Origin of the sequence: Bifidobacterium asteroides, assembly GCF_003202695.1 — a bacterium.
Lineage (GTDB): Bacteria > Actinomycetota > Actinomycetes > Actinomycetales > Bifidobacteriaceae > Bombiscardovia > Bombiscardovia asteroides_G.
In genome coordinates, this window is record NZ_QGLL01000009.1 from 56622 (window position 1) to 287307 (window position 230686).

General features: G+C 60.0%; 189 protein-coding genes, 5 tRNA genes, 1 other RNA gene, 6 pseudogenes and 1 CRISPR repeat array. Of the genes and pseudogenes, 42 read left to right on the forward strand and 159 right to left on the reverse strand.

The window, feature by feature from the left end:
• Positions 1-196: 196 nt before the first annotated feature.
• The 5 genes from rplL to DKK75_RS06475 form a co-directional block, all read right to left on the reverse strand.
• A complete protein-coding gene (rplL, locus tag DKK75_RS06450) occupies positions 197-577 on the reverse strand; it encodes a 50S ribosomal protein L7/L12 (protein ID WP_110452615.1) in 381 nt (126 codons plus the stop codon).
• 101 nt (positions 578-678) lie between these two features.
• Positions 679-1200 carry a 50S ribosomal protein L10 gene (gene rplJ / locus DKK75_RS06455; protein WP_110452616.1) on the reverse strand — a complete coding sequence of 174 codons (522 nt, stop codon included), beginning with the start codon at positions 1198-1200 and terminating at the stop codon, positions 679-681.
• A gap of 675 nt (positions 1201-1875) precedes the next feature.
• Positions 1876-2112 carry a hypothetical protein gene (locus DKK75_RS06465; protein ID WP_146208623.1) on the reverse strand — a complete coding sequence of 79 codons (237 nt, stop codon included), beginning with the start codon at positions 2110-2112 and terminating at the stop codon, positions 1876-1878.
• Entirely contained in the window at positions 2078-2332 is a 255-nt protein-coding gene (locus DKK75_RS06470; RefSeq protein WP_110452619.1) for a hypothetical protein, read from the reverse strand. Before DKK75_RS06470 ends, DKK75_RS06465 begins: the two co-directional genes overlap by 35 nt.
• Positions 2333-2447: 115 nt before the next feature.
• Positions 2448-2687, reverse strand: a complete 240-nt coding sequence (locus DKK75_RS06475; protein WP_146208624.1) for a hypothetical protein — start codon at positions 2685-2687, stop codon at positions 2448-2450.
• A gap of 7 nt (positions 2688-2694) precedes the next feature.
• On the opposite strand from DKK75_RS06475, the gene DKK75_RS08145 reads away from it, so the two are divergent.
• Both DKK75_RS08145 and DKK75_RS06480 read left to right on the forward strand, forming a co-directional pair.
• Positions 2695-2862: a hypothetical protein gene (locus DKK75_RS08145; RefSeq protein WP_181414491.1), complete on the forward strand. Its 168-nt coding sequence runs from the start codon at positions 2695-2697 to the stop codon at positions 2860-2862.
• A gap of 200 nt (positions 2863-3062) precedes the next feature.
• Complete coding sequence (locus DKK75_RS06480) at positions 3063-3299, forward strand: hypothetical protein (RefSeq protein ID WP_110452621.1); 237 nt, start codon at positions 3063-3065, stop codon at positions 3297-3299.
• Between the two features lie 351 nt (positions 3300-3650).
• On the opposite strand, the gene mtnN is transcribed toward DKK75_RS06480, so the two are convergent.
• From mtnN to rpsO, 14 genes are all read right to left on the reverse strand, one after another.
• Positions 3651-4385 (reverse strand): 5'-methylthioadenosine/S-adenosylhomocysteine nucleosidase, encoded by a 735-nt coding sequence (gene mtnN / locus DKK75_RS06485; RefSeq protein WP_110452622.1) that lies wholly within the window; start codon positions 4383-4385, stop codon positions 3651-3653.
• A 65-nt stretch (positions 4386-4450) separates the two neighbouring features.
• Positions 4451-5671, reverse strand: a complete 1221-nt coding sequence (locus tag DKK75_RS06490) for a 3-deoxy-7-phosphoheptulonate synthase (RefSeq protein ID WP_110452623.1) — start codon at positions 5669-5671, stop codon at positions 4451-4453.
• A gap of 20 nt (positions 5672-5691) precedes the next feature.
• Complete coding sequence (locus DKK75_RS06495; RefSeq protein WP_110452819.1) at positions 5692-6834, reverse strand: 3-deoxy-7-phosphoheptulonate synthase; 1143 nt, start codon at positions 6832-6834, stop codon at positions 5692-5694.
• Positions 6835-6978: 144 nt separating this feature from the next.
• Positions 6979-8343, reverse strand: a complete 1365-nt coding sequence (locus DKK75_RS06500; protein ID WP_110452624.1) for a C1 family peptidase — start codon at positions 8341-8343, stop codon at positions 6979-6981.
• A 114-nt stretch (positions 8344-8457) separates the two neighbouring features.
• Positions 8458-9354, reverse strand: coding sequence for a CPBP family intramembrane glutamic endopeptidase (locus tag DKK75_RS06505; protein WP_181414492.1), 897 nt, complete (start codon positions 9352-9354; stop codon positions 8458-8460).
• Between the two features lie 310 nt (positions 9355-9664).
• Entirely contained in the window at positions 9665-11395 is a 1731-nt protein-coding gene (locus DKK75_RS06510) for a cell division protein (RefSeq protein WP_110452626.1), read from the reverse strand.
• A gap of 144 nt (positions 11396-11539) precedes the next feature.
• Positions 11540-12268, reverse strand: coding sequence for a pyroglutamyl-peptidase I (locus DKK75_RS06515; protein ID WP_110452627.1), 729 nt, complete (start codon positions 12266-12268; stop codon positions 11540-11542).
• 22 nt (positions 12269-12290) lie between these two features.
• Positions 12291-13082, reverse strand: coding sequence for an IspD/TarI family cytidylyltransferase (locus tag DKK75_RS06520; RefSeq protein ID WP_110452628.1), 792 nt, complete (start codon positions 13080-13082; stop codon positions 12291-12293).
• Between the two features lie 120 nt (positions 13083-13202).
• Entirely contained in the window at positions 13203-14186 is a 984-nt protein-coding gene (locus DKK75_RS06525; RefSeq protein ID WP_110452629.1) for a polyphenol oxidase family protein, read from the reverse strand.
• Positions 14183-15064, reverse strand: coding sequence for an aldo/keto reductase (locus tag DKK75_RS06530; protein ID WP_110452630.1), 882 nt, complete (start codon positions 15062-15064; stop codon positions 14183-14185). The genes DKK75_RS06525 and DKK75_RS06530 overlap by 4 nt, the downstream gene beginning before the upstream one ends.
• Before the next feature lie 78 nt (positions 15065-15142).
• Positions 15143-17395, reverse strand: coding sequence for a DUF2207 domain-containing protein (locus DKK75_RS06535; protein WP_110452631.1), 2253 nt, complete (start codon positions 17393-17395; stop codon positions 15143-15145).
• Positions 17392-17976 carry a LemA family protein gene (locus DKK75_RS06540; RefSeq protein ID WP_110452632.1) on the reverse strand — a complete coding sequence of 195 codons (585 nt, stop codon included), beginning with the start codon at positions 17974-17976 and terminating at the stop codon, positions 17392-17394. The genes DKK75_RS06535 and DKK75_RS06540 overlap by 4 nt, the downstream gene beginning before the upstream one ends.
• A gap of 80 nt (positions 17977-18056) precedes the next feature.
• Positions 18057-20828, reverse strand: coding sequence for a polyribonucleotide nucleotidyltransferase (locus DKK75_RS06545; RefSeq protein ID WP_110452633.1), 2772 nt, complete (start codon positions 20826-20828; stop codon positions 18057-18059).
• Positions 20829-21084: 256 nt separating this feature from the next.
• Positions 21085-21354, reverse strand: a complete 270-nt coding sequence (rpsO, locus tag DKK75_RS06550) for a 30S ribosomal protein S15 (RefSeq protein WP_024626835.1) — start codon at positions 21352-21354, stop codon at positions 21085-21087.
• A gap of 477 nt (positions 21355-21831) precedes the next feature.
• Here rpsO and DKK75_RS06555 point away from each other — a divergent pair, with 477 nt between their 5' ends.
• The 6 genes from DKK75_RS06555 to DKK75_RS06575 all read left to right on the forward strand — a co-directional run bounded on the left by DKK75_RS06555 (position 21832) and on the right by DKK75_RS06575 (position 27099).
• Entirely contained in the window at positions 21832-22161 is a 330-nt protein-coding gene (locus DKK75_RS06555; protein WP_110452634.1) for a DUF4176 domain-containing protein, read from the forward strand.
• A gap of 56 nt (positions 22162-22217) precedes the next feature.
• Positions 22218-22517 carry a hypothetical protein gene (locus DKK75_RS06560; protein WP_110452635.1) on the forward strand — a complete coding sequence of 100 codons (300 nt, stop codon included), beginning with the start codon at positions 22218-22220 and terminating at the stop codon, positions 22515-22517.
• 60 nt (positions 22518-22577) lie between these two features.
• Entirely contained in the window at positions 22578-23840 is a 1263-nt protein-coding gene (locus DKK75_RS06565; protein WP_110452636.1) for a FliJ family protein, read from the forward strand.
• Positions 23841-24015: 175 nt separating this feature from the next.
• Positions 24016-25242 (forward strand): hypothetical protein, encoded by a 1227-nt coding sequence (locus tag DKK75_RS06570; RefSeq protein WP_110452637.1) that lies wholly within the window; start codon positions 24016-24018, stop codon positions 25240-25242.
• A 26-nt stretch (positions 25243-25268) separates the two neighbouring features.
• Entirely contained in the window at positions 25269-25697 is a 429-nt protein-coding gene (locus DKK75_RS08060; RefSeq protein ID WP_146208626.1) for a hypothetical protein, read from the forward strand.
• Positions 25698-25872: 175 nt separating this feature from the next.
• A complete protein-coding gene (locus DKK75_RS06575; RefSeq protein ID WP_146208627.1) occupies positions 25873-27099 on the forward strand; it encodes a hypothetical protein in 1227 nt (408 codons plus the stop codon).
• A 194-nt stretch (positions 27100-27293) separates the two neighbouring features.
• On the opposite strand, the gene DKK75_RS06580 is transcribed toward DKK75_RS06575, so the two are convergent.
• The 12 genes from DKK75_RS06580 to DKK75_RS06635 all read right to left on the reverse strand — a co-directional run bounded on the left by DKK75_RS06580 (position 27294) and on the right by DKK75_RS06635 (position 46832).
• Positions 27294-28010 (reverse strand): hypothetical protein, encoded by a 717-nt coding sequence (locus tag DKK75_RS06580; RefSeq protein ID WP_110452639.1) that lies wholly within the window; start codon positions 28008-28010, stop codon positions 27294-27296.
• Between the two features lie 511 nt (positions 28011-28521).
• A complete protein-coding gene (locus DKK75_RS06585) occupies positions 28522-28806 on the reverse strand; it encodes a hypothetical protein (RefSeq protein WP_181414493.1) in 285 nt (94 codons plus the stop codon).
• Positions 28807-29200: 394 nt separating this feature from the next.
• Positions 29201-35454: direct repeats of the CRISPR family, unit length 32 nt; unit sequence ATTTCAATCCACGCTCCCGTGAAGGGAGCGAC.
• A 443-nt stretch (positions 35455-35897) separates the two neighbouring features.
• The gene (gene cas2 / locus DKK75_RS06590; protein WP_180335456.1) at positions 35898-36188 is read right to left on the reverse strand and encodes a CRISPR-associated endonuclease Cas2; all 291 of its coding nucleotides are present in this window, start codon (positions 36186-36188) and stop codon (positions 35898-35900) included.
• A gap of 12 nt (positions 36189-36200) precedes the next feature.
• Positions 36201-37223: a type I-C CRISPR-associated endonuclease Cas1c gene (gene cas1c, locus DKK75_RS06595; protein WP_258333187.1), complete on the reverse strand. Its 1023-nt coding sequence runs from the start codon at positions 37221-37223 to the stop codon at positions 36201-36203.
• A 68-nt stretch (positions 37224-37291) separates the two neighbouring features.
• Positions 37292-37993, reverse strand: a complete 702-nt coding sequence (gene cas4, locus DKK75_RS06600; RefSeq protein ID WP_258333188.1) for a CRISPR-associated protein Cas4 — start codon at positions 37991-37993, stop codon at positions 37292-37294.
• 10 nt (positions 37994-38003) lie between these two features.
• Positions 38004-38936, reverse strand: coding sequence for a type I-C CRISPR-associated protein Cas7/Csd2 (cas7c, locus tag DKK75_RS06605; protein ID WP_110452642.1), 933 nt, complete (start codon positions 38934-38936; stop codon positions 38004-38006).
• On the reverse strand, positions 38929-40722 hold the full coding sequence (cas8c, locus tag DKK75_RS06610; protein ID WP_110452643.1) for a type I-C CRISPR-associated protein Cas8c/Csd1: 1794 nt from the start codon (positions 40720-40722) through the stop codon (positions 38929-38931). Before cas8c ends, cas7c begins: the two co-directional genes overlap by 8 nt.
• A complete protein-coding gene (gene cas5c / locus DKK75_RS06615) occupies positions 40719-41375 on the reverse strand; it encodes a type I-C CRISPR-associated protein Cas5c (RefSeq protein ID WP_110452644.1) in 657 nt (218 codons plus the stop codon). Before cas5c ends, cas8c begins: the two co-directional genes overlap by 4 nt.
• A gap of 45 nt (positions 41376-41420) precedes the next feature.
• A complete protein-coding gene (gene cas3 / locus DKK75_RS06620) occupies positions 41421-43565 on the reverse strand; it encodes a CRISPR-associated helicase Cas3' (protein ID WP_110452645.1) in 2145 nt (714 codons plus the stop codon).
• Positions 43552-43800 carry a hypothetical protein gene (locus DKK75_RS06625; RefSeq protein ID WP_110452646.1) on the reverse strand — a complete coding sequence of 83 codons (249 nt, stop codon included), beginning with the start codon at positions 43798-43800 and terminating at the stop codon, positions 43552-43554. Before DKK75_RS06625 ends, cas3 begins: the two co-directional genes overlap by 14 nt.
• 1324 nt (positions 43801-45124) lie before the next feature.
• Positions 45125-45430: a hypothetical protein gene (locus DKK75_RS08220; protein WP_110452647.1), complete on the reverse strand. Its 306-nt coding sequence runs from the start codon at positions 45428-45430 to the stop codon at positions 45125-45127.
• A gap of 925 nt (positions 45431-46355) precedes the next feature.
• Entirely contained in the window at positions 46356-46832 is a 477-nt protein-coding gene (locus tag DKK75_RS06635) for a holo-ACP synthase (protein WP_181414494.1), read from the reverse strand.
• A gap of 158 nt (positions 46833-46990) precedes the next feature.
• On the opposite strand from DKK75_RS06635, the gene DKK75_RS08150 reads away from it, so the two are divergent.
• Complete coding sequence (locus tag DKK75_RS08150; protein WP_181414495.1) at positions 46991-47149, forward strand: hypothetical protein; 159 nt, start codon at positions 46991-46993, stop codon at positions 47147-47149.
• A gap of 52 nt (positions 47150-47201) precedes the next feature.
• Here DKK75_RS08150 and DKK75_RS06640 read toward each other — a convergent pair whose 3' ends face one another.
• Complete coding sequence (locus DKK75_RS06640; RefSeq protein WP_110452648.1) at positions 47202-47501, reverse strand: hypothetical protein; 300 nt, start codon at positions 47499-47501, stop codon at positions 47202-47204.
• Positions 47502-48334: 833 nt separating this feature from the next.
• Between DKK75_RS06640 and DKK75_RS06650 the strand changes: the two genes are divergently transcribed.
• Positions 48335-48766, forward strand: a complete 432-nt coding sequence (locus tag DKK75_RS06650; protein ID WP_110452650.1) for a hypothetical protein — start codon at positions 48335-48337, stop codon at positions 48764-48766.
• 1 nt (position 48767) lies between these two features.
• Positions 48768-49157 (forward strand): hypothetical protein, encoded by a 390-nt coding sequence (locus tag DKK75_RS06655; protein WP_110452651.1) that lies wholly within the window; start codon positions 48768-48770, stop codon positions 49155-49157.
• 311 nt (positions 49158-49468) lie between these two features.
• Here DKK75_RS06655 and DKK75_RS06660 read toward each other — a convergent pair whose 3' ends face one another.
• The 9 genes and pseudogenes from DKK75_RS06660 to DKK75_RS06685 form a co-directional block, all read right to left on the reverse strand.
• Positions 49469-49993 (reverse strand): hypothetical protein, encoded by a 525-nt coding sequence (locus DKK75_RS06660; protein ID WP_110452652.1) that lies wholly within the window; start codon positions 49991-49993, stop codon positions 49469-49471.
• 226 nt (positions 49994-50219) lie between these two features.
• Positions 50220-50293, reverse strand: a tRNA-Gly gene (locus tag DKK75_RS06665).
• A 226-nt stretch (positions 50294-50519) separates the two neighbouring features.
• Entirely contained in the window at positions 50520-50750 is a 231-nt protein-coding gene (locus DKK75_RS08065) for a hypothetical protein (protein ID WP_146208628.1), read from the reverse strand.
• 541 nt (positions 50751-51291) lie between these two features.
• Positions 51292-53313 (reverse strand): annotated as a pseudogene (locus DKK75_RS08430) (beta-ketoacyl synthase N-terminal-like domain-containing protein); the annotation flags it as partial.
• A 74-nt stretch (positions 53314-53387) separates the two neighbouring features.
• Positions 53388-54237: pseudogene (locus DKK75_RS08435) on the reverse strand (hypothetical protein); the annotation flags it as partial.
• A 173-nt stretch (positions 54238-54410) separates the two neighbouring features.
• Positions 54411-60648 (reverse strand): annotated as a pseudogene (locus DKK75_RS06670) (fatty acid synthase subunit beta domain-containing protein); the annotation flags it as partial.
• Between the two features lie 51 nt (positions 60649-60699).
• Positions 60700-62271: an acyl-CoA carboxylase subunit beta gene (locus DKK75_RS06675; protein WP_110452654.1), complete on the reverse strand. Its 1572-nt coding sequence runs from the start codon at positions 62269-62271 to the stop codon at positions 60700-60702.
• Positions 62268-64103: an acetyl/propionyl/methylcrotonyl-CoA carboxylase subunit alpha gene (locus DKK75_RS06680; protein WP_110452655.1), complete on the reverse strand. Its 1836-nt coding sequence runs from the start codon at positions 64101-64103 to the stop codon at positions 62268-62270. The genes DKK75_RS06675 and DKK75_RS06680 overlap by 4 nt, the downstream gene beginning before the upstream one ends.
• Before the next feature lie 65 nt (positions 64104-64168).
• Positions 64169-65275, reverse strand: a complete 1107-nt coding sequence (locus DKK75_RS06685) for a biotin--[acetyl-CoA-carboxylase] ligase (RefSeq protein ID WP_146208629.1) — start codon at positions 65273-65275, stop codon at positions 64169-64171.
• A gap of 177 nt (positions 65276-65452) precedes the next feature.
• Between DKK75_RS06685 and DKK75_RS06690 the strand changes: the two genes are divergently transcribed.
• Positions 65453-67345 (forward strand): DUF6020 family protein, encoded by a 1893-nt coding sequence (locus DKK75_RS06690; protein WP_146208630.1) that lies wholly within the window; start codon positions 65453-65455, stop codon positions 67343-67345.
• Positions 67342-68574 (forward strand): PucR family transcriptional regulator, encoded by a 1233-nt coding sequence (locus tag DKK75_RS06695; protein WP_110452658.1) that lies wholly within the window; start codon positions 67342-67344, stop codon positions 68572-68574. The genes DKK75_RS06690 and DKK75_RS06695 overlap by 4 nt, the downstream gene beginning before the upstream one ends.
• An 87-nt stretch (positions 68575-68661) precedes the next feature.
• On the opposite strand, the gene rplA is transcribed toward DKK75_RS06695, so the two are convergent.
• The 12 genes from rplA to dapE form a co-directional block, all read right to left on the reverse strand.
• Positions 68662-69351, reverse strand: a complete 690-nt coding sequence (gene rplA / locus DKK75_RS06700; protein ID WP_110452659.1) for a 50S ribosomal protein L1 — start codon at positions 69349-69351, stop codon at positions 68662-68664.
• A 64-nt stretch (positions 69352-69415) separates the two neighbouring features.
• Positions 69416-69847, reverse strand: a complete 432-nt coding sequence (gene rplK / locus DKK75_RS06705) for a 50S ribosomal protein L11 (RefSeq protein WP_015022451.1) — start codon at positions 69845-69847, stop codon at positions 69416-69418.
• Positions 69848-69984: 137 nt separating this feature from the next.
• The gene (gene nusG, locus DKK75_RS06710; RefSeq protein ID WP_110452660.1) at positions 69985-70818 is read right to left on the reverse strand and encodes a transcription termination/antitermination protein NusG; all 834 of its coding nucleotides are present in this window, start codon (positions 70816-70818) and stop codon (positions 69985-69987) included.
• A 30-nt stretch (positions 70819-70848) separates the two neighbouring features.
• Positions 70849-71073, reverse strand: coding sequence for a preprotein translocase subunit SecE (gene secE, locus DKK75_RS06715; protein WP_110452822.1), 225 nt, complete (start codon positions 71071-71073; stop codon positions 70849-70851).
• A gap of 44 nt (positions 71074-71117) precedes the next feature.
• Positions 71118-71193, reverse strand: a tRNA-Trp gene (locus DKK75_RS06720).
• A gap of 120 nt (positions 71194-71313) precedes the next feature.
• Positions 71314-72522 carry a pyridoxal phosphate-dependent aminotransferase gene (locus DKK75_RS06725; RefSeq protein WP_181414513.1) on the reverse strand — a complete coding sequence of 403 codons (1209 nt, stop codon included), beginning with the start codon at positions 72520-72522 and terminating at the stop codon, positions 71314-71316.
• Positions 72523-72565: 43 nt separating this feature from the next.
• Positions 72566-73708, reverse strand: a complete 1143-nt coding sequence (proB, locus tag DKK75_RS06730) for a glutamate 5-kinase (protein ID WP_110452662.1) — start codon at positions 73706-73708, stop codon at positions 72566-72568.
• Positions 73705-75384, reverse strand: coding sequence for a GTPase ObgE (gene obgE, locus DKK75_RS06735; protein ID WP_110452663.1), 1680 nt, complete (start codon positions 75382-75384; stop codon positions 73705-73707). Before obgE ends, proB begins: the two co-directional genes overlap by 4 nt.
• A gap of 130 nt (positions 75385-75514) precedes the next feature.
• Positions 75515-75766 (reverse strand): 50S ribosomal protein L27, encoded by a 252-nt coding sequence (rpmA, locus tag DKK75_RS06740; RefSeq protein ID WP_110452664.1) that lies wholly within the window; start codon positions 75764-75766, stop codon positions 75515-75517.
• A gap of 32 nt (positions 75767-75798) precedes the next feature.
• Positions 75799-76107 carry a 50S ribosomal protein L21 gene (gene rplU, locus DKK75_RS06745; protein WP_015022458.1) on the reverse strand — a complete coding sequence of 103 codons (309 nt, stop codon included), beginning with the start codon at positions 76105-76107 and terminating at the stop codon, positions 75799-75801.
• A gap of 155 nt (positions 76108-76262) precedes the next feature.
• On the reverse strand, positions 76263-78911 hold the full coding sequence (locus DKK75_RS06750) for an Rne/Rng family ribonuclease (RefSeq protein WP_110452665.1): 2649 nt from the start codon (positions 78909-78911) through the stop codon (positions 76263-76265).
• Positions 78912-79147: 236 nt separating this feature from the next.
• Entirely contained in the window at positions 79148-80377 is a 1230-nt protein-coding gene (gene dapE / locus DKK75_RS06755) for a succinyl-diaminopimelate desuccinylase (RefSeq protein WP_110452666.1), read from the reverse strand.
• A gap of 144 nt (positions 80378-80521) precedes the next feature.
• Here dapE and DKK75_RS06760 point away from each other — a divergent pair, with 144 nt between their 5' ends.
• Positions 80522-81466, forward strand: a complete 945-nt coding sequence (locus DKK75_RS06760; RefSeq protein ID WP_110452823.1) for an AEC family transporter — start codon at positions 80522-80524, stop codon at positions 81464-81466.
• Positions 81467-81505: 39 nt separating this feature from the next.
• Here the strand turns inward: DKK75_RS06760 and DKK75_RS06765 are convergent, their stop codons facing one another.
• The 8 genes from DKK75_RS06765 to DKK75_RS06800 all read right to left on the reverse strand — a co-directional run bounded on the left by DKK75_RS06765 (position 81506) and on the right by DKK75_RS06800 (position 91354).
• Entirely contained in the window at positions 81506-82870 is a 1365-nt protein-coding gene (locus tag DKK75_RS06765; RefSeq protein ID WP_110452667.1) for a Maf family nucleotide pyrophosphatase, read from the reverse strand.
• Complete coding sequence (thrB, locus tag DKK75_RS06770) at positions 82860-83912, reverse strand: homoserine kinase (RefSeq protein WP_110452668.1); 1053 nt, start codon at positions 83910-83912, stop codon at positions 82860-82862. The genes DKK75_RS06765 and thrB overlap by 11 nt, the downstream gene beginning before the upstream one ends.
• Entirely contained in the window at positions 83912-85252 is a 1341-nt protein-coding gene (locus tag DKK75_RS06775) for a homoserine dehydrogenase (protein ID WP_110452669.1), read from the reverse strand. Before DKK75_RS06775 ends, thrB begins: the two co-directional genes overlap by 1 nt.
• Before the next feature lie 110 nt (positions 85253-85362).
• Entirely contained in the window at positions 85363-86934 is a 1572-nt protein-coding gene (locus DKK75_RS06780) for a diaminopimelate decarboxylase family protein (RefSeq protein WP_110452670.1), read from the reverse strand.
• 26 nt (positions 86935-86960) lie between these two features.
• Entirely contained in the window at positions 86961-88718 is a 1758-nt protein-coding gene (argS, locus tag DKK75_RS06785) for an arginine--tRNA ligase (protein ID WP_110452671.1), read from the reverse strand.
• Between the two features lie 43 nt (positions 88719-88761).
• The gene (locus tag DKK75_RS06790) at positions 88762-89151 is read right to left on the reverse strand and encodes a Rid family detoxifying hydrolase (protein ID WP_110452672.1); all 390 of its coding nucleotides are present in this window, start codon (positions 89149-89151) and stop codon (positions 88762-88764) included.
• A 103-nt stretch (positions 89152-89254) separates the two neighbouring features.
• Positions 89255-91009: a pyruvate oxidase gene (spxB, locus tag DKK75_RS06795; RefSeq protein WP_110452673.1), complete on the reverse strand. Its 1755-nt coding sequence runs from the start codon at positions 91007-91009 to the stop codon at positions 89255-89257.
• Between the two features lie 269 nt (positions 91010-91278).
• Positions 91279-91354, reverse strand: a tRNA-Arg gene (locus tag DKK75_RS06800).
• Positions 91355-91718: 364 nt separating this feature from the next.
• On the opposite strand from DKK75_RS06800, the gene DKK75_RS06805 reads away from it, so the two are divergent.
• The gene (locus DKK75_RS06805; RefSeq protein WP_181414514.1) at positions 91719-92348 is read left to right on the forward strand and encodes a hypothetical protein; all 630 of its coding nucleotides are present in this window, start codon (positions 91719-91721) and stop codon (positions 92346-92348) included.
• A gap of 29 nt (positions 92349-92377) precedes the next feature.
• On the opposite strand, the gene DKK75_RS06810 is transcribed toward DKK75_RS06805, so the two are convergent.
• From DKK75_RS06810 to DKK75_RS06820, 3 genes are all read right to left on the reverse strand, one after another.
• Entirely contained in the window at positions 92378-93343 is a 966-nt protein-coding gene (locus tag DKK75_RS06810) for a tetratricopeptide repeat protein (RefSeq protein ID WP_110452675.1), read from the reverse strand.
• Between the two features lie 117 nt (positions 93344-93460).
• On the reverse strand, positions 93461-94492 hold the full coding sequence (locus DKK75_RS06815) for a hypothetical protein (RefSeq protein WP_110452676.1): 1032 nt from the start codon (positions 94490-94492) through the stop codon (positions 93461-93463).
• A complete protein-coding gene (locus DKK75_RS06820; RefSeq protein WP_146208631.1) occupies positions 94489-95556 on the reverse strand; it encodes a hypothetical protein in 1068 nt (355 codons plus the stop codon). Before DKK75_RS06820 ends, DKK75_RS06815 begins: the two co-directional genes overlap by 4 nt.
• A gap of 82 nt (positions 95557-95638) precedes the next feature.
• On the opposite strand from DKK75_RS06820, the gene DKK75_RS06825 reads away from it, so the two are divergent.
• On the forward strand, positions 95639-96574 hold the full coding sequence (locus DKK75_RS06825; RefSeq protein WP_181414497.1) for an FKBP-type peptidyl-prolyl cis-trans isomerase: 936 nt from the start codon (positions 95639-95641) through the stop codon (positions 96572-96574).
• Positions 96575-96666: 92 nt separating this feature from the next.
• On the opposite strand, the gene DKK75_RS06830 is transcribed toward DKK75_RS06825, so the two are convergent.
• The 15 genes from DKK75_RS06830 to DKK75_RS06900 form a co-directional block, all read right to left on the reverse strand.
• On the reverse strand, positions 96667-97578 hold the full coding sequence (locus DKK75_RS06830; RefSeq protein ID WP_110452678.1) for a cysteine ABC transporter substrate-binding protein: 912 nt from the start codon (positions 97576-97578) through the stop codon (positions 96667-96669).
• A gap of 82 nt (positions 97579-97660) precedes the next feature.
• Positions 97661-98536 carry an amino acid ABC transporter ATP-binding protein gene (locus DKK75_RS06835; protein WP_110452679.1) on the reverse strand — a complete coding sequence of 292 codons (876 nt, stop codon included), beginning with the start codon at positions 98534-98536 and terminating at the stop codon, positions 97661-97663.
• On the reverse strand, positions 98529-99203 hold the full coding sequence (locus tag DKK75_RS06840) for an amino acid ABC transporter permease (RefSeq protein ID WP_110452680.1): 675 nt from the start codon (positions 99201-99203) through the stop codon (positions 98529-98531). The genes DKK75_RS06835 and DKK75_RS06840 overlap by 8 nt, the downstream gene beginning before the upstream one ends.
• Positions 99190-99843 carry an amino acid ABC transporter permease gene (locus DKK75_RS06845; RefSeq protein WP_110452681.1) on the reverse strand — a complete coding sequence of 218 codons (654 nt, stop codon included), beginning with the start codon at positions 99841-99843 and terminating at the stop codon, positions 99190-99192. The genes DKK75_RS06840 and DKK75_RS06845 overlap by 14 nt, the downstream gene beginning before the upstream one ends.
• 431 nt (positions 99844-100274) lie before the next feature.
• On the reverse strand, positions 100275-100517 hold the full coding sequence (gene nrdH, locus DKK75_RS06850) for a glutaredoxin-like protein NrdH (RefSeq protein WP_110452682.1): 243 nt from the start codon (positions 100515-100517) through the stop codon (positions 100275-100277).
• A gap of 228 nt (positions 100518-100745) precedes the next feature.
• Positions 100746-101555, reverse strand: coding sequence for an endonuclease NucS (gene nucS / locus DKK75_RS06855; protein WP_110452683.1), 810 nt, complete (start codon positions 101553-101555; stop codon positions 100746-100748).
• 87 nt (positions 101556-101642) lie between these two features.
• Complete coding sequence (locus DKK75_RS06860; protein WP_110452684.1) at positions 101643-101939, reverse strand: F0F1 ATP synthase subunit epsilon; 297 nt, start codon at positions 101937-101939, stop codon at positions 101643-101645.
• Positions 101940-101941: 2 nt separating this feature from the next.
• A complete protein-coding gene (atpD, locus tag DKK75_RS06865; protein ID WP_110452685.1) occupies positions 101942-103426 on the reverse strand; it encodes a F0F1 ATP synthase subunit beta in 1485 nt (494 codons plus the stop codon).
• Positions 103427-103434: 8 nt separating this feature from the next.
• The gene (locus DKK75_RS06870; protein WP_110452686.1) at positions 103435-104385 is read right to left on the reverse strand and encodes a F0F1 ATP synthase subunit gamma; all 951 of its coding nucleotides are present in this window, start codon (positions 104383-104385) and stop codon (positions 103435-103437) included.
• A gap of 3 nt (positions 104386-104388) precedes the next feature.
• Positions 104389-106047, reverse strand: coding sequence for a F0F1 ATP synthase subunit alpha (gene atpA, locus DKK75_RS06875; protein WP_110452687.1), 1659 nt, complete (start codon positions 106045-106047; stop codon positions 104389-104391).
• A gap of 46 nt (positions 106048-106093) precedes the next feature.
• Positions 106094-106921, reverse strand: a complete 828-nt coding sequence (locus DKK75_RS06880) for a F0F1 ATP synthase subunit delta (RefSeq protein WP_110452688.1) — start codon at positions 106919-106921, stop codon at positions 106094-106096.
• Between the two features lie 51 nt (positions 106922-106972).
• The gene (locus DKK75_RS06885) at positions 106973-107515 is read right to left on the reverse strand and encodes a F0F1 ATP synthase subunit B (protein WP_110452689.1); all 543 of its coding nucleotides are present in this window, start codon (positions 107513-107515) and stop codon (positions 106973-106975) included.
• A 50-nt stretch (positions 107516-107565) separates the two neighbouring features.
• Positions 107566-107793 (reverse strand): ATP synthase F0 subunit C, encoded by a 228-nt coding sequence (gene atpE / locus DKK75_RS06890; protein WP_015022486.1) that lies wholly within the window; start codon positions 107791-107793, stop codon positions 107566-107568.
• A gap of 131 nt (positions 107794-107924) precedes the next feature.
• Complete coding sequence (gene atpB / locus DKK75_RS06895; RefSeq protein ID WP_110452690.1) at positions 107925-108740, reverse strand: F0F1 ATP synthase subunit A; 816 nt, start codon at positions 108738-108740, stop codon at positions 107925-107927.
• Between the two features lie 191 nt (positions 108741-108931).
• On the reverse strand, positions 108932-109978 hold the full coding sequence (locus tag DKK75_RS06900; protein WP_110452691.1) for a homoserine O-succinyltransferase: 1047 nt from the start codon (positions 109976-109978) through the stop codon (positions 108932-108934).
• Between the two features lie 95 nt (positions 109979-110073).
• Between DKK75_RS06900 and DKK75_RS06905 the strand changes: the two genes are divergently transcribed.
• A tRNA-Met gene (locus DKK75_RS06905) sits at positions 110074-110150 on the forward strand.
• Between the two features lie 173 nt (positions 110151-110323).
• Here DKK75_RS06905 and DKK75_RS06910 read toward each other — a convergent pair.
• Together DKK75_RS06910 and DKK75_RS06915 are read right to left on the reverse strand one after the other, a co-directional pair.
• Positions 110324-111850 carry a DUF2130 domain-containing protein gene (locus DKK75_RS06910; RefSeq protein WP_110452692.1) on the reverse strand — a complete coding sequence of 509 codons (1527 nt, stop codon included), beginning with the start codon at positions 111848-111850 and terminating at the stop codon, positions 110324-110326.
• 117 nt (positions 111851-111967) lie between these two features.
• Entirely contained in the window at positions 111968-112381 is a 414-nt protein-coding gene (locus tag DKK75_RS06915) for a hypothetical protein (protein ID WP_110452693.1), read from the reverse strand.
• Between the two features lie 834 nt (positions 112382-113215).
• Between DKK75_RS06915 and DKK75_RS06920 the strand changes: the two genes are divergently transcribed.
• The gene (locus tag DKK75_RS06920) at positions 113216-114223 is read left to right on the forward strand and encodes an aldo/keto reductase (protein WP_110452694.1); all 1008 of its coding nucleotides are present in this window, start codon (positions 113216-113218) and stop codon (positions 114221-114223) included.
• 119 nt (positions 114224-114342) lie between these two features.
• Here DKK75_RS06920 and DKK75_RS06925 read toward each other — a convergent pair whose 3' ends face one another.
• The 3 genes from DKK75_RS06925 to DKK75_RS06930 all read right to left on the reverse strand — a co-directional run bounded on the left by DKK75_RS06925 (position 114343) and on the right by DKK75_RS06930 (position 115957).
• The gene (locus DKK75_RS06925; protein ID WP_110452695.1) at positions 114343-115308 is read right to left on the reverse strand and encodes a bacteriochlorophyll 4-vinyl reductase; all 966 of its coding nucleotides are present in this window, start codon (positions 115306-115308) and stop codon (positions 114343-114345) included.
• A 170-nt stretch (positions 115309-115478) separates the two neighbouring features.
• Positions 115479-115637, reverse strand: a complete 159-nt coding sequence (locus tag DKK75_RS08155; protein WP_181414498.1) for a hypothetical protein — start codon at positions 115635-115637, stop codon at positions 115479-115481.
• Between the two features lie 17 nt (positions 115638-115654).
• A complete protein-coding gene (locus DKK75_RS06930; protein WP_110452696.1) occupies positions 115655-115957 on the reverse strand; it encodes a hypothetical protein in 303 nt (100 codons plus the stop codon).
• Between the two features lie 35 nt (positions 115958-115992).
• Between DKK75_RS06930 and DKK75_RS06935 the strand changes: the two genes are divergently transcribed.
• The 4 genes from DKK75_RS06935 (at position 115993) to DKK75_RS06950 (ending at position 118559) form a co-directional block, all read left to right on the forward strand.
• A complete protein-coding gene (locus tag DKK75_RS06935; protein WP_110452697.1) occupies positions 115993-116484 on the forward strand; it encodes an inorganic diphosphatase in 492 nt (163 codons plus the stop codon).
• A gap of 149 nt (positions 116485-116633) precedes the next feature.
• Entirely contained in the window at positions 116634-117080 is a 447-nt protein-coding gene (locus tag DKK75_RS06940; RefSeq protein WP_110452698.1) for a DUF3290 family protein, read from the forward strand.
• Between the two features lie 3 nt (positions 117081-117083).
• Positions 117084-117728: a DUF421 domain-containing protein gene (locus tag DKK75_RS06945; protein WP_219997322.1), complete on the forward strand. Its 645-nt coding sequence runs from the start codon at positions 117084-117086 to the stop codon at positions 117726-117728.
• 267 nt (positions 117729-117995) lie between these two features.
• On the forward strand, positions 117996-118559 hold the full coding sequence (locus tag DKK75_RS06950; RefSeq protein WP_110452699.1) for a manganese efflux pump MntP: 564 nt from the start codon (positions 117996-117998) through the stop codon (positions 118557-118559).
• Between the two features lies 1 nt (position 118560).
• Here the strand turns inward: DKK75_RS06950 and DKK75_RS06955 are convergent, their stop codons facing one another.
• Positions 118561-119223: a hypothetical protein gene (locus DKK75_RS06955; protein ID WP_110452700.1), complete on the reverse strand. Its 663-nt coding sequence runs from the start codon at positions 119221-119223 to the stop codon at positions 118561-118563.
• A 163-nt stretch (positions 119224-119386) separates the two neighbouring features.
• On the opposite strand from DKK75_RS06955, the gene DKK75_RS06960 reads away from it, so the two are divergent.
• The 4 genes from DKK75_RS06960 (at position 119387) to valS (ending at position 125255) form a co-directional block, all read left to right on the forward strand.
• Entirely contained in the window at positions 119387-120217 is an 831-nt protein-coding gene (locus DKK75_RS06960) for a winged helix-turn-helix transcriptional regulator (protein ID WP_110452701.1), read from the forward strand.
• Positions 120218-120278: 61 nt separating this feature from the next.
• The gene (gene nth / locus DKK75_RS06965) at positions 120279-120926 is read left to right on the forward strand and encodes an endonuclease III (RefSeq protein WP_110452826.1); all 648 of its coding nucleotides are present in this window, start codon (positions 120279-120281) and stop codon (positions 120924-120926) included.
• A 10-nt stretch (positions 120927-120936) separates the two neighbouring features.
• Positions 120937-122469 carry an ABC transporter substrate-binding protein gene (locus DKK75_RS06970; protein WP_110452702.1) on the forward strand — a complete coding sequence of 511 codons (1533 nt, stop codon included), beginning with the start codon at positions 120937-120939 and terminating at the stop codon, positions 122467-122469.
• 44 nt (positions 122470-122513) lie between these two features.
• Positions 122514-125255: a valine--tRNA ligase gene (gene valS, locus DKK75_RS06975; protein WP_110452703.1), complete on the forward strand. Its 2742-nt coding sequence runs from the start codon at positions 122514-122516 to the stop codon at positions 125253-125255.
• 340 nt (positions 125256-125595) lie between these two features.
• On the opposite strand, the gene DKK75_RS06980 is transcribed toward valS, so the two are convergent.
• The gene (locus DKK75_RS06980; RefSeq protein ID WP_110452827.1) at positions 125596-125955 is read right to left on the reverse strand and encodes a chorismate mutase; all 360 of its coding nucleotides are present in this window, start codon (positions 125953-125955) and stop codon (positions 125596-125598) included.
• Between the two features lie 367 nt (positions 125956-126322).
• Positions 126323-128230: a transcription termination factor Rho gene (gene rho, locus DKK75_RS06985; protein ID WP_110452704.1), complete on the reverse strand. Its 1908-nt coding sequence runs from the start codon at positions 128228-128230 to the stop codon at positions 126323-126325.
• 194 nt (positions 128231-128424) lie between these two features.
• On the opposite strand from rho, the gene DKK75_RS06990 reads away from it, so the two are divergent.
• Positions 128425-129087 (forward strand): TetR/AcrR family transcriptional regulator, encoded by a 663-nt coding sequence (locus DKK75_RS06990; protein ID WP_110452705.1) that lies wholly within the window; start codon positions 128425-128427, stop codon positions 129085-129087.
• Positions 129088-129148: 61 nt separating this feature from the next.
• Here the strand turns inward: DKK75_RS06990 and DKK75_RS06995 are convergent, their stop codons facing one another.
• From DKK75_RS06995 to rmuC, 11 genes are all read right to left on the reverse strand, one after another.
• The gene (locus DKK75_RS06995) at positions 129149-130738 is read right to left on the reverse strand and encodes an NAD(P)/FAD-dependent oxidoreductase (protein WP_110452706.1); all 1590 of its coding nucleotides are present in this window, start codon (positions 130736-130738) and stop codon (positions 129149-129151) included.
• 138 nt (positions 130739-130876) lie between these two features.
• Positions 130877-131191 carry a DUF2469 domain-containing protein gene (locus tag DKK75_RS07000; RefSeq protein ID WP_015022511.1) on the reverse strand — a complete coding sequence of 105 codons (315 nt, stop codon included), beginning with the start codon at positions 131189-131191 and terminating at the stop codon, positions 130877-130879.
• Positions 131191-132294, reverse strand: a complete 1104-nt coding sequence (locus DKK75_RS07005) for a GNAT family N-acetyltransferase (RefSeq protein WP_258333204.1) — start codon at positions 132292-132294, stop codon at positions 131191-131193. The genes DKK75_RS07000 and DKK75_RS07005 overlap by 1 nt, the downstream gene beginning before the upstream one ends.
• 191 nt (positions 132295-132485) lie before the next feature.
• Positions 132486-133988: an Asp-tRNA(Asn)/Glu-tRNA(Gln) amidotransferase subunit GatB gene (gatB, locus tag DKK75_RS07010; protein ID WP_110452708.1), complete on the reverse strand. Its 1503-nt coding sequence runs from the start codon at positions 133986-133988 to the stop codon at positions 132486-132488.
• A 24-nt stretch (positions 133989-134012) separates the two neighbouring features.
• Complete coding sequence (gene gatA / locus DKK75_RS07015) at positions 134013-135566, reverse strand: Asp-tRNA(Asn)/Glu-tRNA(Gln) amidotransferase subunit GatA (RefSeq protein ID WP_110452709.1); 1554 nt, start codon at positions 135564-135566, stop codon at positions 134013-134015.
• Between the two features lie 4 nt (positions 135567-135570).
• On the reverse strand, positions 135571-135867 hold the full coding sequence (gatC, locus tag DKK75_RS07020; RefSeq protein WP_015022515.1) for an Asp-tRNA(Asn)/Glu-tRNA(Gln) amidotransferase subunit GatC: 297 nt from the start codon (positions 135865-135867) through the stop codon (positions 135571-135573).
• 43 nt (positions 135868-135910) lie between these two features.
• A complete protein-coding gene (locus tag DKK75_RS07025) occupies positions 135911-136900 on the reverse strand; it encodes an ABC transporter permease subunit (protein ID WP_110452710.1) in 990 nt (329 codons plus the stop codon).
• Positions 136897-137844 (reverse strand): ATP-binding cassette domain-containing protein, encoded by a 948-nt coding sequence (locus tag DKK75_RS07030; RefSeq protein ID WP_110452711.1) that lies wholly within the window; start codon positions 137842-137844, stop codon positions 136897-136899. Before DKK75_RS07030 ends, DKK75_RS07025 begins: the two co-directional genes overlap by 4 nt.
• Positions 137841-138566, reverse strand: coding sequence for a TrmH family RNA methyltransferase (locus DKK75_RS07035; protein ID WP_110452712.1), 726 nt, complete (start codon positions 138564-138566; stop codon positions 137841-137843). Before DKK75_RS07035 ends, DKK75_RS07030 begins: the two co-directional genes overlap by 4 nt.
• Positions 138563-139240 (reverse strand): orotate phosphoribosyltransferase, encoded by a 678-nt coding sequence (locus DKK75_RS07040; protein ID WP_258333189.1) that lies wholly within the window; start codon positions 139238-139240, stop codon positions 138563-138565. Before DKK75_RS07040 ends, DKK75_RS07035 begins: the two co-directional genes overlap by 4 nt.
• A 37-nt stretch (positions 139241-139277) precedes the next feature.
• Positions 139278-140630, reverse strand: a complete 1353-nt coding sequence (rmuC, locus tag DKK75_RS07045; protein WP_110452713.1) for a DNA recombination protein RmuC — start codon at positions 140628-140630, stop codon at positions 139278-139280.
• A 176-nt stretch (positions 140631-140806) separates the two neighbouring features.
• On the opposite strand from rmuC, the gene DKK75_RS07050 reads away from it, so the two are divergent.
• The gene (locus DKK75_RS07050; RefSeq protein ID WP_110452714.1) at positions 140807-142870 is read left to right on the forward strand and encodes a P-type ATPase; all 2064 of its coding nucleotides are present in this window, start codon (positions 140807-140809) and stop codon (positions 142868-142870) included.
• Positions 142871-142973: 103 nt separating this feature from the next.
• Here DKK75_RS07050 and clpB read toward each other — a convergent pair whose 3' ends face one another.
• From clpB to DKK75_RS08320, 10 genes are all read right to left on the reverse strand, one after another.
• Positions 142974-145781, reverse strand: a complete 2808-nt coding sequence (clpB, locus tag DKK75_RS07055; RefSeq protein WP_110452715.1) for an ATP-dependent chaperone ClpB — start codon at positions 145779-145781, stop codon at positions 142974-142976.
• A 159-nt stretch (positions 145782-145940) separates the two neighbouring features.
• Complete coding sequence (locus DKK75_RS07060) at positions 145941-146756, reverse strand: fumarylacetoacetate hydrolase family protein (RefSeq protein ID WP_110452716.1); 816 nt, start codon at positions 146754-146756, stop codon at positions 145941-145943.
• Positions 146757-146822: 66 nt separating this feature from the next.
• Positions 146823-147635: a YggS family pyridoxal phosphate-dependent enzyme gene (locus DKK75_RS07065; protein ID WP_110452717.1), complete on the reverse strand. Its 813-nt coding sequence runs from the start codon at positions 147633-147635 to the stop codon at positions 146823-146825.
• A gap of 244 nt (positions 147636-147879) precedes the next feature.
• Positions 147880-148923, reverse strand: a complete 1044-nt coding sequence (gluQRS, locus tag DKK75_RS07075) for a tRNA glutamyl-Q(34) synthetase GluQRS (protein ID WP_258333190.1) — start codon at positions 148921-148923, stop codon at positions 147880-147882.
• An 88-nt stretch (positions 148924-149011) separates the two neighbouring features.
• Positions 149012-150358 (reverse strand): metal-dependent hydrolase family protein, encoded by a 1347-nt coding sequence (locus DKK75_RS07080; RefSeq protein WP_110452718.1) that lies wholly within the window; start codon positions 150356-150358, stop codon positions 149012-149014.
• Between the two features lie 385 nt (positions 150359-150743).
• Positions 150744-151205 (reverse strand): UTRA domain-containing protein, encoded by a 462-nt coding sequence (locus tag DKK75_RS08410; RefSeq protein ID WP_110452720.1) that lies wholly within the window; start codon positions 151203-151205, stop codon positions 150744-150746.
• Positions 151206-151525: 320 nt separating this feature from the next.
• The gene (locus DKK75_RS08305) at positions 151526-151648 is read right to left on the reverse strand and encodes a hypothetical protein (protein WP_258333193.1); all 123 of its coding nucleotides are present in this window, start codon (positions 151646-151648) and stop codon (positions 151526-151528) included.
• Entirely contained in the window at positions 151627-152070 is a 444-nt protein-coding gene (locus DKK75_RS08310; RefSeq protein ID WP_258333194.1) for a PTS transporter subunit IIC, read from the reverse strand. Before DKK75_RS08310 ends, DKK75_RS08305 begins: the two co-directional genes overlap by 22 nt.
• 109 nt (positions 152071-152179) lie before the next feature.
• Positions 152180-152377: a PTS transporter subunit IIC gene (locus DKK75_RS08315; protein ID WP_258333195.1), complete on the reverse strand. Its 198-nt coding sequence runs from the start codon at positions 152375-152377 to the stop codon at positions 152180-152182.
• Positions 152323-152658 carry a PTS transporter subunit IIC gene (locus DKK75_RS08320; protein ID WP_258333196.1) on the reverse strand — a complete coding sequence of 112 codons (336 nt, stop codon included), beginning with the start codon at positions 152656-152658 and terminating at the stop codon, positions 152323-152325. Before DKK75_RS08320 ends, DKK75_RS08315 begins: the two co-directional genes overlap by 55 nt.
• Before the next feature lie 821 nt (positions 152659-153479).
• On the opposite strand from DKK75_RS08320, the gene DKK75_RS07105 reads away from it, so the two are divergent.
• Both DKK75_RS07105 and DKK75_RS07115 read left to right on the forward strand, forming a co-directional pair.
• Positions 153480-153857, forward strand: coding sequence for a hypothetical protein (locus DKK75_RS07105; RefSeq protein ID WP_110452721.1), 378 nt, complete (start codon positions 153480-153482; stop codon positions 153855-153857).
• Between the two features lie 555 nt (positions 153858-154412).
• On the forward strand, positions 154413-155273 hold the full coding sequence (locus DKK75_RS07115; RefSeq protein WP_219997323.1) for an Ltp family lipoprotein: 861 nt from the start codon (positions 154413-154415) through the stop codon (positions 155271-155273).
• A 150-nt stretch (positions 155274-155423) separates the two neighbouring features.
• On the opposite strand, the gene DKK75_RS07120 is transcribed toward DKK75_RS07115, so the two are convergent.
• From DKK75_RS07120 to ptsP, 8 genes are all read right to left on the reverse strand, one after another.
• A tRNA-Lys gene (locus DKK75_RS07120) sits at positions 155424-155497 on the reverse strand.
• A 95-nt stretch (positions 155498-155592) separates the two neighbouring features.
• The gene (locus tag DKK75_RS07125; RefSeq protein WP_110452723.1) at positions 155593-157113 is read right to left on the reverse strand and encodes a formate--tetrahydrofolate ligase; all 1521 of its coding nucleotides are present in this window, start codon (positions 157111-157113) and stop codon (positions 155593-155595) included.
• A gap of 40 nt (positions 157114-157153) precedes the next feature.
• On the reverse strand, positions 157154-158680 hold the full coding sequence (locus DKK75_RS07130; RefSeq protein WP_110452724.1) for a C69 family dipeptidase: 1527 nt from the start codon (positions 158678-158680) through the stop codon (positions 157154-157156).
• 193 nt (positions 158681-158873) lie between these two features.
• Positions 158874-159446: a YbhB/YbcL family Raf kinase inhibitor-like protein gene (locus DKK75_RS07135; protein ID WP_110452725.1), complete on the reverse strand. Its 573-nt coding sequence runs from the start codon at positions 159444-159446 to the stop codon at positions 158874-158876.
• A 207-nt stretch (positions 159447-159653) separates the two neighbouring features.
• Positions 159654-161198, reverse strand: coding sequence for a PTS ascorbate transporter subunit IIC (locus DKK75_RS07140; RefSeq protein WP_110452726.1), 1545 nt, complete (start codon positions 161196-161198; stop codon positions 159654-159656).
• 89 nt (positions 161199-161287) lie between these two features.
• The gene (locus tag DKK75_RS07145; RefSeq protein WP_024626949.1) at positions 161288-161560 is read right to left on the reverse strand and encodes a PTS sugar transporter subunit IIB; all 273 of its coding nucleotides are present in this window, start codon (positions 161558-161560) and stop codon (positions 161288-161290) included.
• A gap of 78 nt (positions 161561-161638) precedes the next feature.
• Positions 161639-162085, reverse strand: coding sequence for a PTS sugar transporter subunit IIA (locus DKK75_RS07150; RefSeq protein WP_110452727.1), 447 nt, complete (start codon positions 162083-162085; stop codon positions 161639-161641).
• Between the two features lie 77 nt (positions 162086-162162).
• The gene (ptsP, locus tag DKK75_RS07155; protein ID WP_110452728.1) at positions 162163-163812 is read right to left on the reverse strand and encodes a phosphoenolpyruvate--protein phosphotransferase; all 1650 of its coding nucleotides are present in this window, start codon (positions 163810-163812) and stop codon (positions 162163-162165) included.
• Between the two features lie 232 nt (positions 163813-164044).
• On the opposite strand from ptsP, the gene DKK75_RS07160 reads away from it, so the two are divergent.
• Both DKK75_RS07160 and DKK75_RS07165 read left to right on the forward strand, forming a co-directional pair.
• Positions 164045-164311 (forward strand): HPr family phosphocarrier protein, encoded by a 267-nt coding sequence (locus DKK75_RS07160; protein ID WP_110452833.1) that lies wholly within the window; start codon positions 164045-164047, stop codon positions 164309-164311.
• A gap of 52 nt (positions 164312-164363) precedes the next feature.
• Complete coding sequence (locus tag DKK75_RS07165) at positions 164364-165422, forward strand: LacI family DNA-binding transcriptional regulator (protein WP_110452729.1); 1059 nt, start codon at positions 164364-164366, stop codon at positions 165420-165422.
• 18 nt (positions 165423-165440) lie between these two features.
• Here DKK75_RS07165 and DKK75_RS07170 read toward each other — a convergent pair whose 3' ends face one another.
• From DKK75_RS07170 to ffs, 5 genes and pseudogenes are all read right to left on the reverse strand, one after another.
• Positions 165441-166601: a DNA polymerase III subunit delta' gene (locus DKK75_RS07170; protein ID WP_110452730.1), complete on the reverse strand. Its 1161-nt coding sequence runs from the start codon at positions 166599-166601 to the stop codon at positions 165441-165443.
• A gap of 350 nt (positions 166602-166951) precedes the next feature.
• A pseudogene (tmk, locus tag DKK75_RS07175) lies at positions 166952-167605 on the reverse strand (dTMP kinase); the annotation flags it as partial.
• Entirely contained in the window at positions 167602-170478 is a 2877-nt protein-coding gene (gene topA, locus DKK75_RS07180; protein WP_110452732.1) for a type I DNA topoisomerase, read from the reverse strand. The pseudogene tmk and the gene topA, both read right to left, overlap by 4 nt.
• Before the next feature lie 148 nt (positions 170479-170626).
• Positions 170627-171646, reverse strand: a complete 1020-nt coding sequence (locus tag DKK75_RS07185; protein WP_110452733.1) for a phosphatase PAP2 family protein — start codon at positions 171644-171646, stop codon at positions 170627-170629.
• Positions 171647-171742: 96 nt separating this feature from the next.
• Positions 171743-171833, reverse strand: an RNA gene (gene ffs / locus DKK75_RS07190) — signal recognition particle sRNA small type.
• A 230-nt stretch (positions 171834-172063) separates the two neighbouring features.
• Between ffs and glf the strand changes: the two genes are divergently transcribed.
• Positions 172064-173242, forward strand: coding sequence for a UDP-galactopyranose mutase (gene glf, locus DKK75_RS07195; RefSeq protein ID WP_110452734.1), 1179 nt, complete (start codon positions 172064-172066; stop codon positions 173240-173242).
• A 238-nt stretch (positions 173243-173480) separates the two neighbouring features.
• Here glf and DKK75_RS07200 read toward each other — a convergent pair whose 3' ends face one another.
• A complete protein-coding gene (locus DKK75_RS07200; protein ID WP_110452735.1) occupies positions 173481-174623 on the reverse strand; it encodes an inositol-3-phosphate synthase in 1143 nt (380 codons plus the stop codon).
• Between the two features lie 194 nt (positions 174624-174817).
• On the opposite strand from DKK75_RS07200, the gene DKK75_RS07205 reads away from it, so the two are divergent.
• A complete protein-coding gene (locus DKK75_RS07205; RefSeq protein ID WP_110452736.1) occupies positions 174818-177064 on the forward strand; it encodes a transglycosylase domain-containing protein in 2247 nt (748 codons plus the stop codon).
• An 84-nt stretch (positions 177065-177148) separates the two neighbouring features.
• Here the strand turns inward: DKK75_RS07205 and leuA are convergent, their stop codons facing one another.
• The 8 genes from leuA to DKK75_RS07245 all read right to left on the reverse strand — a co-directional run bounded on the left by leuA (position 177149) and on the right by DKK75_RS07245 (position 185998).
• Positions 177149-179059 carry a 2-isopropylmalate synthase gene (gene leuA / locus DKK75_RS07210; RefSeq protein WP_110452737.1) on the reverse strand — a complete coding sequence of 637 codons (1911 nt, stop codon included), beginning with the start codon at positions 179057-179059 and terminating at the stop codon, positions 177149-177151.
• A gap of 224 nt (positions 179060-179283) precedes the next feature.
• Positions 179284-179904, reverse strand: a complete 621-nt coding sequence (locus DKK75_RS07215; RefSeq protein ID WP_110452738.1) for a DUF5701 family protein — start codon at positions 179902-179904, stop codon at positions 179284-179286.
• An 84-nt stretch (positions 179905-179988) separates the two neighbouring features.
• Positions 179989-180681 carry an L-ribulose-5-phosphate 4-epimerase gene (locus tag DKK75_RS07220; protein ID WP_110452834.1) on the reverse strand — a complete coding sequence of 231 codons (693 nt, stop codon included), beginning with the start codon at positions 180679-180681 and terminating at the stop codon, positions 179989-179991.
• A gap of 94 nt (positions 180682-180775) precedes the next feature.
• Positions 180776-182167, reverse strand: a complete 1392-nt coding sequence (locus DKK75_RS07225; protein ID WP_110452739.1) for an MFS transporter — start codon at positions 182165-182167, stop codon at positions 180776-180778.
• A gap of 102 nt (positions 182168-182269) precedes the next feature.
• Entirely contained in the window at positions 182270-183226 is a 957-nt protein-coding gene (locus DKK75_RS07230; RefSeq protein ID WP_110452740.1) for a sugar kinase, read from the reverse strand.
• A gap of 236 nt (positions 183227-183462) precedes the next feature.
• A complete protein-coding gene (locus tag DKK75_RS07235) occupies positions 183463-184332 on the reverse strand; it encodes an L-ribulose-5-phosphate 3-epimerase (protein WP_110452741.1) in 870 nt (289 codons plus the stop codon).
• Positions 184329-185003, reverse strand: coding sequence for a 3-dehydro-L-gulonate-6-phosphate decarboxylase (locus tag DKK75_RS07240; protein WP_110452742.1), 675 nt, complete (start codon positions 185001-185003; stop codon positions 184329-184331). Before DKK75_RS07240 ends, DKK75_RS07235 begins: the two co-directional genes overlap by 4 nt.
• A gap of 5 nt (positions 185004-185008) precedes the next feature.
• Positions 185009-185998 carry a phosphotriesterase family protein gene (locus tag DKK75_RS07245; protein WP_110452743.1) on the reverse strand — a complete coding sequence of 330 codons (990 nt, stop codon included), beginning with the start codon at positions 185996-185998 and terminating at the stop codon, positions 185009-185011.
• A 243-nt stretch (positions 185999-186241) separates the two neighbouring features.
• Here DKK75_RS07245 and DKK75_RS07250 point away from each other — a divergent pair, with 243 nt between their 5' ends.
• On the forward strand, positions 186242-187273 hold the full coding sequence (locus DKK75_RS07250; protein ID WP_258333197.1) for a sugar-binding transcriptional regulator: 1032 nt from the start codon (positions 186242-186244) through the stop codon (positions 187271-187273).
• A gap of 109 nt (positions 187274-187382) precedes the next feature.
• Here the strand turns inward: DKK75_RS07250 and DKK75_RS07255 are convergent, their stop codons facing one another.
• From DKK75_RS07255 to DKK75_RS07310, 12 genes are all read right to left on the reverse strand, one after another.
• Positions 187383-188471: an aspartate-semialdehyde dehydrogenase gene (locus tag DKK75_RS07255; RefSeq protein WP_110452744.1), complete on the reverse strand. Its 1089-nt coding sequence runs from the start codon at positions 188469-188471 to the stop codon at positions 187383-187385.
• 19 nt (positions 188472-188490) lie between these two features.
• On the reverse strand, positions 188491-189054 hold the full coding sequence (locus DKK75_RS07260; protein WP_015022547.1) for an ACT domain-containing protein: 564 nt from the start codon (positions 189052-189054) through the stop codon (positions 188491-188493).
• Complete coding sequence (locus DKK75_RS07265) at positions 189051-189884, reverse strand: aspartate kinase (RefSeq protein ID WP_110452745.1); 834 nt, start codon at positions 189882-189884, stop codon at positions 189051-189053. The genes DKK75_RS07260 and DKK75_RS07265 overlap by 4 nt, the downstream gene beginning before the upstream one ends.
• 331 nt (positions 189885-190215) lie before the next feature.
• Positions 190216-190821 (reverse strand): recombination mediator RecR, encoded by a 606-nt coding sequence (gene recR / locus DKK75_RS07270; RefSeq protein WP_110452836.1) that lies wholly within the window; start codon positions 190819-190821, stop codon positions 190216-190218.
• Positions 190821-193739, reverse strand: coding sequence for a DNA polymerase III subunit gamma and tau (locus tag DKK75_RS07275; RefSeq protein WP_110452746.1), 2919 nt, complete (start codon positions 193737-193739; stop codon positions 190821-190823). The genes recR and DKK75_RS07275 overlap by 1 nt, the downstream gene beginning before the upstream one ends.
• A gap of 71 nt (positions 193740-193810) precedes the next feature.
• Positions 193811-194206 (reverse strand): Rv3654c family TadE-like protein, encoded by a 396-nt coding sequence (locus DKK75_RS07280; protein WP_110452747.1) that lies wholly within the window; start codon positions 194204-194206, stop codon positions 193811-193813.
• Between the two features lie 3 nt (positions 194207-194209).
• Positions 194210-194587: a TadE family type IV pilus minor pilin gene (locus DKK75_RS07285; RefSeq protein WP_110452748.1), complete on the reverse strand. Its 378-nt coding sequence runs from the start codon at positions 194585-194587 to the stop codon at positions 194210-194212.
• Complete coding sequence (locus DKK75_RS07290) at positions 194574-194954, reverse strand: DUF4244 domain-containing protein (protein ID WP_258333198.1); 381 nt, start codon at positions 194952-194954, stop codon at positions 194574-194576. Before DKK75_RS07290 ends, DKK75_RS07285 begins: the two co-directional genes overlap by 14 nt.
• Before the next feature lie 185 nt (positions 194955-195139).
• Entirely contained in the window at positions 195140-195682 is a 543-nt protein-coding gene (locus DKK75_RS07295) for a pilus assembly protein (RefSeq protein WP_110452749.1), read from the reverse strand.
• A complete protein-coding gene (locus DKK75_RS07300; protein WP_110452750.1) occupies positions 195673-196335 on the reverse strand; it encodes a pilus assembly protein in 663 nt (220 codons plus the stop codon). The genes DKK75_RS07295 and DKK75_RS07300 overlap by 10 nt, the downstream gene beginning before the upstream one ends.
• Positions 196328-197437 (reverse strand): CpaF family protein, encoded by a 1110-nt coding sequence (locus tag DKK75_RS07305; protein WP_110452751.1) that lies wholly within the window; start codon positions 197435-197437, stop codon positions 196328-196330. Before DKK75_RS07305 ends, DKK75_RS07300 begins: the two co-directional genes overlap by 8 nt.
• On the reverse strand, positions 197434-198369 hold the full coding sequence (locus DKK75_RS07310) for an ATPase (protein WP_146208632.1): 936 nt from the start codon (positions 198367-198369) through the stop codon (positions 197434-197436). Before DKK75_RS07310 ends, DKK75_RS07305 begins: the two co-directional genes overlap by 4 nt.
• Before the next feature lie 726 nt (positions 198370-199095).
• Between DKK75_RS07310 and DKK75_RS07315 the strand changes: the two genes are divergently transcribed.
• From DKK75_RS07315 to DKK75_RS07335, 5 genes are all read left to right on the forward strand, one after another.
• Positions 199096-201342 carry an RNA degradosome polyphosphate kinase gene (locus DKK75_RS07315; protein ID WP_110452753.1) on the forward strand — a complete coding sequence of 749 codons (2247 nt, stop codon included), beginning with the start codon at positions 199096-199098 and terminating at the stop codon, positions 201340-201342.
• A 61-nt stretch (positions 201343-201403) separates the two neighbouring features.
• The gene (locus DKK75_RS07320) at positions 201404-202483 is read left to right on the forward strand and encodes an NUDIX hydrolase (RefSeq protein WP_110452754.1); all 1080 of its coding nucleotides are present in this window, start codon (positions 201404-201406) and stop codon (positions 202481-202483) included.
• A 13-nt stretch (positions 202484-202496) separates the two neighbouring features.
• Positions 202497-203192: a thymidine phosphorylase gene (locus tag DKK75_RS07325; RefSeq protein WP_181414517.1), complete on the forward strand. Its 696-nt coding sequence runs from the start codon at positions 202497-202499 to the stop codon at positions 203190-203192.
• A gap of 247 nt (positions 203193-203439) precedes the next feature.
• The gene (gene upp / locus DKK75_RS07330) at positions 203440-204078 is read left to right on the forward strand and encodes a uracil phosphoribosyltransferase (RefSeq protein ID WP_110452756.1); all 639 of its coding nucleotides are present in this window, start codon (positions 203440-203442) and stop codon (positions 204076-204078) included.
• Positions 204079-204679: 601 nt separating this feature from the next.
• The gene (locus DKK75_RS07335; protein WP_110452757.1) at positions 204680-206755 is read left to right on the forward strand and encodes an ABC transporter permease; all 2076 of its coding nucleotides are present in this window, start codon (positions 204680-204682) and stop codon (positions 206753-206755) included.
• Here DKK75_RS07335 and DKK75_RS07340 read toward each other — a convergent pair.
• Complete coding sequence (locus tag DKK75_RS07340) at positions 206724-207809, reverse strand: glycerophosphodiester phosphodiesterase family protein (RefSeq protein WP_110452758.1); 1086 nt, start codon at positions 207807-207809, stop codon at positions 206724-206726. The two genes, DKK75_RS07335 and DKK75_RS07340, sit on opposite strands and share 32 nt — an antisense overlap.
• 181 nt (positions 207810-207990) lie before the next feature.
• Here DKK75_RS07340 and DKK75_RS07345 point away from each other — a divergent pair, with 181 nt between their 5' ends.
• Positions 207991-208851, forward strand: coding sequence for an aldo/keto reductase (locus DKK75_RS07345; RefSeq protein WP_110452759.1), 861 nt, complete (start codon positions 207991-207993; stop codon positions 208849-208851).
• Between the two features lie 92 nt (positions 208852-208943).
• Here the strand turns inward: DKK75_RS07345 and DKK75_RS08070 are convergent, their stop codons facing one another.
• The 5 genes and pseudogenes from DKK75_RS08070 to dnaB form a co-directional block, all read right to left on the reverse strand.
• Positions 208944-209135 (reverse strand): hypothetical protein, encoded by a 192-nt coding sequence (locus DKK75_RS08070; RefSeq protein ID WP_146208634.1) that lies wholly within the window; start codon positions 209133-209135, stop codon positions 208944-208946.
• A gap of 320 nt (positions 209136-209455) precedes the next feature.
• Positions 209456-209707 (reverse strand): annotated as a pseudogene (locus DKK75_RS08165) (phasin family protein); the annotation flags it as partial.
• 253 nt (positions 209708-209960) lie between these two features.
• Positions 209961-210761 carry a type 1 glutamine amidotransferase gene (locus DKK75_RS07355; protein WP_110452761.1) on the reverse strand — a complete coding sequence of 267 codons (801 nt, stop codon included), beginning with the start codon at positions 210759-210761 and terminating at the stop codon, positions 209961-209963.
• Between the two features lie 26 nt (positions 210762-210787).
• Positions 210788-212182, reverse strand: coding sequence for a Mur ligase family protein (locus tag DKK75_RS07360; RefSeq protein ID WP_375315007.1), 1395 nt, complete (start codon positions 212180-212182; stop codon positions 210788-210790).
• Positions 212182-213522, reverse strand: coding sequence for a replicative DNA helicase (dnaB, locus tag DKK75_RS07365; RefSeq protein WP_033510868.1), 1341 nt, complete (start codon positions 213520-213522; stop codon positions 212182-212184). The genes DKK75_RS07360 and dnaB overlap by 1 nt, the downstream gene beginning before the upstream one ends.
• Before the next feature lie 417 nt (positions 213523-213939).
• Here dnaB and DKK75_RS07370 point away from each other — a divergent pair, with 417 nt between their 5' ends.
• Positions 213940-215331, forward strand: a complete 1392-nt coding sequence (locus DKK75_RS07370) for an MATE family efflux transporter (protein ID WP_258333199.1) — start codon at positions 213940-213942, stop codon at positions 215329-215331.
• Between the two features lie 141 nt (positions 215332-215472).
• On the opposite strand, the gene DKK75_RS07375 is transcribed toward DKK75_RS07370, so the two are convergent.
• The 11 genes and pseudogenes from DKK75_RS07375 to DKK75_RS07420 form a co-directional block, all read right to left on the reverse strand.
• A complete protein-coding gene (locus tag DKK75_RS07375; RefSeq protein WP_110452764.1) occupies positions 215473-215811 on the reverse strand; it encodes a P-II family nitrogen regulator in 339 nt (112 codons plus the stop codon).
• A gap of 17 nt (positions 215812-215828) precedes the next feature.
• Positions 215829-217094, reverse strand: coding sequence for an ammonium transporter (locus tag DKK75_RS07380; RefSeq protein WP_110452765.1), 1266 nt, complete (start codon positions 217092-217094; stop codon positions 215829-215831).
• Between the two features lie 188 nt (positions 217095-217282).
• Positions 217283-218218: pseudogene (gene ftsY / locus DKK75_RS07385) on the reverse strand (signal recognition particle-docking protein FtsY); the annotation flags it as partial.
• Between the two features lie 436 nt (positions 218219-218654).
• A complete protein-coding gene (locus tag DKK75_RS07390) occupies positions 218655-219218 on the reverse strand; it encodes a hypothetical protein (protein ID WP_110452767.1) in 564 nt (187 codons plus the stop codon).
• A gap of 166 nt (positions 219219-219384) precedes the next feature.
• A complete protein-coding gene (locus DKK75_RS07395) occupies positions 219385-220080 on the reverse strand; it encodes an FtsX-like permease family protein (RefSeq protein ID WP_110452768.1) in 696 nt (231 codons plus the stop codon).
• A 128-nt stretch (positions 220081-220208) separates the two neighbouring features.
• On the reverse strand, positions 220209-222485 hold the full coding sequence (locus tag DKK75_RS07400) for a hypothetical protein (RefSeq protein ID WP_146208635.1): 2277 nt from the start codon (positions 222483-222485) through the stop codon (positions 220209-220211).
• 132 nt (positions 222486-222617) lie between these two features.
• On the reverse strand, positions 222618-223307 hold the full coding sequence (locus tag DKK75_RS07405; RefSeq protein ID WP_110452770.1) for a hypothetical protein: 690 nt from the start codon (positions 223305-223307) through the stop codon (positions 222618-222620).
• Positions 223308-223749: 442 nt separating this feature from the next.
• Complete coding sequence (locus DKK75_RS07410; protein WP_110452771.1) at positions 223750-225600, reverse strand: SpaH/EbpB family LPXTG-anchored major pilin; 1851 nt, start codon at positions 225598-225600, stop codon at positions 223750-223752.
• Positions 225601-225648: 48 nt separating this feature from the next.
• Positions 225649-227802 carry a DUF7927 domain-containing protein gene (locus DKK75_RS07415; protein WP_146208636.1) on the reverse strand — a complete coding sequence of 718 codons (2154 nt, stop codon included), beginning with the start codon at positions 227800-227802 and terminating at the stop codon, positions 225649-225651.
• 1078 nt (positions 227803-228880) lie between these two features.
• Positions 228881-229036 carry a hypothetical protein gene (locus tag DKK75_RS08170; RefSeq protein ID WP_181414502.1) on the reverse strand — a complete coding sequence of 52 codons (156 nt, stop codon included), beginning with the start codon at positions 229034-229036 and terminating at the stop codon, positions 228881-228883.
• Positions 229037-229345: 309 nt separating this feature from the next.
• Positions 229346-230380: a class C sortase gene (locus DKK75_RS07420; RefSeq protein ID WP_110452773.1), complete on the reverse strand. Its 1035-nt coding sequence runs from the start codon at positions 230378-230380 to the stop codon at positions 229346-229348.
• Positions 230381-230686 lie beyond the last annotated feature (306 nt).

Consider the following 230686-nt stretch of genomic DNA (forward strand, 5'->3'; position numbering starts at 1 on the left):
TCTATGCTCCTGAGCGGCCGAAACCACGATCGCTGCAACTGGGGCAGACCCGCCCATGCACACCTGTGTGGATCAGCTCTGCGCTGGGCAGCACAACCATTCCTGCGCGCACGTCCACACAGGATTATGGAAAGCCCCGCACCGTCAGTGACAGTGCAGGGCTTTCCCGGATGCAAAGGCTCAGAAGAGCCGATGACTACTTGAGCTCGACAGTGGCGCCGGCCTCTTCCAGCTGGGCCTTGGCCTTGTCGGCGTCTTCCTTCTTGGCGCCTTCCAGGACGGCCTTGGGGGCACCGTCAACCAGAGCCTTGGCATCGGCCAGACCGAGGTTGGTGATGGCCTTGACGGCCTTGATGACCTGGATCTTCTTGTCGCCGACGGCGGAGAGGACGACATCGAACTCGGTCTTCTCCTCCTCAGCCGGAGCAGCAGCACCGGGGGCGGCAGCGGCCACGGCCACGGGGGCGGAGGCCTCGACGTCGAACTCGTCCTCGAACTTCTTGACGAAGTCGGACAGCTCGACCAGAGTCATTTCCTTGAACGCGTCGATGAGCTCGTCAGCGGAGAGCTTGGCCATAATGGCTTCCTTTCATTTGTGGCAACCGGCATTGACTGGTAGGCCGGTCACCGAACATCTTCTTGTATTTGCCGTATGAATCCAGGGGCGAAACCTTGGAATCAGGCGGCCTTTTCCTGCTTCTCGCGCAGGGCGTCGAACGTGCGCACAGCCTTGGTAGGCACAGCGACGAACAGGTTGGCGGCCTTGGACATGGTGCCCTTGAGCGCGCCGGCCATCCGGGAGAGCAGAACATCGCGGGATTCCAGATCCGCGATCTTCTCCATGGCATCTGCGTCGGCAACGGCTCCATCGATGAAGCCGCCTTTGACGATCAGTGCCGGATTGTCCTTGGCGAAATCACGCAGCGTCTTGGCGGCATTGACGTAATCACCCTTGACGAAGGTGATGGCGCAGGGGCCGGCAAGCATCTCATCGAGACCCTCGACTCCGGCCTCTTTGGCCGCAATCCGGGCAAGCGTGTTCTTCGCCACGTTGTAGGAAGTATCGCGGCCTAGCTTGTTTCGCAGATCGGCGACCTGCGGAACACTGAGCCCGCGGTACTCGGTGAGGATGATGGCGTCGGCGTCACGGAACTTGTCCGTCAGCCTGGCGACAGCCTCTTCCTTTTCGGGCCTTTTCATGGCGTTCCTTCCTAGACAGACCTATGGAGGGAGCCGGACGACCGAGCATGGCAGGCAAAAAGAAAGCCCTGCCGACAACAGGCAGAGCAAAAATAGGTCATAAGGACCGGCTTAAAACTCAACCTGTGCTGGCTCGATCAACCGAACTTAGGAGACCCAAGGGTCCCGACCAACGGTCTTTGGTATGCAAACGCTTATAGTACACAGATCCATAAGGACCGTCAAGTCTACAAATCTATAAGTCTGTGAGTACGGCACCATCAGATGGTGATGGACGCAGAGCAGCGCATCCATAACCGGGGATCCTGCTCTGCAACGAATGCCGGCTACCCCACTCTCGGCGTCCAAGGCCTTCAGCATGATTGGCGACCCGTCCAGCAAGACTTCGACCCGGCCCCTAGTCTGACGCCGAGCACAGGAGGGATGACCAGATGACCCCGTCAGCCCTGGAGCACCCAGCAATTCCAGATCGATGCCCGGCAGAAGAGCGTACCCGGGCCTGGCATCCGCGCTTGCCTTGAAACTGTAGGACAGGTGGATGTCTCCAGTGGACACGGGCATGGTCGACTCGACCTGGGCCAGACCTCCAGGCTGAGAGGCCGCAACGACGATATCCGGGCTTCAATGGCCGCAGCCCCATCAGCCCGCTGGGAATCAGCCAGACAGGCGAGGCTGCTAGGGGTGCGAATAAGCGGTGTTGGATTTGGTCGATGGGTCCCAGGCCTTCATGGTGTCTCCAGCGCCCTGGTCCAGCATGTGCTTCAAGGTGCCCCAGCCCTCCCCTGCCGAGAACAGAGCCGGAACACCAGTCCCTCGGCCTGATCGATAAAGCCCACCCAGAAGCACAGCGGCCGTATAGGCGCTGCAGGCCATCCCGTTAGGCGCCGACCACTGGATCGTAGAGCCGCTCATCCAAGGCAAGCTGCATTTTCCGGGACGCCTCTGCCAGATGGGCGGATCGGCTGTGACGGCCAAACGCCCATAGGAGACGAGCCATGGCTTTATAGGCAGCACTGACCAGTGCGCTGACGACCGTGCCGACACGACCGAAGACATATCCATCGCGTTCAACGGGCGGCCAGTCGACCAGGTCGCCGCCCATCTGGCTGGAAGTCTTGAACTCAGGGGTCATATCCAAAGACCATCCTGCAAAGGTGATGATCGTTGTGGTCTTGCTGTCGAATCCATCGCTGCCTGAAGAGGCCGGACAAGGCGACCCTTCTCGCCTTCCGGATTCATCACAGTCCCTAGGTAAACCCTTGCTGGCTTACCTGCCCATGATGGTTCCAAGCGACCAAACCGGTCGACACGGTGAACAAGCAAGAACCAGCTGCAGCGGAAGCGCCAAGGGCAAAACCAGCGCCGGCTTGCCAAGCCTTGCCATGGATCAATCCTCCAGCCAGGATAAAGCAGGTGTCGTTCGTAGAAGCCGGATCGGGATCCCTGCCTGAACCCAGCTTCATCTGACCCTCAGCGACCGATGCCATCAGACGTATGACGGCCGAAAAATTCGGCATGAAGATCATTGCTCAGGAAACCTCCTATGAAACCCTTCCCGAGGCAGATATCCTGGATGATCTGGCTGACGATCCACAGATGCTTGGACTGATCATGGCCCCCACATCGAACCGAATGTCGCGCCGGAAACCTGGCAATGGCTGACCGAGAACCAACTGCCAGGTACCATTCTGGAGCGTCATCAGCCCCAATGTCTGACCGGATTCTTCGACTCGGTTCATGTCGACCACCCAAATCGGGGTTCGTCGAGGACTGCAACGCTTCCCGTCAGCACGGCCACCATCGGGTGGGAATGGCTCTGGGCAGCGCCCCCCACCGCAGGCGATATCAAGCTAGGCTGGCATATGATGATGAACGAGGGATGCAGACCTGAACGGACCTTCCTGCTCAAGGGCAAGCAGCCATATGCCGCCGAGGATGCAGAACAGATCGTCCAGACGGTTCTGAAGACGCACACCACGCCTGTCCTGGTCCATCCTGACTACCTATCCATCGCTCTGGTCCAGACTCTGGAAAGACAGGGCTGCCGCATCCCCAACGATCTATTCATGACCACGATTGCGGCTGCACCGGACGCCTGACTGCACTGCAATCCTCGGCCCGGGCTCTGGCGATCGCCGCCCTGCGCCTGCAGGTGCGGCGGATACAAGACCCGGACCAGCGCATCGAGCACGTCTGCATAGAGCCCGCGCCCATTGACAGGGGATCAGCTGCCGATATGACTGACGAGTAGGCAGCGTCTGCTCAGAGTCTGCATGGCGCAACTGACATCTGGCTGATCCAAGAGCCGGCCAAGGCCAAAGTGGCCGCAATAAGCAGGCCGCCAATGAATCATTAGCCAATGAGTGCGCAAGCGAAGGCCGCCAACCCACGGTCAACGGCCTTCGACAGGCATAAAGGCGCTCAAACAAGAAATCCTTGCCGGTCAGCGCTTAAAGTTCGCGTACGATACCCAGCACCAGTCTGGCGGCGGTATCGGCATATTCGGAGATGTCGAACTCTCGGAAGACCTCGTAGTCGGTATCGGCGTTGTCGCTCAGAGCGCGGATCACCAAGGCCGGGACCTTGTTGCGCGCCGCCACGTGGCAGACTGCCGCCCCCTCCATCTCGACCGCATCTGCTCCGGTCTGCTTCTTGACCTGGGCGGTCTTTTCCTGGCTGTCCACAAAGTAGTTGCCTGTCGCAATAGTGCCGACGATATGTTTGATCCCCATGGAGTCCAAGGTTCGGCCGGCAAGATCCAGAAGGCGGGGGTCCGAGTGGAATTCCTCAGTGCCGGGAGCCGACTGGGCCACCAATCGCATGTCGGTGTCCAGATAGCGCAGGGTGCCTCCAAGAACCACATCGTTGATGTGCAGGTCCTTATTCAGATTCCCTGCAATGCCGGAGAAGATGACAGCCCTGGGGTGGAAGGCATCAATCAGATACTGCGTGGTGGCTGCAATGTTGACGGTGCCCATGCCGCCTACAGTGGCAGCTAGCCGCACAGGACCGTGTGCTCCATCAAGGGTGCCGCATATGACCTTCAGCCCGGCATCGCCGGCATGGGGATCCTGATCCGCCTGATCCAGACCTCGACCGATCAGGGCCACCTCTTCTTCCATAGCTCCGATGACAGCAATGGGGCGTCGATTTTCGGCATCAAGAGGATCATCCGTTTCGCTCATGCATGACTCCTTATCCATGATTTCATCCGCAACTGCGGCCCGACCAGCCTACTGCAGACCTCGCATCAACGAGCCGAGCTTCGGCGACGGTCCACTGCGCTTGCCAGCTCCTCCAGCAGCTCCTGAGTGTCCGGCCAGGAGATACAGCGGTCGGTGATCGAACACCCATAGACCAGTTGATCCAGCGGAGCCGGTTTTTGATTGCCTCCACGTATGAAGCTCTCCATCATCAGGCCGGTGACGCCCTCCTCGCCGTCGCCTATTCGCTGGGCAAGTTCGCGAACGACTTGGATCTGGCGCCTCTCGTCCTTGCCTGAATTGCCATGCGAGGCATCGATGATCAGTCCGTGGGCAGCCGCGCTATCCATGGGCATACGCTGGCGCAGCACGGCCAGAGCCGCCCGCACTGAATCCTGATCATAGTTGGGTCCGGACTTGGAGCCGCGAAGAACCAGATGGCAGTCGGGATTGCCCATGGTCGCCACGGCTGCGGCCTGGCCCTCATGGTCTATCCCGAAGAAGGTGTGGCGCTGAGATGCCGCGTAGCAGGAATCAATGGAAACATCCACACTGCCATCCGTAGCGTTCTTGAAGCCGATGGGCATGGACATGCCGCTGGCCAGCTGCCGATGCACTTGGCTTTCCGTGTTTCTGGCCCCGATGGCCCCCCAACTGACCGCGTCGGAGATGTACTGGGGCGATGTAGGCTCCAGAAATTCCGTGGCCGCCGGAAGTCCGGTTTCCAATACGCCCAGCAGGATGCGCCGTGCCAGGACCAGGCCCTTCTGGATATTATGGCTGCCGTCCAGGTCGGGATCATTGATCAGGCCCTTCCAGCCGACCGTGGTCCTGGGCTTCTCAAAGTAGACCCGCATGACGATCAGCAGCCGATCCTTCAACCGCTCATTGACAGCCGCTAGACGACGGGCATAGTCCAGTGCAGCCTCCGGGTCATGAATGGAGCAGGGGCCCACAATGACCAGCAACCGGTCATCCCGGCCATGCAGACAGCCCACAATCTCCTGCCGGGAGCGAATGACCAGATCCTTAGCCGATCCATTCAGAGGGTATCGGGTCAGCATCTGCGCAGGCGAAGGCAAGCGGTCAAGCTCAAAGACCCGTCTATTGACGATCCGACCTATGCCTACCTCGTCCTCCCACCTGGGCAGGTTCCCAGTCTGCAAGGGATTGACTCCGGCCGCCAGCGCCTTGTGCACCAGTTCAACCTCGTAGGCCTTGCTGGGTCGGGGCAGAGGCTCCTGTGGCTCATCCTTCATCCGACTCATGCCTTCTCCTTGTCCACCCATCAGGACCGGACCTCTCGACGAGCTTGGACGGCATCGGCCAGGATCTGCAGCAGTTCCTCGGTCCTGTCCCAGGAGATGCAGGCATCTGTGACGGATCTGCCGAAGACCAGCTGATCCAGTGGGGCCGGTTTCTGGTGGCCGCTCTCAAGAAAGCTCTCCATCATGATGCCCGACAGGCCCTGCTCGCCGTTGGCGAGACGGTCTGCCAACTCCTCGACCACCTGGGCTTCACGTACGGGGTCCTTGCCGCAGTTGCCGTGGGCGGCATCAACGATCAGACCCCGACAGGCGCCAGGGCCCAGCGGCGCCTGGTGGATGGCCTCCAGGGCGGACCGGACGGATTCGGGATCGTAGTTGGGACCGTGACTGGAACCACGCAGAATCAGGTGGCAGTCCGGGTTGCCCCTAGTCTCAGCAGCGATGACATGACCGTCCAGGTTGATGGACAGGAAGTGATGCTCAGAGGACGCAGCCAAGCAGGAATCGACCGCAGCCTCTACGCTGCCCTCGGTCGAGTTTTTGAAGCCCATGGGCATGGACATGCCGCTGGCCAGCTCCCTGTGAACCTGACTCTCCGTGTTCCGAGCGCCGATGGCCCCCCAGCTGACCGCATCAGAAAGATACTGTGGAGTGATGGGATCCAGCCATTCCGTGGCCGCCGGAATCCCCTGGCCCAGGACCTGCCAGAGCACTTGACGGGCCAGGCGAATCCCCTTGCGAATGTTGAATGATCCGTCCAGGTCGGGGTCATTGATCAGGCCCTTCCAGCCGACCGTGGTCCTGGGCTTCTCAAAGTAGACCCGCATGACGATCAGCAGCCGATCCTTCAACCGCTCATTGACAGCCGCTAGACGACGAGCGTACTCCAGTGCAGCCTCCGGGTCATGGATGGAGCAGGGCCCGGTGATGACCAGAAGCCGGTCATCGCGTCCATGCAGAACTTCCCGGATGGCCTGGCGGGAATCACGGACAAGCCCCATTCGCTCTTGGTCCAATGGGCGCGAACGCAAAAAGACCCTGGGCGCTGGGATGGGATCCAACTGACGGATGTTGACATCCACCGTTTCGGGAAAGACGGCCGTATCGGCAAAATACTGCCGCTCCTCTTCCGGGATGATATCCGGTTCCTTGACGAATGCCACGGTCGCTCTCCTCTCTGTCATACTTCAACGATCATGCCCGAATTCCTTATGACCGCCCACATCCGGGCCACTGCAGACGGTCCGTTCCCGCGACCCTTAGAGACTCACGGGAACGAACAGTTATATGGAAATAGGTACAGTTGCTCAGGCCAAGGCACCCATGGGATCCCAGGCAGGCAGCATGATGGCCTCTTGGTCGAAGGCCTGACGATACTGGTCAGACAGCATGGACTTGGGCACGGCCACCTCGTAGACATACTGGCTGAACCAGTCGTCGCTCATGGTGAAGTAGCCCTTGTTGGCGATGTCGCTCCCCCAGGAGTTCTCAACGCGCCAACGGTTGGTGGTACGGCCGTCGTCGGCCACATCCACTCCCACGAATGCCATGGCATGGTTTTGGGCCGAATCGCCGAAGCGCACCCGCTGCTCCTTGTCCATGTCAAAGTCCACACCGTAAACCCGGCCATACTCGAACAGGTCGGTGGCCCACTGACCGGCCTTGCGGTCCATCATGGGATGGCAATCGGCGCCGAACCAGACCGGCAGGCCCTGCTCGCTCATCAGACGACGGGCACAGTCCTTCATGACCTCCACAGGAACGTTCAGATATTCGGTGGGATCGCCGCCAGCCACGTTGCCCAGGTGCTCGATGCCGATCTTGCGACCCTTGGGATGCTCAGGACGCGGATCATCAACCAGGCAGACATAGTCCTCAAGTCCGGCATCCACGTAGCGCTTCCAGAACTCCTGCGGAGTGATCCGCCCATCCCGGTGGAAGACGCCGTCCTTGTCGGTCCACTCCCAGTCGAAGCTGGTGGGCGGGGTGCCCAGATGAATAGTCAGCATACGGTGACCAGCCTCCAGGGTCCGATCAATGATCTCGTCGATGCTGTCCGGGTTGGCCACCATGTGAGCCGTGGCCTGATGCAGGAGACGACGCAGCTGATCGTTCATCTGGCTGGTGTTCTGGGAGGATGCGGTCTCGGGATAGAACTGCTTGGGCACCGCACCGTACTTCTTGTAGATGTTCATGGCCATGATCCACTGGCCGCCATCGCCCATGACATCGCTCATCAGGAAGCGCATGAGCTGGGAGTCGACTGGCTCGCCGGCACGCACCAGGGCAGCCACGTCGCGCAGGAAGTAGTTGACGCGCTCAAGCTTGTCATAGTACATGGCGTAGTTCTGGGACAGCTCGAAGTCGCCCATAGGATTGGCAGTGCTTTCGCCATCAATGTTCAGAGCCTTGCGAGCCACGAACCGGGCCACGTTCAGCGAGCTGAAGAGCCAGCAGCGACCGGAATGAGCCTGCGAGGTGACCGTGCCGTTATCGATGCTGACCGAAAATCGGTGCTGGAGCAGGCGGGAGCGATTATAGTTGTGGGCCACTTCGTCGATGCCTACCTGAGTGACGGCGTTCATGGCGACGTGGTTGGCCTCTCGACCATCGAAAGCGGAGCGCAGGCCCTCCAAACGGGTCTGATCCAGTGGTGTCAGTACTGATGTCATACGGTCTGTCCTTGTTTCCTTTCATGCGGATGTATCTGCATCCCTGCATCCAGCATAGCGGGAATCGGTCATCGGGGATTCGCCTGGTGGAGGATGTGGACAGCTGTACCTATGTCAAGCCAAGGAAAAGCGCTGGGCCGCATTGATCGCGGCCAGAACGACCAGGACGGCCAACCCAAGGGAGATCCAACCCCGATAGGTGCCGGAGCGTGAACGATTGGCGCGCAGATGGTCTGCCAGGCGTCCCCGAATCAGCCAGAGGACCGCCAGTCCTCCAACCAGGCCCAGAAGGGTCATTCCCTGGTTGATCATCATGGCGGTGCGGGCAGGCACCGTCTGGGTCAGCCACATCATGGCATCAGCCAGAACCAGGTTGTTGAAGATATGCAGAGCCATGGACCAGAGGATGGAGTATTCCATGGCGACGACGCCCAGAACCAGACCCAACAGGAAGGTGAACAGACTCTGGGTGATGTCTCCGTGCAGACAGGCGAAGATAAAGGAGGAGGTGACGATGGCGAAGGTCCGTCCGTAGGGCCGCAGTCGGCCCATGACCACGCCGCGCAGCAGGAGCTCTTCGACGATGGGCACCAGAACAGCCGTATCAAGGGGCGACAGGAACCCATGCTGGCCCGCCGCTATCTGGGAAGTGGTGGAATGGTAGACCAGCCCCAGAGCCTGGGATCCCTGGTTGACCACCCAGGTAAAGCCGATCTCGATGCTGCTGGCCAGCATGATCAGCAGGATGGCCCCGATCAGCACGGCCGGTCCTGGATTGGTCTGAGCCTTGTACTGGACAGGGTGGGAGCCGCGGCCAAGCAGATCCTGGCCACGGGTGCCGAAAAGAAAGACCAACATGACCAGATCGCCCAGCAGATCGCCCAGCCCCGGCTGGCGGGCGATGCCCAGGGCTGCAGCCACTGAGGGCAGATTCAGAACCCCGGCAATCAGGTTGGCGACCACCAAATACACTATGGCGTAGAGGGATTGCAGGTCCACCCCGCGACGCACCTGGGCGCCCCATGAGGATGGGGACCACGGGGCTGTGCTCGGTCCTCCTTGCCTGTCCGCGCCCGTCTCGATCGACTCCGTGGCAGGTGAATCTGATGATGACTGATTCGGCTGCTGCATGATGTCCCCCAACCCTGTGACCTTTGGCCTGCACCCCTTTGTCACCGACTCTAGGCCACAGCAAGGGCTTGGATCGAGATTGACACCCGTGCCTGTTTCGGCCTGCGGCCAGGCAGCTCCCAGGCAAGATAAAGGCCGGGTCGCAGATCATGCCTGCGACCCGGTCTTGAAGAATAATGCCGTCTGCTGATCAGTCCCCATCTGTCGGGGTAGCGTTACCCTTGATGCGCGGAATGATCGTAGTCTCCTGGTCCGCGACCGCCTTCTCCACCCGTCCGTCTTTAGCCCGAGCCGGCGCATCATCAGTCTTGGCGGGTGCTTTGGGCAATATGCTCGGCGCCGGAGAGGGCAGGACCTGAGTCGGCATATTGGCCGAAGGTCGGGCGGTCGCAGCCGTGCTGGCCTCATTCGCTGAATCGCCGTCGGAATCACTCGCTACGTCATCAGCAGGCTGGTTCGCCGCCACGGAATCGACCGATGACTGAGGGTCTTCTTTCTGCGCGTCTGCAACTGACTGGTCGGCGGTCTGATCCTCACTTTCAGCCTTCGAAGAAGCCACCGAAGCCGAAGAAGCAGGAGCCGGAAGCGCAACTGCAGCAGGCACGGCATTGACCACGGGCATGCTAGGCGCTTGCCCCTCGTCCTGGTCCTTGACCACAGCCTCTTCGTGGAAGCCGTCGAAGTTGCCAAAGGACTTGGAGAAGATGTTCCTCAGCTCGTCGACCCGAGCGGTGATGGTGGCTTCGCGGTGCTGCAGCATGGCGATATTGTCTTTAAGCCCGTCCAGCTCAGCCTGGGCAGCCTTGCGATGGGCGTCGACTTCGGCCTGGGCGCGCTGCTTGGCCTCCTCCAGCAGCTGGCTGGCCTTGCGCTCGGATTCCTCCCGTTTGAAGGATGCGAACGAATCAGCATCCTTGCGGGTGACCTTGGCCTGTTCGATCAGCTCCTGCGTCTCCTTCTCGGTCTTGACTCGCCGTTCCTCCAGGCTCTTGAGGAGTTCGCTCACCTTCTTGGTGGCATCCTCCTGCTGGGCGGCGATGTCGGAGCGGATCTGCTCAGCCTCGGCGTTGACCTTGGCCATGGTCTGAGCACTGGTGACCTTGGACTCGTCCACAATCTGCTGAGCCTCCGACTGAGCCTTGTCGGTGATCTCCGAGGCCTGACGACGGGCATCATTCAGGCTCTTGGAGACCTGCTCACGCACATCGGCAAGCTTCTTGTTGGCCTCCGCCAGGGCCTTCTGGATCTGATCGTTGGCATCCTTCTTGAGCTTGGCGATCTCCTCGTCGTTCTTGCGGCGCTTGTCAGCGATCTCCTTGGCGACCTTGGCCTTCTGTTCGGATAGCTCCTTGTCCTGGGTGGCCTTGCTGGTAGCCAGCCGCTTCTCATGCTCCTCGCGGGAGTTCTGCAGCTCCAGATCCAAAGCCTGGCGGCGTTCGGCCACGACCTTATCGGCTGCGGTCTTGCTCTGTTCGCTCTGCTGCTTGGCGGTTGTGGTGACGGTCTTGGCTTCGTCATTGGCGGCTTCAACGATCGACTTGGCCTTGGCGCTGGCCTCGTCCACGATGCGCTTGGCTTCAAGGCGAGCCTCGTTGACCAGGGTAGTTGCCTTCTCCTGGGCGGAGGTCTTAGCGGATGCTGCATCCTGCTTGGCGCGGTTGAGCAGCTCAGTGCTGGTCTGCTCGGCCGAAGCCAGCAGCTGCTGGGCATTGGCCCCCAGGGAAGCGAAGGAGTTGCGAGGCTGTTCAACCTTGCGGGATTTGACCTCCTGCAGCTCTGCCTCCAGCTTCAGGATGCGATCATCATCGGTCTTGATCTGCTGACGCAGCCGGGCCAGATTGCTCCGCGAGGCCGCCAGGGCCTGGTCGACCCGCTCCTTGTCATAGCCTCGCAGGACAACGGGAAATTGATCTTCGGCCATGAAAATGCTCCTCTTCGTCACCAGGACATGCCGGCCCGCGACAAGGGTGTCTTCGGCCGGGTGTTTTACCTTGAACTCTACCCTATGATCCGTCGAAACTCGCTGTCGGACGTATCGCCGACACATTGACCTTACATACCGGTCTTAGGCAATAAGAATGGGGCTGGAGGAGGGTCTCCGGTAGTAGCGGATGGTCTCATTGACCACCTCGCGCACAGCCTGTATCTGCTGGTTCAGAGGCAGACCCCACTCCTGGCCGCCGCCTTCGTTGACCAGGGGCAGGCTGACGAACCCCGCCAGGACATCAGTATGACCAGCAGCCCATGCCAGCAAATTGTAGAAGAGCGCGTTACAGACATAAGTGCCCGCGTCCGAGCTCAGCGTGGCGGGGATGCCGCAGGTGCCGAAGTCATGCAGGATGGCTCTCAAGGGCAGGCGAGTCCAGTAGGCGGCTGGACCCTGGGGATCGATAGGCTGGCGGCCGGTCTCGCAGACGATACCCCGAGGCTCCTGCTTCCCGGAATTTTGACGGTCATCCGCATCGTCAGCGTCATCCTCCTTGAGGTTGACTGCGCAACGCTCCATGGCGATTCCACGAGCCCGACGCTTGAGCCCTGTGGCGATGATGATGTCGGGCTGCACCCGCTCTATGGCCTCATGCAGTATGGGCCAGGCCTTGGCGAAGCTGACGGGCATGGTGACGGAGGAAATCGCCAAGTCCACGCCCTCCAGAGGATCCTCCTCGGTGGGGCCGACTGGCCGCATGCCCTCCATGCCATGATCGGCCAGAGCCTGTGAGACCTGATATGAGGGGTTGACATCAACACCCTCGTAATGGTCGTATCCGGCGACGATGACCTTGATCTGCTCCATGTGCCCCATGGTACACAGGGCTTCACCCGGCCAGGGAGCCTGCAATCAATTCAGCCATGGGTACGTCCGAAGGCAGGGTGATCTTCATGTTGTTCACGCTGCCGGCCACAATGGCCACCGGCTCGTCGGGCAGGCGGTCCACCACCACCCGGGTGTCATCGGTGGGATGGAAGTTGGGATCTGCAGCGGCCAGGTCATAGGCCTTGCGGAGGGTGCCAAAACGGAAGGCCTGCGGGGTCTGAGCCCGGAACATATTGTCACGGTCAGGCACCTGACGCACCACCTTGCGCTCACCCAGGTCGCCGGCCATCAGCATGGTATCGGTCGAGGCCACGGCCACGGTCGCGGCATTGAACGTATCCAAGGCATCGATGCAGCCATCGATGGACTCTTGGGCGACGAAGGGCCGTACCGCATCGTGGATGAGCAACTTGGCATCCTGCGGAATCTCCGCCTCGGCCAGGACCTGCAGGGCCGCCTCGGTGCTATCCATGCGCTCGACGCCGCCCTTGATGACCATGCGAACCTTGTCGTAGGTGTCATCGCCCACAATGGTTTCGACAGCCTCTCGCACTCGATCATTGACCACGACCAGGATGTCGGTGACGCGGGCATTAGCCTGGAAGGCCTCGATGGACCAGGCGATGATGGGCTTGCCGCCTACCTGCACCAGCTGTTTGGGATTGTTCTGGTCGAAACGAACGCCCAGCCCGGCCGCCAGAATCACCGCCACAACAGGCTTGCGCTGCTCCTCCGGCTCCTCGTTGTCCTGATCCGCCTCGGACGGGGCTGCTGACGCTCTGCTCTCACTCATAGGTTCAACGGTACTCACGCCGCAGAGAAAAGTGGCGCAGACCCGGCGCTATCTGCACCGAAAATCTGCACCAGACACCTGCCCAAATTGCCAGCGGCAGGATCAATCAACCCTGCATCTTCAGGCATCGGCCAAAATAAGGGCCAACATGCGGCCCTCCCCCGCCTTGCCGGCCAGCGAGGCCCTGCGGTGGGAGTACCAGAGCGGGTTCTCCAAGGTACACAGCGGTCGACGCAGATCCTCAAGACGCTTCGACAGGGAGGGACCTTCGCGATCCTGGTCGCACAATTCTCCCATGTCCGGATCCTGACGCAGATAGCTGGTGGCAGCCCCAACCCGGGGGGCGGAGTCAACGATCCGCGTCACTCCCGCCGCTTTCAGCTCCATCCTGGCTGCGGAAGCGATGTCAATGGCGATTCCGCCGAATCGACAGGGGCCGGATGCGCCGGGGAAACGCTGCTCGAAGTCATCAGCCAGGTCCGTGCCCACCTGATAGCAGGCAGCGCAGATCCGAGGCCCCAGGGTCGCCACGATCCGGGAAGGGTCAGCGCCCTTGCCGGCCATGGCCCGGACTGTGGTCGGAATGACTCCGGCAACCAAACCACGACGGCCACAGTGGGCCGCCCCCATCACGCCGGCCTTGGAGTCGGCCAAAAGCACAGGGAGGCAATCAGCAGCGAAGATGCCCAAGGCCAGGTCACGACGGGTGGTCACCTGTGCATCAGCCTCGCAGCGCCCAAGGGGCTGAGCCTGATCGGCATCCCAGACTCGGGCCGAATGGACCTGGTCCACCAGAACTATGGTGCGGCCCAACTGACGACCCAGGGCCTGACGGTTAGCAGCCACTGCCTGTGGGTCATCGCCGCCCTTGCCGCCCAGATTCAGCTGAGCATAATCGCCCGAGGAGACCCCGCCCAGCCTGGTGGTGTAGACCACCTTGACTCCTGGCGCCAAGGCTATGGGAATGGTGACGGGTATCGGACGGCCTTGACCGTCCAGCGCCGCCAGGGGACTGCTGTCCAGCAAGGTCCGTTCCCGATCCCAGGATTCACCGCTCTGAACGCTCTGAGCATCCTGCTCGACTGGCTGGGACTCGAGACTCATGCAGTCGCCGCCCGGTTCAGACGGTCCATCTCCTCGTTGCTCAGCTCCATGTCGACCGCCTGCAGGGAGTCCAGAATGGTGGCCGCCCTGTGAGCCCCGGGAACCACAAAGACGTTGCGGTTCTGCGACAGCTCCCAGGCCAGGACCACGCGCTGGTGGGAGACCCCGCGCTCCTGGGCCACCTGCCGGAAGGCATCATAACGGGTTTCGTCCTTGGGCGCTCGGAAGCCTCCCAGGGGGCTCCAGCAGACGAAGGCCAGCCCCAGTTCGGCAGCATGGTCCAACTCCTGGCGGGAGCTGGTGAAGGTAGGCGAGAACTGGTTCTGCACGGCTACGAGGTCATCGCCCAGAATCTGATGGGCCAGGTCCATCCGCTCGATGTCTACGTTGGAGACGCCCAGGGTCCGAGTCACGCCCTGTTTAGCCAGCTCGGCCATGGCCTCCAGTGATTCCTGGTAGGGCACCTGCGGATCGGGCCGGTGCAGGTAGAGCAGGTCGATGGTGTCCACGCCCAGGGCCTGGGCAGATTCCTTGGCGTGCTGGATCAGGCTCTCCGGCCGACCATCCACAGCCCAGGTGGGCCGACCATCGGTGAAGTTGCGGTAATGTCCCACCTTGGTGGCCACCAGCACATCCTGACGAGGTCCCTGCCAGGAGTCCAAAGCCTGGCGAACCAGTCGTTCATTGGTCTGCTCAGGGCCGCCTGATTCGTAGTAGGACCAGGCGGTATCCAGATGCCGGCAACCGGCATCCAGGGCCTGGTGGATGACATCGATGGCCGTTGCCCGGTCCGGCTTGCCCTCGATGGACAATCCCATGCAGCCCAGTCCGACCGCTGTCGTAGTAAAGGGCCCCAAGGCCCGCATCGACGATGTCATGCATGTACTCCCGTCTTGTAGATTGAGGCCGACTCCGATGCCGCCGGCCTCCCATCGAGCTTAGCTGGCGGCCCGGTCTCAGCGGCCGCCGAAGGAACCACCACCGGAACCACCGCCAGAACCACCGAAGGAACCACCGCCGCTGCCAAACCCACCAACACCGCTGCCAGGGCCATTGCCGCTGGCCTGACCGATCAGGCCGCCGATCTGTTCGAGTCCCTGGGCCAATTGAGTGCCCAGATCAATAACGCCGCCTTGACCGAGCAGCGAATTGGCAGCCAATACTTCAGAGCCACCCAGAGAGGAAGCCGCCGGAACATTCTGACTATACGGCAGGAAGGTCCAGTAGAGCAGGCTGCCGCGAGCATTGTCATTCAGCCAGGCATAGTCGGTCAGTTCAGGGCTGGACTGAGCCAGCTGAGTAACGACTCGGTCGCTGATGCCGAAGGCCGCAGCGTAAACCAGGTAACGGTCCCAGAGCACCAGATCCTCCACGCCCCGATGACTGAAATCACTGAAGTCCAGCAGATAACGCCGAAGCCCTGACACCTGGCCGGCCATGAGCTGCCCATTCCTGCTGAGCACCTGCGAACAGCCATAGCGCACGGAGAATGCTGCCACGGCCACCAGAAGCACGGCCAAGGGCGCACGCACCAGCACAGTGCCCGGCAGGAATCCGGCCAGCAGAATGAAGGCAGCCAAGAGCACGGCCAGGAAGGCCAGGACCCCTATACCATGGCGGTAGGCGCGCAGGTCGGCATTGTTGGTCTCATACTTGACAGCCTTATCGAAAGTCTTCAGGTAGAGCCTGCCAGGACCGGCTTCGGTACTGGAAAAGAGCGCGATCATCTCATATAGGTCGAAGCGCTTATCCTCGGAGCCCATCATGGCGCAGGCACCCTCCAGCATGGTCAGGCAGGCTTCCTCGCTGAAGGACAGAGCCAGGGAGGCTCGATCCTGACTGCAGACCGGATTGATAACCACCTCCATGGACTGCTTCTTGCCTTTATGGAGCAGCGAGCGCATCGCCTTGGTCACGGATCCTCCGCCGGAATTCGCTCGGCCCTCATGCTTAACCGGGATCAGAGCAATGGCACGTTTGGAAGCGAGCGAGAGAATGGTGGCTGACAGTTGTCTGCCGATAGGGGATTCTCGGGTCAGCATCAGATCATTGACAACGGCGGCCACAGCCGGTGACAGACCAGGAGGCTGACGGTAGTAGATAATATCGCCTCGGTACTGGGAGTCCCCATAGGTGCGGAAGGCCTGCCAGAGCATCACTGCAATCAGCGCGATAGCAGCCAGCACGGCCAGGACGCCAGCCAAAAGTCCGATCCGCGCCCGTCTGGTCTGCTCAGCGTGCCAGCGCTCGTACTGCTGGCGCTCCTGCTCGACAATGCGGTCACGTGCCGGCTGAGAGTCGGTCCTGACCACCGAGGAAGTCCTCCCCGCATCGAAGAGCACCACCAAATCCAAATGCTGGCCCGGCTCGATGCGGTCTGCGGAGAATTGGATGCGGCTGTCATCCCCCACCTGGTAGGAGCCCCTGCCAGCGAAGTGTAGCCAGGCCTTGGCGTCCTTGCCCTTCTCCGTTCCTGTCTGCTTGGGAAGCTTGACATTGGCGCTCATATGCTCAACGGGAATCTGGTTGGTGCCGCCTACAGGCTCCCATTGGAATTCAGCCACATCGGGATGGGCAGTGGTGACCCCGTGGAAGGTCATGTCAATGCGGAAGCGCCGCCCTGAATCCTTGGCAGTCTGTGGAATGTTCCAGCCCAGCTCCACCTGGCACTGGTTTCCTTGATCGCCGCAGGCGGAGCCTTGGCCCGCATCGCCCGGATTGTAGGATTCCAGCCCCGAATCCGAGACCGTGCCCATATACCAGGTGCCAGCCATGGTCTTGTCCCAGTCGGGAACTTGATCGAGGTTATCAGGATCCTTCGGCGGGTCGGCCTGCCTATATGCGGAGCCGTTGGTCAGATCACTCACGCTTATGTCGCTTATACCGGTCAGCCGGTCAGGCTTGATCTGATAGCGCTGGTAGAGCTCCCGCCAAGGACGTTCATCGCCATTGCCATCCTCACGGGAATTCATAGTGACGGTAAGGTTCTGGCTGATACGCAAATCGCCATTGCCCAGGACCTGGACATCGTAATCGACTGAATCGTATACCAGGTCGGGCTGATTCCTATTAAAGACCAGCAGGGCAGTGGCTAGACACGTCACCAAGGCTGCCACCAGAGCCAGCGCCAAGGCTCGGAAAAAGCGGGAGGTGCTCCAGAAGGGGTGGCCTGCAACCGGCTTGCTGGAGGACGCTGCTGGTGCGTTCACTGTCCGAAGTCCACAACGGGCGCCTGGCGGCTGCCCTCGTCAGTCTGGAAGTACTGAGCCTGACGGAAGTGGAAAAGCGAGGCGATGATGTTGGAGGGAACCGTCTCAATGCGGGTGTTGAACTTCTGGACAACGTCATTGTAGAACTGCCTGGCGTAGGCGATCTTGTCCTCCAGATCCTTGAGTTGGCGTTGCAGATCCATGAAGTTCTGGTTGGCCTTGAGCTCCGGGTAGGCCTCCGTCCGAGCCATCAGAGTGACCAGAGATTGGCCCAGCCGCTGCTCGGCATCGGCACGTGCCTGCATCTGGTCCCCACCAGCTGTCTGGGCCTGGGCCACATCGGCGCGGGCCTTGGTCACCTCCTCCAGAACAGTGGACTCGTGCGAGGCGTAGCCCTTGACCGTCTGGACCAGATTGGGCACCAGATCGGCACGCTGCTTGAGCTGAACGTCGATCTGCGCCCAGCCATTGGCCACGCGATTACGCAGGTTAACCAGGCCGTTGTAAATGCTGATGCCCCAGATGACCAGCAGCACGATCAGCAGGACGATAACGATAAGCACAATCAGCGATACGGACATGTTCCCTATTCTCTCATGGAAGGGTCTGCATACAAAACGGGACCCCGTCCAATGGAACGGGGCCCCGGCATCAGTGGGAATCAGTCCTCACTGTCGAAGGGATCGAAGTCCCTGCGCACGCGGCGACGGGGACGCTCTGATCGCTCCTCCCGGTCGGCCCGGTACTCGTCGTAGTGCTCGTCGGCGGCATAGCGCGGATTCTCCCTGCGGCCACGGTAGCCGCCACGTCCGGTAGAGCGACGCTCATGACGGCCACGGCGCTCGCCTCGATCATCCCGCTCGGTGCGGATGCTGCGGCCTCGGTGCTCGCCACGACCACGGCCGTTACGATCCTCGTCATCATCGCGGGAGACCCGGCGACGATCGCGGCGGGAGCTACGGTCCTCGTCCTCGAACCAGTCTCCGCCGTCCTCATAGTCGCGGTCGCGGCTCTGACGACGGTGCCGGGGACGATCCTCCTGGTCCTCGTCGTCGTAGTAGCGATCATCACGCTCGGAGCGGGAACGGCGTGGCGCCTCATAACGGTCCTCGCGCTCGGAGGAACGGCTGCGGCGATCACGACGATCACGGTCGCCACGGCCACCGCGATCACGACGGTCACTGCCACGGTCACGACGGTCGCCACGGCCACGGCCTCCTGCGGACTCCTGGTCCTCGAAGCCGGGGATGGCCAAGGAGATCTTGCCGCGGTCGTCCACACCCTGGACGATGACCTCGACGGTGTCGCCCTCCTTGAGGACGTCCTCCACAGAGTCGATGCGTTCGCCGTTGGCCAGGTTACGGATCTGCGAGATGTGCAGAAGTCCGTCGGTGCCGGGGGTCAGGTTGACGAAGGCGCCGAAGCTGGTGATCTTGACCACCTTGCCGTTGAAGGTCTCCCCCGCCTCAGGCACGTGCGGGTTGGCGATCTGGTCGATGACCTCCTTGGCCTTGGCTGCAGCCTCGCCGCCCTCGGAGGCGATGTAGACCGTGCCGTCGTCCTCGATGGAGACATCAGCGCCGGTGTCCTCCTGGATCTGGTTGATCATCTTGCCCTTGGGGCCGATGACCTCGCCGATCTTGTCGACAGGAACCTGGGTGGTGATGATGCGCGGCGCATAGGGGCTCATCTCGGCAGGCCCGTCGATGCACTCGTTGATCACGTCCAGGATGGTGGCCCGGGCTTCCTTGGCCTGCTGCAGGGCGGCTGCCAGGATGTCGGCAGGAATGCCGTCCAGCTTGGTGTCCAGCTGCAGGGAGGTGATGAACTCGGAGGTGCCGGCCACCTTGAAGTCCATGTCGCCGAAGGCATCCTCGGCGCCCAGAATGTCGGTCAGGGTCTTGTAGGTGGGCCGACCGTCGACCTCGCCTGTGACCAGGCCCATGGCGATGCCCGCCACCGGGGCCTTCAGGGGCACGCCGGCAGCCAGCAGAGACAGGGTGGATGCGCAGACGGAGCCCATGGAGGTGGACCCGTTAGAGCCGATGGCCTCGGAGACCTGACGGATGGCGTAGGGGAACTCCTCGCGGCTGGGCAGAACCGGGATCAGTGCACGTTCGGCCAGGTTGCCATGGCCCACCTCGCGGCGCTTGGGCGAACCCACGCGGCCGGTCTCGCCGGTCGAATAAGGTGGCATCTCGTAGTTGTGCATGTAGCGCTTGGTGGTGGGGCCAGACAGAGCATCGATAGTCTGCTCCATCTTCAGCATGTTCAGGGTGGTGACGCCCAGCACCTGGGTCTCGCCGCGCTGGAAGAGGGCAGAGCCGTGCACACGGGGCACCACGTCCACCTCGGCGGACAGGGTGCGGATGTCGCGCAGGCCACGGCCGTCGATGCGGTAGTCCTGGGTCAGGATGCGGCGACGGACGATCTGGCGTTGAAGCTCCTTGAAGGCGTTGCCCAGCTCCTTGTCCTTCTCGGCCTCGTCCATGTCGGTGAACTCGTCAGCCAGAGTCTCGCGGACCTTCTCCTTGATCTCGTGGATTCGATCCTGACGAGGCAGCTTCTCCGCGATGGACAGAGCCAGGTCCAGGTCAGCGTGAGCCACCTGGTCGATGCTCTCATAGAGCTCGTCAGTGTACTCGGGGAAGAGCTGGAAGTCCTTGGTGGGCTTGGCGGCCTTGGCCTTGAGCTCGCTCTGCGCCTCGCACAGAACCTTGATGAAGGGCTTGGCGGCCTCAAGACCCTGGGCGACCACCTCTTCGTCGGGCTTGATCTGGCCCTCGTCATAAATAAGGCTCCAGGCGTTCTTGCCGGCGCCTGCCTCGATCATGGCGATGGCGACATCCCCGCTCTCGACCACACGGCCGGCTACGACCAGCTCGAAGACGGCGCGCTCACGTTCGCTCCAACGGGGGAAAGCCACCCACTGGCCATCGATCAGGGCCAGGCGCAGACCCGAGACCGGGCCCTCGAAGGGCAGACCGGAGATCAGGGTGGAGGCGGAGGCCGCGTTCAGGGCCAGCACATCGTAGGCATCCTCCGGGTTGACAGCCAGGATAGTCTCCACAACCTGAACCTCGTTGCGCAGCGTATGCGGGAAGAGAGGGCGCAGGGGGCGGTCAATCAGCCGGCAGGCCAGGATGGCCTCGTTGGAAGGCCGACCCTCGCGACGGAAGAAGGAGCCGGGGATCTTGCCCGCGGCGTACATCTTCTCTTCCACATCGACAGTCAGCGGGAAGAAATCGTAGTTCTCCTTGGGGCTGGACCCGGCGGTGGTGGTGGACAGCACCATGGAATCGTCATCAAGATAGGCGGCTACTGCCCCATCCGCCTGCTGGGCGAGACGACCCGTCTCGAAGCGCACCGTGCGCCTGCCATATGATCCGTTGTCGATCGTGGCTTCTACAGCCGTGATTTCGGGACCCTCCATAGGGTTCCTCCTTTTGTTTACTGCTTGTTTACTACCTGATGTCAGGATGCTCGGCATCAATTGACTGTCGGAGATCCTTGTACTTCGGTCTGGTCCAGCCGAACCCCATGTCCGGCCATCTTCATGCCTTGCAGACCAGCCTTGCATTTCAGTTCGGCACCATCTTCTGCTTCTGCAACCCCATCCCGGGGTTAACGGTGCCTGGTTCAGTCATGCAAAAGCGCCCGAGCGCTGGGCTCGGGCGAAAGCATGCATATTAGTGGCGCAGTCCAAGACGCTCCACCAGGGAACGGTAGCGGTTGATGTCCACCTTCTTGAGGTAATCCAGCAACCGGCGACGATGGCCGACCATGAGCAACAGACCGCGACGCGAATGATGGTCGTGCTGGTGCTGCTTGAGGTGCTCGGTCAGGTCGGAGATGCGCTTGCTCAGCAGAGCCACCTGGACTTCGGGGGAACCGGTATCGCCCTCATGGGTCGCGTATTCCTTGACGATTGCCTGCTTCTGCTCACTCGTAAGAGCCACGGCTCCTCCTCTTGCATTCTTCCGTTACGCGGTGCACCAGCCCTATGCTGAAGCGCTCTCGATCCGCGGGCGAAACACGCCAAAAATCAATTATACACATTTTGCGGACCAAACAAACAGTGACGGGATCAGCAAAATGAAGGAGAGCACGGCGAGGAAAAGGCGAAAGCTGTACTACGTGAATACACATGTGCCCCCTTATCTCAACTCCACCAATTTCCCTGCTCGACCGTGACGAACCAACACAATCGATTCCTTTCCCTAGCTATGGCACTGCTGCTGTGAACGTGGTTATCGCTTGCACCGTAGCGAAAATTGGATTGGCGCCAATGAGAAATGAGCCATTTCACTCCGATGCAGCGAAGATGTCGTACTGTGCTGCATGAGTCGACCGCGATTTACCGTGTAGTATCATTATAGGTTATTAGAGAAGTTGAAGGAATGTAACTTCATTCATCCATCAAAGAGGAGCGCGTAATGAAGCAACCCGAGCAGGACTCCGTCAAACCAGAAGATACCATTCTTCCTTTGGGATCCGTGGTGAAAACCGGAAGAGACCCAGGTACCCTGCTGGTTATCATCGCCCGCGCTCCGTTGACAGTCATGAATGGAACAACGGGCTACTTTGACTATGGTGCCGTACAATTCCCGTACGGCATGACTGATCCGGCCAAGACCATCTTCTTCAACCGTCCAGACGTCACGGAAATAGTGTTCATGGGATATATCAACGCCGAGGAACAATCCTATGAACGAACATTTGATGAAGTCACCAAATCAACCGACTACCCCCACCTTCATCTCTGATTCAGTTACCGGCCACATAGGACATACTCGATAAAAGGAATAGACGGGAGAAGACCATGGTGGACTTTTCCGTGGATTACGGCCAGCTTGGCGACATGAGCAGAACCCTGAACCAGGCCGACAAAAACTGGGAATCCGAAGTACATAACATTGACGTCGATAGCGCTCAAGGTGAAAACGGATTAGGGGACGACTCAGTAGCCGACAGCACGAATCGGGTCAATGACAACCTAAAACAGCGCTTGTCGAACCTTCAGCAATCTGTTCACGTTCTTAATCGGTTCATTGAGTCGGTAACCATGCAGACAAGCAATGTCGATGACAAGCTGAGCGTTGAAATCGAAAAACGCCAATAAAAAATCACAACTTTTCGTATTTGCATTGACGGGGATGGCACCACTTAAGGATACGACATCATGGGCACTTCAGACTTGGATTGGTCGGCTCTCGACCTATCAAAGAACCCTGTACCAGGAGGGAAGAGCGCAATCGACAGACTGGCCTCACAGTTTTCCGCGAACGGTGACCGCTGCCACGACGTGAGTCACTCCATTACCAGCGCTTGCGGAAAGGCACCTGATTTCAAAGGCGATTCAGCAAAACAGCTCCAGCAGTCCCTTTCTCAGGTGGCACAGTTTGCCGGACGCCTTTCGGATGTCTGCGAGGACATCGAGCAAGCATTAAGAAGCTGGGGGTCTGCAGTTGATACGAGCCAGCAAACCGCATACAAAGATTGCCAAAGGGCAATGGACCTTCGCGACTCAATCGCGCAGAATCAGAAGAAACTCGACCAAGCGAAACAGACGTTGAAAACAAACAGCGACAACCTGAAAAAGGTCATGCAAACCAACGGGGATAGCATGTCGCGGGAGACCAATCGTCTGCTTGGTGTCATTAATTCGACAACCGAGAGCATAACTCATTACCAAGGGCTCGTTGCTGACGACAAGGGCGAAATCAAGCGGTTGAAGGGCGAAGTCAGCTGGGTCAGGGAACAATATAAGGACGCTGCCAAGAAAACCAAACAGAACCTTGACGAATGCGTTGATAAAGCAACAGCCAAGGCTACGCAACTCAACATATTGAACAACGCTTTCACGGTCGGCGATTTTCTTTCTGGCGGTTTTGAATCATTGAGCGGCATCGCTGAACTCATGAAAGCCGATCCTGCCCTTATCGAGGGGTTAAAGACAGCAGGGCTCATTGGGGATGAGTTGGCGGGCGACTGGCTGGGACCGATAGTTGGTGGACTTATTGAGGGGGGAAACCTAGTTGCACCGGCAACCAAAACCACAGGGAATTTAGTTCAAGCTGCCTCCAAGGCTGCCGACACGGCTGCAAAAGTTGGCGCCTTCGGCTGCATAGTTGGCGGCATTGCTGATTACTTCGGCACATACTATGCACGCAAGGAAGCCTATGGACAACAGGCAGCTACCCAAGATGCTGTAGCTCATGGCCTGATCACTGCCACTACTGGTTTTGCAGGTGCTTCATCAGGAGCCGCCGCTGGAGCATTTGTGGGATCGATCGTCCCTGGACTAGGTACGATTGTAGGAGCTGGAATTGGTTTAGCCGTAGGATATCTCGGTGCAGTGGCCGGAAACGCTCTTTACGACAATTCCGTCAATCGCGGGAACGGAGATGACATGTGGGACCACATGAGAGACAATCTATGGTAGCTTTCCCGCTGTCTCCTGCATTGCCATGTGCGTGGTTCGGATTGACAGCAGGAACGATATTAGGGGGTGGGTACTGATGCTGTACCTATTGGTAGATGTCCTATTAGGCGCTCCGGCGATGCTGATCTGGTTGTTTGCGGTGACGTCGTTCAATGCGTGGAGATCAAGGCGGCTGATGGACCGTGTCCTGGCGCCCTACCTCCTAGCACGGGGCCTGTGCCTGCAGACCTTCCAGGGACATGTGTGGCGGCGGCGCGGCAGGATCGGCAGGCCCCGGCCCGGGCAGGTCCTGCCCCTGGGCTCGCTGGTCGTCCTGGCCGACGGGCCCGCCACGGTATCCGGGGCCTACAGAGGCACCGGATGGTTCGACGGGCTGGGAGAGGACGGGCTGGTGGTCCGCCTGGTCGGCCAGTACGTGCAGCCACCCGCACAGGCCACCGGATCATCCGGCCCATGGTACGCGGGCAGGATCTGCTCAGTGGGCGGCGTTGCCTGCGGATCCGGCGTGATCCCCGGCGGCGACGCCCCCCTGCCCGAGACCGGCGTCGGCCACACCCCCGACCCCGACTTGGTCACCTTCACCCAGGACCAGGTCAGCCTCCTTGCCTGGAAGGGACCCGACAACCCCGTCACCAGGCTCCTGCGCGCCCACAAGGTCCGCGCCCTCGCCCGCAACCACCGGCGAGAGGACCCGGTCCGCCGCCGGACACGGCCGATGCCGCACTGGCACGCCAGCCGCCCCGCATGGTGGCGCTACGAAGCCATCGGCTTCCTGCCCGACCGGTTCACCCGCGTCTACTGGGACCGCATCCGCAACCGGCCCGTCAAGGCCCCCATGCGCTACCGGACCCCGGAAGCCAGGGAATACAACAGACGACACTACTCCGTCCCCATATACACCACTGCGCTGATCGTCAGCATCCTCCTGGCCGCCTTCAACATAGCGCGCGCATGGCACCGCTCCAGGCCGCACCGCCCCCTCCAGGGCGGCGAGGTACTCCTGGACATGCCCCCGCTGACCTCGGCGATCGTCAGCTGCGTCCTGGGCCTCGCCATCGGCATCGGCGCATGGGCCTGGGCCACCCACCGGCAATTCCCCCAACATCACATGACTCCGGCCAGCAGCCGCGAACTCCAAACCGCCCTCGACAACTACTTGATCGGCATGCGATACATCATCGGGACCACCATCCCCTACACCATCCACGTCCTCGGCTACACCGCACTCGTCCTGTTGCCGCTCAGGTTCATCATTGATTTCTTCACCCTTCCTGAATGGGCTAATATTTGCCTGGGCTGGCCCTTCTTCGTTCTGTTTATGACCAGCTATGTCCTATCCCTCATCGATATCTTCTACGGTGGTTCGATAGCCAATCGCCTGGATCGGGAATTAGCGGAGTAAAGCCCATATGCATTAGCCCCATCCCCGTGCTCAAGGGGGGTAGCCTGGTTGCACCGGCAACCAAAACCACAGGGAATTTAGTTCAAGCTGCCGGCAAGGCTGCCGGCACGGCTGCAAAAGTTGGTGCCTTCGGCTGCATAGTTGGCGGCATTGCTGATTACTTCGGCACATACTATGCACGCAAGGAAGCCTATGGACAACAGGCAGCTACCCAAGATGCTGTAGCTCATGGCCTGATCACTGCCTCTACTGGTCTTATCGGTGCTGAATCAGGAGCCGCCGCTGGAGCATTTGTGGGATCGATCGTCCCTGGACTAGGTACGATTGTAGGAGCTGGAATTGGTTTAGCCGTAGGATATCTCGGTGCAGTAGCCGGAAACGCTTTTTACGACAATTACGTCAATCGCGGGAACGGAGATGACATGTGGGACCACATGAGAGACAATCGATGGTAGCTTTCCCGCTGTCTCCTGCATTGCCATGTGCGTGGTTCGGATTGACAGCAGGAACGATATTAGGGGGTGGGTACTGATGCTGTACCTATTGGTAGATGTCCTATTCGGCGTTCCGGTGGTGCTGGTCTGGTTGTTTGCGGTGGTGTCGTTCAATGCGTGGAGGTCGAGGCGGCTGATGGACCGTGTCCTGGCGCCCTACCTCCTGGCACGGGGCCTGTGCCTGCAGACCTTCCAGGGACATGTGTGGCGGCGGCGCGGCAGGATCGGCAGGCCCCGGCCCGGGCAGGTCCTGCCCCTGGGCTCGCTGGTCGTCCTGGCCGACGGGCCCGCCACGGTATTCGGGGCCTACAGAGGCACCGGATGGTTCGACGGGCTGGGAGAGGACGGGCTGGTGGTCCGCCTGGTCGGCCAGTACGTGCAGCCACCCGCACAGGCCACCGGATCATCCGGCCCATGGTACGCGGGCAGGATCTGCTCAGTGGGCGGCGTTGCCTGCGGATCCGGCGTGATCCCCGGCGGCGACGCCCCCCTGCCCGAGACCGGCGTCGGCCACACCCCCGACCCCGACTTGGTCACCTTCACCCAGGACCAGGTCAGCCTCCTTGCCTGGAAGGGACCCGACAACCCCGTCACCAGGCTCCTGCGCGCCCACAAGGTCCGCGCCCTCGCCCGCAACCACCGGCGAGAGGACCCGGTCCGCCGCCGGACACGGCCGATGCCGCACTGGCACGCCAGCCGCCCCGCATGGTGGCGCTACGAAGCCATCGGCTTCCTGCCCGACCGGTTCACCCGCGTCTACTGGGACCGCATCCGCAACCGGCCCGTCAAGGCCCCCATGCGCTACCGGACCCCGGAAGCCAGGGAATACAACAGACGACACTACTCCGTCCCCATATACACCACTGCGCTGATCGTCAGCATCCTCCTGGCCGCCTTCAACATAGCGCGCGCATGGCACCGCTCCAGGCCGCACCGCCCCCTCCAGGGCGGCGAGGTACTCCTGGACATGCCCCCGCTGACCTCGGCGATCGTCAGCTGCGTCCTGGGCCTCGCCATCGGCATCGGCGCATGGGCCTGGGCCACCCACCGGCAATTCCCCCAACATCACATGACTCCGGCCAGCAGCCGCGAACTCCAAACCGCCCTCGACAACTACTTGATCGGCATGCGATACATCATCGGGACCACCATCCCCTACACCATCCACGTCCTCGCCTGCACCGCACTCTTCCAGGTGCCGCTTATCTTCATCACTGAGTTCTTCACTTTTCCCGAATGGGTCAGTACCTACCTGCGCGGGCCCTCCTTCGCCCTGTTTATGACCAACCTGATCCTACCCCTCATCGATATCTTCTACGGTAGTTCGATAGCCAATCGCCTGGATCGGGAATTAGCGGAGTAAAGCCCATATGCATTAGCCCCATCCCCGTGCTCAATAGCACTACAGCTATCTATGGAAGGCAGCATCCTGGTCTTACGCTCGCACCACTTGACAGCATGCGGACAGGAATCAACTCAAAACCACAACTGGCCAGCTACCGGCACCCATCGCCCAGCATATTCTGGTAAATCCAGCGATCCTATGAATCCTATGATTCATGCCGCGGTGATCAGGCCTCCGAAGAGGACGATGGCGATAGCAATCAGTTCAATGATGAAGAACATGGACAGGGCCGACCAGCTGTGAGTCAGCGTGTTCCAAGGGGAATCCTTGCGCACGCAGACCAGGATGGCCACAAAGAGGATGGCGAAGACCGCCACGCCCAGCCCGGCCGCGATGATGCCCAGGTTAGCCGCGTTGGCCAGGATGGCCTGATGCTGGTAGACCACGAAAGTGCTGTACCAGAAGTCCATCTTGAGCAGACAGAGGCCGGCGATCAGCTGTTCGGCGGCCAAGCCCAGCACGAAGACCACCCGCCAGAACCAGGAGGACGACTCGATGATGGACATGCCGATGCCCACAAAGGTCAGCACGGTCACCGTCCAGGCAATCAGAGCTATGCCGCGCGGGTCCAGGATCGAGGCATAGCGGAGCACGCCCTGAGTGTGGTTGATGGCCAAAGAGCGCCCGTATCCATAAGGAATGACGATTGCCAAAAGAACCGCCAGCGCGAAGACCACCCAGCGGACCGGGCGGGCGCGGCGCTGCTCGATCTCAGCCAGCGAGTATTCCGAATCCGGAATAGTCGCCTCAGGATGAGCTGAAACCTTGTTCACCGAAGTCACTTCATCAGGGTGCGATGGCACAGCCACAGAACCCGCCGCATCGCTTCTGCCGGATTCCGCGCCATCCCCATCGTCGAATTGCTTCATCGGCGACCACACCTCCAAGTCCGCTACTCGTGGACACATCGCCTACAAGCTTATACCGAGAGGCACGCCCGCGCTTAAGAGCGAAAAGTACAATTCGTAAACACTTGGCATCCAGACAATAGCAGATAAATGGAACCATCCTGCAAGCGGTATAGTTCATCTCCGCAGACGCGAGGAACACCTGATCTCTGCGACCGAAAACGCTGCAGACCCAGAATCACTCCCCACGTATCCGAGGAGCACCCGGGCAGTGTCTTCTGACCAGCCGATCATACGCATCTGAAAACCATGACAATCCGTGTTCAAATACCCTGTTAGTCATCCGCAAAGCGGTAAATGGATGCCTTGAAAGGCAGACAAAACTTTCAATCAGGCGCACCAATGCGATTATTACAGCTACAGGAGAATCAAACACTCATGCACGAACTATGAAGCAGTTATCAATTCTCACCGGGGCCCCAGTAGCGATTCTTTTGCTGATTGCAACAGAATATGGGAGCCCGGGAATGAATCAGTCGAACTGCCTGATGCCGAGGACATCGTAGAAACTTACCTTGGTGTCACCGCCGAAGCCAGCACCATAGTTTGTCCCATAGTACGTACGATCCGACTGGATCATTCGCCTGTCCTCATCATCCAGCGAATCCCAGACTCTGCGCTCTGCATCATCCATGTCATCAGTAATGGAATACTTTGACGTATAGTCATCAATCCTCTTCTGGAGAATACGGTCATAAGTGGTACAGGCCTTATCCTTAGTTGCCATTTTTCTCATGAAATCCTCGTCCAAAGCCATTCATCTCCTCTCATCTTTGCGAACATGAGTGCATCCATCCGATGCCCTGCAGGATTGTCCCTGCATCTGCAGGGAGGGACAGTAGTATTTCTATACTACGAAAAGTCCCGGTCACTACTTGGGATCGTTCTCGCGAATGCAGGGAGCACAGCACTCTTGCAGCTAGGAACAAGAGAATGGCATAAAAAGATTGACACTGTACCTGAGCAGCAACTCATACTCATGTTTAGAAGGAATACAATTCTTAACGGAGTTCTGGGGAAAGAACAGTTTTAATGCATGTTCCCGCTAAAAAACAGTGTTGTCTGGGTGATTCAGAGTAGCATGATCGGTTTTCCAATTCAGGCTTCTACGGGGGGCGTATACCGCAGGCAGAGAACCATACGTAGTGGCATTCCCAATCCACGCCCCCGCGAAGGGAGCGACCAAGTGTTGGAGACCAGCGCCGTCTGCCTTTGCAATTTCAATCCACGCTCCCGTGAAGGAAGCGACATGGTCTTGCTGCTGCTGGGAGCTATGGCGGTCATATTTCAATCCACGCTCCCGTGAAGGGAGCGACCTCTCTTGGTACAAATTATTTTCTACATCATAAGATTTCAATCCACGCTCCCGTGAAGGGAGCGACGCCTGCCGGTGACCATGCTGGTGCCGTTCACCGTATTTCAATCCACGTTCCCGTGAAGGGAGCGACCGCTGTATAAGGAGGGTCGCCGATTGTAGTCGTATTTCAATCCACGCTCCCGTGAAGGGAGCGACAGGTGCGCACCACGTCCAATGGGGGCACGGTGGTATTTCAATCCACGCTCCCGTGAAGGGAGCGACTGGCGTGGTAAACGGGGTGTCGATATACTTTCTTATTCCAATCCACGCTCCCGTGAAGGGAGCGACCGGCTACTATGTTCAAAGATTTTTGATCCCCCCGATTTCAATCCACGCTCCCGTGAAGGGAGCGACCCTATACCGGCCTCATCATCGATAGTCTCGCACATATTTCAATCCACGCTCCCGTGAAGGGAGCGACCAGTTATCAAGACAATTTGCTCAGCTTGTCAAAATTTCAATCCACGCTCCCGTGAAGGGAGCGACCGGAAAAAACCCTCATAGTCTCCGTGGTCAGCATTATTTCAATCCACGCTCCCGTGAAGGGAGCGACAACTGACATGGAACCCGTTCCAACAGTCAAACACATTTCAATCCACGCTCCCGTGAAGGGAGCGACATATTTGTAAGAGTAATCAAACCGTTGTCCGCAATATTTCAATCCACGCTCCCGTGAAGGGAGCGACGCGGGAGCCATGAAAACATGCTTGTGATCTTCTTATTTCAATCCACGCTCCCGTGAAGGGAGCGACCGGCATGGGCGGAGACGCTTTTCTTTTTGCCCTGATTTCAATCCACGCTCCCGTGAAGGGAGCGACAATAGGTTCTTGGACGACGTAAATGGATTGGTGATTTCAATCCACGCTCCCGTGAAGGGAGCGACTCCGCGTCTGCCGGCTTTGCCGCTCCCCCGCTGAAATTTCAATCCACGCTCCCGTGAAGGGAGCGACAGGAGCAGACGGTACAATCCACCAGTATGTCAGCATTTCAATCCACGCTCCCGTGAAGGGAGCGACGCGGGGCGGCCGGTGCTGTCGTAGGGACAGGTTTATTTCAATCCACGCTCCCGTGAAGGGAGCGACCGCAACAGCCCATTCACGCTGAGCCAGTTCATCAATTTCAATCCACGCTCCCGTGAAGGGAGCGACACGGTATCTAGCGTAAGGGACGCGCACGTTTCCATTTCAATCCACGCTCCCGTGAAGGGAGCGACTAGAACAGTTCGTTTTCTACCTTGGTCGTACAATATTTCAATCCACGCTCCCGTGAAGGGAGCGACAAGTGACGATAGAGAGGACATATCATGAGCTACAATTTCAATCCACGCTCCCGTGAAGGGAGCGACGCACTATCTACTACATCACCCTGGCGACAGCCCAATTTCAATCCACGCTCCCGTGAAGGGAGCGACATTCGTCCAGGTCGTCCAGACGAGTAGGCTTTCTATTTCAATCCACGCTCCCGTGAAGGGAGCGACTTGAGTATGGGAAGTTTAAAAAGGTCGATACCAGATTTCAATCCACGCTCCCGTGAAGGGAGCGACGGTCTTGTTGAGGACTGCCGCACGCTCAACAGTCTATTTCAATCCACGCTCCCGTGAAGGGAGCGACCACCAGTGGACATTTGCTCACCAGAGTTGGCGAGATTTCAATCCACGCTCCCGTGAAGGGAGCGACGATGAAATTTACGGGACGTACGCGCCGCATGTGATTTCAATCCACGCTCCCGTGAAGGGAGCGACTACAAACCGAAAAGCTGCCGGGCTCGTTGAATCAATTTCAATCCACGCTCCCGTGAAGGGAGCGACGTCCGCCCTTCTGGTTGCCTGCTGCCATTCGGCATTTCAATCCACGCTCCCGTGAAGGGAGCGACCTGCCCCACCGTCGTGCCTGTCTCCATGCTGATGCTATTTCAATCCACGCTCCCGTGAAGGGAGCGACGACTGGCGACAAATTTTTGAGGATAAAGGAGATAATTTCAATCCACGCTCCCGTGAAGGGAGCGACAACTTTTTGCCAGGATGTCTGCACCCAGGATGTATTTCAATCCACGCTCCCGTGAAGGGAGCGACGACCTACGCTCACGGGCGTGCCCGTGGTGCTACCGATTTCAATCCACGCTCCCGTGAAGGGAGCGACGTGCAGTAGATGCACTGGCAGTTTGGGCTTGTCGGATTTCAATCCACGCTCCCGTGAAGGGAGCGACATTTACGTCATCATCACAGAGATAAATTCAATTCTGATTTCAATCCACGCTCCCGTGAAGGGAGCGACGATTTTTGATTCCTCCTGAGTCGCTAATGTGCATGATTTCAATCCACGCTCCCGTGAAGGGAGCGACCAGCAACACGGGAATTCTGCGTGTTGGTCTTGATATTTCAATCCACGCTCCCGTGAAGGGAGCGACATCTCCCTTGGTACAAATTATTTCCTACATCACAAGATTTCAATCCACGCTCCCGTGAAGGGAGCGACCCTTTGATCTCAACATCCGTGCGCCTGAGATAGATATTTCAATCCACGCTCCCGTGAAGGGAGCGACGCCCACAGCCGGTCTGGCTTTGCCGGTCATCGAAATTTCAATCCACGCTCCCGTGAAGGGAGCGACCAAGGATGCACAGTACAAGGAGCTCGGTCGAGAAAATTTCAATCCACGCTCCCGTGAAGGGAGCGACAGCACCATCTACTACATCACCCTGGCGACGGCTGAATTTCAATCCACGCTCCCGTGAAGGGAGCGACCGGTATGGCGATAGTGCTACTCGTGAAGATAGTGTATTTCAATCCACGCTCCCGTGAAGGGAGCGACCTTGGGTGCCGCCGGCTTGGGGTCGGCTGCGGCGATATTTCAATCCACGCTCCCGTGAAGGGAGCGACGCCATGTGCGCGGCCTGAACATCCGTAAGGTCATGATTTCAATCCACGCTCCCGTGAAGGGAGCGACGCGTGCGACCCGCATAGTCCTCGAAACCAGGGTAATTTCAATCCACGCTCCCGTGAAGGGAGCGACGCCTGCGGGACACCAGCAGAGGCGTACGATCCAATTTCAATCCACGCTCCCGTGAAGGGAGCGACACGGGGTACGGGCCCTAGCCTGCTCCTTGTCCAATTTCAATCCACGCTCCCGTGAAGGGAGCGACGCCGTTCCAGAGCGGTTTTCCTGGTGTAGTAGACATTTCAATCCACGCTCCCGTGAAGGGAGCGACTGGCCGGGCGCGGCGGGCTGCGCACCGCCCGGAAGATTTCAATCCACGCTCCCGTGAAGGGAGCGACCATCGGTCATGTTCTCCGGAGGCTTCGCGCTCAGATTTCAATCCACGCTCCCGTGAAGGGAGCGACCCTGACCCGTACCCCAGGTGGAACCTACCACGACGATTTCAATCCACGCTCCCGTGAAGGGAGCGACAAAAACAGCCTTGACGGCGTTACTCGCCTGCGTGATTTCAATCCACGCTCCCGTGAAGGGAGCGACCTGCTGTCACCAGGGGCATAGATCCTCCATTGATATTTCAATCCACGCTCCCGTGAAGGGAGCGACTGGATCTCGTTTATCACAGTCTGTGCCATGTTGATTTCAATCCACGCTCCCGTGAAGGGAGCGACAGATGGTCTGCGCCTGGGTGAGTTCCTTTTCCGCATTTCAATCCACGCTCCCGTGAAGGGAGCGACCGCTCCTGATCCAGCTCAGGCAGCAGCTCTCCGCATTTCAATCCACGCTCCCGTGAAGGGAGCGACCTGGTTGGCTTGTGCAGCGTTCGCACGGCTGATTTGATTTCAATCCACGCTCCCGTGAAGGGAGCGACCAGCGTGGACGGCAAGGTCGTCTATCCTGGCCAATTTCAATCCACGCTCCCGTGAAGGGAGCGACTTGGAGCCATGAACGAAAACTGATGATCCTCTTATTTCAATCCACGCTCCCGTGAAGGGAGCGACACTGCCGGATTACCGTACTTTTGCAAGCGAATTTATTTCAATCCACGCTCCCGTGAAGGGAGCGACAGCCGAGGGGCAGGCGCGGATCACACTCCCTGACATTTCAATCCACGCTCCCGTGAAGGGAGCGACCCGCCTTCGCATCATCCAGGGCCTTCGCATCCCGAATTTCAATCCACGCTCCCGTGAAGGGAGCGACGATGAGCGTAGGCGGGCAGGGCTTTGCAAAAGAGATTTCAATCCACGCTCCCGTGAAGGGAGCGACAAGGTGAGCATACTCCGGGAACAAATTCACCATGTATTTCAATCCACGCTCCCGTGAAGGGAGCGACTGCCCGTCGCCGTAAATTACACGTACAAGGAGATATTTCAATCCACGCTCCCGTGAAGGGAGCGACTGCGATGCCTCTCCGTTGCCTCCGCGTTGCACATATTTCAATCCACGCTCCCGTGAAGGGAGCGACATTTTTCCCGCCAGTATGTTTCGGCCGGAAAATATATTTCAATCCACGCTCCCGTGAAGGGAGCGACACGCGGATTGTCAGCCCACCTGGGGTCGGCATAATTTCAATCCACGCTCCCGTGAAGGGAGCGACCACCATGAGCCAGGCTGACCAGCGCCGGGAGACATTTCAATCCACGCTCCCGTGAAGGGAGCGACTTGCGTACTTGGCCCAGGTGGCCGCGTCGCCGTAATTTCAATCCACGCTCCCGTGAAGGGAGCGACATCATCAAAAATGTGGATAAGTTAAAACTGTTTAGATATTTCAATCCACGCTCCCGTGAAGGGAGCGACCTTGCTGACCGCGACCGTATCCCCCGTGCCGCGGATTTCAATCCACGCTCCCGTGAAGGGAGCGACCCGGGCCATCATCATCCATCCGGACGGCGAAATAATTTCAATCCACGCTCCCGTGAAGGGAGCGACTAGTACCGGTAGTCAGGATGGTCAGGGTCCTTAAGATTTCAATCCACGCTCCCGTGAAGGGAGCGACGTCAGCTTGTATGGCTTAAACGTAACGCTAATCAGATTTCAATCCACGCTCCCGTGAAGGGAGCGACTGAGTCGCTGTGGTTTGAATTCTGCGGTCACGGTATTTCAATCCACGCTCCCGTGAAGGGAGCGACTCAGCTTGTATGGCTTAAACGTAACGCTAATCAGATTTCAATCCACGCTCCCGTGAAGGGAGCGACCGTCATGAGCCAGCCACCTCAGCAGATACAGCAAATTTCAATCCACGCTCCCGTGAAGGGAGCGACCCTAATCAGTCGGCCAATGGCAAGGCTGGCGAGGATTTCAATCCACGCTCCCGTGAAGGGAGCGACGCGGCTGTTCAGGTGGCATGGCGGGGATGAAGTTATTTCAATCCACGCTCCCGTGAAGGGAGCGACCTACCGGTGGAATTCAGACCGGCTGGGCCAACATATTTCAATCCACGCTCCCGTGAAGGGAGCGACCCGTCAGTAAGTGATGAGTAAGCGTTCGGCAATTATTTCAATCCACGCTCCCGTGAAGGGAGCGACACGGCTACGCTGTTTCCGACTATGGCACCGCCAAATTTCAATCCACGCTCCCGTGAAGGGAGCGACGCGACCCAAAGACCGATCCACCATTTTTCTCCTTATTTCAATCCACGCTCCCGTGAAGGGAGCGACACAGCCGGCAGACGCGGAAATGGCCGTAGAAGGCATTTCAATCCACGCTCCCGTGAAGGGAGCGACACTATCGCCATGACCGGCGATAGTGCTACTTGTATTTCAATCCACGCTCCCGTGAAGGGAGCGACGCCCCGCGAAGAGGAGCGCCGACCCGTCAACGTGATTTCAATCCACGCTCCCGTGAAGGGAGCGACTCGACTGATCTTACATCTGATCCTCAAACGAAAATTTCAATCCACGCTCCCGTGAAGGGAGCGACGACCTTCCGCAAGAGCAGGCACGATGCCCTCCTTATTTCAATCCACGCTCCCGTGAAGGGAGCGACTCACGTCGATGGCCGCATGGACTTCAGGGGTCATATTTCAATCCACGCTCCCGTGAAGGGAGCGACTGCTGGATGTGTGGCAAAGCTTCCAATTCGACGTATTTCAATCCACGCTCCCGTGAAGGGAGCGACTGCTCAATGATACATCCCTTGACCAATATATGGTCATCTTTTAATAGTAAGCGAGTTCCTACAGCCGAACCTACGTACACGGATTCTGTCTCTAGCCGAGCAATTGAGATAATGCCTCAAATCGACAACATCACTATTTAATTATCAAACAACCGTCCATCTGTTTCACTAAAATTCTAGCTTTCTTCGCATCTACAGACCTCTGCCTGAGAATTTAAACAACTCGGCTCTCTAAAACATGCGAAATTAAGACTGAATATCATATAGAAGCAACAATTCGTAGCGCGAAGGATCAGACAGATATATGATTGCTAACATTTCGCGCCACTGAGAATTCACAATAACAGTCAGCATACTGCACTGTTTACAGAATTACACTAACCTCTCAGCCATCGTCTAATTTCGTGGCACAAACAATACAGTACAACCGAAGCCTAGTGATTCTATAACATCATCACTTGGTCAACAGGAATATGCCGCCTCACCCCGTAATAATGGATTCTTCGAGAATATCTGGCACCCAGGTCGTACATGATCAAGCTGTCTTCCTGAGGGTCGATCAGCGTCATTAGCCGCTGTTTTAGGAGTTCACGGTCTGCAGGAGTAACCACGCATTCAAACACACTATTTTGCACACGCTGCCCAAACTTCATGCACTCATGGCCGACCTGCCGCAACCGCCTCCGGCCAGCCGCCTCACAGGTGTCGACATCATAAGCAACAACCACCATCATTATTCTTCCACCCTACTTCCAAAACATTGGCGGATAGGCATCCATGTCCCCACGTATGTATCTAGCCAGCAATAGTGCCTGCACATAGGGCACTAAGCCCCAAGGCACTTTCTCCTTAAGAAAGGGGTGCATGATTTGCTCATTTTTACGCTTCTGCCAGGCAGAGAGCACCTGCTTCCTCCCCTTGTCGTTAAGATAAGTTCCTCCGTTCTCTCGAACCTCAAAATCTCCAGCCTTAACCACGTGGGTGTTGACCAGGGACAAAGCCAGCCGATCCGCGAAGACGGGACGCAATTCTTCAACAAGATCCAGGGCCAAGGAAGATCTACCCGGCCTGTCTGTATGCAAGAAACCGACATAAGGGTCAAGGCCGACACCTTGAAGTGCAGAACGACAATCTCCGGAAAGCAGCACATAGATAAATGAGAGCAGGGCATTCATTCTATCCATCGGTGGCCTTCGGCTGCGTTGCTCGAAGTAGAAATCATCCTTGTTCGTGAGGATGAGATCATCAAAGGCATAAAAGTAGCACTTGGCGGCATCCCCCTCCACACCGCGAACCGAATCCGCCGTCTGGCAGTCGTCCAATTCCCGCATAGCTGCCAACAGACGGGCGCTCTGCTTTTTCACGCGAGGTACGTTGATCCGTAAAGCGTGGTCTCGGGTAGCACGCTCCAGCACCTGTCGTGCATTGAATATCTTGCCCATGACGAATGAAGCTGCAATCGAACAGACCTCATTATCGTCATCGGCCATATGGTACTGACGGCGTCGCAAAAGCACATTTCTGTTAGCCTCTCCAAGCACTGACCCATAGTATTTGCCCTGAGGGGAGTAGAAGGCGAATGAGACACCAAATTCATTGCACTTGCCCAGTAAGGCTGGCGAAGCACCCTTGTAACTGAAGCAAAGAATAGACTCCAAGGCACGCAGAGGTATCCGTCCCATGACGCGATCGCCCTCATTCACCACAACGTTCTCCTGCTCTAGGGAAAGGTAGGCATCCTCTGTAGTGACAAACAAGGTGTTTAACATCTGTCTCAATGGATCATCGCTTCCCTCCGGCGCTTTTCCTCAATAAACTCTCATTGCCCAAGTTACCCCTACAACTCTTTCAAGGTCTTTCGAATGTAGTCAGCAGCGGAAGACTTATGCACAAGTTCAGGCAGACAGATATCTTTCAATGAGCATGACCGGCACCCCGTCTTTGGCTTCACCTTGGGAGTATGACCTCGCCGATAAAGGTCCCGCATCTGCGCCAGATCATGGACTACCTGAGCGCGAAGATCATCATTGAGTTCGACCACTTCACGGCGCTTGGTCCGTTGATAGAACAATGCCCCCTGGCTGATGCTGCAGGAGAGCATTTCTTCCAAACACATGGCTTCGCCGCACAATTGCAAACGGTCAGCATTATTGACCTTGCTAGAACCATGCTTGTACTCAATAGGATAGGGTGTCCACCGCCCTCTTCTGCCCGTCAATGAAACCCCATGCTGGGCTGCGTGAAATTCGACGATGTCACAATCGCCGACGACTCCCAACTTTCGGGAGAATACGCGCAGATCGCGCAGTATCAAGGTATCGCCGCGTTTTTCGGAAGCATGGTAGTCGTGGGCACGTCGATGTTCGAAGTCTCCTGCATACGTTCTAGTGTTGTCACGCCATTGCTCCTCTATGTGGATCAATGCCCATTGGCGCTTGCAGAATTCGAAATGCTGAATACCAGACAGGGCCAGCCATTCATCCTCAGGATATTCGGCCGACCCTGTGGCCATGGACAAGTCCATGGAATCATCACTCATTGCAGTAAACTCAGCCATCCACCATTTCAGTCAGTTCGACCGACTGCGGAATAGCTGAAGTATCGACCGTCACATCGTAATCCGAGAAGCTGCGCGGAGTCTCAACTTCAGGCTTATGAGCCACGTGAATGCTATCGAACAGCTTATAGGAGGGGGCATCGCCAAGATCGTTGCTATGCTTGAAGACATAGAGTTTGCGAACGGCCATCTTGCCCCTGGCCGCGGAATGATCGAACTCAAACATGTTGAGAATGGCCTGCCAAAGCATGGCCAGGTCTTCTTCGCTAAATCCGGTGGTCTTTTGTGCCAGCTTGGCATTCACATAGCCATCAGCACGGTATAAGCCGTAAGGGACGATGGACTTGTTGCCCATCTCATTGTTCTTGTTCTCTTGGTCTTTTTCCGTAGTAATGGCCACCCTGGTGATGGTGACGGACTGCGGGAAAATCGGATCGATGGATCTCGAGAATCCAAGTTGCACAGGACCACGCACCTGGCCACAAGCCAACCCGCCCTTGACGAAGGTGGTCATCACCGCACCAAAGGTCCTGATATCGAAGAAATTGGAGCACATGTAATCGAGGATTAATCTATCCAGTTCGCCGTTTTCCTTCTTGGCCTTCTTTAAGGTCTTCCCGATACTGTCCACATCAGGATTCCCATTGACACCAACCGCTTTCAGCGCCTCATCATCAAGGCGATTCAGCGGAACCTGCTGCTTGATATAAATACGCCAGGGCGCCTTATCCCCGTTAATCAGCTGCACATAGTTGCGTATCTTCCTCTTCAGGCAAACGTCAGTAACAATTCCAATCCCGGTCTCACTATCGGTTCGTGGCATATTGCCTGATTCCGGATCACCGTTGGGATTGCCGTTCTCAACATCATAGAGAATGGAAAAATCATACCTATTTTGGATTGCCTTGGCAGTTTGCTCACTCATTTACAACTCCTTCTTCCTTGTCGGTTTCCTTATTGTCGTCTTTGTCCTTGCCCTTGTAGCGCTCCTGAGTCTCGAAATAATATCCGAGCTGGAAAGAACCCTGTTCAGGCAGAGATAATCTCGTCGGGAAGTTCTCGCCGATTCTGGTCATCAAATCTGCGATGCGCTTTGTATAGTAAATGCGCGTTCCCGTCGACAGTTTTCGCAGGTGCTTTTTCGCCAAATCACCCAAGTGCGGGAAAACTACGGCTGGCATGGTCGATGCATTGGTGAAGAACCGGTCACCAATCGTGGTATTGATACCAGGATTCGCTGCATGTTGTATGTCCTCATACAGGGCGAACAGTCGTCCTAGGACATAGGGCACATTAGTGCTTTCTTTGTTGATGGACACTTGCAATACCTCCTTAGGGCATTGGTTGTTTGGGTGACGGAGAAAATACGCTTTGATGATTGCCGCCTTGGCGCGAGGCACGTCATGTTCAACGCCAATGCGCTTCTCAACAGCAGTTAGGAGCGACGTAGGATAGGGCACACCTGTAAGAATGGCCTTAAATAGGTCAGAAACTGTATGAGGGGAAGCTGGTATCCTCTTTTTCCCACCAGTGGCGGACGGTACAGTTTGCGCAAGGAGCATCCACACAGGCAGGTCACGACGCTTATCAAATTTCGGGCGTTCGATATCCAGATCTTCATAATGCCGACGTACATGCTCCATGTAACTGCCATAGGTGTCCTTCAAGAAGAAGGACACCGAAAGCCTGGCAGCATTAGGGGCAAGTCCAAGGATGTAGAAATGCTCATCCGGATTAAGCCTGACACCATTAAAATTAACCGGGTTTCCTTTAGACAAAGCCGTGACAGTGGCTATCAGATCCTGTTGATCAACCCCTGCAGCGCCTTCAATGCACATGTTCATCTCAGCTGAGTACTCAGCCTGCCCTGATTCTGCCCAGGAGACAATTGTCAGGGAACCATCATTGACAGTTCTTGTATACTGGTCGTCCTTCAACACAGTATTTAAAGCTGTAGTGTAGGCAAAGGCTTCGCGTTTGCTCATAGGAGCATTTTGATCCTGCTTTTTGTTGTAGGAAAGATATGCTGGCGCATTGAAAGACACCAGTGCGGATCCACTGGATTGTGCGTTGCGGACGCCTCGGATATTTGGATGAGTAAGAGCAGGGACGACGGCTTGACCTGAAACAACACTTTGCATGGTTTCAGAACCAGCGGCCGCCTGACCACTGTCTTTGTCACCCGAAGAGAACCATGAATCCCAATATTTTTGCATGGTCGGGTTTTCAGATAAAGGTAAACCATTGCGGCAGAGGACGAAATTACCGGTCAAGGCCTTCTTCCATTCCCCTTCGCCCAATTTCTCCTCGACAACTGTCGCTTGAGGTGTACGGGAGAAGAAAGCAAGCACTGCTCGAGCTTCATTTTCATCGGCATTCGCGAGCACCTGACGATGCAATTCAGCAGCAGCCACAAAGCGCTTGGCCGCCTTGTTCGTTGCACCGTTGGCATCTGCGCCTAGCAGGTAAGAGGAGTTGTCACAGAGGAAATTGGCCCGAATTTTCACTGTCCGCAGTGCATGTGCTGGAACAGGCATCATACGTCTGAACTGCTTATTCTTTGTCAATGTCCCAAACGGAATGACATGGGTTATGGACCCATCATCCGCTATGTCCAGTCCCCACGGAACGTTTTCAACGCTGTATCCATACCTCGGGGCCTGGCCAGCCTCCACCAGCCGATCGTAAAATCTGACTAGTTCGCCAATCATGAGCTCACCTTCGGATCAGTTGCATCCAGCACACCGTTAACCAGCTCAGCCCTGAAAAACATAGGTTGCGGATCCGCAGGATCTCGATAGTCCATGTCATATAACATGTACCCCAGATCCCGACGACCATTTTCGAATCCCTTGGGCTGACCCTTATCGGCATCCCAAAGCCGAAAATCGACAGGGAACTCCCGTGTCCCAAAATAAGGGTGATGATAGTATTGCCCGTTCTGAGCCCGTCTATTGAACATGCTGATGAACTTAGCCGGCGTATCCCCTTCAGCTGCTTTGCTATTCATATCAAAGTGCGCCTCAATCACATAGTGAACATCTCGCAGAATGGTGGAGGCACGCTGCTGAATGTCCGATGAAGTATAGATCGCGCTGTCTTTGGACGGATCATTGATCATCGACCGGATAGTATCGGCCGATATCACGCTGCTGACCTCATTGCGACGAACACTGGTGAATCTAATGGGATTCATAACCACAATCCTGTCAATTCGCCAAACCATGCCTGGATGCCAAAACACAGCCTCCAGAATCCCTCGCGCGGCCGATGGCGTCATCACGTCGTACGAGACCCTCTCTACTTTCATTTCCGGTCTGGTGAAGAGGGCGTACGGACCCCAGACCTCAAGTTGTACTGTCATTGGTCTCCTTTCCTGTTGCCGACATTGTTAATTGCGTTTCAGTCATCAATACTGCAGACCGTTTTGAGGCAGCTGATCTTCATCGACTTGCAGCCCTGTAGCACTGTCGTACATGCCCATGTCCAGCAGAATAAATGCATCGTCATCCGACTTGGCACCATGCGCCGCCAGAGCGGATATCTTTCCGGCCTCTTTGAGTCTGTCCAACTGCCTCGGCCAAACATTGACCGCGTACCGACCCAATCTGCGGAACAACCCTCGCGTATAGCAACGAGGATCAGTCAGTTGGGCGCACAAGTCGCTCGCTTCTTCATTGACTGGTATATAGACGGGTACAGTTGGCGTATCAATCAGCTTGAACCGCTCAGCAATCTGAGCGAACGGCATACGGCATCCTGATATTCCACGCTCATGAGCCTTGAGAATCTGCCGCTGATCGAGACTCTCGTCCCCACGCATTCCAAAGAGCCTGGTGAAATATTCATGAATCGCTTTTGAGGATGCCAGGTCAGAATTGCCTTCCCGCACCAATTCGAAAGCCAGCATATTCTGTTTCAAAAATGAAACCTGGCCCTCATCAGTCGAAAAAACATGAACCAATGAGACATCCGCGTCACGTCGACCTTCTCTATTGCAACGGCCAGCTGTCTGAAGGATCGAATCAAGACCAGTCTGTTCCCTATATGCCTCAGGGAAATCAACATCCACTCCAGCCTCTATCAGAGACGTGGATACTACCCTGCAAGAGTCTCCATGGACGAGACGATCCCGTATTTGCTTCAGCAACTGTTCCCTGTCATAGGCACATTGCAGTGTAGTCAGGCAGAAAGTGCCCTCTTCAAAGCCATGCTTTCGCACCACTCCGGAAATGTACTGCGCTTCCTTACGTGTGTTGACCACGCACAGAACCTGATTATGCCTTTCTATCGCTGCGGCAATCTCATCCATGTCCTTATGACCGTCATCGACGATTCGGTTGCGCCGGAATTCCGACCGCTCCTTTTCGCTCAATGGGGCAATTTCAGGGATGATCAGATTTGGGCGTTGAAGAGCATGGGCAAACAGATCCTGTAAGGCCGGCTGTGTTGCAGTGCACAATACCGCGGTGACGTGATAGTTGGTAACCAATTCAGCTATGGCCTGCACACATGGTCTCAGCTGAGGCAAGGGCAGTGTCTGGGCCTCATCGAAGATCACAGCAGAGTTGGCTATGTTATGAATCTTCCTGAGTTTAGAGGCCTTGTTAGCGAACAGACTTTCGAAAAACTGCACAGCAGTAGTTACGATAACTGGCATGTTCCAGTTCTCGGCCGCAAAACTGCGATGCAGATCGTTTGCGGTAAGCTCGTTTTCTTCTTTTAATTGGAAAGCTGCATCTGCATAGTGCGGCAGAACTGCATCTGGCCCAAGGAGGGTTTCGAATTCCTTTACTGTCTGGTCAATGATTGACGTATAGGGTACGACGTAAATCACCCTATCCATATGATGCGTTTTGGCGTGTTCAAGTGCGAAAGTGAGAGAGGAATCAGTTTTGCCGCTGCCTGTAGGAGCGGTCAGCGTGTATAGACCTGGTTTCCATTCGGGATCGGCTCCGCAGGTAAGGCATTCACGCAATATGGTATTGCGCTTTTCATTTAACGACGTACTCGCCTTCGTCGACAGGAAAGATCCAGCCCTGCGCTCCATAATTTCAGCAAGCTCCGCGATTCTGACCGACTGATACTCACGCATCTGCTCAGCCAGCGCCTTGCTTATTTCACGTAATTCCTGCGAAGGCGGCATGATAGAGCTGGACAGACGATCAGGACCGAGATCCTGAAGCAGCTGCTCGAGGAATGGCGCTTCGTCGCGCTCTACTTTGCCATTAACAAAGAACTCAGCATCCAAGCGATCCGCATCCACTAGTGCTGATTCGTGCATACGAATACGCATCATATCCGAGAAATGCGAGCCCAAAGAAGCAAGCGGTTTGACTTCGGGAAGAGTAATCTCATCTTTCCAATGCGAGGCATCAGGGTTAGGACGCTTAATTCTGCCAACCAAGGTGCTTGAATTCTCAGTATCAATACGATTGCCAAAATCCGGCAAACCAGCATGATGTCCTGCAATGGCAAACGTGGCTTCTTGAAGATGAAGCTTATACGCTACTTTCATCCCGCATGAAGAGTGATTGACGCTACTGCTCATCATAGGCCTCCCTGATCATCCTCTGGAATTCATCCGAATACTTGCCTATGTCGTGAAGAAGACCTGTGTCCAGACCCATATCAGCCTGATCCTGGTCATACAGATAACCGGCCAGCCTACCAGCGAAGGCCGCATCGAGACATCCCGTCATCACCAGGTGCTGCACACAGACTTCGAAACCATGATCTTTCGAGGTGCGGGCCAGATACTCGTCAACCTCGCCACCTTCAGCTGTCATGCGATCATCTCTTCCCGACTTCGGTCATTATTGAGCGGTCGCGCTTTATTGAGCCAAATCCAAGCCACCAATCGACATGCACAAAGCAGTTTCCCGCAGCTGAACGCAGAATCATCAATCATCGCCCCATCTCCTTCGTATAGGCGATTAATTCATAGACTAATATAAAAATAAATTATTTTTTCCAGAAAGTCAACTTTGGTTATGTAGTAATACTTTATAGCTGGACATTCCATGAACCACATTCGGAAAAAGGCTTTCGCCCCCTCCAGAAAAAGAGGCTCATCGGATATAGCCGATGAGCCCTCGATGTGGAAATAACTACGTAACCGTTTCAACCCTCGCCTCAAGGCGACTATCTGTCCATAAATACCAATGCTTACAAACACCAAAAATAATGGAAAATGAAGCACAAACCGGCTACAAACATGAGCATGCAACTAGGCACACCTTGTTAGAACCGATCCGTATCACATTACGGACGCGCTCTACTCTACTCCTCACAGCACAAGCACTTGATACGTTCATTGACCTTATTCGTCATCTACACGACGACGGTACCCCACAGGAGACATGCCCACCTTGGACTTGAGGTGCTACAAACCGGATAGCTTGAAATATCCACAATTGGGGGTTATACGGTCGACAGGCTTGGAGGAATTGCTGAGCATGCTTCGAGCTGTATTGATTCGCGCGTCCATGGCATAGGCATGAGGCTATAACAGGTTGCTTTTTTGAATACTCTAATAAAGCTGCGCCCCCTAGGCCAGTCATAGCGGCAAACTGATGAAGTTCGAGGGACTCATCGAGATGATTGGCAATATATGTCATCACGTTTTGAATGTCATGACCGCTCCTGTCAACGTCATTCTGCCCCACCGGCACATCAACGAACCAGGCCAGAATGTCCGTCACATATTTCACAAGTATTGTTTCGGATAAATAAGTGCCGGAGCGAAATTTTTTGTAAATGATCTTAATCGGATGCAACGCCTTTTCTTTCCGCTCCAAGGCAAAGATTGGCCCTCGCTTGGCAATTATCTGCTAACAATAGAACCGGGCTGCCTGACCATCGCAGTGCATCCAAAACATCACTGTCGACCCCCCACAGACTGATAGCGATGGTATTGGAACAATTCAAGAGTACAAACTGCCCACCATGAGCAACGCCTTGCATGACATTGGTACGCACTATGCGCTGATCTGATTTCAAATACATGATTTGAAAACTGGGATATGTGCCGCGCTCGGCGCGATGACCGTCAAGCATATAGTAAGACCTTCTTGGCATTGAGACTGCGAGCAAGGTAGGCATGCTTGGCATTTACTTGTTTATGAGGCCCAGGCCCTGCAGCAGAGTGCTCAGAAATCCAGGGATTACCTTATTCGAGATAGCAAAACCAACGATAACGACCGCCACGAAGACGACGATGCCTATTAGCTCGTCCCGCTGCCGTTGGCGGTGTTCAGCCTCACGCGCTGCAGCCATCTTCTTGCGATAAACAACCGGACAGGTCGTTCCCGGACGATGACGATGTACGGGACACTCTGGATCGTACTGACACATAGCATCAGCATAAGCCTCCTCGCCAGATCTATGCACTGACACTTGCCCGTAAATCTTGTTCATCTCTTTCTTATCTTGCTACCAACATCATCCTTTCCTAGCTACGCCACACAACCTCAATATTGGAGACGATCTAATAAAAGCCATGTTTAGCGGGTTTATATGCAGCAAAACAGATCATTTGAAAACGCATTATTTATTCCCATCAAAAATAAGAGTGAAGATGTAAATTCGACTGAACCGAACGAAGTGCTTCCTTTGCCAGCATCATCAACGAATCCAGAAACACAAGCAGCGAGCGCATGTATACGAGCACCAAAGTTCACAATAAAGAGACGAAAAAACATTGACTCATCAACAGACAAGCCCAGGAACACATATTCCATCAATTTGTGTGCGCTTGAATCAACAAAGCTAATCCACATAGATACTTGTCGCTAGATATGAATGATGCAGCTTTCAAATCATCTACTTCACGAATCTGCATCCAGTCTGGAAAAGCGAGCAATAGCAGAGGACCCTCAGATAGAGCTGTTTTGCATAGCCATTTGAAATCACCGCGGTTCTTAACTTTCAATCATTGTGTGCTGAGCCCGCTAACCATTCCTTCTGAAGGCTTTGAACCCGGAGCCAGCGCAAAGAAGTGAGCCTAGGATGATGGCGTTCCCCCCGTCCTGTGATCAATTCTACCTCGATAGATGCTGGGGGCACTTCTAGATGACCGCGTCACGGATATCTTTTTCATAAGATCATCCCCACCAATGCGGGGAACACGTCTCAAGAAGAGGCTGTAAACAGTCTACACAGCAGCCGTGGCCAATCCTCAGAACCACGCCTATAGCCTGTACTGCACACCGCTAGCCATGTGTGAAACCTTGAGTACTCGAAACGACTTCAACGAAATCGAAGCATCATCCCGTCTGCAAACTGCTCTTTGGATAGGCTAACAAGCCAGTTAGGAATTCATCCAGACTCCCCATGTCTTAGCCTAGTTCCAGACACACCTGCACAGAAGCACAACCGCCGAAGCAACCGGCCCGTCATGGCTGAGAGCAATGTGCCAGCACAACTGCACTCGGTCGAACTGACCACCGGTCAGATTCATAGAGTCATAGAGCCTGGCTTCTACGTTGGACTCTAGATGAACGCTCGGCCGACCCCGGCCGTCATCCAGGACCTCGACCCCGCTCCAGGGGAAATCATCCAGACCATAGGGCGAGGGCTCAGGTCCCAGCGCCTGAGACCAGGCCTTGAGCACCGACTCCTTGCCAGCCCAGCGCACCGCCAAGTGCGCCGCCATATCGTCATGCTTGAGCAAGGCCCGCTGCTCAGCCTGCCGCCGCTCCCGTGCCGAGAACAAGCCTGTCATGCGCGTGCCGGGCATAGCCAGCTGCCGACCGAACTCCTTCAGGTCGACCAGGTCATGCCCCAACCCCAGCACCTGTCCAAAGCCGGCATCTTCCATATGCCCGAGTATGCCCCTCATCGGCCCCTGCAGCAAATCATCCAGGCAGAACAGACCATGCAATCCAGGGGCCTGATCAACGATCACCGCGTCTTGCACAAATAGCCCTAGGAGGGAATAAAACAACAAAGGAACAGAGCTGAGCAAGGAGGGAAGGCATGAATGAGGAGAGGAGTAGTGAGACCCTGCCATATCTCATGGAGCGCAGTCAGTGCCCTTCCATTGAGTCCGTAAAAGAACTTGTATCAACACTATCTCCATTCTCATTGAAGAACATCATTCCAGTCATCTCAGGAATAACTGCATTCCCGGTCTGATGACCTGGTAATGGCTCGGAGCGGACAGGATGCGAGAAGCTTTCTCCAACTTTCATCTTGCTGGATTGCCCGGCTGGACGAATCTGATCACTGTGACTTGGCTCAGATGCCAGTTCTTCTGCAGGACGAGCAGAACGCATCCTCTCTTCTGTCCAGTATCCTGCCGCGTCAATGTCTTGAGGCGACGATCGTAAAGAAGAAATGGTCGGTGCATCCATTGAGACTGGCTGGTCGCTGCAGTGTCTCCCAGTGCAGGCTGCACGGATACCTGAGCTGGGGAGATTACGAAACCCAGCAGCATCACGCCCAAGAACATCATGAAGGTTCCTATGGTTAATGATCGCTTCATCATGGCACTCATCCTTGAGTAGCTCATTAAGATCCTCTCTGATTTTAACATGTGAGTCACGCCTCCAAAAGAGGCTTTAGCAAACGGTATCTGCCATATCTCCGACCTGCTGGAAGATCAGCGGGCGGAGCCCACCGTACGCAAAAACCGAATCAATCCAAAACATGCAATGCATTAAGGGGAGATGCGGAACAGGCCAACGTAACATTCCAACACGCTAGCGCAGCAGATTTTCTACATCACTTTCGGGCGTACCCGCTAACGCAAACGTCGACTTATCAAATCCTGCGTCCAAGTGGAGCGAGCGACGGGAATCGAACCAGCGTAATCAGCTTGGAAGACTGACTACATACTGCACCTCACGCATTGCAAGGCAAATCATAACTCATGCTCATATGCCCCAAATATACCCTTAACGGTATCTGTGCTCTATATCTTTTACAGTCTTCTCGGTGGCTCCGTATCGTATTGCGGCAAGATCAACTCTGATCTGCTTATGCATGACGGCCGGGCGCTCGCGATCCTGTCGGCTGAGACCGGCCTGCTGCTCCTGGTCGATGACCTAGTCGAGGCGCTTGAGCAAAAGGAAAGTCGGCCGCTCCCGCTCGCCCTCCGAAGCGGGTGTGTAGCCAAGGTGGTTGTCGAGGATCTGGGAGATGTCATCAGGGGTATAGGCCATACCTGGATGATAGGCCAGGTTTATATGATGATATGGGCAGGGCCGGGAGGTCGCCCCCCCAATGCGAGGCGTCTGACGAGTGTCTCCATCCTGCATCACATCGATAAAGATGTAATATGGGCATCGGCAAGGGGTACACACAACTAAGGAGGACAAGATGGCACTTTGCCGCATCACCTACAGGTGCGGGCATACGGACACAGTGGAGATCAAGGGCATCAACTGGTTCGGGAGGCGCAAGAAGAAGATCGCCCGGTACAGGACCACCGACTGCCCAGCCTGCTGGGCGGCGAAGGTCCGCTGGGAGCTCGATGGCCTGCCCGCGCTTGAAGGCAGCGACGAGCAGGTGTTTCGCGCCGCCGACATACGCGAGAAGATCGTGGAGATGCTGATGAGGATGGAGGACGAGGCGCAGAAGGACCACGACGCCCGGGACAAGCACAGGGCCACCGAAGAGCAGACAGCATTGGCCGCCCGCAGAATCGCCTGGCTCAAGGCCCAGGCATCCGCATCATGGTGGATCGACCACCAGTACGCCATCGACGCGGTCAAGGCCGCCCAGCAGGCCCTGGCCAACAAGGAGGCCTGACATGACCATGATCACCATCGCGGAGTACGCGGCCATGCACGGACGGGCCGAAGTCTCCGTCCGGCAGATGGCCAGCAGGGGCGGCCTGCGCACCGCCCGCAAGAAAGGCCGCAACTGGATGGTCGACTCCGAGGAGCCCTACCCCGACCGCCGTCGGCGCATGAGCGTGGCCCCCACCAGGGAGGGTATGGACGCGCAGCAGCGCCGGCACAAGCTCAAAATCGCCCAAGCCCAGCAATACAGCAGAGCCGGCGAACTCGACGGGGCTTTCGCCGCCAACTCGAATCGGATCCCGGCCGAACTGGCCGACCAGCTCACCCCCGAGCAGCTTGGCTGGATAATGGACCTCCTGGCTGATGCCTACACGGACGGGCAACGGCACCCCGACTAGGAGTGCCTCCAAGCCGACGGCGACTGACGGCCCGGAGGCAACCAGGAGACCAGCGTCCACCCTTGTGGAAGCTGACCTGGTCTCGCTTGTCCATGCTCCCCATCCTCCAGGCCGAACAGGTGCGCATGCGAGCGGCCCCAGCCGCGTAGGTCATGCACCCGCCAGATTCGCCCGTCCGGGTAGCGCAGCGCCCAGTCGGAAGCAACTCTGTTAAGCGAACCACGTTGGCTGGCAGGGCCGGCCATGATCAGCCTGCGATTGGCCCGGACTCTCCCCCACGCAGTCGTCCGAGGCTACGCTCCACAGACCGTTTATCCTGCTGCCAGGAGCCGTGGATGATCGAGACCTCCTGGTACCGCTGCAGCTCGTGCATGACCATGATGCTGTGGACGCCGTTGCGGGTCACCAGCTCTGACGAGGTGAGGGCGAAACGCTCGCCCTGCCACATGAGCGTCCGCGAGCGCGCTGCGCAGGCGGATGTAGGCGTTCAGGGCGGTCTTGCTGCTACGGTCCCGCATGATCTTGTTGCCCATCTCCCTGACGCGCCAGGGCACGAGGTCTTCGAGTTGCACGCTGCCGATGACGGCAATGATGTTCCTGCAGTCGCTCCGGCAAGTTTCGTAGACGCGGGTCTTTACCATGGGTCGCTTGTACCCGTTGAGCCATCGGCCGAGCCGGTCGCGCAGCAGCGGCGATTTGCAGGTCTTGATCTTTCCTGTCCGCTGGTATTCGGCCAGCGCGTCCTCGAATTTCTCCCGCGCCTTGCTCCTGATCCGGTCGCTTTTGTCGAACCTGCGGCGCTTGCCGGTGGCTGGGTCGAGGGCAGTTCGCGGCACAATGCCAGCAGCCTTTCCCGTCCTGTTACGACCGTTATACCTATGCGGTGCCTGGCAGGCCTTGTCGCTGTAGTCTTCCGAGCACCTCCGTGTGTACCCTATCGCGTACCCATTTAGCCCGTAAAGTGCCGGATACTGGGGAAAATCTCGCTCAGTCAGGCCCGATCCTGACCGCTCCAAATTGGTAGGGAACCCGCTAAGAATGACGGGATATCAACGATAATCGTGGAGCGGGCGACGGGAATCGAACCCGCGTAATCAGTTTGGAAGACTGAGGCTCTACCATTGAGCTACGCCCGCAAAGCCGTCGGCTCGGTACAGAGCATAGCACATAGGCCAGCCGAAACATGCAGCAAATTGATCATTGCGCGGTTTCATTCAGCAATAAACCTATGCAGACATCACTGGGCAGAACCTTGGCGCGACACGGAAACCCACGCTGATTGGCCCTTCCCACAAACTGACTTTGAAGGTCGGTACAGAAATCCTGGCCGCCCGCCGACCAGGCCCGACCCGGGCAGTTCATTCACCTTAAATAAGGAATCGTGCCGTCACCAGCATCGATTCGATGAGTATTTATGGATTCACCCCCAAGCACACGCCGGTTATGACGACAGTCGCCAGCCGCTGGACCCTCGATTCGATTGCCTGAACTGACGATATCAACATCCAGTACATGTTCCAGCCTGTAAGAGTCACGCCCACAGCAGAAGAGGAAAAGTACCGGCGTGGCTATGGCGTTCAGGCTTCTTGCCATGGGTATTATTGCAGCAAAACGCAGCCGCAGGATTTTCATAAGAGCGGCCACTGATACTTAGCGCGAGTAAGAGGCCGGACCACTCCCGCAAGATAAGTCCGGCCATTCGGGTGGCCCAGCAATAACCCCAAGTAAAACCTGGGCCACCTATTTATTTTTATACCATTTTGTTAACAGGGTCCAATCACAGTCAGAATGTAAGAACCGCCTGCCCCTCAAGCAGCACTGAAGCAACCCCATTTACAGACAGCAGACAAAACCCTAATGCGCAGCACGTTTTCATCGCTCCGATGCCGATATAGCTCATATGCCTGTAAGGAACCCTCTACGCATAGGTCATAGGGCACGGCAAAGGCTAATCATAGCCAAGCCCGTCGTACCTAGGGACACAACAAAAGGAAGATAAGCCGCTAAGAGCCCCAGCAAAGAAGGAGGTGAGCCATCTGGCCCACCTCCCCCCTGATCAGTGCGGTGATTGAACTCTCACCGATTTCCCATTCCCCACTGCGGAGGACGGAGAATTGACCAATTCAGGATGCTCTCAGCTCCGGTCATAGTAGCCGTCAGCACCCAGACGGGCCTGGGGATCCAACAGCATGGCCTTCTCGACCTCATGACCCACATACCCGTGGCCGTCCTCATGGAAGCGACGATTGTCGATGGGCTCGTAGAGCGGGGCCCGACCCATGCGACCCTCCTCCAGACGGCGCTGACCGGCAGCCAGACGGTCATTAGCACGGCGACGCCACTCGTCCAGAGCCTCTTGGCCGGAAGTCTTGAGCACAGCCGCTTCAAAGGCTCCAGGGCTGACGATGACCCCGATGCCGGAGACATGGCCGAAGCCCAGAGAGGTGACCAGTCCGGCCTTGACCCTGCCCACCTTCAGAGGCTGCTCCAGCCAGACCAGATGATCGTCGCGTCTTAAGACCGGATCCACGCAGTCCAGGGAAGCATTGGCCGGGATGACTCCGGACCGGAAGAGCTGGGTGAGCCCGTTGATCTGGAAGATGCAGGCGCCGCCCTTGGCATGGCCGGTCAGGCTCTTCTGGGAGATGACGTAGAGCGGGTTGCCGTCCGTCCGACCGATGGCGCGAGCCAGGGTGTTATGCAGCTCGGACTCGTTGGGATCGTTGGCGTTGGTGGAGGTGTCATGCTTGGAGACCACGGCGATGTCGTCGGGGTCCACGCCCAGCTTGGCCAGCGAGCGCACCAGATCCGAGTCCCTGCCGCCCATGCCGGCGGCCAGAGCACCCAGCCCAGGAGCTGGGATGGAGGTGTGAGCACCGTCCGCGAAGGAGTGGATGTACCCGACCACGCCAGCCACTGGCAGACCCATGCGCAGGGCGATGTCGCCACGGGTCAGCAGGATGGTCCCGCCGCCCTGGGACTCCAGGAAGCCCCCGCGCCGACGGTCGTTGGCCCGGGAGAAGAACCGGGGCTGGATGCCCTTGGCGTACATCTCGGCGGAATCGGCGGTGGCATTCATGTTGCCGAAGCCGATGACCGACTCCACGCCGATGTCGTCAATGGCGCCTGTGACCACGAAGTCCGCCTTGCCCAGGGCGATCTTGTCAGCGCCCTCCTCCAGGGAAACAGCAGCCGTAGCGCAGGCCGAGACCGGTTGGACCATGTTGCCGTATCCGCCGATGTAGGACTGCATGACATGTGCGGCCACCACATTGGGCAGAGCCTCCTGGAGGATGTCCGTGGGGATTTCCTTGCCCAGGAAGCGGTCCAGGTAGAGCTTGCGCATGGAGGCCATGCCGCCGAAGCCGGTCCCCTGGGTGGAGGCCACCTTGGAGGGGTGCACGGCCTGGAGGATCTCCACCGGGGTGAATCCGGCCGAAAGGTAGGCATCCACGGTGGTCACGATGTTCCAGAGGGCGATCTGATCCACGTCCCCGACCATGGAGGCTGGAATGCCCCACTTGACCGGGTCGAAGCCCTTGGGGAACTGGCCGCCTACGGTCCTGGACATGGTAGCCCGGCGCGGCACGCGGATACGAGAGCCGGGCCGACGGGTGACCGTCCACTCGCCGGACTGGTCATCCCGGGCGACGCTGGTGTGGTCCGGATCCTGAGCCACGTACTCCTCGGCCATATCCCTGGTAGGCACCGAGAAGGCCACGTCGTGATCCAGGAAGACGTCGACCTCCTCTTCGTTGGTGCCCTGGCGGTAGTCGGAGCCCATGCCGTCGTCGAAGGGACGAATGCCGGAGCGGGCCACCACCTGGTCGTGGTAGCGCTCGGCGATGTCCTGCTCGGGCACCAGCTCGCCGTCGGTGTCGTACCAGCCCGGCTTGGGGCTGTCCTGCCATTCGACCAGACCCATGTTCCAGGCCAGTTCGAGGACGGCGGCGGCGCTCAGGTCTACCTGACCATCCGAGTGGATGCCCATCTCGGCCTCGAAGCGTGTGCGGCCGGAACCCCAAGGGCCCATCTCGCCGATGGAGACGATGACGATCTGATCCTCGGGTCTGGCGGTCACGTCCTGCCAATCCTGCATATCCACCGGTGCCTGGGCAGGCACCTGGGGAGTGGGCAGAGCCTTGATGATCCGGCCTGGATCCCTGCCGGCAGCTTCGGACGCGTCCCCGGTCTGCTCCGGCGGAGCCGGTATCGACGAATCGTCAGTCCGGGCGGCCTCGGCCTTCAGGGCCTTGAGGTCCAGCGGGCTGGAGCCCAGGCCGCCGGTCAGATCAGCCCGGAGCGGGGCCTGGAGAGCCTGCTGACGAGCCTGAACGGTGCACAGCTCCAGCAGGGAATCGGCCATCTGCTCAGTGGAGTAGGTGTGGATGCCGTGGCGCTCCACCACCCGGACCAGCGGATCGTTGCCGCCCATGAGCCCGGTGCCCCGGACCCAGCCGATAAGCGGATGGGCGAAGGTGACCCGGCCGGACCAGTCCTGCTCGGGGCGGGAACGGTTGACGATGGCATCCAGGGCGGCCTTGACCTCCCCGTATGCCCCATCGCCCCCGAACATGCCGCGGTTGGGCGATCCAGGCAGGACCACATGCAGACGGTGATCCACGTCAGTGTCTGCCCCGATGCCGGCAAACCCGGCGATCTGGCGTTCCAGGCTCCAGAGCATGAGCCGGGCCTGGGACTCGAAGAGCCGACCCGAGTCGGCCATGGTCCCGTGCATGGCGGGGGCTGCGAAGGGCAGCAGGAGGGTGGGCTCGTAGGCTGGTTTGAGCACGGTGGTCGTAGCTCCCGTGGTCTTGCGCTGCTCATTGCCGACCCAGTTGACCAGGGCATCCACATCCCGGTAGCTGGACAGGTTGGCGGACACGATCCAGAGACGGGCGCCGCCCACGGCATGGCGGCGGTAGAGGTCGCGGGCCCAGATGACGGTCTTCGGCTTCAGGGAGTGGCAGACGGCGATGACCGTCGCTCCTCCCTCCAGCAGGCCGGCGGTCACAGATCCCGCGATGGACTTGGGAGCCACGCCGGTGACCACGGCCACGTCCTTGGCAAATCGCGTGGCGGTCTGGTCCAAGTCGGCAGGAGTCATGGCCTGGTCGGCGATGCCGCTGAAGACTCGGGCCAGATCCTGCTCACCGCGTTTGCGCGCCTGCTCGGCGTACCAGAAGGCCTGATCGCGCACCTCGCGTCCGGCTCCGACGAAGCTCAGGCGGCTGCGATCATCATCGTGCTCGTGGTAGATGTGAGCCAGATCCTCGCGAGCGCTGGCCCAGCGATCGTCGAAGAGGACGGCGCGTGAGGCCTCGAACCGTGGCGCCACCTGATCGGGCCAATCGCTGCCCAGCTCGGCATCGACAGCGGCCACGACGGCCGCGTCCTCATTCTCGCCAGGCTGGACGGCCGGCGGTTCAAGCCCCAGCTTGTCAAGCAGGAAACGGGCAGTGGAGGCCAGCACGCCGTCAGAACCGGTCACCTTGGCTGCGAAGGCATCCAGGGCGGCGGAGTCAACCACGGCACCGCCAGCGGCACCGCCTGCAGAGGGCATGGAGACCGTGACGCCATGTCGCTGGGCCACCTGCTGAACGGCCTGGTCGATCAGAGCATTGGCAGCGGCCGCAGTGGAGACTGCCTCGGTGGGCAGGAGCGCCAGGTCGCCGCCACGCGAGGAGGCGCCCTCGCGGGTGTCCAGGACCAGACTGGCAACGGTGGCCGAGACCCAGCCAGAACCCAGCTGCCAGACGTCGGAGACCCGCTGCTCAACCTGCTGCAGCTTGAGGCCGGAGGGGCCGAAGAGGTCGCGGATGCGCTCACGCACGATGTCGGAGAGCACCGGGCCGAAGGGCCGATAGTTCGGGGCCACCTTGTTCACCAAGGCACTCAGGTCGGTCATGCTGGCCTCGGCTGCGCCGTCCACGCTGGCCACGCCAAGCTCGGAGCTGATGTCCATCAGCAGCTGGTTGCGTCTGGAGGAGACGCCATTGGTCAGCGTGTCGGTGGTATCGGTCTGCCCGATCTGCTCGGGACGGATCTTGGTGGCGTAGGCCAGCAGGACGGCGATGGCGTCCGAGGCCTTGAAAGGCAGGTCGGCTACATCGGCAGCCGATGGACCGCCGGTCGCCGGAGCCGGAGCCGGAACCGAGTCGTCGGCTGCTGCAGGGGCAGAAGCCGGAGCCGGAGCCGGATCTGGTACGGGGGCTGCCGCGGCAGTCTGAGCTGAATCGCGGCTGGAGTCCTGGACCAGAGCTGCGGGCTCCTCCACCGGGGCCATGGGATCGGTGTCGGTCAGATAGACCCGGCTCTCATCCCTGCCCAGGTTGTAAACGTTCACGTGACGCTCGCGGAAGTCAGGCAGTTTCAGGGTCTTGGTGCCCAGATTGGCCAGAGTGGGCGAATGGCCCAGCCCTACCTCGATCAGCTGCTCCACGCCCAGGCCGCCCTGTTCGGGAGCGTCGAACATGATCGCCTGGGTCTCGATCCAGCGCACAGGAGAGGCGAACTGCCAGGAGAGCAGCTCGGTCAGCAGCAGACGGCCCAGCTTCTGATCGTCGGCCGCATACTGGTCCCAGACCTGAGGATCGTCCAGAGCCTGCTTGATGCGCTCGGAAGGAACCACCTCCAGGATGGAGGCGGCGAACTCCTTGCTCATCTGGAAGGGCCGCGCAACCAGGTTGGGAATGTAGCGGCCCTCTAGGCGGGAGTAGTCGATGTGCGCGGGCAGCAGGGCATCCAAGGTATCGCGGAACTCGGGCACCCCCTTGCGCAGCAGAGTGGAGTGGAAGGGCACGTCAATGCCGGGCACGTACATGAAGGCCGGCTTGCCGCCCGCCTCCTTGGCCCGACGGTTGGCGTCGGCTCGCAGATACTCCAGACCGGCGATGGTCCCGGCCACGGCGTATTGCTGGCCAGCCAGGTTATAGTTGACGATCTCCAGGAATTCGCCGCACTCCTTGGACACGGACTCCACGTACTGCTTGACGCCGGAATCGCCCACGCCGAACTGGTTGGGGCGAAGAGCGCCCATCCGGTAGTTGCTGCGCCCCTGCTCATCACGTTCGATCAGGGAGTGCATGGTGGACCCGCGATGGAAGACCAGCTCCAGAACCGTCTCCAGGGACATGACCCCGGCAAAGGAGCTCAGGGCGTTGTACTCGCCCAGGGAGTGCCCGGCAAAGTAGGCGGGCCAGATGTCCATGCCGGACTCGCGCAGGCGGGCGGTCTGGGCGAAGGCTACGGTGGCCAGCGCCACCTGAGTGAACTGGGTCAGGTTGAGCAGACCCTCCGGATGATGGTAGGTGACCCCTTTGGCGGTCAGGGTGTGCGGGTTGTCACGCACCACGGCCAGGATGGAGAACCCCAGCTTGCTGCGTGTCAGGGCGTCGGCCCGTTCCCAGGTCTCGCGGGCGGCCGGCGACTTGGACCGCTCGTCCAGGACCATGCCTTGCTGCTGAATCCCCTGACCGGGATAAACGTAGGCGGTCCTGGGGGCGCGGGCGATTGCCGTGCCGCGGGAGACCAGCTGGCCGTCGATCCTGCAGGTGACCTCCAGGACCAGCCCCCCGTGGCGGACCTTGCCCACGCGCTCCAGGCTGATCTCCACCTTGTCGCCCAGCTGGACCATGCCATACATGTTGTAGGTCCATCCGGCGATCTCGTAGTGGACGCCCTGCTCGTCAGTGGCCTGAGCCGCATATTGCGCGGTGGCAGACAGCCACATGCCATGCACCAGCGGTGCAGACAAGCCGGAGACCGCCGCTCCTCGCTTGGAGGTGTGGATGGGATTGAAGTCCCCGGAGGTGCGGGCGAAGGCGGTCATGTCCTTGGGGGCGGTGACGGTGACGCGACGCAGCAGCCTGCGGGGTGTGTCCACCGTGTCGGCGCGGATGCCGCCGTACTCGGGGGCCTCCAGAGGCAGCTGATCGCTGTAGGCGCGGCCACGGATAGCGAAACGCTCGACTTCGCGAGCCAGCACGGTCCCGTCCTGGGCGGAGTGGACCACGTGGATGGTCACCACCCGGCCGGAGGCTGACTCCTGATAAGGTTCGGCCCAGCTGGTTAGTTCGATCCGCTGGCCGGTATGCTTCAGCAAGCGTTCCTCGCTGACCTCCAGCTCGATCAGGTGGTCCAGATGGACCGCGTTGAGCAGTCCCTCGATGATGGGGAAGCCATCCACATAGACGGATCCCAAGGCTGCGTAGATGGCAGGCCAGGCCGGACCCACCAAGGCGTCAGGGGCGAAGCCGGAAGGAATCAACGCATCGGGCAGGGCGCCTCCGGTGGCCGCCTCATGGTCGAAGCCCAGGTTGGCCGCCAGAGTGTAGCTGGTGCGGGCCAGGCCGAAGGGATGGTCAGGGTCGTCATCGTCCTTTTCGATGACAGGCATGGCCTCCAGCTTGTCGCCGGTGATGGAGGTGTTGCCGATGCCGGCTGTATCGGCCAGCATGGCGTAGACATCCTTGGGCAGGCGGCTGCGGTCGACCACCGGGAAGAGACCGACCTGGTCGCTCTTGAGGGTCAGCGGCACGACGATGTCGCGCACCGCATGCCGGTCCAGGCCGCCATCAGGGTCATCGTCCCAGTAGGTGTCCAGGTGGATGTCCAGATCGTAGTGCTCGCCCTGATCGTCATAACCGGTGGCAGTGATGGTGTAGTTGGGGTCGTCCAGGGCTGTCCCGTAGGCCGGATTGGCCATCAGATGGCCTACCCAGGAGAGGTTGGGGCTGCGGCGGATGAACTCCTGCGCATCAGAGGCGCCCGCCAGTTGGCTGTAGGCCTTGACGGGACCGCTGCACAGATCGCGTACCCGGTCTATGGCCGCCTGCTCGAACCGTCCCAGAATGGAGGCCACCGGCTCGTCCACCGTGGTGATGCCAGCCACGGAGATGGGTCCAGGGATGGCCCTGACCGAGTCGGCACCGTAACGAGGATCCTCTGACTGCCAGAGCTGATCCTGACCCCACCAGCGCAGCAGATCATTGTCGATGACCGGCACGAAGGGCATGGGCTTGGGGTACTCGCGCACCAGAACGGGGAACCAGGCCACATCGGTAGGCACCACCTTGAGCTCGGCTGCCTGGGGATAGGCCTCGTGCAGTCGGCGAAGCGCCTGCTCGGGCTCAGCCACATCCTGCCTGGAGGCGAAGATGGAGTCGAACTCGCCGCTCTGACGCTTGCAGACACGGGCTTCGATGCGCCGCAGCAGGTGCAGGAAGCGGTCGATGTAGGTGTCGTCGGCCCAGGGGTATGACAGGTCGGCGAAGCGCTCGGCCCAGTCCTGGTAGGTCATGGTCTCCAGATCGCCGAAGTAGGGCTTGGCGGTCCTGTTCAGGGCCTCGATGATCTCTGCCCGACGGGTCTCCAGCTCCTCCGGGTGCTTCATGACCCGGACCAGCAGACGGCCGCACTCGGCGGAGGAGTTCTCCATCTCGTAGATGTCGGCGTGCAGATGGCTCAGGCCGGAGCCCACGCCTCCCACAGACTTGCCGCTGGACACCCACTTCTCGCCCATGGGAGCGAAAGGATCCGGATCAGGAGTGGAGGAGTCGATGCCGGGAGTGGCCACCAGGGCCCGCTTGATCTCAGGATTGGTGTGGGCCTCCTTGGCGGTCATGGCAGCCGTGCCGATCATGACGCCGTCCACGGGCATGTCCGGCAGATGATAGGCACGGGACCACTGGCCGCTGATATAGTCGGCCGCCCGCGCAGGGGTGCCGATGCCGCCACCGGCCACCAGGACGATGTTGGGGCAGGCGCGGACCTCGGCGTAGGTGGTCGAAAGCAGATCGTCCAGGGACTCCCAGGAGTGGTGGCCTCCAGCAGCGCCGCCCTCGACCTCCATCAGAATGTTGGTGGGGGCGACCTTGCGGGCGATGGCCACGACCTGGCGGATCTGGTCCACCGTACCAGGTTTGAAGGCCACGTAGGGAAAGCCCTCTTCGTTGAGCTGACGGATCAGGGTCACAGCCTCATCCAGCTCGGGGATGCCGGCAGAGATGACCACACCGTCGATGGGAGTGCCCGAGGCGCGCTTCTTGGGCACGATATGCTGGCTGCCGAACTGGAGGTTCCACAGGTAGCGGTCCATGAACATGGCGTTGAACTCGACCGTGCGGCCCTCCTGCAGCTGGTCCTCCAGCTGGGACACATGGCGGTCGAAGACCTCAGCGGTCACCTGGCCGCCGCCGGCCAGCTCGGCCCAGTAGCCGGCGTTGGCGGCTGCGGCCACGATCTCGGGCTCCACGGTGGTCGGGGTCATGCCGGCCAGCATGACCGGAGGCTTGCCGGTCAACCGGCTGAAGGCCGTCTCCACCCGGGGGCCAGCAGGAGTCTCAAGCAGACGGGGCGCCAGCTTGGACCAGTCCTGTGTCCGGCCCGGATCCTCCTCCATGGTGGACAGCTGCGCGCGCCGGGCCTGGTTGGAGGCCTCGACCACACCCACGCCGGTGCCCTGGACCAGGTTGTCCACCAGCTTGCCCAGGGTCTCGCCCGGGCCCAGATCCACCAGCCAGAGGGAGGCAGCATCCTGGTGGTCCATGACCTCGGCGATTCGGCCGGCCCAGTCGGCATGGTTGAGCAGGACCTCCTCGGCCAGAATCCGGGCGCGCTCGATGTCCAGACCACAGCGGGAGGCCCAGTCCACACTCAGATCCACGGCCTCCTTCATGAGCGGGGAATGGAAGGGCAGGGTCACATCCAGATACTCCAGAACCGGCGAGAAGGCAGTTCCGCCACGGACCTTGTCCTCGCGCAGTTGCCGCTGATGATCGCTCTCCTTGCCTGCCTCGATGGCGAAGGCAGCCAGATCCTCCGGATAGCCGGACAGGACCAGGTTGCGGTCCGAGTTGGTCACGGCCACGCTGATGGGGCCGCGAGCGCCAGGCACCCGGTCGACCAGGACCTCCACCTGATGGCGGGTGGCGCCACGCACCGAAAGCATGGGTGTGGCCTCACCCTGGCGATGGATGCCCAATCGACGGGCCTGACGGGTGCCAGCCGTGCCAATCAGCATGGCGGTAGCCAGAATCTGGTCGATGGCGGCCTGGGCGGCCTTCATGGATCCGGCCGACTGGATCTCTTGGACCATGTGAACCCCGATGATGCCCTGGGAGTGCCCCAGCAGGGCTACCGGACGGGCTTGGGCCGCGTCGTAGCCCAGCTGGTCCATGTCCATGAGGGCACCCAGCTGCACCAGGGCGATGCCGGGCACGCTGACAGCCGCGTCGGCAGCCGGACCCAGCCTGACCGGGTCAGGCTTGTAGCCGAATAGATCCAGCTGACGGCCGTTAGTGGCCAACAGGTCGGGCTTGACCGCCCTGAGCAGGTCGGTGGCCGCCGCCATCCGCTCCCTCAGGGCCCTGTCGATGTCGGGATCACCCTGCAGGTCTGCCAGGGCCACGGTCCAGGGGTTGGACTGGCCGGCGAACATGAGCGCGTGCGGCTGCTCGGCGAGACGGTTGATGAAGAATGTACTGGTCATGATGTCCTATTCGTAGAGGTTTGGGGATTGCTGATAATGACGAGGAGAAGCTCATAGAGGCTGATTGCCATGGTGCTTGTCGTTGACTCTGACATGCTGCTTGTCTGCCAAGAGGTCCATGGCGTGGATCAGGACCGGTCTGGTCTGCTCCGGGTCGATCATGCCGTCCAGCTCGCCCATTTCCAGGGAGAGGTTGGCGTTGACGGTGCTGTTTTCGTACTCCTGGGCCAGCCGATTGCGCAGTTCGTCCACGTCCCGGCCGGCCTCCTTGGCCTCCTGCAGGTCGCGTCGGTGGATGATGTTGACCGCGCCTTGGGCTCCCAGCACGGCGATCTGCGAGGAGGGCCAGGCGTAGTTGAGGTCTGCGCCGATGGCCTTGGAGCCCATGACGATGTAGGAGCCGCCGAAGGCCTTGCGCAGAACAATGGTGACCATGGGCACCTGGGCGTTGGCGTAGGCGTAGATGACCTTGGCCCCCCGGCGGATGATGCCGGCGTGCTCCTGATCCGAGCCGGGCTTGTAGCCGGGGGTGTCCACCAGGGTGATGACCGGCAGATTGAAGGCGTCGCAGAGGCGAACGAATCGAGCCAGCTTCTCGGAGGATTCCACATCCAGGCTGCCCGCGTCCACCATGGGCTGGTTGGCAACGATTCCCACTGGCCGGCCCTCCAGGCAGGCGAATCCGACCACGATAGACCGGGCGTAGAGCTCCTGGACCTGGACCAGCTCGCCATAGTCGACTATGGCATGGATGACGTCCAGCACGTCGTAGGGCTGCCGGTCGCTCTCGGGGATGACCGTGGCCAGGCGCTTGGCGGCCTGACGCTCGGCATGGCCGGAGATGAAGGCGTATCGGGGAGGCTCCAGGCCGCTGTTGGCGGGCAGATAGGCCAGCACGGTCCTGGCGTAGTCGATGGCGTCGGCCTCGTCCTCGCCCAGGTAGTGGGCCACGCCGGAACGAGTGTTGTGCACGTAGCCGCCGCCCAGCTGGTCCATGCTGATGGTCTCGCCCGTGGCCGCCTTGACCACGTCGGGGCCAGTGACGAACATGTCCGAGTTCTCCTTGGTCATGATGATCAGGTCGGTCAGGGCCGGGCAGTAGACGGCACCGCCTGCGCAGGGCCCCAGGATCAGAGAGATCTGCGGGACGAATCCGCTGGCCTGGCAGGTCTTGCGGAAGATTCGGCCATACTGGGTCAGGGCGGCCACGCCCTCCTGGATGCGGGCGCCGCCCGAGTCGATCATGGCTACGATGGGAACCTTGATCCGCAGAGCCATGTCCATGAGACGACAGATCTTCTCGCCTTCGGCCTGGCCCAGGGTGCCGCCCCTAACGGAGAAGTCCTGGGCATAGACGCCGACCTTGCGTCCGTAGACCAGGCCGAAGCCGGTGATGACCGCAGATCCCGCCCGGTCCCCGGCGATGTCACCGCCAGCGAATCGGCCCACCTCCTCGAAGGTGTCCTTGTCGAAGAGCAGATCCAGGCGCTCCCGGGCGGTCTGCTTGCCCTTGGCATGCTGACGGTCGCGGGCGTGCTCCTCGGCCTGCTTGGCCAAGGCGGCGGCCCGATGGATGCCCTGGCGCACCGGCTGGGAGCCCAAGGTGGATTCGGTAACGCTCATGCCTGCTCCTCCTCGCCCAGATCCAGGGTGACCAGGGTCTGGCCCGGATCCACCCCTTGTGCCACGGCCACATCAATGGTCTTCACACGGCCCTTGGCCGGGGCATAGACGTAGTTCTCCATCTTCATGGACTCCAGAACCACCAGCAGGTCGCCCTTGTCAACGTCCTGATCGGGGGCGACGTTGATGCGGGTGACCACCGCCTGCATGGTGGCCACGATGACCCCGGACCGGGCCGCATCCTGCCGGGGTGCGCCAGGCTCCTGATCCCGCAGCCCGCGCCCGCGCAGGGGCTGCCGGGGCCGGGAAATACCGCCGTGACCGCTGATGCCGCCCATGCCTCCCAGCAGCGACTGGGGCAGGGCCAGCCTGACCCGCTTGTCGTCGATCTCCACGTTATAGGTCTCCATGGGATCGCTGTCCCGCTCCTGTTCCTGGACGGATGCGCCGGAGACCGAGGCGGGCTGGCCGCTGCCGTTGGAGGCAGGCTCCACGTTCAGATAGACCCGTTCAAGCCACTTGGTGGACACTTCGAAGGAGTGCCCGTCCTCGGCAGTGAACTCGGGGTTGGTGAAGATCTTCTGGAAGAGTCCGGCCGGGGTAGGGACCCCGCCGATGCTCATCTCGCGCAGGGCCCGGCGAACCCTGGCCACAGCTGCCGGGCGGTCCTGAGCAGTCACGATCAGCTTGCCCATCATGGAATCGTCCCTGGGCGAGACCGTGTCGCCCACTTCGACGCCCGAGTCCACGCGAATGCCGGGGCCGGAGGGCCACTGAATCGACTCGATGGTCCCTGAGCTGGGAGTCAGGTTGGTGGCCGGGTCCTCGCTGGTGATGCGCAGCTCGAAGCTGTGGCCTCGGGGCGAAGGCGCCACGTTCAGGGAGCCGCCGTCAGCGATCCGCAGCTGTTCGCGGACCAGGTCCAGTCCGCAGACCTGCTCGCTGACCGTATGCTCCACCTGCAGCCGGGGGTTGACCTCCATGAAGTAGACATCGTCCCTGGGGGTGACCAGGAACTCGCAGGTGCCCAGCCCCACGTAGCCCACCGTATCGAACAGGCGGCGGGAGAATCCCTCCAGCTGGGCGATCACATCGTCGGACAGGAAGGGGGCCGGGGCCTCCTCCACCAGCTTCTGGTTGCGGCGCTGGACCGAACAGTCTCTTGTGGAGTAGACGGTGAACTGGCCGTGGCTGTCCCTGCCGGACTGGGTCTCCACGTGCCGGGCCCGGTCCACGAACTTCTCGATGAAGTAGTCGCCCAGGTCGCCGCCCTGAAGGGCATCATGGTTCATATAGAAGGTGCGCAGCTCGTCGCTGTCGTTGATCAGGGTGATCCCACGGCCGCCGCCGCCGTCAGCCTTCTTCATCATGACCGGATAGCCGTGCTCGTCGGCGAAGTCCAGCAGGGGGCGCATGTCGGTGACGGGCTCGCTCAGTCCGGGCACCACCGGCACCCGTGCTCGCTCGGCCACCTTGCAGGCGGTGATCTTGTCGCCGAGCTCATCCAGAACATCCGGATCCGGACCCACCCAGGTGATGCCCGCCTCGAGCACCTTTCGCGCGAAGGAGGAGAACTCGGACAGGAAGCCGTAGCCCGGGTGAAGGGCGTCAGCGCCTGACCTGCGGGCGATGGAGACGATCAGATCCTCGTTCAGATAGGTCTCCATATTGGTATCCCCAGGCAGCAGGTAGGCCTCGTCCGCCATCTGGGCATAGGGGGCGTCCCGATCCTGATCGGCATAGACGGCCACGGTGGCGATGCCCATCTCCTGGGCGGTGCGCACAACCCGCAATGCTATCTCGCCGCGGTTGGCAATCAGCAGTTTTTTCATTCCCCTCTCCTCACTGGTTGATCAAGGGCGATTGGACTGACAGAAAAGTATGAACATGGCAGGAATCAGGCCCTCACAGCGGCCACTTCGGGCAGGATGCCCACGTCGGCCGTGGACACATCAACTTGGCCCCCATCCGACAGCCGCACCCGCAGGGAAGCATCGGGGTTGATCTCCAGGGCACGACCCTCCACGGGAGCTCCGGACACGGGAACGACCCTGACCCGCCGACCGAGCGTCCAGCTGAGCGCGGTGATCCTCGAGCGCAGGCCCTTGGGCCCGTTCAAGGCTCTTTCCAGCGAACCATCAAGGCCAAGGGGGGCCATTTGCCCGCTCAGGTGCCAGCTGATGGCGTCGACCAGATCGTCGCGCAGAGTCTGGTAGTCGGGCAGGCTGAGGTAATGGAGCTGCAGAGAAGTGGAATCCGCAATAGGCAGCGCCTGTCGAGGCAGAAAAAGGTTGATCCCGATGCCGACGGCCAGAGCCGACCAGTCCTGATCCACCCGGACCAGTTCGCACAGGATGCCCCCCAGCTTGGACCCGCGGCAGAACAGGTCGTTAGGCCACTTGAGAGTCAGAATCCGTTCAGGCTCGCCGCCGTCGGACAGCTGGCAGCCATGGTACGCAAGCACGTCCTGGAGGCCTTCCAGAGCAGCCAGTCCAGCCACCATGGGCATCCACCCGCTAAGCGGCCCGGTAAGCAAGCTGGTGGGCAGCGGCAGGGCCCAAGTAGCCAGCAAGGAGCATCGAGGCTGGTTGACCCAGGTTCGGCCAAGACGACCGCGGCACCGGGACTGCGCATCAGCAACCGCTACGCTGAGCGGCATGGTGCGCCCCCCGGCGCCCGGCCATCGCCGAAGACCTTTACTTGCGACTCTTCCCTCGTAGTTTCTAGTCGTAGAAACACCCTGACGGGCATTTTTTCGAGGCGTACCTTCGGCTTTCCCCTTAGTGCCAGAGACCAGTACTTTCACAGCCCCCGTGCTCGTTGTCGATTCACTGCCCCCGAATAGTCGCTCGACCCGGTCGCGCGCATCCGAATAGGACGAGGCTTCCAGAGCATGAGCCACGAGCGTATTGGTCGAATCGACGGTGTCGAACACCACGATCGAGGAGACCACGCCACTGTCCAGCGATGCCGATGGTTGCCACTTGATATTCTGATGAGGCACGCGTTCCACTATACGGCACAAGGGGTCAGCCCTGGTAGCGAACCATCCACAAAAGCGGCGGCCGATTTTTGTATCTTTTCACAGGATGCTCCTGAACAGCTCATAACGCATCCTCGGATGGACACTGGATAAAATAGGAAAATCATGCAATAAACACAATCTGCGAAAGGGGTTCTTTTGAGCGCAGACGGTCGTAGGGTGCAGCCAAGAGAGGAGGTCGAGCGACCTGTGTCGACCTCGGTCCTGAAGACCAAGAGGCCTCGGCCTGGTGCATCCCGGACCGTCGGCCTGGCTCTGGCCCTGCTGGCCTGCCTCTGGATCGCCTGGTGCACCGGGCTGGGACCCATCTACCGTCTGCAGGGTTCTCTGACGCAGATAGGCCTGGCCCAAATGCTGATCATGCTGGGAACCCTGGCCGTCTGCATGGCTCTGGTCCTGGCCTGCCGCCGGATTCTGCTAGGCGGCGCACCACTGCGAATGCCGCAGCGGCTGACCGCCCTGGCACAGCGCCCACGGATGCGTGCCTACGCGGCCTTCATCAACCGGCAAACCAGCGGCTGGCGGCCCATCATGCGTCTGCTCCTGCTGGGCTGGGCCTGGGCCTTTCTTACCCTGCTGGCCGCCTACGGGGCCGACCTGTACGCACAGGCCCAGGAATGCGCCAATTTCCTGGCCCAGCTGCAGGGCGATCAGCCCCCTTACGGCGGCAATGCCTTCACCCAGATGGACGTCTACCCCATCGGCCACTACCTGTGGCCGGGGCACCCAGCCTTCCTGACGGATCAGCACAACATAGTGCTGACCCTAGCCTATGGGATGACCATCATGGCCTCCAACCACCTGACCGGATCCTATGACGCGGGCATCGTGCTCCTGGCAGGGCTGCAGGTGGTCTTTGCGGCCTTCTGCTGCGCCGTCACCGCTGACCGCTTCCTGCGCGGCAGGGGAACCGAACAGGTCGGCGCCCTGGCCCGCACCCTGGTCATGCTTTTCTTCCTGCTCTGCCCCTTCGTGGTTTTCAGCACCTTCAGCCTGACCAAGTCCCCCCTTTTCGCCTTCGCCTTCATCTGGTGGTTCGGCATCTGGCACCAGCTGGAAGCGGAGAATAGGAACTCGTCGCCTTCCGCCAGCCAAGCGACCCGACTGCGACCTGCCCTTGCGCTGAGCACCCTGATCATGCTGATCAGCGCCAAGTACGCCCTCTACATCGTCCTGGCCCAGCTGGTCCTGGCTCTGATCATCCACCGTCGTCAGTGGGTCACCATCCTGGGCGGACTCCTGCTGCCCCTGGTCCTGTTCACAGGGGCGACCGGGGCCCTGACGGCCACAGGGACGGTCATCCAGGGCGATCCCGTGGAAAGCCGCAGCATCCAGCTGCAGCAGATCGCCCGAGTGGCCCAGCTCAACCCCCATGGGATTCCTGCCCAGGCGAGGGCCGACCTTGAGCCCATCATGGACCTGGACAATGCCGCCATCCAGTACACCCCCTGGGAGGCCGACCGGGTCAAGTCCTCGGGCAACCAGCCCAAACTGATCGTCTACCGCTGGAGGACCGTGACGCCCGAGCAGATGTCCCGGCTGAATCGGGCCTGGCTCCGGGTGGGACTGCACAACCCGGTGATCTACCTGGATGCCTTCATGGCCGAGTCCTACGGCTACTTCGACCCCGGCGACCCTGCCTACGTGGCTATGTCCTACTACCTCAACAATGGTTACGTGCAGAATTCCGGCTCCTGGCTGGCGGCCTGGTGCCACGACTGGCGTAACGGGGTGACCGGATTCGTCAGAGCCTGGGCCGATACACCCCTGCTGGGCCTGGTGGCAAGGGCCAACTTCTGGGTGGTGGCCGCTCTGCTGCTGATCGTCGCCCGACTGGCAGCCGGCCACTGGCGCGGAGCCCTGTGCTGGTTCCCCCTTCTGCTGATCATGGGGGTCATGATCACCGCCCCAGCCAACAACTTCGAACGGCACATGCTTCCGGTGGACATGGCAGTGCCCTTCCTGATCCTGGATATGGTCCGGCAGAGCCGCCGTGCCCGAACTGGTGACATGATGGACCGTCTGACATGATCGGCCAGTCGAGGAGCCCCGGATCGCGGGCCAACCGCCCCGCCAAGACACAGCAAGCCCACCAGGTATCTGCCGCATCCAAAACAACCATGGAGCAGATTCTCCGGAAGACGCTGGATCATCTGGAGGAGGCGCTGCCATGGGCCAGGTCCTTGCCCCTCGATGGACGCAGAACCTTGGAGGGGGCCATTCGAACAGCTCTGGACGACCTGCTGTCCCGACTTGACGCCCAAGGCAGGCAGGACAGCAAAGTCCCCTCCCCTCTACCAGCAAAGCTCTCCCGGAGCCTGGGCCCGCACCGAGCCATGGAGCTGACCGAAGTCATTCTGGACATGCTTGAGGAGGCTGGCCGGACTTTAGGGGGCGAAGGGGAACGGTCCACGCTGATCTACACCCGCCATGCAGCCACTGCGGCAGCCAGTCTCTACGCCGACCTGGCCGAGGCAAGGAACGGACGCAAGGCCGCAGCGGAGTCGAGAATCATTCGGCATTTGATTGAGAAAACGGCAGACACACGGACTGTTGACGATCTGGCCAGGCTAGGCTGGCCGACCGAATTCGACAGCTTCGCCGTCGTTGGCGAAGCCCGAGGCAACGATGACGGGCAGGGAATGGAGAACGCCCGCCAGCCGATCCATACCACTGTTGCCCATCTAGGCGGCAGAGCCCTGGTAGGGGAAAACGAGGGGCTCATGGTCGTCCTGATCGACCCCGACCGGTCGGGCACTCCAGTTGACTTCTGCGCATCCATCCTGCGTTTCTTCGCCGACCGGTCCGCTGTCTGTCTGGGGCCTCTCCGCCATGGGACCTTCGGTGCTGGGACCTCCATCCGAGCCGCCCTGAGCACCCAGGCTGCAGCCCCGGCAATAGCTGATCCCATCACAGCCGCCCTGCCCAGGCCCCTGCACGCCGACGATCTGCTGCCAGAACGAGCCTTGAACGGAGATAAGGAGGCCTGCGATCAGCTCTACCAGGAGGTCTATCTAAGCCTGGCCGGACAGGACCCGGACGGCCCTCTGCCGACCACTCTGCTTACCTTTCTGCGCTCGGGCAGCTCGCTGGAGGCCACCGCCAAGAAGCTGGGCATCCATCCCAACACCGTGCGCTACCGGCTCAAGCGCTGCGTAGAGGTAACCGGCTGGGATGCCATGGATCCGCGAGAATCCTTCGTTCTTCAGGCAGCCCTGATCATTGGCAGAATCCGCAGATCGCATCCGTGCGCAGACTGACTGGCGCCGGTTCAAAAAGAGCGATCAAAATATAAAAAGGGCGGGAACCCGAAGGTCTCCCGCCCTGGAAGTATACGACGAACCGACTCAGAGCACCGCGATGTCCAGGGGAACGCCCGGACCCATGGTGGTGGTGACGGTGGCCTTGGTGATGTAACGGCCCTTGACCGTGGCCGGCTTCAGGCGCTTGATCTCCTCGTCAACTGCGTGGAAGTTCTCCTCCAGTGCCTGCTGCTCGAAGGAGACCTTGCCCACGGGGAAGCTCAGGTTGCCGTTCTTGTCGACACGGAACTCGACACGTCCAGCCTTGATCTCAGTGACCGCCTTGGCCACGTCCATGGTCACGGTACCGGTCTTGGGATTAGGCATGAGGCCACGGGGACCCAGCACACGGCCCAGACGGCCGACCTTGCCCATCATGTCGGGTGTGGCCACCACGGCATCGAAGTCCAGGTAGCCGCCGGCAACCTTGGTCACCAGCTCGTCGTCGCCCACCTCGTCAGCTCCGGCCTCGGCGGCTGCAGTCGCCTGGGGGCCACGAGCGAAGACCAGGACGCGCACGGTCTTGCCGGTGCCGTTGGGCAGGCTTACGGTGCCACGGACCAGCTGATCAGCCTTGCGGGGATCCACGTTCAGGCGGTAGACAGCCTCCACGGTCTCGTCAAACCCGCGCTTGGGCATGCTCTTGAGCAGGGCGATGCCCTCCTCGGGGGTGTACAGGTTGGTGCGATCGACCTTCTCGGCCGCCTCGCGATACTTCTTGGAACGCTTGGTCATCTGCTTCTCCTATCAGCAGTTGCGGTGCGGGCAAGCGTATGCCCTACCGCTCACAACGAAAATTTCAGTCGGTGACGGTGATGCCCATGGAACGGGCGGTGCCTTCGATGATCTTCATCCCGGCCTCGACGTCACGGGCCGACAGATCCTCCATCTTAGTCTGGGCGATCTCGCGGACCTGGGCCTTGGTGACGGATCCCACCTTGGTGGTCAGCGGGTTGCCTGCACCCTTGGAGACGCCGGCCGCCTTGCGCAGCAGGTCGGCTGCCGGCGGAGTCTTGGTGATGAAGGTGAAGGAACGATCCTCGTAGACGGTGATGATGCAGGGGATGACCTGTCCCATCTTGTCCTTGGTGGCATCGTTGTACTGCTTGCAGAAGTCCATGATGTTCACGCCATGGGAGCCCAGTGCGGGACCCAGCGGGGGTGCGGGGTTGGCCTTGCCGGCCTCTATCTGCACCTTGATCAGCGCGGTGACTTTCTTCTTTGCAGCCATATGCTGGTTCTTCTTTCTACGAAGCGGTGATGTCGGAGACCGTAGGTCCCCTCCCGCAACCTGTTCTTTCCAAATGCGCTCCACAGGGAAGCACAAGCTTGACGATTATCGCAGCGACCGAGGACGGCCGAGGACTTTCAGACGATCTTTTCGACCTGATCGAATCCCAGCTCCACAGGCGTGTCCCTGCCGAAGATGGAGACCAGGACGGTCAATTTCTGCGTGGTGGGCTCCACATCGGAGACCACGGCGGCCATGGTGGCGAAAGGCCCTTCGGTGACAGTGACCTGATCGCCAACGGCGTAGGAGACCTCCACAGTGCGCTTCTTGGCGGCCTCAGGCTTGTCCCCAGCGGCCTTCAGGGCCTCGGAGGCAATCATGGGGGCCATCATCTGGACGACCTCCTTGCGGCTCAGCGGAGCCGGCTCCTTGTTGGGACCCACGAATCCGGTGACGCCCTCGGTATCGCGGACGATGCGGCGGGCGTTCTCGTCCGGCCACATGCGAATCAGCACGTAACCGGGAACCCGCACTCGGGTGACGATCTTCTTGCCCTTGTCGGTGTGCTTCTCGACCTCCTCCATGGGGATCTCCACCTGGAAGACCTTGTCCTCCAAGCCAAAGGATGCCACGCGGGACTCCACGTTGGCCTTGACGCGCTTCTCATAGCCGGAGTAGGTGTGCAGAACATACCACTTGCCCTCAAGGGTACGCAGCTTCTTGGAGAACTCATCCACGGCACGCTGACCAGGATCCTCCTGGTCGACCTGGTCAGTGCTCTCCCCGTCATCAGAGGAGTTGCCAGAATCGGAGGAATCGTCCTTGCCCAGCCCGGCCTGCTCCGGAGAGGACGCGAGCGACTGATCCTGGACCTGGGCATCCTCCTGCGTGGGGGCATCGACGGACGCCGACGGGACCGATTCAGCGGCCTGATCGGGGTCCAGTCCCTCTCTGGTCAGATCATCACTCATGGATCACTCCACCTTCTACCTTGTCACAGCTCAGCCAAATATCAGGAAGGCCAGTTTGCCCAGTCCAAAGTCCATCACGGTCACAAGGACCATGAGCAGCAGCACAAAGATGAAGACTGCCACGGACCAGCCCACCAGCTCCTTGCCCGTGGGGGTCACGACCTTGCGAATCTCATCAATAACCTGCTTGATGAAGAGTCCGATACGCATGAAGAAGTTCGGCCTGGCTTCCTCAGCCCCATCCTTCTGTGCCATGGTCATCCGTCCTTCGTTTGTTCTGCATCATCTGCTGCAAGCCCTGGCAGGGAAGGCGGGACTCGAACCCACAACCTACGGTTTTGGAGACCGTTGCGCTACCAATTGCGCCACTTCCCTATCGGAACTTCCCACCAGCCTACTCGACAGGGAGGAAAAACCGCCAAATCGCAAGTTTAGCCTAAAGGGTGGATTGCGTCCAACCGTGTTGCCTCGGCAGCATTTCGGCCAGGAGCCGGATCAGGCTCTGACCCAGTCCCCAAGGCGTTGCATGCCCTCGGCCAGGTCGTCGTCGGCAAGCGCGTAGGAAAAGCGCAGACAGCCGGGCGCGCCGAAGGCCTCACCCGGCACGGCCGCCACCTGGATCTGCTCCAGGATGACCTCGGCCAGCTCACTCGATGTAGCGCAGACCGTGCCTTGCGGACCCACTGGCCGATCCAGCAGACCGGACACGTCGGCAAAGGCGTAGAAGGCACCCAGGGGTTCAGGGCATGTCACACCCTCCATGGCGTTCAAGGCATCCACGATGGCCCGTCGGCGCAGGGCGAAAGCCGACCGCATGGCATCCACGTCCTCCAGGCCACCGGTCAGTGCAGCCAGCGCTGCCTGCTGGGAAACGTTGGCCACGTTAGAGGTCATATGCCCCTGAAGCTTGGCGGCCGCCTGGGCCACCGGCAGGGGGGCAGCCAGCCAGCCCACCCGCCAGCCGGTCATGGCATAGGTCTTAGCCACACCGTTGACCACGATCAGCTGATCGCGTACCTGGGGCACCAGAGCGCCTGGATAGGGCGTACGCGCCCCCTGGTAGGTCAAGTGCTCATAGATTTCGTCGCTGATCACCCAGATCTGGCGGTCCATGGCCCAGCGGTCCACGGCAGCCACCAAGTCGGCATCCCAGATCGCCCCGGTGGGATTGGCAGGCAGGTTGAGGATAATGGCACGGGTGTGCTCGGTTCGGGCTGCCTCCAGCTGCTCCAGACTGGGAATATAACCCTGGTCGGCTCCGCTGAGAACCGGGACCGGCCGACCGCCAGCCAACAGAGCCATCTGGGGATAGCTGGTCCAGTACGGTGCCGGAATGATGACCTCATCGCCTGGGTTCAGCAGAATTTGGAAGGCCTCGTAGACGGCCTGCTTGCCGCCGTTGGTGACCACCACCTGATCCGGGTCGATCTGATAGCCCGAATCACGCAGGGTCTTGTCGGCGATGGCCTGCTTCAGTTGGGGCAGACCCGCCGTGGGCGTATAGCGATGGTTGCGTGGATCCAGGCAGGCACGGGCCGCTGCCTGCACGATGTGGTCAGGCGTAGGAAAGTTGGGTTCGCCCGCACCGAAGCTGATCACATTCATGCCCTGGGCCTTCATGGCCTTGGCCTTTGAATCCACAGCTAGAGTGGCACTGGGGGCCACCGCATCAATGCGTCTGCTCAGGGTCTGCCATTGCGCCATAGTCATGCTGTCATGCTACCGCTCGGCACCCCCAGTGCTGCGCTCAGACCAGGACCAGAGAGTCCCGATGCACCAGTGGGTGGGCATAGTGAGCGCCCAGTCGGCGGCGGAGCTCCTGGGTGTTCAGGCCCAGCATGTCTTGAGCCTCCTCGGAATCGTAGCCTGACAGGCCCTTGGCCACCTCTTGACCAGACTCATCGTGGATCCAGACCGGGTCCCCGGCCGAGAACTCACCTTGGACCGATCTGGCACCGGCCGCCAGCAGACTGGCACGACCGCCACGCAAAGCTTTGACAGCCCCCTGATCCACCAGATAGCCACCCCGGGGACGGGAGGCGAACTTGATCCAGAGCCGGTGTGAGGATCCCCTCGGACGGATTGGCGCGAATAGAGTGCCCGCCCTGTCGCCGGCCAGGGCAGGACCCGCAAGGTCGGCGCGTGTCAGGACCACAGGCATGCCGGAGGCCGCAGCAATCCGCGCCGCCTCCAGCTTGGTGGACATGCCCCCCGTCCCCAGACCGGAGACGGACCCTTGGGCATCCACCTGGTCCATGATGGCCGCCACATCGGGCACGAAATCAATCCTGCGGGCCCCTGGCCTGGATGGGGGTTCAGTGTAGAGCGCATCCACATCAGTCAGCAGGACCAAGGCATCGGCGCTGACAATATTGGCAATCAGGGCCGAAAGGTGGTCGTTGTCGCCGAAGCGGATCTCGTTGCTGGCCAGGGCATCGTTCTCATTGACGATGGGGATGACCCCCAGATCCAGCAGACGGCAGAGGGTGCGCCGGGCGTTACGGTACTGGATGGCGTGGGCGGTGTCACGGGCGGTGATCAGGATCTGACCAACCCGCAGGCCATAACGGGCGAAGGCAGTCTCGTACTGGGCCATAAGCAGACCCTGGCCCACTGAGGCCGTAGCCTGCTGGGTAGCCACGTCATCAGGACGTTGGTCGAACCCCAGGGTGCCGAAGCCGGCTGCGATGGCCCCGGAGGTGACCAGGACCAGGCGTGCGCCGTCTACGGCGGCCGAGGCCAGGGCCCCCACCAACGAACGCAGACGGCCAAGGTCCAAGCGTCCATGGGGATCAGTCAGGGAGCTGGAACCTACTTTGACCACCATGGTCCGGGCCTGGGCCACCCGAGAGCGGACCTCAGCCTCGTCGGATCCCTCCCGTCCGCTCATTGCCCAGCCTCCTCCGAACTGGCAGCATCCGTATCCCCGCGCCTTAGCAGGCCCTGCCTGTCATGGGGATCGTCGTCCACGGAAGGGTCGGCCCAGTGCCCCTGGCGCCGCTCCTGCTCCATGACCTGACGCACCGCCTGCCGGGCATCCATCATCTGGTGGTACTGGCGGCGACGCTCGCTGTTGGTGCGGCGGCGGTTGAGCCCCTGGCTCTCCTCCAGACGCAGATCACGACCCCGCGCCACCTGGGGGGTGCCGTCCAGCATTTCGGCACCGGCCGCCACGCTCGGATCCCAGTCGAAGGCCACCGCATCGTCGCCAGGGCCGATGCGGACTTCATCTCCAGGCCTGGCTCCGGCCTTTCGCAGAGCATCCTCTACGCCCATTCGGGCCAGGCAGTCGGCCAGGTAGCCTACGGCCTCTTCGTTGTCGAAGTTGGTCTGGCGAACCCAACGCTCGGGCTTGGCTCCGCAGACTCTGAACCAGGTCTGACCGGACCGTGTCTGATGCCGCTCAAGAGTGAAGTCGCCGGTCTGGTCTGCATTTCTGCGCCGCCGCTCCAGGGGGCGGATGACCACGCGTTCCTCCTGCCTGGCCTCCTGCTGCTTCTGCAGCTGCCTACGCAGGCGATCCACCAGACCGCCCAGGTAGTAGCCCAGTTCCTTGAGTCCCTGATGCGAGGCTGTGGAGACCACGAAGACCTTAAGCCCCAGGGCCTCGAAGTCAGGCCGGACAAATTCAGCCAGTTCGCGGGCCTCCGGCAGATCGGCCTTATTGAGGATGATCACCCTGGGCCGCTCGGCCATGGGGATGACTCCCAGCGGAAGCTCCAGGCGGTCGGCATAGCGGGCAAGCTCCTCCTCCAAGGCCCGATAGTCGCTCATCGGGTCTCGATCAGGCTCCAGGGTGGCGCAATCAATGACATGGGCGATGATCTCGGTGCGCTCGATGTGCCTCAGAAACTCCAACCCAAGGCCTTTGCCCTGGGAGGCGCCCGGGATTAGCCCTGGCACATCGGCCATGGTGAAGCGGCTCTCCCCTGCCTGGACCACGCCCAGGTTGGGCACCAGAGTAGTGAATGGGTAGTCGGCAATCTTGGGCTTGGCCGCGCTCATGGCCGCCACCAGACTGGACTTGCCTGCACTGGGGAAACCCACCAGGGCCACGTCGGCTATGGATTTGAGCTCCAGCACCAGGTCACGCTCCTGACCGGGGTCCCCCAGCAGTGCAAAGCCGGGAGCCCGCCTGGCCTTGGTGGCCAGGGAGCGGTTGCCCAGTCCACCCACGCCGCCTTGGGCCGCCACGAACCGGTCCCCCGCATGAGCCAGGTCAGCCAAGCGTTCGCCCGGCTGCTTGCGCTCGCCTTGGCCTCCCTTGGCAGTGAAGACTACAGTGCCCACCGGCACTGGCAGGATCAGATCCTGGCCACGGCTGCCGTCCTTATCACCGCCCAGACCCATGGTGCCCGATTCAGCCTGGCGGTGCGGCAGAAAACGGTAGTCCAGCAGACTGGTCGCGTTGGCGTCTGCTTGAAGAATGACCGAGCCGCCCTGGCCTCCGTCGCCCCCGTCGGGCCCAGCCAGGGGCTTGTACTTCTCGCGGCGGACAGAGGAAGCCCCATTGCCGCCGTCGCCACCCTTGACATGGACGGTGACCTGATCCACAAATGCGCTCATAGGGGCCCATGGTACTCAATCCGGCCTGACATGCGGCCCCTGAGAGCTGAATGCCCGGCATCTCCATACATAATGCAAAAAGGCCATCCCATGGCAGGGATGGCCTTCGACTGATGCCAATAAAAGGCAATCAGGCGGTAAGCACGTCAACGACCTTGCGGTCACGCCGGCTGGCGAACCGAACCGTTCCGTCCGTCAGAGCGAAGAGGGTGTGGTCCTTGCCCAGACCGACGTTCTGTCCGGGATGGAACTTGGTGCCACGCTGGCGAACGATGATGTTGCCAGCCACCACGGCCTCGCCACCGAACTTCTTGACGCCCAGGTACTGTGCATTCGAATCGCGCCCGTTGCGTGAACTGGACGCGCCCTTCTTATGTGCCATGTCTGGTTCCTTTCCTACCTCGGCCTAGGCCCTCAGGCGATGGCCGTGATCCTGACCACGGTCTGCTTCTGGCGGTGGCCCTTGCGGCGCGCCACACCGGTTTTGTTCTTGAACTTCTGGATGTTGATCTTGGGGCCCTTGGCCTCGTCGTCCACGACCTCGCCCTTGACGGAGATCTTGGCCAGATCCTTGGCGGCCATGGTCACCTTGGATCCATCGACGACCAGCGCGACCGGAAACTCGACCGACTCGCCCTTCCTGGCAGCCAGACGGTTGACCGTGATCTGGTCACCGACTTCGACCTTCTCCTGATGGCCTCCGGCCTTCACAATCGCGTACATAGCCCTACCTTGCCTGTTGTCCAAAGCTGTATGCGCCCGGCATTCGAATCCCGCCATGCGATTGACGGACCCGTCCAGACACCAGCTAACCAGTATAGAAGCAAACACACCGCGTCGTCAAATGTGCCCGCCCCGTCGACAAAACGAAATTTAGTTTATGACTCCTTGACGACATCCGCCGTCTCAGCCTGGGCATCGTCCTCGTCCGACGCCGCCTGGGCCGCCGCAGCGATCCTGGCCAGCTTGGCCTTGACCGCAGGTGTCGAGCCGGTGGACAAGGTCTCCTTGGATGAGGAGCCATGCCCATGCTTGTTGGTCTTGACGAAGGGGTCGCCGCCCTTGACCGCATATGGGTCGGCATAGGAGGCGGAGATGGTCGGCTTGTCGTGGAGGATGAAGCCTCGACCATGACAGGTGGGGCACTCCTCGGAGAAGGCCTCGACCAGACCCTGGCCCACCCGCTTGCGGGTCATCTGCACCAGGCCCAGAGATGTGACCTCGGCCACCTGATGCTTCGTGCGGTCCCGGGCCAGACACTCGACCAAGCGGCGCAGGACCAGATCGCGATTGGCCGGCATGACCATATCCACATAATCGATCATGATCATGCCGCCGATGTCGCGCAGACGCAGCTGCCGGGCGATCTCCTCGGAAGCCTCCAGATTGCAGCGGGTCACCGTCTCCTCCAAGGACTTGCCCTTGCCGATGAAGCGTCCCGTGTTCACGTCGATGGTGGTCATGGCCTCGGTGCGGTCGATGACCAGGGAGCCGCCGGAGGGCAGGTAGACCTGACGCTCCATGCCCTTGCGCAGCTGGCTGTCGATGCTCCAGCGGTCGAAGACGTCCTTGCCCTGATGCTCGGCAGGATCCCAGTGCTCAAGCTTCTCCTCCAGATCGGGGGCCATGGTCTCCAGATAATTGCGGACCCTCTCATAGACCCCCTGGCCCTGGACCACCAGCTTGGCGAAGTCGTCATTGAAAATGTCACGGACCACGCGGATGGCCACGTCCGGCTCGCCCTGCAGGAGCTTAGGACGCTTCCCGCGCAGGAACTCCTTGTGCTTGTCCTCGATCCTGCTCCACTGGCGCTGCAGGTTCTCCAGGTCCTTGGTCAGAGCCTCCTCGCTGGCTCCCTCGGCCGCGGTGCGGATGATGACGCCCATATCCTTGGGAGCCACCCTGGAGACGATGCTCTTGAGGCGGGAACGCTCACGGTCGGGCAGCTTGCGGCTGACGCCGGTCATCCCGCCCGAGGGCACCAGGACGAGGAAGCGGCCGGCCAGCGTAACCTGCGAGGTCAGCCGGGCGCCCTTGTGGCCGATGGGATCCTTGGTGACCTGAACCAGCACGGGGTCGCCGGACTTGAAGGCCAGCTCGATCCGCCTGGGCTGCCCCTCCAGACGGGTGGAATCCCAGTTGACCTCGCCAGCGTAGAGCACGCCGTTGCGGGCCTGGCCGATATCCACAAAGGCGGCCTCCATGCTGGGCAGGACGTTCTGGACCCGGCCCAGATAGATATTGCCGACAGTGGAGACCTCCTGGATATCGGAGACGTAGTGCTCGACCAGGATGTCGTCCTCAATGACCGAGATCTGAGTGTGGTGTTCCTTCTCACGCACCACCATCAGGCGGTTGACGTTCTCACGGCGGGCCAGGAAGTCCTGTTCGACCAGCTGGGACTGACGGGAGCGCTCGCGGCGATTGTCCCGCCTACGCTGCTTCTTGGCCTCCAGGCGGGTGGAGCCCTCCACGTCGGTGATCTCGTCAATATATTGCTGCTTGCGTGAGCGGCGGCTGCCAGACTCCTCTGACTCGCCCTCAGCGGACTTGGAACCCCTGCGACGGCGACGACGACGGGTCAGCGGGGCCTCGTCCTCCTCATCCTTGTCTTTTTCCTGCTCGTGCCCGCGACGGCGACGACGACTGGAAGCGGACTTCTCGGACTCCTCATCATCGCTCTTCGAACGGCGACGACGGCGGGTGCGGGTCCCGGACTCCTGCTGATCCTCGTCTGCTACGAAGGTGATGCCCTCGTGATCCAGATCCTCCTCGATGCGCTCCACCTCGTCGGCGGCTCTGCGCTCCTCTGCATTGAGCCTGCGGGAACGGCGCGAACCGCCCTCCGAAGCGTTCCTGGATTTGCTCCGGCGGGAGGGCTTGGGTGATGGCTCGACATCCTCATCCTCATCATCGCGCTCATCATGCTCAGGTCGGGAAACGGGTATGACGGGCTCCTGGAAGAGCAGCGATGTCATAGGGCGGGGACGGGAGGCGTGGGCTGCGCGCGGACGCTCAACCTGCTCCTCATCCTTTCGACCGGACCCCTGACCGCGAACCGCAGTCAAAGACTCCACGGCTTCAAGAGCCCTCTCCTGACGATCCTGGTCAGGTTCGCCCTCCTGGGCATGCTCTTCAGTCCGTCGATGAGCGGCGGTTCGGGTGCGGCGGCGGGCGGCGGTCCTGGTTGGCTTGGACTCGCCCTCATCCTCCTGGACGTCCTGGCCGGAGTGGTCCTGCAAGTTCTGATCAGCCGACTGATCCTCCTTGGGCTTGCGGGCGCGACGACGACGGGTGGCAGAGGGCTTCGACTCGTCCTCCTCCTTGGCCTTGCGGGAGGTCTTGCGCTTCTCGGCTTCGACCTTCACAGGCACATCGGCACCAGCAGCGCCGGCCACCCTGACCACACGCCGTCCAGTGCGGCGTCGGGCGCCGGGACCAGGGGCCCCCTCGACCTGCCGCTCCTGCCCGCCGCTGATGGCGGACCTGCTATCCTTGGCATCCTCATTATTCGTTTTTTCGGGCACAATGCTCCTTGCGGCACGCCGCCTCGTGCCGCTCTCACGGTTCCGATCCGTCCTCACGCTGCACTCTCACTGCAGCCGCGCACCTGCGTACGCCCGATCGAAACGCCTTGGCAAAAAGTCTTCCTGACGCAGGCGGACACCGACGCCCGCACGGATTATTGGGTCTCCGTCCAGGGGGATCAACGCCTACGCTGCAAGTGGTCAGGCAGAACCACCGTCCTCTAGTATGGCACAGATCAGCAGCGGTCAGGTCCATTGAGCCAGTTGACCAGTATTGCTTCCAACCGGACCAGGTCATCCAGGGGCACCTGCTCATCGGCCTTGTGGGCCAGCAGAGGGTTCCCTGCGCCCAGGTTGACAGCTGGTAGGCCGAGGGCTGAAAATCGCGCCACATCAGTCCACCCCAGCTTGGCGCGAGGCTGCTGGCCTGTGGTCTGAGCAACCAAGTGCGCCAGCGAACGAGCCCAAGGCGAATCCAGACCCGGACGAGCCGCGGGCGATTCGTCGCACATGCGCACCGAAAATCCCTTGAAGACCCCACCCCGGGCCACATGCTCGCCATTGCCCAGCTCGGCGCCCGTACCCTGGCCCATCATCAGCTCCTTGGCCTGGGACAGGCTCTTGTCAGGGGCGAATCGGTAATTGACGTGCACCCGGCAGCGGTCAGGAATGACGTTGGTGCCCAGACCTCCCTCGATCATGGTGGCGTTGAGCCCCTCCCGATAGTCCAGACCGTCCACCCGCACGGTAGCTGGGCGGTACTGCTCCAGTCGATTTAGAATAGGCGCCGCCGCGTGGATGGCGTTGCTGCCCATCCAGGCCCGGGCGGAGTGGGCCGTCGTGCCGTGGGTGATCAGATCGAAGCGCATGGTTCCGTTGCAGCCGGCCTCGATGGCGCAGTCGGTGGGCTCGCCGATGATGGCGAAGTCCCCCCGAACCCAGTCGGGATGGGCGGTCACCACTCGGCCCAGCCCGTTCAGATCGGCCTGGACCTCCTCATGGTCGTAGAAGACGAAGGTCAAGTCATAGACCGGCTTCCGCAAAGTGAGCGCCAGGTGGAGGAAGACGGCATCCGAGGCCTTCATGTCGGCGGTGCCCCTGCCATGCAGCACCCGGGAACCGGGGTGGGCGGCGGCTAGGTCGGCGCGGATGGCCGGGTCGCCGGGTTCCAGCCAGCGCGGGGGCAGGTTCCCATCAACCGGCACAGTGTCCAGATGACCAGCAAGGACGACGCGGTGGGGACGACCCAGCTGAGTGGAGGCCACGACCGTGTCGCCCAGCCGTCGGACCACGAGGTCAGCGCGTGAGGATAGGGCCTTTTGAACGGCATCGGCCAAGGCGGTCTCCTGACCGCTGACCGAGAGCATAGAGGTCATGGACTCAAGCATCCTTGCCAGGGCCTGGGCTGGTTCAACCCCTTGGATGCCAGCGAGAAGATCGATATCCGTCTGCGTGTTCTTGACCATAGTGCCATGCTAGCGGGCCAAGGGGGCACGGATGGACCTGTAGCCCCATGAGCAAGGCCCAGGTGGCACAATGGGGGCGACGGAAGCGGCGGCACTCGGCTTGGAAGGCAGCCGTCCACCATGCGAGATGAGGAGGATGCCGGAGTGACTGGACTGCTCAGTGCCATGGAGGGATTTTTCATCATCGGCGTGGTCATCGCCGTGGGCTATGTGGCCGCCCGCTTCCATGTAGGCGGTCCCACGGCCCAGCTGGTGCTCAACAAATACTCCTTTTTTGTGTCAACGCCCTGCCTGATGTTCGCCATCCTTTCCAAGCAGAAGCTGTCAGTCATCTTCCACCCCAGCATCATTGTGGCCTTCCTGTCGGCGGCGGCCGTAGGCCTGCTCTTCGTAGCTATGAACGCCGTCAGCTTCCATCTGCCTGCTGCCGAAGCCACCATCGGCGCTCTCGACTCTCTCTATTTGAACTCCAATAACATCGGGCTGCCCGTGGCCGCATACATTCTGGGCGACCCCACTCTGGTGGCACCTATCCTGGTCATGCAGCAGGCCCTGTTCACCCCCATCGGATTGACCGTCCTGGACGCGACCACCAGTGGCAGGCTCTCGGTCAGAACCATTCTCAAACAGCCCCTGAAGCAACCCATTCTCATCGGCTCCCTGGGCGGCATAGTGATTTCGGCCATCAGCGCCCAGACCGGCCATTTCGTCATTCCCGACTTCGTCTACAAACCCATCGACATGATCGGGCAGTCTGCTGTGCCCATGATCCTCATGGCCTTCGGCATGTCCCTGCGGGGTTCGCAACCCATGAGCCAGGGCACCAACCGTCGAGCCACCCTATGCACCGTGATCCTGAAGAATCTGATCATGCCCATAATCGCCTATCTGCTGGCCCGGTTCATGATGGGCTTCAGCGGAGCGGAGCTGTACGGGTGCGTGGTTCTGGCCGCTCTGCCTACCGGTCAGAACGTCTACAACTACGCGGCCCGTTACGAGGTGGGAACCACCTTCGCCAGGGACAGCATACTGCTGAGCACGATCAGCTCGCCTGTGGTCATCGCCCTGGTCGCTGTGCTTCTGAGCTGATGGGCGCGGTCAGGCCTCGAGCTTCTGCATAGGTCTTGTTCAGGCAGACTTCCGACGCCCTTCGGCCGCGAGAGCCTCCAAACGTTGCCGAAAATGCGGCCAGTCCTGGCCGAAGGCCTTCAGAAGGGGCAGATCCGCGACCTTGTTCATATCCACCCATTCCAAGGCGATGCTCTCATCGTCATTCATGTGCGGATCGACATGGTGGCCGGGACGCTCGAAGGCCAGGATGGTCGTGTAGCCCCAGGGACCATGGTCCTCCAGGTAGGAGCCCACAACCTGAATGTCCTCAGGGCGAATGTTGGCCTCCTCATAGCTCTCGCGCAGACCGCCCTCCAGGGGGTTCTCCCCGTCGGAGATGGCGCCGCCCGGCACACCCCAGGTGCCCCCCTCGGCGCTCCAGCGTGCCCGGTGCTGCAGAAGCACGCTGACCGGTGCGCCCGTGCGGGCATCGCGCCGAGCCAGCAAGACGCCTGCAGCCCCGTTGAGTCCCCAATGTCGTTTGCCGCAGGCGCAGTCCACCCACCCGTCGCCAGGCTGATGAACGTTCTCCTCGGGGGCGACCAATCCTTCAGGACCCTGCAGCGATCCGTCAACGCGTCGCCTCTCAGGCAGAACCCGTTCGGCCCATAGGTCAGCCCAGGACACGCCCAGCTCCTGGGCCAGGGCACGCAGGGTGGGCATGCTCAATCCCATCACCCCGCTGGGATCGCCCTCGATGCTCTGAATGAAGGCGCTGCCCAACCCCTCCAAGGTGAAGGCCCCGGCCACCTCCAAGGGTTCTCCGGTGGCTACATAGGCCTGCATGGATGATTGATCGTAGTCCCCGAAGGTCACTTGAGCGCTGCTGACCGCTCGGACCCGACGGCCAGTGGCCAAATCGATCAGACAGTGGCCTGTGACCAAGGTGCCGGTCCGGCCGCGTATGGACATCAGCCGCTCCATAGCACGCTCCGGCTTGTGAGGCTTGCCCATGACAGCCCCGTCCACGCAGAACAGAGAGTCGCATCCCAGCAGAAGGGGCCCGCGCCCGGCGCCGATCATCCCGCCCCAGGTCCCGATGACCTGGCTCATGGGATCCCGGGTTGATGCACTCGAATCGTCCTGGCTCAAAGGCTTGAACGTGACCAGATCGCCCCGAGAGCGCCTTTCGGCATCCTTGACAGCGTCCATGGTCGCTTGTACAGACGATGCCTTGGCTTCGGCCAAGACACTGACGCGTTCGCGCGCATCCAGATCCTCCAGATGACAACCCAGTTTACGGGCCTGTTCAGCCAGCACAGCCGGTTCATTCACCCTGGAGGGTCGAATGATGGGGTCGATGCCCGCCTGGGAAAGAAGCCTATGTCTGGATGGAGAGGATGAGGCCAGGATAAGCGGGATATGCCTGTCTTCAGTGTTCACGATTGCCTTCCTGGTCCCGGTCCACCTGGACCCCCTTGCGATCCACGTCCAGCGACAGAATCCGCCAGCGGCCGGAATCCAGATAGTCCTTGGCGAGGGCCCGCAGCTCCTTTTCGGCATCCCCGTAGTGCAGGACGATAATGCAGGGGCCGGCTCCTGAGACGGCCGCAGCGTAACCGTGACGGCGCAGGAGCTGCAGAAGCTTGGTGGAGGAGGGCATGAGTCCGGCCCGGTATGGCTGATGGAGCCGATCCTGAGTTGCCACGAAGAGCCGGGCATTGGCCCCGGCAGCCTGCTCAGTCGCCTCGACCCCCTGGTCATCCAGTGACCCGGGGTTCAGAGCACCGGGAATCAGGGCTGCCCGTGACAGATTATGAACGGCATCCGCGTAAGGCACCCGGCCCGGCAGAGCCTGCCGGGCCTTCTGCGTGGACAGGTGAGCGCCTGGAACGAAGACCGTTGCTCTGATGGCCGGATCCACCTTGTAGCGCAGGGTGTGGTAGCCGCCCTCCAAGGGCACGCCTCCGGCTATGGGCAGGGAGCCCACCCCCTCGTCGGTAGCCAGATCGTAGGAGACGGTCAGCCCCCCGTAGACGGCAGGCGCCACATTATCCGGATGTCCCTCAATCTGGGCGGCCAGTGCGAAGACGGCATCGCGGCGCAGGGGACCGGCATGTGCGAAGGCTGCAGCCGCCGCGATCCCGGCCACTATGGCCTCGGCGCTGGAACCCAGCCCCCTGGCCTGGGGTATGCGGTTGACGGCGCGCATGATGAACCCGAACCTCGGCAGTCCAAAGACCTGGCAGGCCCGCCTGAAAGTGGAGACGACCAGATGGGTCTCATCTCGAGGCAGGGTTCGTTCCCCCTCGCCCTTGATGACGACATAGGCGCTGGTGTCGCCCGGGTCCACGGAACGGGTGAAGACGATCTCGTCATGGTAGTCCAGCGCCAGGCCGACCGCATCGAAACCTGAACCAAGGTTGGCGCTGGTGGCTGGCACATGCACCCGAACAGTTGCCGGACCCTCTGTCACAGCGGCCATTATTGAGCCTGCCGATCAAAGACGCGCAGGATGGAAGCCTGCCCAGTGACCGAGTCGAAGGTGGAGATCCGCTCAACCACCTGGCGAAGAGCCACCTCATCGCACAGGTGGGTGACCACGCGCAGCTGCTGGATCTCGCCGCTGTAGCCCGGGTCATGCAGGGTGGGCTTAATGTCCTGGTTGACTCCGTTGATGGAAATGCCTGCCTCGGAAAAGACCTGGGCGATGGCCGCCAGCACGCCAGGCTTGTCGTGGATCAGGAAGCGGACGGCGAAGGCGGCCCGGGATGAATCCAGAGGAGCCATGGGGATGTTGGCGTACATGGGGATCCCCGGCCCCATGCCATGCTGGACAATGTGGCGGGCTTCGGTGACCACATCACCTACAACGGCTGATGCGGTGGGCGCTCCGCCTGCACCCCGGCCATAGAACATGAGGTCGTCGGCGGCCTTGGCAGTGACGAAGACAGCATTGAAGCTGCCATGGACCGAGGCCAGAGGGTGGCTGTCCGGGATCAGCGCCGGGTAGACCCTGGCGGAGATGCCCTGTTCGCCGCATTCAGCCACGGCCAGAAGCTTGATGACACGATGCTCGGTTCGCGCAGCCGCGATATCGTCGGCGGTGATGGCGCGGATTCCCTCCACTGGCACATCGTCCAGCCGCACATCGGTGTGGAATGCCAGCGTAGCCATGATGGCGGCCTTGGCGGCTGCGTCCAGCCCGTCCACATCGGCAGTCGGATCCGCCTCAGCAAAGCCCTTGTCCTGGGCATCGCGCAGAGCCTGGTCGAATTGAAGACCCTTGGTGGTCATCTCATCCAGAATGTAGTTGGTAGTCCCGTTGACGATGCCCACCAGACTGGTGATGCCGTCGCCCACCAAGGACTCCCGCAGAGGCCGCACGATGGGGATAGCCCCGCCCACGGCCGCCTCGAAGTAGATGTCGACGCCCCGCTCTTCAGCAGCGCGGTAGAGCTCTGGGCCGTGCTGGGCCAGAAGGGCCTTGTTGGCGGTAACTACGCTGGCGCCGGACTCGATGGCCTTGAGCAGCAGGGTGCGGGCTGGCTCGATGCCGCCAATCAGCTCGATGACGATGTCCGCCCGGGTGACCAGATCGGCCGAGTCGGTAGTCAGCAAGGACGGATCGATCCAATCATCCTTGGCCTTGTCAGGATTGAGGACGGCGATGCCCACCAACTCCAGGGGGCGGCCCACTCGACTGGCCAGATCCCGGCTCTGCTCCACCAGGAGGCGGGCGGTCTGAGAGCCCACGGTCCCGGCCCCCAGAAGCGCTATGCGTATGGGCCTGACGGCCTCCTGCTGCTGCATATTCTTGGGCATATGGATCCTCCATCCGCCCCAACGGGGCCGGTCACCGGGTGTTGCTTCATCTTAGAGAGCCAATTCGACACCCGCATTGACCCCATGAGCTGGTTCCACCGGAGCGCTGCTCATCCCTGATCCAAGGCCAGCAGGTCGTCAATGGTCTGTCGCCGCAGCATCAGATGGGCGCCGGACTGGTCCAGACCGACCACAGGAGGGATCAGGGCCTGGTTATAGTTGCTGGCCATGGTCCGTCCGTAGGCACCGGTCACCGGCACCAAAAGCAGGTCACCTCGGCGGATGTCCGCAGGCAGAAGCACCTTCTGCACCAGAATATCCCCCGATTCACAGTGCTTGCCCACCACACGGCCCTGAATCCTGTCCGCGCTGCCGTGCCGGTTGGCCAGAACAGCCGTGTATTCGGCCCCGTAGAGGGCCGGACGGATGTTGTCGCTCATGCCGCCATCAACCGAAACGTAGGTGCGCACGCTTCCGTCAGACAGGAAGACTGGCTTGACGGTGCCCACCCGATACAGGCTCATGCCGCAGGGAGCCACGATCCAGCGGCCGGGCTCGAAGGCGATGACTGGCATTGGCATGCCCAGTCGACGGTTGACGGCTGTCATGTCGACCCCCAGACTGGTCAGGGTCTGATCCAGATCCATCCGATCCTCATTCGGAGTGTAGGGCACGGAAAAACCGCCGCCCAGATCCACCTCGGGCATCAAATATCCGTCGGTGGCCCAGAAGGTGTGCCTCAGCAGCATCATGCGTCGGGCGGCCTCGATGAAGGCCGAGGAATCATGGATCTGGGAGCCGATATGGGTATGGATGCCTACCAGTTCCAGTTCCTGCTCATGGGAGCGAATCTCCTCGAGCAGGGCGATAGCCGGTCCGTCGGCTAGAGCGGACATGGCTTTGATTCGGGCAGGATCAGCTGGTTCGTCGGATCTGTTGGCAGTCGAATACAGGGCCGAAGAGAACGGTGATACCACGGAATCGCCAGGAGCAGAGGACCGATCTTTCTTCGCGGCCGCCGAAGCATCTGCCCCGGCCTGTCCAGAGGCTCCAGGCTCAGGGCCAAGGTCCAGCAGGCCCACATCGGTGCCCTGGGACAGCAGGGGGATGCCGAACTTCTGATCCTCATGGGCAGTCGAGATGTACTCGTGTCCGCCGGCATGCACGCCTACAGTCACCCGGAGCATGACCCTGGCACGACGCCCCTGCGCCCTTGCAGCAGCGGCGATTCGGGCAGGCTCATCAGGCGCATCGACGACGATGGCCCTATAGCCCTCCCTGACAGCCAGATCGATCTCCTGGTCGGACTTGTTGTTGCCGTGCAGAACCAGACGACGGCCAGGGGCGCCGGCAGCCTGGGCGATCAGCATCTCGCCCAGGGAACAGGTGTCGATATCCAGCCCTTCGCGCAGCATGATCCGCACGGTCTCCTTGCTGAGAAAGGCCTTGCCGGCATAGCTGACCCTGGTGGTCGCACCACCCAGGTCTCGCAGAGCAGCTTGGCGGAAGGCCGAGGCCCGTTCCGCCATCATCGCCGTATCCATCAGATACAAGGGGGTGCCGTAACGCTTGGCCAGGTCCTCCATTGAGCACCCATGCATGGTCAGCATGCCCTGGCTGTCCCGCTGCAGAGCGCCAGGCCAGAACCCGTCGGACCCTAGCCCACACATCCGTGTTTCCATCAACGACCTCCCGGCGACTCTGAGGATTACATACGGTCCGGGGCCTGGACGCCCAGCAGTTCCAGGCCGTTGGCGATGACCTGCTGCACAGCGTCATTGAGACGCAGACGCGCCGCCGCACGGGCTGGCTGTGGATTCCTGTCCTCGTCCTGGTCCAGATCCGCTCGGCCGGTCGGCTCCATGGGCACCACGCGCTCCAGGTTGTACCAGCGGTGATAGACCCCGGCCAGCTGCTCCAGGTAGTGGGCCACCCGGTGTGGGGCCTTCTGGTCGCCGGCAGTCTGAACCACATTGGGGTAGAGGGCCAGAACGCCCAGAATATCGTTGTCAGCAGCAGTGTCCAGCAGGGACAGATCAGCTCCGGAACGGTCGATACCTGCCTGGGCTGCGTTTCGATCCACGTTTTTAGAACGGGCGTGCGCGTACTGCACGTAGTAGACGGGATTGTCGTTGGTATGCGAGGCCAGCAGGTCCAGGTCGATGTCCACGCTCTGGTTGTAGTCGGTGCGGGCCAGGGAGTACCGGGCAGCGTCCACGCCTACGGCATCCACCAGATCGTCAATGGTGACCACGTTGCCTGCCCGCTTGCTCATGCGCACGGCCTGGCCATCCTTGATGACATTGACCAGCTGGCCGATCAGGATCTGCATGTTCACCCCGGGAGTATCCCCGAAGGCCGCACAGATGGCCATCATCCGGCCGATGTAGCCGTGATGGTCGGCGCCCAGCATATAGATGGCCTCGTCGCAGGGGTCCTTGGCCCTGCGTCTCTTGTTCAGGTAGTAGGCGATGTCTGCCGCCACGTAGGCTGCGTGACCGTCGGATTTGATGATCACCCGGTCCTTGTCGTCGCCGTAGGTGGTGGAGCGGAACCAGGTAGCCCCGTCCTTCTCGAAGATGTCGCCCTTGGCCCGCAGCTCCTCAATGGCCCGGTCCACCTGGCCGGACTCATACAGACTGTTCTCATGGAACCAGACATCGAAATTGACCCGGAAGTCACGCATGGACTGCTGAATCTCGGCGAACATCATGGGCACGGCCCGGGTGCGGAAGGCCTCGCGCTGGGGACTGTCACCCTCGGCGCCGTCCTCGTCGCGCACCCTGGGCATGGCCAGGATATCCTGCCCCTCGTCGGCGGCTTCCTTGACCACCCGCGAGGCGATCTCATCAATATAGGAGCCCTTGTAGCCGTCAGCGGGCACGGGCTCGCCGTGCGCCGCCGCTACCAGCGAGCGGGAGAAGCGGTCAATCTGCGTGCCATGATCATTGAAGTAGTACTCCCTGACCACCTTGGCGCCGTTGGCCTCCAGGACACGGGCCATGGAGTCGCCCACGGCCGCCCAGCGCGTGCCGCCGATATGGATGGGGCCCGTGGGATTGGCCGAGACGAATTCCAGATTGAGCGTGCGCCCGCTCAGGTGATCGTTGCTTCCGAAAGAGGATCCCGCTTTCAGGACGGCATCGACAACGGCAGCCGCCGAGGCCGAGTCCAAGGCGATATTGATGAAGCCAGGACCTGCCACATCCACCTGCGCGATCCCATCGACCTTTCGCAGAGCCTCAGCCAAGGTCTGGCCCAGCTCGGCAGGCCTCATACCGGCCTTCTTGGCCAGCTGCATGGCGATGTTGGTGGACCAGTCCCCGTGTGAACGGTCCTTGGGACGCATGACCGCCAGATGGTCGGCATCAGGAACCATGCCGGGCTCCAGGCTTCCCAGGTGGCCTGACTGGGCCATCTGAACAGCGGTCGAAGAGATGATACGGGCAAGTGCTTCAGGACTCATGCCCTCAAGTCTAGCGACGGCGGGGACCAGCAACCGGCCTGTCTCAGGCCAGTGCCACAACCTCAATCTCGACCAGAGCCCCCTTGGGGATGTCCGCACCGCCAAAAGCCACGCGGGCCGGCCGCACAGAGCCAATGAAAACCTGGGAGTAGGCCTGATCTACCTGGGTGAAATCCTCCACCCGCCGCATAAGAATAGTGGCCTTGACCACCTTCTCCATACCGGTTCCAGCTGCATCCAGAATGTTCTTGATGTTCTTCAGGGCCTGAGTGGCCTGGTCAGCCGCAGTGCCATCCACAAGATCGCCAGTATCCGGGTCTATGCCCAGCTGTCCGGAGACGAAGACAAAGCCCCCGGCCTTCACGGCCTGGCTGTAGGCCCCCAAGGCCTGGGGCGCATATGGCGTGCCGATCTCTTCCGGTCCATCTTCCATGGGTTCGTCCTTTCCTCAGGTCCGCCGCACCCACGCCGGGCCGAAGCCCCGGGCGGACACCGTCCACTATAGGAGTGTCCGTCCGGCATAAGCGGTACCAGTCTCAGCCCTTGCTAGCCTCCTGGCCCATCCAGTAGGCTAGCGAGCGCAGATCGCCGGCCTCGTAGGTCTTGACGAAGTTCTTGACCTGGTCCGGATCCGAGCAGGTCTCCGGGAACCGCATGTAGCGAGTATCCAGAGGACTGGCTCCTGTCAGCTTGATGTCAATGACCGAAGACCTGTCGGCCTTGCGGGCCTCGGAGAAGGCGTGGCGAGCATCGGCCACCGTGCGCACGGTGAAGCCCAAGGCACCCATGCCCTCGCCGATCTTGGCCCAGTCAGTGTCGGGCAGGTCCACTCCGCTCAGAGGCTGATGGCTGTCATCGCGCTGCTCGGCCTCGATGTAGCCCAGGGAGCGGTTGGAGAAGACCACGTTGATGACTGGGGCATGGTACTTGAGCTGTGCCATCACCTCCTCGCCGAGCATGGCGAATCCGCCGTCTCCGCTCAGGGAGTAGACGGTCGATTCCGGATGCTCCAGCTTGGCGGCCAATGCGGCCGGCACGGCGTAGCCCATGGTGGCATGCTTGCCAGAAACGGTCCAGCGGTTGGTAGGCTTCAGATGCAGCAGACGCAGGAAATCGATATCCACATTGCCCACGTCTGGAATAACGATGTCATTGTCCTCAAGCTGCTGATCGATGATGTGGTAGACGGGCTCGGGCCTCAGAGGCGTGCGAGTGTCCTCGGCGAAGGAGGCCAGCCACTGATCCCAGTTCTCCTTGCTGCGCAGGCAGGCCCTGTAGAAGACGGACTCCTCCTGGTCCTGACCAGCGGCGGTTATCGCCTTGAGGGTCTCGCGGGCATCGGCCTGGATGGCCAAGACCACATTGGCCTGGAAGCGCTTGCCCAGCTTGACCGGATCCAGATCGATCTGAATGACCTTGGTGTTGGGAGTGACGAACATGGACCCGAAGGGGTTGTCCGAACCCACCCAGACTGTCAGATCCGAAGTATAGATGGCCTCCGTGGCGGTCTTGGTGGCTACACGTCCGGCCGACTGCAGGTAGGCAGGATAGGTGTCCTCCACGATCCCCTTGGCCGGGAAAGTGGAGACCATGGGCATCTTGAAGCGCTGGGACATGGCGACCAGCTCATCGCGGGCTCCGGCAGCGCCCTGGCCGAAGTACAGCAGCGGCGCTTTGGCGGACTGAATGATCTCCACTGCCTTGCTCACCTGGTCAGCCGCAGGCTTCAGAGGCTCCGGCTTGCGGAAGTTGGCCGCAGATGCCACTGGGCGGTCGTCAATCTCGGCCCAGGCCAGGTCCTTGGGAATAATGACCACGGAGACCCCATGGTTGGCGTAGGCCCGGCGAATGGCCTCGTCCACCAGGGCCGGCAGCCCTTGGGCATTAGTGGCGGCCCGGGCGAATACGGCCACATCGGTAAAGATTGGCACCTCGTCCATGGCCTGGAAGAAGTCGATGTTCATAAAGGCCTGGGGCACCTCGCCCACCAGAGCCAGCACCGGCACGCCGTCCTCACGAGCATCGTAGAGGCCGTTGAGCAGGTGGACCGCCCCGGGGCCCGACGAGCCGAAGCATACACCGATCCGGCCGGTCAGCTTGGCCTCTCCGGCGGCAGCCAGGGCTCCGGCCTCCTCATGACGGACCTGGATGAAGTCGATGCGCTCGCGCTCGTTGTGGATGGCATTCATCATGGAGTCGAAGGAGCCGCCGGGCAGACCGTAGATGCGCGGCACCCCCCACTGCTCCAGGACGTGAAGGACGGCATCTCCTGCATTGATTCGATTGGCCATGTGATCTCCTTTGCTTCACCGCGGAAAGGAGGCTCCGCCACAACACGGAAACGTCTGTCCTCCCCGACGTTCGGTCTTACCCTTTCACTATGGCACCTGAAAACGAGGATACAAGCGGGCCAGGGGCCATATTCCTCAAAAGCTTAGTGATTCACCACACATATGGCGCACGCATTTGATTATTCACCTGACTTGATGAGTGGCATTGCGAAAGGGAAAATCATCTCAAAGAAACCCCCTACGTGCTTGGTGCTCACAGAGGTTTGTTTTGGTGGGCTCGAAGGGATTCGAACCCTCGACCTTCTGTTCCGGAGACAGACGCTCTATCCGCTGAGCTACGAACCCGACAGCCACTTTCCAGTGGACAACAGAAACCATACTAGGACACTTTGCGCATTTTCGCACCCATGCGCGTCCTGACGTGTTGGCCTAGCTCCTGCCATTTTCGGCGTGTTACCGTAAAATTGCGCGTACCTGATAGGTATTGTGATGGCAAGGCCTCGTGTCACCGCCCCGGTTGCGCCATTGCATCCTCATGCGGTGGCACGAAGCCGCCAACATTCCCGGATGATCTTCTCTCGGGATAATTCACACAGTAGTTCCTTCACCCGGCCATCACAAGCGACCTTCACATACTTGGACTCTAAGGTGTGCTTTGGACAGTGAATGGTGGCCGCGCCCGGCCTACCGTACCATGGGATACATGGCCATTGATGAGGACGAGGACGATTTCGAATTCGAGCGCAGATTCTTTTGCCGAAACCTTCCTCGGGAGCTGCTCGGGGAGAGCCGGCCGACCCTGATCGTGCAGAGCTACTACGTTCATGAGGACAACTTCGCCCTTAGGGTGCGTCTGCAGGGCCAGGTGAACCCGGTGGTGCCCATGACGGCCCGAACCGATGCCCTGCACACTCTGCTTGAGGAAGGCGATCATTTCGATGCCGCCTCCATGACAGCCAAGGGTCCCTCCGTCGGCGGCACCCGCTATGAGGCCGAACGGGCCATCGATCCGGGAATCGCCCTGGAACTGATCCTGCGCGGCGGCATTCCCATCGTCAAGAACCGATATGGAGTCTGGCTGGACGAGGACTGGTGGAACCTGGATGTCTTCGGGGACGGCAACGCTCCCCTGGTGGTGGCGGAAGTGGAGCGGACCGGGCCAGTGACTGACCTGACCATCCCTGATTTCTGCGCCACGGAGATCACGGACGACGCTCGATTTTCCAACGACGGGCTGGCCGACCACCCCTTTGGCGAATGGGCGGCAGACTTCGACCAGGAACTCAAAGCCGAAGGGCCGCGCTTCCTGACCAACTTTGACGGGAACCGCGAGTCCTGACTCAGAAACCGGCCAACGTCGGCAACTGATCAGTACAACAACGTGGACAGACGGCGACGGGCCTTGGCCAGCCGAGGATCCGTCGGTTCAGGAATGACGAAGTACTCCAGCAGACGACGGCGGATAGGATCGGTCTGATCCCGGTGCCCGGCCAGAAAGTCCAACAGGCGATCAAGAGCATCCTGGATCTGGCCGCCGATCATGTCCACGTCAGCCACATCCAACTGGGCCTGCAGATCGTCAGGAGCATCGGCAGCCGCCTGACGGACCTTGCGGACATCGGCTTGGGCTGAACGGGCCATCAGCAGGCACTTGGCCTGTTCACGCTTGGCCAGATCGTCAGTCGAATCAGCCTGGACCACTTTGCCGTAAGCCTCGGCTGCAGCTGCGTAGTCGCCCTCTTGGGCCAGTCGGTGGGCCTCCTGATGGGCAGGTGGAACAGCATCAGCCGCTGCCTGGCCAGCCTGGTCGTCCTCCTGCGGATCGTTGGTCTCCTGGTAGGGGGCGCTCCCAGTGATGCCGGCCTTCTGCGCCATCTGGACCACCTGGGGAATGAGCTGCTCGGTGATCTGGTTCAACTCCTCATCGGTGGGCAGCCCCTGCAGGATTGGCATGGGCCGGCCGGCCAGCAGGGCAAACAGGGCCGGAGCTCCCTGCACCTGGAAGGTCTGGGCGATCTGCGGATAAGATGCAATGTCGATGCGGGAGAGCTGAATGCGCCCCTCCTGACCGTTGACGGCTTGGGCCAAACGGGTAGCCAGGGGGAAGAGTCGGTCGTCGGTGGGCACCCAAAGCAGGATCAGAATAGGGAAGGTGGCTGAGGTCTGGACCATAGCCTGGAAGCTGGATTCTGTGGTATCGATCACATAGCCGCCTGCAGCGGGCGCACCGCCCTGCTGGCCTGGCTCGGCATCGACCTGGTGTTTGAGCGCGCCCAGGTCGACCGCTCCTGCCAGAGAGAGGCCCGGCTGTCCCTGCCCGTCCTTGTTCGCCATGTCAGTCCTCCTTAACCATGCGGTTGCCGACTGCAGCTTCGGCCCGCTCTGGATTGCATACTCCTGGAAGCCAATCTAGTCCGAGGCGCGGGCGTTCACCTAGCGCAATCCCGCCACTCAGACTGCTTCCACCTTGATGGGCTCACGCTCGGCACCCACAGCCCTGATGGGCTCATGCGAGTCTGCCGAAGGCACGTAGAGGGCGATCACGTTGACATAGGTGACCTTCATGGTGCTGGTGGGCTTGCCCTGCCCGAATAGGGCCGTCTCGGCATCCGAGGCCGGCGAGGACTCACGGCCTTCACCCGCCTGCCGAGTCCAGACAGAATCGATGCGAGCCACGATCAGGTCTCCCCCATCGGAAGAGTGCATGACCCGCAGTTGCCCCTGTGCCGGAGCGAAGGTCTGCGACTGACTGCCCTTGTTGGCCTCGATTCCCTGCTGAACCACCTGAGTCAGCGTGCCAAGAGAAGTGCGGAAGTCATCCTGGGCGAACTCCTTGGCATACTTGCTGCTCTGGGGGTTCTGTAAAAGGTCGGCATAGCGGCGCACGGCCTCCACTGGCGTAGCCTTGAGCCCCTGATCGTCGCCCTGTCCCATCCTGGCGCCGATGGTGGCCACCGGGAACTTAGGCAACTGAGCTCCTTGGAAGAGTCGGGCCACCCCCCAGAGCTTGTAATTCTCATGGGCGGACTCCTGGTCCAGAACCAAGAGGCGCTTGGACTGCTGATCCTGTGTTGTGGTGGTAATCGAGAAAACCGAGCGCGGCCAGCCTGGATCACCGGGGATGACCGTCTGAGCGATGGTGGCAGGAATGGTCGTCTTGGGGTCCAGCTGCCCTGTGGCCTGAGCGATGGTCAGCTCGCTGGTGCGTATCTCCAGCTGAGGGCCGCTGACTCGCTGGGCCAGCCCGGCTGGGTCCTTGGACGCGTTCGCCTGATCCAGAACTGCCCCGATGCTCTTACGGATACGGGCCTCCTGGGCCGGAGTCAGGTTGGGCGCAGGAGCGGTGGTCGCGGTGCTCTGAAGCTCGGCTTGGCGGGCCTGGGGAACCTGCCCTTCGCAGCCGGACAACCCGGGCAGAAGGGCAAGAGACAAGGCCAGCGCCGCTGCAACCCCCACCCTGTTCATCTGCTTGTTCCCGCTCATCGGTCTTCCTCCTCCTCGTGAGCCAACCTGGCCAAGTAGGAAGCCATCTCCTGGTCGCTGATGACCGCAGTGGATGACGCATCGTCGGCTCCCCGATCGCCGCTGACAGTGCGGCCGCCGCCATTCTCCTGGCGATCGGCGACCAGGTTCCTGTTGCGCGGATCGATCACCGTCGGCGACTTGAGCGGGGATTCCGGATCTCCCTGCCGCTCTTGGCCACGAGCGTGACGCCGACCTGAAGCTGAGTAGCGCCACTGCCCCAGATTAGGCAGAATGGCCTTGCGCAGCGCCTGGGCCACACTGATCTCGGGAGATTCCTTAGCCTCCTGTTCAGGTTCGGCCTGCTTGCGGCGTTTGGCCGGATCCATGGCGAATACCGTGGCCGAAAGAACGGCCAGCAGGGCCAGCAGCCCACCGGCGAAGTAGAAAGGCATGGCGAAGTTGGGCAGCTTGTCCCGCTGCCAGAGCATCTCCAGCCCCAGGGAATGACCCTGAGGAGCCTCCACCAGCAGAACGGCCTGCGGATCGTCGGTTTTCAGGGACATGGACACGCCGCTCTCTTCACAGGTGACCCGTTTCCACATATCAGAATCCTTAAACGCCACGCCCTGATCATTTTTGACGGCCTTGCCAGGGCTGGTGTCCTTGCCGACGGACAGGGTCTGCCAATTATCCAGACCGCGCACCCGAGCCACGCCATGTCCGGCCGTCCAGCCAGATGCATCCTTTGCCGTAGTCAGAGCCATGCAGACGGTGGGCTTCTGTGATTTGCCATCCGCGGACCCGGAATTCCCGGTCGGCACCGCATCCACACGCATGGTCACTCTGCTGTCCACCAGGGGAAGCACACCTGGATCGGTCACTGCATAGGCGGCGTTCGTGCGCGCATGCGCATCTACATGAGCCGAAGGCTTCCAGACCGTGGCGTTGAGAATGCCCAGCACAATGGACGCTACAGCCAGCAGGCCGAAGATGGGGGTGACGATGCCGCGCATGATGGTGCTATGGCGCGAAGGCTTGTCAGGCCGCGTCATCTCATAGGTTCCTTCGGGTACTTGCTTCATAGTATCGACATTCTACCTTCGGCTCCCTAATATCTGGTTGCTAGCACAGGGAAATCACCCATAAGCCCTAAACTGGTCTTCTATGAGCATCATCGCAAGGAAATCAGGCAGCAAACGTCTGCTGGGCATCATGACCGCTCTGGCTCTATGTCTTGGGCTGTCGGCCTGCGGCGGGAGATCTGACGGGGGCGGCCACTCGGGCGACACCATGCAGGGCGTATCAGCCAAAGGCAAACTTGGCAGCAAGCCCGACATCAGCTTCAAGACCCCCTTCAAGGTCAAGAACCAGACCCATCAAGTCATCCAGGAGGGCGACGGCGAAGTCATCCGCGACGGGGACCGCGTATGTGCAAGAAGCCTGGCCTTGGATGCCAAGACTGGCAAGGTGATCAACTCCACCTGGGACAAGAGCAGCCCGGAGTGCTCCATTGTCATCAGCAGGAAATCTATCCCGGCATTCTATGACACCTTCAAGGGCCTCAAGGTCAACTCCACCGTGGCCGTAGGCATCGAAGAGTCAGGCTCCGGCAGCAGCCAGGCAACCGACTCCTATATCATGGCCCTGACCTTCGTCTCCCGGTCCAGGAACCTGACCCGCGCCCAGGGCCAGAAGGTGACCAACCTGCCGAGCGACCTGCCCAAGATCAGTCTGGACGACAAGGGCAAGCCCTCCCTGGATCTCAACAGCTACCAACCCAAGGGAGGGCTGGTGGTCCAGCCCCTGATCAAGGGCAGCGGAGCCAAGGTCGGCCAGCATCAGAGCGTCAGCGCCAACTACACCGGCTGGCTGGCTTCCGACGGCAAGCAGTTCGACTCCTCCTGGGACCGGGGTCAGGCCAGCGACTTCAGTCTGGACCAAGTGATCAAAGGCTGGCAGCAAGGTCTGGCCGGCCAGACGGTGGGCTCCCAGGTCCTTCTGGTCATTCCGCCCGACCTGGGTTATGGCAGCCAGAAGCAGCAGAGCATCCCGGCCAATTCGACCCTGATCTTCGTGGTCGACATCCTGGCCGCCTACTGACCAGTCAATCCACTAACTCAGACAGACAGGGCCCGCTCCCATCCAGTCGCATTCGGATGGGAGCGGGCCCTGTCATAAACCAGACGGCCAGGTCAGTCCTTGCCGCCCTCGACCACAATCTCGTCGGGGTTGGCTGCGCTGCCGTAGACCGGCTCAAGGGTCTTGCGGTAATCCTCATGGAAGAACCGCTCCTGGCCCAGTTTCTCCAGCTCCTTATTGATGTAGTCCAGCAAGGGCTTATTCCCCTTGCGCACAGCCGGAGCGATGACCGCCTCGTCCCCAAGCTTGGTGATGCCGACCGAGAAGCCCTTGTTGGCCTTGGCCCAGGCCAGCACCTCGGTGTTGTCGGTGCTCATGGCATCGCCGCGATGGTCCAGCAGGGCGTTGTAGGCATCGGCGTACTGGTCGTACTTCTGCAGCTTGACTTCCGGATAGTGCTGCTCGAAATAGGGCTCAGCCGTAGTCCCCTTGGCGATGATCAGAGTCTTGCCATTCAGCTCCTTCACGTCTTTGATCGGCGCCGAATCCGGGGAGACCACGCCCAGGTAGACCTTCATATAGGGCTTGGCGAAGTCCACCTTGCGAGCGCGATCATCAGTAACGGTGAAATTGGCCAGGACCACGTCCACCTTGTTGCTTGACAGCACATCCACGCGAGCGGCCGGGTCCACCGAAGTGTATTCGGGCTTGACGCCCAGGTCCTTGGCCAGTCGCTCGGCCAGGACCACATCGTAGCCCTGGTTCCTGCCGTCCTTGTCCACGTAGCCGAAGGGGGCCTTGTCGGTGAAGACCGCCACCCTGAGCTTGCCGGACTTAGTGATCTGCTCCGGAGTGCGTGCAGACCCGGATGCTGCTGTGGAGCCGGAGCTGCTGCCCGAACCGCTTCCAGCGTCACTGGGGGTGGCGGCCGAAGGGCCGCAGGCAGCCATGGAAGCCATCATCGCGATCGTCGCCCCTGCGGCCAGCGTCGCCCGTATCAATCGGTTCACTACCCTTGCGGTCATGATCCCTCTTTTCCTGTTCTTTTTCCTATGGCCGCCCCTGGGGCGGTTCCGGCGAAGGCCGCCGGACGAATATGCGAAGTCCTCATCGTGACTTCAGATCCTGGTCCTGATCCCGCCTGCGCTCATAGGTGAAGGTGGACAGGAAGCGTTGCGCCCGGTCAGTGGCAGGGTGGGTGAAGAAAGCCTCCGGATCGTCGGACTGTTCGACCAGAGAGCCTCCATCCAGGAGGACGATGTGGTCGGCTATACCCCTGGCAAAGGCCATCTCGTGGGTGACGATCATCATAGTCAGCCCCTGATCGGCTAGCTCCAGAATGACCTGGAGGACCTCGCGGACCATCTCCGGATCCAGAGCCGCGGTCACCTCGTCGAAGAGCATGATCTCGGGATGGAGGATGAGCGCCCGGCAAATGGCCACCCTCTGCCGCTGACCTCCAGAGAGCTGGCTGGGCCAGGCATCCCTGCGGTCGGCCAGACCCACTCGGTCCAGCAGCTCCAGAGCCTCCTGCCGCGCCTGGCCCCGCTTGCGCTTCTGGACCAGGACGGGCGCCAGGGTCACGTTGTCCAGAACGGTCCTGTTGGGGAAGAGGTCGTAGCTCTGGAAGACCATGCCGATCCTGGTACGCAGTTCCGAGCTGCGGCTGCCCGACATAAGGCCGCCAGGACCTCCGCTGCGCTTGCCCAGAGGGTGACCGGTCTCCACCACCTGATCGTCCAGAAGGATGCGGCCGCCCTGTATGGGCTCCAGCCCGGCTATGGTCCGCAGCAGGGTGGACTTGCCTGAGCCCGAAGGGCCCAGGACTACAAAGACCTTGCCCTTGGGCACCTGGAAGGAGATGTCATTGAGCACAGGGCTCTGCGCCTGCGGATACTGCTTGACCAGATGCTCGACGGTCAGCACCGCTCGTTCCTGCTGATCATCCTGTGGCTGGTTCGCTGTCGTTTGCCCCTCAGTCATGAGCCCACCTCTTTTCCAGATGCCGGGCCGCCAGGGACAGGGGCCAGCAGATGAAGAAATACATAAAGAAGATCACCCCGTAGATCCACAGGGTCGCCTGCGGATAAGCGAATCGGTTGGCATCGATGATCTGCTGGCCGACCTTGATGACCTCGATGACGCCCAGCAGGGCGGCCAGGGAGGTGGTCTTGACGATCCTGGTGGCCAGGTTGACACTCGCCGGCAGCAGTCGGCGCAGGGCCTGCGGAAGGATGATCCTGGAGAAGGTCTGCCAGGACCCCAGTCCTAGCACGTAGGCCGACTCCACCTGGGTACGGGGGATGGACTCCAGAGCCCCTCGGACCAGGTCGCCCAGCTCTGCTCCACCCCAGAGCACAAAGACCAGCAGGCAGGCGCCGGTGGCGTCAAGATTCAGGTTCCATGCCCTGGACAGCCCGTAGAAGGCGATGAAGAGCAGAGCCAGCTGGGGCATGATGCGGATGAAGTCCAGGTAGATCCTCATCAGGAAGCGAATCAGACGGTTGCGCAGGGTCATCAGCCATCCGGTCACCAACCCCAGGGGCAGGGAGAGCAGGACCGAGACGCCGGCTATCCAGACGGTCACCCAGAGCCCTTGGAAGAGTCTGGGCATGACCCCTGGCTGGAAAAGCACCTCAACGCCGTGCATAGTCGAACCTCCGCTCAAGAACGGTCCCGATGACGGAGATGGGCAGCAGGATGACCAGATAAGTGACGATGAGCAGAGTCAACGATTCGTAGGTATCGTAGGAGGTGCCCATCAGGTCCTTGGTGACATACATGACGTCGGCCAGAGCGATGGCTGAGACCACCGAGGATTCCTTAACCAGGAAGATGATGTTGGCCACCACGCCCGGTATGGCGCTACTCAGGGCCTGGGGCAGCACGATCCTGGACAGGGTCTGGCCTCGTGTGAATCCCAGGACGCGGGCTGACTCGATCTGTACCCGAGGCACCGCTTCCAGTCCGCCACGCATGGCTTCGGCCATGTAGGAGCCGCCCAGGAAGGCCAGCCCGACGATGGCGCAGGTCTGAGCGCTCCAGTTGACCCCAAGCTTGGGCAACCCGAAGTAGAGGAAGTAGAGCTGAACCAGGAGCGGGGTGTTTCTTGACAGCTCGATGTATATCCTGGCCACCTGCGAGAGCAAAGGGATCCTGAAGACCTCCAGCCCGGCGCAGACCAGTCCGAACAGCATGGAAAACACCACGCCGAAGAAGGAGATGAAGACCGTTACATAGGCCGCATTGACGAAAAAGTGCAGATTCTGCGCCATGAAGGTCCAATTCATGCCCTCGCCCCCTTACTCGTTTGCGTCCTGTTCATCGTCTCCTCTTCACTGCTTCCCGCACTCTTCCCGCTGACTGCCGCTGTCCGTCCCTCCCCCGCACGATTGCCGAATAACCCGAATAACTAGGCCACCGTCTGAGGCATACAATCGACAATCCTAGAGAATGCGAGCTGCTTTCCTCTGCTTTTCGATATACGAATACCGGATACCGCGTTATCATCCGCTCTCACGGGTGCCTGGACGGCCATCCATAATCATGCTGAGCCCATCAACCAAGCAGTGCCGAACCAAGAAATGCCGATTCACCAGGCACTTGCAGAACAATATTCAGTTAATTACCTGTCAACCTGACATTTATCAGACCGACAGCTCACCAAGCTATCAAAAAAGCCCGGTCCACATATTCGTGAACCGGGCTCCGAGTCCTTTGATCAGGCGAAGACCTTGGCGCTCTGTGCTGCCTTCCTGATCAGATCGGGGCGATACCCGCTCCACGTCTCCTGGTCAGTGACTACGATGGGGGTCTGCTTGAATCCCTGGGCGATGAACCGGTCGATCAAGGTCTGATCCTCGGTCAAATCCACCTGCTCGAACTCCAGCCCCTGCTTGGTCAGCTGACGCTTGGTGGCATCACACTGGGGACAGTGCGCCTTGGTGTAGACCGTAATGGACATGTCCGCATCTCCCTTAGATATAGCCAATGACATCCCAAGCTCTATAGCCGTCTGCTTAGGACCTGATGTTTGCACTCTACACATTCCTAGGCGCCAGCACAATACCATCCGTAGTGGCGTGTCAGACCATAAACCCCAACATCTAGTAGCCTTTCAGGTCTTGACGGGCCAAGGAAGGATCTATGTGATATGCATGACACACTTGCCTTCCACGACAGGAAACCCCCCTCAGAAGAGGGTCAGTTCGTTACTGTCGGCACCCTTCATGGCCTCATAGTCCAGTATCAGGCACTCGAATCCCCTGTCCTCTGCGAGAACTCTGGCCTGGGGGGTGATGGTCTGGGCGGCGAAAATCCCACGGACAGGAGCCAGCAGAGGATCGCGGTTGAGCAGCCGGCAGTAGCGGGTCAGCTGTTCCACACCGTCGATGCCGCCATGCCGCTTGATCTCGATGGCCACATGCTGCCCCTGGCCGTCCACGGCCATGATGTCTACTGGGCCGATGGGCGTGGGGTACTCCCGGCGCACCAGCGTGGCTCCCGGGCCGATGCGGTCGATCTGTTCGGCCAGGTAACGCTGCAGATGTGCTTCCACACCGTCCTTGACCAACCCCGGATCCGTCCCCAGGTCATAGCTGTCGTCGGCATAGATCTGATAGAGCCTGATGGTGAGCACATCGCTGGATTTCACGGCCGAAACGCGCAGAACCTTACGAACAGGCCGACACTGGTCCTGATTCTGCTCCTGCTCCTGGGCGATCAGCGCATCGGGCGCAGCGGCTTCGACGACCTCGTCCGGCTCGGTCCCAGCCACGGGATCAGCCTTGATGCCTGCGCCGTCTTTGCCTGTCTCCTCGGGTTCGATCTCCCTGATGGTGCAGGGGGCGCACATCCAGTTCAGGGGTTTGTAGGAACCCAGCTCAGAAAAGATCAGACAGCTCATGTCGGCCTTGATCAGCAGGACGCGTCTGGCCGGCGGCAGGCTGGCATTGAGACGCCCGGAATATTCGGCGGAGCAGTCGGCAACAATGATTCGCACAGATGCCAATATATCAGTCGCCGTTCCGGGCGAAGAAGAAAAAGCCCGGCCGATGCAGGAGCACCAGCCGGGCGGAAAGGAAAGAAGTCAGGAGCGTTGTCCCTGAGCAGCGTCCTCCAGGTAGTGGTCCACGGCCACAGTCAGCTTGTTGCTGTCGAAGGAGGCGAATCCGCCGTCCACATGGAAGGACTGACGACCGCCATCAGTGGCCTGAACCCGGATATTGCCCTCCTGCAGCAGGGTCAGCACCGGCTCATGGTCAGACATGATGCCCATGGACCCTTGGGTGCCGGGCACGGTGACCGACCGCGCCTGACCCGACCAAATGGGCCTGTCTGCCGAGACGATGTTGACCTGCATGGAGGCCTTGCCCGTGTCCGCCATGACTACCGGTATTCCTTCTGCATATCGTGCCACTTGTGCTCAAGGTCGTCGATGCCGCCGATGCCGGAGAATGCCTGCTCGGGCACGTCGTCGTAGGCGCCATCGCAGATGCGGGTGAAGGCCTCGATGGTCTCGTCCGCAGGCACGTAGGAACCCTTGCGGCCGGTGAATTTCTCGGCCACGTAGAAGTTTTGGCCCAGGAACTGCTCGATCTTGCGGGCGCGGTTGACAGTGGTCTTGTCCTCCTCGCCCAGCTCGTCGATGCCGATCAGAGCGATGATGTCCTGGAGCTCCTTGTTCCTCTGCAGAATAGCCTTGACTCGGTTGGCGCAGTCATAATGGGCCTGCCCCACATAGCGCGGATCCAGAATCCTGGAGGTGGATGCCAGTGGATCCACAGCCGGGTAGATGCCTTGGGAAGCGATGTCACGGCTGAGCTCAGTCGTGGCGTCCAAGTGGGCGAAGGTGGTCGCAGGGGCCGGGTCGGTGTAGTCGTCCGCTGGCACGTAGATGGCCTGCAGGGAGGTAATGGAGTGGCCCCTGGTGGAGGTGATCCTCTCCTGCAGAGCGCCCATCTCGTCTGCCAGGTTGGGCTGGTAGCCCACGGCCGAGGGCATGCGGCCCAGCAGGGTGGAAACCTCGGAGCCGGCCTGGGTGAACCGGAAGATGTTGTCGATGAAGAGCAGCACATCCTGGTTCTCCACATCACGGAAGTACTCCGACATGGTCAGGGCGGTCAGAGGGACGCGCAGACGGGTCCCCGGGGGCTCGTCCATCTGGCCGAAGACCAGTGCAGTCTTCTCCAGCACCCCGGCATCGTCCATCTCCCCGATCAGATCGTTGCCCTCACGGGTGCGTTCGCCCACGCCTGCGAAGACGGAAACGCCGCCGTGGTTCTGCGCCACGCGCTGGATCATCTCCTGAATGAGCACGGTCTTGCCCACGCCTGCGCCGCCGAACAGGCCGATCTTGCCGCCCTCCACGTAGGGGGTCAGCAGGTCGATGACCTTGATGCCGGTTTCGAACATCTGGGTCTTGGATTCCAGTTGATCGAAGGCAGGTGGATTCCGATGGATGGGCCACCGCTCGGTGACCTTGACCTGCTCACCCTCCTTCTTGTTGAGGATGTTGCCGGCCACGTCAAAGACGTGTCCCTTGGTCACGTCGCCCACGGGCACCATGATAGGCCCGCCCGTATCGGTGACAGTGGCGCCGCGGACCAGGCCGTCGGTGGGCTTCAGGGCCACGGTGCGGACCGTGGAATCGCCCAGATGCTGCTCCACCTCCAGCATGATGGTGGTCAGCGACTCGCCCTCGGTATTCGAGGACTTGCTCAGATTCACGGTCAGGGCATTGTAGATGTCCGGCAGGTGACCTGCCGGGAACTCCACATCGATGACCGAACCCTGGACTCGGGTGACACGCCCCTTGGAGGCCGAATCCGGCTTGCGGCTCGCTGTGGTCGGCTGTTCTTGCTGTGCAACCATTGGCGTTCCTACTCTTCCTCTTTGTTGAGCGCATCGGCGCTGCCGACGATCTCGGTAAGTTCCTGCGTTATGGCCGCCTGACGAGTGGCATTGAGCTTGCGAGTCAGGTCGTCGATCAGCCCTTTGGCGTTATCAGTGGCGGTATGCATGGCATTCTGTCTGCTGGCGGTCTCCGAGGCAGCCGACGTGAGCAGGCATTCATGGATGCGCGACTGAATGTACTTGGGCAGAACGGCATCCAGCACCTCCTGTGAGCTGGGCTCAAAGTCGTAGATGGCCGCATGGCGGTTGCCTTTGGGCCCATGCTCATCCTCTGGCACGGGGGCATCGATAGCCTCCTCAGGCTGCTCCTGGTCAGGCCTGATCAGCTCCAGGGGCAGCATGCGCAGCACCCGAACCTTCTGCACCACCATGTTAATGAATTCAGTGAAGACGATGTAGAGCTCAGAGACGCCGCCCTTGGCCGCTGGAGTCATATACGTATCCAGCAGTGCCTGGGAGATCTCCCTGGCTACATCCACACCGGGCCGATCGCTTTCGCCCTCCCAGGTCTTGACGATGCTGCGGTTGCGGTAGCGGTAATAGGAGACGCCCCGACGTCCGTAGACGAAGAGCTGGGGCTGTCGGCCCTGCTGGTCCAGACGGGCCAGCAGAGACTCCGTTTCGCGGATGACCGAGGAGGTGTAGGCCCCGGCCATGCCACGGTCGGCCGTCAGCGCCAGCACGGCTACGCGCGGGTTCTTCTCGTCCTTCCTGACAATGGGGTGGCGAATGTCGTCCGTGTGGGTCACCAGAGCCTGAACTGCATCGAAGATCGCATCGGAGTAAGGCTTCGCCTCCAGAGCCACAGTCCTGGCCTTGGCGATATGCGAGGAGGCTATCATCTCCTGGGCATTGAAGATCTTCTCCAGCGCCGACGTGGAGGCGATCCTTGACTTGAATGCGAGTTGTGAGGCCATGGTCTACCGCTTCCCAGCCTTGCTGCCGCTCTTGCCATCGGCCACCAGCTTCTCCTGCTGGACGGCTACCGGCTGCTCCTGCTCCTGGTCGGCTTTGCGCCCGTCCAAGGTCTGGCCCTTGTGGGTCACGAAAGTCTTGGCGAACTCGTCCACGGCCTTGTCCAAGGCCTTTTCCGTATCGTCGGTGAAGTCCTCCGTGTCACGAATGGTCTTGAGGACGTCGGTGTTGTGGTCCAGATAGTCCAGGAGTCCCGACTCAAAGGGCAGCACATCCTCCAGGTCCAGGTCATCCAGCTTGCCATGGGTGCCCACCCAGACGGAAACGACCTGCTTCTCCATGGAGTAGGGCGTGAACTGGGGCTGCTTGAGCAACTCGGTCAGCCTAGCGCCACGGGTCAGCTGAGCCTTGGAGGCCGAATCCAGATCCGAGGCAAACATGGCGAAGGACTGCAGGGAGCGGTACTGAGCCAAGGAGATCTTCAGGGTCGAGGAGACCTTCTTCAGAGCCTTGGTCTGTGCGGCGCCGCCCACGCGGGAGACGGAGATGCCCACGTCCACGGCAGGACGCTGGTTGGCATTGAACAGATCGGACTGCAGGAAGATCTGCCCGTCGGTGATGGAGATCACGTTGGTCGGAATGTAGGCCGAGACGTCGTTGGCCTTGGTCTCGATGATGGGCAGGCCGGTCATGGATCCGCCGCCCAGATCATCGGAGAGCTTCGCGCAGCGCTCCAGCAAACGCGAATGCAGGTAGAAGACGTCGCCAGGGTAAGCCTCACGCCCCGGCGGACGACGCAGCAGCAGGGAGATTGACCGGTAGGCCTCGGCCTGCTTGCTCAGGTCGTCGAAGACGATCAGGACGTGCTTGCCGCCGTACATCCAGTGCTGGCCGATGGCCGAACCGGTGTAAGGGGCTATGTACTTGAAGCCTGCCGAGTCGGAAGCCGGGGAGGCCACAATGGTGGTGTACTCCATGGCGCCGGCCTCTTCCAGGGAGGAACGGACCGAGGCAATGGTGGTGCCCTTCTGGCCGATGGCCACATAGATGCACCGCACCTGCTTCTTGGGATCTCCGGACTCCCAGTTGCGCTTCTGATTGATGATGGTGTCGATGGCGATGGCCGTCTTGCCGGTCTGCCGGTCGCCGATGATCAGCTGGCGCTGACCGCGGCCGATGGGTGTCATGGCGTCGATGGCCTTGATGCCGGTGGCCAGGGGCTCGTCGACGGGATGCCGGTGCATGACGTCGGGGGCCTGAGCCTCCAGAATTCTGCGGCCCTCGCTCTTGATTTCGCCCAGCCCGTCAATGGGCTCGCCCAGGGGGTTGACCGTACGCCCCAGATAGCCGTCGCCGACGGGCACCGAAAGCACCTCGCCGGTCCTGTGGACTTCCTGGCCCTCTTCGACGCCTGCGAAGTCGCCCAGGATGACCACGCCGATCTCGCGGGCGTCCAGGTTGAAGGCCAGACCCAGCGTGCCGTCCTCAAAGGTCAGCAGCTCGTTGGCCATGCAACCAGGCAGTCCCTCCACATGCGCAATGCCGTCACCAGCGGTACGGACGTATCCCACCTCCTGGGTGGGGGTGTCCGTCGGCTTGTAAGACTCGACGAACTGGTCGAGCGCCTTGCGCACCACGGCGGGATCAATGGTCATTTCTGCCATGATCACTCCTTATTTCTGTTCTTGTTCAAGTCTTTAGGCTCCCTGCTCATCCTGCCACGGCCATCCGCCGGTTCAGGTGCTTCAGCTGGGTGGCCACCGTGCCGTCTGTGGAGACCGAGCCGTACTGGACTTTCATGCCGCCCAGTACCGAGGGGTCGACCACCGAGTTGATGTGAACCGGCTTACCCAGCTTGCGCCCGTAGACCTCCTGCAGGCGGCTGATCTGCTCATCCTTCATGGAGACCGCCGTAGTGACGGTGACCATGACCTGGTCCATGTGCTCAGAGAAGCGATCCACCAGCCAGACAATGGTGTCCGGAAAACGCCGTCCGCGCAGATCGATTGTGGCGTTCAGAGCCATCTGCTCGGTGACCTCATGCAAATGCTGCCCGTCCAGGAGCGCCCTGAGCAGATCGGCTCGGGCCGTGGAATCACTGTACTCGTCCGAGAGCCGGAAGAGCACCAGGGGCATGCCAAGCAGAGCCGAATGAATTTCAGCCAATTCTCCGGCCACCTGGTTGGTAATGCCGAGAGCATCAGTGTAATAGCTGGCTGCGTCCACCGCCATGTCCTCAGCCGCGTTGGCGATGTGCACGACACGACTCCACTGACGATCAGCCAGGTCATGGAGAATATCCACAGTCAGCGGATCGGCCTTGTCAGTCAGGATGGTGTCGATTACGCGCCACTTGTCCTCTGACGGACGGGAGGGATCGGTCAGTGCACGCTCCAGAGGCCTGTTGGCATCGAGCAGAGTCACGAAAGCATAGAGCTCCGAAGCCACACGGAGGGCATCTTTCCCCTTGCTCTTGAGCAAAGGAGCATACTTGGCCCTGGTCTCCTTGTCGGAGCTCAGCGAAGTCTCTCCCCGCATGTCACCTCCCCTTTCGCGGAACGGTCGTTCCCGTCATTCGCCGATCCGTCATCATGCCTGCCGCTTGTCCGAGGACTGTCCATCCTGGTCCGCGATGATCGAGTCGATCATGGAGGACTGCACGGCACCATCCTGAAGCTGCGAGCCCAGGATCTTTCCGGCAAGAGCCGTAGCCAGCGTACCCACCTCGCCCTTGAGCGAGACCAGCGCCTGCTGCTGCTGGGACTGGATGGAGCGCTGGGCGTTCTCAGTGATCTGGTTGGCCTCGGTCTCGGCGCGGGACCTGGCATCAGCCACGATCCTGGAAGCCTCGGCCCGGGCGTCATCCCGAATTTGGGAAGCCTCAACACGAGCCTTGCTCAGCTGATCCTGATACTGCTTACGGGCCTGATCCGCTTCCTCACGAGCCTTGGCGGCCTTCTGGATGTTGCCCTCGATCTTAGTCGAGCGCTCATCGAAGATGGCCTGGAACTTGGGCATGAAGAACTTATAGAAGAAGACGGCCAAGATGACCAGGATGACCAGCGACCAGAAGATATCGTAAATCGGAGGAATAAACAGCTTGATCCCTTCGCCTGCCGCTAGAGCATACATTGGCTCCTCCTTTCCTTTATCGAAGCCGGATCATGCAAGAATCGCACGGCTCAGGCAATGAAGAGCGCTACGAATCCCAGCAGGGCCAGCACCTCGATCAGAGCCAGGCCGATGAACATGGTGGTGCGCAGCTGTCCGCTGATCTCAGGCTGGCGAGCCATGCTCTCGACGGTCTTGCCGACGGCGATGCCCAGACCCAGCGCGGGGCCGAGAGCTGCGATGCCGTATCCCAGGATGCTCAGATTGCCGGAGACCTCAGCAAGTGTGATGATGTCCATTTATTTTCCTTTCCTCCACCGTTGCCGGTTCTTGTATTGTGGTTCGGCCCCGACCCCCGTCTACTGGTCGGAACCAACGAATATGTAGACTGCGACCGCTTAAAACGCCGACCGCGGCTTGTTCTTTTCGCTCAACCTTCTTCAGGGTAACTCATGGAGATGTAAACCGTGGTCAGGATGGCGAAGATGTAGGCCTGAAGGGCCGCCACGAAGATTTCAAAGGCCGTCAGGGCGAAGCCCAGAACGAACCAGCCCACGCCAGCCAGGGCCAACACCTTATTGCTGGCCTCAACAATGTAGAACTGGGTAAAGGCTAGAGTAACCGCCACCAGCAGATGACCGGCGATCATGTTGGCGAAGAGTCGGATGGTCAGAGAGGCCGGCTTGACGATGACCATCTCCAGAAGCTGGATGGGCGTCAGGATGATATAGAGGGGCCAGGGCACACCCGCTGGGAAGAGCTCCGACTTGAAATAGCCCCAGACGCCCTGCTCACGGAATCCCGCTGCCATGTACTGGCAGAAAGTCCAGATGGCGAAAACCAGAGGCATGGTGATAGTGGCCGTGGCCGCTATGTTCATGCCTGGCACGATGCCGCAGAGGTTGAAGACCAAGATGGTCAAGAAGATGGTCGTGATCATGGGCACGTAGCGCTTGCCACGAATTTCGCCCAAGGTGTCATAGACGACCGAGTCACGGATGAACTCGATGACCCACTCAATGGCCCCCTGCCAGCGGGAAGGGATCAGCTTGGCCCTTGCGGCAGTGATTCCAAGCACCAGAAGAATGATGACCATGGCCACGAACCTGATCAGGATGATCCGGTTCATGGCAAAGGGCGTTCCCTGGAAAAGAATCTCAGGAGGCAGGAAATCTTCGATGGAAGGCAGCTCGCTCGGCTTGGCCATGGCCAGACTGAAAGCTTCACTTCCCATTGCCTCTAGCATCTATCGCCTCCTGAACGACACAGTGAACACTATAGCGCGCATGCGACTCATGGCTGCACCGTATGGGTAGTGTAGCCCACACCAAGAGCCACGGTAACCATACATTCATCCAGTGTGCCACAGATGGTGCCCGAAGGTCGAATCTGCCCCGCGGTGCAGACAGGCTGATGACGAATGAGATTCAATTGTCATCAACTATCAACAGCTCCAGGAATAAGCCCGTACCCGTCACCAGCCAAGGGACGATACCCGTCAGCACGTGGGCGTCCAGGAGCGTGCCTGATGGATCTGTCGGTGCCTAGTCGACCCGCCGCCCGCAGGGTCGGCACCTGGTCCAAGTCATAGGGGGTGGTCTCGTATACCCAGTTCAGCCAGTTGCGCCAGAGCAGGTTGGCATGTGCCCGCCAGGAAAAGACCGGCTCCAGTCTGGGATTGTCATGGGGGTAGTAGTTGACCGGGAAAGGCACCTGGTCCAGACCCTTGGCCATGTCGCGCTGGTACTCATGGGCCAAAGTGCCACGGTCGTACTCCCAGTGGCCCAGCACGAAGATCTCTGAGAAATCCTGGGTGCTGATAAGCCCGGGACCAGACTGGGGACCCCAGGTCAGCACCTGCAGATCCGGGCAGGCCCGCACCTGGTCCTCATCCACCCCGGCCCAGCGGGAGTGGGGCTGCAGGGCGATCTCGTCGAAGCCATTGGTAATGAAGCAGTACTCGTCTTGCAGGTACTGGGGGAAGACCCCGAAGACCTTGCGATCCAGGTTGCGCTTGGCAATGCCATGGCGGTAGTAGAGCCCGGCCATGGCCCCCCAGCACAAGTACATAGTGGAGAAAACATGGGTGGATGCCCAGTCCAGAATATGGGTCAGCTCATCCCAGTAGTCGACCTGCTCGAAGTCCATCTGCTCCACCGGGGCGCCCGTCACGACCAGACCGTCATAGCAGTTGTCCCGGAATGAGTCCAGATTCTCGTAGAACTTGACCAAGTGATCCATGCTGGTGTGCATGGCCTGATGGGTGGAGGTCTTCATGAAGTCGATCTCCACCTGAAGCGGCGACTTGGAGATCAGCCGCAGCAGCTGGGTCTCGGTCTGCACCTTGGTAGGCATCAGGTTGAGGATGACCAGCTTGAGCGGACGCATCTCCTGGCGCTCCGCCTCGTGGCTTTCCAGGGCGAAGATGCGCTCCGAATCCAGGATGGATCTGGCCGGCAATCCGGTGGGGATGGTGATAGGCATGGCTCCATTATCTCCCAAGTAAAGCCTGCCCACACACGGACTTGACAAGTGCGTTGGAATCCGTAACATAGATAACTGCTGTGTCGCACAGCCGACGCGGGGTGGAGCAGTTCGGTAGCTCGCTGGGCTCATAACCCAGAGGTCTCAGGTTCAAATCCTGACCCCGCTACCAGTAAGGCTCGGATTCATCTGGATTCCGAGCCTTTGTTGCTGTCTTGGCGTGCCTGTCGCCGATCAGAACAGTTGCCGACATGGTGCAGCCAGTCATAGCTGAACGACTCGACCGTAAAAGTCAGAGACAGCTGTCTGCATTCAACTCCTCACTTGGCTGCACCATTCACGTTCTCAGGCTCCTATGGCTTTGGACTTCTTTGCTTCGTCGAACTTGGCCTTCATGGTCTCATTGTTTCTGGTCAGTCTTCGTATGGTCACGTCCTGCGCCTTGTTGTTGGCCAGACGAAGCTGGTTCTCAGAGCCCAGCAGGGCATCCTTGATCTTGTTCAGGTGGTTGATGGATTTATCGATCTCCTCTACTGCATTCTTGAACTTTTTCGAGGCGATTTCGTAATTGCGGCCAAAAGCGTTCTTGAAGGAGTCCAGCTCTTCCTCAAAATGCGTTATATCGATGTTCTGCGCCCTCTCCTCTTCAAGTTCATTCTTGTATTGCAGAGAGTTCTTGGCGGCATCCCGGAGCAGGGTGATTATCGGAATGAAGAACTGGGGACGGACAACATACATTTTCGGGTAGCGATAAGAGACATCCACGATACCCGTGTTGTACAGGTCGCTGTCAGGCTCCAGCAGGGAGACCATGATGGCATATTCGCAGTCCTTCTCTCGCCTGTCCTTGTCGAGCTCCTTGAAGAAGTCCTCGTTCTTGTGCTTGGTGGAGGTGGTGTCCATCTCGTTTTTCATTTCGAACATGATGGACACGATCTCCGTGCCGGAATCGTCCCAGTCGCGGAAGATGAAGTCGCCCTTGCTGCCCGTCCTGGCATCGTTGTCCTTCTCGAAGTAGGCATGAGGAAAGGCCGTGGACCGCAGCTTGTTGAACTCGATCTGGCAATGCTGCTCAAGCGTCTCCCCCACCATCTTGGTAGACAGCTTCGCCTTCAGATCACGCAGCCGCTCAATCTGATCGTCACGGTCCTGGATCTGGACCTCGTAACGCTCCTTGAGCGACTTGGCCTCGACCTTGCTCTGCAGCTCGACCTTGTCCAGACTGCTTTTCAGCTCAGCTATCTCGGAATCCTTATCTGCAGCAACCGCCTGCAGCTGCGACTTCAGCTGCTCCTTGGAGAGCCTCTCCTCCGACTCCTTCTCAAGCTGCAGCCTCTCAAGCCTGCCCTTGAAATCGTCCCGCTCCTTCTCCACCGGACTCAGAGCCTGAGCAAGCTCCTGCTTCTTCTGCAACTCAAAAGCATCCAGCCGATTCTGCAATTTGACGATCTGGGCGTCTTTGTCCGCTGCCGCCTTCTGCAGCTCACTCTTGGAATTAGCCTCTGCCAGATCAAGCGCCTGCTGCTTCTCCGACTCTGCCTTGTCCAGCTTGGCGCTCAGATCGTCCTTCTCCTTTTCGACCTTCCTCAAGGCTTCTGAAACAGCCAGTTCCTTAGCGGCTTGCTCGGACTTCAGCTTTGCCTGCAACTCCTGTATCTGGGCATCCTTTGCGCTTTTGGTCTTCTGCAGCGTCTGCTCGGCCTGCGCCTGATCCAGTTCGCGGATCTTGCTATTCTCGCGTTCAGCCTGCTCAAGCCGTTCATGAAGCTGCCTGTCAAAATCCTTGTCACGTACCTGCTTCAGAATATCGGCGTATCCGGCCTCATCGATGGTGAACGCGGTTCCGCATTTGGGGCAAATAATCTCGGGCATCTGCACCTTTCCTTCTAAGCCTCTCTTAAAACCTATCTTTGCTTCAATCAGTTTGTACTGAAAACTGAGCGACTACGACACTTGATAAACAACTATATTTGACCTATGCCGATGCCATCACAAGGATTCGATAATCATGGACCAGGTGATGATCTGCCGAATCGCGCCACAGGCGCGGCGATAGTCTCCTGCCTGCCTTGCAGCATCGAAAGCTGCTGCCACGATCGGCTCTTCAACGCCAGCCGCCTCTGCAATCCACAGTAGCGATGCCGCGTTCTCCAATTTGTTGAAACAATCTTTCGCGCTGTTATTCGGCTTCCGCCGCGAATAGGCACCTGATCCGTAGGTTGCGTTATCTGCAAACCACTGCACCATATGCTGTTTTTCTGTTCTTGAACGTACATCCGGCGAATTGCCCACCTCGCGAATGTACTTATCGGAATACGGGTAATGCGAGCGCTTGAAACGCAATAAATGCGAAAAAGCAACGCAGCTCATATCATTTCCACTTGCCACGTCAGCCTTCTTCATTAAAGGTTAGCTTCAACTGTTCATTAATTGTATCAACTGAGAAAGAGAGCATGTCCAGTTGGAAACCAGCTCAGTCGCAATGCTCAGAACACGTCCATTTTCCAAAGACAGGGAATACGAAAAGGGAATACCGCATATGAACGTGTCAATAAACATCAATCATTACCCCTACGGCGGGTATATTCGAAATCCGGTCTCACCACAGCTCAGACTCAGGACTTCAAGATTGAGAACCGGCTGATCCAAACCGCTCTCGCAGAATCAAACCATCCTTATCAGCAATTCCAGAGTACCGGATCATAGCAACCAGACATACCATAAAAGACTCTTGTCGTTGACAAAGGGCGATAAGAAGACATTGCCTCTATAAATATTACAAATATTATTGTGTTTTCCAAATACAGAAAGAGCCAAAGCACATACCAATCGCGATAAGCTATAAAGTGGTACATTCGATTTTTTGAATCCACTGGCCGTCGGTCAGCAATGCTGCCTATATCAGCTCTGAAGGACAGGGGACAGCGGAGTCCAGGAAAGCATCTACGCGCTTTTGCTTGCTCAAAAGCTGCTGCGCAAATCCGACTTAGTAAGCCTCAAACCCAAATCCCAACCCTTGCTATCAATGAAGACCGCATTCACTCATATTCAAGCTTGTACTGCTTATATTCCTAGTCACAGCTCATAAATGGTAAGCAATAAAATGCCTTGGATGCCCCTTTGCCTAGTACCCTTTGCGTAGTACTTGTGCGCTCCCAAGCCAAAGAAGTAGACTTCCACCGACTCGAACTTGCTAGCATGATTGCATCTGCACCAAGGAAGGCCAAGGGGGTTCAAATGCAGTACACACAACTGGGCAAGACAGGCATCAACATATCGAAGATCTGCGTGGGGTGCATGAGCTTCGGCAAACCGGGCACCATGCATGACTGGACATTGGATGAGGAAGGGACTGACGCGGTCGTTGCGCACGCACTGGATCTGGGCATCACCTTTTTCGATACAGCCAACGGCTACTCGGCCGGGACCAGTGAAGAGTATCTGGGGAAGGCACTCAAAAGGCATTCAAGCCGCGATCAGGTGGTCATCGCTTCCAAGGTCTACTTCAACGAAGGGCGGCTCTCTTCCAAGGCCATCCATCGGGAGATCGAAGGGACGCTCAAGCGGCTGGGCACCGACTACCTGGATCTTTATATCATCCACAGGTTTGACTATGGAACGCCCATCGAGGAGACCATGGAAGCGCTGAACGACCTGGTCAGCGCAGGCAAGGTGCGAGCACTGGGGGCCTCAGCCATGTATGCCAGCCAGTTTCAGGACATGCAAAAAGTCGCCCAGGACAACGGCTGGACCCCTTTCAGCGCCATGGAGAACCACTACAACCTGCTCTACCGGGAGGACGAGAAGGACCTGATTCCCTTCTGCAGAAAGACGGACGTCTCACTCATGCCCTACAGCCCTCTGGCTGCCGGCCATCTGACACGTCCCACCTGGACCGCCGACACCCTGCGCAGCGCCACTGACAAGGTCTCGCGCGGCAAATACGACCGGGCCGAAGACAACGATCTGACCATCATCGACCGTGTGCAAAAAGTGGCCGAGCGACATGGCGTACCCATGGCCCAGGTAGCCATCGCCTGGCAGTGGGCCAAAGGCGTCGCCTCACCGATTATCGGCGCCACCAAGGCCCGCCATCTCGACGATGCCGTGGCTGCGCTGGATTTGGAGCTCACGCCTGAAGAGATCGCCTCCATGGAGGAGTCCTACCTGCCGCACGAGACAGTGGGAGCCATCGACAGCAACCCTCCTGAAGGCGTGGTGCTGCTGGACGCGGAGGAGAATTAAGGCAATCCCCTGGCCTGAAGCGTGGGTGTTGGATCTAATGACTCATGATCTAATGCCGGGTCATACCTTTATCGCTGTGTCAGACCAAGGGAACAGCTTAAGGACAAGCCCTCATGGGCTCAGGTCAGCCTATACCCATCAGACCTGTCCGCATCCGCCAGACCCGCTGAATCATCCGAATTCCCGGCTACTCCCGGAATAGTCAGGGCATCGGAGGTCTCAGCATCTTCAGAATCTGTCGGCGTATTCGACGTTTCCGATGCCTGCTGATTCTCGGATGTCTGCGAATTGACCATGTCTAAATCCAGTACCGTTTTATAATCACGATCCGCGTCAGACTGCGAATAACCAAAGTGAGCCCCGTCCATAACGGAAATCAGGTGCATGCCCATAGGGCGCATGGTCGTCCAGGTAATCCCTCCCGACAACGCTCCACCAATGATCGGCACAGCCTTGGAAACCCCTGTAGCAAAGACTTTCTTAGTCATTTTTACGGACATAGTCTTGGCCACCGATTTGACGATCGGATAGATCACTCCCTTTGTCAAGGCCTTCTGCGGCAGACGCTTCAACACGGATTTCCCCAGTTGCGTAGAGATCAAACGCACCGCCGAACTGGCACCAGTAAGGCCAAGCATGACGCCGAGGTACAAAAGCAACTGATTCCCGATCACGCCATCATCCGGCAGGACGGCTTCCCAGAAATCCTCCTCTCCATACAGATAGGCGATCTCTTGCGCTGTTATCAAAACAAAAGCATAGAACTGGGCCACATCTGCTGGAATTGTGGCAGCCATGGTAAACCCACCCGGCACTCCAGCCAAGAAAGATGCACCAGCGGATTGCCCCGTTCGTTTCAGCACGATTTGCCGCGCCATCTTAAGAAGAATCTTCCGATCGCAACCGGCGGCCACTGGGCCCCTCTTCACTATGTCGTCAATGACCTGCGGTGGAGCACTGGCGAACTGCTCACGCAGAAACCGCTCACGATCCACTTTCATCCCTGGAATTCGCACAGCCTGATTCAGCACCACCATCAAAGCTTTTCTGCCATCTTTAGAGCTTTCGGTGTTTTCCTTCGCCATTGCCAACCTTCTCCGCCGCCATCCTTGGCCGATATTTCACGAGGTCGATTGTATCCAGGAAACCAGACGATCACATCCATAACTGCTCTGATAACGTGATCAGACGGGACATCGACGCTGAAGATTAGCTGCAAGATGCAGGAAAGCCATCTTTGGTACAATCGCTGAACTCAAGCATGGGGCTGACAATCCATCAAGCAGCTGACCGGGCGGCCGCCTGCGGCACTGACCAAGGCCAGATATCGCGGCGTGGCCACCACCTTGACCAGATCTGCCGGGGCTTCGGTCATCGTGAACAGGGGACCGCCATGGATATCCGAACCAGCCATGATCCGTCCATGATGAATCAGGATGCGCCCATTCTTTTCCAGAGCCCGGTAGCGGAATCACGCAGATCCAGGATTTGCCGGTTCTGGGCTTCGATGTAGGAGTGCGGCGATCGAGGGCCGACTGACTGGTCAACTTGACAAACGGTGCCCTTCCAGCGGACTTTTCCACAGTCCAGGATGATCCCAAACTCCGGCTGCTCGACAGTCACTACCAGCTGCCATGCCCAGCGATGCTCCTCAGGCAGAGCCCCGCCCTTCCAGATGGCTCTAGCCCTATTGCCGGAATGTGCCGCGGGACGGTTATGCTGTGTATGAGACATTCCTATGCTGTCCAGACCGAGAAGGAGACAGGACAATGGCAGAGACATTCGACGTGCTGGTCGAGATTCCCCGGGGCTCCCGCAACAAGTATGAGATGGACCACGACAGCGGCCATATCAGGCTGGACCGCACCCTCTTCACCTCCATGGGCTACCCCGACGACTACGGCTACATCGACGGGACCCTGGGCGAGGACGGCGATCCCCTGGATGCCCTGGTCATGATTCCCGATTCGGTCTTCCCGGGCTGCATCGTCGAATGCCGCGCCGTAGGTCTCTATCACATGGTCGACGAGGCCGGCGGGGACGACAAGGTCCTCTGCGTGCCTGCTGACGTCCGCTACGATGACATCAAGGACATCGATGACGTCTCCGACTTCCACAAGCAGGAGATCAAGCACTTCTTCGAACAGTACAAGGCTCTGGAACCAGGCAAGGAGGTCATGCCCGGCGACTACTGGACCAATGCCGAGGCTGCCGAGACCCAGATCAAGGCTGCACGCGAGCGCTTGGCCGCCCAGCACTGACTTTTCAAGGCCGACCAGTCGGCGCAACCACCCCGGCAAGGGCCCAACCACCGCCCGAACCGGGGTTTTGCATGCTCAAATCCTCCCAAAACGCGTCCGGCCGTCTACGATTGCAAATTGCTGGTGCGCGCGCAACGGCAGGAGCGGCTATGACTTTCTATACGTACCAATACCTCAAGGGCGGTCAGACCAACTGGACCATGATCAGGATCATCGTGGTCGTCGTTCTGGCCCTGGCCTTCCTCTTCTTCCTGTTCATGTACTCCCGCCACCGCTGGAACCATAAGTACAAGGATCTGTCCATCATCCTGGCCACCCTGCTACTGCTGGCGGCGGCCATCCAGTACAGCGACTACACCAATCTGCGCACAGCCAGTCTGCAGAGCGGACAGCTGACCACGGTCATCGACAAGTCCGCAGCCAAGCTCAAGGTCAAACCTGAGCAAATCAGCATCAACGACACCTCGCGCAACAACGACATGATCATCAAGACTCCCAAGGGCTACTACACCCTGGTATTCAACAGCTCAGGCTCCGAATTCCTGCTGCAGCGCGCCGACCTGTACCGCCCAGACATCACCGTGATCGGAGAGTGACCCATGGATATCAATTTCTACGTCAACGTGGCTCTGAAGCTGATCGTCGGGCTGCTCTTCATCACTCTGCTCATCAATGTGACCGGCAAGGGGAACCTGGCGCCCACCTCGCCCATGGACCAGCTGCAGAACTACGTCCTGGGCGGCATCATCGGCGGGGTCATATACAGCGACAGCATCTCCATGGCCCAGTACATCGTCATCCTGCTGATATGGGCGGCACTGATCCTCATCACTCGATACGCCAAGACCCACATCCATGCAGTGGGCAAGTACATCGACGGCGAACCGGTCACCATCATCAAAAACGGCAAGCTGCTGGTCCAAAACTGTCTCAAGGTCAATCTGACGGCCAAGGAGGTGGACTTCAAGCTGCGAACCAAAGGCATCAACGACATCCGCGACGTCAAGCGGGGCATTGTCGAGCAGAACGGCAGCCTGACCATCATCTCCGAGGGCGACAAGGACGTGCGCTATCCGGTGGTCATGGATGGGCGGGTCAATCCCGATGTACTTGACGCCATGGGACGGGACGAGCACTGGCTTGACGAGCAGCTGGCCAAGCAGGGCATACGCAAGGTCAGCGATGTGTACATGGCACGCTTCCAGAACGGCGAGTTCTACGCCGTCACCTACCAGGACAAGTAGCGCCGTCCACGCGGCAGAGAGCAGCCTGATTGTGACCCATGGCACATTAAAAGGCCGATTCGATATCCTGTCATGCTTGATCGTTCCAGCGCTGACAGGTAAAATCTAAGCCTATATTGTCATGGCGTAGCATGTGAACGGCATTCAACGAATTCAAAGCCGACTCCAATCGGCAGTTCCGCGCTGGACGCTCCCGAGGCGTAGGCGGGTTTGAGGAGACCTGGTCGAGGCCCATCCCTCCAGGGATGAACCCTTTCAAGGAATGCCGTGTTCTTCAGATTGCTGTTTATTGCCTTAGGTGTATCTTCTGACGCTTTTGCGGTCTCCATCAGCAAAGGACTGTCCGTGGACCGACTGCGGGCCCGCCATCATTGGCTGGTCGGACTTTGGTTCGGCGGGTTCCAGACTCTGCTGCCCCTGCTTGGCTACTTCGCAGCCTCCATGCTGCAGGACTCCCTGGCCGCCGTGGATCATTGGATTATCTTCGGCATCCTGTCGGCAATCGGGGTCAATATGATCCGCGAGGGCGTCTACGGCAAGGAAGAGGAAGCGAACGAAGAAGATAGCTTCTCTTGGCGGCGAATGCTTCCTGCGGCCATAGCCACCAGCATCGATTCATTCGGCGTGGGTGCGGGCCTGGCCCTGCTGGGCATCAACGTCTGGCTGTCCGCGCTGGTCATCGGGCTGGTGACTGCTGCGGCCTCCGTAGTGGGGCTGCGCATCGGATACGCCGTCGGCTCACGCTGGCGCAAGCCGGCCAGAATCGCCGGCGGCATCATGCTAATAGTCATGGGTATCCAGATCCTTCTGGATCACCTGATGAATGCCTAGCTCAGATCGTCGTCTGGAGGACCAAGGCGGCCAGCACCACGCCGGCTCCAGCCAGAAGGATCGACATCAGCGCCAGACCAATGGCCCCACGCCGATCAGCTGCTTCCTGGGCCCAGCGATGGCCCGCAGTCATGAGCCCGAGCAGCAGCAACAAGGCCACAAGCACCACCAGGATCGATATCGGGTCAGATTGCAATCCCCTGATCAGCTCTGGCAGGAAGATCCATCCCGATGCGGCGACAGCAGTGACCCCGCCCATGGCGGTTGCAGAAATGCCTCGGATGACCATCCGCCTGTCCCGCCGCAGCATCTGCCGAACGAACATGAAAACAGCCAGGAGAGCCAGCAGGAATGCCGCAGTCGACAGCCAGACAGCGAAGGCGCCAGGTCCCTGCACGACCAAGGCCGGCACTAGGCAGATCAAGGTCAGCAGACCGAACATGGCCCGGTCGGGAGCGGGTCGAATGCCCCGGCCCACCAGGGGCCAGGAGGCCACCAGGGCCAATGCCAGCCCCAGAACCAGGACGGCCTGCACCCATCGACCGATCCGAGGCTCCGCCAGCAAGCCCGCCGCTGTGCCCGGCAGAATCAAGGCCGCCAAGGCCAGCATCTGCGTCAGCGCGGGCGCGCGCCCATCCCGTGTTTCTTGTGCGGTCTGCGCCATGGGTCCTCCTGCCTGTCCCCGTCGGGGAGCCATACGTCACATCCTAGGCCAAGGCCATCCTGTGAACTCAGAGCCCCGGTGACGGGCCGATTGTACAATGATGACGACTGTTCAACGAATCCACTCCCGGTATGGACGAACGGACAGGGAAGAAGGTACCCCCGTGACGGATCTGACCTTGATGACCTGCGCCGAGGACCCGGCATCGGTTCTGCCAGCCTTGGCCCTGCTCTCCCATCGAGTGCGCGTTCTGCCCCTGGACGCCGCCTCTCTGGTAAGGATGCCCGAGGACACGGTGCTGCTGATCGATGCCAGCGACGACCTGGCCGAGGCCAAGACCCTCTGCAACCTAACCCGAGCCTCCGGTCTGTCCACGCCCATCATCCTGATTCTGAGCGAAGGCGGCTTCACTGTGGTCAATGCCAGCTGGGGCGTGGCTGACGTAATCATTCAGTCCGCATCTCCAGCCGAGGTCGAGGCCCGGCTGCGTCTGATCTGCCAGCGCGCGACCCCGACACGCAAGCCGGATGCCCATCCAGAGGAAGCCGAGGAGCAGGTGCCCAGCGGTCAGGTTCGCTCGGGCGATCTGGTCGTGGATACCGAAAGCTACACAGCCCGAATCCATGGTCGTCCCATCAACCTGGCTTACAAGGAGTTCGAGCTGCTCAAATACCTTGTTCTGCATCCCGGCAGGGTCTTCACCAGGGCGCAGCTCCTCCAGGAAGTCTGGGGCTATGACTATTACGGCGGCACTAGAACTGTGGACGTGCATGTGCGGCGGCTCAGGGCCAAGCTGGGCAGTGAGCACGAGCACCTGATCGGCACGGTCCGCAATGTGGGCTACCGGTTCGACCCGCCCTCCCCGGCAAGGACAACCTCCGTCCCCAAGCCCACGCCGGATGCCGGGACCGACCCAGACCTAGCCGAGCAAGAGAACAGCCAGGCCGAGCGACCCAAGGAACCTACGAAGAAGAAAACCGATCATAGTGACTGATGCATCATCAAACCGAAAGCGCCCCCAGGGCAGGGAAAGCAGGGCCCGGCGTCTGGCCCGCATGCACGAGGAGTACCGCATCCTCTGCCAGGTCTTTCCCGAGGCAGTATGTGCCCTGCACTTCCGCAACCCCTTCGAGCTACTAGTGGCCACGGTTCTGAGCGCCCAGACCACCGATAAGCGGGTCAACTCGGTGACCCCCGAACTCTTTGAGCGCTACCCTGATCCCGCAGCCATGGCCCAGGCCCAGCCGACCGATCTGGAGGCCATAATCCACCCGGTGGGCTTCTACCACGCCAAAGCCCGCCACCTGTCAGGACTCTCCCTGATGCTGACAGAAGACTACGGCGGCGAGGTACCCCAGACCATGGAGGAGCTGACCAGTCTGCCCGGGGTAGGGCGCAAGACCGCCAACGTGGTCCTCGGCAACGCTTTCAATATCCCCGGATTCCCGGTGGACACCCACGTCACTCGGGTCACCGGCCGACTGCGCTGGCGGACCGACTGGCGCAGCACCCACCCCGATCCGGTCAAGATCGAGCATGAGATCTGCGACTGCTTCCCGCCCGAGGACTGGACCAATCTGTCGCACAGGCTGATCCTCCACGGCCGAGCCACCTGCCACGCCCGCAAGCCCGACTGCCTCCACTGCCCCCTGGCCGAAACATGTCCCAGCGCCGAGCTCCTGTCCGGACCGGCCTCCCGGTAGAATCAAAACCATGGCACGCGGCAGACACAAGCAAATCAGATCCGGAATCGTATTTCTCCTGGTACTGGCAGTGCTGACCGCAGGCACCTACATGGCCTGGCCCCTGGTGACAGGCCAAGGAGGGTGGCGGCTGCCGTGGAACCAGGAAGGTCCGGGCCAGGTCGTACGCATCCGGGCCAGGCAGGCCCCCGTCTCACTGGATATCCGCACCGAACCCGGACGATCCACTGACCAGGCCCTGATGGGCAACGTCTATCAGACCCTGACCAGGCCCGACGCACAGGGCCGGCCGACGCCCGGTCTAGCTCAGAACTGGGAAGTCTCCGCAAACGGACTGCTCTATACCTTCCATCTGCGCAAGGATGCCCGCTTCGCCGATGGACGCCGCCTGACCTCGGAGGACGCCCTCTGGTCCTTGCATCAGATCATCGACCACCAGTACCAGGGTTATCGTGACCTGGACGGACTGGCCAAAGTAACCGACCCCGATGAGGCGACACTGGTAATCGGATTGAAGAGCCCGAACGTCAGGTTGCTGACTGCCCTGAGCGGTCGTGCAGGCATTGTCTACGACCGCCAGGCGAGGGTCAACTACTCTACTCAATCAGCCGGTTCCGGCCCCTACCAAGTTGCTGATTGGCAGCCGGGCGCCAGTCTGACCCTGACTGCCAACCAGTCCTATCGAGGCCCGGACAAGGCTGCCATTCGCAAGGTGATCTTCAGCTATACCGGCAGCCCGCAGCAAACCGTCAAGGATCTGGACCAGGGACGCCTGGACGCTGTAGTGGACATGGATCCGGACACCGCCAGGCAGGCCGGCAAGGCATCAACCGCCACACCCAGCACAGATAATGTGGTCTTGATCTTCAACAACAAGGCATCCAGCGCACTGTCCGACCAGCATGTACGCGAGGCAGTCCGCTATGCCCTGGACCGTGAAGCACTGGCCAAGCTGGAAGGAGGCGCAGCCAAAGCGCTGGGCGGGCCGCTCAATCAGCTGAGCCCCGGCTATGATCCTGGTCTGCAGGCCTTCCCCTTCGACCAGGCCCAGGCGGTTCATCGGTCCTCCTATTACCGTCCGTCCTTCTTCCATGGCGGTCTGCGTCTGGTCTATTCCCGCGAATTCGGCAGCCAGGTGGGCGAGCTGATTCGTACGCAGCTCAAGGCAGTAGGCCTCCCCAGCCAGGTCTCCATGGTGGACCAGCCCGCCTTCCGCGACCAAGTGCTCAACCGCCGCGACTACGACATGACCCTGCTGGTCATGGACAATGACGAAATCGACCGCTTCGCCGACCCCGACTCCATCATGCTCTTTGACAACGTCGATATTCAGAGCTCCTGGAAGCAGGTGACGGCCAGCACCGACCAGAACGTCTATGCCGAGCGACTGCGGGCCTTCGCCCGACAGGTCAGCGACCTCTCCCCCAGCGACTGGCTCTATCAGCGTACGCCCCTGGTCCTTAAGGCCCCCCGACTCCAAGGCATGCCCAGCTCTCTGCTGGACCGCTATCTGCCCCTGTGGAACCTGCGCGTCCAGGGGTGAAAAGGCCGGAGCCCCTTGTCACTGTTCGTCCATAAAATGCTGGTATGTCTGCTGAACACCAAGGAATCGTCAATGCCCATCTGACCCCCCTGCCTGACAGGGTGAGCGTGGATGGCCTGGAGGAAAAGTGGTGCCGCGACTGGGACGAGTCCGGCGTCTACCGCTTCCGTAATACCCGCGAGCGCTCCGGCGTCTACTCCATCGACACCCCACCGCCCACGGTTTCGGGACACTTGCATGTGGGGCACGTCTTCTCGTACACCCATACCGACGTGATCGCCCGGTTCAAGCGGATGCAGGGATACGACGTCTTCTACCCCATGGGCTGGGACGACAACGGTCTGCCTACCGAGCGGCGGGTCCAGAACTATTACGGGGTTCGCGTAGACACCTCGCTCAAGTATGATCCGGACTTCAAGCCCCCCTTCCACGGGACCAAGGGCAAGAAGATCAGCGCCAAGGACCAGGTGCCCGTCTCCCGGCAGAACTTCATCGAGCTATGTGAGGAGCTGACCGCTGAGGACGAGAAGCTCTTCGAGCGGCTCTGGCGGTCGCTGGGGCTGTCGGTGGACTGGTCGCAGACCTACCACACCATTGGCGAGCATCCCCGCCGTGTAGCGCAGAAGGCCTTCCTGCGGAACCTGGCCCGGGGCGAGGCCTATCAGAAGGAGGCCCCCGGGCTCTGGGACGTGACCTTCCAGACCGCCGTGGCCCAGGCTGAACTGGAGTCGCGCGAGTACGACGGCTTCTACCATCGGGTGGCCTTCCGATTCGCGGACGGCAGCCCTATCTACATCGAGACTACCAGGCCTGAGCTGCTGGCGGCCTGTGGCGCCCTGATCGCCCATCCAGACGACAAGCGCTACCAAAAGTACTTCGGTCAGAAGGTCTACTCCCCTCTGTTCAAGGTGGAGGTGCCCATTCTGGCCCATCCAGCCGCTGAGATGGACAAGGGCGCCGGCATTGCCATGTGCTGCACCTTCGGCGACGTGACCGACGTGCAGTGGTGGCGGGATCTGAACCTGCCCACCAGGTCCATCATCCAGCGCAATGGACGAATCGTCATGGACGTGCCGGATTGGATCACCGATGAAGGCGGACGGAAAATCTTCGAGCAGACCGAGGGCAAGACCACCTTCTCAGCCCGTAAGGTCATCGTGGACGCACTGCGCGAGTCCGGCGACCTGGACGGAGAGCCCAAGCCCACCAAGCGCATGACCAACTTCTACGAGAAGGGCGACAAGCCACTGGAGATCGTCACCTCCCGTCAATGGTACCTGCGCAATGGCGGCACCGACCAGAAACTCAACAAGGAGCTGCTGGGGCGGGGCGAGGAGCTCAACTTCCATCCGGACTTCATGCGGGTGCGCTACAACAACTGGGTCGAGGGGCTGAACGGCGACTGGCTGATCTCCCGGCAACGCTTCTTCGGCGTCCCCTTCCCCCTCTGGTACCCGGTCAGGGAGAACGGCGAGACCGACTACGTCCATCCCATCACCCCGGCCGAGGACAGGCTCCCCATTGATCCCAGCACCGACGTGCCCGAGGGCTTCGAGGAATCCCAGCGTGACCAGCCCGGCGGATTCACAGCCGAAAAGGACATCATGGACACCTGGGCCACCAGCTCCCTGACTCCTCAAATCGTAACCCACTGGGCCGAACCGAGCGAGGAGGATCAGGCCCTCTTCAAGGCCACCTTCCCCATGGATCTGCGTCCCCAGGGGCAGGACATCATCCGCACATGGCTCTTCAGCTCCATAGACCGAGCCCACCTTGAGAATGGCTGCCTGCCCTGGAGCGATGCCACCTTGTCCGGATGGATCCTGGACCCGGACCACAAGAAGATGAGCAAATCCAAGGGCAACGTGGTAGTGCCCGACGAACCCATCAAGAAGTATGGCGCCGATGCCGTGCGCTACTGGGCATCCTGCGCACGGCTGGGTCTGGATGCCACCTACGACGAGGGACAGATGAAGATCGGTCGCCGTCTGGCCGTCAAGCTCCTCAACGCTGCCAAGTTCGCCCTGGCCATCGGGCGGGAGGACGAGAGCCATAAGGTCGCCCTGGCAGCAGAGGTCACCTGGAACCCCGCTGACGTAACGGTCCCGCTGGATCGCGCGGTCCTGGCCAACCTTGCACAGGTGATCGACCAGGCAACCAAGGCCCTCGAAGCCTACGAGCACTCCAAGGCCCTGGAGGCGACCGAATCCTTCTTCTGGGACTTCTGCGACAACTACATTGAGCTGGCTAAGAACCGTGCTTACGGAACTGCGGATGCCACCGGCAGGACCCCTGACCAGGCCCAGGTGCTCAGCGCCCGCACGACCCTGGGACTGGTCCTGGACGCTCTCGATCGTCTCCTGGCCCCCTTCCTGCCCTTCGCCACTGAGGAGGCATGGCAGTGGATGCACCAGGGGGAAGGGTCGGTTCACCGGGCCTCCTGGCCTCGTTCAGAAGATTACCAGGCAGCTGCCCAGGGCCAGGATCCGGATCTTCTAACCTGGGCAGGCAGAGCCTTGGCCTCACTGCGCCGCATCAAGTCCGAGGCCAAGGTCTCCATGAAGACCCCCATCCTCTCCGCCTCCCTCAGCGTGGCGCCGGAGGGCCTGGAAACCGTGAAGGCTGCTCTGGACGATATAGCAGAAGCAGGCAGGGTCACCGGGGATCTGAATTTGGTCGAGGAAGCAGCAGAGTCCGAGTCACCTGGGGCGACCGACGATGAGTACGGCATCCGGGTAGCCGCTAGCCAACTGGGCGAGCCCCCTGCCAAGAAGCCTCGCAAGTAAGATTCACAATCTCCAATACAGCCGGGGTGGATCAGCGATAAGGACCACCCCGGTTATTTATCCGTAAGGCCGATTGCACTGCCATAATCAGCACAATCGTCTAATAGGCGGTGACTGCTGACCCAGCCGATAACCCATCTGCGGGCGGATACTAGGTCACCATCTCCGCGACTTCTCTAGAGCGCAGTATCATCAGACGGCAGGCACGACTCTGCCCGACGCTTTACAGAGGAGGATTCCTAGGTATTTACAGACAGGGCGGTCTCTCCTCATCGTCAATATTGTAGCCAGCGGTATAAGAAGCCAACCATGCCGTTGACCATTGTCTCTGATGCGACTCTCAGCAGGAGCTGGCCTGACTGGCCAGTCGCTCGTGACCACGCTTGGCGGCATCGGCCACCAAATGCAAATAAGCCTCAGCCAGGTCAGGATCCAGCCCGCAATCCTCTGCCTTACCCCGCAAGGTCGCCACCTGGGCAGCCTCCCGCTGCAAATCCGCCGAGGCGAATCCCGCTCGAGCCTTGAGCAGACCGATGCGGCGCGTAACCCGGAACCGCTCCGCCAGCATGGTGACAATGGCGGCATCAATGGTGTCTACATCAGTACGCAGCTCTGCCACCTGACGGGCAGCGTCTGCCTGGGGACCATCGCCCTGCACCTGGTCATCGATCACCGTTTCCTCTATGTTCGTTTTGCCCATGGAGAACCAGTTTAATCCGGCCCTTACAGCTTCGACGACCTGGCCCATGATGGAGTTCGACATTGTGCGCTCGAGTGAATACCGGCATCAGAGGGAGTCTTGTCGATGCGGATCGGAAAAGCAGACCCTGCCTTACTTACAACTAGTTAGCCATCCACTCCTTGACCGGCAGCACAGGCATGATTCTGCTGGTTATAGCCGGTCTGCCGGCCACGGATCCGCCATTGGTTGCATGAGAAAGCTACAAGGTCCAGATGGATCCAATGCACCAAGGTGACTGTCACGCACCACCGCATATGCATTGGGCCCCATCCACGAACCGAATCGCGAATGGGGTCCAATAAACGTATCAGGCCTCAGACCCGAGTCACTTCTGAGCAAGCATGGACTGGTTGATGGCCGCCAGGAAGTCTCGGTTGGTTGCGGTCTTCTTCAGCCTAGGCACCAGGGTCTGGTAAGCCTGCTCGGTTTCCATGCCGCCCAGGAGGCGACGCAGACGATAGACCACAGCCAGCTCCTCGGGTGCGGTGATCAGCTCCTCGCGTCTGGTTCCGGATGCATTGATGTCGATGGCGGGGAACATGCGCTTATCAGCCAGATCCCTGGTCAACCTCAGCTCCATATTGCCGGTGCCCTTGAATTCCTCGAAGATGACCTCGTCCATCTTGGACCCGGTCTCCACCAGGGCCGATGAGATGATGGTCAGGGACCCGCCGTTCTCGATGTTGCGTGCAGCACCGAAGAAGCGCTTGGGCGGATAGAGCGCCTGCGCGTCCACGCCGCCGGAAAGGATGCGTCCGGAGGCAGGAGCCGAGATGTTGTAGGCGCGAGCCAGACGGGTCATGGAGTCCAGCAGGACCACTACATCCTGCCCCAGCTCCACCAGGCGCTTGGCCCGTTCGATGGCCAGCTCAGCCACAGTGGTGTGATCGCTCGCGGGCCGGTCGAAGGTGGAGGAAATGACCTCGCCTTGGACAGTGCGCTCCATGTCAGTGACCTCTTCAGGCCGCTCATCCACTAGGACCACCATCAGATGCACCTCGGGGTTGTTAGCGGTGATGGAGTTGGCGATGGACTGCAGGGTCAGGGTCTTGCCGGCCTTGGGCGGCGAAACGATCAGACCGCGCTGACCCTTGCCAATGGGAGCGACAATGTCGATCAGACGACCAGTGATGTTCTTGGGCTGGGTCTCCATCCGCATGCGCTCCTGCGGATAGAGAGGGGTCAGCTTATTGAAATGGGGCCGACCGGCAGCTTCTTCAACACTAAAGCCATTGATGGTGTCGATGGCTTGAAGAGGAACGAACTTCTGCCGCTGATTGCGGTGCTCGCCCTCCCGCGGCGGACGAATGGAGCCATGCACGGCATCGCCCTTACGCAGGCCGTACTTCTTGACCTGGCCCATGGAGATGTAGACGTCGTTGGGTCCTGGCAGGTAGCCTGAGGTGCGCACGAAGGCGTAGGAATCCAGCACATCCACGATGCCGGCTACGGGGACCAGATCCTCGGGCTTGAAGCTCTCCCTAGGCTCATAGTCACGATCCCGGACGCTATTGCGGTGGTTGTTGCGGTTGCGCCGGTCGTTACGATCGTTGCGGTCATTGTGATCGCCCCGGTTTCGGCGATCATAGCCGTTATGACGGTAGTCGCGCCCATCCTCGCCGCGATCCTCGTAGCTCCGGCGGCGGGGCCGGTCATTCCGTGAGGGCAGAGCTGCCAGAATGTCGTCCAAATTGCGCACTGAACCGGAACCAGAGCCGCCGCGCTCTTCACTACGCTCACGCTCACTCCGGCCATGACTGGCGTGGGAGCTGCGGGATGAATCCATGCTGCGGTGACGACGACGGGATATGACCACGTTCTCGTCGTCGGCTACAGTACGGGGGAATCGGTTCCGACGCTCTGAGCGGTCGTTCTTGTGGTCGTCAATGCCCAGAACTTCAAAAAGATCTCCAACGGGACGCTCATCCTCGGACCCAGTGGTTGTGGACTTCTGTGCGTCTTGAGCGGAGGGTTTCGTATCCTGCCCGGCCTGGCCCCTGTCAGCTCCTGTCGGTTGCTGATCGGTGGCCTGGCTCCTCTTAGCCACGGCGGTTGCAGCCTTTGGCTTGCCTACGGTCACACCCTCGGGTGCCTCGCCGCCTGAACGGGCCGCCTCGATCGTTTCGATCAGAACCGGCTTGCGCATGCCGGAAATGCCACGCAACCCCAGCTGCCGGGCCAATTCCTTGAGTTCGGGCAGCTTCATGGAATGAATATCTTGGCTTGTTGCCACTGTTATAATGCCTTTCCTTCGCTATGCCCAATTAGGCTAGGCAAATAGCTTGAGAATATTGCGGGGGTGCCGCTCATGAAAATCCGATGCCGACTCGGCTTATCGAACTTCCACAAGCCTACAACGAGCGCACGACCGGTGCAAGAACCGGCCTGCGTGTCCAAAATTCATAGGCAAACCTCTACACTGGGCGTATGAATGACCGATCATCTCTGCGTGAACAACGACGGAGCGAATTCGTGACTACGGCCATGCGGGTCTTCGACCGGAAAGGCGCCGCAAAAACCTCCCTACGCGACGTGATCCACGCCATGAACCACGGCAGGGGCGTAGGAATGAGCGTTTTTTATTACTATTTCAACTCTAAAGACGATCTGATAGACGCCTGCGTACGCACCTACCTAGCCTCCTATGTGGACCATGTGGTCGACATTCTGCAGAACCCTGAGCTAAGTGTTCAAGAGGCGCTGAATGAGATATGCCCGCATCTGATAAGGGCCATCTGGAAGATGGATGTCATCTTTGCGGACAAGGCCAACTGGTACAACTACCTGAGCACCAACAGCAGTGTGATGGAGGGCTTCGTCAAGCAGATCATCGATCCTCTGACCAAGGCCCTGGATCGCTGGCTGGATCGGGGCGACCTGCCGCAGACCACGCTGACACGGACAGCAGACACCCGTACCGTAGCCTGGCTGATGGCCGACGGTCTTTCATCCATCGTCAGCAACGGCAGAGGAGCCGCCGGCCACCCGCAGATCAGAGAGATCGTCCGCCAACGTGTCCGCGAAAGCGTGGCCTTCTTCTCGCAGCTTCTCGGCCTGCCCTTGAAAGCGCCGGCCATCGCCCTGTCGTAAAGGCAAAGCCCCCGAACCACATGGCCGAGGGCTTGAAATCAAATGAAGACTTGGGCCCCGGCTACTTCTCCTCGTGATAGGACTTCTCGGTGTTGACGTTCCAGACATTGGTCTTATCGGCACGCCCCGATTTGATGTTGGCCACGGCTTCCATGGACGTGGCCATGGAGTGGTCCTGGTTGTTGTAATGGTGCTGCCCGTTGCGGCCTACGCAGTAGAGGTTGCCGAAGGAGTCCAGCCATTTGACCAGCTCCGGCATTTGGGCGTAGGTGTCGAAGTAGGCCGGGTAGGCCTTGACCACCCGCTCTCGGTGCGAGTCCAGCACATCGGCAGGACCGTTGATGATACCCATCCTCGTGAGCTCCTTGATGGCGAATTCAGTGGTCTGCTCATCGCTCATGCTCCAGAAGTCATCGCCTTCCTCGCAGAAGTACTCCAGACCGATCCAAACGGTGCCATCCACGTTCTTGACCATATAGGGACTCCAGTTGTTGAAGATCTGGATACGGCCCATCTTGTAGCCGGGGTCCTGCACATAGATCCAGCAGTCGGGCACAATGGGCGGATCGCCCAGGGTCTTGATCGAGGTGGTGTTGCGGATGCGCAGGTGGCGGACCAGCAGGCCAACGGTCACGAAGTCGCGGTAGGGCAGGCCCTGAGCCACCCTGACCATTTCCTTATCGGTGGAAGGCTCCTCATGGGCGATGGCCTCCACCAGATCCTTGATGGGCATGGAGGAGATGATCTGATCGGCCTGCAAGGTCACCTCCCTGCCATCGGCGTTGCGGTAGATCACGCCGGTCATGCGGCCATCGCTCTGGGTCAGCCCGACCACGCGGGCATCAGTGATCACATGGACTCCATGCTCCACATTGCGACGCTCCACAGTCTCCCAGAGCTGCCCTGGACCCAGCTTGGGATACCAGAACTCTTCAATAAGGCTGGTCTCGACCTGATGAGCGTCGCGCTTCTTGGGCAGAAGCTTTTGGAAGGCGTTCTTGAGCACGCCCATGATGCTGAGCCCCTTGACCCGCTGGGCACCCCAGTCAGCACTGATCTCGCGAGGATGGCGTCCCCAGAGCTTTTCGGTGTAGCCCTCGAAGAACATGGAGTAGAGCTTGCGGCCGAAGCGGTTGATATAGAAGTTCTCCAGATTGTCTTCAGGCAGCTTGTGGACGACGGACTTCAGATAGCTGAACCCGGCCTGCATAGTCAGCTTGAAGCCCAGGGCCCTGAGGGTGTTGACCGTCAAAGAGATGGGATAGTCGAAGAAGTGGTGGTTCCAGTAGATTCTGGAGACGCGGTGCCGTTTGAGCATGACCCTGTCGGTCTTCTCCGGGTCGGGGCCGCCGGGCTCCAGATCGTGATGGCGACCGAGTTTTTTATCGTCATAGGAGGGCGCTCCCTGCAGAGGCAGGACCTCCTTCCACCAGTCCATGATCCGGTCATCCTTGGAGAAGAACCGGTGGCCGCCGATGTCCATGCGGTTGCCGTTGTGCCGAACCGTGCGGGAAATGCCGCCAAAGGCATCAGTGGCCTCCAGCACGGTGACGTCATAATGCTCGTCGCCGCCGTCCTTGACCAGTTCCCATGCCGCCGTCAAGCCGGCGGGCCCTCCGCCGATGACGATCACGGACTGCTTGCGCTCCATGCCAACCTCCTGAAAACCGTATGAAATCATCACCACTGTACCCGGATCGTCCCCGGCCGGAGACTGACGAGGAACTTCCCACACGAATTCCCGCCATTGCGTGGAATAAACGTGATGATGCTGGCCCTTGCGCGCTGTTTAGCCCAGCGAGTCAGGGATGTCGATGTCTGTCTTTTGCACTTCCTCCACATTGACGTCCTTGAAGGTGACGATGCGGACGTTCTTGACGAACCTGCTGGACCGGTAGACGTCCCAGACCCAGGCATCGGTCAGCCGAACGTCAAAGTAGACGTCCTGCCCAGCGGATCGGACATTGAAATCCACCTTATTGGCCAGGTAGAACCGCCGCTCGGTTTCGACCACGTAGGTGAACAGCTTGATTACATCCCGGTACTCGCGGTACAGAGCCAGTTCGGCATTGGTCTCGTAGTTGTCGAGATCCTCGGCACTCATCAGCTACCTCCATTCGCGCGATCACGGCCATGGCCAAGCGTACGCCACCAGGCGCGCTTGGAACGCTTGGACTCAGCCGACCCATAGGCCCAATCCGACGCTGTATGCTCCTCGCCAGACTGCTCAACAACCGATCCTGCAGAGCCTGATTCCTCCTGCGCTGTCTCAGAGTCCGTCTGACCAAGGCCCGCCTTCCCATGATTATTGCTGTCGGACCCCGCCTGCTCTTCAGCAGATTTTCCTGAACGCGAACCGCCATCCCTGTCTGGATTGGCCTGGTCGCCTGGCACCTGCGTGTCCTGCAATGCCGGGACGGACCCCCCAGGTTCGGATTCGCTTATGACGCCTTCCCCATCCGCAGCGTAGCCGTGTGCGACAAGGGCCTCAGCCACGCCGGGATTGTCGCGGATGACATGCATGCCGAAGGCATTCAAAGAGCGTATGGGATCATATTCATCGACCAGTGCGTCCATGACGATCTGATCCTGATACTTGCCATTCTCGGCATCCCAGAGCGCATCACGGGAGGTTCCCGAGATCATGAAGCCCAGGGACTGGTAGACGGAGATTGACCGTGTGTTTTTCTCTGGCACAGCCACCCAGATCCGATGCAGGCCCAAGCCCGTAGGAGCAGCAGCGTACCCATAAGTCATAATTCTGGGCATGGCGTCGCGGGAGTACCCCCGCCCCCGGAAGTGCCGCCCCAGGACCACCTGGATCCTGGCCGAGCGAGACCAGCCGTCCACGTCGATCAGGAAGATCATGCCGATGACCCCCTTAGTGGCATCAGCGTCAGGCGAGCCGTCCTGGTCGGTGTCAGCATCAGTGACCATGGCCCAGGCCAGTGTGCGGCGGGACTCGGGATCGCCCACGCCCGAATCGCGGGCAGCCAAACCCTTGGACCAGGCCACTGACCGTCGCACCCAGGCGTTGACCACGGCCCGTTCGGCATTAGGCCCCTTGCCGGTGATGCCGGTGGAATTGTAGAAGGCCTCCAACTGGTCCATTGCCGTCAGATCGGCGATGACCGCCGGACGCAGGTGCAACATCTCGCCCCGGATATAGGGGATCTCGATCCTGTCGGGCAGCTGTCCGTCCGCCATGTCGTCTGATCCATCGATATGCGTTTGCGGTCGGTCGTTGCCCCTGCCGCTCATAGACATCACGTCACCTCCATGATCGCCACCCTGCGATGGCAATCAATTGTAATCCCTTGCCCCTGGGAAAATCATGAGAGGCTGGGCGGGTCCGCCTGCCCGACCCCGAGGCGATCAGGCCGACGGACCGGGCGCGCTCAGGACCGGGCTATGCGCTCCATAACGATCTTGCTGACCGCCTTGGCATCGGCTTGGCCCTTGGTGGCCCGCATGACCGCTCCGATAATAGCGCCCATGGGCTTCATATTGCCGCCTTTGAGCTTGGCCACAATGTCCGGGTTGTCCTTGAGGGCCTGATCGACAGCGGCATCCAGAGCCCCATCGTCGGAAACCACCTGGTAGCCGTGCTTCTTGACGACCTCGCTGGGCGTGCCTTCACCGGCCAGTACGCCGGAGACGGTTTGCTTGGCCAGCTTGTCATTGAGCTTTCCGTCTACAATCAGCTGTTCCACATCGGCGACATCCTGAGCCGAAATGGGCAACTCCTGCAGGCTGACCCCACGGGCATTAGCCTCGCGGGAGATCTCGCCCAGCCACCACTTGCGAGCACCGGCAGCCGTGGCACCGGATTTGACCGTATCCTCAATCAGATCCACAGCATCGGCGTTGACCGCGTCCTGCATCTGCCGGTCGGTGAAGTCCCACTCCTTCTTGAGACGGGCGCGACGTTCGCGCGGCATCTCAGGCATCTGGGCCTTGAGCTCTTCAATATGGTCCTTGGTCACATGGACCATGACCAGGTCGGGGTCGGGGAAGTACCGGTAATCGTTGGCATCGGTCTTGACACGGCCGCCTGCCGTAGTCTGTGTGGACTCGTCCCAATGGCGGGTCTCCTGCAGCACCTCGCCGCCGGACTCCAGCAGAGCCGCCTGACGGCGAATCTCGTAGGTCAGGGTCTTCTCGATGCCCTTGAAGGTGTTGACGTTCTTGGTCTCTGACCGAGTTCCCAGAGGGGCATCCGGTCCGGCATGCAGGGAGACGTTGACATCGGCGCGCATGTTGCCCTGCTCCATGCGGGCGTGGGAGATGCCCAGGGCCCGGACGATGTCGCGGATGGCCCGGACATAGGCCCCGGCCACCTCGGGGGTGCGTGCCCCGGCGCCCTCTATGGGCTTGGTCACAATCTCGACCAGTGGCACACCAGCACGGTTGTAGTCCACTAGGGAGTGGTCTGCACCTTCGATGCGGCCATCGGCCCCGCCCACATGGGTGTTCTTGCCCGCGTCATCCTCAACATGGGCCCGCTCGATGGGCACACGGAAGATGCTGCCGTCATCCAGCTCCACGTCCAGATAGCCTTCGCCGTTCAGAGGCTTGTCATACTGGGAGATCTGGTAGTCGCGGGGCATGTCCGGGTAGAAGTAGTTCTTCCTGGCGAACTGGCTCCACTCGTTGACCTTGCAATGCAGAGCCAGGCCAAGCTTGACCGCATAGTCGATGGCGGTCTTGTTGACCACCGGCAGGCTGCCGGGCAGGCCCAGGGAGACCGGAGTCAGCTGGGTGTTGGGCTCGCCGCCGAACTCGATATGGGCCGGGCAGAAGAGCTTGGTGTTGGTGCAGAGCTCCACATGGACCTCCAGGCCGAACACCGGGTCGTACTTGGCCACGGCATCGGCGTACTTCATAAGTTTCTCAGCCATTGTGATTCCGCTTCCTTCCGATGCCTACTTGGTCGAATCCTGAGCCAGGCCATCCAGCCAGGGGGTGGACAGCTTCCGGAAGATGGGCCCGCCCCACTGTTCCTCCAAGGCCGCCTCAAGAGCGGCGGCAGGCCGGTACATGACCTCGTCGCGCATCTGGGGGGCGAAGAACTGGAAGCCGACAGGCAGTCCATCATCGCTGAGCCCGGCAGGGATCGACATGGCCGGAGTGCCGGCCAGGTTGGCTGGAATGGTAGCCACGTCGTTCAGGTACATGGCCAGCGGGTCGTCCACCTTCTCGCCAAAGCGGAAGGCCGTGGTCGGCGAAGTGGGCGATACCAGGACATCGGCCTGCTCGAAAGCCTTCTCGAAGTCACGGATGACCAGGGTGCGGACCTTCTGGGCCGAACCGTACCAGGCATCGTAATAGCCAGCGGACAGGGCGTAGATACCCAGGATGATCCTGCGCTTGACCTCGTCGCCGAACCCGGCCTCACGAGTGGCGGACATCATGTTGGCAGCCGTCTGGGGGACGCCTTCAGGAGGCATGACCCGCAGACCATAACGCATGCCGTCATAACGGGCAAGGTTTGAAGAAACCTCGGAGGGCATGATGATGTAGTAAGCAGCAAGCGCGTAGGGGAAGTGCGGGCAGGAAACCTGAACCACCTCGGCGCCCATGGACTCCAGCAGGGAAACGGCCTCGTTGAAGCGGGCCTCCACGCCGGGCTGGTAGCCCTCGCCGCCCAGCTCCTTGACCAGCCCCACCTTGAGGCCTTTCAAATCGCGCCGCTGACCCTGGCGAGCAGCCTGGGCCAAAGGAGGAACCGGCTTGGGAATGGAAGTGGAGTCGCGCTTGTCATGGCCGCCGATGACCTGCTGCAGCAGAGCCGCATCCAGCACGGATCGGGAAACCGGACCAATCTGATCCAGGGAGGAGGCCATGGCGATGGCCCCGAACCTGGAGACGCCACCGTAGGTGGGTTTGACGCCCACAGTGCCAGTCAGGGATCCAGGCTGGCGAATGGACCCGCCAGTGTCGGTGCCCAGGGCCAGCGGAGCTTCGAAAGCGCCTACGGCCGAGGCCGAGCCGCCGCCTGAGCCTCCCGGGACACGCTCGGTATCCCAGGGGTTGTGCGTGGGCTTGAAGGCCGAGTGCTCGGTGGAGGACCCTTGGGCGAACTCATCCAGGTTGGTCTTGCCCAGAATGGGCATGCCTGCGGCCTTGAGCTTCTTGATGACGGTGGCGTCGTAAGGCGGCACCCAGCCCTCGAGGATCCTGGAGGCGGCCGTAGTGGGAATGCCCTTGGTAACGATCATGTCCTTTATGGCGATGGGAACGCCCGCCAGTTCCGACAACCCCTCGGCACCTTCGCGGGCCAGGCGCTTGTCGAAAGCGTCGGCCTGCTCCAGGGCCTGATCGGCGCTGACCTGCAGAAATGCATCAATGCTGGGCTCAGCAGCCTCGATCACATCCAGATGAGCCTGAACCAATTCACGGCTGGAAACCTGTCCCGACCGCAACTGCGCGGCCATGTCGGAGGCGGATTGCTTAACCAATTCTTCCTGTGCGCTCATCGTCTCACTCCTCGCCCAGAATGCGCGGAGCCACGAACATGCCTGACTCGGTGACCGGCGCCCCTGAGAGCGCAGCCTCCTGGGTCAATGGCTCTTCGGCCTCATCGGGACGCAGATAGGCCTCCAGGGGGATGGGGTTGGCAGTGGGAGGCACGTCATCACCAGCCACCTCCTGGACCTTGGTGATGGAATCGGCGATCACGTTGAGCTCGCCCTTGAGGCGGTCAGCCTCCTGATCGGTCAAGGCAATACGGGCCAGATCGCCCAAATGCTTGATCTCTTCACGTGTAAAAGTTGGCATACCACTTATCATATGGGTGCTCTATGACACGCAGAAGGCAAAGTCAGTTGATGTCGGCCCGCCTGAAAACCAGGGTTCCTAGAGCGCAGCAGAGGGCAGTCCAAGCCGCCATGATCAGACCAGCCTGCCACCAAGTGGGCCACCATCCGCCGCCTGCCTCTGTCGCCTGGTTCAGGCCTGAAAGAAAAGTGCCCAGAAGGCTGGCCGGCATCAGCCTCAGGAGGATCTGCAGTCCTGCGGCATGAGCGCCCGGACCCCACAGCAATCCCAGAATCAGGGGCAGGATCAAGGTCAGCCCCAGAACCAAGCTGATCCCGCCGACCTTGGATCGGCTCAAGGCTCCAAGACCCAGGCCCATCAAAGCGAAAAGGGCCAGCATGAGCGGGCCGCCCAGCAGATCAATCAGGACAAGCCCGGACTTGTCAGCAGGCAAGGGACCAGATCTACCTGATGGAAGCAGGGTCTCAAGGATCCAGCTGAACAGCAGGCCCACCTGCGCCGCCAACCAGATCAGCAAGGCCAAGGCAAGACCCTTAGCCATCAGAACCATGCCTCGACGAGGATTGGCCATCAGCGTGCTCTCAATGGCGGCATCCGAAAACTCACGTGTAACGGCCAAAACACCCAGAATCCCGGCAACGATCATGCCCGGGAACAGACCTGAAGCGCCAGCCAGCCAATTCACGGCCATGGGTGTATGCAGGAGGTTGGCCAGTAGGCAGCCAGACCCCCGGTCGAGTCCAACCACGCCTCGAGCCGACCAGACGGCCAGGATGGTGCTCAACGGCTGCAAGAGCATGACGATCAGAAGCAGAACCCAGGTCGAGCGCTGGAAGCGCATCTTGCGCAGCTCCGCCCGGACCGCTCCAGAAAGTGTCAGCCGATTGGACTGACGGCACGCACCCAGAAAGGTCGAACCTGGAGTCTGACGCAGCCAGACAAAGGCGGAACCATGCCGTGGGATCGCGTCATCAGGGTTCGCAGCTATGTTTCGCCTACTGCGGCGGGCTCGACGATCGCCGTCGGCACTCATAGCCTTGCCTCCGGCCTGCGCTGCAGCTCTCCCCTTCCTCCATGGACGACATCCTTATAAGCCTGTTCCAAGGAGATCTGCTCCTGCTGGAACTCATAGAGCACCACTCCCTCCTGGGCCAGGATAGAGGCCGTCGAGGCCAGAGGCGCGCCCTGGATGCGGAAGCGGGCGGCATCGGGCGGGCAATTCTCGTCTGGCGGCAGGCGGGTGATGCGTATTCCGGCAGCTGTTGCCAGAGCGGCTTTCAATTGGTCGGGCTGCGGCGTCACTGCATAGATGGACTCATGGGAGTGCTCGCCAATGAACCGGGCCACGGTCGTCCTCTCCAAGATCCGTCCTCTGGCAATGATGACCAAATCGTCGGCAATTCGAGCCATTTCGCTCATCATATGGGAACTTAGGAGAACGGCCCTGCCTTGCGAGGCAAAGCTGCGGCAGAGGTCTTTCACTAGTTTGATTCCTGCAGAATCCAGGCCCTTAAGCGGCTCATCCAGAACCAGGTTATGTGGATCGCCTAGTAGCGCTGCGGCGATGGCCAGCCGCCTGCCCATCTCAAGAGAAAGGGAGCCCGTGCGCCTGTCGGTGACCGATTGCAGACCGACCATATCCAAAACCTGACCCACCCGTTGGCGATCCAAGCCGTTGGTCGCTGCCAGGGCCAGCAGATAATCCTTGACCCTGCAGGAAGAGTGAGCGCTATGTGGGTTCAGCACTGCGCCCGCCGTACGCATGGGCGATGCGAGCCGAACGAAGGGCTGGCCGTCGAACAGGACCCTGCCTGCATCAGGGCGCACCAGTCCCAGAGCGATGCGGAGAGCGGTCGACTTACCGGCGCCTTTAGGCCCTAGCAACCCCGTCACCTGGCCGTCCTCGGCCGTGAAGGAGACGTGGCTCAGCGCCTTGCGGGACCCGAAGCGCTTGGTCAGTGAGTCGATGACGATCATGGCTGAGTTCCCTGGCCTGACCGACCCGCCACCCCGGCATGCTGACAGATCCAGGAATGCATGGCCACGGCGGCGGCAGCCCCGGCGTTAATGGAACGCACGGACCCGAACTGGGAGATGTAGACCACATCGTCGGCCAGCTCCAAGGCCTTCTCGGACAGGCCCGGCCCCTCAGCGCCGAACATGAGCAGGCACCGACGAGGGAAGCTATAGGTCTCCATGGGAACAGCCCCGGGGACGTTGTCAATAGCGATCATACGGGGCATGGATTCCCCCTGCCTGGCTGCCTCTTCTTGCAGTGTGACCGCCATGGTTGCTATGTCGGGATCATGTACCACGTGCTGGTAGAGCTCGGTCATCAGCGAGCCCTTGCGATTCCATTTGTGAGGACCCACTATATGGACGCGACGGACAGCAAAGGCGTTGGCCGTTCGGACCATGGAGCCGATGTTGAAGTCGTGGGTCCAGTTCTCCACAGCCACCTCAAGATCATGACGGCCCCGGCGATCCAGGTCGTTCCGAATGGCCTCGACCTTCCAGTAGCGATACCTGTCCAGGACGTTGCGGCGATCCCCCTGATCCAGCAGTTCAGGGTCATAGCGCGAATCCATTGGCAATGGCCTGTCGGGGTGTTCCTGGTTCCAGGGGCCAACCCCCACCTGCCGGAAGATCGGCTCATCTGACGCCATGGCCGCTCGGGTCACTGGATCGGGCTCCCTCATGAACGCTCCGAGGAACCTTCGGCCGCTTCGGCGAATTGATCCTCTTGGTAGGCGTAGATGAAAGGCAGCCGCCGCCGGGATCCGTCCACCGGATCGACCACCTGAATGCTGCCGTCAGTCCGGCCTCCCACCAATGAAGCGATGGCCAGCGTCTTCGCTCCCTGACGCTGGATGATCCCGCAGTCAAGATTGAGCTCGTTGTCCTTGTCCAAGGTGACCAGGGATGAGGTCTGCACATAGGATTTCCGGCCCAGCCAGGCGTCCAGCAGGATGACACGTCTGCCCTTGATGGACGGGCCTTTGATGGAGGGGTAGACGAAGTCCATAACGAAAGCGTCCAGATCCTGCCCACGCGAGGCTGCAGCATGAAGCATGGCATCGGCCAGTGGCACAGCAGCGGCGGTCAAGGCTCCAACTGCATCGAAGTCGTCGACTGAATAGCCGGCATCTTCCAGGGTGTCCAGAAGAACATGCCCGGCCAGTTCGGCCCCACGGTGATGGAAAGTGACCCCGCTCAGCTCAGTGAAGGGACGCCCGCCAATCTCCTCGGCCAGGAGTTCACGCAACTGGTCAACCGGCCCAGGCAGCTCCGTGTCCGATTCACGCCCGACCAGACCAGGCGACCCCGTGGGCCTGAAGGATGAACCCTCTTGTCTCTTCGTTGCCTCGTTCATGCTTATCAGATTAGCGCCGGAGGCCCCTAAGCGGCGCTCACTGCTCCTGGTCGGGCAGGACCTCCGGGGCGGTCAGCTCTTTGATGTTGCCCCTGTCCGAATCGATCACGCCGACCGATTCGATCACCTTGGAGGGGTCCATCTGCTGCAGCTTGCGGGCGGTGACCAGTACTCGCGACTCCAGGGAGGAGGCAAACCTGTTGTAGGCGGTAACCGTGGCAGTGATGGAGCGGCCTAGCTTGTTGGCCCGCTCGCCCAGAACCACAAAGCGGTCATAGAGCTCATGGGTAAGCGTAAAGAGAGTGCGGGCATCCTCGGACAGGTTCTGCTGTTGCCAGGCGTAGGCCACCGACTTGAGCACTGCCCAAAGGGTCACTGGCGAGGTCAGGGCCACTTTCTGCGCAAAGGCATCGTCCATCAGCGTGGGGTCCACCTCCAGGGCGGCCTGCAGAAGGGAGTCGTTGGGAATGAAAGCCACCACGAAATCCGGAGCCGTTTCGAAGGCGTTCCAGTACTCCTTGTCAGCTAGGACCTTGACGTGCTCGCGCAGGGCCCGGGCATGTGCCTGGAGCAGCTCGTCCCGGCGGCGCAGCTCGTCATCCGAGGCTGCGTCAGGGATCTCGCAGGCCCGCTGGTAGTCGGAATAGGGGGCCTTGGCATCGATGGGAATAGTTTTGCCGCCGGGCAAGTGGACTACCATATCGGGACGCAGGACGCGACCGTCCGAGGCTGTGACCACCACCTGGGTATCAAAGTCCACATGCTCCATAAGCCCTGCCGACTCGACGATATTCCTGAGCTGGGCTTCGCCCCAGGCGCCGCGCACCTTGTTGTTGCGCAGGGCCGAAGCCAGGGAGCTGGTCTCCTTGTCCAGCCGCCCCTGCTGCTCGCCCAGACTCTTGAGCTGCTGTCCCAGGGAGCCCATCTCCTGTTTGCGGCCCTCCTCGATCTGGGCCACCTTGTGTTGGAGGGCGTCCAGGTTCTTCTGCACGGGGGCCAGCGCCGAGAGCACCTTGCTCTCCTCCTCAAGGTTCTGAGCCTGCCTGCGTCGCTTCTCCTCTTCCTGAGCCTGAGCACGGCGACGCTCCTGCTCGATCCTGATCTGCTCGGCCTGCTGGGACTGGGCCAGCTGGGACTTGACAAAGGAGAGCTCGCGGTTCAGGCCATCCACCTTGGTCCGCGCCTCCACCAGAGCCGCTTCGGATCCGCGAAGCCGGTCCTGGGCCTGATCCAACTGCGAGCGCAGCTCATCCACTTGAACATCAGCCCCCATGCTGACGGCCCTGCGGCCCTGGGCACGCCCCAGCACATATCCGGCTAACCCTCCCAGGACCATACCGATCAGCAGAAGAAGCACCACCATGACCACTGACGACGTAGAATCGAACATATGTTCTAGTTAACCCCGAGCGCTGGACCCGGAAGCCGGGTCGTTACGGCAGGCTGTCGACGATAATTCGAGAATTCGTTTTTTCCGCAAGGAATCGGCCTTAAGACCGGCGTCGGGCCGCAATGCAGGGCAGAATAGGGAACATCGAGGGGTTGTAGCAAGACCGAAGGAGATCCGTGGGTATCGATATCTTCCTGGCGATAGCCGATCTGGTCGTGGCCTGTGCGGTCACCTGGCTGATCCTCTGGTACTTCCTTATGCCGTCGTCTCATGTCAGCGGTCAGGGTGCAGGCGCAGGCTTTGCCGCGAACTTTCCTTGGCGCGATCCCGAGAATTGGGGCCAATGGGGGGCCGATCTGGACTCCCGCAGCCATCGCCTGATCAGGCCGACCATCGTCAGCGCCCTGCTGACTGCGCCTGTGCTGGCTCTGGATCTGTTCGATCGTTTCGGACCCGACATGATCCCTTCATGGCTGGCCAGCCCTTGGGTGCAGGCTATTCTGATAACCCCAGTCATCTTCTACTGCGGCCGCGAAATACTCATGGACGGATGGAAGGCCATGACCGAGCATCGCTGCACCCCTGACCTCCTGGCCATGCTGGCCACCAGTCTGGCCTACCTGTATAGTCTGGCCACATGCTTGGCCGGATCTCTGTTGCCGGAGGGCTCACGGTCCCCGTACTTTGATCTGATCGGCGTGGTCATCACCCTCCTGCTGCTGGCCAGAGTCATGAGTACCAGAATAGAAGCCTCCCTGGTGGCATCCTTGAACCATCTGATGCAGATCCAACCAGCTTCAGGCCTGGTGGCTGATCCCAAGCACCCGCAGACAGTTCCTGACCAGGTCCTTGAACGTGATCGAATCCGCCCAGGCGATCTGCTCCTGGTGCGCACAGGCGAGCGTCCAGCCGCTGATGGGGTTGTGGAGTCGGGGTCGGCCCTGGTTGACGAAAGCGAGCTGACCGGCGGCGACCGCCCCAGGGCATGCGGACCTGGCGACCGAATTCTGGCCTCAAGCAAGATTCTGGAGGGGCGACTGTCCATCCGTGTGGACGCCGCAGGCGACAACACCTATGCAGCCAAGCTCGTGAAGATCATCCCCCGGGCCCTGGTCGAGCGCTCCCCCGGCATGCGCAGGATGGACCGGATTGTCCACACCGCCATCGCCCTGATCATGATCCTGGCTGTCTGGACCTTCATGCTCTGGCTTATGCTGGGGCCGCAGCCCCATCTGGCCCACGCTGTAGGCAATGCCGTCTGCGTACTGACCATCGCCTGCCCCGCCGTCGCATCCATGACCATCCCCATGGCTTTCCGGACCAGCTTGGAGACAGGTCTGGCCCACGGTCTGCTCTTCACCTCGCCACGAGCCATGAACCACCTGGGCCAAGTACGCACGCTGATTCTGGACGATTCATCCCTACTTGATCCCAGCAACCCGGAAGACCAGGGAGTCCACGCGGAATCGCTCACTCGGGCCGCGACCCATCTGCGCTCCTTGCGGGTGGGCAGTCTGATCCTGGACGGAAGTCCCCAACCGGACGACAGGATTGAGCGGGCAGCACGTCAAGCGGGCGTAGATATGCTGATTACCCGGCTGACCCCCGAGCGCAAGCGCGAGTGCCTGGACCGGCTCAATCACGACCTGACCCGAACCAGCAGGGGCGTTCCGGCGGATCCAGCCGGTCAAGACGCCGCCTCCTCTGGGCGGCAGAGCCAGACCAGGCTGGTGGCCCTGGCAACTGCAGCAGCCGCTGATCATGAGCTGACAGCCAAAGCCCGGGTAAGCATCGCTTTAGGGCCCCAAGTTCAAACTGGCGCAGACGGCACAGACCTGCTGCAACCGGATCTTATTCTGCACCAGGGCGACTTGGACGGAACGGGCAGGGCCATCGAGCTGAGCCGAGCCACCGCCCAGGTCATCAGACAGAACCTGGTCTGGTCCACTGTCTACAACCTCGTCACCCTGGTCCTTGCCACTGGAATCTGCCAACCCCTCCTGGGCTGGATGCTCAACCCTATGATCGCAGCAGTAGCGGGGGCCATGTCCACCATCCTGGCCATGCTCAACGTTCGTCGCCTGCATCGGCTGCGACACCTGCGCCGCCGCTGGCTGCACCTGGCCCTGGTTGACACTGACCAGCTTCCGACGGTGGCGGCACGACGCCCCCAAGTCATTGTCGACAGCCAGTGGGAGTCCATGCAAGAGGGCAGAGATCCGGCGACCGCTATGGACTGAATCCACAGAGAACAGTCTGCGGCACAGAAAGGGGTCGGCACCCGGGGATGATCCCGGCGCCGACCCCAATTCATGAGTCATGAATGCTGATTGCAGCCTGGCCTCAGTGAGACTGGCCCTGGCCTTGATCATCGCCACGCGCGGCATGACGGCCTCGATCATCATCACGTCCGCCATCGCTTTGATCGCCAGCAGCCTGCTCGGCGTCACCTGTTTCGGCGTCACCATCAGCAGTCACACCGTCGACCGTGACCGAGTCGTCTACCAGATTCTCGGTAGGCCAGGCAGTCAGCTCCAGGTGGTCGCCTCCGGTCTGGTCCACCAAGACCGTATCGCCGTCGTGGACCTTGCCAGCCAGCAGCATCCTGGCCAGCTGATCGCCCACCTCGGTCTGCACCAGCCGACGCAAGGGTCGGGCACCGAATGCCGGATCGTAGCCCATGTTGGCCAACCACTCCCTCGCGGAGTCGGTGACGTCCAGGGTGATGCGCCGATCGGTCAGCCGCTGGGCCACCTGACGGACCTGAATGTCCACAATGGAACCCAGCTCGTCGCGGGTCAGGGGGTGGAAGATGACCAGATCATCCAGACGGTTGATGAACTCGGGCTTGAAGTTGGCCTGCACGGCATCCATGACGGCCTTGCGCTTGCCCTCCTCGTCCAGGTCGTCCCGGACCAGGAACTGCGAGCCCAGGTTGGAGGTCATGATCAGGATGGTGTTCTTGAAGTCCACCGTCCTGCCCTGACCGTCAGTCAGCCTGCCGTCGTCCAGGACCTGCAGAAGCAGGTCAAAGACCTCTGGGTTGGCCTTCTCCACCTCGTCGAAGAGGACCACCGAGTATGGCCGCCGACGCACAGCTTCGGTCAGCTGGCCGCCCTCCTCATAGCCGACATAGCCGGGGGCAGCGCCGATCAGCCGTGAGACCGAAGCCTTCTCCATGTACTCTGACATGTCGATGCGGACCATAGCCTTCTCGTCATCGAAGAGGAAGTCAGCCAGAGCCTTGGCCAGCTCTGTCTTGCCCACTCCGGTGGGACCCAGGAACATGAAGGATCCAGTGGGCCGGTCGGGATCGGCGATACCGGCACGCGAGCGCCGGACCGCGTCGGATACCGCATGGATGGCCTCCTGCTGGCCGACCACCCGCTTGCCCAGGTAGTCCTCCATATGCAGAAGCTTCTCGTTTTCGCCCTCCATGAGTCGTCCCACAGGGATGCCGGTCCAGTCAGCAACAATCTCTGCCACGGAATCCGCATCCACATGATCAGGGACCATGGGCTCCTGTGCGGGGCCTCCAGCGATGTCAGCTCCCTCGGGACCTGCTTCATTGGCGGCATTCTTAGCCTGCTCGGCGGCATTCTCCGCTTGGGCCAGCTGCTTGCGAATGCCAGGGATCTCTCCGTAGAGGATGCGGGAAGCCTTCTCCAGGTCGCCCTCACGGGTGGCCTTGTCGGCCTCGACCCGCTTGGCATCCAGCTGAGCGCGCAGGTCGCCGACCTTGTTGTGGCCAGCCTTCTCGTTCTCCCAACGGGCCTTGAGGCCGCCCAGCTTCTCGCGGGAATCCGCCAGCTCGGCCTGCAGCTTGCTCAGACGGTCCTTGGAGGCAGGGTCATCAGCTTTCTTCAGCTGCATCTCCTCCATCTCCAGACGGGTGACGCGGCGTTGAAGCTCGTCAATCTCCTCAGGCTGGGAGTCCAGCTCCATCCGCAGATGGGCAGCGGCCTCGTCAACCAGGTCAATGGCCTTATCGGGCAGCTGGCGACCAGAGATGTACCGGTTGGACAGCGTAGCTGCCGCCACCAGGGCGTCATCCCCGATGGTCACCTTGTGGTGAGCCTCGTAACGCTGCTTGAGACCACGCAGGATGGCCACGGTATCCTCCACGGAGGGCTCGCCCACGAAGACCTGCTGGAAGCGGCGCTCCAGAGCCGGATCCTTCTCGATGTTCTCCCGATATTCGTCCAAGGTGGTGGCGCCGATCAGACGCAGTTCTCCTCTGGCCAGCATGGGTTTAAGCATGTTGCCCGCGTCCATGGACCCTTCGACGGCACCCGCCCCGACGATGGTGTGGATCTCATCGATGAAGGTGATGACCTGACCGTTGGCGCTCTTGATCTCATTGAGAACGGCCTTGAGACGCTCCTCGAATTCGCCACGGTATTTGCTGCCAGCCACCATAGAGCTCAGATCGAGGGAGATCAGTCTCTTCCCCTGCAGGGTGGTGGGCACGTCGCCGGCCACGATACGCTCAGCCAGGCCCTCGACCACGGCCGTCTTGCCCACGCCGGGCTCGCCGATAAGGACCGGGTTGTTCTTGGTCCGCCGGGACAGGATCTGCATGACACGGCGAATCTCCTGGTCCCTGCCGATGACCGGGTCCAGCTTGCCCTCCTTGGCCTGTGCAGTCAGATCGGTGGAGTACTTCTCCAGAGCCTTATAGGTGCCCTCGGCATCTGGGCTGGTCACCTTGGCACCGCCGCGCACTTGTGGCACGGCCTTGCGCAGGGTATCGGCCTGCAGACCGCTTCGGTTCAGAATATCGGCAGCCTGCGAGGGACCTTGGGCGATGGCGATGAGCAGGTGCTCGGTGGAGACGTACTCGTCACCCATGGCCTGCATTTCCTTCTCCGCCTGGGCAAGGGCCATGCTGAGCTGACGGCTGGCCTGGGGCTGCGAGGCCGTGGAACCACTGGCCGACGGAAGGGCCACCAAGGCCTGACGGACCTCGGCTCCGACCCGCTGGCTGTCGCCGCCGGCCGCCTGGATCAGTCCAGGAACCACGCCGGACTGCTGACGCAGCAGCGAGTCCAGCAGATGGAGCACATCCACCTGGGGGTTGCCAGCCGCCGAGGCCGACTGGATAGCATCGCCTATGGCCTGCTGAGCCATGGTGGTGAAGTTTTCGTTCATAGAGCATCCTCCAACATTCTTCGGCGGGGCCAGCCGAGCCAGTCGGATAGTCCCCGTCACGGGTTCATCTGTCTTCTACAACAGCGAAAGAAGGATGCCTATTCCCAAACTTGAGTCCAATAGGCTCAAGTTTTTTAAGTTCCGTGTTTCTACCGCTTGCTATTCGTCGATGACCACATTGCGCAGGTACCCAATCCCCTCCACGCAGACCGTGGCCTCATCACGGTTTTTCAGCGAACCAGAGGCGTGCGGGGTCCCGGTCATGATGACGTCGCCGGGCAGCAGGGTGGCGAAGCTGGAGATGAAAGCGATCTGTTCAGGAATGGAGTGGATCAGATTAGCGGTGGTGCCGCTGGCTTCGGGAACCTCTGCTCCGTTGAGCTTGAATGAAATCCTCGCATCCCGATAGTCCAAGTCGGTCTCGATCCAAGGCCCAAGAGGGCAGGCGGTGTCGAATCCCTTGCAACGGGTCCACATAGGATCATCCTTCTGCAGGTCACGCAGGGTCACGTCATTGACGCAGGTGTAGCCCAGCACATAGTCCATGGCCTTGTTGGCGCTCACCTTCCGAGCCATCCTGCCCATGACGACAGCTACCTCTGGCTCATAGTTCATGTCTTTGCTGTACGAGGGCTTGACGATGGGATCGTCAGGGCCGATAACCGAGGTGGAGGGCTTCATGAAGAGCATGAGCTTCTCTGGAGGCTCCGGATTCGAGGACTGGCCGCGCTCGGCCATGTAGGCGGCATGAGCACGGTAGTTCTTGGCCGCCCCGTAGATCTTGGAAGGAATGACCGGGGCCAGAAGCCGCGCATCCTCGTCGTCCAAGGGGTAGCGCTGGCCGGTGGGCTCGACCTGCTGGCCGGTCAGGGGGTAGCCGCTCAACTCGACCAGATAGTCCTTGCCGTCCTGCTTGTCAGTTTGAACAAAGGCGTATCGTGGGGTGTCCTTGTAGGAAAAGCGTGCGATTCTCATAGGGCACAGTCTAGCCCCAGGCGGGGCCTCCTGACAGGTTCAGGCTCCGAAACAGACAGCGGCCGGTCAGATAAAAGCCCGTGGGCCGAAGATGGCTGTGCCTACACGGACCTCGGTCGATCCCTCTGCCACCGCATAATCCATGTCTCCGGTCATGCCCATGGACAGCATAGTGCAGGCGTCGGTGCCCGGCTCCCCCGAATCCCTGATGCGATCGCGCAGGCCGCGCAAATGTGCGAATCCGCTTCTGATGACCGCCTCATCATCCACATGTGCGCCGACGGTCATCAGCCCCTTAAGCTGGATCCCCTCCATAGCGGCCAGCTCGTATGCCAGATCCAGAGCCTGATCGGGGGTGCATCCCGACTTGGCCTGCTCGCCGGACTCGTTGACCTCGAGGAGTATGCCCGCAGTTGTGCCCGCAGCCAGTGCCCGCGTGGCCAGCTTTCGAGCCAGCGAGGGCCCGTCGACTGACTCGACCGTGTCGACATATGGCAGGATCTTATTGATCTTGTTGGATTGGAGCTGCCCGATAAGATGGAAGCCCACGCTGGATGAATCACTGTCTGCAGCGTCAGCGCCAAGAGCCAGCCCCCTCTGCCGACAGAGCTCCAGCAATCCCTGGGCCTTGGCAGTGACCTCCTGGGGGCGGTTCTCGCCGATTCGACGCACCCCGGCATCAATGGCTGCCATGATCTCGCCTACATCGCGGGTCTTAGTGGCCGCCAGCAGCATCACCGAGCCTTCTTCTCGGCCGACGGAGTCCTCAGCTTTGGCGATCCTTTCAGCTACACGCTTGACCCCTTCCGCAATCTGCCTGGCTCGCTCCTGGCTGATCTGCCGATTGCCCAGATCCTTGTGGTCCATATAGGCGACCATGACCCGCTACCTCCTTAGAAATCCGGAAGCCTTGACTGAGGCCATGGTAGCCAGTGGCTCATACTGGAATTCACTCGAATCTCGGGCATCAAACAGCAAGACTGATGAACCGGAATCCATGAGTCACCTTACAAGGTCACGAATATTGCTCTTCAGCAGTCGCTCAACAAGAATTCCCGCAAGCCTGAAAGTCATCAGGCAAGCACTTTCGGCAAATCATCAGCGCAGCTCAGGGCCGGAGAACTCAAAGATTCGGCTTTGCGCCAGAAACGTTCAGCTTGCTCAGATCCAGCATTCGATCCTTGCGGTCAGCAGCCAGTGTGTTCCACGTGAAACCATCCAGCAGCTCCTGCGCACTCGCAGGTCTGGGCTGATCCAGGAGTCCCAGGAGCCATCCACAGACCCCCAGCACCTGCCTGGCTGACCAGCCGTCTTTTCTGAGCGAGCCCAGGTCCGGCGATCCGAAACGCTTGGACATCCTCCTGCCGTCCACGCCATCGATCAGCGGCAAATGAGCGTACTGAACACGAGGAGCCTGCGGCTGAAGATGATTCCTGATCCACATCTGAATGGCTGTGGACCTCAGCAGGTCTCTTCCCCGCACAATCTGATTGACACCCATGGCCAGGTCATCCACCGTCACCGCCAGCTGGTAGGAAACCAAGCCGTCCGCGCGCCGAACGACAACATCGCCGACCTGCTTGGGCAAGTTGAAGGACTGCAACCCGAAGACCAGATCGTCGAAGCGACAGACTGCATCCGACTCATCGGGCTGATCCGGGACTGCAATCCGGAGGCTGTGCCTCCGCCCCTGGGTCAGCCTTTCACCGACTACCTGACGGGAAAGTCCTCGGCAGGTGCCTGGGTAGACAATGAACCCGTCGCCTTCATTAGGCGCCGATGCCGCGCGGATGTCTGCACGGGAGCAGAAGCAGGGGTAAATCAAAGGCTGCCTGTCGATCAATTGCTGCGATTCCAGCTGCTGCAATGCCTTGCCGTAAGCATCGGCGCGCTGGGACTGGTAGACCACCTCGCCATCCCAATCCAATCCCAGCCATGCCAGGTCATCCATGATCCAGCGATCGGCATCCTTGACCACACGCGGCGTATCTATGTCTTCGATTCGAAGCCGCAGAACCCCGTCAGACCCTTGCGACCTGACACCCAGCCAGGCCGCCAGGCATGCATAGATATTGCCTAGATGCATCCGCCCAGTCGGCGAAGGCGCCAACCTTCCTACGACCTTGGTCTGGTCTGTCCGGTCCGCTCTCGGCTCTCCCATTTGCATACCGACATGCTTGCATACCACCCGGTCATCGGGAAACCATCAGTCGGTCACACTATTGCATGCCTCTGGATGGCCACAAAGCAAATGATCAGAAGCTGTCGAGCAGGCGGTCAATCTCCTCGAAGTGCTTGACCTCAGGCCGCCATACCGGCTTGCCGCGGACGATGACCAGCTTGGGATCAGCCAGCGTGCGCACATCCTCAGCGGGGTCCTTGTCCAGAACGATCAAATCCGCATCTTTGCCCGTGTCAACAGAGCCTGTGATATTGTCGAAGCCCAGGTTTCGCGCATTGACCTGGGTAGCGGCGTGGAAGGCCTGCGCCGGGGTGAAGTCGGCATACCGCACCAGATAGTCAAGCTCTCGCCAGGTACCGTACTGGGGCACGAAGGTCATGCCTGTGTCGGTTCCTACACCAACGGCAATGCCATGCTCATGAGCCTGCTTGGCGCTCTTGATCATGCCGTCGACGACCAGCTCGGAATTGCCGCGAACTATATCGCTGATCCCCAGCTCTTGCTGACTGATCTTGACCAGAGGCAGTCCGGCGGACAGGGTGGGGTCCAGAGCAGAGAAGCCACGAAGCGAGCGCGGATTGTCAAGGAAGAGCCCGATCATCTCGTCATCAAGAGCACTGCCATGCTCGATGGTGTCCACGCCAGCCTTGAGAGCGGCCTTGACCCCCTCTGGGCTCTGGGCATGCGCCGCAACCAGCACGCCAAACTCATGGGCCTCATCGCAGACTGCAGCCATTTCCTCCTCAGTCATCTGCGGGCTGCCGGCCTCGCCAAGCTTGGTGGCGTCGGTGACGCCACCTGTTGCGGCCACCTTGATGGCATTGACCCCATGGTCCAGATTCTCCCTGGTCCGGCGCCTGGCCTCTTCGGGGGAGGAACAGGACAGAGCAATGAAAGGATCGCCGTGCCCTCCGGGAATCGCCAGGAGAGGGCCGGCAGCCAGCATGCGTGGACCAGTCAGCTCATCAGCATCAATCCGGTCGCGCAGACGAACAGCCTCATAGCCCACATCGCCCAGGGTACGAATGGTCGTGACGCCCGAGTTCAACAGCGTAGAAACGTTGCCTTTGATCCTGGCGTCCATGAGGACTCTGCCGGCAGGGCTGTGCACCACCTTCAAACCGGCACTGACCACACGCGGAGACAGGTCGGTTCCCCCAGACAGCGGCTTGCCGTCAGCAAAGAGATGGGTATGCGCATTGATAAGCCCAGGCGCCACAAACTTGCCCGTAGCGTTGACCCGGCGGTATCCGGAAGGCACATAGGCCAGCGGCGTGGGACAGACCTGCTCTATCCGGCCATCCGTGGACACGAGAACAGACATATCCTTCTGAACCGTGCCTTGTTCATCCCCAGTCGCGATATTGGCATGCTCCAGCACAAACGGTTCGCGCTTCGTCCTGCCTAGAAGACGCCCCATGGTCGTACCTGCCTTCCCATCTCCGATGCACTCTGCGAGGAATCAAGCGTATATCCTCAATACTATCCACTGCAGGACGAACCATTCAAGCATGACAAGCCTGACGCACAAGCAAAGGATGCCATTCCAGAAGCAGCCTGACAGCGGACTTTCAAAGTCATCGCCACAGATCGTTGACAACCTCTTTGAACGGGGGGCGTCACCCGGAGTCCGGATGCTGTTGATGACGAACTCTATTTCGGAATACGAAGGCGGTTGAAGAGCCACGCCGAATGCCGCCACCGAACCAAATCCGTCGAAGACGGTGGAATCCATGCCCAGCAAGAGCCAGCCCAAATCCATATGAAAGTATCCGGCGACCGTGAATCGGCATTCTCGATGCGGACTACGGCCTCGTTTCTGGCGAGCCTGACGTCGTATTGTTCCTCAATGAAGTTATAGCGGGATCCATCGGAGAAATCATGCTCGAGTATTTCCGGAAACCGTGCAACGACAGGTAGGCGCAGATATAATTGTGCAGATTGCCGCCGACATGGCGCAGTCGTTCCAGCTCGATCAGGTCTGCCTGAGCATCGATACCCACCCTGGATGCAAAATCGGCATTCTCGACAATCCTGTTGCCAAGTACTCGCGTCTTGACTGTTCGGCCAAGGTCACGCTGCTGGCGCCAGAATCCCTCAATGTGGCCGTTGATCACCTCGCGAGAGGTCGAAGACGACTTCAACCTGAAGGCACCCTTGCCCTGGCTGCGAACAATCAATCCCCCACGAATCAAATATTCTCTGGCATGGCGAACTCTAATGCGACTGACATTGCAGCGTGTGCAAAGTCCAGACTCCGTGGGCAACTGCGCCCCATCCCTTCATTCGTTTGACGCTTCCGCACCAATGGTCTCGCACGGACACACGCTTGGAAATTCCATCTACAATCGCAAAACCGACCCACCTGATTACATGGCCTTCGTGAATTGAAATCCCACGACCTGCGCAAATCGGAGACTCGCTGTCCTCAATGATCGTAAAAGACCCTACCCGTTTCTGCCAGCAAATGGGCCAAGCAGCAATATTCTCCAGCTACGGATGGGCTACGGAACTAATATTCAAAATCAGTTAGTCCCATGACCCTTCCTCATCGCCGCCTCTGCCAACTTCAGATAGGACAAAGGCTTCAGATCCAGGCGACGGCTTCAGCCTTGTCAGCTGAGTCAGCTGCAGCGGCAATGGTCTTCTTGCGCTTGTTTATGAAGCAGGAAACCACATAGGCCAGGATCAGCACGACGATGATTCCCAAATCAGAACAGCGTTAGGAGCGAAGGTGAAGGTGACCGGGAAGTCCAGTGCAGGCTTGGCGTTCTTGACCAAGTGCCCGCTGATGCCCTTGAGGGCAGGAACGCTCTCGCCTAGGACCACACGAACATCCGCCAGGATGATGTAGACGCCGACAGAGAAAGTCGTAGCCTGCAGGACCACATAGACGATGAAGTCCTGTCCGTCGCTGAGCTTGCTCTCGATATAGCCGGGACCAGCGAAAATCGCCACGATGACTGTTGTATCACACGGGAAGCCCCGGTTCTTGGGAAAGCTGATATCCTCAGTTGATTTTGGAGGGATGCTTCCTGCTGCGCGTGAGCGTAGCCACCAGGCCACCGCGGGCGATGCACGAGCCGCCGGTGTGCCCAGGGACACATCGTCGGCATCAGTCACCTTTTTCATGAAAGGCTGCGGACTGCGGGCGAAAAGGTCGCAACCAGGCCCTGAGCGATTGAACTGCAGAGCAGGGTCTGCCAAGTGGAGAACCCGGCCGCCGAGAAGATGACGGTTATCACGTGGCCATATAGAAGGCCACGTATCCTGACAAGTACACATATTTGAAATATGAGGTTGCTGAAAGAAGGACATTGACAATCATTGCGAAGAAGAAGACGAGCGCAGCTACGGATCCGTACCTGACCAGAGGCGTGCCGACTATGGCCTCGTTATTGGGAACAACGCCCTGGAGATGGAAGGCATGCTGGAACATATTCCCAAGGGGGGGGTCAATGCATTGGTCACCACGCCAACGCCAGAGGCAAGGACCAGAAAGCCCACGAAGGTCCGTATGGTCCCCTTCATGACATCCGTGGCAGACTTGCGCTGCAGAATCAGGCCGATCAGGGAGATCAGCGCAACGATGACGGAATGCCGTCGGAAATGCCCAAAACCGGTGATCACGTCCGCTGTCTCCTCCCAATCGGCTACTCCCTTCCTATACATGACGGTGCCTTCCGCGAAACGCTGGTCCAGCAATTTGCCTCCTCGCATACGATGAAGCCCATCTGCTCCCTAGCGAATGATCGCGGAAGAATGGATACCTCCCTTGGAATCTTCGACCTCGAATTCCGCAAACGTTATAACAACATGACAATATGATGTCTACAGTTGTGTGTTCAAACGCCATATCGTTCAAGCACCATATTCCAAGCTTGCTAATAAGACCCGGGACGGTAGGATCGCCAGATAGGTGACCGGCCTCCACCAGCCAGGTCGATAACGCTGGAGTGGACAGCCAATCCCTTGCCCCTTTCCCCTGAAGACAGCAGAGGACTCCTAGGATCAGCACAAGGCTCGCAAGAACCCGCTGATGAAGTAGTTGACCAGAGAGCCCAAAGCGTTGACAGTACAGAAGGCGTTCGAAATCAGCGCGAACTCATTGGTCATGCGGTAGTTCGGGAGGTAGCAGGCATAGACGACCAGCTGGCCTAGGGCCGCTCAGATCAATTGCGGCAGCTTATGAGGCAGGACCCAACTCTGGGGAAAGATACCGATAACAGTCTGTCCCAAAATCTTGGCCGATTGATGCGGGCTCCTGATACCGCGTCGAATATGAGCGCAACGAACATGACCTCGAACCCCTATCCCACTGCAATAGGAAGCCGACCAGCATGGTGACCCGTCAAACAACCTTTGACAAGCCTTGTACTAGCTCGCGTCCTACGATTGCTAACATGGAAGAGATCGGCCGCTTTTAACGCGTTGGTTACATCTCGTGTTCGCCACACCTGAACACTCAGATACCTTCCAGCTGACTATGCCGTGCTTAGCTCCTGCTAGGCTTCTAGCAGCACTGACGACGAAGGAGTTCTATGCTGCAGATAGGGAAGGACTGGCGTGCTCTCATAGGGAATGCCTGCTGGTCATGGATCCTGGGGTACATACCGATGATCTTCAAGGCCATCTCCATCGCCACAACGAACTACAGTTTCGACGGCACTTACATACTCAGCCAGGAAACCGGTCTAATCACGAAGAAGACGACGAACGTTGACCTGCGTCGCGCAAAGATGATCAACGCCACGGACAGCCCCTTCTCAGGCGGGTCGATAACTATCGTTGAGAACAAAGGGCGAAGCTACCAGTTCCCGTATATCAAGCACGCCAGAGAAGTCGCTCAGGATCTAAGATCAGTGGCCGAGGAAAGCAGCAGACAGGCTGGCGACGTGAGAAACGTGATCATTGCCTAAGAAATGATCTTCAGTCCCCGCTTCGGCGGGGCTTTTCCTTTGCGAAGATTTTGTCACACAAATGTCACACAGAATCGTGTTTCAGGCGAACTCCACGACCAATAGAAAAGCCCCGCAGCCTTTGCGGCTGTAGGCTTTGACTCCGTGTCCCCACGGGGGCTCGAACCCCGGACACGCTGTTAAGAGTCAGCTCATCTACTGCCGGAAACGCTGCACCCTCGTCCACGAGCTCATCCGCTGTCAGCACGCCGACGCCACCAGGGACGGCGTTTACGGCCCGCGTCTGGAACGCCGGACGCGACGCGAAACCGCATTGAAGCTTGTCAACCCGATCGAATACCAGACAGCCGAAGTCATGTACGAAGGCGACCACTACCGGATCGCCTGCGAACTCGATGTCACCCTCCAAATCATCCAGGACCACCAGCGCATACTCGATTCGAGCCGCATGCATTGCAAAGCACAGAGCCAATCCCCATAAGCATGACCATCGTACAGAACAACTGGTAGCCTGCTGGTAGTCATAGAGGATGAAGAAAGAGGGATAAATAAGTCATGTCCAACGCCGAACAGACCCCACAGACCCCACAGACCCCACAGACACCCGTGCCCCCGTGGATGCAGCCGCCGGAGGAAAAGCCGATTTACAAGAGGGTCTGGTTCTGGGTCGTCATCGCCGTGGTCGCCATTCTTGCTTTTGCCGTAACCGCGGGATCAGACATCAAGCTGACCATCAGCGCCCCCAAGATCGAGACAGCCGGCATATCACAGCAGCTGAACAAGATGAAGAAAACCCCAAAGGACCCTGAAACCCCTGCCAACCCTAACCCTGACGATCACCAGGCGGCTCTGGCCAAGGCGCAAGACTACTCTGAGATTCTGCACAAGAGCAAACAGGGCATCTACGATGAGCTCACCAGCGAGGATAAATACACGCCCGAGGCCGCCCAGTACGCCATAGACCATCTCAAAGCCGACTACAACGCCAATGCCCTTGCCGAAGCCAAACACTACCAGAAAAGAATGCACATGAGCAAGCGGGGCATCTACGATGAGCTCACCAGCGAGGATAAATTCACGCCCGAGGCCGCCCAGTACGCCGTAGACAACCTCAAAGCCGACGACAACGCCGCTGCTCACGCCAGAGCCAAATATTGCCTGGAAATAAGACACGAGAGCAAGGAGGGCATCTACTACGACCTCACCACCGAGGATAAATTCACGCCCAATGTCGCCCAGCACGCCGTAGATAATCTCAAAGCCGACTACAACGCCACTGCTCTCGCCGCAGCCAAAGACTACAAGAAGTACACGAACATGAGCCCAGCAGAAATCCGGCATCAGCTCGCCAGCCAGTACGGAGGTAAGTTCACCCCCGAAGAAGCGGCTTACGCCGTCCAGCACCTCAATCAGTAACCAGATCCCAACAAATCAGCCCCGCTCCGTCGGGGCTTTTCCTTTGCGAAGACTTTGTCACTTAAATGTCACACAAAATCGTGTTTCAGACGAATCCCCCAAATAAAGAAAAAGCCCCGCAGCCTTTGCGGCTGTAGGGCTTTGACTCTGTGCCCCCACGGGGGCTCGAACCCCGGACACGCTGATTAAGAGTCAGCTGCTCTAGCCAACTGAGCTATAGGGGCAGGGCACTTTCCAGAGCCATGTAGATACTATACACGGTTTCGACAGACCTGCAACACGGCGCGTCACAGGCCTACCGAATCCTGCCGTTGCTGGCTCAAACGATCTTGGGCATAGGTGTTGTCAGTGAGGTGGTCAGGCTCACCTGCAGAAGACCGGCCCCCGTATGGGCTTCGACCTTCTTCAGGGTGACTGTGCGTTTGTCCTCATCTGCCCGGTCATCGTCGGTCATAGTAGCCGGCGATTTGACCGCCACCACCGTCAGATCCTCGACGGGGATGCCTGCCTTGTTGCACAGCTCGGAGGCCGCCTGGAGACTGTCCTGGAAGCCCTCACGCTCAATAACGCGATCGGCCGGCACCCCGTAGGCGCTCCGGGCGATCCACCGAATTCGATCCGGCACGGACATGCCATGCAGGCTGGCTGTATCCGCCCGGGCGTTCGTGGGCTCCTGCAGGGCCTTGATCAGATCGTCCAGCTGAGGCTCAAGGGCCTTGCCCCCGTCACGGAAGAGATTGCCCGCAATGGGCTTGCGGAAGCCCAGACCGTCGGCGGTCTGTCGCAGGGAATCCACCTGGTCGTCCTCGCCCTCCCAGAGGTTGATCAGCGGGAAGGTGGGGATGCCCAGTCCCTCCAGACGGTGCACGTGGAAGGGATAGCGCCAGCTCAGCTTGGGATCGTCCCGCCATGTGGTGGCACGGGTGACGACCACGGCGGCGGCCGGCCACTGGGCCCCATACTCGCGGGCAGCGATGTCCAGCCACTTCTGGGCCCCGGCATCAGCCCCATAGCCCGCCTCGACGACAACCACGTCGTGCCGGGCGCAGGCCATCTCCACGGACACCAGGCTGGGAATGCCGATAGAGACGTTGGCGAACGGTCCGCCATGCACATAGACTGGAGAACCCTCCAGAGTCTGAGTGAAGGCGGGTTTGACCGCGTCGGTCAGAATTCCGGTGATCCGCCACAGATCCACAAACTGCCCGAAGGTGACCGGAGAACCATCCAGGGTCCCCGCGACCATGGCAGCCACGCGCTGTTCGATCTCCTCCATGCTCCGGGAGAGCACCACAATCTGCATGAGCTCACAGGTGGGCGTCAGCACGGTCCGCTCAGGCAGGTCGCCCTTGCCGCGATCCACCGTGATCTGCCTCAGGGACCGGGAGGGGACCTCACTGACCCTGGGCACCAGAACAGTGTCCAACCGACCCTCGTCCACAGCCTTCTCCGCAAAGGAGACCAGCAGGTTCTGGGCGGATTCGATGGCCGCCATCTCCCCGCACAGACCCCAGTCCACCAGCTCAGGATGCGTCAGGGAGGACTTGCCGCCACCGGAGGCGCCGCCTTTGGACCCGGCTGCGGTAATGCCCATGCTGGGTTGGCGCAGGACAGCCGCGGCATCCACTCCCCGGGCGCGCAGGGCATCGATCAGGGCAATGGTGGTTGTTGTCTTGCCCTCGCCCCGCGAGGCCTTGAGCGGCGTGTCTGCGGTGACCAGCAGCACCCGTCCATGCTTGCGCGGCATGTCCGGATGCTCCCGCAAGTCCTTCAGGTAGCCAAAGGCGTCGATCTTGCCAAACAGGCCGTATGGCCTGACATAATCGTCGAAGTCGGTCATGGGGCTCTCCTTCTTTGTGGTCCTTGTCGATTCAGATGGCTCAGTTGTCTGACAGGTGGTATCCGTTGCGCATGCCCATGCTGACCGTATAAAGCACCTGGCCCAGCAGGTCATCGGTCTCCTTGCGCAGACGGTCGGCCATGTCCTGGTTTGCAGCCTCCAGAACCTGGCGGACCTTAGGGTTGTCCGTGCCCTTATCGGCGCCCTCCAGCCTGGTCACCTGTTCGTCAGCAGCGGCGATCAGACGATGGCCCTCGCCTCCAACGCTCTGCTGGTAGCGTTCGACTGCAGATGAAGTGCCGGCGAAGGCCGAGTCGCACAGTGCAGCAATCAGCCGGTCGGACCAATAGAGGCTGTCGGTGGAGACACGATCCGTAGCGTTAGCGAGATAATCAGGCGTACGTTCCACATTGGCATAGAAGGGAACCAGGGCGTTGAAAGCGTTGGACCCGTAGGACATCCACTGGATGGCCCGGCAGGATTCAGGCCGGTAGGGGCGCAGCTGGATCAGGGCCAGCTGGTCGTTGCGATTGATGCCAATGGGCCGGTAGAGCCCCTTGGTGTGCTCGTCGCCGGTCCGCCCATAAGGATCATATGGCGTGCCCTGATAGTGGGAGCTGAGCAAGTATTTGACATCCTCCACCGTGATCAGACGCTCGGGCTGGCGGCACCAGGGGATGTTGTCGCTGGTGGGAGCATGATCAGCATCCGGCCCGTCCCAGATCTCGTCATAGGGATTGAGGAAACGCTGCATGTACCAGGCGCGAGGCGTGTTGTACACATGGTCTGAATCGCTATGGGAACCAAAGGCATCACGGGGATTGAAGGGCGAGGCCGACTCCACAGCCAGATCCAGATGGTTGTCAGCAATGAACTCCCGCAGGTCGGCTGAGCAGAGGTGGTCGGTTTGATCCCCGAAAGCATCGTCCAGATCGAACTCGTCGATGCCCAGCTGATTGGGCATGGTCACATAGGAGTCATCGGGCACACGCTTGGCTATCCAATGGTGGCCACCCACGGTCTCCATCCACCAGATCTCGTCCACGTCGCTGAAGGCGATGCCGTTCATCTCATAGGTGCCGTAACGCTCCAGCAGGGAGCCCAACCGCTGGACGCCATCCCGTGCCGAGTGGATATAAGGCAGGACGATGGTGACCAGATCCTCCTCGCCGATGCCTCCGGGCACCTCGGCCAGGTAGCCCTCATCGCCGGGATGGCCCTGGGCAGGGGTGAGCTCCACCAGCGGATCGGCACCCAGAACACGCTCGTTGGTAGTGATGGTCTCGGTGGCTGACATGGCCACGTTGTCGCTGTTGACGCCCGCTTCGGCCCAGAGCCCCTGATCAAGCACGGCGTTGGGCACCGAGGTGTAACGCATGGGATCCTTGGGCAGATCCATCTCCAGGTGGCTGATCACGCTGCGGTAGTGCCGAGGCTGCTGGTCGGGAGCGACCAGGACGAAACGCTTGGGACGGAACTCCCCGTTGGCTGAATCCTCATTCCGAGCAATAATGGTGGATCCGTCGTAACTGGCGTGTTTACCTATCAGAAGCGTGGTGCAGGGCATATAAACGTCTTCCTTTTATCTGGTCACGGTCAACTGTCATCACCAGCCTGGAGGTCGGGGAATACCTGTCCGCCCGACTGCGTGTGCAGACAGGGATGACGGCCGTCTGCGCACTTGGGGCATGGCCTCACTCTAGTGCCAGACCGCCCCAATATCAGTCCCAATATCAGGGGATGTGCGCTAAATCAAATTCTCATGCCTTGGCTGGCAGCCAGACCCGAGCCGCAGCCGCCGCAGGCTGAGCGGAATGAATGGCATGGACCAGGGCGTTCAGCCAGAATCCCTCTTCCAAACCAGCAAGAGCCTCCTGCGTGGCCCAGACCGAGAGCACATAGTCATGGGCCTGGTCTGGAGGGGTGGGACCGTTGTAGCGCATGAGCACAGCGGGATCGTCGGCGATCTCCTCCTCCATGACCAGCGGCGAGGCGGCCGAAGTCCGGCCCTGAGGCACGCCAGGAATCAGATTGGGCAGGTTTCTGGAGAAGTCCTCGGGAATGGACAGGACGGAGCCACCGTCCTCATCAGGCTGCAGGGCAGCCAGAGCTTCTACAGGCAGATTGGCCACGGACCAGTGGATCCAAGGGAAGCCGCAGACCGGCACGGAATCAGGATCCACCAACATCCAGTGCAGATATCGGGCCTCCTGGGGCACCCCTTCAAGCCGGAAGGGGAAAGAGACTACAGGACGTCCCTTGCGCGTGAGGGACTGAGGGGCGCGCTTGGCATACCGATCGGGAATGGTGCCGAAATCAGTGTTAATCCTCATGTCTCGATTCTCGCCCGCACAAGCGACGGGGTCAAGTGCATCCGCTAAAGAAGCTTGGCGCAATTAAGCCCAACGCACTGGTTCAAGAGTGCTAGAGCCGCCCGTTTCCTTTCCGCATGAAAGGAAACGGGCGGCTCTATCTTGTATTGGAGAAAGGAATCAGCCGAACCCTTCCTCCTGGCGCCTATAAGACGCGCTTGCGCATGCCTATTCGGCTTTCGCAGCCTCGGCGGCCTTGGTCTTGGCACGAGCGGCCTTGGCGGCTGCACGAGCCTGAGCCTTGGCCTCCTTCTCTTCAGCCTCGACACTGGCGATGAACTCAGCATGCTTGGCGGCAGGCATCCATCCGGTGTTGACCACCTTGACCTGCCAGATCCAGGCCAGGGCGAAGATCACCACAGCCATGACCACCAAGGCCACGGCCCCGACAGGGATGCCCAGCTGGGCCAGCTTGCCGACCACGGTGCCGTACCAGGCAAAGTCCGCATCGCCGAAGGTTGCGTTGGACAGGCCAAAGCTGCCCAGAACCGTCATCAGGATGGCCGGCAGGAAAGTGATCAGGAGACCATTGATGAAGCCGCCGACCACGGCCCCGATGCGGCCGCCGGTCGCATTGCCGAAGACGCCGGCACCGCCGCCATCGAAGAAGTGGGGCACCATGCCCGGCAGGATCAGGGCCAGACCCCAGACGGGCCCGAGCCAGACGGCGATGATGACCAGGGCCACCAGACCGCCGGCGAAGGAGGCCAGGAAGCCGATCAGGGACGCGTTGGCACCGTAGGGGAAGACAATGGGGATATCCAGGGCAGGACGGGCACCGGGGACCACCTTGTTGGCGATGCCCTGGAAGGCGGGCACCAGCTCGCCCAGGATGATGCGAACGCCGTAGAGGATGATGCTCACGCCGATGCCGAACTGCAGAGCCTGAGCGAAGGCGGCCATGAAGAAGGCTCCCCAGTTGGCCGGATGGGAGGGGAAGACGGCGAAGGCGACCTTGGCAGGCTTAAAGGCGGTCCAGACAGCGAAGACCAGGTAGAGGACGACCATGAGCAGGGTGGTGGAAACCATGGAATCACGCAGGAAGCTCAGCCCCTTGGGGAAGTCGATGTCCTCAGTGGATCGCGACTTCTTGCCCACAGCGCTGCCGACTGCGCCTGAGACCACATAGCCCAAGGTGTTGAAGTGGCCGATGGACAGCTTGTCGCTGCCGGTCACCCGGTTCATGTATGGCTGGGCAAAGGCGGGCATGGCCACCATGATCACGCCCATGAGCAGGGAGCCGATCAGCACGATGAGCAGGTTGTTGCCCTTGCCGAACCCAATCGAAAGGACCAGAGCCAGCAGGGTGGACATGAAGACCATATGGTGGCCGGTCAGGAAGACGTACTTGAGCGGGGTGAACCGTGCCAGCAGAATCATGATGATGAAGCTGAGCACGATGATGTAGGCGGAGGCTGCACCGAACTGGCTGGAGGCCTGAGCCACGATAACCTCGTTGGTGGGGACGACCCCGTGGGCGCCAGTGGCCTTGAAGACCAGCTTGCCGAAGGGATCCAAGGCGTTGGTCACCACGGTGGCGCCGGCGCCCAGAATCAGATAGCCCATGGCCGCCTTAAGGGCGCCAGAAATGACCTGGCCCGCGCTCCGTTTCAGAGCGATCAGGCCGATGGCCGCCACGATGCCAATCAGATAGGCGGGCACATTCAGAATCTCCTGGCTGATGAAGTTCAGCACCGCAAGGAAGACATTCATTGTTTGTCCTTACTATTTCTCTCTTGTTCTCAAACTTAAAAGAGCGAGCATTCCATCGGTCTGACGATGAAGGATGCCCGCCGGGCGCATCAGTCGGCGTACTGCTCCAGAATGCCCTTGATCTCGTCCTTGTCCATGAAGTTCTGGACAGTCTCGACCGGGGTGGTGGTCCCCTCAAGCTCGGGCGCCAGCTGGGGCGAAGTCAGCACCAGGTCGTTCATGTTGGCGGTGCCCTTGGCGCTGCCTGCGTCAGAGGTGGTCACAGTCACGTCCATGCCCAGCTCCGATGCCACCTGCTCCACGTTGACCTTGAGCAGAACTGAAGTGCCGATGCCGTTGCCGCATACGCAGAGAATATCCATGAGTTGCTCCTTTGTTCCTTGTTTGCTTCTACTGCTTCTTGTGTTTGCCATGCTGGAATCCGCAAAAGCGGGTCCCGCTCACGATTCGAGAATGGCGCGGACCTCGCCAGGAGTGCCGGCCTTGGCCAGCTGCTCGGTCTTCTTCGTGTCCGTCAGAGCACCGGCGATGGCGGACATCACCTGCAGGTGCTCCTGCTCATCCCGGCCGGCCAGACCGATCACTAGGGAGACCGGATCGTTGGCCTTGTTGCCGAACTCCACGGGCGTGGACAGCCTTACCCAGCTCAGGCCGGTTCCCAGAACCGCCTCGCTGGGCCGGGAATGAGCCAGAGCCAGACCGGGAGCGATAACGATGTAGGGACCCATCTTCTCGACAGTCTCGATCATCTGGTCCGTGTAGGCATCGGTGGTGAACCCCGAGGCCGCCAGCCTGTCGCCCGCCTTGCGGATGGCATCCCGCCAGTCAGTCGCCGGTACATCCAAGGCGAAGGATGTGTCGGGAAGGAAGGCTTGGAAATCCGTCATGTCTGCTCCTTGCTCGTGCTGTTTGACTTGATCGACTGCACCGGATCTGATGGGTCTGCACAAATCCGGTCGCCTGCTCACCACCCCTGGGGATGGTAGAACTCTCCGTCCAGAGCCTTGGCGGCGAGCGCCTTGGCCTCATCCACGGTGTGCTTGGCCAGTTCGGCGCGAACATCATCCAGAGCGACCGGAGTCATGGACAGGCTGGTCACGCCGATTCCAGCCAAAACCACGGCCAGGTCCGGATCGGCAGCAGCCTCGCCGCAGACTCCAACAGGCATGTTATTGGCCTGACCGGCATCAGCGATGAGCTTAATGGCCCTGAGGACGGCAGGATGCCAGGCGGTCTGATAGGAGGCGACCGAACCCAGCGTGCGGTCTGCGGCCAGCGTATACTGGGTCAGATCGTTAGTGCCGATGCTGACGAAATCGGCCACCTTGGCCACCTTGTCGGCCATCAGCGCAATTGAAGGAACTTCGGCCATGACGCCCACTCGCTTGAGCCCCTTGCTCTTGCCCAGACGGACGAAATAGTCAGCCTCATGTTCGTCGGCGACCATTGGCGCCATGACCCATAGGTCGGCATCCGTCTCGGCATCGGCCAGGGCCAGAGCCTCCAGCTGATCCTCCAGAACCTGGCTGTGGACCTTAAGCGTGCGCAGACCGCGCAGCCCCAGGGCCGGATTGGGTTCGTCGGCCTGGGTAAGGAAAGGCAGCGGCTTGTCAGCGCCGGCGTCCAGCAGACGAATGACCACCTTGCGACCGGGGAAGCGTTCAAGGAGAGCCTGGTAGGCCTTGGCCTGCTCCTCGACGCCGGGTGCCTGCTCGTTGCCCAGGAAGAGGAACTCCGAACGGAAGAGTCCAACACCTTCGGCTCCATACTCCAAGGCCGGATCGGCATCCGCAGGCTTGCCGACATTGGCCAGGAGGGGAATCCTGGTTCCGTCCTTGAGCTGGCCTGGGCTGCCTCGCAAGGCCTTGGCCTGATCCGCTTCGCGACGGGCCTGCTCAGCTTTTTCAATCTGCTCCTGGGTGGGATCAGCCGTCACCTTGCCGGCAGCGGCATCGACGATGACCGTCTGTCCGTCGGACAGCCCTGCCGCGTCCTGAGCGCCTACGACAGCGACGATCCCCCTGGACCGGGCCAGAATGGCGGTATGGCTGGTTGGGCCGCCCTCAATGGTGACGATGGCCAGAACCTTGGTCATGTCCAAGCTGGAGGTGTCGGCCGGAGACAGGTCAGGGGCGACCAGAACGAATGGCTTGTCGCTTTCCGGCACGCCCGGTGCCGGGACACCGAGCAGATGGGCGATGACACGCTGCCCAACATCATGCAGATCGTTGGCCCGCTCCCCCATGTATCCGCCGATGGCCTGGAGCTTTCCCTCAAAGTCGGCAAAGGCCTCATAGACGGATCGCTCGGCGGTCTTGCCACCGTCCAGCAGGGATCGGATCGAGGTCTTCAGGGCCGGGTCCTGGGCCATCTGAGCCAGGGCGGTCAGAATCGGAGCAGCATCCTTGGCCCCCTGCCCATCCTGGGCGGCCTTGGCGCGCGCAAGCAGGTCCTTGTTGACCGATGCCAGAGCGGATTCGACCCTGCTGAATTCAGCATCCGCCGTCAGGTTGTCAGGCCTCGCCTCATCGCCGGGCACGTCGAGTCCGGCCGCCATATGGATAACCGGACCAACGGCAACGCCGCGGCCAATGCCCACGCCTTGGATCTCCATGTCGCACTCCTTAGTGCCTGGCCACTGCACGAGAGCCGCCCTGAGGCAAACTGAACAACGGCAGTGGAAACGTTCTTCATGCAACGATGTTCAGTATACACATATTCATTCGTTTTTCAACGGTAATCGTTTTCTGTAATTCCTCTTTTGCAGTGGTAAGATAACCAGCGTATCCACCACTAGACATGCCGGTTCGACAAGATCGGCCATATATTCAGGAGAGATGATCACCATGGCAACAGCACAACGTTCCACTGTCATCACCGACCCGGTGGGCATTCATGCCAGGCCCGCTTCGGAATTCTCGCAGGCCGCCGCCTCCAGCGGATGCAAGGTTACCATAGCCAAGGGCGACGGCAATCCTGTAGACGCCGGCAGCATTCTGATGGTCATGAGCCTGGGAATCGCCAAGGGCGACAAGGTCACCGTGACCGTCGAGGGCGACGAGGCCGAGACCGTGGCGGACTCCCTGGTCACCAAGCTGACCCAGGCCGAATAACTCCGTCACCAGAGGCAGCCGACATCAGCGGAAAGGATCTTCGAGGGAGCCAATGGGACAGACGGCGGACAACAAGCCTTCCATTGCCAACGTCGCAGCCCTGGCCGGAGTTTCGACGGCGACTGTGTCCCGTGTCCTTTCCGGTCATAGGCGCAAGAACGATGACATCAGTCGCAGGGTTAGAGCTGCGGCTGAGAAGCTTAATTACTCAGCTAACTTCGCTGCTAGCGCGCTCCGCTCGGATCGCAGCAGAACCATGGGGCTGATCCTATGCGGGGTCCCCACGGGCATGGCAGGGTCCATCCTGGATATGCTCAGCAGGAGACTGACCGAGCAGGGGCGCTATCTGCTGGTCATATCTGCCAGGGACGACCAACAGCGCGAAGCTGCCATCAGGTCCATGGCGGCCCGGCAGGTCGAAGGAATCATCGTCGTCCCTTCGCCGGATGACGACCCGGATGGCATGCCTGCCGATCTGCCATCCGGGCTGCCCATCGTCCAGGTCGGGGGCAGACCGCTCTCCTACCACACCAGCTGGGTCGGCATGGACCAGGCGGCCTCAATGCGGCTCATCATCGCCCACCTGGCCGAGCAGAACGCACACGCAGTGGCCTATCTGAGCCGTGAGTTGGACACCAGCGCGGCCACCGAGCTCTTCACGACTTTCTCCACCTTGACCAACACCCTGGGCATGACGCCTCAGCCGGACTGGGTCCAGTTCGGTCCCTGCAGCATGCGCCGCGGTTACGATGCCGTCATGACCATGCTCACTGAGGGAAACGACCATCCCGACGCCATCATCTGCGGGGACGACTCGCTGGCCCTGGGCGCTCTGATGGCCTGCAGCCAACTGGGCTTCCAGGTTCCCGACCAGGTTAAGGTGGCCGCCTTCGTGGACAGCCCGGCCTGCCTGATCAGCAGCCCGACCTTGACTGCAGTCAAGACCCCCATAGAAAGCATTGTCCAAGAGGTGCTGCGGCTGGTCGACGCCAAGGGACAGTCCATTCTCCCCTCCCATGTGGCTCTACCACCGGCGCTGGAGTGCAGGGAATCGACCTGGTCGCCAAGGATCGGCAGCAGTGATATGACCTTGCCGGGCACTTTTGCCTGATGAACCCTTGGTTTGGGCTTAGACCAGCAGGGTGCAGAAGAGGGCTTCGAAGACGAGGAGCGGCGAGCCGTTGGCGGCCAGCCTCCTGCGAGCTCGGGCAATCAGCTGAATGCGGTCGATGGCCCCCTGCCTGGAAAGCCTGACGGACAGATCGGCAATTGCTGCTCGATTCTCCAAATTGACCAAGCCAGCCTCCTCCTCGGCGCCGTTCTGCAGGACACCCACATCCCGGTAGACGCTGGCCAGAGTGCTCAAGTTGCGGTCCAGCACATCCCGGGTCAATCTGGTGACCCGTCGGCGAACCTGATCCTTGCCGCCCAAGGCATGATAGGCACCACGAAGCTGACGGGGAATGCGTTCCTTGTCCTTAAGCCCATTGATCTGCCGAAACTCCCGCTCGTCCCTGGACACCTCATCGTCCACGGTGGCAGTAGCCTGATCCCGGGCCGCATCGACTACCCGACCAGCCAGGACCACGGCATCCGAGGCGCGCCGCAGGCCCAGCAGGCCCACCACCAGCTCATCACGGTCGGCCAGGACCTGATCCCTTGTGGCGTAGAGACGGGCGATGCCGATATGCCCCTGGGCTAGACGGGCAGCCTTAGCGGCCAAGGACCGGTCCACCCCCACCTGATCAGTCAGAAAATCGGCCACTGCAGTGTTGGAAGGCACCGCCAGGTTGAGCACCCTGGTCCGTGAACGAATGGTGGGCAGCACGTCCTGGGCGCTGGGTGCGCACAGAAGCCAGATGGTATGCTCGGCGGGCTCCTCGATCTCCTTGAGCAGCACATTGGTAGTCCGCTCCAGCATTCGATCCACGTCTTCGATGATGATGACCCGCCAGCGCGAGGTTGATGGCATCTGCTCCGAGGTCATGATCAGCTCCCTGACCTCGTCGATGCCGATGGTGACCTTGTTGGTGGACAGTATGGTCACATCCGGATGGGTCCCGGCCAGGACCTGCTGGGTAACGCGGGTAGGCTGATCGCTCAATCCCTGGTCAGGGCTGATCAGGGCAGCTGCGAACGCCCGGGCCAGATTGGAACGCCCTGATCCAGGAGGACCGCAGATCAGCCAGGATTGCGCCACCTCGTCATGGCCTTGGGCCTGAGCGGCCACCGTCCGCTTGAGCAGATCAACCGTGGGCTGCTGACCCACAATGGCATCCCAGACACTCATCGCGTTTTCCGCAGGAGCCGGGACCGGAGCAGCCAGCGAGCGCGGGAACCCAGAGGAGCCGAATCATCATCAGCAGCACCGCCAACTGTTCCCGCATTCATGGACTGGCTGTACTGATCGTCATCCGGCTGATCCTGCCAGTCGACATCATCCTCCGATGCCTGGGCCGCATCCGTGGCCTCGGTCCAGTCCGACTCGGCACCCTGCTCATCGTCCTCGTACGCTGCAGCCGATTCATCTTCTACAGCATCGTTTTGACCGTCAGCGTCAGCGCCATCATCTTCATCAACGACATCAGGGGGATCATCGTCGGCCTGCGGCAGATCCGGCTCGCGGCCTTCGACCAACTTATCCAGATCGTCTTGGATGATCTGCCAGACCTGGTCGATGGACTGAGTGGCGTCGATAACCAGGAACCGGTCGGGCTCCCTCTGAGCCAGCTGCAGAAATGCCTGACGCACATGCTGCTGAAAGTCGTCGCCAGCCGACTCCAGCCTATCGGGCTCATGATCCAGACGCAGCTTGGACTGGTCTGGATCTGCATCCAGCAGGTAGGTGCGCTTGGGCAGAAGGCCCTGACTGGCCCACAGACTCAGCCGACGGATCACATCCGCCGACAGATCACGGCCTCCGGCCTGATAGGCCACTGAGGAATCCAAGTAGCGATCGCAAAGCACAATGTCTCCTCGATCCAGAGCCGGACGCACAACCTGAGCCACATGCTCGGCCCGATCCGCCGCATAGAGCAGGGCTTCGGTCCTGGAGGCCAGGTCGTCGGAGGCATCAACCACATCAGTGCCCCCGGTCACGGCAACCGACGGAAAGGCGGCCAGACCGTGCAGAACGAGTTCCCGAATGGTCAATCCGACAGGGGTGCCGCCTGGCTCGCGGGTGACCAGGGATCGCAGACCGCACTCCTGCAGATAGTTGTGCGCTCGTTGAACCTGAGTGGTTTTGCCCGCCCCGTCCATGCCTTCGAAGGAAATGAACAAACCGTCGCTCATGCCTGATGCTCCGTAGTCTTGGAAGTCTTAGCGGCCTTGGCCTTCTTTGTGGTTTTGCGAGCGCGAGCAGACGACTTGGCGACTGCAGATTTGCCAGACGTCGACTTCCGCGTTGTCGACTTTCGTGCTGTCGACTTACGAGTGGTCCTGCCGCGCCGCTTAGCGGGTCCTGCCGCGCGCTTCTCCGCCAGCAGGCGGAAGGCCACTTCTGGTTCAATGGACTGGGCCGTATACTGCTTGGGCAGGGTTCTGTTGGTCTGCCCGTCGGTGATGTAGACACCGTAGAACCCGTCCTTGATGGTGACGGGTTTGCCGCTGTCAGGATCCACACCCAGCTCACGAAGAGGGGGTTTGGCTGTACCCCTGGAACGCCGTCCATACTTAGGCTGGTCAAAGAGGGCCTTAGCCCCCGCCTTATCGATGGTGAAGATCTGCTCTTCGTCAGTCAGCGAACGAGTCTCAGTGCCGCCGTCGGCCTTGGTGGCTGTCAAATAAGGGCCATAGCGGCCATTGCTGGCTGTAACGGTGGCCTGGTTGATCGCTCCTGTCTTGGCATCGGTCAGCTCGATGCTGCCCACGGTCCTAGGCAGGCTGAGCAGCTTCAGGGCATCCTCAAGGGTGACCGTGTCTGGATCCATGGTCTTGAAGAGTGACGCCATTTTGGGCTTGGTACCAGTCCGTTTGGCTGTCCGTGCAGTTTTGTCGGTAGGCTTCTTCTGCTCAGCCGCTTCCTCTTCGGGGCTGAGCAGGGCCACATAGGGCCCGAACCTGCCCTTGCGCACTTCGACCCGACCGCCAGTCTCCGGATCCTTGCCCAATTGGCGGGGACCGCCGGCATTGGCGGCGATAAGCTCATGGCCCGACGCTACAGTCAGCTCGTCCGGAGCCATGGTTGGCGGCAACGAGGCCCGCTTGGGATTGCCATCGGCATCCAGGTCGGCTGTATCCTCCAGATACGGACCGTAGCGTCCGACCCTCACCTGCAGGCCATCGCCGATCTCGATGGTGTTGATCTTGCGGGCGTCAATGTCACCCAACTGGGCCACCTGCTCCTGCAGACCCTGATGGGCCTGGTCTGCATTCTGAGCAGCGCCAGGGCCCGAACCGAAGTAGAACCGGGTCAGCCAGTCCTTGCCTCGCTCCTTGCCATGGGCGATCATATCCAGGCCATTCTCCATCTGCGCCGTGAATTGATAGTCCACGTACTTGGGAAAATTGGTCTCCAGCAATCTGACTACCGAAAAGGCCAGCCAGGAGGGGATCAGCGCACGACCACGCTCGTAGACGTACCCACGGTCGATGATGGTCGAAATGATGCTGGCATAAGTGGAAGGTCTGCCGATCTCCTTGGCCTCCAGGGTCTTGACCAGGGATGCCTCGGTGTAGCGTGCAGGCGGCTGGGTTTCATGTCCCTCAGGCTCTACGGCGGCGGCGCGAAGCACATCCCCCTTCTGGACTGGAGGCAGGGATGAATCCTCATCGGTCTGTTCTGACCCTGAACCCACAGCTTTAAGGAAGCCCGGGAACTGGATGACAGTGCCTGAGGCCTGGAAGAGGGCTGCACCCTCCTCGCCGGCCTGTGCCGACAGACGGACGGTGGCTGTTGACCCGGTGGCGTCAGCCATCTGCGAAGCCAGAGTGCGCCGCCAGATCAGGGTATAGAGCTTGAGCTGGTCAGGGGCCAGACGGTCGGCCAGCTCCTGGGGCCTGTGGAATGTGGAACCAGCGGGCCGGATGCACTCATGAGCCTCCTGGGCGCCGGCAGTCTTGGTCACATACTGCTTGGACTCTGCCGAAAGATATTCGGCCCCATATTCACGCTCGACCCCTTTCCGGGCAGCGGCAATGGCCTCCTGGGAGAGGGTGACCGAATCCGTACGCATATAGGTGATGAACCCATTCTCATAGAGTCCTTGGGCGGCGCGCATGGTGGCCCGGGAGCTCATACCCAGCCGGTTGCCTGCCGTCTGCTGCAGAGTAGACGTAGTGAAGGGGGGCTGAGGACGCCGCCGATAAGGCTTGGTCTCCATACCCGTCACCGTGAAGTCCTGCTCCTTCAGCGCCTCAGCCAAGCTTCGAGCAAACTGCTCATCCAGCTGCAGGACCTGCTCCTTGGCGGCCGCTTCAGTCAACCGACCCTTGGAGGTAAAATCCTTGGAGACCGCCAGCCGCCGCCCGCCCAGGCTGATCATGCGCGCCTGAAAACCGCCTGACGATGTCGATTTCCCGCCATCCTCCTGCACCAGATGCGCCAGCAGATCCCAATAGGAGGCCTTGACGAAGGCCATGCGCTCACGCTCACGCTCCACAATCAACCGAGTCGCTACAGACTGGACCCGCCCGGCACTCAGACCAGGGCCCACCTTGCGCCAGAGCACCGGGGAAAGCTCATAGCCATAGAGCCGATCCAGAACTCTGCGGGTCTCCTGGGCATCAACCATGTGGGCATCCACGTCCCTGGTGTGCTTGAGCGAATTCTTGATGGCCTCTGGAGTGATCTCATGAAAGACCATACGCTTTACCGGCACCTTGGGTTTGAGGGTCTGGACCAGATGCCAGGCGATGGCCTCCCCTTCTCGATCCTCATCAGTGGCCAGGTAGAGTTCGTCGGCGTTCTTCAGCGCTTTCTTGAGCTCGGATACCGTGTGCTTCTTCTTATCATCCACGATATAATAGGGCTTAAAGCCATCGTTCACGTCTACGCCGAACTTGCCATAGGCCTTCTTTTGGGAGGCCGGGATCTGCGATGGCTGGGCCAGATCGCGAATATGGCCCACCGAGGCCATGACCGTGTAGCCCTTGCCCAGGTACCCGCCGATCTTCTTTGCCTTGGTTGGCGACTCAACAATGACGAGCTTATTGCCGGATGCCATGGCCTCTCCTTATATTGTGGTCTTTCGCACGCCATCTTACTCACGAGGTTCCGTAACCGTGCAAATCAGGGGGTCATGTGCACGTGTGTGTATCCCTGGGCCCGGTGGTGGATGAATCAGAGATATTCAGTACGCCCAGAGACCGACCTCAGTTATTTTGGGGCGGGGCCGGGGGGCGGCCGACAAGGCCCATCCTGGTCAGAGGCGAGGCCGTGATCTGCCTCATCGCCAGAACCAGACCCAACGTCACGGACAGAACCGCGGCCATCAGTATGACAGCCGAGCAGTGAACCCCATAGGCGGTCCATCGGGCGCCGATCTCCAGACCAGGACTGACCTGCCAGATGACATAGCAGGCGTAAAGAATCCCAAGAAATCCTGCTGCCAACATCAGAGTGGAGACAATCTGAATCGAAGCAGAGGACATTCGAGTCCCAGGGGCATCCATCCCGGTTCCTCGAGTGGCAGCCAGAGCGATAAGACAGAGACCGGCCGGAATAAGAATGCCCATGACCACGTCTGAGGGACGGTGCCAGCCCCCCTGCACCAGCGAGCAGCCCACCGACAGGTCAAAGGCGAACCCTACCAAGGCGACTAAGGCTCTCCAAACGCGCGGCACCACACACAACAGGACCAGGACTACCGCCAGAGCGAGGATGGTATGCCCGGATGGTGCTGAATTGGCTGTGGAGGCCTGAGTACGGATCAGCACAGGGCGAGGCAGGAAGCGCTTGAGGATACGCGCCGCCCCGTAGACCACCAAAGCATAAACAGCAACCTGCCCGAGCAGCCACCACCGGCGGTGCAGTAGAACAACCGCCAGGGCTGAAAGACCCAGCACCACGCATATCGCTGCAGTCACATAAGGAATGGTGAACAGTCCCAGGTACGCCTTGGCCAAGGGCGCCTGGTCAAGAAAACCTCGAAAGTTAGTTAGGGCCATGTCGTCATAGGTCTGCCCTGACACAGTCCACACGGCCGCCCACCAGACCAATGCCGCCAGACCCAGACAGGCCAGACCGGTGACCAGGCACAGAACCACGGCTGAAATCCGGGGGCGAGACGTCAAAGGATCCCGGTCAACATGACTCTTGCTCGCTTTGGTCTGCTCATTCGGGTCCCGGTACCAGGCCTGCTGTGCTTTGCCCTGCTTGTGCTTTTTGGTCATACCTCAAGACTCTATCCAACCCCTGGGTCGACAGCCGACACCTCATCAGACGAACGCGTTGTTTTCACGACTCCGGCCAGTTCAGTCGGTAAATATGAAAAACTCCCACGCACCCGCCAGAGGCCACTTACCCTTGCTGCATTCCTGCCCTGGGGGGATTGGGTGACATAACGCCACGTGAGAGCAAGTCACCATGATAGCAGACAGGTTCCACTTGTCCATCGGGAAGCGCCGACCCCTTCAGTCAGGTGCGCATTCGGTCGACATCGCCGCCTGCCGCTTGCCCGACCAGATCCGCCCGCTAGCATATAGACAGCAGGATCGCCGTACCTCAAGCGGCTGATCACGGATCAGGCCGGGCCCTGGCAATAGACAGACCCGGCATCACAGCGACAAGGGATGGATGGCTGAAGACGAATGGCTGACTTAGATGCTGATTTGGTGATTGTGGGCGCTGGCCTGTTCGGTCTGACCGTGGCCCAGCAGGCTGTCGAGCACAGCGGTGCGCGGGTGCGGATCATCGACGTGCGCGATCACATCGGCGGCAACGCCTACTCCTATATGGACGAGGAAACCGGGGCCGAAATCCACAAGTATGGTGCTCATCTCTTCCACACGTCCAACCGCAAGGTCTGGGAGTATGTCAATCGCTTCACCGAATTCACCGACTACACCCACCGGGTCTACACCACCCACAAGGGCGAGGTCTATCCCCTGCCCATCAACCTGGGCACCATCAACCAGTTCTTCCACGCCCACTACACCCCTGAGCAGGCCCGGGAACTGATCCGGGAGCAGGCCGGCGAGCTGGCCGGAACCGATCCGGGCAACCTGAACGATCAGGGGATCAGCCTGATCGGCCGCCCCCTCTATGAGGCCTTCATCAAGAACTACACGGCCAAGCAGTGGCAGACCGACCCCTCCCAGCTGCCTGCCTCCATCATCAAACGGCTTCCGGTGCGATTCAACTACGACAGCCACTACTTCAAGGACACCTGGGAGGGCCTGCCCAAGGATGGCTACACGGCTTGGTTCGAGAGGATGATCGACGACCCACGCATCCAGGTGAGCCTGAAAACCGACTTCTTCGACACCTCCCAGCCCTGGAACCGGGACGCTCTGGTGGGACAGGTCCCCGTGGTCTACACCGGCCCGGTCGACCGCTACTTCGACTACCGTCTGGGCGAGCTCAAGTGGCGGACCGTGGACTTCAAAGAGCGCCGCTACGACGAGGACGACCACTTCGGCTGCCCGGTCATGAATTTCTCCGATCCCGACGTGCCCTACACCCGTGCCATCGAGTTCAAGAACTTCAACCCCGAACGCTACGACCAGCAGAACCACGAGCGCACCGTGGTCTGGGAGGAGTACAGCCGATTCGCCGGCAAGGGCGACGAACCCTACTACCCCATCAACACGAGCGACGACCGCGCCCTCTACACCCAGTACAAGCAGCTGGCCGCCCAGGAGCCGAAGGTGGTCTTCGGCGGCCGCCTGGGCACCTATGCTTACTACGACATGCACCAGGTCATCAACTCGGCCCTGGATGCCTGGGACAAGCGAGTCGCTCCCTTGGCAGGCCCTGCCAAGGACTGAAACCGGAACCTGATTTCCGCCGACCTTCTAACGGCAATCCTTGGAGAGAGCCCAAGGCGAAGAGTCCGGCACGAGTCGAAGTCGGCAAATCCGGAGCCGCCGTTCCAATTAGAATACGAGAAGGCCGACCACTTACGATAAGCGGTCGGCCTTTTCCAGACCAGGAATCTGCCATTCATGCCTCCGGGACAACCGTTGAAGCGACGCCTCAGAAATCGATCAGACAGAATCCGCAGACTCAGGCGTGCCAGACGTCCTTGCCGTTCTCCTTGGCGGTCTTGACATCGGCATCCAGGGCGCTCTCGTCGCCTTCCACCTTGCCGACGATATAATCCTCGACCAGCTGGCGGGCCTCGTTGTCCTCATGCTGGACAGCGGGGGACTTCATAAAGTAGGAGCTGGGTGCCAGCACCGGGCCAGCCAGGTGGCGGTCCAGGGCGATCTTGGCGGCGCGCAGGGCATCAATGACGATGCCCGCTGAGTTAGGAGAATCCCAGACCTCCAGCTTGTACTCCAGATTCAGCGGCACATCACCGAAGGTGGTGCCTTCCAGACGCACGAAGGCGAACTTGCGGTCATCCAGCCAGGCCACATAGTCGGAGGGGCCGATGTGGACGTTGTGGGGATCCATATCGTGAGGAACGATGGAGGTGACTGCGCGCGTCTTGGAAACCTTCTTGGACTCCAGACGAGTACGCTGCAGCATGTTCATGAAGTCCATGTTGCCGCCCACATTCAGCTGGTAGGTGCGGTCCAGACGAACGCCGCGATCCTCGAAGAGACGAGCCATGACCCTGTGGGTAATGGTGGCGCCTACCTGGCTCTTGATGTCGTCACCCACGATGGGCAGGCCTGCATCGCGGAACTTCTGAGCCCACTCGGGGTCGGATGCGATGAAGACGGGCAGGCAGTTGACGAAGGCGCACCCGGCCTCGATGGCGGCGGCAGCATAGGCCTTATCGGCCTGCTCAGAGCCGACGGGCAGGTAGGAGACGAGGACGTCGACCTTCTTGTCGCGCAGAACCTGGGCCACATCCACGGGTTCAGCATCCGACTCGGTGATCATCTTGCGGTAGTACTCGCCCAGCCCGTCGCCGGTCGGCCCACGCAGAACCTCCACGCCCTTATTGGGGACGTCGCAGAACTTGTAGGTGTTGTTTTGCGAGGCGAAGATGGCCTCGCTCAGGTCCTTGCCGACCTTGAGGGAATCCACATCGAAGGCGGTCACGAACTCCACGTCACGAATGCGGTAGCCACCGAAGTTGGCGTGCATGATGCCGGGGATCTTGTCATCGTCCTTGGCGTCCTTGTAATACTCGACTCCCTGTACCAGCGAGGAAGCGCAGTTGCCCACGCCCGCTATAGCTACACGGATGCTCATACAAACTCCTCTGATTTACTGAGTTATTTCCAACCTAAGCATACCTTCTCCCCGTGGATGGCATGATGGAATGGATCCTCATATGCGCCCCCGCTGGCAGAACAGCCCCCCAAGGAAGGCGCAAACGTACGAAAACGATGAACGTTCAGCCCTAGGTCGAACAGTTTTCAGCCCGGCCGGATAGCGTAGTTAGCATGGCCAATCAGACTCGTTCAGTCAGTTCGACCTCACCCGCACGCAGGACCCAGTCCGGAGCGCACGGGGGCAGGAATCGCACTGACAAGCCCGTATCGCGACATGCTGACCAGCACCCTCAGGGTGGCGGACCTCGTCGCGGTCGGGGCCGCAAGTCGCATCGTTTGCTCAAGTGGACCCTGGCCCTGCTGGGACTGGTGCTGGTCGCCGGGGCGGCAGCCTTCGCCTACCTGTATCTGACCACTGAGATCATCCCGCCGGAAAAGCAGGCTCTGGCGCAAAAGACCACCGTCTACTATGCGGATGGCACCACTCCCATCGGGAGCTATGCCAATCAAAACCGGGAGATCATCGACTGCGCGGTCCTGCCCAAGTATGTGGGCAACGCGGTCGTCGCCTCGGAGAACCGCTCCTTCTACAAGGACAACGGCATCGACCTGAAAGGCATTAGCCGGGCGCTGCTCAACAACGTGACCAAAGGCACCCGACAGGGAGGGTCCACCATTACCCAGCAGTATGCCGAGCGCTACTATTTGGGCGAGACCACCTCCTACAAGGGCAAGCTGCGCGAGGCTATTCTCTCCCTAAAGATCTCCAGGACCGAGAGTAAGGACACGGTCCTGTGCAACTATATGAACACCATCTACTTCGGACGCGGCGCTTACGGGATCCAGGCCGCCGCCCAAAACTATTTCGGCAAGGATGCCAAGGATCTGACCATGCCTGAGTCAGCCATGCTGGCCGGCATCATCCCCGCCCCGGCCTCCTGGGATCCGGGGGTCAATCCCAAGCAGGCCGAATCGCGCTTCCGCCGTGTGCTGGCCATTATGGAAGAGGACCATTACATCAGTCATCAGGACCGGGCCAGCGCTCAAATGCCGCAGACCATCAAATACATGCCGCAGAACGTCTACCAAGGGCCCAACGGCTACCTGCTGCGCATGGTCCGCAACGAGCTGTCCTTGGGCAAAAAAGCTCCTTTCACCGCGGACGACCTGGATACAGGCGGCTACCGGATCATCACCACCATCCAAAAGGACAAGCAGGATCTGATGTTCCAGGTAACAAGCCCGTCCACAGGCAACAAGCATCTGCCAGCCACCCTGCAGACTGGAGGGCTCTCGGTAGACCCCAAGACCGGGGCGATCATCTCCTTGTATGCCGGGGACGACTACCTGACCCACCAACTCAACAACGTGGACCAGGCAACCTTCCAGGTGGGTTCGACCATGAAGGCTTATACGCTCTTAGGCGCCATCCAGGATGGGGTAAGCCTGGACACGGTCTTCAACGGCAATTCCCCGCGCACCTTCTCCAGCGTGGGCAAGTCCGTCGCCAACGCCGGGAATGTCAGCTACGGAAACATCAATCTCTATTCGGCCTTCGCCAACTCGGTCAACACGGTCTTCATGGACCTGGGCGAACACGTGACCTCGCACAAGATTGCCCAGATAGCCCACACAGCAGGCATCACCGGGAAGATCGACGATACAACCACCTTCGACACCCTAGGCGTGGACGCCCTCACGGTATATGACGTGACCCAGGGCTACGCCACCTTGGCCAACGGGGGACGACGACCCAAGCTGCACCTAGTAGCTCAGGTGAAGGATGCCAAGGATCAGGAGCTCTATACGGCCACGATCCAGTCGGATCAGGTCTTCAACGCCGAACAGGTGGCCCTGCTGCAGAAGGCCATGACCACTACGGTCCAGCACGGCACTGCATCCTATGCCCGTTCCCTGGGGCGGCCTATCGCCGGCAAGACCGGCACAGCCAATGACCAGACCGCAATCTCTTTCATCGGTTTCACTCCCTCGGTTCTGACCACCTTCGCCATCTGGAACCAGGGGGAGGACGGCAGCGCCCTGAAAGTGCCGGATCGCTATCAGAGCGAGTTCTATACGGTACAACTCTTCACCAAGTACATGAAGTCAGCCCTGGGCAACAGTCCGGTAGAGCGTTTCTCAGACGCTGAGGACCACGGCAGGATCGGTGGCCCCGAAGGCAACTGGGGCACTGGATCCAAAGCGAGCTATCGGAACACGCCCAACCGGGAATACTCATATGAGCCCCAGCAACGCGGCCAGCGCCAGAACAACGGGCGAGGGCAGTCCGGATCCGGCAGCGGTTCAGGTGCTGGCACCGGAGGCGGCACCGAGGGCGATGACAACAGCGGCAACGCTGAGAGCGGAAACGAAGGCAACACTCAGGGCAACTCCGAGAGTGAGCCGTCCCAACAGTAAACCATTGCAAATGACCAGGTCCGATCCGAGCGTAGCCCTGCGTCCGGATCAGACCTGAAGCAATGGTATGGGATCTCCTGCCTTTCAGCCGCGCTGGAAGCGGTTGAGGGCCGAGATGATGGCTTTGAGGGAGCTGGTGGAGATGGACGAATCAATGCCCACGCCCCAAATCACTCGGGACCTTGCCGGTTCACCCACTTGGCATTCCACGTAGGAAGCCGCCAAGGCATCCGTGCCGGCGGTCATGGCATGCTCGGCGTAATCGAGGACCGAGACGGTCTGGTCCAGGGACTTGAGCGCATCCAGGAAGGCCGCGATCGGACCATTCCCACGTCCCTGAACATGGCGGCGCACCTCTGGATCGCCTGGGACAAGCCCTCGGTCCAGCAGGGCGGCATCAAGAACCGTATCAGAGCCGTCCTCGCCGGAGGTGACTGCAACATTCAGCAGCTTGAAGCGTCCCCACTGGTGCAGGGTCTCGTCACGCTGATCAGCCATGGACTCGCCGCCGACCACGCTTCCCCCGGCCTCCACGGGCAGGTACTCGTCCTTGAAGAGCCGCCAGATGTCGGCATCCTTGACCTCGCGCTTAGTCCTATCGGCATAGCCCTGGACCAGCCGTTCGAACTCCACCTGGAGACGCTTGGGCAGGTCCAGATGATGGTTGGATTTGAGCAGGTAGGCCATGCCGCCCTTGCCCGACTGTGAATTGACTCGGATGATGGCCTCATAGCTGCCGCCCACATCCTTGGGGTCAATGGGCAGATAGGGCACCAGCCAGAGGAAGTCGTCGGGGTTGGCGTTGGCGCGCAGAGCCGCCTGCTGCCGGGCATCCAGCCCCTTCTTGATGGCATCCTGGTGGGAGCCGGAGAAGGCAGTAAAGACGAAGTTGCCGACATAGGGGTGCCGCTCGGAGACGGCGATCTGATTGCAGTACTCCACCGTCCGACGAATGCCGGGCATGTCGGAGAAGTCCAGCTGGGGGTCGATTCCCTGGACCAGCAAGTTCAGCCCCACAGTGCAGATGTCGACATTGCCGGTGCGCTCGCCATTGCCCAGCAGGCAGCCCTCCACCCGGTCAGCCCCGGCCAGCAGACTGAGCTCGGTGGCGGCCACGGCCATGCCCTCGTCGTTGTGAGGGTGCAGGGAGAGCACCACCGCATCCCGGTCCTTGAGGTTGGTGGATATGTACTCCACCTCGTCAGCAAAGACGTTGGGGGTGGTCATCTCCACGGTGTTGGGCAGGTTGATGATCATGGGGTGCTCCGGCGTAGGCCGGATCACGTCGATGACCGCGTTGCACACCTCTAGGGAATACTCGGGCTCTGCACCGGAGAAGGACTCAGGCGAGTACTCATAGGAAAGATCAGTGCCACCGGCATCGGCCTCCAGCGAGCGGCAGAGTTCGGCCGCATCCGTGGCCAGCTGTTTGATCCCGGCCTTGTCCTTGTGGAAGACGACCTCCCGTTGCAGGACCGAAACCGAGTTGTAGAAGTGGACCACGGCTCGTTTGGCCCCACGCAGGGCCTCGTAGGTGCGGCGAATCAGGTGCTCGCGAGCCTGGGTCAGGACCACGATGGTCACGTCGTCGGGAATCAGCTCGCGCTCTATCAGGAGGCGGATGAAGTCGTAATCGGTCTCGGATGCCGAGGGAAAGCCCACCTCGATCTCCTTGAAGCCCATGGAGATCAACAGATTCCAGAATCTCAGCTTGCGCTCGGAATCCATGGGGTCGACCAGGGCCTGATTGCCGTCGCGAAGATCCACTGAACACCAGCGCGGCGCCCGCTTCAGCGTCTTGCCCGGCCAGGTGCGCTGCGGATAGTCAAAAGGCACCTGCTTGTTGTAGGCCACATACTTGTTGTAAGGCATGGCACTGGGTTTCTGCGGCGAACCCACGAACTTAGGGGGGGGCAGCAGCAGGTCGTTGTTCCCTCCATTGGACGCCGCAGCCTGGGCCGCAAGATCAAACACGGATGCACGATCCTGATCCATCTCTCCTCCTTCTTTCATTCGTCGGAAACCGCAATGCCACCCGGCCATGGGCGTTCAGGCAGGCCGAAACCGTACCGGGGGTGCCATTATCTTACCGGAGGAGAGCAGGGACATGCGGTCCGGGTCCGCATTCCGACGCAGTGCAAGGCGAGCGCACGGGGACTGGCATAATCTGTGGGTTGCCGGACGGTGCAGGCACCAAAGGAGCGCTCACTGCAAAAAACTCACTGGAAGAGGGAGACTCCTCGACGTCCCTCGCAGTAGGCGTTGCCCAGCCAGGTGTGACGCGAGTTGGGCCAGACCGAACCAAGACGGGGGGCGTTCTGGCTCATCCAGATACTGGGGACGCGCCCATCGGCGCTGTGGGAGCCCAGCAGATTGAAGCCGTTCTTGATCGCCAGCCAGTCGGGATGCTGCGTGGCGATGGCCAGACCCTCCTCCAAGGTCAGAGGCAGACGATCGTCGGAGTCGATCAGTTTACTGGCCACGTCGGGTTCACGGTTGGTGTAGCAGGTGCCGGTGTGCGGATCCAAGACAATGTAGAAAGGTCCCTCGGGCGGCTCAAACCCGTTCTGAGGCATGAAGCTGGCGATGTCACGCGGAGGCATGGTGGTAAAGCCAGCCATGCGATTTATGCTGGTCCGGGCGATCAGCGACTCAGGCGAGACCAGCTCCCGGGTGGGGATGAGCAGGATCTGCTCGCCCAGCTCAGTGGACTCCAGCGCGGAGATCAGGGGCTGGGCCAATGCTCTGAAAGCTGCAGCGCTGATGTCCGCCACATCCGGATAGCCCAGAGCCACGATCCGATCCAGTTGCCGCTTCACTTCTTGGGAAGATCTGGTCATGGCCTCCAGTGTAATTCGAATCTGCCGCGACGAGCACCCGCACCGTTCACATTCGCCTGCCGGAGCGAGGCATCCTAATCGTATTCAGTGTTGGCCGTACACGTGCTGGTAGCGGTCGTTCAGACTGGTCACGTCTTCGTCGGACAGGGGCACAGGCGTGCCGATCTGCTCAGCAGCCCACACCGTACGCGCCACCTCCTCCGTCATCGCTGCCGCCTTTACCGCAGCCTCGGCATCCGCACCGACCGTGAAGGGGCCGTGATTGCGCATGAGCACTGCAGGACAGCCCGGGTGCTCCGCCAGGGTTTCGACAACCCCACGACCTATCTGGTCCGAACCTATCAAGGCGAAGGGACCCACCGGCACCGGACCGCCGAACTCATCGCCCATCATCGTCAAAACGCATGGAATTGACCGGCCTACTGCCGCAAAGGCCGTCGCGAAAGTCGAATGCGTATGCACCACCCCGAACACATCAGGCATATGCCGGTAGATGTAGGCATGTGAAAACACATCCGAGGAGGGGGCGGCGGATCCGTCCACCACATGCCCCTCCAGATCCGTGACCACCATTGATTCCGGCGTCAACTGCTCATAGCGCACCCCTGATGGCTTGATCACCAGCAAGTCGGCCGAATGCAGACGCTGCGAAACATTGCCAGCCGTCCACACCACCAGACCCCACTTGATCAGCTGCGCATGCAGGGCAGCAACATGCTCGCGGACCAGACCTACTTCGACACGTACCTCATCAGAAAAATCAGCCAAGGACGTCATAAGAACCACCACCATCTCCAATATGGGGCCGACCCTTCCTGCGAAAAGCCGGCCCGGTTTGATTACCTGCACATGCAGACCATGCTGCACATCCTCACAAGCTTTCCAGATCCTTGCCCTTGGTCTCCTGGGCAAAGAGGTATATGACGGCGCCAATGACCAGGCAGACACCGAAGAAAGTGAATGCCGTGGTGACGACGCCAATGTTGATGTGCTGGGAGACATAGTCGCCGCCGACCAGGAGCCCCATGAATATAGGGCCTACTATCTTGGCCGTGGCGCCAATGCCGTATCCCAGTCCCAGTCCGGTAGAGCGGACATCGTTGGGGAACTGCTCGCCGCCGAAGGCGTTGAGAATGCCGAAGACACCGTCGGCGAAAGTCATGATGACCAGAACGGCAATGTAGAACTGCCAGCCTGAATTATGGAAGAAGGCCGCGTAAAAGCATCCCAAGGCCCCGATGATGCCGAAGGAGAACATAGTCCAGCGCCGACCGATGACATCAGCCAGCCAGGCAGAGCCGAATCTGCCTATGCAGTCGGCCACGGAGACGCCCATGAACAGGTAGGCCACCATTTGCGTTGAAAAACCGAAGGCATCCTTCATCAGCGTCTGACCCCAGGATTGGATGGCGAAGGAACCCAGAATAAAGCAGAAGGATCCGACCGAAATGATGGCCAACGGCTTTAAATGCTTGGATAAAAGCAGACGATAGCTGGCCTTCTGCTCCTGCTCGATCTGCGGCAGGGCACCGACCTGGTCCACGGGAAGCTCAAGAGCCCATGCCAAGGCCTTGCGGGCATCGTCGTCACGACCCACGCTCTGATAGAAACGGGGCGACTCGGGCACCGTCGCCAACCAGAGCAGAAGGAGGACGGGGATAACGCCTAGGGCCACCAGCAAGCGCCAATTGTCGCCGATCAGACTCTGCGAGACGGATCCCAGAAGCAGACCCATGGGGATGAAGACCGAAGCCAGGCCGGAAAGCATGCCGCGCTGCTTGGCGGGCACGAATTCCTGGACGTAAGGGATGGAGATGATGTTCAGGCCGCCTACGCCGATGCCTACGCCGATGCGCAGGATGGCCAGCAGAATCCAGGCACCGTCAGGCAGGAAGATCGACAGAGCCGTGAAGACCACGAAGCAGAGAACACACCACTGGAAGGCATGCTTGCGGCCGAAGCGATCAGCCAAACGCCCCCAGAGAATGGATCCGATGACTGTGCCCAGCCCCGAGCAGGCCAGGATGATTCCAGCGGAGATCCCGGTCAGGTGCCAGGCCGAGGTCAGAAGGGAGACCACGAAACCGATCAGGAACATATCGAAGAATTCGGATATGTTGCCGGCTATGGCCAGACCGATGATGCTTTTTTGATGTCCGGTCAGGGGACGAGCGTCTATCTGCTCGTAAGCGGTCAGCGCCTCCCCGGCCTGCGTGACATGTGTATCACTCATAATGGGTGCTTTTCTTTCTCGAATGATCATGATGATGGCGGCCCGACCCCGGTATGGGTCTGACCTGAGGATCCAGGCCGTCTTCTCCCTCTTTGGAGAAAGCTGCAGCGAACCCGGATCGTGAAGGAGCGATCAGCGATTGATGTCCCCGCCCAGCGGAATATCCAGTTCCTGAGCACGGATACGGGTCAGATCGCCCATATGCGTCAGTGCATACTCGGCGGCCCGCTGTCCCCACCTGACACCGCACTCCACATCCTCGGAGAGGAAGCCATGGAGAGTGGCGGCCACGAAGGAATCTCCGGCGCCGGGGCGGTCCACCACCGGAACCGTTGTGGTGACGTACTTCCTGATCCCCTTGGAAGTCCTCAGATAAGGACCATCCAGGTGATTGGTGGAAACGATGTACTCATTGCCGAAGCGCTGGTAGAGCTGTTCGCAGACCTCCTCTCCGGTCCCTTCGATTCCGAAGACGCTTTTGGCGTCCCTGATGGAGCAGAAGAGCATGCGGGCCTTATGAGCAATAGGCTCCAGAACCCTTCTGGCCTGATCTCCCGTCCAGAGCTTGCTGCGGAAGTTCACGTCAAGGGCGATATCGATCCCCCGCTTTTCTGCCTGTTCGGCTGCGTAGGTCACCACCTGGGCCGTGGTATCGGTCAGGGCCGCCGTGATGCCGGTCAGAAAAAGCAGACGGGTATCCAGCATCCGGTCCCAATCATAGTCTTCGATCCCCGTCGATCTGAAGGGGGTGTATTCGCGGTCGTAGATGACATTTGCCGGCATGGGGGGCTCGCCCGGCTCCATGAAGTAGAGAGCGATTCGGCTGGCTGGCTTGCGAACCATGGTGCTTAGATCAACCCCCACGGATCTGTACTCGCTCAGGACGTATTCGCCCAAGTCCCCTTCCGGCAGCGAGGAGGTCCACAGGGTCCTGCGCTGAAGCTGAGCCAAGACTCCAGCTACGTTGGCCTCGGAACAGGCGGGGTTCATCAGGACCGACCTTGCATTCATCAGCCGCTCCCCCCTCCTGACCGTGAGCCTGATCTGCCCCTCTCCTATGGTCGAAAGGTCATATGCATGTTCTGCCATCACTTGCTCCTTGTCTACACGGTCGTTTTTCCAGCATGGACCACTACGTCCGTTTCAGTCCGTATTACGACCTCTTGCGTTCAGACTCGCACCGATCGGATCGACCCCTTTAGGGACGACTGCTGGCACCATAGCCTCCCTGCCGATGCCAATGGGGTGGAGGACCGGCACAGCCCACCCCGGTTCACAGCCGTGACGGCACCAGCCTTGGGGCCCTTACGGCTGCGACCTCTGCCTCAGTCTCTAGGGCCAAGCACCTCCATGCCAGCCCCTCGCAGCCAGGTTTCCACTTTCTCTCTTGCATTCATGACGATCTGATCGGCCTGGTCCGAATCATCATTCCACATCTCCAGCATGATCCGCCCCGACCAGGACTGCCGGGCCAGCTCGGCGAAAGCCGTGGGAAAATCGGCGCAGCCCTCTCCCATGATGATGCGGCGCGGCTGTCCCGGGAGCACATCCTTGACGTGGATTGCCAGCATTCTGCCAGCCCCTGCCCTGAGCTCAGACACGGCATCCAGCTCCTGCTCGTAAAGATTGCCGATATCCGGGTACATGCTCAACCAGGAGGACCCGATCTGATCGCAGATGGACAGACCCTTGGCAATGGAGGTGATGTCATTGCCATCCACATTCTCTATGCCCAGCATGATGCCGGCCTGCGCCGCATACTCAGCCGCCTTGGCCAGAACCTCCACATACCTGGCGCGCTGGTCAGGATCAGGGTCCTCGTAGTAGGCGTAGTAACCGGCTACCTGGATCAGTGGAATGCCTGCCTCATGAGCCAGATCGATCGCCTTGAGGAAGATTTCGTAGGCCCGACGACGGATAGTCGGATCGGCCGAGCCTGGGCCGACCTTGCGGTGGCAGCTCAGACAAATCCCTCCGACCTGGACGCCCTGGCGGTCTGCAGCCTGGCGGAGCGCGTAAGCCTGGGCGGCCGTCCAGTCCAGACGGGCCATCCGCTTGTCGCTCTCGTCGATGGACAGATCCATGAAGGTGAATCCATCGGCCGCCGCCTGGGATATGAATGCATCCCAGTCATCCGGTTCGGCGGGGGACCTCAGCGCCTTCTCATAGATGCCCAGGGTGACGCTGCCACTCATTGCGGCCACACCCTGCCAATGGTCTCCCGCAGTTCGGTGGCGGCGGCCAGGGGGTCATCAGCCTTGACAATGCCGCGACCCGAGATCACCACTCCGACGGGAACTCCTTGGAAGAAGGGCAGATCCTTGGCTGTGACTCCGCCGGTCACAGTGACCTTGAAGCCCATCTGATGCAGCTCAAGGATGCGGTTTTTGTCATCCTCCCCCCAGGTCAGCTTTCCGGCCGCTTCAGCATCGCGAGAACGGTGGACGATGACCTGAGTAGCTCCAAGTCGCCGCCATTCGTTCGCCTGTTCGGGATCGTAGGTCTCGCCAAGCTCAATCTGGACCTCGCCGCCAAACTCTTGGGCCACCTTCACCACCTGCTCGACGGTGGTCATGCTGGCACCGGCGACCACCGAGACCCAGCTGGCACCCGCCTCGAAGCAGGCGCGGGAGATGACCGCACCGGCCTCTGCGATCCTGACATCCGCCAGGATGGTCTTATTGGGATAGAGGGCGCGGATCTCACGCACGGCCCTGAGTCCCTCGGCAATGATCAGGACGGTTCCGCACTCGATGACATCGATCTGGCTGATAGCCGCGTTCAAGGGCTTCAGGGCCGATGGCATATCAAAGGTGTCCAGAGCGATCTGGAGTTGGGGACGTTCCAGAGTCTTGTCTGCCGCCATTGCGCTCAGGCCTCCTTACGGAAGGAGAAGAAGTCGTGGGCGTTGCGGATGAGCAGCTTGTCCACATAGTCGGGATCAAAGCCTTCGGCGATCATGCGGGGGCCATCCACTGCAGGGTTGTAGTCCACGCCGCTCACAGAGCCGTAGACCTTCTGGTAGGAGCGCTTGCCCGAGTCCGTGCCCAGGAGGATACGGTCCTCATAGCCGTCTTTCTTGAAAGCCTTGAGCTCCATCATTCTGTTGGAATCGGGCTGATACTTGATCCTGTTGGTGCCGTCGATCTCCAGGTAAACGCCCAGATCCAGGATCTCCTCCAAGTAGTAGACATCAGCATTGCGCTGAATGTGACCGATGGCGATCTGGTCGGCTGGAACCCCCAGTCCGATCAGGGTCTGAGCCTGTTCCAGGCCGCAGGTTCCATAGGTGGTGTGCGTGTTGATGGGAGCGCCGGTTTCGATGGCCGCCTTGGCAGCAGCCTCCATGCACTTATGCTCGAAGGGCGTGATCTCTCCGTAGGCAGTGCCGATCTTGATGACGCCCGCCTTATAGGGGCTGCGATCCACCAGGGGACCGGTGTAGTCGTTGCGATCTATGCCCTCGCGGATATCAGCGATGACCAGGTCGGCGATCTGATCCACGCTGTAGCGGTTGATCCAGTGTGACTGAGTCTCCAGGTAGACATGCTCCCGATGGAAGCCGGTGGCCCCTATGATCTGCAGATTCTCCACCGAGCGTGCTACCTCAGCCAGCTTCTCGATGTCGCGGCCGCAGTTGATGGGGCACATATCGACCACGGTGCCGCCCTGCTTGCTCCACTTCAGAGAGGCATTGGCGAAATAGCCGGCCTCGGTCTCTGCCTTCTCGACTGAATCCAGTTGATGGTCCTTGTCCAAGTAGACCTCACCAGCACCCACTCGGATCAGATGGTCGTGGCTGTTGACTACGCCAAGCGTGCTCGGATCGACATCTCCCAAAATCGTTCGTGCGAATGCCATATGAACTCCTTTGTTGTTGTGCTCTGCGACTTCGCGGCACCGGTCTTCAGGCTCTTCCTGCCAGTGCCTTTGACAGAGGACAGCCTATGTGAGTGATCAAAAAACAACAAGGATATCGATGAACATATGTACTTAACCCGTGAATCGAGATATATATAAATTCCAATATTGCGCATAGAAAGCCCGTTTTAGACCTAAGAGAGCATTCGAGTGGTTTTTTACTGATTTTGATAATATGTACATATGTTCAGCGATTTACAGATGATGACTACTTCGGATGCCCGCAAGCGGGTTCAGCTGCTTCTTCGCGTAGCCCGCATGTACTACCAGGATCACATGCTGCAGTCTCAGATCGCCGCAGAGACAGGCTATTCCCGCCCCTCCGTCTCCCGGATGCTGAAAGAGGCCCAAGAGCGAGGACTGGTGAAGATCTCCATTGAGAATCCGCTGGAGCGGCTTGAGGACCTTGAGTCCAGGCTGATTCGACAATTCAAGCTCCGTTGCGCTCGAGTCTCCGAGCCGCCGCAGGGATGCACCGGATATGACGTGGTACCACCAAGTGCGGCATCTCTTCTGGTTGAGCAGACCAGACCCGACTCTTTGATAACCGTCTCCAACGGCAACGCAGTCGCCTACACGGTCCGCGAAGTTCCCCTGCGAAACTGGTCAAAGTCCAAGGTCGTACAGATGATCGGCTCCCTGTCGCCAACTAATCCCATGACGGATTCGCCCGAGATATGCCACATGCTGGCCCAACGACTGGGCGGCAGCTACTCGACGCTGCCAGTGCCCATGGTCCTGTCTTCAATACCAGTGGCAGAGGCCATGCGCAAAGAACGCCAGATCGCCGACACCCTGACCCTGGGCGGGCATGCCGACGTTGCGGTAGTGGGAGTGGGGTCGGTCGAAGAAGGAAGGTCGGGGCACATTTTCAAAGACTACGAGAATGCGGCTTTCATCGAAGAGGTGACCGAACTCAAGGCCGTGGGACACATCTGCGGGCATCACATCGATGCCTGGGGGCGCCACATCCGAACCAGCCTGTGCGAACGCACTATATCGATTGAATTCGAACGCTTGAAGCGGATCCCCCTGGTCATAGGCGTGGCCTGGGGGCCGCAAAAGGTTGCCAGCATCCTTGCCTGTCTGCGGGCCGGGCTTATCTCGGCACTGGCCACCGACCGCGATACGGCAGAGGGGATACTTGAACTTGATCAACGGCAAGGTCAAGCAGACAGACAGGCCTCGGACCGAGCGGAGGCCAGGCAGAGCTGACCCTATTGCAGACCACCAGGCAGAAGGAGCCTGTCAGAGCCGGCCAGCGCATGCTCGAGGGGCGTACAGGATGCCTAAGGCGTGCAGAGCAATCAGCCCAAATGCACGATCAGATCCTGTCGGCGAAGTGCTTGCGGGCGATCAGCTCGGCAATCTGCACGGCGTTGAGGGCGGCTCCCTTGCGCAGATTGTCATTGGCCACGAACATGGACAATCCCCTCTTGCCTTCCACAGCCTGGTCCTGGCGAATGCGGCCCACAAAGCTGGGATCCTTGCCGGCTGCATCCAGAGGAGTGGGTATTTCCGACAGGCTTACTCCAGGGGCTTTGGACAGCAGGTCATGGGCCTGATCAGGGGTGACGTCGTGCTCGAACTCGGCATTGATGCTCATGCCGTGGGCTGTAAAGACTCCTACCCGCACGCAGGTGCAGGAGGCGGCCAGATCAGGCAGGTGCAGGATCTTGCGGCTCTCATTGCGCAGCTTCTGCTCTTCGTCGGTCTCCCCGCTGCCATCATCGACCAAGTCGCCTATAAAAGGAACGGCGTTGAAGGCGATGGTGCGCACCACCTTGGTGGGCGGGGGAAACTCGATGGCCGATCCGTCAAAGACCAGACGATCAGCACCCTGCTCCACGGCGGTTTTGGCCTCGTCGCGCAACTGGAGGACGCCAGCACGCCCGGCTCCCGACACTGCCTGGTAGGAGGAGACAATCAGACGGCGCAGACCGTATGCCTTGGCTAACGGGCTCAGCACGGGCATGCAAGCCATGGTGGTGCAGTTGGGATTTGCCACGATCCGCCCAGGGATAAGATCCAGGTCCTCGGGGTTGACCTCAGCCACAACCAGGGGGACCTCGGGATCCATCCGCCAATGGGAGGAGTTGTCGACCACATAGGCTCCGGCCTCGGCAAAGCGTGGGGCCCAGGTCCCTGAGGTCGAACCGCCGGCGGAGAAGATGGCCAGATCAATCCCGCTCAAGTCGGCCTGCTCCACATCCTCGACCGTGATGATCCTGTCACGCCAGCGCAACTGCTCTCCAGCAGACCGGGATGAGGCCATGAAACGCAGGTCAGCCACGGGGAAGTCCCGTTCGTCCAGCATGCGGCGCATGACCATGCCTACCTGGCCTGTGGCGCCCAGAACAGCTACATTGATGCCACGACGACCGTCGCTCGCTAAATCAGCCTTGTCAGTCATTGCTCCTTCTCCTTTCCACTCAGCGACCCGTGCCGCCGTAAACGACCGCCTCGACCTGATCGGCATCCAAGTGGAAAGCCGTATGAATGGCCCGTACCGCCTCGTCCAGATCCTGGATGGGCACCAGGGCGGAGATTCGGATCTCGGAGGTAGAAATCATGAGCACGTTGATATGCCTGTCGCTCAAGGCCCGGAAGAAGGTGGCCGTAATGCCCGAGTGGGTCTTCATCCCCACGCCTACAAGAGTCACCTTGCCCACCTCGGGATTGATGTCGACTGAACGGAACCCCAGTTGCTCGCGGGAATCATCCAGCATGGGAACAACCTGATCAGCCTGAGCGGACGGCAGGGTGAAGGAGATATCCACGGTACCGGTGGCCGCCCCAGCCTGGACGATCATGTCGATGTTGATGCCGCCCTCGGCAAGGATAGTGAAGAGCTGTGCGGCTACGCCAGGTCGGTCGGGCACGGCCCGCAGGCTGACCTGGGTCTCGCTGCGGTCGTGGGCCACTCCTGAGATGATGGGTGACTCTGGGCCATTCAGGTCCGGGAACAGGTCGCCCATGGATTCGCCGTTGGTCATGTCCTTCCTTCCGTCATTTCCCGTTGCCTGTCGGTGTGCGCAGCGGGACGATCCGACAGCTGGCCGGTCTCCAAATTGGGAATCTTGTCGACATCAACATCGTCGGGCATAATCAGCGTGCCTGGACGGTGGGAGAAGGAGCTGCGCACGTGGATGGGCATACGGAAGCGCTGGGCATACTCCACGCAGCGCAGGGCCAGCACCTTGGATCCGCCAGCCGCCATCTCCAGCATCTCCTCATATGAGATGCGAGCAATCCTGCGGGCGGTAGGCACGATGCGGGGGTCAGCGGTGAAAACCCCGTCCACGTCGGTATAGATTTCGCAGACATCCGCATTAAGCGCCACAGCCAGGGCCACAGCCGAGGTGTCCGAGCCGCCGCGGCCCAAGGTGGTGGCATCGCCGTCGGGGTTAACCCCTTGGAATCCGGCCACAATCCCCACCTCGCCCCGATCCAGGGCCTTCATGACCCGCTGGGGTCTGACGTGGCGGATATGGGCGGCGCCGTAGCGTGCATCAGTCATGAATCCCGCCTGTGAACCAGTGAAGGAGTGGGCACGCTCGCCCTGTGCGTGGATGCTCATAGCCAGCAGGCTCATGGAGATGCGCTCTCCCGCCGTCATGAGCATGTCCATCTCTCGGGCTGGAGGATTGGAATCCACATCCATGGCCTGATCAATCAGATCGTCAGTGGTGTCTCCCATGGCGGAAACCACCACAGCGATGTCATTGCCGGCGCGCTTGGTATCTATGATGCGCTTGGCCACACGCTTGATGGAGTCCGAATCTGCCACCGAGGACCCGCCATACTTCTGAACGATAAGTGCCACTGCTGTTCCATCCCGCGACGGTTAAGCCACTAGACCATCATCTGCAACATGCTGATTACATGGATTATACGAACGACACCGTTCTATCAGACCCCCTCCACCAATATGCGAAACGTGGGCCAGCGCAGACCGGCACAAACCCGGGCTGCAAGGCATGCTGCCTTTGCGTAACCGAAGAAGGCGGGAAATGGTCTGACAGGCGACCCTACGGCTGCTTGCCGGAACCGTCATCGACAAGGATCCCGAAAAAACCGACCTCGGCAAGACTGATCCAAAGCCGAAGCGCGAAAGAGCAGCAGCGAAGAAAGCCATGGCTCGGCGACGGCCAGCCCTAAAGAAGGTCGCGACGGCCGGAAATCGCCCGGCCGAGGGTGATCTCGTCAGCATATTCCAGATCACTGCCGACAGGCAGACCGCTGGCCAGCCTGGTGACCCGCAGATCCAGAGGACCCAACAGCCGTCCCAGGTAGGTAGTGGTGGCCTCGCCTTCGATGTTGGGATCCAGGGCTAGCATGACCTCCTTGACCTGATTCGTGCCCAACCGCTTCAAAAGCTCGGGAATGCGCAGATCGCCCGGCCCGACGTTGGACATAGGATCGATGGCCCCGCCCAGCACATGATAGAGACCCCGGTATTCTCCGGTTCGTTCGATGCTCATGACGTCCTTGGGTTCCTCGACTACGCAGATGATGCTGCGGTCACGACGCGGATCCTGGCAGATGGGGCATGGGCTGGTCTCGCAGACATTGCCACATATCTCACAAAACCGAACCTTCTCTTTGGCTGCAACAATGGCATCGGCCAGGTCCTGAGCGCTGCGTCGATCAGCTCCCAGAATGTAGAAGGCAATGCGCTGCGCACCCTTTGGACCAATCCCCGGCAGCTGGGCAAAGGCATCAATCAGCTGTTGAATGGCTCCATCATAGGTTGCAGCCATCATTCACCTTCCTGTCGTTGCGCGTGCTCCTGTCGACGCCTTTGCACGTTGATCGGATTCTGCGGGTCATCAGCAGCAAAATCCTCCACCTTGGTCACATCAAACAATTTGGTCAGTTCATCCTGGTCCATGGCATTGTCTGCCCCAAGCCTGGCATCGTCCATGGAATAGACATCGTCCTCAGGATCCACGGAAGGCCCCGCAGCTTCTGAGACGACTCCAGCAGACGATGCCCCAGCCTGATCGGGCCCGCCGGAGGTCTGACTAGCGAAGCCTGCAGGCATCCTCCTGTCCTCAGACACAGAGGCCTTTGCCATTGACTCATCCGGCTTCCCGGCGGTACCCGAACCGTGACCGGTTGCCACCCCCGCGTCTTCGGGAACCGACCCGATCTCTGATCTCGGATCAGGGGTTGCAGCCGAGACGCTTCCCAGACCAGACGAATCAACCGACTTCGCAACTGCAAGCCCCTCATCCAAAGCTCCGCGGCTCTGACTGTCGGAATCTTGACTGCCGGAGAGCTCTGTGGATGCTACTGAGGTGGTTCCGGAATCAGGCAGAGCCCAGGGATCCGTGTCATCGCTCATATCCGGCAAAGCCACTTTTTTAGGCTCATGATCCTTCCGACCAGCGGGTCCGTCGCTGCCCTCACCGGACTGCCAGGCCTTTTGTGGCGCATGAGTTGATGGCATAGGGCGGGCCCACGGATCATCGTCCGGCAATACTGTAGAAGCGGTAGAGCCAAAGCCCGCAGCAGGCAGCGATTCCGGGGATGACCGGACAGGCCCGCCGACCGGGTGGTGAGCATCGTCGGAGCTTCCGTCGTCTGGAGCTTCTCCAGGGGTGGACCTTCCGCCCGATGCCGAAGTTCCAGTCTCACCATCATGACCAGCCGAGGCCGTCATCTCCCTAGGGGCATGCCCCTGCTCCGTGGCCGCATGAGGCATGACCGCCGCTCCAAGATTCATAGTGGCCAAGCCAGCACGTGCCAGAGCCACCTCCTTCTTGACCTCTGCCCGACGCTGGGGAGACATCCTGTTAACGGACTCCACCGTCTCACCGTTGGCAGCCGTCCCTGACGGGGCGATCATGGTGGCCTGTCCGAACTCCTGGCGAGCGCGGACCATGACAATACGAGGCACCTTGGTCTCCCCGTCAACCGACTGCGCAGCCACGGCCATGGCGAAAGCATGCTGACTGAGCGGACGATCGAAGGTCATGGACAGCCGTTGGCGACCGGAGGGATCCGCTTTCATAGCCACGGTAGGCACCCGGTCCCGCACCACATACTGGCGCACCTCATCCGGCAGGGCAGCCACCAAGGCATCCCAGCGCTTATCCAGTTCCGTGCCGGTCGGCACCTCGGTTTCCTGCCCTTGCGCAACATTCTGCCGTGCAGTCCCAGTTGGCTCCGCAGACCGGGCGGATTCGGAAGGACTGGATGGCGTGGCCTGCCCCCCTGGCTGTCGAGTCGGCGAGGAGGGGGCTTCCATGCGCTCGGGTTGGACAGGGCGGGAGCTGGAAGGAGCCGACTGCCCGTCGCTGGCTTGCAGGCCCTTAGCGGAGGGATCGGAACGAGAACCGGCTACGGGCTGCGGCCCTGCAAAGGAGGCGGGCGCTGCAGCAGACGACGAGCCTGCCCTGCCAGGCTGTTCGGGGCCATCAGCGCCATCGGCATGACTATACTGCGTCGTTCTGGACTGCCGGCCATTCTGCTGAGCCCTGTCGGCGCCAATGAACCCGCTGCGGGTTGGCGCAGAAGCCGACGCATCGACGGAAGCTGCCCCTGCGACCGGTGCCTGCTCCATAGGCTCGCAGCCGATTGCCAGCAGCCTGGCAGCCAGCAACTCCAAACGCATCCTAGGCGAGGTGGCTCCGTTCATTCCCGCCAGTGCATCGTTGATGATATCGGCCATTCTGGTCAGGACCTGTAGATCCAAAGCATCCGCCTGCCGATGCAGGTTGGTCACCTGGTCGTCGTCGGCATCCCCGCTGAGCACGCTTTCAGCCCGATCCCCCGCCAGCTTGAGAACCAGAAGGTCGCGAACATGGGCCAGCAGATCCTCGACAAAGCGCTGGGACTCGAACCCGCCGACGACCACCTTTTGAATGGCACCGTAGAGTCCGGCTCCATCGTGGGCAATCAGTGCGTCCACAGCTTCACTGATCAGCGCTGCTGGGGTAAACCCCAGCAGCGCTACCGCCGCATTATAAGTGATGGTGTGCTCGTCAGCGCCTACCATGAGCTGGTCCAAGACGGAAAGGGTGTCACGCACCGATCCGCCTCCGGCCCGCATGGCCAGCCTGAGCACACCGGACTCGGCCTTGATGCTCTCCTTTTCGCAAATGTCCTCAAGGTAGGGCCCCATGACTTCCTGAGGCACTAGGCGGAAGGGGTAGTGGTGGGTGCGGGAGCGGATAGTGCCGATCACTTTCTCCGGCTCTGTGGTAGCGAAGATGAACATGACGTGTTCCGGCGGCTCCTCGACGATCTTCAGCAGGGCATTGAATCCTTGCTGGGTGACCATATGAGCCTCGTCCAAAATGAAGATCTTGTAGCGGTCACGCACAGGGGCGAAGCCTGCCCGCTCCCTGAGCTCCCTGGCATCGTCAACGCCATTGTGGCTGGCTGCGTCAATCTCCACCACATCAATGGAACCGGGGCCTCCCGTGGCCAGATCCCTGCAGCTGTCGCATTCGCCGCAGGGATGGCTGGTCGGACCCTTGGCGCAGTTGACGCAACGAGCGAAAATCCTGGCACTGCTGGTCTTTCCGCATCCTCTGGGACCAGAGAAGAGATAGGCATGGGTCAGCCGGTTCTCATCCAGAGCTCGGGTAAGGGGCACCGTGACCTGCTTCTGACCGATGATGCCGTCAAAAGTGTCAGGCCGATACCGCCGATAGAGTGCTAGTGCCATGGTTCAAGGCTATCCATTTCTTTAGACACGTTCGCTTTCCTTCCCAAGGCTTCCCAACCCGCTTCCTTCGCTCATCCACAAGGTTCGGGGCCTGCCCGGGCAGACTGGACCAGGCGGGGCATCATAGGGATCCCGGTCTCTACCCCCACCGAGACCTTCACATCGCCTCCATCCACCTGACAGTCAGTCAGGACCCCACGATTGAGACGAGCGACCCGGGAAGCCAGAGCACAGGGCTGCGTCTGTCCTTCGTCCAGGGCGGAAGCTGCAGCCAGCGCCGAGACGTCGGCACCGGTACGCGCACGTGTCCGGCAGATCATGAGATTGCCCAGCAGTACCGCCAAACCCAGCCCTAGGCCGACCAGAACCATCAGCATGATGCCCAGAACCGTGCCGGAGCCCGGATCAGAACCCCCTACCCATGAACCGGTACGTTCGACGCGCGTCCTTCTGACATGTCCAGGCATGACTCATTCCTCCAATATGGCCACGGCATCGCCATGGACCTGTGCAGGCAGCACGCCCATTGGGCCGGAAACCACTGGACATGACACTCTAACTGCCGTCTGCCCAGCTGACGAGCTCAGCCGCACCTGGGCATGCGGCCCGGCCATCCGGCTCACCAGCTCTCGGGAATCGCCCTTGCCCTGGGTGACGATCAGGTCCCTGGCAGCTGCGTTGGCCGCATCCTGACAGACCATGCCGATCCTGATCGTCTGAGTCAGCGTCAGCAGTAAAAGAGCGAGGACCATAACAGCGGGAAGAACGATGGCGAACTCGGCCGTTACTGTGCCGTTATCGGATCGCCACCGTCGTCTCCGCTCGGCCCCTCTTTCAGCCGACGGCACTGAGCGCCTTCTTCACTAAGCCCATCAGCAAAGTGCGCGTAGAGGAGGATTTGACAATGGCCAGCAGCACTCCGGCCAGCGTGGCGGCAACCACCATGATCACAGCGTATTCAGCAGTGATGGCCCCCGATTCAGGCCTTGCCAGTACTACGCTCAGCCGTGCATGCAAGGCACGCACTCCAGAGTCCACAGCCCGGCTGATGCGAACGTACAAAGCCGCCATGAAACGATTGGAACGTTGCCGCATTCTTTGAAGCCACCGGAATCCGGCATCTGCGGCAGGCCATGTCGCAGTCGGCACCAATTGGCCTCCTGCCTGTCTGGTCTGCAGATGGAAGACTGTAGCAATCTCCTGTGTATGTGTCATCGTTCTCACCTTTGTCTTTCCTTGTTTCCCCACCCCAGCGGACGACTGTTCCTCAGGGAATCGGCATCCGGTACCTTTAACTGTGCTCGGTCCGGTCCATCTCTGCCGTCTTGTCAGATACATGTGGTCGAGCGGACCTGCATCGGCAACCTGTGGACAACTGAACCCACCAGAGCTCCACACCCTCAGGACATCCCACCCACAAAGGCCGCAATGCAGGGAATGACTCCGATCAGCACGAAAGCGGGCAGAATACACAGCCCGGTCGGCACCAGCAACCTGACAGTGACCGTCGCCGTAGCCCGTGCCAGTACGCTGCGAACATGGTGATCCAGCCGGCGCATAGTCGTGTCGATACGCGTCAGGGGCGATGATCCCAAACGCCAGGACGGCTCCAGACAGTCAGCCAGAATCCGCATGGACCGCCCGTAATCAGGATCGCCGATCGCTCCCGACCAGGACAGAGCCCATCCGTTGCCACGTCCGAGCAGGTGAGCCACGCGAACCATTCGAAGCCCATAAGGACCTGGCAGCAGCCCGCCAACCACACTCAGGGCCCTAGGCAGAGAGGCCCCCTGACGAACAGCGACCCTTAGCAAAGCCAATACCAGGCTCAAGGGCGGGGTGAAGACCTGCTCATCGGCTAATCGCTCACCCAAGCCGTCGAATTCCACGAGCAGGATGGCCAGCATGGTCGACACTGCGGCAATCAGCGGTTTCAGATCCATAGATCCTCCCTGCCCAGATCGTTCATCAGCAGGTGCATCCAAACCATGCCAAGAACATAGAAGGCCACTCCAAGGATCAGGCATATGGTTCCTGGACCTGGGCGACAGAGGAAGGCCATCGGTCGTGCACCCATGAATTCTCCCATGATGATTGTCAACACTGGCAAGATCGACAGGAGGCGGATCGTGGCTTTGGGCACAGCGAAGGCTTTTTCCCGGGCCTCATCCAGAGCCACCCGCCGCGTCTGCATGGCCTCCACGGCCCGCAGCCCATCCGAGGCCCGGCAGCCCAGGATGGCGCTGAGCCCATAGCAGGCCATCAAAGCCTGGGCCATAATCAGCAGAGTCGCTCCTCGTTCCTTGGGTAAGCATCGACTCTCCAGCATGGCCATGACACGTTCCCATGTGACCTCCCGAGTGGCGAACCGCCGCCCGGATGCCTCCTCGAAGGCCTCTACCAGTCCGCCCCCATTATCAACATAGGCAAGCAGGGAAGTGATCAGCCCCGCCAGGCCGAGCCGATCTGACCGTGCAGAGGATCTGACTGACATGACTTTCAGTCTTGTGGTCGCGACGCCGCTAGGCGGAAGCAGGGCCAGACCGGCAATAGTCGTCAACATCGCAGTCAGCCAGACCGCAGTCTCATCACCCATGATCCTCCTTTGCCATAGTTGCGCGCGCCGGGACGCTGGTCACAATGCCCCACCGCCTGGCGAACCCTGACCAAGCCGATCCATATGCAGCAGCCCCTCGGCCAGGCCAAGTGCAGACAGCCTCTCCAAGAAGCCGACCATCGGCAGCGGTTGTCAGTCGACCAATCTGGGCAATATGTCTATGACCTGCTGAACGTTCCAGATGGATAACAGCATCAAACGCCCCCTGTGCCAGAGCTGCCAGAGCCCTCGGCTGCAGCCCCGCCAGCAGCCCCAGAGTCGCTAGCCTGGAGGGAACGCGTTCCACATTGTCGGCATGCAAAGTCGCCATGCCTCCCCGATGACCAGAGTTGAAGGCCCGCAGCAAATCCGCTATCTCCTCTCCCCGGCACTCGCCCAAGATAATCCGATCTGGCCGCATGCGCAGTGTGGCCTTGACCAAATCGACCAGCCCAACGCCCCCTGCTCCTTCAACGTTCGACTCTCTGGCAGCCAGGGAAACCATATTCCTATGACCGGCAATACGACCTAGCTCGCGAACTTCCTCCACGACGATCAGCCGTTGCTCCTGCGGGCACATACTCAGCAGGGCCCGCAGCAGCGTGGTCTTGCCGGCACCCGTGCCTCCGGTCACCAGGATGCTGGCTCGGTTGATCACCAGCGCCCGAAGGATGAAGAGCCAGCTGGCGGGGCACAGCCCCGCAGCAGCTAGCTCATCCAGACCGGGCGGATGCCTGTTGGGCAATCTGATGGAGATAGCAGCGCCCTCGGGAACAAGCGGGGCCAGTACGGCGTGAATTCGGATCCCCTCTCTGCTGGAAGCGTCGGCCATGGGACGAGCATCGTCCAGGCGACGTCCCAACTGAGCGCATAACTGCACAGCAAAGTCCCTTACAGCCTGAGGGCCTGTGAACCCAGGCCGGAGCAGGACCTCCTCCATGCCTGCGCCTCGATCGATCCAGACATCGCCCTGCCCGGTCACGGCGATGTCAGTCACCGCAGGATCGCTCACCAGTCCATCCAAGTACCCGAAAGTAGGAGGCTGAGCGGAATCGCCATCACAGAATGGACCTTCAACGCGTCCCCCATTCCCTGTGATCATCTGACAGTCCTGGACCGAATCGATTCGTGAGGCGAGATCTGATCTCCTTCTCTTTCGCCGACAGTTATCATCCGCGCGATCCGCTCCACCAGGGGGTGAAGAGCACGGACGTATGCGCGCGGCACCCGCTCCAGACCACGCCCATCCAAGACGGATGCCGACAGGTTCGGCTGCGGCTTGAGAACCGCGTCCAGCGATCGACCCAGGAACTCCTCTGCCTCCTCCGGGTCGACGCCATGACTGACCCAGTGCTGGATGGGCATCATCCCAATCACAGCCATAGGGGGTCTGCAGGCGATCAATTGACTGTTCTGGTCTCGATCACCAGCACCTCTGCGGCTCTTCAGCGCATGGAGAAGTGCCTTCGCCCGTGCAAGCCCCAGCACGGTCATGTCCACCATCAACAGCGAAGGCATTCCTCTCAGCGAGCGCAGATTGCCGAGACCCCGGCCCCGACCGGCATCAATCAACAGCAAATCAGCAAATCCAGCCATTGCGCTGACTGCTGCATCCACGTCCCACCAGCCTTGTGGAGGGGCGCTCCAGGGATCGTTGCTGAGCACCGGGATGCCATCCCAGATCGGCAGTTCCTCATGGAGAGCTTGCGGATCCACTCGGCCCAAGGGAGCTCGAATTCGCCCCAGACGCATGCCAGGCGCCCCCTCAATACCGACAAGTACATCCATCCCTCCGCTATCCAGGTCCAGATCTGCCAAAGCGCATGACAGGCCCATGTCCTGAAGCTGTTTGGCCATCAGCGCGGTCATGGTTGTCAGCCCAAGCCCTCCCGAGGCCGAGAGAAAGACCAGTCCAGTCACGGCGGACTCATATTCGGATCCTGAACCGCTACGCCCAATGCCCGTATCTTGGCCTGCAATCCGTTGATCGGACAGGGAAGATCGCCCGAGCCGATCGGCACCCTCATCCTGCAAGCAACCAGGTTCCGACGATCCCGACTGATCGAACTGTCGGACCATACCCGTCGCCCTCCCCGCTCGATGCTCCGGGAGCGACCCGACTGAATTAAAGGAGTGCGGAGTCCATTCAGGCTTCCACCCTCTCATGCCAACTTTTATAATCTTCTGCGGTCTGCCTATGCTCATTCCGGTCATGGCTACCAGCACACCCGCCCCTTGGCGACAGCACCAGCCCCCGGCGCTGATGTGGTCGAATGACCTCATGTCTCCACATTGCTTCATCGCCTCTGTTCACGAATGAATAAATATCACAACACGCCTGAAACTCCAGTATTTTCAGCTCCATGCCCGAGCGAAGGCCACAGATAATCACATAGAAACAACAGATTCCTTCAAACCTGGCGTACTTGACCTGTCGAAATGCACGAAATCACACAAAAGATCAAACGGGCAGCCTTCTCCGCTCTAACGCGATGGGCATGCTTGCCATTGGTCTCAAAACCGGCATAATGACATATACAAGGAAGGTTCGAGAACACGGAAGCCCACAAAGTGTATGGCCACCAGGACCGATACGTTGAACGAGTGTATTAAGACTTGACCGTTGCAACGATGATGTTGTGCAGAGATTCCCACCGAATCGACCTTGCGGGAACGGCCTCCTGCGGGGGCCGTTCCTATTTATCCACAGGCTTTATCGATAATTGCAGAGGACTGCATCTGCGAATAAAGTGCTATGGTATGGTTCAGAAATTTGACGCACCCTCCAAGGCCTTGCTACGTAGCCAGATCGCGGAGCATATTGCTGAGACCGACGGCAAGGCACGGCATGTATCCAGGCACTCGGATCATCCGGTCCCGCCCTTGCCTGAGGATCGCTATTTCGACCGGGAGCTAAGCTGGCTCAAGTTCAACAAACGCGTGCTTGAGCTGGCAGAAGACGAGAGCGTGCCCCTGCTGGAGCGCGCCAACTTCGCCGCCATATTCGCCAGCAACCTTGATGAGTTCTTCATGGTCCGCGTGGCTGGTCTGAAGCGTCGCGTGGACACCGGCATTGCTGTGACTGCCGCCAGCGGAATGAGCCCCCGTCAGCAGCTGAGGGCCATCTCCGAGCAGGCGCACAAGCTTCAGAACGAGCACGCCCACTATGTCATCGACCACATCCTGCCGGATTTGGCCGCCGAAAGCATCATCCTGCTGAGCTGGACGCAACTGAGCAGCCAGGAGCAGGAACGGCTCACCAACTTCTTCCGCAACCAGGTCTTCCCAGTCCTGACCCCACTGGCCGTCGACCCTGCCCACCCCTTCCCCTACATCTCAGGAAACTCCCTGAACCTAGCGGTCCTAGTGGAGAACCCAAGCTCAGGCAAGACCCACTTCGCTCGCGTCAAGATTCCCGACAACCTCTCCCGCCTGGTTCCTGTGGACGATCTGACCGACGAGGAGGGCCGGGAGGAACGCTATGGGTTCATCACCATGGAGAACCTGATCATCGCCCACTTGGAATACCTTTTCCCGGGCATGATCATCAAAGAGGCCCGTTCCTTCCGCGTCACTCGCAATGAAGACATTGACGTAGAAGAGGATGACGCAGAGAACCTGCTCAACGCCATGGAGAAGGAGCTGATGCAGCGGCGGTTCGGACCGCCCATCCGCCTGGAGATCTCCGACTCCGCTTCTCCCTTCCTCTCGCAGCTGTTGGCCAGCAAGCTGCGAGTCAACCAGGAGGAGGTCTATCGACTGCCCGCTCCCTTGGACTGCACGGTCCTGTTCGAGCTGCAGTCCATCGATCGGGCCGACCTCAAGTTCCGGCCCTTCATCCCCACCACCAACCGGCAGATCGCCGAGGTGGAATCCAGTCAAGCCCAGGACATCTTCGCCGCCATCCGCGAGCATGACATCCTCCTTCACCACCCCTATGACTCCTTCTCCACCTCGGTTCAGGCCTTTCTGGAGCAGGCAGCGGCTGATCCGCGAGTGTTGGCCATCAAGCAGACTCTCTACCGGACTTCGGGCAACTCGCCCATCATCAACGCCCTGGTGGATGCCGCGCACGCCGGCAAGCAGGTACTGGCTCTAGTCGAGATCAAGGCCCGGTTTGACGAGGAGGCCAACATCGCCTGGGCTCGTCAGCTGGAACGGGCGGGCGTCCATGTGGTCTACGGAATCGTGGGACTAAAGACCCACTGCAAACTTTCCCTGGTGGTCCGTCAGGAGCAGGACGGCCTGCGTCGTTACTGCCATGTAGGCACCGGCAACTACAACCCCAAGACCGCCCGCCAGTACACCGACCTGGGCCTGCTCACCTGCGACCCGGTGGTGGGACAGGACCTGACCCGGCTCTTCAATCAGCTGTCAGGCTATGCACCCAAATCCTCCTTCCACCGCCTGCTGGTAGCCCCACGCACAGTTCGTTCCGGGCTGCTGCAGCGGATCGCCCGCGAAGAGGAGACCGCCCTCAACGGCAAGCCTGCCTGGATACGAATCAAGGTCAATTCCCTAGTGGATGAAAAGATCATCGACGCCCTTTACCGGGCCAGCCAGGCCGGGGTTCGCATCGACATCGTGGAACGCGGCATCTGCTCCCTGAAGCCGGGAGTGCCTGGACTGAGCGAGAATATCCGCGTCCATTCCATCCTGGGACGGTTCCTGGAGCATAGCCGCATCTTCGCCTTCGCCAACTCACAGGGCCCCCAGATCGGTGAGGGCCCCTTGGCTGGGCCGGAGGTCTGGATAGGTTCTGCCGACCTGATGCACCGCAACCTGGACCGCCGCGTGGAGGCGCTGGTCCGCATCACCGCGCCTGAGCAGGTGCAGGGGCTGATCGACTATGTGGATCTGCAGATGGCCGATACCACCAGTTCCTGGCACATGCGGCCCGACGGCACCTACGAGCGCCACAGCAGGGACGATCAGGGCCGGCCTCTGGTCGACTCGCAGGAGTATCTGATCGACCGTCACACCCGAACCCCTAGGGCCAGGCGATAATGATGCGCCTTCAAGCCGACGGGCTCGCCGCCGAGACGTATGATCAGGATGGCATTCGGCCATGAGCAGGACAGTCGAGGCAGCCGGAGCCATTCTCTACCGGTGGCGCACAAACTTCCAAGGATGGATGAAATTCAGTGACGACGGCCGAGCGGCCCCAGGAGCCAGCCCCCGATCCGATCTCGATGAGCTGGAGCTCTGTCTGGTTCATCGTCCTAAGTACGGCGACTGGAGCTGGCCAAAGGGCAAGCTGGAGAATCGCGAAACCCCCATACGGACGGCCGTGCGAGAGGTCGGCGAAGAGACGGGCTGTCTTGTCCGTCTAGGGCCATACTTGGGGGATGCCGAATACCCGCTGAACAACGAGGGTCGGAGCCGGGGCAGCAAAGGCGGCCGACTCAAGCATATTCGCTACTGGATGGCCACACCGACCGACGCGAAACACGCCGCCGGTCAGAGCGCACTGTTAGGACCCATCCACCGGCCTGATTCCAGGGAAGTCGACCAGATACGCTGGGTCGGAGCCTATGAAGCCCGCAGACTGTTGACCCACCCCAGCGACAGAACCATACTGGATGCCTTCGTGGATCGGGTTGAGCAGGGTGGCATCCGAGCTCGTCAGCTGATCATCGTTCGTCATGGCAAGGCAGTGGCCCGGAAGGAGTGGACGGGCAAGGATGCAAATCGTCCTCTTACCCCCAGGGGCGCCGGAACTTCTTATGCTCTAGCACGTGAGCTGGCCTGCTTCGCGCCTGACCACCTCCTGTCCTCCCCCTGGATCCGCTGCGTGCAGACATTGCGGCCTTACGCCGATGAGGTCGGTCTGCCAGTGCAGATGGCTGCCTGCCTGACGGAATCCTCCTATCACAGCCGTCCCAACCAGGCGCACAGCTGGCTGGACAGGCAGATGGCCGACCTGCTGACGAGCAACAGAACCACTATGATCTGCATGCATCGCCCGGTCCTAGGGGGGATCTTCGAGCAGCTGCGCGGGCTGTGCTCCAGCGGATCGCTATCCAAACGCCTGCCCGATGACTCTCCCTTCATGCCCACCGGCAACGCCGTTGTCCTCAGTTTGACTGGCGACCCCAATCATCCGACCATCATCGACATACAGAAGGTGACTCCCCTTGTCTATTGACAGCAATTCCAGAATTGGCTCATCCTCGATCCGCTCTTCCCGCACGGGATTCGTAGCTTCCGGCACTGGAACAACCCGACCCTCACGCCCGGGCCAGCTGGATCCAGCCATCGCCGACCAGCTTTCCGGAGGCATGGATCCACAGCAGATCAGCGAGATGAGCCATGTTTCGGCAGCTTCCCTGTTGGATCGGGTCCACCACAGCGCCGACCCCGCCATCGTAAAACGGGTTCTGACCCTGGTAGACCGCGAAGGCGTGGATGTAGTGGCCGAGCTCTGGAGCGACAGCGATCCTGACTCCCTGCCGGGCATCCTTTGGCGGCTCTACATGCTCCGCAGCTGGATGCGTAGGGACGCTGATGGAATCAGTCGTCTGTGGCGGCTGGGCGAGCCCACCGACACCGCTGCATCAGCCATCGCGGGCGTTGACCAGGCTCCGGAGGCCGACGACATCATCCGAACCGCTGACTCCATCCTCTCCGGAGCCTTCACCGGCGACTTCGCCATAGCCCTGGAACGGGCCGGAGCATTCTGCGACGTGATCGCCCGCGGCATCAGGACCACCATCCGGGATGCCCAGAGCAGACAGCTGGACCATCAGGAGGCCAAGGAGGTCGACGCAGCGCAGCGCACCGTCAACTCCCTCAACCAGACAGCCCGTGACTTCATGCGTGGCGCCTCACTCTGGCGGCGAGGACGGCTGGAGTAGAATTCGTCACCTTTCAAGCCGGAAGCGTAAGCACGTCGTGAGCCCGGATCAGACTCAGGCATGCCCTACAATGGGGACTGCGCCGGACCATGGTTAAGCCCCGGGCTCCGTTTGTTGCCGCTTCGAGCGGCGTTTGCGCCGACAGGCGCTTGCATGGTTCGGCGTTTTCATTTCCATTCCCAAATCGAAGACAGCATGGCTTGCCGATCGCTACCAGAAGCCGACCCGCTGAGCTACGCTGAGAGGTATGGAACTTCACGTACTGGAACACCCGCTGATCGAGCATAAGCTGACCGTACTGCGGGACAAGAACACTCCTTCCAACACCTTCCGCGAACTGATCAGCGAACTGGTCATGCTGGAGGCCTACGAGGCCACCCGCAATCTGGACATCGAAGACCACCCCATCGAAACCCCGGTCGCTCCCATGGTGGGCAAGAAGCTCTGCTCTCCACGACCCATGGTGGTTCCCATTCTGCGCGCAGGACTGGGCATGCTGGACGGCATGACCCGGCTGTTGCCCACGGCCGAGGTCGGATTCCTGGGGCTCAAGCGCGACGAAAACACCTTAGACATCATCACCTACGCCAACCGTCTGCCAGAGGACCTTTCCGGCCGTCAGTGCTTCCTGCTGGATCCCATGCTGGCCACCGGCGGCACCCTGATCGCCGCCACCAAATACCTGGCTGAGCGTGGAGCCAAGGACGTAACTTCCATCAACATTCTTGCCGCTCCTGAGGGCCTGAATCGCCTCAAGGAGGAGATGGATTCCTCCATCAACCTCAAGGTGGTGGTCTGCGCAGTCGATCAGAAACTGAACGAGCACGCCTACATCGTGCCCGGCCTGGGCGACGCCGGCGACCGCCTTTACGGCGTCATCGACTGACCCAGCAACCTGACGGGGCATGCGCCCCATCTCTGCCGAGGATCCGAATCATCCGCGATTCGGGTCCTTTTTCAATGGCCGTTATACACGTCCCACGGGTGCTGCGTGAGCACGACCATAGCCAAATTCAATAAGGCCCCTCTAGGCTGATTATCTATGCAGACCAATAATCAAGCGGGCCAGTCATCCAGAGACAGGGCAACCGCGCCATGGGCCCTGTACTAGCTCGTAATGTGATTGCCCTGTCTGCGCGCAAAGGTTCGCTGGCAAAACGTGGTCGCCGTCAGGAACGCTAGACTTTCCTCCCCCCCGTCAGCGGGAATAGGTTCGCTATGGAACCATCTCTACGCAAACTGTTGGCTCTGCGACGCCATAGAGCTTGGCGACCGATCATCATGCCTACGATCCTCCCGACCTCCATCCTCTCGATCCCCATCCTCTCGATCCCCATCCTCTTGCAGCCACCTCTCGCACAGGAGTGTCTAATCGCTCCTCGTCACCCTGGTTCTTCCCTGGTCTGACCCTGAAAACACCCTGAGTGGGCCTTCGCCTGGTGTTGCAATAAGAACAGCAGCATTCAAGGGTGAGAAAGGAGCGCACCATGGAGGGCAAGACCCTTTCCCTAGGTGGATCAATCACAGGAACCGGAGCCTCAGGACCGATGGGCGGGGGCGGCTCGCAAACCGCAGATCGAACCAAGACGCGCACTCCTGGCCTGGCCTCCCTGGTGCGATCCTTTCTGCATGAGCATCGGTCCTCCTACACGGTCATGGTCCTGGCGGTCATGGCCGCTTCGGCCCTTACCAGCGCCTGGATCCAGGTAGCCATTGCCGCTCGGAAGGGCGACGGGATGCCAGATACGCACGCAATGAATTCCTACGACCGCGCTATGACCCTGTCCTTACAAGACGGCGCTTCACAGATATCCATAACCTACGCCTGCATATGCGGGTTCGTTTCCATCTTCCTGGTCATCACTTCCGTGGGGTTCCTGATCGAGCGCCGCCGTCGCGAGTACGCCATGATGCGGCTTTCCGGCGCCTCTCCCAGGACGGTAAGATTCATCTCCCTGCTGGAATTCATGATTCCGGTAGGCTTGGCCGCCCTCCTGGGCAGTTCGGCGGGATGCCTGCTGGTGCCGGCATTCGCCAAGTCTCTGATCAACTCAGGCCTTGAAGCGCTGGAAATGACCGCGCATCCCCACCCCATGGGAATTATCTTCGCTTTCGTGGGGATACTCCTGGCAGGCCTCTTAGGAACCTGGTTCGCTGCCAGGAGAATTACCGCGATCTCTCCCATCGAGGCTTTGCAGGACTCGGAGAATCGAGCTGGAACCAAGTCAATCGGCCCTCTTCGCCTGATAATCGCCCTGGCTGCCCTGGCTGGAGGACTGGCCATGGTCTATCACCGCTTCAAGGGCATGGACATTGAAATCCAGATCCTGGCCTCAACCGGCTGTCTGCTCGTCATCATCGGCGCCCTGGCCCCAGTCCTGGTTCCGGCCTGCGCCAACCTGATCGGCATCCCCTTCCAATTGGCCTTCCGAGGTGCAGGTCTCCTGGCGCGGCAAAGGGCGCGGAAGGAAAACCGGAGCTCCACCGCCGTCGCGGTGCCGATCATACTGATGCTGGTCATCGTGACCGGAGTTGTAGCCCTGGGACGGTCCAGCTGGGCACAAGAAGCCATAAGCCGGTATAAGCCGGTCACTGCCGAAATCATGATCAATGCAAAGAGCAATGATCCAAGAGACCTGGAGCGCCAGCTTCGAGCCACTGCAGACATCGAATCCGCCGTCACCTATAGCGAGGGATCCTGGAAAACTGCAGACAAGGAAGATGCCGGCAGCAATGACGAACCTTCCGTCATGGCTATGCACGTCAACAAAGCAGGCAAGGACGTCAATACCATTAGTCCGATCTTCATCGAGGGCTCAGCTGCGGACCTGGGGTCGGGCAAGATCGCCGTCATAGCAAATGGCCGCACTCAGGAGAAAGACCCCATTGGCCGCAAGCTGACCCTGATCGACAGGTACGACAAAAGCCATACGCTGACCATCACCGCCGTAGTCGATATGACCCCGACAGGACAGATGGGCGAATACCTGATGACGGATGCCGACCTGTCGCAACTGGCGCCCGACAACAGTGGATCGACCACCCTAGCCAGGACCGCTCCAGGTGTTCGGACAGGCGATCTGATCAGTCAGCTCAATGCTTCATGGGATAAAAAGGGCATCAAGGCCTGCACCAAGAAGGAGTACATTCGTTCCGACATCCAAAGGTCAAAGGAGGTGCAGCGGGCCATGCCCCAGATGGTGAACGGGGCCATCGTCCTGACGGCCATATTTCTGATCCAGGCATGCGCCATCGCAGTCAATGAGCGCCGCCAGGAGAACCGAAGGATGCAGGCCGCCGGTGTTTCACGTGGAACATTGGTCTGCTCTTCGATTTGGGAGTCAGTGATCGATGCTCTTTCGGCCATCCTTCTTTCAGCCCTGGCCATGGCGGGAGTGCTGGCCGTCATATTCCATCAGCTGTCCGGCCAGATAGACATGAGCGTCGTGCCTCTCCCCTACGGCTACTTCCTGATCATGGCACTCTGGGCGATAGGCCTGGCCGCTGCGGCCTCAGGCCTGTATAGCTGGTTCAGCTCCCGGGCAGATACGACTCGAAGATGATCCCATCAAAGTCGGAGCTGGCAGCCTCTTGTGCGCGCTCGGAGCGGACGGTCCAGGCGATGGGCGTTCCACCCAGGAACCGGTACAGACGCATGGGCAGTGAGTGCCCGCTGTGCCACTCGCAGGCCACAAAGTCCGGTCGCCCCAGCCAATTGAAGAGAAGGGATCCAGCCATCCAGCGCAGAGCCGAGGAGCAGGTGCCCACCCGGCCGTGGTAGGGGGCGACAAGTTGCCCCCTGGTAATGCCGGGATGGTGAACCCGATACCAGACAAGGGCCAGGACGTTGAAGGATTCAATCACATAGGGGCCCTGATACCTGGACAGGAGAGCATCAGTTCGGCGCATAAGCTCGCCATCCAAGCCTTGGTCCATCTTGATCTCGACGATCAGCGGCACCCGGCCATCCACCAAAGCGAGCACCTCAGATAGAAGAGGCACATGCTGAATCTCAAGATCGCTGGGGCTTTCGTCCCCTCCTTCTCTTTCGGGACCACCGTCGTGGTCGGCAGAGCCCGAAATCTCTTCTCCGGGCTCAAGAGCCTGGGCTGGGCTTGGGCACAGAGGCACCCTCCGCAGCTGATCGTAAGTCAGATCAGCCACTGCTCGATTGACGCCAGCAACCCGCTGCAGGTCTCCATCGTGGATGACCACCACCTGGCCGTCCCGGCTGAGATGGACATCCAGCTCGATCCCGTAACCGGCCCTGCAGGCCGCCTCGAAAGCAGCCAGCGAATTCTCTGGCGCCACCACCCGATAAGGGTTGTCCGGAGCGGAGGCATGCCTGCCCAAGGGCCTTTCGGACGCAATCTTCAGACAGTCATGGATACGGTGCAGGTAGGCAGTCTGACCAGGGTTGGGATTGGTCGTCTCCATACCCGAGCCGGCATCGTGCAGACCCCTGTGGGCATAGGGGTGCGAGGACAGGCCGAGAGGCTTTCTTCGTCCCGCAACCGATGAAAGGCCAGGGGCCAGAGCCCAGCACCAGGCTCCCAAAACTCCGCATCCCAGCCCTAGTGCTACCTTGCCGGCCAATCGTGCTTTAGACCCCATCATCGCCTCCAGCCATCAGCTACTTCACTATCCACGCTAGCATCGAAGGAGGGCTGAACGAGCTTTTCTGGCTTGACTTCAAGCTGCTTCAAGGTCTTATCCTTGAACAAGCAGAACATAGAGGCATACCCTGCCCTGAGCCAGATCCGCCCAAGCAATCCTGCCAAGAAAGAAGCACAATACCATGCAGAATGATCCATCCACCACCGTCCCGTCCATCAAGCTCAACAACGGCGTGCTCATGCCCATGGAAGGCTTCGGCGTCTACCAGATCACCGACCAGGACGAGTGCCGTCGCTCGGTCCTGGATGCGCTTAAAACCGGGTACCGGGCCATCGATACAGCTCAAATCTATGGAAACGAGCAGGCTGTCGGAGATGCTCTGGCTCAGAGCAGCATCGACCGCGACCGGATCTTTCTGACTACCAAGGTCTGGATCACCAACTACGGATATGACAAGACCAAGGCCTCAATAGAGGAATCCATGAAGAAGCTGGGCACTGACCACCTGGACCTGGTCCTCCTCCATCAACCCTTCAATGACTACTACGCAGCCTGGCACGCACTTGAAGACCTCTATGAGCAAGGTGTCCTGCGAGCTATCGGCGTCTCGAACTTCTACGCCGACCGGTATGTGGACCTGGTCAAGTTCAACAGAATCGTCCCGGCCGTCAACCAGCTGGAGACTCACGTCTTCCACCAGCGCCCCCAGGAGCGCGCCTACATGGACAAGTACGGCACCAGGATCGAATCCTGGGGCCCCTTCGCCGAAGGCCGCCAGGGGATGTTCACCGATCCGACCCTGACCGAGATCGGGCAGGCGCATGGCCGGACTGCGGCCCAGGTGGCTCTGCGATTCCTGGCCCAGGACGGGGTTATCGTCATCCCCAAGACCACCCACCGAGAGCGCATGCGCGAGAACCTCGATATATGGGACTTCCAGCTCAGCGACCAGGAGATGGACCGTCTGCGGTCCATGGACACTGGAAAATCAGCCTTCATGAACCATGAGGATCCTGCCGTGGTCGAAGACTTCGCCGATTGATTTAGCGATTGACGGCCCCTGTGCAGATCGGGCTCCCAGCTTAGGCCTCGCCGTTGCGCCGCCGGCGCTTAAGGGCCCGATGCACCTGTGTGTCAAGGAGACTGATCCAAGGGGCACAGAGTCAATCGCAGAGAAGATCTGGCCGAGCGGACGGTCTTGCCCGGTGGCCAGGGACCAGTCACCATGGCGTAGGGTGCAGAATCCGCGTCGGCACGCAACTCGAAGAACTCACAGCAGGAGGCCTCAGGAAGAATCTGCAAGCACAGGGAGAGAATCTGCCCCACCTTAAAAGCGTGGACCCCGGAGCCTCGAACATGCGGCGCATGGCGACAGGAAACCAGGCCGTGGATGCTGCCGGACAGTTATCGCTTCGGATCATTTTGGCCATATGACGAACCCTGCCACATCAGTGCCGACGACCGGAGCTGACGGCTGCTGACCTTGATCAGCCCTGTTGACCTGCGATGGGATCACTGGAAGTGATGGGGATGAAACCGGTCCGTCGATTTGGCATCGGCGCCTTGGGGTTCTGGTCATGACGAAGAGGAGCAGCAGGAACAACATGAACCTCAGGCCGGGGCATGTCGACGGCTGGAGCGGGAGCGGCAGGTCGAGGCGCAGCGCTAAGGACTGGAGCAGGTGCAGCTGGCTGCGGCCCATCTTCGGCCGGGGCAGGTCGCTTCTGCCTGTTGCGTTTGAGCTCCGTATTGAAGATCTTCCCTTGTTCGACCGTCAGCTCGCCCTTCCTAACCAGGCCGTCAACGATCTCCTGGCCCTTCTCCACGCCTGTGGCCAGTGCCCCGATGCCAGCCAAAAACACCTTGTGCAATCCATCACCGATATGCAAATCCGACATGATATGCCTCCCAGCATTCATACGCCCTTGAAGTACCAGGCTTATTCGAACGGCTGCGCCCCTTTTCACCGCCAAGAAACGAGCAGCCATCTGCGATTACAGTCTAGCCGGATATTCCAAGCCGAACCGTGCAACACCATGGCGGGAAGGGCAGTCTGCGCCCTTCCCCGGCGCGCAGGCGACCGCCTCTGCCCTGACCCGAAAGCCGTGTGCGTCTCCTGCAGAGGCCAACGCCAGGAATCGCAGGCTCCTATCACCGTGGCCTTGATGCGGCAATACGGCTGGCCTGATCAGCCAGGGAGTCCAGACGCTCCAGTTCATTTTGACTCTTCTGGTCCACGGCTTCCTTCATCTGGACGAAGGTGCCCTGGCCGTACCGCCTTTCGGCCGCACTCTTGATAAGGAAGTCCGTGATGGCCGGATTCTTCGGCAGCAGCGACCCATGCATGTAGGTGCCGATGACCTTTTTCCATCGGGCCCCCTCGGTATGGTCCTTGCCATTGTTGCCGCGGCCATCTTCAGCCACCCTGCCCAGAGGTTGGGTACCCTCTCCCAGATAGGTCAGACCCGAGTGGTTCTCATAGCCGACCACCCTGCCGAAGTCCTCTGCCTGCTCCATCAAGTTGCCGATCATCCGCTCTGGTTGGGCGATGGTGTGCACGTCAAGGATGCCGATCCCCTCCAGGCGCTCATGGTCGGAGGTCTCGAAATAATGCCCGAAGAGCTGATAGAGCCCGCATATCATCAGCATAGGCACATCCTGGTCGGCCAGATCGTGCAGAAGTCCGCCCCGCTCGCGCAGGTCGTCGATGATCCGTTCCTGGCCATGGTCCTGGCCGCCGCCGCCAAGGACCATATCGATCCGCTCTGGCCATGCATCACCGGGATTGTAATAGCGGACCATGGGACGGAACCCATACAGCTCAGCCCTGCGGGTCACGCTGAGTATATTGCCCGAATCCCCATAGATGTTCATATCACGGTGGTAGAGGGAGAGGATCTGCAACGGCGGATGAACCCCTGTAGCCTTGGCCTTATCCTGCATCTGCGGCATTCCAGCGCTCCTTTTGGTTTGCTCGCTCATGCGCCCACCCCGGCATCGTCCACGCTCGTGACCCTGCCAAGGGCGGACCGGAGCCGGAGCATAGAGGTGTAGGTGCAGTAGATACGCTTGGGTCGGCCGGGATGCATCGCAAGGAAGGCTGCCAGAGCCCGATCCAGGTCGGTCTCGATCGCCTCCGTAGGCACCTGGTCATAGGCCAGACGCAAGGCCATGTCATAAGCCCGGGTGCCGGAGACCATGGCCACGCCGGTATCGCTGAGCGAGGTGAAGTCCACATCCCAGAGCCAGCTCATATCACGCCCGTCCGCATACTCGTCGCGGATGGCGATCATGGTATCCTGTCCGGCCGGATCGAAGGAGGACAGCGCCAGGCGGAAGCCCATGGGGTTCTTGACCAGGACCAGCTCAACCGGCGCGCCCTGGTAGGTGATGACCTCCCCACGGCCGAAGGCGGGCGTCACCTTGGACAGGGCATCCATGAGCGCTGCATCATCTGGCTCCTTCTCCTCCAGAACGACTCTCACCAGCGCCAGTGCAGCAGCCGCATTGTAGAGGTTGTAGACGCCTTCCAGACGTAGATCGGTCTCCAGGATTCGGCCGTCCAGACGGAAGGCAGCCCTGTGGTCCATGACCCGTTCCAGGGTCACTTCGGCTGGCAGCCAGTGACCGTGCCGGACTGGGCGGGGAGCACTGCTCGCACCGGCACCGTCAGCAGCCCGGTCTGAGGCATGCATGTCGTCATCGGTGGGGAAATAGGTCAACAGGTCATCTGACAGGCCGAAGTAGGCCACGCCGGTCTGGGCCGGCGTCAGGGCGGCCAGGCTGGCGATGCGCGGATCCTCCCGGTTGAGGACGACCGTGCCCGTGGTGGCCTGGGCCACCTGACCCAACAGCCGGGCTGTAGTGTCGATTTCCCCAAACCGGTCCAGCTGGTCGCGCATGACATTGAGCAGGAGTGCATAGCGTGGCTTGACCTGTCGCACGAAGTGGACCGCATAGGCCTCGTCCAGCTCCAGGACCGCAATATCGGCATGCAGACGGCCTGACAGCCCCAGTGCAGATACCAAGGCCGAGACCACGCCGCGGGTGAAGTTGGACCCCGTCGGATTGGTGAAGACCTTGAGACCCAAGGACTCCAGCATGGAGGCCACCATTCGGGTGGTGGTGGTCTTGCCATTGGTTCCCGAAACCAGAACCACCCCGCGAGGAAGGCCTGACAGGGTCCTAGCCAAGAAGTCCGGGTCGATCCGCTCCACCACCCTGCCGGGCAGGGCCGAACCGCCGTGATGGGACAGACGCGAACCGAGGCGTATCGCCTTGCCGACTAGAAGGGCCAGGAAGGCGCGCCAAGGCCGACGGGGATGACCAGGCTGATTGGCAGGCTGCTTCTTGGAAGCCGTGGAACGCATGATCAGACCCCTCCCTGCTGATAGTCCTGGGGCATGTCCTTGAACTTGGACTTCTCGCCCAGGAAGGCCAGCTTGAAGGTGTCGGTGGGACCATTGCGGTGCTTGGCCAGGATGATGTCGGCCTCGCCGGGACGGTCCTCCTTGTCGTAGAAGTCAGGTCGATGGACCAGAAAGACCACGTCGGCATCCTGCTCGATGGATCCAGACTCGCGCAGGTCGGAGAGCATGGGCTTCTTGTCGTTGCGCATCTCAGGACCGCGGTTGAGCTGGCTCAGCGCCACCACTGGAACCTCCAGCTCCTTGGCCAGCAGCTTCAGAGCGCGTGAGAAGTCGGAGACCTCCTGCTGGCGGGATTCGACCCGCTTGCCCGAAGTCATCAGCTGCAGGTAATCGATGACCACCAGCTTCAGATCGTTGGTCTGCTTGAGCCGACGGCACTTGGCGCGGATCTCCATCAGGCTCATATTGGGCGAATCGTCCAGGAAGAGCGGGGCGTCCTGCAGTCTGCTCCAAAAAGTGTTCAGGGTGTTCCAACGCTCAGGGGTGATGTCGTCCGCCCGGCGCAGGGCCACTAGGGGGATGTCGGTCTCCGCCGAGATGATGCGCTGGGCCAGCTCGGTCTTGCTCATCTCCAGGGAGAAGACCACTGTGGTCATGTTGTTGTGGAGGGCTGCGGCGCGGGCGAAGTCGATGCCCAGGGTGGACTTGCCCATGGCGGGGCGACCGGCCACCACGATCATCTGCCCGGGCTGCAGGCCCTGGGTCACGTCGTCGATGCTCTTGAAGCCGGTGGGCACGCCCCGCTCCATGTCGCCGTTCTGCAGCTTGTCCAGCTGGTCCAGGGTGTCATGGACGACCGGCCCGATGGCCTCGTAATCCTGACGGACCCTGCCCACGCTCATCTCGTAGACCTCGGCCTGGGCCAGATTGACGATGTCCTCGGCCTGAGAGCCCTCGGCCGAGTAGCCCAGCTGGGCGATCTTGGTGCCGGCCGCGATCACATTGCGCAGGATGGCCCGCTGGTGGACGATTTCGGCATAGTAGGTGGCGTTAGCGGCGGTCGGGACCGAGGCCACCAGGGAATGCAGATAGTCGGTGCCCCCCACCTTCTCCAGGTCGCCGGACTTGAGCAGCTCGTTGGCCACCAGGACGGCATCAACCGGCTGGGAGGCCGAGAAGAGAGTGACGATGGCCTCGTAGATGGTCTGGTGCTTGGGCTGGTAGAAATCGGATATCTCTATCATCTGGCTGACCTCGCCGATGGCGTCCTTGCTCATGAGCATGCCGCCCAGCACGGCCATCTCCGCATCGTCGTCATGCGGGGGCACCCGGTCGAAGAGCATGTCGCGGCCTGTCCGGGCATGATCGGTGGGACGCTGCTCGGGATGGGTGTAGTCGGTATAGTCGTCGGAAGCCATAGCCACGATTCTACGAAGAGAACCGTTCTTGACGGCCCCATGAGGAGGATTTCACCCAAGGCATTCACTAGGAGACCCAGGGCACTCTGGATATAGCTTCGAGTCGTTCCTGCATGTGTACAGAAAAATAAGTTATCCACATTCAAGGCGTGTCCTAGAGGACATGTGCGCAACTTATCCACCTCATGGGTATAACTCTGTGCAAAACTTGGGGACAGTCTTCCACATCATCAATCCAGCTTGCGCTCATGTCTGTTCGGTGATATTGCATCTACCGGCAAGGTGTCCACGGACTGGCTTCCCGGGGTTGTGTCTTCAGTCCAGAGCATTAGCATGGCGTCCATGCGCAGCCACAGGCACACCCCCGAAACCAAAAACGGATCAATCACGCCGGAAGAACGGCGGGCAACCTACCGGACCATCGCTGGCCTGGCTATACCCACCTTCGGCCAGCTGATCGCATCCCCGCTCTTCGTCATGATCGACACCGCCATCGTGGGCCACATCAGCGACTCGGCCCTGGCCGGGCTCTCCATCGGGTCCACCGTGGTGCTGACCACCGTAGGCCTGTGCATCTTTCTGGCCTACGGAACCACCTCCCAGGTGGCCCGGCTCATGGGCGCCGGACGCCGCAGGGAGGGAATGCAGGCGGGGGTGGACGGCATGTGGCTAGCCTTCGTCATCGGCCTTGTCGTCTGCGCCCTGATCCTGGCTCTGAGCCGGCCCATCTGCAGCCTGATGGGAGCCCGGGGGCCGGTCCTGCAGGCGGCGCAGACCTATCTGAATGCCCTGGTCTTCGGCCTGCCAGCCATGCTCCTGGTCTACGCCGCCAACGGCATCTTCCGGGGGCTGCAAAAGGTAAAGATCACCCTAGTGGCCGCCGTATCAGGCGCTATCCTCAACACCGCCCTGGAGGTCCTGCTGGTCTTCGGCCTGCACATGGACATTCTGGGCTCGGGCCTAGCCACCCTGATCGCTGAGTGGGCCATGGGACTCTTCCTGACCATACCAGCCCTGGTCTGGGCTCGTCGAGAAGGCGCCCAGCTGCGACCCCGACTCTCAGGCATGGCGGCCAGCATGGGCGATGGCTTCCCGCTCTTCCTGCGAACCCTGGCCCTACGGGTCTGCCTGTTCATGACCGTGGTGGCTGCGGCCCACCTGGGCGAGCAGGTGCTGGCCGCCTACCAGGGGGTCAACTCGGCTTGGAACTTCGGACTGAACATGCTGGATGCCGTGGGCATCGCCGGTCAGTCACTGGTAGCCACCGAGCTGGGCGCCGGACAGCGGCTGCGAGCACGGATCATGACCGACCTGTCAGCCAAGGCCGGCATGGCTATGGGCGTGCTGGTCGGGCTGGTCATGATCGCTCTGGGCCTCTTCGCCGCTCCCCTGTTCAGCCCCACGCCGGCCATCAGGTCGCTGATCACCGTGGGCATGATCGTCCAAGGTGTCTTCATGCCCGTCGCCGGATGGATGTGGGCACTGGACGGAATCCTGATCGGAGCCGGGGACTATCGATACCTGGCAGCTACCTGCTCCCTGACGGCTGTGATCTACGTAATCGGGCTGCTGGGCATGACAGCTCTGGCCGTGAACTGGACGCCCACCTGGCGGATAGCCATGCTCTGGGCCGTTCTCAATGTCCTCTTCATCGGCGTCAGAGCCATCTGCAATGGCTTGAGAACGCGCACCGATGTCTGGATGGGAACAATCGACCAGGCCGGCCAAGCCTGAAACAGTCACCTACGGCGAGCAAATGCGCAGAAGACGCAAGAACCCCACCGCTGAACCATGAAATTGGCCATGGCGGCGGGGTTGTGCAAAGCCAGCAAAGCAGGAATGGCCATGCCCAAGCGACGGCGGCAGACTGCTGCCTCAGATGGCGTCTACGCCGGTCTCTCCGGTGCGGACCCTGACCACCGAATCCAGGGTCTGCACCCAGACCTTGCCGTCGCCCACGGTGTTTGTGGCAGCGGCCTGGATGATGGCGTCTACCAGGTCATAGACCCGCTGGTCCTCGGTCAGCACCTCCACGCGCACCTTGGGGACCAGGTCCACCTTGACAGTGCTGCCCCGGTAGATTTCCTTATGGCCGCCCTGCCGACCATAGCCCCGAGCTGACGAGACGGTCATGCCGTGCACGCCCACCTCTGTCAGAGCCTGCTTGACCTGTTCCAGCCGTCCGGGCTGAATAATGGCGGTGATGAGTTTCATGCTGCCTTCCTTTCTGATCAGTCCAGACCAGACCCGAACTCATAGGCGCTCTCGCCTTGGTCGCTCTGGTCGACGCCGATGATCTCCTGGTCCTCGCTGACCCTCCAGCCAATGGTCTTCTCCAGCGCAAAAGCGATCACGCCAGTTACTGCAGCCGCGTAAATAATCGCAATCAGCGCTACCAGGAACTGAACCAGCAGCTGCCGGAAATCGCCACCGGCCAGAAAGCCCGTGCCGGTACCAAAGAAGCCTATCAGCAGAGTGCCCAAGAGACCACCCACACCGTGGATGCCTACCACATCCAAGGAGTCGTCATAGGCGAAACGGAACTTGAGTCCGCAGGCCAGGCAGCAGACAAAACCAGCTAACAGACCGATGACCAGGGCCCAGAGCGGGGAAACCACGTCGGCCGCTGGAGTGATGGCCACCAAACCGGCGACCATGCCGGATGCGGCACCCATGGCGGTGTAGTGCCCCGTGCGTATCCGTTCAGTAAAGAGCCAGCCCAGAGTGGCGGCACTGGCGGCCATGGTCGTGGAAACCCAGGCATATCCTGCCGTTCCGTTGGCAGCGAAGGCGGACCCGGCATTGAAGCCGAACCAGCCGAACCAGAGCAGGAAGGCGCCCAGCATGACCATGGGCACATTGTGGGGCCGCATGACCTGCTTGGGGAAGCCTACCCGCCTGCCAATGATGAGCACAATGATCAGAGCCGCCACGGCTGCATTGATGTGGATGACCGTGCCACCAGCGAAATCATGAGCGGGGGCTCCGATGGCGTTGGAAATGGGACCGTCTGCCGAGAGCAGGCCGTGATTCCATACCATGTGGGCCATGGGCCCGTAATCCAAGGTGACCCAGAGGGCAACGAATATCATCCAGGTGCTGATTCTGACTCGCTCTGCCAGGGCTCCCGAGATCAGAGCCACGCAGATCATGGCGAAGGCGGCCTGGAAGGCGATGTCCACCGTATGCGGGTAGGCAGCGTTTGCGGAATCAAGCGAGGTGAAGACCCCATCCTTGGCTATGACCGTGTCCTTGAGCAAAAAGCCGGTGATGGGATCGCCGAAGACGCCTCCGATATCCTTGCCTGCAAAGGAAATCGACCATCCCCAGAGGGCCCAGATAATCCCCGTCACGGCAATGGCCAGCGTGGACATCATCATCATGTTGAGTACAGCCTTAGCCCGGACCATACCCCCATAGAAGAAAGCCACCGCCGGAGTCATCAGAAAGACCATAGACGCCGCTACCAGCATCCAGGCAGCATTTCCAGAATCCATGCCTACACCTCTCTTTTCCCCATCCATGCGATCAGCCCCCCAACAAAGAGGACTTCCCTCTGGACAGCCTACGTCAGATTCTCTTCCACTTCCCGATTCATCAAACAGGAGCAGGATGTCGGTCAGGTCACCGCCGCATTACCTCCGAGTGACTATTGGATGACCACCTTATGACCAACTCGATCAGACTACTCGTCTCCCAGAATGCCGTCGACAAAGGACTCAGGGTCAAAGACCGCCAGATCGTCCGGCCCCTCGCCCAATCCGACGAGCTTGACAGGCACGCCCAGCTCTCGTTGGACAGAGACGACGATGCCGCCCTTGGCCGAGCCGTCCAATTTGGTCAGGACAATGCCCGTGACCCCGATTGCTTGGGCGAATACCCGGGCCTGGATCATCCCGTTTTGCCCCGTGGTGGCGTCCAGGACCAACAGAACCTCGTCCACGGGCAGGTTCTTCTCGATCACCCGTCGGATCTTGCCAAGCTGATCCATCAGATTGGCCTTGTTCTGCAAGCGCCCAGCCGTATCCACGATGAGAACATCAGCCTGATCATTTTTGGCTCGTTCCGCTGCTTCGAAAGCCACCGAGGCAGGGTCGGCGCCGTCACGATCGCTACGGACCACGGGCACGCCCACCTTGCCGCCCCAGGTCTCCAGCTGGTCAGCGGCGGCAGCACGGAAGGTGTCGGCAGCACCCATGACCACCGACTTGCCATCGGCCACGAAGAGCCTGGCCAGCTTGCCCGCCGTGGTGGTCTTGCCTGTGCCGTTGACGCCCACCATGATGATGACCGACGGTCTGTTGGCCTGAGGTCGGGCAGCGACCAGGGTTCGATCCATATTGGGGTCGACCAGATCGATCAGACGCTGACGAAGACCGCGGCGCACCGCTGCGGGATCCTTCTGCCCGGTAATCCGGGCATCGTCACGCAACTGTTTCACTAGCTGTTCGCTGGCCTCGGCACCCACATCCGCCATAAGCAGGGTGTCTTCCACATCCTCCCAGTCGGACTCACTCAGATGGTCCTTGGTCAGAATAGCAAAGAGGGCCTTGCCGAAGGGGTTGGGGCTCTTGGCCAGTCTGGCCTTGAGCCTAGTCATACGGGATGCGGATGCCTCCGGGCGGGCCGGCTCCTCCTGTGCTGACGGGCTGGCCTGGTTGGCCGTGGACGACTGACTGGACGCCTCTGAATCGATTGGGCCAGCTGAACCCGTAGAAGCGTCCGGATCGGCAGCAACACCTGATCCACGCGAGGCAGATCGGGCTGCCTGATCAGCCGACGAAGCTGCTGGGGAAGCCTCAGGTTGGTCTTCAGCATGACCCTTTGCGACACCCATCGTTGAGTCCGGGGACGAAGAAGAGCGGCCATCACCAGGCTCTTCCGCCCTGCCGGGGCGTGCGGAATCCCCCTGGGGCCGACGTCTACGGACCGCCGCCAGAATGCCGACCACTGCCAGCACTAGGACGATCAACACCGCGATAAGGATAAGGAGCTGCTGTGTTGTCATAGGCACCAGCCTAAATGCGAAAAGGGACACGGGCCTTCATCATGAACGGTCACTTTTCGCTCGGACGGCTCTTTTCCCTATGCGAAGCGCTCTCGACTGCTGGCATGATGTCGGAAGTGATGGGCTGAGGCTCCCGGCGCTGAGGGCGTGAGGGCTCAGGGCTGGATGATCGTACAGTGGAGCTCCTGGGAGCTGGGGGCCCAGAGGCCGCAGAAACCGACGGCGCGACATTCTTCTTTTGCCTCGGGCTGACCGGCGATGCGGAATCGGTGCTTGGCGGTCGGGGCGGATTTATCTCGTCCGTGGAGCTGGAGGCCATCAGGCCCCGAACCTCCATCACCGAGGAGGAGTTGACATAGACCGGATAGGGACGTGCGAAATCCTCATCGGTTGGTGCATCCTGGCCTGAGCCAGGTGCGAAAGACAGGCGTCCTCCTGCTATCCGCGGCAGCTGGTTCTCTTGCTCCCGCCGACGACGGGCGGCCCGACGCACACGCTCATCCATAGACTGAGAGAAGGCACGGTCCTGGGACTCGCCACGCGCCAGGCGCATGACAAATACGATGAATGCCACCACCACCAGCACCCATATCAGGACAATCAGCCAAACCATACTTGCCATTCTGTCAGAAGAACTACACAGACGCGCTAAGACACGAGGAATCTATCGGCCTCTTTCACACTGGCTCGTTCATCGGCCTGCTCGTTTGGTCAGGCAAATCAAACCAATACCTTTCTATGGCTGACCAGAGCTGCTGGGAAGCACATTCCCCAGTTGCTCACCACCCGAAAGAATGACCCGCCGACTGTCCAGGTGCGATTCGGCGCATCTCTGCCAATGCTGCCAGCAGAAACAAGGCAGCGGCGATACGACGAGCCAAACCTGCTGTTTTTGGAGGAATGTTTGCAGCACGCAGAGATTCCACCGGACTGATTCTGCTGATGGTCCGGATGGTCAGCAGCGTGCCGATCAAGGCCACCACTACTCCGCATGAGGTTCCTGCTGTCCAGGAAGCCAGCTGGTGGCTGGCGATAAAAGGCTGCCTGCCGATCAGGAACTGTGAGGTCTCCCAGGCGTAGAGGGGACGGGCCAGCAGCAAAGAAGCCGCCAGCGAGACTACACTGGCCGCGAGCGCCAAGATGAACACCCGCAGACAGGTCAGTGAGGTCAACTGCCAGGGCGTGGCACCTTGCAGGGCTAGGAGGGCGAGGTTGTGTCTGCGCTGGTTGATCACCGACGAAACGACTTGCAGAACGATCAATACTGCGGCAACGAGAAGTGCTGCGAAGGGGATCATCAAGTTTTGATAGGCAGTGCGACCTTGCTCGGTCATGCCGGGAAGATCGCCCAGGGCCTTGGCCGAAGAGAGCATCATGGCAAGCAGGCCGACCATGGTCTGCGAGGCGATCAGCACAAGCACTACGCCAGACCAGGCCAAGGGGGCATCCTTGAAATCTCGCAGAAGAAGCCGCATCAGATGCCCGCTTCCGGCACAGAAACCTTAGCTGCTGCGGCTATACGACCGTTACGATATATGAAAAGGTGCGTCCTTTCGCCCGGTAGAGCCGGTGCTGAAAGGACGCACCTTATGATCAGGATTCTTCAGACAATTGGATTCGAGGTGGTATCGGAATCAACCTCGGCACTGTTGCCATCCAGCAGCGTCGTCTTGCCTGTCACTTGAGACCCCGGTTCACCTGTCACCTTCACACTGAACTTCAGCGTAAGGGTGTTCCGAGGATACAAGGCCAACGGTTTGGAGGTCACACCAGTCCCATCACCATCCAAAGTGAACTGATCCGATATGTCCAAGGGCTTCGACGCATCAGTATCAGGCTTAGTGTAAACAGCACTTACCGAGCCCTGCAGCTTGGCATTGGGCCCCCACGTGTCCTTGATCGTCACCGTTGGATTTTCGAAGGACGTACGATCGTTATGAATAAGCACCTCATATTCAATCGTATCCCCTTTGTGCACCGCTTTCCCCTCGAATGGATAGGCGTTCCTTGACACCGTCATGTACTTGCCAACGTTCTGCACAAGGGGCACGAAGTAGGCAGGCCAGACGAATCTGGGTGTACCACCCATTGATGTGGTAGGAGTCTTCACATTGTATCGTTTACCATTACCGTCGTCCGTCAACGGCGATACGCAACTGAGCACATTGTTCGGATCCCTGTCATCTACGATTCCCGGCAGACAGATGTTTCCATCTTTTGCACTTCCATCATTGAACCCAGAGAGACCACCTGTAGCTGTCCCGCCCATGTTATCTCCCCAGGAATATATACTTCCGTCTTCAAGGTTCAACGAGGCGCTGTCCTTGTTGCCTCCTACGCTCACGGCTTTTCTGTGTTGAGGGTCCTCATCCGGGGTCCAGATCAAACCTGGTGAACTTTTCTCATTGAATGGCACGGCCCAGGTGATTTTGCTTCTAGAGGAAGACTCAACCCCACCTTCGTTACGACGGCCCCATCCCCAGACGGTACCATCGGACTTCACGAAATTACCGGCATAATATTCCATATTGAAGTCAACTACATTTTCTCCGGTGACCATATTTCCATCCATGTCGGGAGCATTCAACACCTTGGGCTCTACCCGCCAATGGTTGTTGTCCATATCGCCGTCTGCAGCTTCCACCATACCTTTGCGGTTTTCGGCACCGCCCCAAGTCCAGAGCTTTCCATTCTTCGTCAGCAGCGCGCCACAGGCATATCCGCCCATTCCCTTGACATAACCACCATTATTTTTGATGACATTGTCAAGATATGGAACCTCCACAGGGGCATAACAATAATACTGCTGCTCGCTCCCGCCTAAACTGACGCATGGCTTGGTCAAGTCGTTTGAAGAGGCCGCATCCAGCTGTGCCGTGGTCAAGGCTCCACCACCGGTGAAATTCCTGCCCCAGAAATACACTTTCTGCTGGTCCGTGACAGCGTAATAGCTCTCATAGCCCGGGAACAGGTCTACAATCTTCTCATTGTTGGGGAATACAACCTGAATCGGAGACAGGGCAACCCCATAGTTGTCGTCATTCAGATTTTTCGCATCATCATGATTCTCAACAGGCCAGCCCCTTTTACGTGTACGACTCCACTCATCTCTATTCGAGCCATTGTGCTTACCAACACCTCTCTCACCATACTCATGCTTCCCGACGGTCCAAACCGTTCCGTCGTCCTTCAGGTAAGCAAAACCGTATTCAGTACCTGCAACATCAATGACCTTGCTGGTATTATTCCCGCCAGGATAGGTTCCCACCGGTGCAGCTGGACCGTCAATAGGCTTCCACGTCGCCGGGGACTCGTTGGGATTTTTCTGATTAACATGATTAGGGATGCCTTCAGGGGCAGCCGTTTGATCTTTATAGACGCCATACACACCTCCGGTGTGGTAAGACGTTGTCTTCTCATAACCTGGCTGACTCGTTATGATCGCATTGGTCGGAAATGTCTGACCTTTCTGATCATTGTCGCCCCAACCGTACACATTTCCGTAACAATCTACTGCCATCAAGGCATAGGCGGAACCGGCGACACGTTTTACACACCCGATCCCGCGCACAATATCAGGCTTGTGATAGTTATTCAGCGGAGAATTATCTCCTGTACGAACCTGAGCACCGTATTTTTGCCATTTTCCATTGATGGTCCAGGAACCGTTCATGCCCGTGTCGGTCAACTTCTGTCCGCCCGAATAGTAACCCCACATCCAAACATTGCCGGCCTTGTCCAAAGCGACCGTATCATCTAGGGCGTAGGTTCCCTTGACACCTGCACTCGAGCCGAAACTTGATGAAGGAGTCGTCACAATGACGGGATTCTTGCTGACATATGCAGCATCTGCATGAGTGACACCTGCAAACGCAGCCATTGCCAGAGTCACAACAGTGACAGCCAACTTCACAACCCTTGACCAGAACCGATGAGACTCATGCACTCTAAATGTACTATTCATCTAGATCACATCCTTCGGACCATACATGGTTACAACTATTGCTCTTGCTCATCGTGTCTCACCTTTTACAATCAATGACAGACCGGTGGTCGTCCCGTTATAGGCGGATAGGTCATCCTTTGACAACGTGCTATCCACATAGACACGCAGCGTCAATTTGCGCTCCGGATCTCCGGGCTTCAGATCGAGAGGCATGCTCATCTTCAGGTAGCCAGGCTTAGCGGGTTCATTCTTGTTCGGATCGCCAAGTTGTATTTCACCGTCAGTACCCAGTTTGCCGTCCCAGACCTTGTTATCGCCATCCAGTACCTCAAAGCGAAGTTGCGTAAACAAATCCGGATAGTACCTAACGTTCAATGGACTGTTTTGTCCCACGGAGGTCGGTGCCATGTGTTCTTTCACCTTACGATCAGGGTCTGTGTCCACGAACTTGATGGACAGACGACCCATCTCCTGCTTCACCGAACTCACCCCTACGGTCCAGGTCTGAGGACCACTTGAAAAAGCATCCCTCAGATTAACGGCAATGGGCTTACCTGCCTCGCCGGTCGAAACCGGGTCCGTTCCATCCTTCTGAGCCGCAGTCACCGTAACTTTAAATTCCGTGTCATCGGAAGCCGCCTGTGCATCCCTGAGCCCCAAAGCACGAACCCCTGTACCTGCCAACACAATCAATATCACAGCGACCGCCAGCATCAACTTGGCAACCGTCGCGTGATTCTTGAATAACCTACGCATTCCGCCTTCTCCTGCCATCACAACATACATCCGATATAGAGCAACGAATATCCTCAACCAAGTATGTAAGACTTCTATTGGGGACCGGACCTGCATCAACTCGCATCAATTGCCACTGCATAATGAATCACCTATTCAACTACAGAAGACCTTCATCACTGAGGACAACCATGAGTGCGCTCACAAATCCACATCCCCACTCTCGGCTCCACCATCAAGTCTCATCTACTGGATAGAGCCATAATCAACACTGTCAATCGCAGATGGCAGGGATCCGGGACATTGCAAAACTCGCATATGTCCCGGTCCATACCTGTATATGCAACCAAACAACGGATGCATCAACCTGTTGCAAGCGATTTCATGAATGATCTGAAATCAGTCAGCCGCATTGCGCAGAGGACCAATCCTGATTACGCACCGCTTTCCCAGGTTACTTAGTTCATGCATGAACAGCGCTGCTGGCATCACGCTTGCTACGCATGGAAGCAAGGTAGATGCAGACACCAGCTGCAACCATGAGCCCACCAACAATGACAAGGAACATGATTCCAGCCGCACCAGTCAGAGGCAACTGTGTCAAGCTCTTTACGTTCATAAGCTGGTAGCTGCCCTTAGTCGAGCTGGTCATCTGGGCCAGACCGTAGGGATCTGCAGCAAAACCGTACTCCAGAGTCTTCAACTCCTGCTCACCTGAGGCATCTGGACCATAATTCGGGAGGATCTTGACTCCGAAGGACAGATCTTTCAGTGTCATGAAACCGTTAGGGGCTTCCGTCTCCTTGACCTGGTAATCATCTCCTGATGCCACGCCTTTGATCGCAAGGTTGCCTTGTGCGCCGGTCTCGACTGTGGTAACCGTCGAAGCAGGGGCGTCAGTAGCCATGGCCTTACGATACGAACCATCAGCAAGCTTTACGAACTTCAGATCGGCACCACCCTTGGAGATGGAGAACTTCGCACCTGCCAGCTTCTCGTTCGTTGCCTTGTTGATCTTGGTCAGATCGAAATTATAGGTATATACTTTGGCCTTGCCTTCAGGTGTCTTACCAGGACTTGCAGGTTCACCGGAGATGCTTGCATTCGGATCGTTTGAATATTCAAGAGATGCCGAATTGTGAACGTCGCCTGGAGTCGTATCAATCGCATTGGCGTTGAGGGTCGTATCATATTTGATCACAATCTGTGCACCTGCATAATGACCATCACCTTTAGTGATCAGATCACGGAAGAAGCTTGACAGGTCGAATACGATTTTCCCGCCATTGCTCATGTCGGAATCAGTCGTTAGGGCATAACCAGGAGTTCCTGCAGGAATGGTCGCAAGCACCTGATCGGTCCCCAACTTGTTCAGGGTCACCGTCACGTTCGCCTTGGCGGCATCAAAGGTCAGACCTTTCGTCAGAGTATCGTTCATCTTCAGGTCGTATGTGCCCGCATCATATCCCAGATAGGTCGGAACAGTTGCCTTGATGGTGAACCGAACAGTGTCACCCACATTGTAATCAGCTTTATCCGTGGTCTTCTGAGGGGTACCGGGGGCTTCACCCTTGGCATCGATATCCTCAGTCATACCCTTCACATCCACGCGCGTGCCGCCCTCTGTTTTCGCGGTGGTGCTTACGAACATCGGAAGCGTTACGCCGTTATCCGCAGTATGTGCTGTCTTGTCCACCAGCACATATTCGCCCTGGGGTATACCGGTGAACTCCACCGTATCCGTTCCCTCAGCGGCCGTCTTCGTGATTGCTGAATCCGAATCGAACAGATTGCGGAAATCCGCATCCTTCCATAGATTGTTCAGGAACAACCTGACCTTGCCATCATACTGAGGCTTGCCGGCATCGGTCGGAGTCGTCGCTCCATCGGAACCAACTCCCCAGTTCGTCGCCACATAGGCAATGGGGTCCGTGGTCACACCATCAGGTACTGGATCCGTTCCGAACATGGCGGACAGCGCTTTAGTGCTACTTGTTTTCACCTGAGCGGGGTTGGCCACGGTCGCCACAGATACGGACCCTTCCCCACCCTCTTGCGCGGGAGGCAGCACTTGCGTATAGTCGCCAACCTTTAACGCTGTAAACGTGCGCCCGGCAGCATTATGTATCTTCAAATCGGCAGTTTGCTCAGCCGCATTGGCAGCAACTGCACCGGTAGCCCCCATGGCGAAGGCAGCTACTAGCGCTGTCGCAGATGCGACCAGACTCCTGATACTACACCTTGTCATTCCCTGTTTCCTTTCCTTAAATCGGGTGAAGACGAAACCGAAAGGATCCCTCAGCACCCAAACCATCAACCACCGGTCCGGATCACACCCTGCCGGACCGGCAGAAATTCTTCATCACCTACGACTCGTATACCTGTTCGCTGCGTATCCGGCACTTACCAGGAACACGCCAAGAATCAAGGCCAATACCAGCCATAGGACATGACTCCCGCCAGTGAATGGCAGATGGGACACAGGATCCATGCCTTGTACGTTCACACGGGTTGTGGGTCGCTGTCCCGATTGCGGAGACTGCACACCATTGACAAGAGATGAACCAGAATGGGCATCGGACTTTACCGTAACGCGATATGAAACGGTCACCGTCTCTCCTGGGGCGACACCGCTTGAGTCCGACCAGGACAGAACACCTGAAGCCTCATCAAAGGTTGGCGCTGCAACCTTGTGATTGGTCACGCTCGATACGGCTGAAAGATCCATAGGCTTTCCGGCGCTACCCAGAACACCTGAAAGATCATCCTTCAGCGACGCATCGTATACGGTCACACCCGTCGAATTTCGATACGTCACCCGGTAGAACAGATCCTTGCCCTTCCTTACCGAAGACACACCTTCGGAAGAGGTTGCGGAACCAAAGGCACCCTTCCCCAAATCAACACTAGATACGTCATTCTTCACGCTGACGGAATCCGGTCCACGGTTATTCATGGCCTGATTGATCAACTTGTGATCGCCAGCAGGCGAATGATCTGCTGGGTAGGTCGTCACTTGAATACGGACGACAGCCTGTTGTCCCTTATCCAAGGTGCCCTTCCACACTACTTTCCCCGGCGAGGAAGCATCATTCCAGGTCACGACTCCAATAGGCGAATCACCCACTAATGAAGCGCTCTCGACAGAGGCGTCATCCGCTACATCATGCATGTCATCGGACACCGTCACATCGACAGGATCGGCAATTGCATCCGCCGGCAGCGGATTCGACACAGTCACCTCATATACATATCGTTGGCCAAATGCAACGGATGACCCCTCTGTCACTGGTGTCAAAGCACCGTCAGAGGACACGGCGAGAAGACGCTTGTTCACCTCTATGCGTCCCAGCCCGTTCGATGTCTTCGGCTCATCCTGCGAATAATCCGATACGAAGGTGTTCTCGATGGAACCCTGGTAATACGATGCGTCCTGGCTACGCAAAACCGTCACACTGTATGTCACGGTAACCTTGCCAGGCCCCTGAGCGGATTCACCCGGCACAGCGCCTTTCCAGGTCAGACGAGCGGCATCGACGTCAACCACAGGTGCACCCGGAGCAGCACCGGCCGGATCAGTAGAAACCTTCACATTGTCCACGGTCCCGCTCTGGGAATATGGCAAGACGCCTGAAAGATCATCAGCCAGCACAGTTTCCACAGCGCCACGGTTCGGGTTGACGGCCGTCAATGTGTATGTCAACCGCTGGCCTGGGAAGACGCGCGAACCCTCGGTATGATCAGCCGATTTTGACAACTTCAGGGGGATTGGGGTCCCGAAATGGTACACACCACCACGAGCGCTCACCAGTAGATTTCGGTAGCCAATACCATTCTCCGTGAAGGTGTTCGCCACCAAGGCGCCACCAAGCAGTCCAAGGGATCCGAACCCATCTTCACCGGCAGCATCCAGGGGCTGGAATGTCGCCCTCTGCGCTTCACTACCTTTAGCCGGAACCGCATACCCGGCCACACGCCCGGCACCAGCTCCGTCACGGTACCCGACGAAGACGGTATCACGACCATCCGGCGCATCACCGACAGCCACGGATGAGCCGAAATACTGTGCCCCTTCCTTGCCCTTCAGCGTTGAATTCACAGAACCATCAGCCACGTTGAATCTATACACGACACCGCGCTGTTCCGCCCACTGGGTCGATGAATCCCACGAGGGGTCACCTGCGAGCACCTGTCCGCCGTCGGAACTGAATGCCAACGAACGACCAAGACCCGCACGAGCGGTCGAGGCATTAGCCGCCGGATATGAGCCTTGGGCCTTATCCACATTCAAATCACGTACAAATCCGGAACCAGAGAACAACTGGACGCCACCAGTCAGACTGTCGACTCCTGCTACGGTACGTTCCTGGCCAGGAGCACCCAACGCCACCGAGCCGCCGTGCACGGCCACCGTCTGACCAGCCAGCGCCCCCTCCACTATCGAAGCATCGCCTTTCGGCGCCAGCAGAGGAGTTGGAACCGAAGCAGCATCGGACAAATCCACGACGAACCCCATACCAGCATCATCGACATCATCAACGGTTGAATTCGGTGCCCCGATTACCAGAGAGTTCCCGTCCAATGCCAAGGACTCACCGAAGTTGTCAACCTCATACCTGTCCGAATCCGCCGGAGCGCCTATCGTGCGGACCAAGGAGCCGGACAGGTCAAATACCAAAACCTCCTGCGACCACTTAGCCCCGACCACGACGTACTGATCGTTCAAGGCCACCTGGTATCCGAATCCCGATACAGCGGCGGGGGCGGCTATCCTCACTGAACCGGCAGGTGCGGATGCGCTGTCGGCATCACCACTCCAGGCACTCACACCGTTACTGTCAGAAGACAAGGTCTGCACCACCACGGCACCGTCACCGGAACCCCCTGGCACGCCCTGCGACTCTACGTAGGCAAGCCGTTTACCGAATGCAGCAGCGCCATACCCGACGCGGTCTCCCCCGGTGAACCGTGCATCCTGCACCAGACGAGGGAAATCGGATTTATCGTTACCCGGCAACCGTGACCCTGCAACCAGGCCCGAACGCACACCCACACCGGTCGATCTGGCAATGTCACGCCCATCATCCCCACGCCGAGCCGCAGCGGTCAAGGCGAATGCGGACAAGGCAAGACACACCACTACCAGTATGCCAACTATAGGAAAACTCTTCTGCAATCTTCTCACTGCAGCCCCGCTAACATGAATAATCCAGCGCTCGTGGACAACTCCCTTTTGGGAATCTTTCCGAGAACGACATCATCAACGTCTCTTCCGAATTCCATATTACGAAAGAAGACAAAAAGATGCAAGTTGATTGATATATGCATTGAATATGCAACCTGGGTTTTCCTGACTCAAGCTGTAGAGAGCAATTGACTCTGTGTAGCACCAAGTAATCTGTTTACGCCGACTTCCGCTCAATAACTGCCTTTTACTAAGTTATTGCCGTGCAATCAGCTCCGCTCGCAAATACCGGATGAATGAACTCTGTCGGTATTATGACGATGGAATTTTCAATCAGTCACTTTAATAAAAGGTCACAGTTTATTGATTATTAACCACTAATAGTCTATTAATTATTGATCACTGATTATTACTTCATTGAAGCAGGAGTAAAGGCGGCAGAAAGTCCTACTCTTTCATCGCTTGCCTGATCGTTCTTTTCCCCGTAGCCTTCAGACCCTTCAGGAACGGTTAGCCCAATTTTCTCACCATCGACCGCATCATCCCCATGCACGCCAACAACCACGACCTGATAATGCTGCCCCTCCTGCTCTGCAGAATGCGACGACCGCTGTCCTGGAGTTCGCTCACAACCAGGTCATGAGGTCATGAACCCCAGCACTCCACTCAAGGCATGGAGTCTCCCGTACTCCCATACCGACGGTTCCGCCATTATCCAGTCACGGTCATTCGCATGATTCACGCCTTCGCTGGATTCGACCATTCACTCATAAGCACTCCATGTACAGTCGGCACAAAAAGGGTACAATTACGCATCTTGCCTTTCCTGAATTCGCGCTTTTTACGGTTTTGCATCTTCCGCGCCAAGGAACCGTCAAGATTTTCGCTTGAGGGCTGTCCGCGTACCAGGCCTTCGCGGCCGGACAAGCCCCCCAGCTGGCTCCACGGGCACACCGGCCGCGTGCCGCACAATAAGACACGGGGATCTCGTCAGTCTGACCAGCAATAAGGCGAGCGCGGCGCACAAGACCGTCATTATCAGGATGAGCCTGCCGTCCTTCTTGGCATCCTTGGGAAACGGGATAGGATCCGGCATCGGTTCCCTATGCCCCGACACCAACAACCTATGCGTATTGATCCCATAGGGCGTGCAGGTCATCAGCGTGACCCTGTCCTGCCCGGCTTCTATGCGCAACTTGCTGGTATCGTTGGGCTCGATGACGATTATGCGGTCTACCTTGTACCCCATGGTCTTGCCCATGGACTTGATGTAGAACGTATCTCCCTTCTCCATCTCGTCCAAGCGGGTGAACATCGGGGCTCTGACAAGGCCGCGATGCCCTGTCACCACGGCATGTGTCGACGGACCGCCGACCGGAAGCGAGGACCCGTACAGGTGGCCGGCACCGGATGCCAGGACCTTCTGGGAGGTTCCATGGTAGATGGGCAAGTTGACCGATATCTTGGGTATGAGTATCGAACCCATGATTCCGTCGCCTTGATTCAGCTGGGACTGATAGACGGTATCCCTCTCTGAAGCCGTCTGGCCTTGGGTCGTCCCGCCACTGAAGGGGTCGATGATCTCTCCCAGCACCGGCTGTCCGGATGATGCAAGGTGCCTGTTATACTCCTCTGCAGCCTTCAGTGCCTCCTTGGCCTTGGGATATGGCCAGCCAGCGACGTCACTATCGGAACGCGATACAAGGGCTTCCTGCTTTTGACTGTAGGCAAATTGCAGAGCGAAGGGAGCTGCGATAGTGCAAAGGCCCGCCACAAGGATCAGGATGGCGAAGATCTTCAGCCAGCGCGCGGCCCTACCGCGGCGCGGCTCCTTCTGAAATACCAGGGCACGAAACCGGTCCGGCTCATCATGGGATTGACTGAAGGCCACGGAATCCGACCGCACCATGGACGTCGCCTCTTTTCATAATTCAAGGTCATCTGGTCAATGAATCCTGCAAGGACTGCGCTGCGCACCGAGCACCCTGACACTTCCGCACCACTCTTCGAGTTGGAAATACCCAATCCGCCTGGTCGCAATCCAGGCAAAGGCTGGAATCCACATGGGCCTTGCACCTTCTGAATTGCAAGTTTACCCTTATGCCGCTCAGCGGGATTGTTCATCAAACCAACGGATCCTCATCTGTCACCGCATGAAACGACCACGACAGCCTCACGAACACCGAATACGAGTCACGCGCTTGGAGGTCCACAA

What these genes read in the sequence shown, in the direction of transcription:
- DKK75_RS07250 (WP_258333197.1), top strand. Translation starts at nt 186,242, where the DNA reads ATGTTCAGCGATTTACAGATGATGACTACTTCGGATGCCCGCAAGCGG.
- DKK75_RS06880 (WP_110452688.1), bottom strand. Translation starts at nt 106,921, where the DNA reads ATGCGGGGAGAGACTTCGCTGAGCTCCGACAAGGAGACCAGGGCCAAG.
- DKK75_RS06480 (WP_110452621.1), top strand. Translation starts at nt 3,063, where the DNA reads ATGATGATGAACGAGGGATGCAGACCTGAACGGACCTTCCTGCTCAAG.
- DKK75_RS07035 (WP_110452712.1), bottom strand. Translation starts at nt 138,566, where the DNA reads ATGAGGGAGCCCGATCCAGTGACCCGAGCGGCCATGGCGTCAGATGAG.
- DKK75_RS06525 (WP_110452629.1), bottom strand. Translation starts at nt 14,186, where the DNA reads ATGAGTCTCGAGTCCCAGCCAGTCGAGCAGGATGCTCAGAGCGTTCAG.
- atpA (WP_110452687.1), bottom strand. Translation starts at nt 106,047, where the DNA reads ATGGCAGAAATGACCATTGATCCCGCCGTGGTGCGCAAGGCGCTCGAC.
- DKK75_RS06565 (WP_110452636.1), top strand. Translation starts at nt 22,578, where the DNA reads ATGGGCACTTCAGACTTGGATTGGTCGGCTCTCGACCTATCAAAGAAC.
- DKK75_RS07105 (WP_110452721.1), top strand. Translation starts at nt 153,480, where the DNA reads ATGCTGCAGATAGGGAAGGACTGGCGTGCTCTCATAGGGAATGCCTGC.
- DKK75_RS07235 (WP_110452741.1), bottom strand. Translation starts at nt 184,332, where the DNA reads ATGAGTGGCAGCGTCACCCTGGGCATCTATGAGAAGGCGCTGAGGTCC.
- DKK75_RS06790 (WP_110452672.1), bottom strand. Translation starts at nt 89,151, where the DNA reads ATGGAAGATGGACCGGAAGAGATCGGCACGCCATATGCGCCCCAGGCC.
- DKK75_RS06970 (WP_110452702.1), top strand. Translation starts at nt 120,937, where the DNA reads ATGGCACGCGGCAGACACAAGCAAATCAGATCCGGAATCGTATTTCTC.
- DKK75_RS07205 (WP_110452736.1), top strand. Translation starts at nt 174,818, where the DNA reads ATGGCCAATCAGACTCGTTCAGTCAGTTCGACCTCACCCGCACGCAGG.
- DKK75_RS06995 (WP_110452706.1), bottom strand. Translation starts at nt 130,738, where the DNA reads ATGGAGCGCAAGCAGTCCGTGATCGTCATCGGCGGAGGGCCCGCCGGC.
- DKK75_RS07220 (WP_110452834.1), bottom strand. Translation starts at nt 180,681, where the DNA reads ATGACGTCCTTGGCTGATTTTTCTGATGAGGTACGTGTCGAAGTAGGT.
- DKK75_RS07170 (WP_110452730.1), bottom strand. Translation starts at nt 166,601, where the DNA reads ATGAGTGTCTGGGATGCCATTGTGGGTCAGCAGCCCACGGTTGATCTG.
- DKK75_RS07395 (WP_110452768.1), bottom strand. Translation starts at nt 220,080, where the DNA reads ATGCGGCTTCTTCTGCGAGATTTCAAGGATGCCCCCTTGGCCTGGTCT.
- DKK75_RS07380 (WP_110452765.1), bottom strand. Translation starts at nt 217,094, where the DNA reads ATGGATTCTGGAAATGCTGCCTGGATGCTGGTAGCGGCGTCTATGGTC.
- DKK75_RS07290 (WP_258333198.1), bottom strand. Translation starts at nt 194,954, where the DNA reads ATGACACATACACAGGAGATTGCTACAGTCTTCCATCTGCAGACCAGA.
- DKK75_RS06915 (WP_110452693.1), bottom strand. Translation starts at nt 112,381, where the DNA reads ATGAAGAAGGCTGACGTGGCAAGTGGAAATGATATGAGCTGCGTTGCT.
- DKK75_RS06555 (WP_110452634.1), top strand. Translation starts at nt 21,832, where the DNA reads ATGAAGCAACCCGAGCAGGACTCCGTCAAACCAGAAGATACCATTCTT.
- DKK75_RS06545 (WP_110452633.1), bottom strand. Translation starts at nt 20,828, where the DNA reads ATGGAGGGTCCCGAAATCACGGCTGTAGAAGCCACGATCGACAACGGA.
- DKK75_RS06820 (WP_146208631.1), bottom strand. Translation starts at nt 95,556, where the DNA reads ATGAAGCAAGTACCCGAAGGAACCTATGAGATGACGCGGCCTGACAAG.
- gluQRS (WP_258333190.1), bottom strand. Translation starts at nt 148,923, where the DNA reads ATGCAAATGGGAGAGCCGAGAGCGGACCGGACAGACCAGACCAAGGTC.
- DKK75_RS06780 (WP_110452670.1), bottom strand. Translation starts at nt 86,934, where the DNA reads ATGGAAACACGGATGTGTGGGCTAGGGTCCGACGGGTTCTGGCCTGGC.
- DKK75_RS06695 (WP_110452658.1), top strand. Translation starts at nt 67,342, where the DNA reads ATGATCGGCCAGTCGAGGAGCCCCGGATCGCGGGCCAACCGCCCCGCC.
- obgE (WP_110452663.1), bottom strand. Translation starts at nt 75,384, where the DNA reads ATGAGCGCATTTGTGGATCAGGTCACCGTCCATGTCAAGGGTGGCGAC.
- DKK75_RS07335 (WP_110452757.1), top strand. Translation starts at nt 204,680, where the DNA reads ATGGAGGGCAAGACCCTTTCCCTAGGTGGATCAATCACAGGAACCGGA.
- DKK75_RS06910 (WP_110452692.1), bottom strand. Translation starts at nt 111,850, where the DNA reads ATGCCCGAGATTATTTGCCCCAAATGCGGAACCGCGTTCACCATCGAT.
- rplL (WP_110452615.1), bottom strand. Translation starts at nt 577, where the DNA reads ATGGCCAAGCTCTCCGCTGACGAGCTCATCGACGCGTTCAAGGAAATG.
- DKK75_RS06650 (WP_110452650.1), top strand. Translation starts at nt 48,335, where the DNA reads ATGGCACTTTGCCGCATCACCTACAGGTGCGGGCATACGGACACAGTG.
- DKK75_RS07240 (WP_110452742.1), bottom strand. Translation starts at nt 185,003, where the DNA reads ATGGCGGCAGACAAGACTCTGGAACGTCCCCAACTCCAGATCGCTCTG.
- gatB (WP_110452708.1), bottom strand. Translation starts at nt 133,988, where the DNA reads ATGGCTGAGAAACTTATGAAGTACGCCGATGCCGTGGCCAAGTACGAC.
- DKK75_RS07275 (WP_110452746.1), bottom strand. Translation starts at nt 193,739, where the DNA reads ATGGCACTAGCACTCTATCGGCGGTATCGGCCTGACACTTTTGACGGC.
- nusG (WP_110452660.1), bottom strand. Translation starts at nt 70,818, where the DNA reads ATGAGTGATGATCTGACCAGAGAGGGACTGGACCCCGATCAGGCCGCT.
- argS (WP_110452671.1), bottom strand. Translation starts at nt 88,718, where the DNA reads ATGAGTCCTGAAGCACTTGCCCGTATCATCTCTTCGACCGCTGTTCAG.
- topA (WP_110452732.1), bottom strand. Translation starts at nt 170,478, where the DNA reads ATGGCATCCGGCAATAAGCTCGTCATTGTTGAGTCGCCAACCAAGGCA.
- dnaB (WP_033510868.1), bottom strand. Translation starts at nt 213,522, where the DNA reads ATGCTCTTCGACCGGGTGCCCCCGCATGACGACGATGCGGAGATGGCC.
- DKK75_RS06625 (WP_110452646.1), bottom strand. Translation starts at nt 43,800, where the DNA reads ATGACAGCTGAAGGTGGCGAGGTTGACGAGTATCTGGCCCGCACCTCG.
- DKK75_RS07215 (WP_110452738.1), bottom strand. Translation starts at nt 179,904, where the DNA reads ATGACCAGATCTTCCCAAGAAGTGAAGCGGCAACTGGATCGGATCGTG.
- DKK75_RS07060 (WP_110452716.1), bottom strand. Translation starts at nt 146,756, where the DNA reads ATGAGAATCGCACGCTTTTCCTACAAGGACACCCCACGATACGCCTTT.
- rplJ (WP_110452616.1), bottom strand. Translation starts at nt 1,200, where the DNA reads ATGAAAAGGCCCGAAAAGGAAGAGGCTGTCGCCAGGCTGACGGACAAG.
- DKK75_RS07305 (WP_110452751.1), bottom strand. Translation starts at nt 197,437, where the DNA reads ATGATCACAGGGAATGGGGGACGCGTTGAAGGTCCATTCTGTGATGGC.
- recR (WP_110452836.1), bottom strand. Translation starts at nt 190,821, where the DNA reads ATGGCTGCAACCTATGATGGAGCCATTCAACAGCTGATTGATGCCTTT.
- DKK75_RS07370 (WP_258333199.1), top strand. Translation starts at nt 213,940, where the DNA reads ATGCGCAGCCACAGGCACACCCCCGAAACCAAAAACGGATCAATCACG.
- DKK75_RS07300 (WP_110452750.1), bottom strand. Translation starts at nt 196,335, where the DNA reads ATGGGTGATGAGACTGCGGTCTGGCTGACTGCGATGTTGACGACTATT.
- DKK75_RS07345 (WP_110452759.1), top strand. Translation starts at nt 207,991, where the DNA reads ATGCAGAATGATCCATCCACCACCGTCCCGTCCATCAAGCTCAACAAC.
- DKK75_RS07295 (WP_110452749.1), bottom strand. Translation starts at nt 195,682, where the DNA reads ATGGATCTGAAACCGCTGATTGCCGCAGTGTCGACCATGCTGGCCATC.
- DKK75_RS06570 (WP_110452637.1), top strand. Translation starts at nt 24,016, where the DNA reads ATGGACCGTGTCCTGGCGCCCTACCTCCTAGCACGGGGCCTGTGCCTG.
- leuA (WP_110452737.1), bottom strand. Translation starts at nt 179,059, where the DNA reads ATGGATCAGGATCGTGCATCCGTGTTTGATCTTGCGGCCCAGGCTGCG.
- nth (WP_110452826.1), top strand. Translation starts at nt 120,279, where the DNA reads ATGCACGAGGAGTACCGCATCCTCTGCCAGGTCTTTCCCGAGGCAGTA.
- cas2 (WP_180335456.1), bottom strand. Translation starts at nt 36,188, where the DNA reads ATGATGGTGGTTGTTGCTTATGATGTCGACACCTGTGAGGCGGCTGGC.
- DKK75_RS06925 (WP_110452695.1), bottom strand. Translation starts at nt 115,308, where the DNA reads ATGGCGAAGGAAAACACCGAAAGCTCTAAAGATGGCAGAAAAGCTTTG.
- DKK75_RS06840 (WP_110452680.1), bottom strand. Translation starts at nt 99,203, where the DNA reads ATGCACGGCGTTGAGGTGCTTTTCCAGCCAGGGGTCATGCCCAGACTC.
- DKK75_RS07410 (WP_110452771.1), bottom strand. Translation starts at nt 225,600, where the DNA reads ATGGTTTGGGTGCTGAGGGATCCTTTCGGTTTCGTCTTCACCCGATTT.
- DKK75_RS06860 (WP_110452684.1), bottom strand. Translation starts at nt 101,939, where the DNA reads ATGGCGGACACGGGCAAGGCCTCCATGCAGGTCAACATCGTCTCGGCA.
- DKK75_RS07160 (WP_110452833.1), top strand. Translation starts at nt 164,045, where the DNA reads ATGGCAACAGCACAACGTTCCACTGTCATCACCGACCCGGTGGGCATT.
- DKK75_RS06490 (WP_110452623.1), bottom strand. Translation starts at nt 5,671, where the DNA reads ATGAGTCGGATGAAGGATGAGCCACAGGAGCCTCTGCCCCGACCCAGC.
- DKK75_RS06540 (WP_110452632.1), bottom strand. Translation starts at nt 17,976, where the DNA reads ATGTCCGTATCGCTGATTGTGCTTATCGTTATCGTCCTGCTGATCGTG.
- mtnN (WP_110452622.1), bottom strand. Translation starts at nt 4,385, where the DNA reads ATGAGCGAAACGGATGATCCTCTTGATGCCGAAAATCGACGCCCCATT.
- gatA (WP_110452709.1), bottom strand. Translation starts at nt 135,566, where the DNA reads ATGAGCGCACAGGAAGAATTGGTTAAGCAATCCGCCTCCGACATGGCC.
- DKK75_RS06845 (WP_110452681.1), bottom strand. Translation starts at nt 99,843, where the DNA reads ATGAATTGGACCTTCATGGCGCAGAATCTGCACTTTTTCGTCAATGCG.
- dapE (WP_110452666.1), bottom strand. Translation starts at nt 80,377, where the DNA reads ATGGTCAAGAACACGCAGACGGATATCGATCTTCTCGCTGGCATCCAA.
- DKK75_RS07150 (WP_110452727.1), bottom strand. Translation starts at nt 162,085, where the DNA reads ATGACGGATTTCCAAGCCTTCCTTCCCGACACATCCTTCGCCTTGGAT.
- DKK75_RS08150 (WP_181414495.1), top strand. Translation starts at nt 46,991, where the DNA reads ATGAATGAGGAGAGGAGTAGTGAGACCCTGCCATATCTCATGGAGCGC.
- DKK75_RS06500 (WP_110452624.1), bottom strand. Translation starts at nt 8,343, where the DNA reads ATGACATCAGTACTGACACCACTGGATCAGACCCGTTTGGAGGGCCTG.
- DKK75_RS08220 (WP_110452647.1), bottom strand. Translation starts at nt 45,430, where the DNA reads ATGAACAAGATTTACGGGCAAGTGTCAGTGCATAGATCTGGCGAGGAG.
- valS (WP_110452703.1), top strand. Translation starts at nt 122,514, where the DNA reads ATGTCTGCTGAACACCAAGGAATCGTCAATGCCCATCTGACCCCCCTG.
- DKK75_RS07000 (WP_015022511.1), bottom strand. Translation starts at nt 131,191, where the DNA reads ATGAGTGCCGAGGATCTCGACAACTACGAGACCAATGCCGAACTGGCT.
- DKK75_RS07280 (WP_110452747.1), bottom strand. Translation starts at nt 194,206, where the DNA reads ATGCCTGGACATGTCAGAAGGACGCGCGTCGAACGTACCGGTTCATGG.
- rplK (WP_015022451.1), bottom strand. Translation starts at nt 69,847, where the DNA reads ATGGCTGCAAAGAAGAAAGTCACCGCGCTGATCAAGGTGCAGATAGAG.
- cas5c (WP_110452644.1), bottom strand. Translation starts at nt 41,375, where the DNA reads ATGACAGTACAACTTGAGGTCTGGGGTCCGTACGCCCTCTTCACCAGA.
- DKK75_RS08145 (WP_181414491.1), top strand. Translation starts at nt 2,695, where the DNA reads ATGACGGCCGAAAAATTCGGCATGAAGATCATTGCTCAGGAAACCTCC.
- DKK75_RS06830 (WP_110452678.1), bottom strand. Translation starts at nt 97,578, where the DNA reads ATGACCGCAAGGGTAGTGAACCGATTGATACGGGCGACGCTGGCCGCA.
- DKK75_RS07390 (WP_110452767.1), bottom strand. Translation starts at nt 219,218, where the DNA reads ATGGTTTGGCTGATTGTCCTGATATGGGTGCTGGTGGTGGTGGCATTC.
- clpB (WP_110452715.1), bottom strand. Translation starts at nt 145,781, where the DNA reads ATGAACGAAAACTTCACCACCATGGCTCAGCAGGCCATAGGCGATGCT.
- DKK75_RS06475 (WP_146208624.1), bottom strand. Translation starts at nt 2,687, where the DNA reads ATGGCATCGGTCGCTGAGGGTCAGATGAAGCTGGGTTCAGGCAGGGAT.
- thrB (WP_110452668.1), bottom strand. Translation starts at nt 83,912, where the DNA reads ATGGCCGCTGTGACAGAGGGTCCGGCAACTGTTCGGGTGCATGTGCCA.
- DKK75_RS07315 (WP_110452753.1), top strand. Translation starts at nt 199,096, where the DNA reads ATGGTTCAGAAATTTGACGCACCCTCCAAGGCCTTGCTACGTAGCCAG.
- DKK75_RS06675 (WP_110452654.1), bottom strand. Translation starts at nt 62,271, where the DNA reads ATGAGCGTTACCGAATCCACCTTGGGCTCCCAGCCGGTGCGCCAGGGC.
- DKK75_RS06530 (WP_110452630.1), bottom strand. Translation starts at nt 15,064, where the DNA reads ATGACATCGTCGATGCGGGCCTTGGGGCCCTTTACTACGACAGCGGTC.
- DKK75_RS06585 (WP_181414493.1), bottom strand. Translation starts at nt 28,806, where the DNA reads ATGGCTTTGGACGAGGATTTCATGAGAAAAATGGCAACTAAGGATAAG.
- rpmA (WP_110452664.1), bottom strand. Translation starts at nt 75,766, where the DNA reads ATGGCACATAAGAAGGGCGCGTCCAGTTCACGCAACGGGCGCGATTCG.
- DKK75_RS06635 (WP_181414494.1), bottom strand. Translation starts at nt 46,832, where the DNA reads ATGGAAGATGCCGGCTTTGGACAGGTGCTGGGGTTGGGGCATGACCTG.
- DKK75_RS07125 (WP_110452723.1), bottom strand. Translation starts at nt 157,113, where the DNA reads ATGACCGACTTCGACGATTATGTCAGGCCATACGGCCTGTTTGGCAAG.
- DKK75_RS06815 (WP_110452676.1), bottom strand. Translation starts at nt 94,492, where the DNA reads ATGAGCGGGAACAAGCAGATGAACAGGGTGGGGGTTGCAGCGGCGCTG.
- DKK75_RS06580 (WP_110452639.1), bottom strand. Translation starts at nt 28,010, where the DNA reads ATGAAGCAATTCGACGATGGGGATGGCGCGGAATCCGGCAGAAGCGAT.
- DKK75_RS07185 (WP_110452733.1), bottom strand. Translation starts at nt 171,646, where the DNA reads ATGACCAAAAAGCACAAGCAGGGCAAAGCACAGCAGGCCTGGTACCGG.
- DKK75_RS07200 (WP_110452735.1), bottom strand. Translation starts at nt 174,623, where the DNA reads ATGAGCATCCGTGTAGCTATAGCGGGCGTGGGCAACTGCGCTTCCTCG.
- DKK75_RS06640 (WP_110452648.1), bottom strand. Translation starts at nt 47,501, where the DNA reads ATGATGAAGCGATCATTAACCATAGGAACCTTCATGATGTTCTTGGGC.
- DKK75_RS07130 (WP_110452724.1), bottom strand. Translation starts at nt 158,680, where the DNA reads ATGCCCTGCACCACGCTTCTGATAGGTAAACACGCCAGTTACGACGGA.
- DKK75_RS06930 (WP_110452696.1), bottom strand. Translation starts at nt 115,957, where the DNA reads ATGTCTCATACACAGCATAACCGTCCCGCGGCACATTCCGGCAATAGG.
- DKK75_RS06510 (WP_110452626.1), bottom strand. Translation starts at nt 11,395, where the DNA reads ATGGCCGAAGATCAATTTCCCGTTGTCCTGCGAGGCTATGACAAGGAG.
- DKK75_RS07225 (WP_110452739.1), bottom strand. Translation starts at nt 182,167, where the DNA reads ATGATCATTCGAGAAAGAAAAGCACCCATTATGAGTGATACACATGTC.
- DKK75_RS07340 (WP_110452758.1), bottom strand. Translation starts at nt 207,809, where the DNA reads ATGATGGGGTCTAAAGCACGATTGGCCGGCAAGGTAGCACTAGGGCTG.
- DKK75_RS06955 (WP_110452700.1), bottom strand. Translation starts at nt 119,223, where the DNA reads ATGGCGCAGACCGCACAAGAAACACGGGATGGGCGCGCGCCCGCGCTG.
- cas1c (WP_258333187.1), bottom strand. Translation starts at nt 37,223, where the DNA reads ATGTTAAACACCTTGTTTGTCACTACAGAGGATGCCTACCTTTCCCTA.
- DKK75_RS07165 (WP_110452729.1), top strand. Translation starts at nt 164,364, where the DNA reads ATGGGACAGACGGCGGACAACAAGCCTTCCATTGCCAACGTCGCAGCC.
- rplU (WP_015022458.1), bottom strand. Translation starts at nt 76,107, where the DNA reads ATGTACGCGATTGTGAAGGCCGGAGGCCATCAGGAGAAGGTCGAAGTC.
- glf (WP_110452734.1), top strand. Translation starts at nt 172,064, where the DNA reads ATGGCTGACTTAGATGCTGATTTGGTGATTGTGGGCGCTGGCCTGTTC.
- DKK75_RS07005 (WP_258333204.1), bottom strand. Translation starts at nt 132,294, where the DNA reads ATGGCGGACGGACAGCTGCCCGACAGGATCGAGATCCCCTATATCCGG.
- DKK75_RS07025 (WP_110452710.1), bottom strand. Translation starts at nt 136,900, where the DNA reads ATGAGTGCCGACGGCGATCGTCGAGCCCGCCGCAGTAGGCGAAACATA.
- DKK75_RS06870 (WP_110452686.1), bottom strand. Translation starts at nt 104,385, where the DNA reads ATGGCCTCACAACTCGCATTCAAGTCAAGGATCGCCTCCACGTCGGCG.
- DKK75_RS08310 (WP_258333194.1), bottom strand. Translation starts at nt 152,070, where the DNA reads ATGAAAAAGGTGACTGATGCCGACGATGTGTCCCTGGGCACACCGGCG.
- DKK75_RS06725 (WP_181414513.1), bottom strand. Translation starts at nt 72,522, where the DNA reads ATGGCGCAATGGCAGACCCTGAGCAGACGCATTGATGCGGTGGCCCCC.
- ptsP (WP_110452728.1), bottom strand. Translation starts at nt 163,812, where the DNA reads ATGGAGATCCAAGGCGTGGGCATTGGCCGCGGCGTTGCCGTTGGTCCG.
- DKK75_RS06560 (WP_110452635.1), top strand. Translation starts at nt 22,218, where the DNA reads ATGGTGGACTTTTCCGTGGATTACGGCCAGCTTGGCGACATGAGCAGA.
- proB (WP_110452662.1), bottom strand. Translation starts at nt 73,708, where the DNA reads ATGAGCGGACGGGAGGGATCCGACGAGGCTGAGGTCCGCTCTCGGGTG.
- DKK75_RS06810 (WP_110452675.1), bottom strand. Translation starts at nt 93,343, where the DNA reads ATGGCGAACAAGGACGGGCAGGGACAGCCGGGCCTCTCTCTGGCAGGA.
- DKK75_RS08315 (WP_258333195.1), bottom strand. Translation starts at nt 152,377, where the DNA reads ATGTTCCAGCATGCCTTCCATCTCCAGGGCGTTGTTCCCAATAACGAG.
- atpE (WP_015022486.1), bottom strand. Translation starts at nt 107,793, where the DNA reads ATGGACATCATCACACTTGCTGAGGTCTCCGGCAATCTGAGCATCCTG.
- cas3 (WP_110452645.1), bottom strand. Translation starts at nt 43,565, where the DNA reads ATGATGAGCAGTAGCGTCAATCACTCTTCATGCGGGATGAAAGTAGCG.
- DKK75_RS07135 (WP_110452725.1), bottom strand. Translation starts at nt 159,446, where the DNA reads ATGAGGATTAACACTGATTTCGGCACCATTCCCGATCGGTATGCCAAG.
- DKK75_RS06470 (WP_110452619.1), bottom strand. Translation starts at nt 2,332, where the DNA reads ATGACCCCTGAGTTCAAGACTTCCAGCCAGATGGGCGGCGACCTGGTC.
- DKK75_RS07245 (WP_110452743.1), bottom strand. Translation starts at nt 185,998, where the DNA reads ATGGCATTCGCACGAACGATTTTGGGAGATGTCGATCCGAGCACGCTT.
- atpD (WP_110452685.1), bottom strand. Translation starts at nt 103,426, where the DNA reads ATGGTTGCACAGCAAGAACAGCCGACCACAGCGAGCCGCAAGCCGGAT.
- cas8c (WP_110452643.1), bottom strand. Translation starts at nt 40,722, where the DNA reads ATGATTGGCGAACTAGTCAGATTTTACGATCGGCTGGTGGAGGCTGGC.
- DKK75_RS07255 (WP_110452744.1), bottom strand. Translation starts at nt 188,471, where the DNA reads ATGACTGACAAGGCTGATTTAGCGAGCGACGGTCGTCGTGGCATCAAT.
- DKK75_RS07355 (WP_110452761.1), bottom strand. Translation starts at nt 210,761, where the DNA reads ATGCCGCAGATGCAGGATAAGGCCAAGGCTACAGGGGTTCATCCGCCG.
- DKK75_RS07115 (WP_219997323.1), top strand. Translation starts at nt 154,413, where the DNA reads ATGTCCAACGCCGAACAGACCCCACAGACCCCACAGACCCCACAGACA.
- cas4 (WP_258333188.1), bottom strand. Translation starts at nt 37,993, where the DNA reads ATGAGTGATGATTCCATGGACTTGTCCATGGCCACAGGGTCGGCCGAA.
- DKK75_RS06980 (WP_110452827.1), bottom strand. Translation starts at nt 125,955, where the DNA reads ATGGGCAAAACGAACATAGAGGAAACGGTGATCGATGACCAGGTGCAG.
- DKK75_RS07230 (WP_110452740.1), bottom strand. Translation starts at nt 183,226, where the DNA reads ATGGCAGAACATGCATATGACCTTTCGACCATAGGAGAGGGGCAGATC.
- nrdH (WP_110452682.1), bottom strand. Translation starts at nt 100,517, where the DNA reads ATGTCCATTACGGTCTACACCAAGGCGCACTGTCCCCAGTGTGATGCC.
- DKK75_RS06680 (WP_110452655.1), bottom strand. Translation starts at nt 64,103, where the DNA reads ATGAAAAAACTGCTGATTGCCAACCGCGGCGAGATAGCATTGCGGGTT.
- upp (WP_110452756.1), top strand. Translation starts at nt 203,440, where the DNA reads ATGGAACTTCACGTACTGGAACACCCGCTGATCGAGCATAAGCTGACC.
- DKK75_RS07080 (WP_110452718.1), bottom strand. Translation starts at nt 150,358, where the DNA reads ATGGGGCGTCTTCTAGGCAGGACGAAGCGCGAACCGTTTGTGCTGGAG.
- DKK75_RS07375 (WP_110452764.1), bottom strand. Translation starts at nt 215,811, where the DNA reads ATGAAACTCATCACCGCCATTATTCAGCCCGGACGGCTGGAACAGGTC.
- DKK75_RS07420 (WP_110452773.1), bottom strand. Translation starts at nt 230,380, where the DNA reads ATGGTGCGGTCGGATTCCGTGGCCTTCAGTCAATCCCATGATGAGCCG.
- DKK75_RS07065 (WP_110452717.1), bottom strand. Translation starts at nt 147,635, where the DNA reads ATGGTCGCCTATATGGACCACAAGGATCTGGGCAATCGGCAGATCAGC.
- DKK75_RS07400 (WP_146208635.1), bottom strand. Translation starts at nt 222,485, where the DNA reads ATGGCTGCGTTTGCAGGTGTCACTCATGCAGATGCTGCATATGTCAGC.
- rplA (WP_110452659.1), bottom strand. Translation starts at nt 69,351, where the DNA reads ATGACCAAGCGTTCCAAGAAGTATCGCGAGGCGGCCGAGAAGGTCGAT.
- gatC (WP_015022515.1), bottom strand. Translation starts at nt 135,867, where the DNA reads ATGCCAACTTTTACACGTGAAGAGATCAAGCATTTGGGCGATCTGGCC.
- DKK75_RS06920 (WP_110452694.1), top strand. Translation starts at nt 113,216, where the DNA reads ATGCAGTACACACAACTGGGCAAGACAGGCATCAACATATCGAAGATC.
- DKK75_RS06940 (WP_110452698.1), top strand. Translation starts at nt 116,634, where the DNA reads ATGACTTTCTATACGTACCAATACCTCAAGGGCGGTCAGACCAACTGG.
- DKK75_RS06835 (WP_110452679.1), bottom strand. Translation starts at nt 98,536, where the DNA reads ATGACTGAGGGGCAAACGACAGCGAACCAGCCACAGGATGATCAGCAG.
- DKK75_RS07145 (WP_024626949.1), bottom strand. Translation starts at nt 161,560, where the DNA reads ATGGATATTCTCTGCGTATGCGGCAACGGCATCGGCACTTCAGTTCTG.
- DKK75_RS06775 (WP_110452669.1), bottom strand. Translation starts at nt 85,252, where the DNA reads ATGCCCAAGAATATGCAGCAGCAGGAGGCCGTCAGGCCCATACGCATA.
- cas7c (WP_110452642.1), bottom strand. Translation starts at nt 38,936, where the DNA reads ATGAGTGAGCAAACTGCCAAGGCAATCCAAAATAGGTATGATTTTTCC.
- DKK75_RS06515 (WP_110452627.1), bottom strand. Translation starts at nt 12,268, where the DNA reads ATGGAGCAGATCAAGGTCATCGTCGCCGGATACGACCATTACGAGGGT.
- DKK75_RS06575 (WP_146208627.1), top strand. Translation starts at nt 25,873, where the DNA reads ATGGACCGTGTCCTGGCGCCCTACCTCCTGGCACGGGGCCTGTGCCTG.
- DKK75_RS07040 (WP_258333189.1), bottom strand. Translation starts at nt 139,240, where the DNA reads ATGAACGAGGCAACGAAGAGACAAGAGGGTTCATCCTTCAGGCCCACG.
- atpB (WP_110452690.1), bottom strand. Translation starts at nt 108,740, where the DNA reads ATGCTAGAGGCAATGGGAAGTGAAGCTTTCAGTCTGGCCATGGCCAAG.
- spxB (WP_110452673.1), bottom strand. Translation starts at nt 91,009, where the DNA reads ATGGCCAATCGAATCAATGCAGGAGATGCCGTCCTTCACGTCCTGGAG.
- rmuC (WP_110452713.1), bottom strand. Translation starts at nt 140,630, where the DNA reads ATGTTCGATTCTACGTCGTCAGTGGTCATGGTGGTGCTTCTTCTGCTG.
- DKK75_RS08155 (WP_181414498.1), bottom strand. Translation starts at nt 115,637, where the DNA reads ATGGCTGGTTCGGATATCCATGGCGGTCCCCTGTTCACGATGACCGAA.
- DKK75_RS08065 (WP_146208628.1), bottom strand. Translation starts at nt 50,750, where the DNA reads ATGGCAAGAAGCCTGAACGCCATAGCCACGCCGGTACTTTTCCTCTTC.
- secE (WP_110452822.1), bottom strand. Translation starts at nt 71,073, where the DNA reads ATGGCACAGAAGGATGGGGCTGAGGAAGCCAGGCCGAACTTCTTCATG.
- DKK75_RS06825 (WP_181414497.1), top strand. Translation starts at nt 95,639, where the DNA reads ATGAGCATCATCGCAAGGAAATCAGGCAGCAAACGTCTGCTGGGCATC.
- DKK75_RS07415 (WP_146208636.1), bottom strand. Translation starts at nt 227,802, where the DNA reads ATGGGGTTCGTCGTGGATTTGTCCGATGCTGCTTCGGTTCCAACTCCT.
- DKK75_RS07030 (WP_110452711.1), bottom strand. Translation starts at nt 137,844, where the DNA reads ATGATCGTCATCGACTCACTGACCAAGCGCTTCGGGTCCCGCAAGGCG.
- DKK75_RS06945 (WP_219997322.1), top strand. Translation starts at nt 117,084, where the DNA reads ATGGATATCAATTTCTACGTCAACGTGGCTCTGAAGCTGATCGTCGGG.
- DKK75_RS06655 (WP_110452651.1), top strand. Translation starts at nt 48,768, where the DNA reads ATGACCATGATCACCATCGCGGAGTACGCGGCCATGCACGGACGGGCC.
- DKK75_RS07320 (WP_110452754.1), top strand. Translation starts at nt 201,404, where the DNA reads ATGAGCAGGACAGTCGAGGCAGCCGGAGCCATTCTCTACCGGTGGCGC.
- DKK75_RS08320 (WP_258333196.1), bottom strand. Translation starts at nt 152,658, where the DNA reads ATGCGAGGAGGCAAATTGCTGGACCAGCGTTTCGCGGAAGGCACCGTC.
- DKK75_RS06900 (WP_110452691.1), bottom strand. Translation starts at nt 109,978, where the DNA reads ATGCCTATCACCATCCCCACCGGATTGCCGGCCAGATCCATCCTGGAT.
- DKK75_RS06520 (WP_110452628.1), bottom strand. Translation starts at nt 13,082, where the DNA reads ATGAGTGAGAGCAGAGCGTCAGCAGCCCCGTCCGAGGCGGATCAGGAC.
- DKK75_RS06990 (WP_110452705.1), top strand. Translation starts at nt 128,425, where the DNA reads ATGAATGACCGATCATCTCTGCGTGAACAACGACGGAGCGAATTCGTG.
- DKK75_RS07405 (WP_110452770.1), bottom strand. Translation starts at nt 223,307, where the DNA reads ATGCGTAGGTTATTCAAGAATCACGCGACGGTTGCCAAGTTGATGCTG.
- DKK75_RS06465 (WP_146208623.1), bottom strand. Translation starts at nt 2,112, where the DNA reads ATGAGCGGCTCTACGATCCAGTGGTCGGCGCCTAACGGGATGGCCTGC.
- DKK75_RS06935 (WP_110452697.1), top strand. Translation starts at nt 115,993, where the DNA reads ATGGCAGAGACATTCGACGTGCTGGTCGAGATTCCCCGGGGCTCCCGC.
- DKK75_RS07260 (WP_015022547.1), bottom strand. Translation starts at nt 189,054, where the DNA reads ATGACCAACGGCGAATCCATGGGCGACCTGTTCCCGGACCTGAATGGC.
- DKK75_RS07140 (WP_110452726.1), bottom strand. Translation starts at nt 161,198, where the DNA reads ATGAATGTCTTCCTTGCGGTGCTGAACTTCATCAGCCAGGAGATTCTG.
- DKK75_RS06885 (WP_110452689.1), bottom strand. Translation starts at nt 107,515, where the DNA reads ATGTATGCTCTAGCGGCAGGCGAAGGGATCAAGCTGTTTATTCCTCCG.